The organism is Curvibacter fontanus (assembly GCF_054780335.1).
Map to the genome: position 1 here is coordinate 1 of NZ_BAAGWN010000010.1, position 170746 is coordinate 170746.

Consider the following 170746-nt stretch of genomic DNA (forward strand, 5'->3'; position numbering starts at 1 on the left):
CGGCCCGACCAATCCTCGTGGCAACTTGCTGCTGAAGTTCCATGCGTTCGCTCTTGGTGAGTTTCATCGCAACCTCCAATGAGATCGCCGCAATGATACTTCCGTCTTAAACGTTACAGTCTACTAGGGTCTGTTCTGAGCCACTCGCTCACCCTTGCTCCGATCGCCAGGCTGCTGGTCAGCCCTGGCGATTCAATGCCGAAGAGATGGACCAGGCCCGGCACACCATGCTCGGCCGGACCCTGGACCATGAAATCTCGCGCTGCATCGCCCGGGCCGCTGATCTTGGGCCGTATGCCGGCATACCCGGCCAACAGGGCTCCATCGGGCAAACCCGGCCAGTACTTGCGGACCTCGGCGTAGAAGGCATCGCCGCGCGCCGGATCCACCACCAGGTCATCGGGCGTATCCACCCACTGTACGTCGGGACCGAACTTGGCCTGACCGCCGAGATCGATCGTGAGATGCACACCCAGGCCCGCAGCCTCGGGCACGGGATAGATCAAACGGGCAAAAGGCGAACGCCCGCCGAGCGTGAAGTAATTGCCCTTGGCGTAGTACTCGCCGGGGATGTGCACCGGGTCCAGGCCCTCGAAACGGCGCGCCAGTGTCGGTGCATGCACCCCGGACGCATTGACCACCGTGTGCGCACGCAGCTGTGTACCGTCACGGGCCTGGAGCTCGATGCCCTGCGCTGTGACACGTGCACCCTCCAGCGACGAGTTGAAGGCCACCATGCCACCGGCATGCTCCAGATCGCCCTGCAGTGACAGCATCAGACCGTGGCTGTCGACGATGCCGGTGCTCGGCGAGTGCACCGCGGCGACACATTCCAGCGCCGGCTCCAGGGCCCGTGCCTGCTCGCGTGTCAGCAGGACGAGATCGTGAACACCATTGGCTGCCGCCCTGGCGATGATCGCCTGCAAGGCGCCCCCTTGCTCCTGCGACGTGGCCACGATGAGCTTGCCACAACGCCGGTGTCCGATGCCGCGCTCGGCGCAGTAGTCGTAGAGCATCTGTTTTCCCTGCACGCAGAGCAGCGCCTTGAGCGAGCCCTGCGGGTAGTAGATGCCGGCATGGATGACCTCGCTGTTGCGCGAGCTGGTCTGCGTGCCGATGGCCGCCGCCGCTTCCAGCACGAGGACTTCACGCCCGGCCAGCGCCAGCGCGCGCGCCACCGCCAAGCCGACCACACCCGCGCCCACCACCACCACATCCACCTGCTCCACAGCTCAGCTCCTCAGAAGGGCAAAGCTGCAAGCATAAGCGAGCGAGCGGCCGGTCAGCCCTCTTCGCCGCCCAGGGCCTTGTAGAGCTGGGCCGCGGCCGACCACATGGCTCGGCGCACCTGGATCAGGCTCTGCTGCACCGTGAAGAGCTGGCGCTGCGCGTCCAGCACCTCGAGGAAGCTGCCCACGCCCTGGCGGTAACGCGCCTGGGCGATGTCGGCCGCGCGTTGCTGCGAACGCTCCTGCGCCTCCACGGCCTTGAGCTGCTCGGCCAGCTGATCGCGCGCGACCAGCAGATCGGCCACTTCGCGGAAGGCCTGCTGCACGGTGCGCTCGTAGTCGGCCACAGCAATGTTCTTGCGCACCGTGACCAGGTCCAGGTTGGCGCTGTTGCGGCCGTAGTCGAAGATCGGCAGGCTGATGCTGGGCGTGAAGCTCCAGGCATCGGATCCGCTCTTGAACAGGCCGTCGATCTCACGGCTGGCCGTTCCGGCCGAAGCGGTCAACGCGATGCGCGGGAAGAAGGCCGCGCGCGCCGCGCCGATGTTCGCATTGGCCGCCAGCAGGCGCTGCTCGGCCGCCAGCACGTCGGGGCGCCGCACCAGCACCTGCGAAGGTACATCGGCCTGCTGTTCCAGCGTGATGCCCTGCTCGGCCAGGGTCTTGCCCGCGGGCAGATCCTTCGGTTCGGCGCCCACCAGGGCGCGCAGGTAGTTGCGCGCGGCCGACTGCTGACGTAGCAGGGCCGACACCTCGGCGCGTGCACCTTCAAAAGCCGCATCGGCCTGCAGGTAGTCCAGGTCGCCGGCCAGGCCCGCCTGACGCCGGCGGTCCACCAGCTCGCGGGTCTGGGCCCGGGTCTCCAGCGCGGACTGGGCCAGAACCAGACGCTCCTGCGCCTCGTTCAGGGAGAGGTAGGCATCGGCCACGCTGGACACCAGCGTCAGACGGAAGGCGCGCTCGGCCTGCTCGGTCGCCAGGTAGGAGGCCTTGGCGGCCTCGCCGAGGCTGGCCACGCGCCCCCAGAAGTCCAGCTCGAAAGACGACAGGCCCACGTTGACGTCGGCCCGCTGGCCGATGACGGCGGCACCGGTGCTCGACAGGTCAGCCGGCGTGCGGCTGCGCGCCAGCGAGGCCCCCACATTCACAGTGGGCAGACGGTCGGCCCGCTGGATGCCGTAGAGCGCCTGGGCCTCGGCCACGCGGGCCGTGGCGATGCGCAGGTCGCGGTTGTGCTCCAGCGCAAGCTTGATCAGGGCGCGCAGACGCTCGTCCGGGAAGAAGCTGGCCCAGTCCACCGGCTTGCCCGGCGCCGCGGTGGCCTTGACGTCGTCGGGCCAGGCATCCGGCACAGAGAGCGCGGGACGCTCGTACGTGGGCGCGAAGGAACAGCCAGCCAGAGCCAGCAATGCGAGCAGAGCCGCATAACGAATTTGCTTAGGCGCCATGGTGGCCCTCCTCGGCTGCGGCCGCACCGCGCTGACGGCTGTGGCCCGGGAAGAAGCGGCTCACGACCAGATAAAACACCGGCACCAGGAAGATGGCCAGCACGGTGGCCGCGATCATGCCGCCCATCACGCCGGTGCCGATGGCGTGCCGGCTTTGGGCGCCGGCGCCGCTGGAGATGGCCAGCGGCAGCACGCCCACGATGAAAGCGATCGAGGTCATCAGGATGGGGCGCAGCCGCAGACGGCAGGCCTCCAGGATGGCCTCCCTGAGCGCCATGCCCTTGTCCTGCAGGCTGCGCGCGAACTCGATGATCAGGATGGCGTTCTTCGAGGACAGGCCGATGGTCGCGATCAGGCCGACCTTGAAGTAGACGTCGTTGGGCAGGCCGCGCATGTAAACCGCCAGCAGCGCGCCGAAGATGCCCAGCGGCACCACCAGCATGACCGAGAGCGGGATGGACCAGCTCTCGTAAAGCGCGGCCAGGCAGAGGAAGACCACGATCAGCGACACGGCGAACAGCAGAGGGGCCTGCGAGCCCGACAGGCTTTCCTCGAAGGAGGTGCCGGACCAGGCGTAACCGATGCCCGCAGGCAACTGACCGGCCATGTCACCCATGGCCTGCATGGCTTCGCCCGTGCTGCGGCCCGGGCCCGGGTTGCCCGAGAGCTTGACCGAAGGCACGCCGTTGTAGCGGTCGAGCTTGGGCGCGCCCACCATCCACAGGGGCTTGACCACCTCGGAGAGCGAAACCATGCCGCCGTTGCGGTTGCGCACCTGCACGCGCAGCATGGCTTCGGGGCTGGTACGCACCTGCGGCTCGGCCTGCAACTGCACGCGCAGGATACGCCCCTGGCGCTCGAAGTCGTTGATGTAGGACACGCCGAACAGGGTCTGCAGCGTCTCGTTGAGCGTCGCGATGTCCACGCCCAGGGTCTGGGCCTTCTCGCGGTCGATCTGCAACAGCAGCTGCGGGCCGGGCGGCATGCCTTCCATGCGCACGCCGGCCAGGGCCGGGTTGGAACCGGCCAGTTGCACGGCCAGGGCCTGCGCCTCGGCCAGCTTCTCACGCCCGAGGCCGCCGCGGTCCTGCAGGCGGAAGTCGAAACCGCCCACGGCCGCCAGTTCGGGAATCGCCGGCGGGTTGATGCTGAAGATGAAGGCCTGCTTGATGCCGAACAGGGCGCCGTTGGCGCGCTGGATCACGGCGGTGGAGCTGTTCTCCCTGGCATGGCGCTGGTCCCAGTTCTTCAGGCGCACGAAGATCAGGCCCGCGTTCTGGCCGCGACCGAAGAAGGAGAAACCGACCACGCCGATGGTGTGCTCCACCTCGGGCTGCTTCAGGAAGAACTGCTCGGCCTGGTGGATCACCTCCACCGTGCGCTCCTGGGTCGCGCCCGGCGGCAACTGCACCATGCTGATGAAATAACCCTGGTCTTCATCGGGCAGGAAGCTGCCCGGCAGCTTGCTGAACATCCAGAAGGTGGCGGCCAGGATGGCACCGTAGACGATCAGCCAGCGACCGGGCCGGCCCAGCATGCGGGTGACGTTGCGCACGTAAGCGCGTGTGGTGGCGGCAAAACCGCGGTTGAACCAACCGAAGAAACCGGTCGTGGGCAGTACGCCCGACTCACCTGGCTTGTGCTGCTTGAGCAGCGTGGCGCACAGGGCCGGCGTCAGCGTCAGGGCCATCAGGGCCGAGAACAGCATGGTCAGCACCAGGGTCACGGCGAACTGGCGATAGATCGCCCCCACCGAGCCGGAGAAGAAGGCCATGGGGATGAACACCGCCGAGAGCACCACGGTGATGCCGATGATGGCGCCCACGATCTGGTCCATGGCCTTGGCCGTGGCGTCACGCGGCGAGAGATGCTCCTCGCTCATGAGGCGCTCGACGTTTTCCACCACCACGATGGCGTCGTCCACCACGATGCCGATGGCCAGCACCATGGCAAACAGCGTGAGCACGTTGATCGAGTAGCCCAGCACGTACAGGCCCAATGCAGCGCCGATCAGCGAGATCGGCACCACGATGGTCGGGATCAGCGTGGCGCGGAAATTCTCGAGGAAGAGGTACATCACGACGAAGACCAGGAACACCGCTTCGAACAGGGTCTTGATCACTTCATTGATCGAGATATCGATGAAGGGCGTGGTGTCGTAGGGCACCTCCCAGGCCACGCCCTTGGGGAAATAACGCTCGAGCTCATGCATGCGCGCGCGCACGGCCTTGGCGGTGTCCAAGGCGTTGGCGCCCGGCGATACCTTGATGCCGACCGCCGCCGTGGGCTGGCTGTCCATGCGGGCGAAGATGGAATAGTCCTGCGCCCCCAGCTCCACACGCGCCACGTCGCGCACACGCACCAGGGAGCCGTCCGGCTGGGCCCGCACGACCACGTTGCCGAACTCCTCGGGCGAGGTCAGTCGGCCGCGTGTGGTCACGGTGGCCGCGTATTCCATGCCCTTGGGCGAGGGGGGCTGATTGATTTCGCCCACGGCCAGCAGCACGTTCTGCGTACGCACGGCGTTGATCACTTCGCCCGGGGTCAGGCGGTAGGCGGTCAGCTTGTCCGGGTCGACCCACAGGCGCATGGCGTATTCGGAACCGAAAAGCTGGGCCTCGCCTACGCCCGGCACACGCCGCAGTTCATCGATCACACTGGCGGCCACATAACTGGCCAGGTCCACGCCCTTGAGGCTCTGGTCCGGGGAATACAGCGTGATGAACATCAGGTAGTTGCGCCGCGTCTTGGTCACGTTGATACCGAGGCGTTTGACCTCGTCGGGCAGGCGTGCCTCGACGCGCTTGATGCGGTTCTGCGTCTCGACCGAGGCAATCTCGACGTTGGTCCCGGTCTTGAAGGTCAGGTTGATGGTGCCGGTGCTCTGCTCGGAGGACGAATCCATGTAGAGCAGGTTCTCGATGCCGTTCATCTCCTGCTCGATCAGGGCCACCACCGTGTCCTCGACCACCTTGGCCGAGGCGCCTGGGTAGGTCACATTGATGGCCAGCGCGGGCGGCGCCACCTCGGGGTACTGGGCCACCGGCAACTGGCGCAGGGCCAGCGCGCCGGCCAGGATGATGACCAGGGCGATCACCCAGGCAAAAACCGGGCGGTCTATGAAAAATTTAGCCATGGTCTTTTACTTTCCCTGCGTGGCGGGTGCGCCGGCAGGCGGTGCCGGCGTCCAGGGCACGGGCTTGACGACGCTGCCCGGGCGGGCCTTCATATGACCTTCGACGATCACCTGCTCGCCACCGGCCAGGCCACCCGTGATGGTCCAGGTGCTGCCGCTCATGCCGCCCAGCCTGACCGGCCGCGGCGCGACCTTGCCCTCGGCGTCCACGACGAGCACCGCGGCGCCGGCCTGGGACAACATGACGGCGCGTTGCGGCAGCGTGATCAGCTTGTCGGCCTTGGCCTGGGCATAACGCACGCGCACGAACATGCCGGGCAGCAGTTCTTTCTTGGGGTTCGGAAACTCGGCGCGCATGGAGACGGCACCCGTGCCCGGATCCACCGCGAGGTCCGAGAACAGCAGCTTGCCCGTCAGCGGATAGACGCTGTCGTCCTCCAGCACAAGCTCCATCCGCGCCCTGCTGGCGCTGCGCCAGCGGCCGCTCTTGATGGCATCACGCAGGGCCAGCAGCTCGGCGCTGCTCTGCGTGAAGTTCACATAGATCGGGTCGATCTGCTCGATGGTGGCCAGTTGCGTCGCTTCGCCACGGCCGACCAACGCGCCTTCGGTCACCTGCGTGCGGCCGATGCGGCCCGGGATCGGTGCCGGCACCGTGGTGTTTTCCAGATCCAGTTCGGCGCGCGACAGCGCAGCCTCGGTCTGACGCAGACGGGCTTCGGCGGTATCGAGTTCCTGCTGGCTCACGGCCTTCATCTCGACCAGGGGGCGGTAGCGGTTCACCACGGCCCGCGCAGCGGCGGCATCGGCCTTGGCGGCCTCGTAGCTGGTGCGGTAGGTCCGCGGATCGATCCGGTACAGGGGTGCGCCAGCCTTGACGTCCGAGCCTTCGATGAACAGACGCTTCTCGACGATGCCTTCAACACGCGCGCGCACCTGGGCCGTGCGCCAGGCCTGCAGGCGACCCGGCAGGTCCTTGGTCAGCAGGGCCTCGCCCTGCCGGGCGACGACCACGGCCACCTCGGCCGGCGGCGGTGCGGCGCCCGACCCGGCCGCAGCCGGCTTGGGCGCATCGGACTTGCCGCAGGCGCTGAGCAGAACGGTCAGCGTCGCTGCGGCGAAGACGGAACGGTAGGCAAATGATTTCATGCAAGTTTTCCTTCAATGCGCCCGGGCGCCCGCAGGGGGTGCGTAGGCCCGTAAAAAACAATCGACGGTCTGTGCAATCCGGCCAGGCTGCTGGGGACAGGTCGAAGCCATGCCGAACAGGTGCAGATCCCGCTGGGTGCCGGTCAGCAGGCTGATCAGCATGTCGGCCGCCAGCTCCGGGGCTTCCTCGCGCAGTTCGCCACGCTGCATGGCCTCACGCAACAAGCGCGCCAGCTCAACCCCGGCCAGTTGCCAGGATTCGTAAACAGCCCGCGCAAGTTCCGGGAAACGCGGTGATTCGGCGACCAGCATGCGGTACAGGGCGAGGCCTTGCTCGCTCATGGCCTGGGACTGGAAAGATTCGGCAAAACGCAGCAGATCCTCGCGCACCGAGCCGGAGCGTGCGACCAGATCGATCAGCAACACATTGACCAGGCCGGTCAGCGCCTCACGGAACAGACTGTCCTTGTTGCCACAGTGGTGGTAGAGCGTCTGCTTGACCACACCGGCCCGACGGGCAATATCGTCCATGCTGGCGCCGTACCCCTTCTCGCAAAAGGAGTCCAGGGCCGCTTCAAGGATGCGCGCGCGTGTGTCCGCTGTCATAGGGTTGTGTGCCGAAACCGGTTTGGGGCCGGGCTTGATGCATATCAAACCCGGCATGCCCGCGATCATACTAGACTCATGAGTCTAGTTCTTTCCGAGGGCCGTAAAGTAAGGTGAAGCGGGCAAAGCAAAAGGGCCACGACTTGCGTCGTGGCCCTTGGCTGATCTGGTGGGCGATACATGGATCGAACATGTGACCCCTGCAGTGTGAATGCAGTGCTCTACCGCTGAGCTAATCGCCCTGAATGGGTGCTGAAAGCGCCCGCGCTCTCAGGAAAACCAGCATTATGCCACAAGAGACGACACGCGTCTCAGGCCTGGGCTCGCCAGACGGTCTTGCCACCGCTGGCTTTGTCGAGCTGGGCCAGCATGTCCTCATGCGCGGCGAGCTCCTGCTCGGACGCGCTCAGCACGGGCAGTTCGAAACGGCTCAGATCCACGCGCTCGAAATTGCCGGCACTTCCGGCCGCTTCGGACACGTCGATCAGCAGCGCGTCCTGGCCGCGCGTGAGATTGATGTAGACGTCGGCCAGCAGCTCGGCATCCAGCAGGGCGCCGTGCAGCGTGCGACCCGAGTTGTCCACACCCAGGCGATCGCACAGGGCGTCCAGCGAGTTGCGCTTACCGGGGAACATCTCCTTGGCCATGGCCAGGGTGTCGGTCACGCCGGCCACGAACTGGGTAAAACGCGGTTTGCCTATCAGTTCCAGCTCCTTGTTCAGGAAACCGACGTCGAAGGCCGCGTTGTGGATGATGATCTCGGCGCCCTGCAGATAGGCCAGCATCTCCTCGGCCACTTCAGCGAACCTGGGTTTGTCGCGCAGGAATTCGTTGCTGATGCCGTGCACGCGCAGCGCATCCTCGTGGCTGTCACGCCCGGGGTTCAGGTAGAAGTGCAGGTTGTTGCCGGTGAGCTTGCGGTTGAGCAGCTCCACACAGCCGATTTCGATGATGCGGTCGCCGCCTTCGGCTGAGAGACCCGTGGTTTCAGTGTCGAGGACGATCTGGCGCATGAAGAATGATGACGCTGCGCGTCTATGACGAAATGACTGAATAAAAAATACAGGGAGTCATTTTGTCATGCGGCGCAGCCGTGTCATTCCGTCAGTGGTTTTCCTTGGCGTGGTTGATGGAGTACTTCGGTATCTCCACCACCACGTCCTGCTGGGCCAGGATGGCCTGGCAACTCAGGCGCGACTGCGGCTCCAGGCCCCAGGCGCGGTCCAGCAGGTCTTCCTCGCTCTCGTCCGGCTCGTTGAGCGTGTCGTACCCCTTGCGGACAATCACGTGGCAGGTCGTGCAGGCGCAGCTCATGTCGCAGGCGTGCTCGATGTTGATGTGGTTGTCCAGCATGGCCTCGCAGATCGAGGTGCCGGCCGGCGCCTTGATCTCGGCGCCCTGCGGGCAGTACTCGGGATGGGGAAGGATCTTGATGACAGGCATGCTGCTTCTTTCCGTAAAGGCTCAGACAGCCTCGATGTTCTTGCCGGCCAGGGCCTGCCGGATGCCGCGGTTCATGCGCAGTGCGGCAAAGGCTTCGGTGCCCTTGGCCAGGGCCTCGGTGGCCGCGTCGATGGTGGCCACCTCCTCCTGGGTGCGGATGTTCTCCAGCGCGGCCATCAGGCCATCGATGGCGCTGCGCTCCTCGCTGGACAGCAGGTCGCCGTCAGCCGCCAGCGCCGTGCGCGTGGCCATCAGCATGCGATCGGCCTCGACGCGGGCTTCCACCAGGGCGCGGGCGCGCATGTCCTCCTGCGCGGTGCTGAAGCTCTCCTGCAGCATCTTCGCGATCTGCTCGTCACCCAGGCCGTAGGAAGGCTTGACGGTGATGCTGGTTTCCACACCGCTGGTCTGCTCACGCGCACCCACCTGCAGCAGGCCATCGGCATCGATGGTGAAGGTCACGCGGATGCGCGCGGCGCCGGCCGCCATGGGCGGAATGCCGCGCAGCTCGAAACGCGCCAGGCTGCGGCAGTCGCCCACGAGGTCGCGTTCGCCCTGCACCACGTGCAGGGCCAGGGCGGTCTGGCCGTCCTTGTAGGTCGTGAAGTCCTGTGCCATGGCCGTCGGGATGGTCTGGTTGCGTGGCACGATGCGCTCGACCAGCCCCCCCATGGTCTCCAGCCCCAAGGACAGCGGAATCACATCCAGCAGCAGCAGGTCGCCGCCCGGGTTGTTGCCCGCCAGCTGGTTGGCCTGGATTGCAGCGCCCAGGGCCACCACCTCGTCCGGGTTCAGATTGATCAAAGGCTCACGCCCGAAGAACGTGCCCACGGTGCGGCGAATCACCGGCATGCGCGTGGAGCCGCCCACCATGACCACCCCCTGCACTTCGTCCACCGCCAGCTTCGCATCACGCAGCACCTTGCGCACGGCCGTCATGGTGCGCGTTGTCAGCGTCGTGGTGCAGGTCTCGAACTGGTCGCGGTTCAGCGACAGGTCCAGCGCGCCGCTGGAAAGCTCGATCTCGGCTGTCACGATCTCCTCGTCCGACAGGGCCTCCTTGGCCTCGCGCGCCTCGGCCATGATGCGTGCCTGGTCTTCGGGGGTGTCGGCGCTCAGGCCGGCTTCAGCCAGCATCCACTCGGCCAGCGCGCGGTCATAGTCGTCGCCGCCCAGGGCCGAATCACCCCCGGTGGCGATGACCTCGAACACGCCCCGTGAGAGCCGCAGGATGGAAATGTCGAAGGTACCGCCACCCAGGTCGTAGACGGCATAGATGCCCTCGCTGGCGTTGTCCAGGCCGTAGGCGATGGCGGCGGCCGTCGGCTCGTTGATCAGGCGCAGCACGTTGAGGCCGGCCAGCTGGGCCGCGTCCTTGGTGGCCTGGCGCTGGGCGTCGTCGAAATAGGCCGGCACCGTGATGACGGCGCCGTACAAATCGTCGTTGAAGCTGTCCTCGGCACGGTAGCGCAGCGTGGCGAGGATCTCGGCGCTGATCTCCACCGGCGTCTTCTCACCGGCGATGGTGCGCACACGCACCATGCCGGGTGCGTCCACGAGCGCATAAGGCAGTTTGCCGGCGTTGGCGATATCGGCCAGGCCACGCCCCATGAGGCGCTTGACGGAGGCAATGGTGTTGCCCGGGTCGTTGATCTGCTGCGCCAGGGCCTCATGGCCGATCTGCCGGTCGCCCTGGGGCAGGTAGCGCACCACCGACGGCAGGATCACGCGCCCCTGGTCGTCGGGCAGGCACTCGGCCACGCCGTTGCGCACGGCGGCCACCAGGGAATGGGTCGTGCCCAGGTCGATGCCCACCGCGATACGCCGCTGGTGCGGGTCGGGGGCCTGGCCGGGTTCGGAAATCTGCAGCAGTGCCATCGTTGTTCTGTTCTGGTTCAGGCGGCGATTGTCACCCGAGCCGGCTTTCCATCGTCTCGTAACGGGTTTCGATGTCACGGGCAAAACGCTCGATGAACATCAGCGCCCTCACCTGCGCCACGGCGCCGGCATAGTCCTTGGTCTGGTCCAGCAGTTGCTCGCAGCGCTGCAACAGACCGTGTCGGCGACGGCCGACCTCGTCATTCAGGGCCTCGAGGGCCGGGATCTCCTGTGCATCGTCGAGCGCCTCGCGCCACTCCATCTGCTGCATCAGGAACTCGGCCGGCATGGCCGTGTTGTTCTCGGCATTCACCGGAACGCCGTGCAGTTCGCACAGGTAGGCGGCGCGCCTGAGCGGGTCCTTCAGTCGCTGGTAGGCCTCGTTGATGCGCACCGACCACTGCATGGCGACCCGCTGGGCCGCCGCCCCCTGGGCGGCGAACTTGTCGGGATGCACCTCGCGTTGCAGGTCCTTCCAGCGCGCATCGATGGCGGCGCGTTCCTGGGCGAACTGCTGCGGCAGGCCGAACAGTTCGAAGTCGTCAGACTGGAGATTCACACCCGAAACGATTCACCACAACCGCAACGATCTCGCTCATTGGGGTTGTTGAAGCGGAAGCCTTCGTTCAGGCCCTCGCGCACAAAGTCGAGCTGGGTGCCGTCGATGTAGGACAGGCTCTTGGGGTCGATCAGCACCTTGACACCATGGTCTTCAAAGACGATGTCCTCGGGGGCGATCTCGTCCACGTACTCGAGCTTGTAAGCCAGGCCCGAACAGCCGGTGGTCTTGACACCCAGGCGCACACCCACGCCCTTGCCGCGCTTGGAAAGGTAGCGGGTCACATGCCGGGCCGCGGCTTCGGTCAGGGAAACAGCCATTTCAGTCTTTCATACCCATTCACCCATGTCCCAAGACCAAGGCACCCGTGGAGCCGGCTTTGCCGGGCCACTGGGTGCGCCCCCTTGAGGGGGAAGCGCCGAAGGCGCTTCGGGGGTGTGTCATTCAGTGCGCGTGTTTCTTGCGGTAGTCGTCCACCGCGGCCTTGATGGCGTCTTCCGCCAGGATGGAGCAATGGATCTTGACCGGCGGCAGGGCCAGTTCTTCGGCGATCACGCTGTTCTTCAGCGCCGCGGCCTGGTCCAGGGTCTTGCCCTTGACCCACTCGGTCACGAGCGAGCTCGAAGCGATGGCCGAACCGCAACCGTAGGTCTTGAAGCGTGCATCCTCGATGACACCGGTGCTCGGGTTCACCTTGATCTGCAGCTTCATCACGTCGCCGCAGGCGGGCGCGCCCACCATGCCGGTGCCGACCGTGTCGTCGCCCTTGTCGAAGGAGCCGACGTTGCGCGGGTTTTCATAGTGGTCAACGACTTTTTCACTGTATGCCATGATGCTTCTCCTTCGGCCTCAATGAGCCGCCCATTGAATCGTGCTGAGGTCCACGCCATCCTGGAACATCTCCCACAGGGGGCTCAGCTCGCGCAGCTTGGCCACGTTGTGCTTGATGGTCGTGATGGCGTAATCGATTTCTTCCTCGGTCGTGAAACGACCGATGGTCATGCGCAGGCTGCTGTGCGCCAGTTCGTCGCTGCGGCCCAGGGCGCGCAGCACATAGCTGGGTTCCAGGCTGGCCGAGGTGCAGGCCGAGCCGGACGACACAGCCAGGCCCTTGATGCCCATGATCAGCGACTCGCCTTCGACGTAGTTGAAGCTCATGTTCAGGTTCTGCGGCACGCGTTTTTCCAGGCTGCCGTTGACAAACACCTGCTCGATGTCCTTGAGGCCGTCCAGCAGGCGCTGCTGCAGCTTGCGGGCCTTGGCCAGGTCCTGGGCCATCTCGGCCTTGGCAATGCGGAAAGCCTCGCCCATGCCGACGATCTGGTGGGTCGGCAGGGTGCCCGAACGCATGCCGCGCTCATGGCCGCCACCGTGGATCTGCGCCTCGATGCGCACGCGCGGCTTGCGACGCACATAAAGGGCGCCAATGCCCTTGGGGCCATAGGTCTTGTGGGCTGTCATGCTCATCAGGTCGATGGGCAGCTGGTTCATGTCGATCTCGACACGGCCCGTGGCCTGGGCGGCATCCACATGCAGCAGGATGCCCTTTTCACGGCAATAGGCGCCGATCGCGGGAATGTCCTGGATCACGCCGATTTCGTTGTTCACGAAGAGGATGCTGATCAGGATGGTGTCGGGGCGGACGGCCGCCTTCAGCGCATCCAGGTTCACCAGGCCGTCTTCCTGCACGTCCAGATAGGTCACCTCGAAACCCTGACGCTCCAGCTCGCGCATGGTGTCCAGCACGGCCTTGTGCTCGGTCTTGAGGGTGATCAGGTGCTTGCCCTTGCCCTTGTAGAACTGGGCTGCGCCCTTGAGGGCCAGGTTGATGGACTCGGTGGCCCCCGAGGTCCAGACGATCTCGCGCGGGTCGGCGCCGATCAGGTCGGCCACCTGGGCACGCGCCTTTTCCACGGCCTCCTCGGCTTCCCAGCCCCAGGCGTGGCTGCGCGAAGCCGGGTTGCCGAAGTGCTCGCGCAACCAGGGAATCATGGCGTCCACCACACGCGGGTCGCAAGGCGTGGTGGCACCGTAATCCATGTAGATGGGAAAGTGGGGCGTCATGTCCATACAGGTCTGCGAAAACAAGGAATCAATACGAATAAAGGCCGCTCAGGACTTGGAGTAGGCATTGCCCAGCGCGAACACCGAATTGGGCGCATTCACGCGCACCGGCTTGACCACCGGGGCGCTGGAAATGGCGCGCTTGACCGTAGGCTTGTCCTCAATCGTGATGCCCTTGGCCAGTTGGTCGTCCACCAGCTTCTGCAGGGTGACCGAGTCCAGAAACTCGACCATGCGGGTGTTCAGGGAGGCCCAGAGCTCGTGCGTCATGCAGCGGCCGCCCTCGCCCAGGCAGTTTTCCTTGCCACCGCACTGGGTGGCGTCAATCGGTTCGTCCACCGACAGGATGATGTCGGCCACGGTGATCTCGGCCGCCTTGCGCGCCAGGGTGTAACCGCCGCCGGGGCCGCGGGTGGACTCGACCAGCTCATGGCGGCGCAACTTGCCAAACAACTGCTCCAGATAGGACAGGGAAATCTGCTGCCGCTGGCTGATGGCGGCCAGGGTCACAGGGCCGTTGTTCTGGCGCAGGGCCAGATCAATCATGGCGGTGACCGCAAAACGGCCTTTGGTCGTGAGGCGCATGGCAAGCTCCTATTCCGAGTAATGGACTCAAGTTTACCAAAAAACCCAGCTGGGCGCTCGGGATAGCGGCAGTTCAGCGTAAGTGCTTGTCAACACTGGGATTTCCCTGGCTCAGCGGGCCGCCGGCAGGCCGTCCGGATGGTCCGGCACGGCCGCCCCGAAGGCCCGGGCCTTGAGCAAACCCAGCTGGTCGCGCACGCGGGCGGCCTGCTCGAACTCCAGGTTTCGTGCGTGTTCCAGCATCAGCTTTTCCAGGCGCTTGATCTCGCGCGCAATGTCCTTTTCGCTCATGTCCTCGACCTGGGCGCGGGCCATGGCCTCCTGCTCCAGACGCTCGGCCTCGCGGCCGGCTTTCTCGCTGTAGACCCCGTCGATCAGGTCACGCACCTGCTTGACGATGGCGCGCGGCGTGATGCCGTGTGCCGTGTTGTGCGTCACCTGCCTGGCCCGGCGGCGCTCGGTCTCGCCGATGGCGCGGGCCATGGAGTCGGTGATGCGGTCCGCATAAAGGATGGCCCGGCCATTGAGGTTGCGCGCAGCCCGGCCTATGGTCTGGATCAATGAGCGCTCGGAGCGCAGGAAACCCTCCTTGTCGGCATCCAGGATGGCCACCAGCGAGACCTCGGGGATGTCCAGGCCTTCGCGCAGCAGGTTGATGCCCACCAGCACGTCGAAAGCCCCCAGGCGCAGGTCGCGCAGGATCTCCACCCGCTCCACCGTGTCCACATCGCTGTGCAGGTAACGCACCTTGACGCCGTTGTCGGTCAGGTAGTCGGTCAGCTGCTCGGCCATGCGTTTGGTCAGGGTGGTGATGAGCACCCGCTCGTGTTTCTCCACGCGGATGCGGATTTCCTGCAGCACGTCGTCCACCTGATGGGTCGCAGGGCGCACCTCGACCGCCGGGTCCACCAGGCCGGTGGGGCGCACCAGCTGCTCCACCACCTGGCCGGTGTGCTCGTTTTCCCAGTTGCCCGGCGTTGCCGAGACAAACACCGCCTGGCGCATCTTGGTCTCGAACTCCTCGAACTTCAGCGGCCGGTTGTCCAGCGCGCTGGGCAGGCGGAAGCCGTACTCCACCAGGGTGGTCTTGCGCGCCCGGTCGCCGTTGTACATGCCGCCGAACTGACCGATCAGCACATGGCTCTCGTCCAGGAACATCAGCGCGTCCTTGGGCAGATAGTCGGTCAGCGTGGGCGGCGGTTCACCCGGTGCGGCGCCGGACAGGTGGCGCGTGTAGTTCTCGATGCCCTTGCAGTGGCCGACCTCGCTCAGCATTTCCAGGTCAAAGCGGGTGCGCTGCTCCAGACGCTGGGCCTCCACCAGCTTGCCCATGCCCACCAGCTCCTTGAGGCGTTCGGCCAGCTCCACCTTGATGGTCTCCACGGCGTTGAGCACCTGCTCCCGCGGTGTCACGTAATGGCTGCTGGGGTAGACGGTGAAGCGCGGGATCTTCTGGCGGATGCGGCCGGTCAGCGGATCGAAGAGCTGCAGGCTCTCGATCTCGTCGTCAAACAATTCGATGCGCAGGGCCAGCTCCGAGTGCTCGGCCGGAAACACGTCGATGGTGTCGCCGCGCACGCGGAACTTGCCGCGTCCGAAATCCATGTCATTGCGCTGGTACTGCATGCGCACCAGCTGGGCGATCACGTCGCGCTGGCCCAGCTTGTCGCCGGCGCGCAGGGTCATCACCATCTGGTGGTAGGCCTCGGGTTTGCCGATACCGTAGATGGCCGAGACCGTGGCCACGATGACCACGTCGCGCCGCTCCAGCAGGCTCTTGGTGCAGCTCAGGCGCATCTGCTCGATGTGCTCGTTGATCGCGCTGTCCTTCTCGATGAAGAGGTCGCGCTGCGGCACATAGGCCTCGGGCTGGTAATAGTCGTAGTAGCTGACAAAGTACTCCACGGCGTTCCTGGGGAAGAACTCGCGGAACTCGCTGTAGAGCTGGGCCGCCAGCGTCTTGTTGGGCGCGAACACGATGGCCGGCCGCCCCATGCGGGCGATCACATTGGCCATGGTGTAGGTCTTGCCCGAACCCGTCACGCCCAGCAGGGTCTGGTAGACCTCGCCGTTCTCCACCCCTTCCACCAGCTGCTTGATGGCTTCGGGCTGGTCGCCCGCGGGCGGATAGGGCTGGTAAAGCTCGAAGGGCGAACCGGGGTAACTGACAAAGTGGCCTTCGACAGGGCTGTCGGTGGCATTTGCCTCGGGCGCGGGGGCTGCTGATACGTCTTGCATGTCAAGCTGATGTGGACGGTTTGCGGAGCCCGTTAAAATTAGGGCCAACCCGAAAGAATACGTCATTCCGGTGCCGGGCGCAGCACCTGACCGGAGTGAGATGAATCCACCCACTTCACTACTTTTGCAAGGAACCGACATGTCCATGTTTTCCGCCGTCGAGATGGCACCGCGCGACCCCATCCTGGGTCTGAACGAGCAGTTCAACGCCGACAGCAACCCCAAGAAGGTCAACCTGGGCGTGGGCGTGTATTTCGACGACAACGGCAAGCTGCCCCTGCTGCAGTGCGTACAGGCCGCCGAAAAGGCCATGATGGACAAGCCCACGGCCCGTGGTTACCTGCCCATCGACGGCATTGCCGCCTATGACGCCGCCGTCAAGGGCCTGGTCTTCGGCGCCGACAGCGAACCCGTCAAGAGCGGCCGCGTCGCCACCGTGCAGGGCATCGGCGGCACCGGCGGCCTGAAGATCGGGGCCGACTTCCTGAAAAAGCTGAATCCCACGGCCAAGGTGTTGATCTCAGACCCGAGCTGGGAAAACCACCGCGCCCTGTTCACCAGCGCCGGCTTCACCGTCGAGAGCTACCGTTATTACGACGCCGCCAAACGCGGCGTGGACTTCGCCGGCATGCTGGCCGACATCCAGGCAGCCCCGGCCGGCACCATCATCCTGCTGCACGCCTGCTGCCACAACCCCACCGGCTACGACATCAGCGCCGCCCAGTGGGATCAGGTGATCGCCGCCATCAAGGCCAAGGGCCTGGTGTCCTTCCTCGACATGGCCTACCAGGGCTTCGGCAACGGCATCACCGAAGACGGCGCCGTGATCGGCAAGTTCGTGGCCGCCGGCCTGGACTTCTTCGTCTCCACCAGCTTCTCCAAGAGCTTCAGCCTCTACGGCGAGCGCGTGGGCGCCCTGTCCGTGCTGTGCGCCAGCAAGGAAGAAGCCGACCGCGTGCTGAGCCAGCTCAAGATCGTGATCCGCACCAACTACAGCAACCCGCCCACCCATGGCGGCGCCGTGGTGGCCGCCGTGCTGAACAGCCCCGAACTGCGCGCCCTGTGGGAGAAGGAGCTGGGCGAGATGCGCGTGCGCATCAAGGCCATGCGCCAGAAGCTGGTCGACGGCCTGAAGGCCGCCGGCGTCAAGCAGGACATGGGCTTCATCACCAGCCAGATCGGCATGTTCAGCTACTCGGGCCTGTCCAAGGACCAGATGGTGCGCCTGCGCAGCGAGTTCGGCATCTACGGCACCGACACCGGACGCATGTGCGTGGCTGCGCTCAACAGCAAGAACATCGACTACGTCTGCCAGGCGATTGCCAAGGTGGCATGAGCCCCGGGCTGAGGCCTGCGATGAAAAGCCGCCCAAGGGCGGCTTTTCATCGCAGTGCCTAAAACTCGAACTTCAATCGGAACGCTGTACAGAACTGCGGGCTGCCGCAGAGGGCGAGTGTCAGCGTATGCCGCGCCGGCCCCGGCTCGCCCGGCCGGCTGCTGAAACGGTGTTGCGCCTCGTCATACACGAGGGTCTCCGGTACGCTCCAGTCCTGCTGTGCCTCCAGCAGGTAGTCCCATTCACCCCCCTCCTCCAGCGGCGCACGCTGGCCGGGAAAGTTCGCGAAGGCCCAGTCCAGCACCAAGGCGATCTCGGCCTGCTGGGCCGCCAGGCGCGCGGCCGGCACCGAGGCCATGGCCTCGAAGCTGCCGTGGCCATGCGCGTCTTCGCTGCTGTCGAAGTCCAGGTACTGCATCGTCATGCCATGCCCAGCAGGTCGCGCAGATAGGGCAAGGCGAACTCGGCGGCCCGCTCGCCTTCGGCGATGGTGCCGGCCGCCAGGTGGTAGTCCATGGCGGCCACCTCATCGAGCCGGGGGCGGATCACCACATCGGCCGGCTCGCCGGCCAGGCGGCTTTGCGTGATGCGCATCTGCATGATGTTGAGGCTGGTGGTCAGCACGTCCAGCATGGAGGGCATGGGCAGGTCACGCTCCCTGGCGCTCTTGCCGCCGGCCGCCTTGGTGGGGCGCAAACGGGTCACGATGGCCTGCAAGAGGCCTCCGCTGCCGGCCTTCACGGCGGCCTCGGCGTCGTCCGCCCCTTCCCGGCTGTGAACAGCCACGCGCTTGCGGCGCAGCATCATGTCCCAATTGAGGTCCACGGCGATCACGATGTCGGCCCCCATGGCACGGCACAGCGAGACCGGCACCGGGTTGACCAGGCCGCCATCCACCAGCAGCCGCCCCTCATGCTCGGCGGGCGTGAACAGGCCCGGCAAGGCGATGGAGGCGCGCACGGCGTCGAGCACCGACCCCTCGCGCAACCAGATCTCGCGACCGGTGGAGAGCTCGGTGGCCACGCAGGCATAGGGCTTGTGCAAGCCTGCGATGCCCCGGTCTTCATAACGGGTGCGGAAAAAGTCCCGCAGCTTGCCGCCTTCGATCAGGCCGCCCCCGAGTTTGAAGTCCATCAGCCCGAGCACGGACTTCCAGCGCAGGCCCTGGACCCAGGGCTCGAAACGGTCGAGCTCACCGGCGGCATAGACCGCGCCGACCAGCGCGCCGATGGAGGTGCCGCAGACGATGTCGGGCACGATGCCGGCGCGCTCCAGCACGCGGATGACGCCGATGTGCGACCACCCGCGCGCCGAACCGCTGCCCAGGGCCAGGCCGATGCGCAGCGGCTTCTTCACGCCCGGGCTTCCCATCCCTCAGTCCTGCCCCTCTTCCCCGCTGGCCGGCGCGCGGGCCTTGCGGTGGCCGTTTTTCGCCAGCAGTTCCACGTAAACAGCAACAGCGCCTTCCTTGGCGGCTGTGTCGATCTGTTCGATGAGGTTGCCGAAATGCAGGGGCACGGCGGTCTCGGCATTCAGGCCGAACCTGCAGTCGAAGTCCCAGAAATCGACGCCTTCGGGCAGCGCCACGCGTCGCTGCCGTTTGATGTATTTGCGGATGTCGTGCTTGACGGCGTCGAGCACGCGGTCAGGGTGTTTGCCCTCGATATGGAGCGGATAGGTTTTGCGCACGATGGGCCTTGGTAGATTCGCGGGGGCTTGATTATCGTCGCCCCATGCTTGCCCTGACAGCGTAGCGCTTAAACTGGACTCCCGTTCCCGAAGCTGTTCATGCCATTTACCTCCCTGGGCCTGTCGCCCGCCCTGCTGCGCGCCCTCAGCGCCCGCGCCTACACTGCCCCCACCCCCATCCAGGCCGCGGCCATTCCCGCCGTGCTGCAGGGCCGCGACGTGCTGGGCTCGGCGCAGACCGGCTCGGGCAAGACCCTGGCCTTTGCGCTGCCCCTGCTGCAGCGCCTGGCGCAGACCCCGGCGCCCAAGCCCCGGTGCGCCCGCGCGCTGGTACTGGCGCCCACGCGCGAACTGGCCGCCCAGGTCGGCGAAGAGTTTCGCGGCCTGGCCCAGCACCTGGATACGCCGCTCAAGGTAAGCGTGGTGTTTGGCGGTGTGTCCATCAACCCCCAGATGATGGGCCTGCGCGGTGGCACCGACATCGTGGTGGCCACCCCGGGCCGCCTGCTGGACCTGGTGGACCACAACGCCCTCACGCTGGAGGGCGTGCAGACTCTGGTGCTCGATGAAGCCGACCGTCTGCTGGACCTGGGCTTTGCCGAGGAACTGGCACGCATCCAGTCACTGCTGCCGCGCCAGCGCCAGAACCTCTTCTTCTCGGCCACCTTGGCGCCCGCCGTGCAGACGCTGGCGCAGGCCCTGCTGCGGGACCCGCTGCGCATCGATGTGCTGCCCGCGCCGCAGGACCACCCCGACATCGCACAGCGCGCCATCGCCGTCGATGCGAACCGGCGCACCCAGCTGCTGCGCCAGCTGATCGTGCAGGAAGGCTGGTCCCGCGTGCTGGTCTTCGTGGCCACCAAACACGCCGCCGAGATCGTCGCCGACAAGCTGCGCAAGGCCGACTTCGATGCCGAGCCCTTCCACGGCGAGCTGAGCCAGGGCAAGCGCACGCAGGTGCTGGCCGATTTCAAGGCCGATCGCATCCGCGTGGTGGTGGCCACCGATGTGGCGGCGCGCGGCCTGGACATCAGCCAGCTGCCGGTGGTGGTGAACTACGACCTGCCGCGCTCGACCAGCGACTACACCCACCGCATCGGCCGCACCGGCCGCGCGGGTGAAAGCGGGCTGGCGCTGAGCCTGGTCAGCGCCGGCACCGAGGCGCATATGCGCCTGATCGAAAAGCGCCAGGGCCTGCAGCTGCCGCGCGAAGTGCTCGCCGGTTTCGAGCCGGTGGAAACCGCCACGGTGACCGAGACCACGGGCGGCATCAAGGGCAAGCGCCCGAGCAAGAAAGACAAGCTGCGCGCCGCCGCCGCACGTGGTCTCTGAGCCCACCGAAACACCGCCCATGCCCGATTTCTCGACCCTGCTGTTTGCCGAACCGGTGATCACCGCCGCCTATGTGGTCTTCGGCCTGGTGGGCTTCGGCTCCACCCTGGTCAGCGCGCCGCTGCTGGCCCATCTGCTGCCGGTGTCCACCGTGGTGCCCGCGCTGGCGCTGACGGACATGGTGGCCTCCTGGTCCAACGGCTGGCGCCTGAGCGAGCATGTGGCCCGGCGCGAGCTCTGGCGCCTGGTGCCCTGGCTGCTGGCCGGCAGTGCGTTGGGGGCCTGGCTGCTCTTCACGCTGCCCGTGACGCTGCTGATGCCCTTGCTGGGCGCGTTCGTGGTGCTGTACGCGCTCAACGGCCTGCGGCCGCGGAAAGTGCCCAAGACCCGGCTCTCGCCGCGCTGGGCGGGGTGGTACGGCGGCATGGGTGGCGTCTTCAGCGCGCTCTTCGGCGCAGGCGGCTGGGTCTATTCGCTCTACCTGCTGCGCCGGCTGGACGACGTGCAGCAGATCCGCGCCACGCAGACCGCGGTGCTCATGGTCAGTTCGGTGGTGCGCGTGGCGCTGTTCCTGCTCGCCGGTCGCCTGCTGAACCCGGGGCTGCTGTGGCTGGTGCTGTGCCTGCTGCCGGCCGTGGCCCTGGGCCTCTACATCGGCCATCGCATCAGCCTGCGCCTGGACAAGCAGCGTTTCCTGCAACTGCTGCACGGCGTACTGCTGCTCACCGGCAGCAGCCTGGTGCTGCGCGCCCTGCTCTGAACACCCGGATCGACATCCTGCCCCTCGGTCACGGAGCCCCGTCAAAGCGGCAGCGCGGTCTTGTAGCGCACCTGCTTGAGCGCGAAGCTCGACCGGATCTTCTCGATGTCGGCGATCGGGGTCAACTGATCGAGAATGAAACGTTCAAGTGCCGCGATGTCGGCCACGACCACGCGGATCAGGTAGTCGGAATCACCGGTCATGAGGTAGCACTCCATGACCTGCGCGTGTTCCGCCACACGCGCCTCGAAGCGCATCAGCGCCTCCTTGCTTTGCGTGCGCAGGCTGATATTGATGAAAACGTTGAGGCCCAGGCCCAGCTGCGACGCGTCGGCGAGGGCCACGTATTGACGGATCACGCCGCTTTTTTCGAGGGCGCGGACACGGGCCAGGCAAGGCGAGGGCGACAGACTGACGCGGCGGGCCAACTCCACGTTGGACAAAGAGGCGTCTTGTTGCAGTTCGCGCAGGATGCGCAGATCTATTTTGTCCATCATTGTCTGTTTTCCTCAATTATTTCAGAATTTTCTGCTGTCATGCGTCATCATCGCAGAACAAATAGGCAGCAAATTCTGGGCACATCTCCCTATATTCATGGGTGTGAACATGATCAATGAATTCCTGGACCTGGACGTCGACCCGACCGAAACCACCGAATGGCGCGAAGCCTTCGCCGCGCTGGTGGCGCATGCCGGCCCCGCGCGCGCGCGCTTCATGCTCGACGAGCTCGTGCGGCTGGCGCGCAGCCGTCAGATCGACTGGCGGCCCGATCTCAACACGCCTTACATCAACAGCATTCCGGCCCACGCGCAGCCGCCCTTTCCCGGCGACCTCGCGATCGAGGAGCGCCTGGCCTCGCTGATGCGCTGGAACGCGCTGGCCATGGTGGTGCGCGCCAACAAGGCCTATGGCGAACTGGGTGGGCACATCGCCAGTTACGCCAGCGCCGCCGACCTGTTCGAGGTCGGGTTCAACCACTTCTTCCATGCCCGCAGCGGGCCGCACCGGGCTGCCCCGGGCGGTGAAGGCCCCTCAGGGGAAGGTGGAGGGCAAGATGCGCACCGCGGCGACCTGGTGTTCTTCCAGCCGCACAGCGCGCCGGGCGTGTACGCGCGCGCCTTCCTCGAAGGCCGCCTCAGCGAGGCCGACCTGCTGCACTACCGCCAGGAGCTCACCGCGCCCGAGCACGGCGCGCGCGGCCTGAGCAGCTACCCGCATCCCTGGCTCATGCCAGACTTCTGGCAGTTCCCCACCGGCTCCATGGGCCTGGGGCCCATCAGCTCCATCTACCACGCGCGCTTCATGCGCTACCTGACGCACCGGCAGTTGCTTGACTGCGAGGGTCGCAAGGTCTGGGGCGTGTTCGGCGACGGCGAGATGGACGAGCCCGAGAGCATGAGCGCGCTCACGCTGGCCGCGCGCGAGCGGCTGGACAATCTGGTCTGGGTGGTCAACTGCAATCTGCAGCGCCTCGACGGTCCCGTGCGCGGCAACGGCCGCATCATCGACGAGCTGGAGCGCCTCTTCGCCGGCGCGGGCTGGAACGTCATCAAGCTGATCTGGGGCAGCGACTGGGACGGCCTGTTCGCGCGCGATCCGAGCGGCGCGCTGGCCCGCGCCTTCGCCGACACGGTGGACGGGCAGATGCAGACCTTCGCCACCAAGGACGGGCGCTACAACCGCGAGCACTTCTTCGGCCAGAACCCCGAGCTGGCCGCGCTCGCTCAGGGGCTGACGGACGACCAGATCGACCACCTCAAGCGCGGTGGCCACGACATCGTCAAGATCCATGCCGCCTACGCGGCCGCGGCCGCCCACCGCGGCCAGCCCACGGTGATCCTGTGCCACACCAAGAAGGGCTACGGCATGGGCGCGGCCGGCCAGGGCAAGATGACCACCCACAGCCAGAAGAAGCTCGACGACACGGACCTCATCGAGTACCGCAACCGCTTCCAGCTGCCCCTGAGCGACGAGCAGGCCGTCGGCCTGGCCTTTTACAAGCCGGCCGAGGACAGCGCCGAGATGCGCTACCTGCGCCAGCACCGCGAACGCCTGGGCGGCGCGCTGCCCCGGCGCGAGACGGCCTGCGACATCGTTGCCGTGCCAGCCCTGGAGCGCTACGCGGCCTTCGCGCTCAAGCCCGAGGGCAAGGAGATGAGCACCACCATGGCTTTCGTGCGCATGCTGGGCGGCCTGCTCAAGGATCCGCAGCTGGGTCCGCGCATCGTGCCCATCGTGGCCGACGAAGCGCGCACCTTCGGCATGGCCAACCTGTTCAAGCAGGTCGGCATCTACAGCAGCGTCGGCCAGCGCTACGCGCCCGAGGACATCGGCTCGGTGCTCTCCTACCGCGAGGCGCTGGACGGCCAGATCCTGGAGGAAGGCATCTCCGAGGCCGGCGCCATCGCCAGCTGGACGGCGGCCGCCACCAGTTACAGCGTGCATGGCCTGGCCATGCTGCCCTTCTACATCTACTACTCGATGTTCGGCTTCCAGCGCGTCGGCGACGCGATCTGGGCCGCCGCCGACCAGCGCGCCCGCGGCTTCCTCCTGGGCGCGACCTCGGGCCGCACCACGCTGGGTGGCGAAGGGCTGCAGCACCAGGACGGCAGCAGCCATCTGGTGGCGGCCACCATTCCCAACTGCAAGGCCTACGACCCGGCCTTCGCCGGTGAACTGGCCGTGATCCTGGACGCCGGCATGCGCGAGATGCTGGTGGAGCAGCGCGACGTGTTCTATTACGTCACGCTGATGAACGAGAACTACGCCCAGGCCGACCTGCCCGAGGGTGCGGCCGCGGGCGTGCTGCGCGGCGCCTACCGCTTCGGTCGCCAGGGCCCCGCCGATGGCGGTGCGCGCGCGGTGCTGCTGAGCTCGGGCGCCATTCTGACCGAAGCCCTGAAGGCCGCGCGGCAACTGGCTGCCGACGGCGTGGGCGTGGAGGTGATCAGCGTGACCAGCTGGAGCGAGCTGGCGCGTGACGGCCTGTCCCGTGACAACCTGTCCGAGGGCCGCGGCCACCTTCACGATCTGCTCGCGGCGACCTCGGGCCCCATCGTCGCGGCCAGCGACTATGTGCGCGCGGTGCCCGAGTCCGTGCGCTTTCTGGTGCCCGAGGGGCGCCCTTACACCACGCTGGGCACCGACGGCTTCGGACGCAGCGACACCCGCGCGGCGCTGCGGCGCCACTTCCAGGTCGACGCCGCCAGCATCGCCGCCGCGGTGAAGAAAAGCCTCGCATGAATTGCCTGACGCACGCTGCGCCCCACGCCGCACCGAAAAACCCTCCCTGCAAACCGGCCAGCCGGCTTGCCCGACTGACTGAAAACCAGTGATACTGCGCGCTCGCGCGCCTTCTCCACCCGCTCCTCCATTCCTGTCTCATGAGCCTCCACCACAAACTCCTGCAACGTGCCGCCGAACACAACCCCATCCGCATCGGCCTGATCGGCGCCGGGAAATTCGGTTCCATGTACCTGGCCCAGGTGCCCCGCATGCCCGGCGTGCATCTGGTGGGCATTGCCGATCTGTCGCCCGACACGGCCCGCGCCAATCTGGCGCGCGTGGGCTGGAAGCCCGGGCAGGCGCAGGCGGCCTCGGCCGCCGAGGCCCTGAAGAACGGCAGCACCTGGATCACGGACGACTGGCGGGCCGTGGTGAGCCACCCCCAGATCGACCTCATCGTGGAGTGCACGGGCAACCCGATCGCCGCGGTCGATCACATCCTCGAAGCCTTTGCCCAGGGCAAGCACGTGGTGAACGTCACCGTGGAAGCCGACGCCTTCTGCGGCCCCCTGCTGGCGCGCAAGGCGGCCCAGGCGGGCGTGGTGTACTCGCTCGCCTATGGGGACCAGCCGGCCATGATCTGCGACCTGGTGGACTGGGCCCGGACCTGCGGCTTCCCGGTGGTGGCGGCCGGCCGGGGCCACAAGTGGCTGCCCCACTTCTGCGAATCCACGCCCGAGACGGTCTGGGGCTACTACGGCCTCACACCCGAGCAGGCCGTGCGCGGGGGCCTCAACCCCAAGATGTTCAACAGCTTTCTCGACGGCTCCAAACCCAGCATCGAGAGCACGTCCGTCTCCAACGCCACCGGCCTGGCCGTGCCGAGCAACGGACTGCTCTACCCGCCGGCCAGCGTGGAAGACATCCCCTTCGTGACGCGGCCGCGCAGCGAGGGCGGGGTGCTCGAGAAAAAGGGGATGGTGGAAGTGATTTCCTCCCTGGAAACCGACGGCCGCCAGATTCCCTACGACATCCGCATGGGCGTGTGGGTGACGGTGGAGGCCGAAACCGAGTACATCAAGAACTGCTTCGAGGAATACAACGCCCACACCGATCCGAGCGGGCGTTATTTCACCCTCTACAAGCGCTGGCACCTGATCGGGCTGGAGGTCGGCGTGTCGGTGGCCAGCGTGGCCTTGCGCGGCGAGCCCACGGGGGTGGCCATCGGCTGGAACGCCGACGTGGTGGCCACGGCCAAGCGCGACCTGAAGCCGGGCGACCTGCTCGACGGCGAAGGCGGCTACACGGTCTGGGGCAAGCTGATGCCGGCATCGGCCTCACAGCAGCTGCGCGGCCTGCCCCTGGGCATGGCCCACAACGTGAAGGTGGTGCGCCCGGTGCAAAAAGGGCAGTCCCTGAGCTGGGACGACGTGGCCATGGACACCAGCACGCACGCCTACAAGGTGCGGCACGAGATGGAATCGATGTTCGCGCGCTGAGCGCGCGAACATCGCCCCCGTGCAGGAGCAGAAAATGGTCGTGCGTGGGAGGGCATGACGCGCCAGTTCGCCCAGCTGCGGAAAACCGCCGAAATCGTGGAGGGTGCGCGGTTTGTCCATGCCCGTGAGCCATCAGCCGCCTGTAAGCCAGTGCACCGAAATGCAGAGGATGAGCCGCGGCGGTGCTGGGCATGGAGATTCCAGTCAGAAGGCTGGCGCCACGGCCCAAGACCGTGGCAAGAACGAGACGCCGCTGCATGGATCGATTGGCGCCTTGGCGGCCATCAGGGGCCAGGTCTAGGTGCAATTACCCAGACCGGGCGGCCGCACAACTGCTATATTGCACTGCAGCAATCCGCTGAAAGCGAGAGTCTCTCATGCTGTACCAGCTTTATGAAACCCAGCGCTCCCTGATGGAGCCTTTTGCCGATCTGGCACAGACCACGGCCAAGGCCTTCAACAACCCGTTGTCGCCGCTGGCCCACCTTCCCCATGCCCAGCGCATGGCGGCCGGTTACGCCCTGCTGCACCGCCTGGGCAAGGACTATGAAAAGCCGGAGTTCGGCATCCGCACCGTGGGCGTGGACGGCGTCAACGTGGCCATCCACGAGCGCGTGGAACTGGACAAGCCCTTCTGCGAGTTGCGCCGCTTCAAGCGTTTCAGCGACGACCCGGCCACCCTGACCCGGCTCAAGGCCCAGCCCGTGGTGCTGATCGTGGCGCCGCTCTCGGGCCACTACGCCACGCTGCTGCGCGACACGGTGCGCACCATGCTCAAGGACCACAAGGTCTACGTCACCGACTGGAAAAACGCGCGCATGGTGCCGCTCTCCCAGGGCGAGTTCCATCTGGACGACTACGTCAACTACGTGCAGGAGTTCATCCGCCACCTCCAGCACGCATACGGCAACTGCCACGTGATGAGCGTGTGCCAGCCCACCGTGCCCGTGCTGGCCGCGGTGTCCCTGATGGCCAGCCGCGGCGAGACCACACCGCTGACCATGACCATGATGGGCGGCCCCATCGACGCTCGCAAGTCGCCCACGGCCGTCAACAACCTGGCCATGACCAAGAGCTACAGCTGGTTCGAGAACAACGTGATCTACCGCGTGCCCAGCAACTTCCCCGGCGCGGGCCGGCGCGTCTACCCCGGTTTCCTGCAGCACGCGGGTTTCGTGGCCATGAACCCGGACCACCACGCCAAGAGCCACTACGACTTTTTCGAACACCTGCTCAAGGGCGATGACACCAGCGCCGAAGCGCACCGCCAGTTCTACGACGAGTACAACGCCGTGCTCGACATGGACGCCGACTACTACCTGGAAACCATACGCACGGTGTTCCAGGACTTCAGCCTGGTGCGGGGCAGCTGGGACGTGAAGGGCATCGACGGCCAGGTCGAACGCGTGAAGCCGCAGGACATCAAGACCACCGCCCTGCTCTCCGTCGAAGGCGAGCTCGACGACATCTCCGGCTCGGGCCAGACCGAGGCCGTGCACGATATCTGCAGCGGCGTGCCGAAGACCCGCCAGCAACACCTGGAAGCCAAGGGGGCCGGCCACTACGGCATCTTCTCGGGCCGGCGCTGGCGCGACATCGTCTACCCGGCGGTCAAGGCCTTCATCCTGACCCACAACACGGCGTCCAAGGTCGGCGGCAAAAAAACCGCGAAGTCTGCAAGCTGATTTGCGGGCCGGATAATCCGGGCATGCCCGCCACCGCTGTCCAGATCCTCGCCGCCCTGCCCCAGACCCAGTGCACGCGCTGCGGCTACCCCGACTGCGCGGCTTATGCGCAGGCCATCGCGGCGGGTGAGGCGCCTATCAACCAATGCCCGCCGGGCGGCGCTGAAGGCGTGGCCCGGCTGGCCCGCCTGACAGGCCAGCCAGTGCAGCCGCTGAACCCCACGTTCGGCCTGGAATGCCCGATGACCGTGGCCGTGATCGACGAGGACTGGTGCATAGGCTGCACGCTGTGCCTCAAGGTCTGCCCCACCGACGCCATCCTGGGCGGCAACAAGCGCATGCACACCGTGATAGCACCGCACTGCACCGGCTGCGAACTGTGCATCCCGGTCTGCCCGGTGGACTGCATCGAGATGGAGAACGTCAGCGGCGAGCGCAGCGGCTGGGCCGCCTGGTCGCAGCCGCAGGCCGACACCGCGCGCCGGCGCTACACCTTCCACGTGCTGCGCCTGCAACGCGAAAAACAGGAAAACGAAGTCCGCCTCGAGGAAAAAGCCCAGGCCAAGCTGGCCGACCTGCCCGCGCACTCGCTGCACACCGACCCCGCCGTGCTGGACAGGAAACGCGCCGTGATCGAAGCCGCGCTGGCACGCGCCCGGGCCCGCCGCGAAGGCGGCGGCCAGGCCTGATCAAGCCGCCACGAGGTTCTTGTAAACGCCGCAGCCGACGTACAGATCGTCGATCTGCTGCACATAGGACATCTTGGTCTGCACCGCACCGGTGGCGGGGTTGGTGATGTCGTACTCCACCCAGCCGGGCTCGTGCTCGGCCTGCGCCACGATGGCCTCCAGCAGACCCTGGCCGTCGATGCCCGGGATGTCCTGCACCCGCGTACCCACCTTGGCCGGGTTGCCGCCGAAGGCCATATAGTGACCGGCACGGTCCAGCGCAAAGACGTACATGTCGCGGTCGTGGAAGCCCTGCCGCTTCTCGGTCAGCCCGCGTACAAAACCCTCGCGCGTGGTCTGCTGGCGGAAAACAATCGCGCGCCGCACCAGGGCCAGGGCCTCGTCGGCCGTGCCCTGCTGCAGACGGAAAGCCTCCACCGCCTGCGCCAGCGTGGAGGCCCGCTGTTCCAGTTTTTCAGCCTGTTCGACGGCATGCTCCACCATGGCCGCATTGCGCTGGGTGATCTCGTCGAGCTGGCGGATGGCGGCCGTGATCTCGTTGAGCGAGGTGCTCTGCTCGGCGCCGGACACCGTGATGCTGGACATGCTCTCGGCTACACCGCGGATCCCCGTGACGATTTCGCCGATGCTGCTGCCGGCCGTGTGGATCTGCTCCACGCTGGTCGCCACCTGGCTGGACGAAGCGCCGATGAGCTGGCGGATCTCCTTGGCCGATTCGGCGCTGCGCTGCGCCAGGGTGCGCACCTCGGCCGCCACCACGGCAAAACCACGCCCGGCCTCGCCGGCACGCGCGGCCTCCACGGCGGCGTTGAGCGCCAGGATATTGGTCTGGAAAGCCAGGCTGTCGATCACCCCGATGATCTCGTTCATGCGTTGCGCGCTGCCCTGCACCGCCTCGACCGACTGCACGGCCTGCGCCATGCCCTGGGCACCCCGGTCGGCCACGCCGCGCACCTGGCCGGCCTGGGTGCTGGCCTGCTGCATGGTGCGCGCGTTGTCCTGCACCGTGCTGGAGAGCTCCTGCACGCTGGCCGAGGTCTGCTCCAGATTGGCGGCCTGCTGCTCGGTACGGTCCGACAGCTCGCGGTTGCCGGCGGCCAGGCTCTGGCCCGCATGGGCCACCAGGGCCGAATTGCTGCGTATGCTGGCCACCATGCCCGAGAGACTGGCCACCATGCGCTGCATGGCCTGGGCCATGGCCCCGAGCTCATCGTTCCCGCGGATCCCGGCCTTCTCGCGCAGATTGCCCTGCGCCGTCTGCTCCATGAAATGCATGACCCGGCGCAGATCGGCCATGAAGCTGAAATAGAAAGCCAGCATCAGATAAACCAGCAGGGCCAGTGCGAAGGCGCCTGCCAGCGCGCCGACCCACTCCACCGCTGCATAGGCCAGCAACATGACGCCCACGAGCAGGGCCAGCTTGCCCGCCAGGGGCAGACGGCGCATGAGCCATGCGCCGGGGCCTAAGATGGATCGGACGAATGCCATGACGTATGTGATCCCCTGTGGTGGGCACTGCTCTGCTCAGTTCCAGATCGGCATGATTGACCGGAACTGAAGTCTCCTCCGCACAATCCAGTATAGGAATGAGCCCTGCATGAACCTTACGGGGTTTGCCCGCATCAGGCCAGGGCCGTGATCACCTCGGGCGGCGCCTGCACCAGCTCGATCAGCACCCCCTCGCCCGCTATCGGGAACTCCTCGTTCGACTTCGGGTGCAGGAAACAGATGTCGTAACCGGCCGCACCCTTGCGTATTCCGCCGGGCGCAAATCGCACACCTTGTGCGCTCAGCCATGCCACGGCCTTGGGCAGGTCGTCGATCCACAGGCCCACGTGGTTGAGCGGTGTGGTGTGCACAGCCGGTTTCTTCTCGGGATCAAGCGGCTGCATCAGGTCGACCTCGACCTTGTAAGGCCCGGAGCCCATGGCACAGATATCCTCGTCCACGTTCTCACGTTCACTCTTGAATGTGCCGGTGACTTGCAAGCCCAGCATCTCGACCCAGAGCTTTTTCAAACGGGTCTTGTCAGGCCCGCCGATGGCGATCTGCTGGATCCCCAGCACCTTGAAAGGCCTGTCCTGAGCTTGTCGAAGGGGGCGCACTTGACTCATCTGGAACTCCACCTTGGCATTCATGCAAATTCGATGATCGGCTGGTCCACCGTCAGGCTCTCGCCCTTGGACGCCAGCACCTTGCCCACCACGCCATCGGCCGCGGCAAACAGCACGTTCTCCATCTTCATGGCCTCGATCACGGCCACGCGCTCGCCGGCCTGCACCTTCTGGCCCGGCTGCACCGCCACGTCCACCAGCAGGCCCGGCATGGGCGAGAGCACGTAACGGCTCATGTCCGGCGGCGCCTTGTGGGGCATGAGGCGGTGCAGTTCGGCCATGCGCGGCGAAATCACCAGCGCCTCGATCAGCGTGCCGTTGTGCTGCAGCTTCAGGGCCAGCGGATTCCTGGCCGTGCCGCGCTCCACCTGGGTCGTGAAAAGCCGGCCGTCGACGGTGCCGGTGATGATGATGTCGTTCAGGCGCGAGGTGCTGCAGATCTCGTGATTGCGACCGTTGACACGCACCCGGGCCTTGCCGGTTTCGCCCACGAACTCATCGACATGCACCGGGGTATGCACATGCTGGCCATCGGCGCCCAGCGTGATGACCACGTAGTCCTTGCCGGCGTCCACCGAATAACCCGGCAGCTGGCCGGAGATCGTCGTCGTGCGCTCGCGCGATTTGCGGCGCACGAAGGCGGCCAGCGCCACCAGAAAGTCGGGATCGGCGTGCGGCACGTCCTCGGACGAAAAACCCTTGCCGTAATGCTCGGCGATGAAACCGGTGTTGAAGTCACCCGCCACAAACTTCGGGTGCGCCAGCAGCGCCGCCTGGAAGGGGATGTTGGAGCTGATGCCGCGGATGACGAAACCGTTGAGCGCCTCGCGCATCTTGGCAATGGCATCCAGGCGGTCCTTGCCGTGCACGATGAGCTTGGCGATCATCGAGTCGTAGTACATGGGGATCTCGCCGCCGTCCTGCACACCGGTATCGACCCGCACGCCCTGCAGATGCTGGGTGTCGGACTGCCACATGCTCTGCACCGGCGGCGTGAAACGCACCAGTCGGCCGGTGGACGGCAGGAAGTTGCGGAAGGGGTCCTCGGCGTTGATGCGGCACTCGATGGCCCAGCCCTTGCGCTTCACATCGGATTGCGCGAGCGGCAGCTTTTCGCCGGCAGCCACGCGGATCATCAGCTCCACCAGGTCCAGGCCCGTGATGCACTCGGTCACCGGATGCTCCACCTGCAGGCGGGTGTTCATCTCCAGGAAGTAGAAGCTCTGGTCCTTGCCGACCACAAACTCCACCGTGCCCGCGCTCTGGTATTTCACGGCCTTGGCCAGGGCCACGGCCTGCTCGCCCATGGCCTTGCGCGTGGCGTCGCTGATGAAGGGCGACGGCGCCTCCTCGATCACCTTCTGGTGCCGGCGCTGGATCGAGCATTCGCGCTCGTTCAGGTAGATCACATTGCCGTGGCTGTCTCCCAGCACCTGTATCTCGATGTGGCGCGGCTCCTCGACGAACTTCTCGATGAAAACGCGGTCGTCGCCAAAGCTGTTGCGTGCCTCGTTGCGGCAGCTGGTGAAGCCTTCTAGCGCCTCCTTGTCGCTGAAGGCCACGCGCAGGCCCTTGCCGCCACCGCCGGCCGAGGCCTTGATCATCACCGGGTAGCCGACGCCCTTGGCGATCTCCACGGCGCGCTCGGCCGATTCGATGGCCTCGTTCCAGCCCGGGATGCAGTTGACCCTGGCCTCGCCGGCCAGCTTCTTGGAGGCGATCTTGTCGCCCATGGCGGCGATGGAATAGTGCTTGGGGCCGATGAAGACCAGCCCCTCCTCCTCCACGCGCTTGGCGAAATCCTCGTTCTCGGACAGGAAACCGTAGCCGGGGTGGATGGCCTGGGCGCCGGTCTGCTTGGCGGCAGCGATGATCTTGTCGGCCACCAGATAGGACTCGCGGCTGGGCGCCGGGCCCAGCAAGACCGATTCGTCGGCCAGCAGCACGTGACGCGCGTCACGGTCGGCTTCGGAATACACGGCCACGGTGGCGATGCCCATCTTCTTGGCGGTCGCAATCACACGGCAGGCAATTTCGCCGCGGTTGGCGATCAGGATTTTCTTGAACATGTCGGTCTCCTATTCGGGGATCAGTTGTTTTGTCTTATCTGGGGCTGGCTGAGCCCGCAAGGGGTGCGACGTGCCTGCCTCCGCTCATGTCCCCCGCCCACGCACGGCCATGGCCGTGCATGGCGTTTGCCACAACGTGAGCGCAACCGCGGCAGCGGTTGCGTGAGCTCCTCCTTGACTTCGCTGCGGCAGACACGCCGCACCCCCTGCTGTGAAGCGAGAGAAGAGGATGGACAGGGGCTTCGGCCTCGCCAGCACCCGGGATTGGGTGGCTTGGGCGTTTTGCGCAGGTCAAGGAGGAGCCCGAAGGGCGGGGGACACGGAGCAAAACGCCCAAGCCACCCAATCCAGCGCAGTCGAAACGCATAGCCACGGAGAACCTCAGAGCGGAATGTTCCCGTGCTTGCGCCACGGGTTGTCCAGCTTCTTGTCTTTCAGCATGACGAGCGAACGGCAGATGCGCTTGCGCGTCTCATGCGGCAGGATCACGTCGTCGATATAACCACGCGCGCCAGCCACAAAGGGGTTGGCAAAACGGGTCTTGTACTCGGCCTCCTTGGCGGCCAGTTTGGCCGGGTCGCCCTTGTCTTCGCGGAAGATGATCTCCACCGCACCCTTGGCGCCCATCACCGCGATCTCGGCGTTGGGCCAGGCGAAGTTGACGTCGCCACGCAGGTGCTTGGAAGCCATCACGTCGTAGGCGCCGCCGTAGGCCTTGCGCGTGATGACCGTGATCTTGGGCACTGTGCACTCGGCGTAGGCGTAGAGCAGCTTGGCGCCGTGTTTGATGATGCCGCCGTACTCCTGGCTGGTGCCGGGCATGAAGCCGGGCACGTCCACGAAGGTGATGACCGGGATGCTGAAGGCGTCGCAGAAGCGCACGAAGCGCGCGGCCTTGATGCTGCTCTTGATGTCCAGGCAACCCGCCAGCACCAGGGGCTGGTTGGCCACGATGCCCACGGTCTGGCCGTCCATGCGGGCAAAGCCGATCAGGATGTTCTTGGCGTACTCGGGCTGGATCTCGAAGAAGTCGCCGTCGTCCACGGTCTTGACGATCAGCTCCTTCATGTCATAGGGCTTATTGGGATTGTCCGGCACCAGGGTGTTCAGGCTGCGCTCCATGCGGTCGATCGGATCGCCGCTCTTGCGGATCGGGGCCTTCTCGCGGTTGTTCAACGGCAGATAGTTGTAGAGGCGGCGCAGCATGAGCAACGCCTCCACATCGTTTTCGAAAGCCAGGTCGGCCACGCCGCTCCTGGTGGTGTGCGTGAGCGCGCCGCCCAGTTCCTCGGCGGTGACTTCCTCGTGCGTGACGGTCTTCACCACTTCGGGGCCGGTGACGAACATGTACGAGCTGTCTTTCACCATGAAGATGAAGTCGGTGATGGCCGGGCTGTACACGGCACCGCCAGCACTGGGCCCCATGATCATGCTGATCTGCGGGATCACGCCCGAGGCGCTGACGTTGCGCTGGAACACCTCGGCATAACCGCCCAGGGAAGCCACGCCCTCCTGGATGCGCGCACCGCCCGAATCATTGAGGCCGATCACGGGCGCGCCCACTTTCATGGCCTGGTCCAGGATCTTGCAGATTTTCTCGGCATGCGCTTCCGAGAGCGCACCGCCGAAGACCGTGAAGTCCTGGCTGTAGACGAAGACCAGGCGGCCGTTGATCATGCCGTAGCCCGTGACCACGCCGTCGCCCGGGATCTTGTTCTCGTCCATGCCGAAGTCCACGCAGCGGTGCTCGACGAACATGTCCCACTCTTCAAAAGTGCCTTCATCCAGCAGCACTTCCAGGCGTTCGCGGGCCGTGAGCTTGCCCTTGGCATGCTGCGCGGCGATACGTTTTTCGCCACCGCCCAGACGGGCTGCGGCGCGCTTTTGCTCCAGTTGTTCCAGGATGTCGTGCATGGTTGGTCCTCTGTGTTCGTGACTTTTCAGTTTTTGTGTTCGTAGGCCTGCAGCAGCTGCCGCGCGGCGGTGGAAGCTGCCAGCCGGCCAGCCAACACCTCGGCGCCCAATTGCGGCAGCAGCTTGCGCACCTGCGGATGCGCGCGGAAAGCCTGACGCAGGCCGGCTTCGATACGCTCCCACATCCAGGCTTGGGCCTGATGCCGGCGTCGCTCGGCCAGCTTGCCGCTGGCGGTTTGCAGGGATCGAAATCGGGTGACGGCGGCCCAGAAGCTGTCCACGCCCTGGCCCAGCAGGGCACTGAGCTGCACCACCTTCGGATGCCAGATTTTTTCATCATGATGCGCATGTTCAGGATGGCCGTGCAGACCGAGCAGGCGCAGCGACGAGGTGATCTGCGCCTGCGCTCGCGTGGCAGCCGCCGCGTCAATATCGGCCTTGTTGATCACCACCAGATCGGCCAGCTCCATCACACCCTTCTTGATGGCCTGCAGATCGTCACCCGCATTGGGCAGCTGCATCAGGCAGAACATGTCCGTCATGCTGGACACGGCGGTCTCGCTCTGGCCCACACCCACGGTCTCGACGATCACGATGTCATAACCCGCAGCCTCGCAGACCAGCATGGCCTCGCGCGTCTTCTCGGCCACGCCCCCCAGCGTGCCACTGGCCGGGCTGGGGCGGATGTAGGCCTGGTCGTGCACAGACAGTTTTTCCATCCGGGTCTTGTCGCCCAGGATGGAACCACCGGAGAGGCTGGACGAGGGATCGACCGCCAGCACGGCGACCCGGTGCCCATGCTCAATGAGATAAAGACCCAACGCCTCGATGAAGGTGGACTTGCCCACGCCGGGCACGCCGCTGATCCCCAGGCGAAAGGCGCCGCCGGTGTGGGGCAGCAGGGCTGTGAGCAGTTCGTCTCCTTGGGCGCGGTGGTCGGCGCGTGTGGATTCGAGCAGCGTGATGGCCTTGGCCATGGCACGGCGCTGCTGGGCCGGCGTGCCCTGCAGGATGCCGTCCAAGAGCGGCACGGCTCCGATCTGTTTCTTCTCTGTCATGCACACATCAAAAAATGAGAACCGCCCCGCATGCCATGCCCCCAAAACCAGGGACACCGCGGAACCGGCTTTGCCGGGCCGTTGGTGTCGCCCCCTTGAGGGGGAGGCGCGCAGCGCCTCGGGGGTGCTTCATTTGATCGCCTTCTTGATCTGCTCCAGCACATCCTTGGCGCTGGCCGGGATCGGGGTGCCGGGGCCGTAGATGCCCTTGACGCCTGCTTCATAAAGGAAGTCGTAGTCCTGGCGCGGGATCACGCCGCCGACGAAGACGATGATGTCGTCCGCGCCCTGCTTCTTGAGCTCGGCGATGATGGCCGGCACCAGGGTCTTGTGGCCCGCGGCCAGGGTGGAGACGCCCACGGCGTGCACGTCGTTCTCGATGGCCTGACGCGCGCACTCCTCGGGGGTCTGGAACAGCGGGCCCATGTCCACGTCGAAGCCCAGGTCGGCGAAAGCCGTGGCCACCACCTTGGCGCCGCGGTCGTGGCCGTCCTGGCCGAGCTTGGAGATCATGACGCGCGGACGGCGGCCATGCTGCTCGCCGAAGTCGGCGATTTCCTTCTTGAGGTTTTCCCAGCCTTCGGCCGAGTCGTAGGCAGCTGCGTACACACCGGTCACCTTTTGCGTATCGGCGCGATGGCGCCCGAAAACCTTTTCCAGCGCATCGCTGACCTCGCCCACCGTGGCGCGCAGCCGGATGGCCTGGATGCTCAGGTCGAGCAGGTTACCACTGCCGGCTTCGGCGGCGGCGGCCAGCGCATCGAGCGCGGCCTGCACCGCCTGGCCATCGCGGCTGGCACGAATGGCCTTGAGGCGCTCAATCTGACCGTCACGCACCTTGACGTTGTCGACCTCGAGAATCTCGATCGGGTCTTCCTTCTTGAGCCTGTACTTGTTGACGCCGACGATCACGTCCTTGCCGCTATCGATGCGCGCCTGCTTCTCGGCGGCGGCGGCCTCGATCTTGAGCTTGGCCCAGCCGCTGTCCACGGCCCTGGTCATGCCGCCCATGGCGTCGACTTCCTCGATGATCTTCCATGCGGCATCCATCATGTCCTGCGTCAGCTTCTCCATCATGTAGCTGCCGGCCCAGGGGTCGATCACGTTCGTGATGTGGGTCTCTTCCTGGATGATGAGCTGGGTGTTGCGTGCAATCCGCGAGGAGAACTCGGTGGGCAGGGCGATGGCTTCGTCAAAGCTGTTGGTGTGCAGGCTCTGCGTGCCGCCGAAGACCGCGGCCATGGCCTCGATGGTGGTGCGCACCACATTGTTGTAGGGGTCCTGCTCGGTCAGGCTCCAGCCGCTGGTCTGACTGTGCGTGCGCAGCATCAGGCTCTTGGGGTTCCTGGCGTTGAAGCCCTTCATGATGCGGCACCAGAGCAGGCGGGCCGCACGCATCTTGGCGATCTCCAGGTAGAAGTTCATGCCGACCGCCCAGAAGAAGGACAGGCGACCGGCAAAGTCGTCCACGTCCATGCCCTTGGCGATGGCGGTCTTCACATACTGCTTGCCGTCGGCCAGGGTGAAGGCCAGCTCCAGCGCCTGGTTGGCGCCGGCCTCCTGCATGTGGTACCCCGAGATCGAGATCGAGTTGAACTTCGGCATGTGCTGCGCCGTGTACTCGATGATGTCGCCGATGATGCGCATGCTCGGCTCGGGCGGGTAGATATAGGTGTTGCGGACCATGAACTCCTTGAGGATGTCGTTCTGGATGGTCCCGCTCAACTTGTCTTGCGATACGCCCTGCTCTTCCGCCGCCACCACATAACCCGCCAGCACGGGCAGCACGGCGCCGTTCATGGTCATGGAGACGGACACCTTGTCCAGCGGAATCTCGCTGAACAGGATCTTCATGTCCTCCACGGAGTCGATGGCCACGCCGGCCTTGCCCACGTCGCCGGTCACGCGCGGGTGGTCGCTGTCGTAACCGCGGTGGGTGGCCAAATCGAACGCCACGCTCACACCCTGCCCGCCGGCGGCCAGCGCCTTGCGATAGAAGGCATTCGATTCCTCGGCCGTGGAAAAGCCCGCGTACTGGCGGATGGTCCAGGGCCGCACCGCGTACATGGTGGCTTGCGGGCCGCGCAGATAGGGTTCGAAACCGGGCAGCGTGTCGGCGTGCGGCAGGCCCTGCAGGTCGGCTGCGGTGTAGAGCGGCTTGACCGAGATGCCGTCGGGCGTGAGCCAGTTCAGGGCGTTCACATCGCCGCCAGGAGCGGATTTGGCAGCAGCCTTGCGCCAGGCCTCGAGGCTGGCGCTTTCGAATTCAGGTTTTTTCTGGCTCATGGCAAAGCGGCAGCCCCGGAAAGGCCCTTTAATTTGTTGCGCGCAGTTTACTTCATTCATAATTATTGATGCAAAATATTTCTTGAGCATACAATTCAGGCCATGTCCGCCGTTTCCCTCTCCCCCCGCGCCCTGTATGAAGAAGTGGCCGAACTGCTGCGCCAGCGCATCTTCAGCCGCGAGCTGGAGCCCGGCAGCTGGATCGACGAACTCAAGATCGCCGAGGACTACGGTATCAGCCGAACCCCCCTGCGCGAGGCTCTCAAGGTTCTGGCCGCCGAAGGCCTGGTAACCATGAAGGTGCGCCGCGGCGCCTACGTCACCGAGGTCAATGAAAAGGACCTGGTGGACATCTACCACCTGCTGGGCCTGCTCGAATCCGACGCGACCGGCGTGGTGGCCCAACACGCCACGGACGAGCAACTGCGCGAACTGCAAAGCCTGCACGAAGCACTGGAATCCAGTGCCCAGGACCGGGACCGCTTCTTCGCCATCAACGAACGCTTCCACATGCGCCTGCTGGAGATCGCCGACAACCGCTGGCGCAAGCAGATGGTGGCCGACCTGCGCAAGGTCATGAAACTCAACCGGCACCACTCGCTGCTCAAGTCCGGACGCATCGAAGAGTCGCTGGCCGAACACCGCGCCGTCATGGCCGCGTTGCAGGCGCGCGACGCAGGTCTGGCCAGGCAGAAGATGCTGGAGCATTTCCGCAATGGGCTGGAGGCGGCCGCCTGAGACTTTGAAAGCCTGTTCACGGTCTCGCAGGACTCCTCTGCGAGACCGTGAACAGGCTCGGCACTGGTGACGCGGCCGGAATTGCCCTATCCTGAAACCATGACCACGCGGGCAAGCGCCAACAAAGACAACACCCTGCAGCAGACGCTGCTGGAATACCAGGCCATCCTGGAGAACGCGTCGGTCGGCATCCTCTTCACGCGCGATCGCAAGGTGCTGCACTGCAACCCGCGCTTTACCGAAATCTACGGCGGGACCGGCAGCGAGCTTGTAGGTCAGCCCGGCTCCCTCTTCTACCTGAGCGCCGAGGACTACGAGGCCATGGGCCGGCAGGCAGGCCCCATCCTTTCGGCCGGCCAGCTGCTGGACACGGAGACACCCATGCGCCGCAAGGACGGCAGCGCCGTGCTCTGCCGCCTGCGGGCCAAGGCCATCGACCCGGCCAACACCCTCGCCGGCACGATCTGGATCATCGAAGACGTGACGGCACAGCGCCGGGAGCAGGCCCGGCTGGCCGAGTTGCTGCAGCGCCAGCAGGCCATCCTGGAAAACGCCTCGGTCGGCATCCTGTTCACGCGTGACGGCCGGATCGCGCACTGCAACCCGCGCATGGAGGCCATCTACGGCTGGGAGCTGGGCACCCTGGCCGGCCAGCAGGCGCGGGTCTTCTTCGACAGCGACGAGGACTACCGGACTTTTGGGGCCGCCGTCGGCCCCAGACTGGCGCGCGGGGAGCTCGTGGACATCGAATGGCACCACCGGCGCCGCAACGACGGCGTGGCGATCTGGAGCCGGCACTTGGCCAAGGCCTTGAGCACCCCGGACGGTGTGCAGGGCGCGATCTGGATCAGCGAGGACATCAGCGCGCAGAAAGACGCCCAGGCAGCCCTGGCCCTCGCGCACCACGAGCTCGAGCGCCGCGTCGAGGAGCGCACCGAGGAGCTCGCGCGCATCAACCAGCAGCTGCGCGCCGAGGAGGCGCGCTTTCGCGACCTGACCGAGATGGCCTCGGACTGGTTCTGGGAAATGGACGCCGAGCTGCGCTTCGTCGACATCTCGCGCGGCCACCTCTCGCCCACCCACGATAAGTCCGGCCTCCTGGGCCAGCACCGCTGGGACCTGCCCATCGAAGGCCTCACGCCCGCCGACTGGGCGGCCCACCGCCGGGCGCTGGAAGCCCGCCTGCCCTTCAAGGACTTCACCTACCAGCTGCGCACCAAGGCCGGCGCGCTGCGCTGGTACGCCATCCACGGCAAGCCCATCTTCGAGGATGGCGTCTTCCGCGGCTACCGCGGCACGGGCTCGGACATCACCGAACGCAAGCAGGCCGAGCAGCGCATCGAGTTCCTGGCCTACCACGACCCGATGACCGGCCTGCCCAACCGCGTGCTGCTCGAAGACCGCCTGCAACAGGCCATCGCCCAGGCCGAGCGCAGCCACAGCGGCCTGGCCCTGGTCTTCATGGACCTGGACAACTTCAAGAAGATCAACGACTCGCTGGGCCATGCGACCGGCGACGCCCTGCTCAAGGAAGTCGCCACCCGGCTCAAGCGCTGCGTGCGCGACAGCGACACCATCAGCCGCCAGGGCGGTGACGAGTTTGTCCTCATCCTGCGCGAACTGCATGGCATCGAAGCCAGCCTGCCCGTTCTGACCAAGATCATGGAAACCCTGCAGGAGCCCTATGTCTGCGAAGGCAACGAACTCACCACCTCGGCCTCGCTGGGCATCGCCCTCTACCCGCAGGACGGCAGCGATTTCGACATCCTGCGCAAGAAGGCCGACATGGCCATGTACCGCGCCAAGGAAGCCGGCCGCAACACCTACCGCTTTTTCGACGAGGCCATGGACGACGAGGCCGTCGAACACCTGCTCATGCGCAGCGGCCTGCGCCGCGCCATCGAACGCGGCGAGTTCGTGCTGCACTACCAGCCCCAGGTCGAAATCGGCAGCGGCCGTGTGGTCGGCGCCGAGGCCCTGCTGCGCTGGGAACACCCCGAGTTCGGCCTGGTCCAACCGGACCGCTTCATCCCCGTGGCCGAGGACAGCGGCCTGATCGTGCCCATCGGGGCCTGGGTGCTGCAGGAGGCCTGCCACCAGGCCATGCGCTGGCGACGTGCGGGCCTGCCGGAGCTGGTGATGGCCGTCAACCTCTCGGCCGTGCAGTTCCGCCGTGGTGCGATCGAAGACACCGTGGCCCGGGCCCTCTCGGACAGCGGGCTCGTGCCGGCCCTGCTGGAGCTGGAACTGACCGAATCCATCCTGCTGCAGGACGTGGAACAGGTCACGGCCGCGGTGCAGCGCCTCAAGCGGCTGGGCGTACAGCTGGCCATCGACGACTTCGGCACCGGCTATTCGAGCCTGTCCTACCTCAAACGCTTCGACATCGACAAGCTCAAGATCGACCGCAGCTTCATCCGCGACCTAACCACCGATGCCGACGACGCGGCCATCGTGCGCGCCATCATCCAGATGGCGCACAGCCTGGGCCTGCGCGCCATCGCCGAAGGCGTGGAAACGGCCGAGCTGATGCGGCAGCTGCATGACTTCGGCTGCGACGAGGCCCAGGGCTATCACTGCGCCCGCCCCATGCCGGCCGAGGAATTCGAGCGCTACCTCCTGGCCAGGCAAAGCTGAGCCGCGCAGCCGCCGATCCAGCGCCAGCAGGATTGGCTGGCCGCGGCGAGCAGCGCCCCTTCATCGCCTGCGTGGCCCTGTTGCAGCGCGAGGAATGGCAGCGCCTGGGCCTGGACCCCGAGGCGCCCACCAGCCTGACGGATGCACGCGCCGTGAAAGCCGCGCTCAAGGACATCGCGCAGGCCACGGCCAGCTTCGCGCGTTATGCCGTGCCGCGCAACACGCACCTGGTGCGCGAGCCCTGGACCATCGGGTACGGTTTCATGACACCCACCCTCAAGCTCAACCGGCTCATGGAGCACTACGCCACGGCGAGCGAGGGCAGGTACCAGAAGCAGGCCGGCCGCCGAGGGCCGGGCCGCTCAGGCGGCTAGGCGTACGCCGCTGTCCTGGCCATGGGCCAGGGCCATCACCTCGCGCGGATCCCGGCCCTTGAGCGTGTGGTCGCTCCAGACCTGGCGCCAGCGCCGAGCACCCGGCAGGCCGTGGCGCAGGCCCAGCATGTGGCGCGCAATGGAATACCAGGACGTGCCCTCGGCCGCGGCCTGGCGCAGCATGTAGTCCACCATCTGCGCCTCCACCGCCTCACGCGTCAGCGTCGAAGGCGCAGCGCCGAAATAACGCTCGTCCCAGGAGGCCAGCCGCCAAGGGTTGTGATAGGCCTCACGGCCGATCATCGCGCCGTCGAGCAGGCGCAGTTCGCGCGACAGCTGTTCGTCGGTGCTCAGGCCGCCGTTGATCACGATGGTCAGCTGCGGGAAGTCGTGCTTGAGCCGGTGCACCAGCTCGTAGCGCAGCGGCGGGATCTCGCGGTTCTCCTTGGGCGACAGGCCCTGCAGCCAGGCATTGCGCGCATGCACGATGAAGGTGGCGCAGCCCGCCTCGGCCACGGTCCCCACGAAGTCGCGCACGAACTCGTAACTCTCGGTCCGGTCGATGCCGATGCGGTGTTTCACCGTGACCGGCAGGGACACGGCGTCCACCATGGCCTTGACCCCCTCGGCCACCAGCCTGGGCTCGGCCATCAGGCAGGCGCCGAAAGCGCCGCGCTGCACGCGCTCACTGGGGCAACCGCAGTTCAGGTTGATCTCGTCGTAACCCCATTGCTCGCCCAGCTTCGCGCAGTGCGCCAGATCGGCCGGTTCGCTACCGCCCAGCTGCAGGGCCACCGGGTGCTCCTCGGCATTGAAACGCAGGTGGCGCGCGACATCCCCATGCAGCAACGCACCGGTGGTGATCATCTCGGTGTAGAGCCGCGTGTGGCGACTCAGCAGGCGGTGAAAGTAGCGGCAATGGCGGTCGGTCCAGTCGATCATGGGCGCGACCGACAGGCGCCAGCGCCCGGAGGCAGCGGACTGGGGGTCGGACATGCCCTGATTATCTCAGGCCCTAGCAGCTAAAATGGCTGGTTGACCTTTTCAGCAACCCCTGCCTGTCACACGCCGCCATGAGCACCACCGACACCCAGACCGAATTCGAACGCGAGATCGCCAGCTTCATCGTCACCGCCCTGAACCTGGAAGTCAGCCCCGGGCAGATCGCGCCGCTGGACCCGCTGTACGGCGACGGCCTGGGCCTGGACTCGATCGACGTGCTGGAGATCGCCCTGGCCGTTTCCAAGCAATACGGCTTCCAGATGCGTTCGGACGATCCCGACAACGCCAACATCTTCAGTTCCCTGCGCAGCCTGGCGGCGCACATCGCCAGCCACCGCGTCTGAGCCGCTGCGGCCACGCTCCTCGCACCTGTCCATGAAAACAGGACTGTGGTTCAAAACGGCGCTGGCCCTGCTGCTCCTGCTGGGCTACCCGGCCGTCATGCACTGGCTGCTCACGGCTTCGAGCTGGTCGCACGCCACCCTGGCCTGGATCAACCTGGCGCAGACCGTGGGCATGCAGACCCTGCTGGCCTGGTTCTTCGGCCACACGCTGCGCCCGGGCCATGAGCCGCTGATCGCCCAGTTCGCCCGGCGCATCCACGGCGCCGACTACAGCCCGCGCATCGCGCATTACGCGCGCCAGGCCACCTGGGCCTGGACGGGGTTTTTCATCGCCATGGCCGTGATCCCGCTGGTCCTGTTCTTCACGGTCTCGCTGGCCACCTGGTCCTTCTTCGTCAACGTCATCTCCATCCCCCTGCTGGGCGGGATGTTCGTGGCCGAGTACGCGGCCCGGCGCTACTGCCTGCGGGGCATCCCCCACGTCTCCATCCTCCAGAGCTTCACCCTGTACCGCGACAAAAAACGCGCTGCGGGCGATGGCGCCTGAGCCCAGCCCATGCCCGCCCTGATCTCGCACCGCACACCCCAGGCCCTGCTGGCCTGGTCCCATGGCCGTCGCATCACGGCGCTGGACTACCTGGGTGCCGTGCGCCATATGGCCGCGCGCCTGCCGCAAGACGCCGCCGTGCTCAATCTGTGCAGCAAGCGCCACCACTTCGCCGTCGTGCTGGGCGCGGCCCTGCTGCGCGGCGTGCCGCTGCTGCTGCCCTCCACCCGTACGCCCGAGATGCTGCAGCGCCTGGGCCAGCGCTACCCCGGCCTGCACGCCGTGGTGGATGCCCCCGGTGACAGCGGCGGCCTGCCGCAGATCGTCTACGAACGCGGCCCCATCTCCGCGGCCGGCGCCCCCTTCGAGGTGCCCGACATCGACGGCGGACAGATCGCCGCCTACGTCTTCACCTCGGGCTCGACCGGCGAGCCCATGCCGCACGCCAAGCACTGGGGGCCGCTGGTGCAGAACGCGCAGGGTGCGGGCCGCCGTGTGCGCGAATGGCTGGGCAGCGATCAGCCCTTCACGGTCACCGGCACCGTGCCGCCCCAGCACATGTACGGCTTCGAATCCACGGTGCTGCTGCCCCTGCTCAACGAGGGTGTGATCGACGCCAGTCATCCCTTCTACCCGGCCGATATCGCCGCCGCACTGCAGAACACGCCCGCCCCGCGCCTGCTGGTCAGCACGCCTTTTCACCTGCGCACCCTGATCGAGGCGCACATCGCCGTGCCCCCGCTGGGCCTGCTGCTGTGCGCCACCGCGCCGCTGGCGCCGCAGCTGGCCCGCCAGGCCGAGGAGACGCTGGGCGCCCCGCTGCTCGAAATCTACGGCAGCACCGAAACCGGCCAGATCGCCGCGCGCCGCTGCGCGGCCGGTGATCTGTGGCAGACCTTCGAAGGCATCGAAGTGCAGGCCCAGCCCTCGGTGGACGGGGAGCCGCGTTTCGCGGCCAGCGGCGGTCACGTCGAAGGCGTGGTGCCGCTCAGTGATGTGCTGGAACTGCAGTCGCCCACCCGCTTCGCCCTGCTGGGGCGTCATGCCGACATGGTCAACATCGCCGGCAAGCGCACCTCGCTGGCCTACCTGAACCACCAGATCAACAGCATCCCGGGCGTGCTCGACGCCGCCCTGTACTGGCCGCAGGACTTGGCGCAGGATGCGCGGGGCCATATCCAGCGCCCGGTCGCCTTCGTGGTGGCGCCATCGCTGAGCGAGACCGGGCTGCAACACGCCATGCGCGAGCGCATCGACCCGGCCTTCCTGCCACGCCCCGTCCATTTCCTGCCGGCCCTGCCGCGCAACGCCACCGGCAAACTGCCCCAGCAGGCGCTGGCCCAGTTGGCCCGGCAGGCCGCACAGGAACGCGGTGCGACCCGGACCGCCACCGCCCCGACCGAGCGCTGGAAACCGGCGCCTTTCGTGCAGCTCACACTGGGTGTGCATGCCCTGGCCGGCGTCGGTCTGCTCACACCGGCCTGGCCCCTGAGCCTGGGCGCGCTGGCGGCCAACCATGCACTGATCGCGGCCGCCGGTCTGTGGCCGCGCAGCCATTGGCTGGGCCCCAATCTGACCCACCTGCCGCGCCAGCGCCCGGAAGTCGCGCTCACCATCGACGACGGCCCCGACCCGCAGGTCACCCCCGCCGTGCTGGACCTGCTGGACGAACTGCAAGCCAAGGCCACCTTCTTCTGCATCGGCGCCCATGCGCGACGCCATCCGGAACTGGCGCGCGAGATCCTGCGGCGCGGCCACGCCCTGGGCAACCACAGTGAGCACCACCGCCACCATTTTTCCGTGATGGGGCCGGCCCGGCTGCGCCGCGAAATCAGTGCCGCGCAGGCCACGCTGGAAGACGTCACCGGCCAGAGCCCGCGTTTTTTCCGTGCCCCGGCCGGCCTGCGCAACATCTTCCTCGACCCCGTGCTGCATGAGCTGAGCCTGCAACTGGCCAGCTGGACACGGCGCGGTTTCGACACCCGTACGGGTGACGCGAGCCTCGTGCTGCGACGCCTGACCCGCGATCTGGGTCCGGGTGACATCCTGCTGCTGCACGACCACCATGCCGCCCTCAGTCCCAACGGCCAGCCTGTGCTGCTGGAGGTGCTGCCGCCCCTGCTGGCCACCATCCGCGCACGCGGGCTGCAACCGGTAACGCTGGACGCCGCATCATGCTGATGCGCGCCCTAAAATGCGCCACCCCGCTGCCTGAACCCTGTCGTTTGATGCCTTCCCCTTTCCTGCCGCCGGAGCTGCTGAACCAGGCCACCGCGCCCTACCGTCCCCTGGGCCCATTCCCCTGGCATTTCGCCCGAGGCAAACTCAGCGGTGACCCGGCCTTTGCCGGACTGTTGCAGCGCGGCCTGATTCCTGCCAACGCGCGCCTGCTCGACATCGGCTGCGGCCAGGGCCTGCTGGCGTCCCTGCTGGGCAGCCTCACGGGCCAGTCGCCGGCCGAACGCGCCTGGCCCATCGGCTGGGCCGCGGCGCCCCACGGCGTGCAGGTGCATGGCATCGAGCTGATGCCGCGCGATGTGGAGCGCGCCCGGACGGCGCTGGCGCACCTGGGCGAACGCGCCCGCTTCACGCTGGGCAATATGTGTACGGCTGATTTCGGCCAGGCCGATGTGGCGGTGATCCTTGACGTGCTGCACTACGTCGACTATCAGGCCCAGGAGGACGTGTTGCGTCGTGTGCAAGCCACCCTGGCCCCCGGCGGGACGCTGCTGCTGCGCGTAGGCGACGCCTCGGCCGGCCTGCCCTTCAGGATCAGCAACTGGGTGGATGCCGCGGTCACCTTCGTGCGCGGCCACCGGCTCTCGCGCCTGTATTGCCGTACGCTGGACGACTGGCAGACCTTGCTGCGCGCGCTGGGCTTTGCTGTGGAAGCCATCCCCATGCACCAGGGCACGCCGTTTGCCAACATCCTGCTGGTCGCCCGGCTGGCGCCATCTGCCGGCAGCGGGAATGGAGGCTGAATGATCCGCCTGCCCCTGCCGGTGGCCATCGACCATCCCGCCTATGCCGGCCATTTTCCGGGCCGGCCCATCCTGCCCGGTGTGGTCCTGCTGGACCGGGCCCAGCGCGCCATCGAACAGGCCTGTGGCCTCACCCTCTCCGGCATCGCCATGGCCAAGTTCCTGAGCCCGGCCCTGCCCGGCGAGGCCCTGGCGCTGGACTTTGAAACGGGCGATTCCGCAGTGCGTTTCGAGATCCGCTGCGGTGAGCGGCGCATCGCCAGCGGCCGCTACACGGTGGCCAGGGCCGAGGGCGCATGACGCAGGCCCCACCCCACCGTCCCGATCCCGGCGATGTCCCCCCGGTCTGGCTGCAACGCAAGGAACGCGGCAGCCTGGCGCTGCTGCGCTTCATGACCTGGCTGTCGCTGGCGTTGGGGCGGCGCCTCACGCGCCCCATCGTCTACGGCATCGCCCTGTACTTCCTGCTCGCGGTGCCCGCAGCCCGCGCCGCCTCGCGCGCCTACCTGCAGCGCGTGCTGGGCCGGCGCGCGGGCTGGGGCGAGCTGTACCACCACATCCTGGCCTTTGCCAGCACCATCCATGACCGGGTCTACCTGCTCAACGACCGGCACGAGCTCTTCGACATCCGCGTCTTCGGCGAAGAACTGCTGCCCGCTGGCGACGACGCCTCGGGCGGCCTGCTGATCTTTGGCGCGCACCTGGGCAGTTTCGAAGTGCTGCGCACGCTGGCGCGCAAAAATGCCAGGCACAAGGTCTGCGCCGCGATGTACCCGCAGAACGCCCGGCTGCTCAACAGCATGCTGGCCCAGGTCAACGCGCAGGTGGTGCTGGACATCATCCCCCTGGGCCGGCTCGATGCCATCTTCACGCTCAATGAACGCGTCCAGGCCGGCGCCTGGGTGGCCCTGCTGGCCGATCGCGCCGTGGGCCCGGACCCGCATCTGAACGTGTCCTTCTTCGGCGAAACGGCCCCTTTCCCGACGGGGCCGTTCCGGCTGGCCGCCATCGTGCGGCGCCCGGTGTTTTTCATGACCGGCCTGTACCGGGGCGGCAACCGTTATGACATCCATTTCGAACGCCTGGCCGATTTCAGCGCAAGTCCTGCGGGCCAGCGCGATGCCACCATGCGCGCGGCCATTGAGCGCTATGCTCAATTGATCGAGTTGCACTGTCGCCTGGCACCATACAACTGGTTCAATTTTTATGATTTCTGGAAAGAGACTCTCCGTGCTCCCCGATGAAATCCACCTGCGTCGTGGCCTGCTGGTCCTGCTCGGCACCGTGCTGCTGGCCGGCACCTCCGTCAGCCAGGCTGCGGAATGGCAGCTGGGCGAGCTGATGCAGCTGCTGGCCCAGACCCAAAACGGCCAGGCCCGCTTCGTCGAGCGCAAGTACATCAGCATGCTGGACAAGCCGGTCGAATCCTCGGGTGAACTGTCCTTCACAGCGCCGGACCGCATGGAGATGCGCACGCTCAGGCCCAGGAAGCAGTCCATGCTGCTCGAGGGCAACCGGCTCACGCTGGAACAGGACGGTCGCCAGAAGACCGTCAACCTGCAGTCCTACCCGGAAGTGGCCGCCTTCGTCGAAGGCATACGCGGCACCCTGGCCGGCGACCGCCAGGCGCTGGAAAAGGTCTACCGGGTCCATCTGCTGGGCACGCCGGCCCGCTGGCAGCTCATGCTGGAGCCGCGCGAGCCCACGATGAGCCGCATCATCAGCCGCATCCGCATCGGCGGCAGCCAGGGCGAGGTGTCGAGCGTGGCCTATGACCATGCCGATGGCGACCGCTCCGAAATGCAGATCACCCCGCTGGCCAGGCCATGACGCGCTGGCGCCGTTTCCTGCCTGCGATGCTGTGGCTGGCGGCCCTGCTGGCCTGCGTGGCCGTGATCGCCCGCACGACCTTCGTGGCCGACCTCTCGGCCTTCATGCCGCGCGCGCCCAGCGAGCGCCAGCAGATGCTGATGGACCAGCTCAAGGACGGCATCATCGCGCGCCTGATCGTGGTCGGCATCGAGGGCGGCGACGCGGCCGAGCGGGCCCGGCTCTCGAAAGCGCTGTCCGCGGCCCTGCGCGGAAAAACGGAGTTCATCGGCGTCCAGAACGGCAGCGCCACCGACCTGGCGCTCGACCGCGCCTACATCTTCGACAACCGCTACCTGCTCAGCCCCGCGGTGGACGCGCAACGCTTTTCGGAAGCAGGCTTGCGACGCGCCATCGGCGCCACGCTGGAAGAACTCTCGGGCAGCGCCGGCATGCTGTTCAAGCAGCTTTTGCCGCGCGACCCGACCGCCGAGACGCGTGTGCTGCTGGCCCAGTTCGAAGGCAGCGAACAGCCGCCCAGCACCGCTGGCGTCTGGTCCACGCACGACGGCGCGCGCGCCCTGCTGCTGCTGCAGACCCGGGCCGAGGGCTCGGACATCGACGCGCAGGCCCGCACGCTGGAAACGGTGCGCAGCGCCTTTGCCGCCATCCCCGATCGCCAGGCCGACACCCGCCTGCTGATGACGGGCACCAGCGTGTTCTCGGTTTCCTCCCGCGCCCTGATCGAAGGCGAAGTGCACCGCCTGGCCTTGGCCAGCCTGGTGCTGGTCGTGGGCCTGCTGCTGCTGGTCTACCGTTCTCCCATGCTGCTGGGCCTGAGCCTGCTGCCCATGCTCAGCGGCACGCTGGCGGGCATCACGGCCGTGAGCCTGGGTTTCGGACAGGTGCACGGCATCACGCTGGGCTTCGGCACCACCATGATCGGCGAGGCCGTCGACTACGCCATCTATCTTTTTGTCCAGCGCCCGGGCCCCGGCGCAGCCCGCCTTTTCTGGCGCACGCTCTGGCTGGGCCTGCTGACCTCGGTGGCCGGTTTCCTGGCCCTGCTGGGCTCGGGTTTCCCCGGTCTGGCGCAGCTCGGCCTGTACTCCACCGTGGGCCTGGTGGCCGCCATGTTGGTCACGCGCTACGTTCTGCCCGGCCTGACACCGCAGCATCTGCCGGTGCCGGGCATGCCGCGCACCGGCGAAGGGCTGCGCCAGCTGATGCGGCTGGCCCCGCGGCTGCGCTGGCTGCTGCCGGTGCTCATGGCAGGCATGCTGGGGGTGGTGACCCTGCATGCGGACCGCATCTGGAACCGCAGCATCTCCGCCCTCAATCCCGTGCCCAAAGCCGACCAGCAGCTGCACGAGGAACTGCGCCGCAACCTGGGCGCCTCGGACCTGCGTTATCTGGCGGTGCTGACGGCGGCCAATCCCGAACAGGCCCTGCAACAGGCCGAGCGGGCCGGCCGCGTGCTGCAGGCCCTGAGCCGAGACGGCGCGCTCGCGGGCTACAGCTCGCCTGCCCTCGTACTGCCCAGCCTGGCCAGCCAGCAGGCCCGCCAGGCCGCGCTGCCCGAAGCCGCCCCGCTGCGCCGCCGGCTGGAGGCCGCGCTGGCGGGCGGGCCGCTCAAACCCGAGCGCCTGCAGGACTTCCTGTCCGACGTGGAACGCAGCCGCGTCCGCCCCCTGCTGACACGCCAGGATCTGGACGGCACCGCCTCGGCGCTGCTTTACGATTCCCTGCTGATCCCGCGCGAACGCGACGTGCTGGTGCTGATGCCGCTGCGCCCGCGTCTGGTCGACGCGGCCGAGCAGGACATCGACATCGAGCGCGTCGATGCGGCGCTCAAGGCCGGCGGCAGCACGAACATCACCGTGATCGATCTGCTCGCCGAGACCAGCGCCCTGTTCGACAGCTACCTGCACGAGGCGCTGCTGTTCTCGGGTCTGGGCTGCCTGGCCATCCTGGTCCTGCTGCTGCTGACACTGCGCTCCATCACGCGCACCCTGCGCGTGGCCCTGCCGCTGGTCTGCGCCGTGGTCTGCGTGACCGGCACGCTGCTGCTGGGGGGCACCTCGCTGACCATCCTGCACCTGGTCGGCCTGCTGCTGGTGGTCGCGATCGGCTCGAACTACGCCCTGTTCTTCGACAGCGCCAATACCGGCGCCAGCCTGCAGGAACAGCACCGCACCATCCTGTCCCTGGTGACGGCCAACCTGACCATCGTGGGCAGCTTTGGCATGCTGGCCCTGTCCAGCGTGCCGGTGCTGTCCATCCTCGGCATCACCGTGGGCCTGGGCACGGTGCTGGCGCTGCTGTTCTCGGCCATTCTGGCCCGGCCCCAGCCCGGCCCGCAGCAGGCTGCGCCGGTAGAATCGCCCGCCTGAACCTCCGCCCTTGAGCACCTCTGCCATGCTGCCGCTCCACCTCGCCGCCTACACCCTGACCAGCGCCCTGGGCGCAGGCCTTGCGCCGACGCTCGATGCCTTGCGCCACCAGCGCAGCGGCGTGCAAGCCATGCGCTGGGAAACGGTGGACCTCGACACCTGCCTGGGCGCCGTGGCCGGGCTCGACAGCTACGCGCTGCGCGCGGACCTGGGCGCTTTTGACTGCCGCAACAACCGGCTGGCGCAACTGGGCCTGGAACAGGACGGTTTTGCAGCTGCGGTGCGTGCGGCCATCACCTGCCATGGCCAGGACCGCGTCGGCGTCTTCCTGGGCACCAGCACCTCGGGCATCCTCAGCGCCGAACTGGCCTACCGCCAGCGCGACCCCGGCACCGGCCACTTCACGGGAAGCCTGGACTACCGGCACACCCACAACAGCTACTCCGTGGCCGATTTCGTGCGCTCCTACTTCGGCCTGGAGGGACCGGCCTTTGTGGTCTCGACCGCCTGCTCATCGAGCGCCAAGGTCTTCGGCAATGCCCAGCGCATGATGGCCTGCGGCCTGATCGACGCGGCCATCGTGGGCGGGGTCGACTCGCTCTGCCTGACCACGCTCTACGGCTTCAACTCCCTGCAGCTCGTCTCACGCCGCCCCTGCCGCCCCTTCGATGCCGAACGCGACGGCATCTCCATCGGCGAGGCGGCGGCCTTCGTGCTGCTGGAACGCGCCGACAGCCCACCGGCTGGCGCCATCGTGGTCAGCGGCATCGGCGAATCCAGCGACGCGCACCACATGTCCTCGCCCCATCCGCAAGGCCTGGGCGCGCGCCAGGCCATGCAGGCCGCGCTCGACATGGCCGGCCTCTTGCCCGCGCAGATCGGCTACATCAATCTGCATGGCACGGCCACTCCCAGCAACGACGCCTCCGAAGACAAGGCCGTGAGCGGCCTGTTCGGCACGGCCACGCCCTGCAGTTCGACCAAGGGCCATACCGGCCACACCCTGGGCGCGGCCGGGGGCATCGAAGCCATCATCTGCGCGCTGGCCCTGCAGCATGGCCTGGCGCCGGGCGGCTGCGGCACAGAGCAGCTCGATCCGGACCTGAAATCCCGCTACCTTCTGGCCAATATCGAGCTGCCCCTGCAGCATGCCCTGAGCAACTCCTTCGGGTTTGGCGGTAGCAACTGCAGCTTGGTGCTGTCGAAGGTGGCCGCATGAAATCCACCACCCCATTGCAGGTGCATCTGGAGGGTGTCGGCTTCTACGGCCCCGGCCTGTCCGGCTGGCCACAGACCGCCGAGGTACTGGCCGGGCGCGCCGCGCTGACCCTGGCTCCGCTGCAACTGCCACCGGCCGAAGCGCTGCCCGCCGCAGAGCGGCGCCGGGCCGGCACCGCGATCAAGCTGGCCTTTGCCACCGGTTTCGAAGCCATCCGCCAGGCGGGCGCCGATCCCGCCACCCTGCGCACGGTGTTCACATCGAGTGCGGCCGACTGCGACAACTGCAACACGATCCTCGAGACCCTGGCCTCCAGCGACCGTGCGGTCTCCCCCACCCGGTTCCACAACTCGGTGCACAACGCACCGTCCGGCTACTGGAGCATCGCCACGGCCTGCCGTGCGCCCTCCACCAGCCTGTGCGCCTACGACGGCTCCTTTGCGGCCGGTCTGCTCGAGGCGGCCACCCAGGTGCTGAGCTCCGGCGAGTCCTGCCTGCTGCTGGCCTATGACACGCCCTACCCGCAGCCCCTGGCCAGCCTGCGCCCGATCACCCATCCCCTGGGCCTGGCCCTGCTGCTGAGCCCCCGGCCGGGGCCGGCAACGCTGGCCACGCTGGGCCTGAGCCTGACACGGCAGGCCGCCAGCCGCATGAGCGACCCGGCACTGGAACAGCTGCGACGGGACACGCCGGCGGCGCGCAGCCTGCCCCTGTTGCAGCGTCTGGCGCGGGCTGAGGCAGGACGGGTCCGCCTGGACTACCTGGATGGGATGTCGTTCGATGCAGAAATCCAGCCCGCTGCCTGACCACGCCTGGATCGCGGCCCGCATTCCGCACCAGGGCAGCATGTGCCTGCTCGATGCCGTTCTGCGCTGGGACGAGAGCGGCATCGTCTGCCGTGCCAACAGCCATCAAAACACTAACAACCCGCTGCGTGCGGATGGGCAGCTGGGCATGGCCAACGGCATCGAGTACGCGGCCCAGGCCATGGCCGTGCACGGCGCCCTGCTGGCCGGCAGCGAGACGGCGCCGGCCGCCGGTTTCCTGGCCAGCGTGCGCGACGTGAAGTGGCAGGCCCCGCGGCTCGACACACTGCCCGCCGAACTGCAGGTGCACGCCCAGCGCCTCTCGGGCGACGGCAACACCATCCTCTACAGCTTCCACCTCGAGGCGGAGGGCGCCACCCTGCTCAGCGGCCGCGCCAGCGTCATGCTCGACGCGGGGGCGCCATGAACCCCCTGCAAACGGACCTCGCATGAAACACGCACTCGTCACCGGCGGCAGCGGCGCCATCGGCGCGGCCATCTGCCGCCAGCTGGCGGCCGACGGCCTGCACGTCATCGTCCACGCCAACCGCAATATCCAAGCGGCCGAAGCGCTGCGTGCAGAGATCGTGGCCGCGGGCGGCTCGGCCAGCACCGTGCGTTTCGACGTGGCCGATGAGGCGGCATCACGCGCGGCTCTGGACACCATCGTGGCGCAGCAGCCCATCCAGGTGCTGGTCAACAACGCCGGCATGCACGACGACGCGGTCTTCCCCGGCATGAGCAGCGCGCAGTGGCACCGCGTGATCGACGTCTCGCTCAACAGCTTCTTCCATGTCACGCAGCCGCTGACCCTGCCCATGATCCGCACCCGCTGGGGCCGCATCATCAGCATCTCCTCGATTGCCGGCATCACCGGCAACCGAGGGCAGACCAATTACGCGGCCGCCAAGAGCGGCCTGCATGCGGCCAGCAAGTCGCTGGCACAGGAACTGGCCAGCCGGGGCATCACGGTAAACGCCGTGGCGCCGGGCATCATCGCTTCGGACATGAGCAAGGACGCTTTCGACGCCGAGTCGATCCAGCGCCTGGTGCCCATGAAACGCGCGGGCCGGCCCGAGGAAGTCGCAGCCCTGGTGGGTTTCCTGGCCTCGGAGCAGGCCGCCTACATCACGGGCCAGGTGATCTCGGTCAACGGCGGGATGGTCTAGACCTTCGCGTCGGCGGCAAACCGCCGGCGGAACAGGCCCAGGGTCAACAGGCCACCCAGGGCACCGAGCAGCACACCGCCCAGCACGTCCAGCACCACATGCTGCTTCGTCGCCAGGGTCGAGTAGGCGATAAGCAGGCACCACAGCCAGTTCAACGCCAGCCAGGCGCGGCCAGCCGCGACGGCACGCAGCTGGTGATGCAGCCAGATCGCCGAGAACACGGCGATGGCCACATGCAGCGACGGACAGGCATTGCCCGCTGCATCGATGCCTTCCAGCATGGCCAGGCCACTGCCCGGCAGCCGCTCGAAAGCGGGCACGGCCGTGGGCCAGAGATAAAAACAGACCAGGCCGACCAGGCAGGTGCCGCCCACACTGAGACCGTAATACAGCAGCTGCCGCAGATTGGGCATCAGCGCGGGCGACAGGCAGGTGTAGAACCAGAGCGAGAGGTAGGGCCCCCAGGCCCATCCCTGCATGGGAATGGCCCGGTCCAGCCAGGTGAGCGGCATCGTGCTCACCTGCGCATGCGGGTAACGCAGCAGGAAGAAATAGGCTTCGAAAAACAGCCAGATGAAGAGTGCCGAGCCGGGCGCCTTGAGCCACCAGAGGCGCCAGAACAAGCGGTTCAATTCGCGCGCCGGGGACTGTCGGGAAAGAGGCATGGTCAATAATCGCTGATCTGTGCGCAATGGTATCAACTCTGTCTATGCAATCGCGGCGATCCGGCAACCCCCTGTGGCGACTCTACGAAGTTTTTGTGATGGTTTTCGGGCTCGGCCTGCTCGCGGTGATCTGCCTGCTGTCGATCCCGCTGTTCCTGCTGCTCTTCATCACGCTGCCGCGTCGCTGGCACAGGGCGGTTTCACGCCGCATCATCCGCTGGGGCTTTCAGGCCTACCTCCGGACCTTGCACTGGGTCTGCCAGATCCGCACCGACCTGCATGAGCTGGACGGCCTGCAGGACGAAGGGCCGCTGATCATCATCGCCAACCACCCTTCCCTGCTCGACGCGGTCATGCTGCTGAGCTGCTCGTCCAAGGCGACCTGTGTGCTCAAGGCCAGCCTGCTGCACAACCCACTGTATGGCGTGGGCGCGCGCATGGCCAGGTACGTGAGCAACGAAAACCCGCGCCGCATGATCGAAGGCGCCTGCCGTGAACTGGAGCATGGCGCCCATTTCATCCTGTTCCCGGAAGGCGGACGCAGCCGCGAGTTCCCCATCAGCAGCCTCTCCGGCGCCTGCATTCTGATGTCGAAGAAAAGCCAGGTGCCCATGCAGGCGGTCATCCTCGAGTTTTCCACGCCCTACCTGGGCAAGCACTGGGGCCTGTTCACCCCGCCGGTCCTGCCCCTCACCATCCGGGCCCGCCTGGGCCGGCGCTTCGCTCCGCCAGAGCTCACGGCCCAGGCATTGAACGAGCTGGAGACCTATTTCCGCAGCGAACTCCCGACGAAGGACTGAGCCCGCAGCAACAGCTCAGGCGCTGCGCTGGATGAGGCCGGCCATCCCGTCCAGGACCGCCTGGCGTGGGGAGTTGATCACCAGGATCTCGACCTGGGCGGCCTCCTCGCCGCCCACGGTCAGAACGGCCGACACGGCGGCCGCGGTTTCCGACATGGGCCGTGTGCGCACATCCACCTGGACGCGTTCATCCGGCAGCACCGGGCGCTTGAAGCTGCATTTGCGTATGCCCGCCAGCAAACCGAGGTAGTCGCCCTCCAGCCGCCGCGCCACAGGCGAGCCGGCGCGCATGCCGGCGCCTGCAACCTGCGCCACCAGTTCGACCAGCATCACGCCGGGCACCAGGGGCAGGCCGGGAAAGTGCCCGCGCAGGATGGCGCCGTCCGCAGACCAGCGCGCGCTGGCCTGGAAATGGTCGTGGTCCAGCACTGTCAGGGACTCGACCAGTTGCATGTCGCCACGGTGCGGCAAAAGCCGGCACAGGTCGTCAACGTCGAGCACGATGGGATAGCTGAGCGTCTCGTTCATCGGCACAGCTCCGCCTTGAGAACGGCCTGGCGGCTCATGGGTACCGTCGCGCGATCAGCGAGACATTGCTGCCGCCGAAGGCGAAGGAGTTCGACATGACGGCCTGCAGGCTCTGCCCGTGGCGCGCCTGCCGGGGCACGTAGTCCAGGGTGCAGCGCGGATCGGCCTGGTCGAGAAAGGCCGTCGGCGGAATGCTGCCGCTTTGCATGGCCAGCAGGCTGATGGCGAATTCGGTCGCGCCTGCGGCCCCGATCAGGTGGCCGTGCTGGGCCTTGGTGGAGCTCACCGGCAGGCGGTCGGCATGGTCGCCAAAGACCTGGCGGATGGTCTCGCTCTCCACCACGTCGCCGGCCTCGGTGGCCGTGCCGTGGGCGTTCAAATAGTGGATGCCGGCCGGCGCGATGCCGGATTCATCGAGGGCCATGCGGAGGGCGCGGTACTGGCCTTCGCTGGACGGCTGGGTCAGATGCCTGGCGTCGCTGCTGCTGCCATAACCGCAGATCTCACCGTAGATCGTCGCGCCACGGCGCAGGGCGGAGTCCGCCGTCTCCAGCACCAGGGCGGCCGCGCCCTCGCCGAGCACAAAACCGCTGCGGTCCTGGTCAAAGGGCCGGCAGCTGGCGGCCGGGTTCCCGGGATGGGGCTTGGCCATCACGCGCAAGGCGTTCCAGGCCATGAAGACGCCGGGCACGTTCATGGCCTCGGCACCGACGACCACGATCGCATCGGCGTACCCGTGGCGGATGTTGCGGTAGGCCTCGCCCAGCGCCATGGCCGAGGAGGAGCAAGCCACGCTGTAGGTGTGCGTGGGACCACGGAGCTGGTGGGCCATCGAGATGGCGGCCGTGGCGGCGTTGGGCATGAGCCGCGGAACTGACAAGGGGTGCATCACCGTCGGGTTGCGGCCGGCCTGCAACTGCTCGCTCATGCGGGTGTAGAGGGCTTCACCGGTGGTGGCCCCGCCCAGGCCGATGCCGGCAAACACGCCGATGCGCTCGGGGGCCAGGTCCCACTCCGCGGCCCGGGCATCGGCCAGCGCTTCGCGGCTGGCCAGCAGGGCGAATTGCGTGGCGCGGTCCAGACCCTGCTCGTTGCGATCAAGCTGCTGCGCATAAGCGGGATCCACGTCGGCCGACAAGACCTGCGGCAACCAGCGGGTGATCTCCGGCGCGGCCGGCCGGATGGCGCTCTCGGCCCGGATCAGGCGCTCAAAGCTGGCCTGGCGCGTCAGGCCCAGCGGGCTCAGCAGACCGATGCCTGTGACGACAACGCGCTGCACAGTCGAAGCGGCAGACATGGACCAGGCCAGCAGCGCCAAGGGCCGCTCAGGCCTTGCCCTGCAGGGAAGTCGGCGCCGGGATCTGCCCGTTATTGGCGGCGCGGATGGTGGTCTCCATATCGGCCACCATCTCGTCAAAGCTCATGCTGCTGTAGCGCGCGGGATCATCGACCTGGAAGCCGTAGAGGTCTTCCACCTCGAACAGCATCTCCACCACACCCAGCGAATCCAGGCCCAGATCGGACACCTTCAGATCGGGCCGGTCGAACACGGCCGGGTCGACGTTGAACTGTTGAATGACGAAATCTTTGATGATCTGACGCAGCATGGTGACTCTGTTTCCTCATGGGCTCCCGCGGTCTGGCAGGTAAATCGGACCGCCTGGTGGTCCGGAATTCACAGCTGACGAGCATCCCAGGGAATTTGTTGTTGTCTACGGCGCCAGACAGGGAACACCCTGTCCGGCTGCAGCCATGAGCCCCGACTGGCCGGCCCATGGTCCGGTTCAAATTGTACCCAGATTCCCCCAGAATTCGTACGGAAAAGGTCCCCCGCCCAACCGTCCGGGTCAACGGTGGCGCCCGACCAGGCGTCGCACCAGCAACTGCGGCAGGCGCAGGGCAAAACCCAGCATCAGGCGTGTGTGCATCCAGGTCAGCAAGGCGTTGTCACGCAGGTAGTTGAAGTGCGAGACACCGCCCTCTTCGGGCCGCAGGTATTTGACCGGCGCGTCGATATTGACGGGCCAGACGCCCACCCAGCACAGGCGCACGGCGGCCTCGATGTCGAAGTCGAAACGGCGCATCCAGCGCTGGCCGCGCATGATCTTCAGCAAAGGCGAGACGGGGTAGACGCGAAAACCGTAGAGCGAGTCGCCGATGCCCATCCACAGCGTTTCCAGGTTGGCCCAGGCGTTGGACACCTTGCGGCCCTGCACGCGCAGCGCCGGCGCATCGGCATCGAACACGGGCTTGCCCAGCACCATGCAGGACATATCGGCCATGGAGGCCCGCATGAAGGCCGGGATCAGCTGCGCCGGATGCTGGCCATCGGAGTCCATGGTCAGCACATGCGTGTAGCCGGCCGCCTCGGCCAGCGCCAGCCCGTGCAAAACAGCCGCGCCCTTGCCCTGGTTCTGCGCCAGCACCATGACTTTCAGGTCCGGCTTCTGTGCGGCCAGGGCCTGCAACTGCGCGCCGCTGCCGTCCGTGCTGCCGTCGACCACCACCCAGACCGGCGCCCAGTGGCGCAAGGCCTCACGCACGGTCTCCAGCACCTTGGCGCCGGCGTTGTAGGTGGGGATCAGGACGAGATGGGTGCGCGAAAGCGCGGCGCCGGAAGGACGTGACATGAGCGTCGATTATGGCAAACGGCCATGTCAGGCCCGCGAAATCAGCTGGCCGGCGTGAGGCACCAGGGCGCGGTGTCATGCACCAGGCCCATCCACAGGGCCCAGGCCGAACTGGCGGCCAGGGCCAGGCCGGCCAGGCGCACGCCCCAGTCACCGCGACCGGCGCCACGCAGGCGCAACCAGAGCCAGGGGCCGGTCATCATGGAGACGGCCGTGCCCGCGGCAAACAGGGCCATCACCGCGGCGCCTTCGAGCGCGCTGCCGGTCATGGCCGCCACCAGCAGGGCCGAGTACAGCAGGCCGCAGGGCAAGAGGGCCCACAGCATGCCGACCACCAGCGGAGCGCCACGGCCACGCCCGGCCGCCAGCGTGCGTGCGCCGTTCCACAGGCGCCGCGCCGCGCTCTCCAGCCAGACCGGCTGCTGCGCGCGAACCAGCAGCAGCAGCCCCAGCAGCATGGCGGCCACGTGAAAAAGAGTCCAGACCGGGCGCAGTGCGGCCGACTGTATCGTGAGCCAGCCCAGGCCCTGGATCGAGGCTGCGGCCAGGCCGCCGAGCAGGCCGTAACCGATGGCACGGCCGAGCTGGAAACTCCACAGGGCCTCGGCGCGGCGCTCACCGGCCGCCTGGCCGAGGCCGGCACAGGCGGCGCCACACATGGCGATGCAATGGGGGCCGCCAGCCAGCCCCATGAGCAGGGCCGTGGCGGCCAGGGTCGTCTGCATAAGGCCGAGTGTAGGCGGGTCTAGATGATTTTCGAGAAGCGGGCGCGGTTGCGGTCGGCCTGCAGGTAGCGGTCGAACACCATGGCCACGGCGCGCACGAAGTACCAGCCCATGGAGGTAACCTGGATGCTGCTCTCGTCCAGCGTCACCAGGCCCTGTTCGGCCAGTTCGCGCAGGGCATCGAGTTCGGGGGCGAAATAGCTCCTGAAGTCGATCAGGTAGGCCAGGTCGATGGATTCAAACACCAGCTCGCCCTGGCACATCAGGGCCATGATGACGGCGCGCCGCACCAGGTCGTCGCGCGAGAGCGCCAGGCCGCGCACCACGGCAAAACGGCCGTGGTCGATGGCGTCGTAATAGTCTTCCAGGGTCTTGGCGTTCTGGCTGCAGGTGGCGCCGATGCGGCCGATGGAGGACACGCCCAGGCCGATCAGGTCGCAGTCGGGCTGGGTGCTGTAGCCCTGGAAGTTGCGGTGCAGGCGCCCCTGGCGCTTGGCCACGGCCAAGGCATCGTTGGGCAACGCAAAGTGGTCCATGCCCACGTAGACGTAGCCCGCCTCCTGGAAGCGCGCCAGCGCATTGGACAGCATGGCCAGCTTGGCGGCGGCGCCCGGCAGTTCGGCGCTGGCGATGCGCCGCTGCGGCTTGAAGCGCTCGGGCAGGTGGGCGTAGGCATAGAGCGCGATGCGATCGGGTCGCAGCTCGCCCACCTGCTGCAGGGTGCGCGCGAAGGACTCGGGCGTCTGCTGCGGCAGGCCGTAGATCAGGTCCACATTGATGGACTCGAAGGCGCGCTCGCGCGCGGCCTGCACCAGGGCAAAGACCCGTTCGGCCGGCTGCACACGGTGCACGGCCTTCTGCACGGCGGGGTCGAAGTCCTGCACACCGAAACTCAGCCGGTTGAAGCCGAGCTCGGCCAGGGTGTCCAGGCGGCTGGCATCGACCGTGCGCGGATCGACTTCGATGGCGTATTCACCACCCGGCGCCAGCGTGAAGCTGCGCTTGAGCATGGCCATGAGCTCGCGCAGCTCGGCGTCGCTCAGGAAGGTCGGCGTGCCGCCGCCCAGATGCAGTTGCGTGACGGTCTGGCCCACGCCCAGCTGGGCGGTGTGCAGGTCCACCTCGCGCCCCAGGTAGCGCAGGTATTCGGCCGCGCGGTCATGGTGCCTGGTGATGATCTTGTTGCAGGCGCAGTAATAACACAGCGACTCGCAGAAAGGCACATGCACATAAAGGGAGAGCGGCAAGACCAGGGCCGCCGCGCCCGAACGGCGCTGCTGCAGGGCACGCAGGTAGTCATCGGGGCCGAAAGCCTCGACGAAACGATCGGCCGTCGGATAGGAGGTGTAGCGCGGCCCGGCCACGTCGTGGCGACGCAGAAGTTCCGGGGAAAGGGGCTCGACAGCAGCGGCATTCATGCTGGGACTGTGCCGGGAACACCCCATGCCCACCTTGATATGCATCAAATGCTGCTAAGGTAGCAGCTGCGGGTGCAACATTGCACTGGAGGGCCTCGATGACCGATGTCAAAATACAGGGCATGAATCCACAAGCGATCAAAGTAGCCTGCTCCAACTGCAATCTGCGCGAACTGTGCATGCCCTTGGGCCTGAATGCCGAGGAAATCGACCGCCTGGACCTCATGGTGGCCAACCGCCGCAAGATCAAGCGCGGTGAAGCCCTGTTCCGTAACGGCGACAAGTTCAGTTCGCTCTACGCCATCCGCACCGGCTTCTTCAAGACCTGCGTGGCCTCCGAAGATGGTCGTGACCAGGTGACCGGCTTCCAGATGGCCGGCGAGATCATCGGTCTGGACGGCATCGTCAGCGACCACCACAGCTGTGACGCGGTGGCCCTGGAAGACGCCGAGGTGTGTGTCATGCCCTTCGACCGCATCGAGGACCTGTCGCGCGAAATCAACGGCCTGCAACGCCACGTGCACAAGATCATGAGCCGCGAGATCGTGCGCGAGCACGGTGTCATGCTGCTGCTGGGCAGCATGCGCGCCGAGGAGCGGCTGGCGGCTTTCCTGCTGAACCTGGTGCAACGCCTGCACGCCCGGGGCTTCTCGCAATCCGAGCTGATCCTGCGCATGACACGCGAGGAAATCGGCAGCTACCTCGGGCTCAAGCTGGAGACGGTCAGCCGCACTTTCTCGAAATTCGTGGAGGACGGCATGGTCGAGGTCAAGCAGCGCCATGTGCGCATCCTCGACACCGAAGCCCTGAACCGCCTGGTCAACCACCAGGGCGGCGAGTGCCACTGAGTCTGCGCGGCTGAGACGGCGGGGCGCCCCCGGTTCAGGCCCCGGGCCGATCGCCCTGCGACGGTTCGCGCTGGTTGAGCTCGGAGGCCGACAAGGCCAACAGCGTTGTCAGGGCGCTGGAGAGCATGGTGACACCCCAGAAGACGAAAAAGGCGATCGTGTAGATGCCCTGACGCGAGAGTCCGGCCGGCTGTCCGAACCAGTGCAGGTCCTGCGGATCGACCATGGCGAAAACCAGCATTTCCAGCAGGCCGGCCACCAGAAAGGCCGGCCAGGCAATCCACATCAGTTTCTTCAGCTTCATGCTTGTGTCTCCTCCTGTCCTGGTCGTTCAGCGCTTGTCGGGCGCCGGTGGCGGAGCGCCGGTGGCGGCATGGTTGCGCGCCTGCACGGCGGGCGCCAGGCTGGCCGCATCGGCCTCCAGTGTCTTGTCGATCTCGATGCCCTTGCGGTCATGGTCCTCGCTGACCACCGGGTCGGGCATGCGCACCGCGATGTAGAGGGTGACGAAACCGGCAATTACCACCAGGGCCGGACCGGCCAGGATCAGCCAGACATGGCCGAACTTCCACCAGGGGGCGGGGGGTGGCATCGTGCGGCCTTGATCGTTCATGGGATGTGCTCCTTAACGGGGAACCAGGAACACCGACTTCTCGCGCAGCTGCGCGCCGTGTGTGGTGATCCCGAAATGGATGGGATGGGTGCCGGGGGCGGCGGCCTCGTAGGGCAGTTGCAGGCGCACGGCCACCCAGCGCGACTGCGTGGACTCGACGCTCACCTGCGGCTCCGAGGCGACGGCCAGGCCCGGCAGGCCACTGACCGTGATGCGGTAGTTCTGCTCGAACTCGGTGGCGTTCATGATCTGCAGGCGGTAGACGTTCTCGATCATGCCGCCGGCCACGATGCGCGCCAGCACGCCGCGGTCACGCACCACGTCGACCTTGAAGGGCGTGCGCAGGGCCAGACTGACCAGCATGGCCGCACAGACCGCGCCCAGGAGGGCGCTGTAGACCAGCACGCGCGGACGAAACATGTGCCGCCGGGTCTGGGCCTGGCTCCAGCCCTTCTGCAATGCGTTCTGCGTGGTGTAGCGGATGAGCCCGCGCGGGTAGTTCATCTTGTCCATGACATCGTCGCAGACGTCGATGCAGGCCGCGCAGCTGATGCACTCGTACTGCAGGCCCTTGCGGATGTCGATGCCCGTGGGACAGACCTGCACGCACAGGGTGCAGTCTATGCACGAGCCCAGACCCAGTGCCGCGGGGTCGGCCTTGCGCGAGCGGGCGCCGCGCGGTTCGCCACGCCGTTCGTCGTAGCTCACGATCAGCGTGTCACGGTCGAACATGGCGCTCTGGAAACGGGCATAGGGGCACATGTACTTGCAGACCTGCTCACGCAGAAAACCGGCATTGCCGTAGGTGGCAAAGCCGTAAAAGAGGACCCAGAAGACCTCCCAGGAACCCATGCCCGCCTGCAGCACCTCCAGGCCCAGCGCGTGGATGGGCGTGAAGTAGCCGACGAAGGTGTAGCCCGTCCACAGCGAGAGCCCGACCCAGGCGCCGTGCTTGCCGCCTTTGCGCAAGAGCCGCTTGAAGCTCCAGGGGCCCTGGTCCAGGCGCATGCGCGCCGAGCGGTCGCCTTCGATCCGGCGCTCGATCCAGAGGAAGATCTCGGTATAGACCGTCTGCGGACAGGCGTAGCCGCACCACTGGCGCCCCGCCACCGCCGTGAACAGGAAGAGCAGCAGCGCCGAGATGACCAGCAGGCCCGTGAGGTAGATGAAGTCCTGCGGGTACAGGACCAGGCCGAAGATGTAGAAGCGGCGCGCGCCCAGATCAAACAGCACGGCCTGGCGCTGGCCCCATTCGAGCCAGGGCAGACCGTAGAACACCAGCTGGGTCAGCCAGACGAAGACCCAGCGCCAGCGGGCGTACAGGCCCGTGACGCTGCGCGGATAGATCTTCTTCTGCGCCTCGTAGAGCGAGACCATGACCTCATCGTCCACGACGATGGGAATGACCTTGCGGTCTGACGTTGGTGTATCACTCAAAAGAAGGTCCGTTTACCTGGCCGCCAGCCTGGTCCCGCCGGAACGGCTCCAGACATAGGCGGTGAGCACATGGATCTGGGCCTCGCTGAGCTTGCCTTCCTGCGCCGGCATCTGGTTGACCTTGCCGTTGTTGACCATGGCGATGATGGCGTTCTCGCCATAACCGTGCAGCCAGGTATCGTCCGTCAGATTGGGCGCGCCCAGGGCCGTGTTGCCCTTGCCGTCCATGCCGTGACAGGCGGCACAGGCGCCGAACCTGGCCTTGCCCAGGGAGGCACGCAAGGTGTCGTGCGGGCTGCCCGAGAGGCTCAGCACGTAATGGGCCACGTTTTTCACATCGTCCGGCGTGCCCACGGCTGCGGCCATGGGCGGCATGTTGCCGATGCGGCCCTTGGTGAGGGTCTCCTTGATCTGCTCGGGCGCGCCGCCGTACAACCAGTCGGCGTCGCTCAGGTTGGGGAAACCCTTGCTGCCGCGGGCATCCGAGCCGTGGCACTGCGCGCAGTTGTTCATGAATACCCGTTCGCCGATGGCCATGGCCTGCGGGTCACGCGCCATGTCCGGCACGCTCATGGCGCTGAAGCGGGCGTACAGCGGGGCCACTTCCCTCTCGCCCTTGGCCATCTCGGCCTGGTACTGGCCCTGCTGGCTCCAGCCCAGCTTGCCCGGGCTGCTGCCCAGGCCCGGGTACATGAAGAGGTAGACCAGGCTGAAGACCACGGTGATGATGAAGAGCCAGACCCACCAGCGCGGCAGGGGGTTGTTCATCTCGCGCAGGTCGCCGTCCCAGACGTGACCGGTGGTGTTGTCGTTGGCGGTCATGGCCTTGGCCTTGCCGCTGATCCACAGCAGCACCAGACAGGCGATGATGCCGATGAGGGTGACCGCTGTGACGAAGACCGACCAGAAGTTGCTTGTGAAATCGCTCATGTTGCTTCCTTGGGATCAGTCCTGTTCGAAAGGCAGTCGGGCGGCCTGCTCGAAATCCGCCTGGTTGCGGCCCGACCAGGCCCACCAGACGATGCCGATGAAGCAGACGAAGGTCACGACGGTGACAAGGGAGCGCAGGGTATTGACGTCCATGGTGTGTTCCTCCTTCGCTTATTTGAGGGCCGTACCCAGGACCTGCAGATAGGCGATCAGCGCCTCCACCTCGGTCTTGCCCTTGACCTCTTCGCCGGCCTTGGCGATCTGTTCGTCGGTATAGGGCACGCCCACCACACGCAAGGCCTTCATATGGGTGGGCAGGGAGGCCGCATCCACCGTGTCCTTGAGCAGCCAGGGGTAAGCCGGCATATTGGACTCGGGCACCAGATCGCGCGGGTTGTTCAGGTGGATGCGGTGCCATTCGTCGCTGTAACGCCCGCCCACACGGGCCAGGTCCGGTCCGGTGCGCTTGCTGCCCCATTGGAAGGGGTGGTCGTAGACCGATTCGCCGGCCACCGAGTAGTGGCCGTAGCGCAGGGTCTCGGCGCGGAAGGGGCGGATCATCTGCGAATGGCAGTTGTAGCAGCCCTCGCGCACGTAGATGTCGCGCCCGGCCAGTTGCATCGCCGTGTAAGGCTGCACACCCTTGATCGGCTCGGTGGTGGACCTCTGGAAGAAGAGCGGAACGATCTCGACCAGCCCGCCGACCAGCAGCACCAGCAGGATGAGCACGATCATCAGGAAGTTGTTGGTCTCGATCCTCTCGTGCGAGATGCCGCCGGATGTGTTGTTGTTAGCCATGGTGTATTCCTTCTCAGGCGTGGGCGGCGGCGGCCGGGATGGTGGCGCTGGCCGCGCGGCCGGCGGTAGCGGTCTTGATCACGTTCCACAGCATGAGCACCATGCCGCCGAGGTACAGCACCCCGCCCAGCAGGCGCAGCACATAGAACGGGAAGGTGGCCTTGACCGACTCGACGAAGGTGTAGGTCAGCGTGCCGTCGGGATTGACGGCGCGCCACATCAGGCCCTGCATCACGCCGGCGATCCACATGGCGGCGATATAGATCACGATGCCGATGGTGGCCGTCCAGAAATGGATCTCGATGGCCTTCACGCTGTACATCTGCTTCTGGCCGAAGAGGCGCGGGATCAGGTAGTACATGGAACCCATGGTCACCAGACCGACCCAACCCAGGGCGCCCGAGTGCACGTGGCCCACGGTCCAGTCGGTGTAGTGGCTCAGGGCATTGACGGTCTTGATCGACATCATCGGCCCCTCGAAGGTGCTCATGCCGTAGAAGGACAGCGAGACGATGAGGAAACGCAGGATGGGGTCGTCACGCAGCTTGTGCCAGGCCCCGCTGAGCGTCATGATGCCGTTGATCATGCCGCCCCAGCTCGGCGCCAGCAGGATCAGCGAGAACACCATGCCCACCGACTGGGTCCAGTCCGGCAGCGCGGTGTAGTGCAGGTGATGCGGGCCGGCCCACATATAGGTGAAGATCAGGGCCCAGAAGTGCACGATGGACAGGCGGTAGCTGTACACCGGGCGCTCGGCCTGCTTGGGGATGAAGTAGTACATCATGCCCAGGAAGCCGGCCGTGAGGAAGAAGCCCACGGCGTTGTGGCCGTACCACCACTGCACCATGGCGTCCTGCACACCCGCATAGGCCGAGTAGGACGTGAACCAGCCCGAAGGAATGGCCGCGCTGTTGACCAGGTGCAGCAGGGCCACGGCGAGGATGAAAGCGCCGAAGAACCAGTTCGCCACATAGATGTGTCTGACCTTGCGTGTGCCGACCGTGCCGAAGAACACGATGGCAAACGACACCCAGACCCCGGTGATCAGGATGTCGATGGGCCACTCGAGCTCGGCGTATTCCTTGCCTTGGGTGTAACCCAGCGGCAGGGAGATGGCCGCCAGCACGATGACCAGTTGCCAGCCCCAGAAGGTGAAGGCCGCCAGCTTCTCGCCGAACAGGCGCACCTGGCAGGTCCGCTGCACCACGTAGTAGGCCGCCGCGAACAGGCCGCAGCCGCCGAAGGCGAAGATCACCGCATTGGTGTGCAGCGGCCGCAGGCGCCCGTAGCTCAGCCAGGAGATGCCGAAGTTGAGCTCGGGCCAGGTCAGCTGGGCGGCGATGATCACGCCGACCAGCATGCCGACCACGCCCCAGACCACGGTCATGATGGCGAACTGCCTGACCACCGTGTCGTTGTAGACCGTGGCCTGTGTGTTTTCAAATGCCATGCGCACCTCTTTTCTTGCTTAGCTGGATGAAGTGTCCGCCCTCGGGCCGGTTTCCGGTTTGACGCAAATCAAAGCGATCAGGAATCCCGCAGGATCCGTTCGCCTTCGGCCTCGATGTCCTCGAACTGGCCCCGCTCGATGGCCCACCACAGGCCGGCGAGTATGAAAAACACCAGGGCCACGGAAAGCGGAATCAGCAAATACAGGATGTCCATCAGATCGTTTCCTTTCCGCGCCAGCCACCGGCCAGGCGCAAGGCATTGAGCACCACCAGCAGCGAACTGGCCGCCATGCCCAGGCCGGCCAGCCAGGCCGGCAAGTAACCGGCGACGGCCAGCGGTACACAGGCCGCGTTGTAGCCCAGGGCCCAGGCCAGGTTCTGGCGAACAATCCGCAGGGTGCGTTGCGCCAGCAGCATGGCATCGCTGACGCTGGCCAGCCGATCCCCGAGGACCACGAAATCGGCCTGGGCCTGCGCCAGCGGCACAGCCTGGCCGAAGGCAAAAGAGACATGGGCGCCCGCCAGGACCGGGCCATCGTTCAGCCCATCCCCCACCACCGCGACCTTGCGGCCCTGCCGCTGCGCGGCCTGGAGAAAAGCCAGCTTGTCCTGCGGCGTGCAGCCGCCACGCGCCTCACGGATGCCCAGCTGCGCGGCCACGCTGGCCACCGCGGACGCTGCGTCGCCGGACAGGAGCGGGACAGCGATGCCCCGGGCCTGCAGCGCCGTCACGGCGGCACGGGCATCGGGACGCAGATCCTCGCCGAATGCGAAGGTGGCCAGCCAGCCTTGCGCATCAGCGAGAACGGCATGCGGGCTGTCGGGCACGCTCACGGTCACACCGCAATGGGTCTGCGAACCCAGACGCAAGGCGCTCACGGCGCCCTGCCCCTCGGGCGGCCGCGCCATCCCCCTCAGGCCCTGGCCCGCCATTTCCCGCACCTCCTGCGCCCGCCAGGCCTGCACCCCCTCGCCCTGCCCGGCTGCCAGCAAGGCCCGCGAGACCGGGTGCAGCGACTGTTGCGCCAGTGCCATGGCCATGGCCAGCACCTGCGCGCGGTCCTCGCCCTCCCGGATCCGCACGGACTGCAGCACCAGGGCATCGCGCGTCAGCGTGCCGGTCTTGTCGAACACCACCGTATCCACCCGGGCCAGCGCTTCCAGCGCGCCCAGGCGGCGCACCAGCACACCCTGGCGCGCCAGCGTGCCGGCCGCGGCCAGCATGGCGGCCGGCGTGGCCAGGGAGAGCGCGCAGGGACAGGTCACCACCAGCACAGCCACGGCCACCATCAGTGCATGGCCAGGATCCTGTGGCCACCACCAGACCGCAGCGCCCCCAGCCGCCAGCAACACGCCGATCAGGAAGGGCCGGGCCAGGCGATCGGCGAGTTGCGCCAGTTGCGGACGGCTGATGGCCGTCTGTTCCATCAGGGCCACGATCTGGGCAAAACGCGTGTCGGCGCCCGTGCACTCCACGCGAACCCCCACGGCTGCGCTGAGGTTGTGGCTGCCGGCAATCACAGCCGCGCCGACACCACGGGGCAGCGGGCGCGATTCACCGGTCAGCAGGGCCTCGTCGGCCAGGGTCTCGCCTTCGATCACCACGCCGTCGGCGGGAAAGGCCTCACCCGGCAGCACGCGCAGCACGTCACCGCTGCGCAGGCGGCGCACGGCCACACGCTCGAACCCGCCGTCGGCACGCTGGCGCAGCACGCTGTCGGGCAGGCGGTTCATGAGGGCGTCGAGCGCGCCGGCGGTGCGCTCGCGCAGGCGCTGCTCGAGCCAGCGCCCGGTCAGCAGGAAAAAGACGAACATGGTCAGCGAGTCGAAGTACACCTCGCGCCCGAAGATGCCCTGCGGCTCGAAGGTGCCCATCGTGCTGACCACGAAGGTGATGCCCATGCCCAGGGCCACGGGCAGGTCCATGCTGACGCGCCGCTGCAGCACGTCGCGCAGGGCCGCGGTGAAGAAGGGCCCGCAGGAGAACAGCAACACCGGCAGCGTCAGCACCCAGGACGCCCAGCGCAGCAACTGTTCCATCTCGGCGCTCAGGTCCCCCGGCTCGGCCACATAGGCCGGCCACGCATACATCATGACCTGCATCATGCAAAAACCCGCCACCGCCCAGCGCCACAGGGCCTGACGAGTCTCCTTGCGGCGGCGCTCGCTGGCAAAGGCGTCGTTGGCCGGCAAGACGTGGTAACCGGCGCGGCGCACGGCCTCCATCCAGTCCGAAGGTTGCACCCGATCGGCTTGCCAGAGAACCCGCGCGCGCCGGCTGCCCGCGCTGACGCTGGCCTCGCTGACCCCGGGCACACCGCGCAGCGCCTCCTCCACGGTCAGTGCGCAGGCCGCGCAATGCATGCCTTTGATCACGAGATGGGATTCCCAGCAGCCGGGCTGCTGCAAGGGACGGCTGAAGGCGGACCAGGCGTCAGGCTCATCGAGCAGATGACCGGTTTCGGCCGGTTCAGCCACCTGGGCGCGCGACGGCCCCGGCAGATCGGGCACAGGCACAAGGCAACCCGGCCCCGGCATGTGCTGCACGGGAACGGCAGGACTCGCTGATGACATGGACACCAAGCCTACCGGGCAGAACCCGCCTCCAACTTGATATGGATCAAGACCCTGGCAGAATCGCAGGCGTAGTCTGGAACTGTTCAACACAGCCAAGGAGAACCGTATGTACCAGCGTATCCTCGTCGCCACCGATGGCAGCACCCTGTCCAAGAAGGCCGTGAGCAGCGCCATCGCCCTGGCCAAGCTCAGCGGGGCCGAACTGGTTGCCCTCAAGGTGGTGCCCCGCTACCCGCAAAGCTATTTCGAAGGCGGCCTGGCCCTGCCCCTGAGCGATATCAACCGGATCGAAAAGCAATGGGCGGCGCACGGCCAGGCCATCGTGGACGCCGTCGCCAAGTCATCCGCCGCCAGGGGGCTCACGGTCAAGGCCGTGATCGCCAAGTCGGACCTCATCAGCGAGGCCATCATCGCCACCGCCAAGAAGCACAAATGCGATCTCATCGTCATGGCTTCGCACGGCCGCAAGGGCCTCAAGCGCCTGCTGCTGGGCAGCGAAACCCAGCAGGTGCTGACGCACTCGCATATTCCGGTGCTGGTGCTGCGCTGAGCTGCGACGCAAACTGTTAAATTCCCGTGGAACGCCGCCACGGGAATCCATGCGCACACGACACCGGCTTTTGCCCTTGTGCACCCTGCTGCCGCTGGTGGCACTGGCCCAGCCGTGGTTCTGGGGCGCCGATGCGCGCCAGAACCACGGCAACATCAATTACGGCAGTTCAGGCCGCGGCGACAAATGCGCCTGCAGATCAGTTACGAAACCTACGACTGGTCCGTGGGGATCTTCGTGCGTGAGTGGCGCATCGGCGCCTCCGACCTGGCCCACCAGGCCCTGGCCGGCGCACCCGCCGCGCTGATCGAGGAGCCCGTCAACACCACACGCGAAGTTGGCGTGCAATTTAAGCTGCGCTTCAGCTGAACAGCTGCTTGTACTGGTCCCGCAACTGGTTCTTCTGCACCTTGCCCATGGTGTTGCGCGGCAGGTCGTCGACCACGTAGCACTTCTTCGGAATCTTGAAGTTGGCAAGTTTCGACTTCAGCACGGCGATGATCTGCTCGCCGTCCAGCGCCGCCCCTGGCTTGCGCACCACCACGGCCACGCCCACCTCGCCGAAATCAGGGTGCGGCACGCCCACCAGAGCGCTTTCGGCCACGCCGGACAGTTCGTTGATGTAGCCCTCGATCTCGGCCGGGTAGACGTTGTAGCCACCGCTGATGATCAGGTCCTTGCTGCGGCCCACGATGCTCACATAACCGCGCGCGTCGAACTTGCCCACGTCGCCGGTCTTGAAATAACCGTCGGCGGTGAACTCCTCTTTTGTCTTCTCGGGCATGCGCCAGTAGCCCTTGAACACATTCGGTCCTTGCACCTGGATGCCCCCGATCTCGCCTACCGGCAGGGGCTGGCCCGCCTCGTCGCAGACACGCAGGCTCACACCCGGCAGGGGGAAGCCCACGGTGCCGCCGCGGCGTTCGCCCTTGGCGGGGTCGTAGGGATTGGAAGTCAGCATGATGGTCTCGCTCATGCCGTAACGCTCCAGGATGGTGTGGCCGGTGCGCTGCTGCCAGGCCTGAAAGGTCTCGATCAGCAGTGGCGCCGAACCGGCAACGAAGAGACGCATGTTGCGCACGGTCTCGCGCGTGAGGCCAGGCTCGGCCAGCAGGCGCACGTACAGGGTGGGCACACCCATGAACACCGTGGCCTCGGGCAGCTTCTGGATCACCTGCCTGGGATCGAATTTGGCCATCCAGATCATCTTGCTGCCGTTGAGCAGCGCGCCATGCAGGGCCACGAAGAGGCCGTGCACGTGGAAGATGGGCAGCGCGTGGATCAGCACGTCGCCCGGCCTCCAGCCCCAGCAGTCTTTCAGCACACGCGCATTGCTCAGCAGATTGCCGTGCGTGAGCATGGCGCCCTTGCTGCGGCCCGTGGTGCCGCTGGTGTAGAGGATGGCGGCCAGGTCATCGGCCTGGCGCTCCACCGGCGTGTGCTGGTCGGAGCAGTGGGCGGCACGGTCCAGCAGGGAGCCCCTGCGGTCGTCGTCCAGGGTGTAGACGTGCTGGGTGCCGGCCTTGAAGGCCAGCTTGCTGACCCAGCCGAAGTTCCTGGCGCTGCAGACCACCACGGCCGGCTCGGCGTTGGCTATGAAGTATTCGATCTCGGCGCTCTGGTAGGCCGTGTTGAGCGGCAGGAAGACATAACCGGCGCGCAGCGTGGCGAGATACAGCATCATCGCCTCGACCGACTTCTCCACCTGCACCGCAATGCGCGAACCTGCGGGCAGATCCAGGGACTTCAGCAGATTGGCCAGCATGGCCGTGGCGCGCTCCAGGTCGCGCCAGGAGTAGTTCAGGCCGTTGTCGGTCGCTATGGCGACCGCGTCGAGGTTCGCGGGAAAGGCCGCGCGCAGCGCGGCAAACAGGTTGGCGTTGGGACGGGGCATGGTGGGTGTCACTGGTTCAGGAAGTCGGGATGGAAAAATCGGCCGGGCGTTTGGCCAGGAAAGCGGCGATGCCTTCGCGGTGCTCCGCGCTGTCAGCATAGGCGTAGGCCTGCGCCAGCAAGGCCTGCAGTGCGTCAGGGGCGCCCGACTGCAAGGCACGCAAGGCCTGTTTGTTCAACCGCGCTGCCTGGGGGGCCAGCGCCTGGATGCGTTGCAGCGTCAGGGCGACCTCATCCCCCAACTGCCGGTCGGGCACGACACGCTGCAGGAAACCACGGGCCTGCATCTGCCCGGCTGTCAGCACGGCCGCCTCGAGCAGCATCTCGCGTGCGGTCAGTGGCCCCGCCTCGCGCAACACCAGGGCGGCTTCGCGCGGGGCCATGGGAAAGCCGAGCCTGGCGATCGGGGCGCCGAAGCGCGCCGAAGCGGTGGCAACGCGAAGATCGCAGCAACAGGCGATCTCGACGCCGGCCCCCATGCAGTTGCCTTCGATCTGCGCCAGCACCGGGACGTCACACGCGAGCACGGCTTGCAGTCCGCCCCAGACATCGTTGTCATGGAAGTCGCGCAAGCCGGTTTCACTGAAACGGAAGTCGGCGTATTCGGAGATGTCCCCCCCCGCGCAGAAATGCCCGCCCTCCCCGCGCAGCACCACGCAGCGCAGGGACGCATCCTCCTGGAAGGAGGCAAACACCCGGCGCAGTTCACGCCACATCCCGCGGGACATGGCGTTGAATTTGCCCGGATGGCTCAGGGTGACGAAGGCCAGGGCGTCCTGGCCTTCGGTCCGGATGGCGCCGCTCATCGCTCAGTGCACCCGCATCGATCTTGCCGGCAGACGGGGCTCGCCAGCATCAGTCGAGCTTGGCGCCCGAGAGTTTGACCACCTGGGCCCAGCGTTTGACTTCGGCACTGACGAACTGGCCGAACTGCTGCGGTGTCAAGCTGCTGAATTCAGCTCCCTGGTTGGCCCAGACGGCCTTGGCCTCGGGGGTGTTGCCGGCCTTGCGGATCTCATCCACCACCCGCGCCTGCACGTCGGCGGGTGTGCCCTTGGGCGCCCAGACGCCATACCAGGTCTGCACCGTGTAATCGGGCAGGCCCAGTTCAACGGCACAGGGCAGGTCGGGGAACGCGGGATTGCGCTTGGCGCCCGCCACCATGAGGGCCTTGATGCGGCCGCCCTTGATGTGGGAGGCCGAGGAACCCAGGCCGTCGAACATCATGTCCACGTTGCCGGCGATCAGGTCCTGCAGGGCTGGGCCGGCGCCGCGGTAGGGGATGTGGGTAATGAAGGTGTTGGTCTGCTGCTTGAACAACTCGCCCGCCAGGTGGTGCGAGGTGCCGCTGCCGGCCGAACCGTAGTTCAGGCGACCCGGGTTCTTGCGCACCATATCGAGGAAGGACTTGAAATCGTTCTCGGTGATCTTCTTGGGATTGACCACCAGCACCTGCGGCACCGTGGCCACCAGGGCCAGCGGCGCGAAATCCTTCTCGAGGTCGTAGTCCAGCTTGGGATACATCGAAGGGGCGATGGCGTGGTGCACTGCGCCCATGAACAGGGTGTAACCGTCGGGCTGGGCCTTGGCCGCGATGCTCGCACCGAGCGTACCGCCGGCGCCACCACGGTTGTCGATGATGAGCTGCTTGCCGGTCAGCCGGGAAAAAGAGGCCGACAGGGGACGGGCAAACGCATCGGTACCCCCACCTGCGGGAAAGGGCACGATCATGGTGACCGGCTTGGTCGGCCAGCCCGACTGCGCCTGTCCCATCAGGGGGCCGGTAGCCAGACCGGCGGCGGCCAGTCGCAGGACATCGCGTCGGGTGCTGCGGAAGGAAAATGGGTTTGTCATGCTTGTCTCCTTTGGTTGTAATGAAAGCGAACCTGGCTCAGAACTGAAGATCCTCGATCGAGGCCGCGATGGCTATTTTGCCCTCAGCCAGCTGGGCCCGCTGACGGTCCAGGCGCTTGAGATCGTAGAGGTAGTTGACCATCAGGCCGAAGGACTGCTTGAGCCCCTTGGGGGAAGGGTCGCCCATCCAGTTCAGCCGCTCGACGCGGGCGCCATTGCCCAGGTGGAAACGCGCCACCGGGTCGGCGGGTTTGCCCTCGACCATCTCGCGCCCCAGATAATGGGCGGCGCAGTGCAGCAGCCAGCGCCCCAGTGCAGATTTCGCGTCCAGCGACTCCACCTGGTCCAGGGCCTGCAACACGTGGGTCGCGGCCGGGGGCTCGAAACCCACGGCCCGCCCCAGTTCGGCCCGTTCTTTTTCGGGAGTCAATTCCAGCATGCGGGCCGCATGCTGCGTCAGCCAGGACCGCAGGCCGGGGATCGGCGACAGGGTGGCGAAATGCCTGAGCCGGGGGAATTCCTCACTCAGTGTCTCCACCACCCGCTTGATCAGCGAATCCCCGAAGCTCACGCCACGCAGACCGGACTGCGTGTTGCTGATGGAATAGAAGATCGCCGTCGTGGCCTTGCCCAGGTCGGAGGCTGCGGCCTGCTCGTCGAGCAGCGGGGTGATGCTGTCGGCCATGTGATCGATCAGCGCAACCTCGACAAAGATAAGCGGCTCTCCGGGCAGGCGCGGATGGAAAAAGCCGTAGCAGCGGCGGTCGGAGTCGAGCCGGTTCTTGACGTCGGCCCAGCTGCGGATGTCGTGCACCGCCTCGTACTTGATCAGCTTCTCGACCAGGGAGGCCGGTGAATCCCAGCTGATGCGGCGCAACTCGAGGAAACCCACGTCGAACCAGGTGGAGAACATGTACTCCATCTCCACGTCCAGGGCCTGCAGCCGCCTGTCTTTTTTCAGATAGGACTGCATTTCGGCGCGCAGGTCCACCAGGAAACGGATGCCCTCGGGCAGCACGCTGAAGCGCTGCAGAAGCCGCCGGCGCGGCGAGACCGTGGCCCGGCGGTACTGCACTTCGGCCGCAGCCTCGTCGGGCGTGCCCACGGCGGCGGCAAACTTGGCCTGCGCACTTTTGACTTTTTCGGCATCGGCCGTGAACATCTCGCTCATCAGCAGCCACATGTCGCGCCGCCGCGCCACCGTGGCCGTTGCATAACGTTCGATCAGCACCTGGGCGCGCCGCCCGCCCTCGACCTCGCTGATGCGCGGGTCGATGGTGGCCCTGAGCTCCTCCAGCACGAGCCGCAGCATGCGCGGCGACATCGCCTCTTCCTTGTGGCGCCGGCTCGCCGCCAGGCGCTCGCGCGTGGGCCGCTCGGCGGCCTGCCCGCCCGAACCACCCGTGCTCTGGCTGCGCCCGGCCTGCGCGCGCCCGGCGCCATCGGTCGCCGGCAGGCCCCTGCGATCCATGGGGAAAAGACGCGAGACGTTGCGGCTGATCCAGCTTGTTGCGTTCATGCCAGCCTCCGGCTCTTTTGCTGACGGGCCAGTTCTCGCAGGGCTTCACGCTGGCGCGTCAGGTGCGTGCGCATGGCGGCTTCCGCCCCCTCACCATCGCGCGCCTTGAGCGCCGCGAAAACAGCCATGTGCTCGCTCAGGCTCTGCTCCAGCCGCCCGGGTGCATGCAACTGCTGCAGGCGGGCCAGCTTGAGGATCTTGCGCAGATCGGCGATGACCTGGGCCAGCCAGCGGTTGTTGGCCAGGGTGATGATGGCCTCGTGGATGGCGAAATTGCTTTCGTAATAGTCGACGATGCGCTTGCTGCGGGCCGCCTTCTGCAAACGATCGTGAAGCACCTCCAGCGCCTCCAGATCGCCATCGCTGGCATGCAAGGCCGCCTCGTGGGCGCAACGCCCCTCCAGCAGGGCGATGACGGGGAAGATTTCGTCCAGATCCTGCTCGGTCACCTCGTTGACGAAACAGCCGCGCCGGGGTTCATGCCGGACCAGGCCTTCAGCCGTCAGCACCTTGAGCGCCTCGCGCAGGGGGGTGCGCGAAATCTCCAGGTGCTCGCACAAGGTGACTTCATCCACGAAGCTGCCTGGCGCGAGCTGGCCGCCAAAGATCTGCTGCCGCAGGGTGTCGGCGACCTGTTCGTGCAGCGAGTTGTGAACGACACGCATGGGCGGACCATCGGTTGTGGACAAACACCCGCCGCCTTTTTCAGAATCAGAAGGCAGCAGGACCATGGCCGTAATTTTACGTAATTACGCATAATTACAAACCAGGGAATAACCCTGAGTCTCATGCAAACCACAGAAAAGGGGCTTCGGGTGCCCGCCGGGCTCAGGGGCTCAGGGGCCGGCGCCCGAACCACCACCAAAGCCCTGCCCCCAGGGCGATCATGGGCAGGCACAGCCACTGCCCCATGCTGAGGTTCAGGGCCAGCAGGCCCAGATAGTCGTCAGGCTCACGGAAGTACTCGGCAATGAAACGCAGCAGCCCGTAGCCCAGCAGGAAGGCCGAGGCCACCTGGCCGGTACGGCGCGGCTTGCGGGCATAGAGCCACAGCAGCACAAAGAGCAGCAGCCCTTCCAGCAGGAACTGGTAGATCTGCGAGGGATGGCGCGGCGCATCGCCGGCGCCACGAAACACCATGGCCCAGGGCAAGGACGGGTCGGCCACGCGCCCCCAGAGTTCGCCATTGATGAAATTGCCGATGCGGCCCGCCGCCAGGCCCGTGGGCACGCAGGGCGCCACGAAATCGGCCACCTGCAGCCAGTGTTTTTTGCGCACGCGGGCAAACCAGAGCATGGCCACGGTCACGCCCAGCATGCCGCCATGAAAACTCATGCCCCCCTGCCAGAGCGCAAAGATCTCCAGCGGATGGCTCAGATAGTAGGCCGGCTTGTAGAACAGGCAGTAGCCCAGCCGGCCGCCGATGACCACGCCGATCACACCGTAGAACAGCACATCCTCGACGTCGCGCCGGGTCCAGGCCCCCTCCCCTCGGATCGAGGCGTACGGCTCGTGCCGCAGCCGGCGCAGACCCAGGAACATGAAAAGGCCAAAAGCCACCAGGTAGGTGATGCCATACCAGTGGATGGCCAAGGGCCCCAGGCGCAGGGCTACCGGATCGATCGCGGGGTGTATCAGCATGGGCGCCATTGTGCCGCAGCACCGCCCCGGCCGGTCACGGCTTACACTCACGGTCTGCATTGTTTTTTTCGGCTCATTTACCACCGCACACGAACCATGGCCACCAAAGTCATCCAGATCAACCGCCGTTCGGCCAACATCACCGAAGGCAAGTCGCGCGCACCCAACCGCTCCATGTACTACGCCATGGGCTACGAGGAAAGCGATTTCAAGAAACCCATGGTCGGCGTGGCCAACGGCCACAGCACCATCACCCCCTGCAACTCGGGCCTGCAGAAGCTGGCCGACGCCGCGATCGCCGGCATCGAGGAAGCCGGCGGCAACGCGCAGGTCTTCGGCACCCCCACCATCAGCGATGGCATGGCCATGGGCACCGAAGGCATGAAGTACTCCCTGGTCTCGCGCGAGGTCATCTCCGACTGCATCGAGACCTGCGTGCAGGGCCAGTGGATGGACGGCGTGCTGGTGGTCGGCGGCTGCGACAAGAACATGCCCGGCGGCATGATGGGCATGCTGCGCGCCAACGTGCCGGCCATCTATGTCTACGGCGGCACCATCCTGCCCGGCCACTACAAGGGCCAGGACCTGAACATCGTCAGCGTGTTCGAGGCCGTGGGCCAGAACGCCGCCGGCAAGCTCAGCGACTTCGACCTGCACGAGATCGAGCAGCGCGCCATCCCCGGCACCGGCTCCTGCGGCGGCATGTACACCGCCAACACCATGTCCAGCGCCTTCGAGGCCTTGGGGCTGAGCCTGCCCTACTCCTCCACCATGGCCAATCCGCACGACGAGAAGCAGAACTCGGCCAAGGAATCGGCCAAGGTGCTGATCGAGGCCATCAAGAAAGACCTCAAGCCGCGCGACATCGTGACGCGCAAGAGCATCGAGAACGCCGTGGCCGTCATCATGGCCACGGGCGGCTCCACCAACGCCGTGCTTCACTTCCTGGCCATCGCGCATGCGGCCGAAGTGGAGTGGACCATCGACGATTTCGAGCGCGTGCGCAAGAAGACCCCCGTGCTCTGCGACCTCAAGCCCAGCGGCAAATACCTGGCGGTGGACCTGCACAAGGCGGGCGGCATTCCCCAGGTCATGAAGGTCCTGCTCAAGGCCGGTCTGCTGCACGGCGACTGCATCACCATCACCGGCCAGACCATCGCCGAGGTGCTCAAGGACGTGCCTGACCAGCCGCGGGCCGACCAGGACGTGATCCGTCCCATCCACAAGCCCATGTACGAGCAAGGTCACCTGGCCATCCTCAAGGGCAACCTCTCGCCCGAGGGTGCGGTCGCCAAGATCACCGGCCTGAAGAACCCGGTCATCACCGGCCCGGCCCGCGTGTTCGACGACGAGCAGTCGGCGCTCAAGGCCATCCTGGACGGCAAGATCAAGGCCGGCGACGTGATGGTGCTGCGCTACCTCGGCCCCAAGGGCGGTCCAGGCATGCCCGAGATGCTGGCCCCCACCGGCGCGCTGATCGGCGCCGGCCTGGGCGAGAGTGTGGGCCTGATCACCGACGGCCGGTTCTCCGGCGGCACCTGGGGCATGGTGGTGGGCCACGTGGCGCCGGAAGCGGCAGCGGGCGGCACCATCGCCTTCGTCAAGGAAGGCGACAGCATCACCATCGATGCCCACGATCTCAAGCTGGAACTGAACGTGCCCGCGGCGGAACTTGCCAAGCGTCGCGAAGGCTGGACGCCGCCGCAGCCGCGCTACACGCGGGGTGTGCAGGCCAAGTTCGCCTTCAACGCCTGCTCGGCCAGCAAGGGTGCCGTGCTGGACAACTACTGAGCGCCAGCGCTCCCTCTGTAAAAAAAGCCCCGGCATGCCGGGGCTTTCTTATCTGCACACCATCGGGCATCAGCGTTTGCGCTTGAGGCCCATGGCGTCGCGCTGCTTGTTGATGCGATCCTGGCGCCGTTTGTCCTCGCGCTCCATGGCCTTGCGTCGGGTATAGCCACTGGCATCGGCCCAGGACCACCAGGCCACCGCCAGGCCGAAGGGCGCCAGCACGATCCACCAGCTCCAGCCAAGGACCGGATCGATGTCCAGGTATTTCATCAGCAGAAGAATGACGCCCAGTCCCAGAAAATACATGTCGTGCCCTCGGTCTTTGGCTGCGTCCATCCCTCGGGTCAACCTCAGCCTTTACAATTGCGTTGGTTGATTATGTACTTAACCACTGCCCAGAGGAAATCAATGAAACGCGCCCTGTTTGCCCTGCTCGCTGCCGTCTCCATCAGCACCCCTGCCCTGGCCGATCAGGCCCTGGCCACCTCCAAGAACTGCATGGCCTGCCACGCCGTCGACAAGAAGCTGGTCGGCCCGTCCTTCAAGGACATCGCCAAGAAGTATGACAAGTCCGCCAGCGACAAGCTGGCCGAGAAGGTGATCAAGGGCGGCTCTGGCGCCTGGGGCCCGGTCCCGATGCCGGCCAACCCGCAGGTCAGCGCCGACGAGTCCAAGAAGCTCGTGGCCTGGATCCTGACCCAGAAGTAATCCGCTTCTGCCGCAACAAAAAGCCCGCGCATGCGGGCTTTTTGTTGCGTGCGACGGTCGAGATCAGTTGTTCTGAGCAAGTTGCTCAAGAATCGCGGGATTCTCCAATGTCGTCGTGTCCTGGGTGATGGCTTCACCCTTGGCGATCGAGCGCAGCAGGCGGCGCATGATCTTGCCGCTGCGGGTCTTGGGCAGGTTGTCACCGAAGCGGATGTCCTTCGGTTTCGCGATCGGGCCGATCTCCTTGGCCACCCAGTCGCGCAGTTCCTTGGCGATCTGCTTCGCCTCCTCACCCGTCGGACGAGAACGCTTGAGCACCACGAAGGCGCAAATGGCCTCCCCCGTCAGATCGTCAGGGCGGCCCACCACGGCGGCCTCGGCCACCAGGTCGGTCTTGGACACCAGGGCCGATTCGATCTCCATCGTGCCCATGCGATGACCCGAGACGTTGAGCACGTCGTCGATGCGGCCGGTGATGCGGAAATAGCCGCGGTCCGCGCTGCGCACCGCACCGTCGCCGGCCAGGTAATAGCCCTTGAGTTCCTCGGGGAAGTAGCTCTTCCTGAAGCGCTCCGGGTCACCCCAGATGGTGCGGATCATGGACGGCCAGGGTTTCTTGACCACCAGGATGCCGCCCGAGCCGTTGGGCACGTCATGGCCGGCTTCGTCGACGATGGCGGCCGCGATGCCCGGCAGCGGCAGAGTGCAGGAGCCCGGCACCAGGGGCGTGGCGCCCGGCAGCGGGGTGATCATGTGGCCACCGGTCTCGGTCTGCCAGAAGGTGTCGACGATGGGGCAGCGTTCACCGCCCACATGCTTGTGGTACCACATCCAGGCCTCGGGGTTGATGGGCTCGCCCACCGAGCCCAGGATGCGCAGGCTGCTGAGGTTGGAGCGGGCCGGGTGCACCTTCTCGTCGCCTTCGGCGGCCTTGATCAGCGAGCGGATGGCCGTAGGCGCCGTGTAGAAGATCGTGCACTGGTGTTTCTCGATCATCTGCCAGAAACGGCCGGCGTTCGGGTAGGTCGGCACGCCCTCGAAGACGATCTGCGTGGCACCGGCGGCCAGGGGGCCGTAGGCCACATAGGTGTGGCCGGTGATCCAGCCGATGTCGGCCGTGCACCAGAAGATGTCGCGGGGCTGGATGTCAAAGGTCCAGTCCATGGTGAGACGCGCCCACAGCAGGTAGCCGCCGGTGGCGTGCTGCACGCCCTTGGGCTTGCCCGTGGAGCCGGAGGTGTAGAGGATGAACAGCGGGTGCTCGGCGCCCACGGCCGTCGGCGCGCAAGTGCTGCTCTGCCCCGCCAGCGCCTCGGCGAAGGTCATGTCGCGGCCCGCGACCATATGACAGGCGGTGCTCGTACGCTGGTAGACCAGCACGGACTTGATGGTGTCGCAGCCACCCATGGCCAGCCCCTCGTCCACGATGGCCTTGAGCGGCAACTCCTTACCGCCGCGCATCTGGTAGTTGGCCGTGATCACGGCCACGGCGCCAGCGTCGATGATGCGCTCCTGCAGGGACTTGGCCGAGAATCCGCCGAACACCACGGAGTGCGTGGCGCCGATGCGTGCGCAGGCCTGCATGGCCACCACGCCCTCGATGGTCATGGGCATGTAGATCAGGACGCGGTCACCCTTCTTGATGCCCTGGGCCTTGAGGGCGTTGGCAAACTGGCTGACCTTGGCCAGCAGCTCCTTGTACGTGACTTTGGTGACGCTGCCGTCATCGGCTTCAAAAATGATGGCGGTCTTGTTCTCGGTCGACGTGCCCATGTGCTTGTCCAGGCAGTTGGCCGAGGCGTTGAGCTCGCCGTCGTCGAACCACTTGTAAAAAGGCTTCCTGGAAGCATCCAGGGTGCGGGTAAAGGGCTTGGCCCAGACCAGGTTCTCACGCGCCAACCTCGCCCACGTCCCCTCGAAATCCTTGTCGAAGGCCTCGCACATGGCCTGGTACTGCGCCATGCCGGAGATGCGCGCCGCCTTGACCACCGCTTCCGACGGGGGAAAGACACGGTTCTCGACCAGAACGGATTCGATGGCGGAAGAAGATGCACTCATGGCTTGTTTCCTCAAATGGTTTTTGTTTCGCCCCGCAATGTCGGGGCTGGCGCTTACAAGTCACTGACTGGACACACCAGGGTCTGTTTACATTCATTTCTCGAGATGCGTTGCGGATCAAAAAAAGTCATGCGGTAGGCGCGTGGACGCCGCCGGGGCAGCCCCCGGCCACAGTCCGCGCAACACCCCGCATGGCCTTTTTGGCCGCAACCCGTAGGGAACGTGGTTAAAACAGCGCCAATCGTTGTTGCACTCCTAGCCCAGGCGGCCAGCCTGGGCGTCGTCGCGCGCCTACCTAGATTGGCACCGTTTTAACCACGTTCGCACTTGAGAAATGAGTGTAAACAGACCCTAGGCCAATGTACCGAATCCCGGCCGGGTTTGAAATGCGGCCTAGAATCCGCAGTCTAGATAGAAACCCGGATTTTCAGACCATGTCCCGTCCCGAACCGTCCAAAGCGTCTCCCTTGCGTCCCCTGCCCGCCCTCATCTTTTCCAGCCGCTGGCTGCAACTGCCCCTGTACCTGGGCCTGATTGCCGCGCAGGGCGTTTATGTGTTTCACTTCCTGGTCGAGCTGACCCACCTGATCGAAGCCGCCTTCGGCAGCCAGGCCGCCTTGCAGGCGCTGGTCACGAGCATCGGCTACAAGACCGGGGCCCCCATCACCACGCTGAACGAGACGGTCATCATGCTGGTGGTGCTGGCGCTGATCGACGTCGTCATGATCTCCAATCTGCTGATCATGGTCATCGTCGGCGGCTACGAAACCTTTGTCAGCCGCATGGACCTCGAAGGCCATCGCGACCAGCCCGAATGGCTCAGCCACGTCAATGCCTCGGTGCTCAAGGTCAAGCTGGCCACCGCCATCATCGGCATCAGTTCCATTCATCTGCTCAAGACCTTCATCAACGCGGACAACTACACCGACCGGGTGCTGATCGCCCAGACGGCCATCCACATCACCTTCCTGCTGTCGGCCATCGCCATTGCCTACACAGACAAGCTGATGTCGGCCCCCGCCGCGGAACATCACTGACCCTTCAGCCGAGCATCCCCATGAGCACCAGCATCAAGCAAGCCGACCTGATCGAATCCGTCGCCGCCGCCCTGCAGTACATCAGCTACTACCACCCGGCCGACTACATCGCCCACCTGGCCCGCGCCTACGCGCGCGAGCAGAGCCCCGCCGCCAAGGACGCCATCGCGCAGATCCTCACCAACAGCAAGATGAGCGCCACGGGCCACCGCCCGATCTGCCAGGACACGGGCATCGTGAACGTCTTCCTCAAGGTCGGCATGAACGTGCGCTGGGAAGGCTTCGGCGGCAGCCTGGAAGATGCCGTCAACGAAGGCGTGCGCCGCGCCTACAACCATCCGGACAATACGCTGCGTGCCAGCGTGCTGGCCGATCCGCACTTCGCCCGCAAGAACACCAAGGACAACACGCCTGCGGTCATCTTCACGGAGATCGTGGCTGGTGACACGGTGGAGGTCACTGTCGCGGCCAAGGGCGGCGGCAGCGAGAACAAGAGCAAGATGGTGATGATGAACCCCAGCGACTCCATCGTCGACTGGGTCCTCAAGACCGTGCCCACCATGGGCGCCGGCTGGTGCCCGCCGGGCATGCTGGGCATCGGCATCGGCGGCACCGCCGAGAAAGCCGTCCTGATGGCCAAGGAAAGCCTGATGGAAGACCTGGACATGTACGAGCTGCAGGCCAAGGCGAGCAAGGGCGAGAAGCTCACGCAGGTGGAAGAGCTGCGCCTGGAACTGCATGAGAAGGTCAACGCCTTAGGCATCGGCGCCCAGGGCCTGGGCGGCCTGACCACCGTGCTGGACGTGAAGATCAAGATGTACCCCACGCACGCGGCCAGCAAGCCTGTGGCCATGATCCCCAACTGCGCGGCCACGCGCCACGCGCATTTCGTCATGGACGGCTCGGGTCCGGTCTACCTGGAACCGCCCAGCCTGGACCTCTGGCCCGACGTCAACTGGACGCCCGACACGAAGAAGAGCAAGCGCGTGGACCTGAACAAGCTGACCAAGGAAGAGGTGGCGAGCTGGAAACCCGGCGACACCCTGCTGCTCAAGGGCAAGATGCTCACCGGCCGCGACGCCGCTCACAAGCGCATCGCCGACATGCTGGCCAAGGGCGAGAGGCTGCCCGTGGACTTCACCAACCGCGTGATCTATTACGTGGGCCCGGTGGACCCGATCAAGGGCGAGGCCGTCGGCCCGGCCGGCCCCACCACCGCCACGCGCATGGACAAGTTCACCGAGACCATGCTGGGCCAGACCGGCCTGATCGCCATGATCGGCAAGGCCGAACGCGGCCCCGAGGCCGTGGAAGTGATCCGCCAGCACAAGAGCGCCTACCTGATGGCCGTGGGCGGCGCCGCCTACCTGGTCAGCAAGGCCATCAAGACCGCCAAGGTCGTGGGCTTCGAAGACCTGGGCATGGAAGCCATCTACGAATTCGACGTGGTGGACATGCCCGTCACCGTGGCGGTCGATGCCGGTGGCACCAGCGCCCACGTCACCGGCCCGGCCGAGTGGAGCCGCCGAATTGCCAGCGGCGAGTTCAAGGGCATCTCGCTGGCCACTGCCTGAGCCCCGTGACGCGACCGGTCGGCGTCTTCGACAGCGGCATCGGGGGATTCAGCGTCCTCCGGGCCCTGCGTGCCGAACTGCCGCACCAGCCTTTTGTCTACGTGGCCGACAGCGGCCACGCGCCTTATGGCGAACGCGAGAGCGGGCACGTGATCGAACGCTCGCAGGCCATCGCTCGCCACCTGATCCAGGCGCACGACATCCAGGCCCTGGTCGTGGCCTGCAACACGGCCACCGCCGCGGCCATCGCCCTGCTGCGCGAGCAACATCCGGAACTGCCCATCATCGGTGTGGAGCCCGCGCTCAAGCCCGCGGCACAGGTCAGCCGCACACACCGCGTGGGCGTGATGGCCACGCGCAGCACCCTGCAAAGCGCCAAGTTCCAGGCCCTGCTGGCCACACTGAAAGACCAGGCCGAATTCGTTCTGCAACCCTGCGACGGCCTGGCCGATGCCATCGAGCGCCAGGACTTCGAGCGCGCGCTGGCGCTGAGCCGGAGTTACACCGCGGCCATGGGGCGCTTTGGCAATGATGGGATCGACACCGTGGTCCTGGGCTGCACCCATTACCCGCTGATTGCGGACACGCTCCAGGACCTGCTGGGCCCACAGGTGACCCTGGTTGACAGCGGCGCCCCGGTGGCACGACAGACACGCCGCGTACTGCCCGAGCCTGCGGTCACGGGACACCCGTTGCCACACCTGAGCACCACCGGCCATCCCGAGCCATTGAGAGCTGCCGTCGACCGCTGGCTGCAACCGCAATTTGCCATCGAGACACTGCGCGGCTGAGGTTGGCCCGACTGCCCTATTTCCTGAGACCCTGGCGGTACTCCCAGGGCGGGATGGGCCGGGGATCACGCCAGAGCCCCACACGCTGCTGCCGTGCCTCGGCCTCGGCGGCGGCATAGGCCTCCCGGTCGGCCACCGGCACATCGCGAACCTGAGCCCGGTCGTACCAGGCCATGCCGCGCTGCAATTGCTCCAGATTCACGTGCATGCCCTGCACCAGCACCTTGCCCCGACGCGGCGTGCTTTTGTCGTTACCGGGAATGTCCACCACCACGCCGCGCTGGAACACCAGCTCACGCAGGGAGTCCAGGGAACGCTGGCCATGGGCCTGAAATTTTTCCGGAGCATCCAGACCGGCCAGCCGCACGGTGTGCTGCACCTTCCTGTCGTCGACGACCTTGATGGTGTCGCCCGAGACAACTGCCGACACCCGGCCCGTGAGCGTCCAGGCGCCGGCCGGCAGGCAAGCCAGGAACGACAGCAACAGCACGAGCGGGGACAGATGGGATCTCATGGAGATCAGAAGGAGATGGCAGAAGGAGATGGAAGAGAAATGGTCGGGGCGATACGATTCGAACGTACGACCCTCTCGTCCCAAACGAGATGCGCTACCAGGCTGCGCTACGCCCCGACTAGGCCCGTATTCTACCGGCAGGCACTCTTGCAGTCCGCAAAGGCGTCCTTGGGATAAAGTTTCCACATGCGCGCACGCTCCTTTCCTCTGCCATGGTTGCAAGCCGGCGAAGACTTTCCGCCCGTGAGCCAGGCCTGGGGCCCAGGCTCGGAAGCGCCAGGCCTGCTGGCCGCCGGTGGCGCTCTGGATGTGCCCACCCTGCGGCGCTCCTATGGGCAGGGCATCTTTCCCTGGTTCAGCACCGGCCAGCCCATCCTCTGGTGGAGCCCGGACCCTCGCATGGTGCTGGAGGTGGCGCAGTTCCGCCTGCATCGCTCGCTGCGCAAGACCTTGCAGAAATTCAGCACGAGTCCCGGCTGTGAAATCCGCTTCGACTCGGCTTTCGAGCAGGTGATCGGCGCCTGCGCGGGAAGCCCGCGTGAGGGTCAGGATGGCACCTGGATCGTCCCGCCCATGGTGCAGGCCTATACCGAGCTGCACCGCGCCGGCCATGCGCACAGCGTCGAGACCTGGATCGATGGACGGCTTATGGGTGGCCTCTACTGTGTGGCCCTGGGCCGGGCCGTGTTCGGTGAATCCATGTTCACGCGAGCCAGCGACGCCTCCAAGATCGCGCTGACCGCCCTGGTGGCCTTCTGCCGCCTGCAGGGCATCAGCACGATCGACTGCCAGCAGAACACCCAGCATCTGGCCTCGCTGGGAGCCCACGAGGTGCCCCGTGTGGATTTTTTGCGCCACATCACGGCAGCCCAGTTGCAGCCTGGTCCCCGCTGGCAGTTCGAACCCCTATACTGGCGTGAACTGATGATGGCCCCCGCGGAGTCGACGTGACGCATCTCAAGGATCTGCCCCTTCAGAGTCTGCAGTTCTATGCCACGGCACCCTACCCGTGCAGTTATCTGGGCGGCCGCCTGGCCCGTTCGCAGGTCGCCACGCCCAGCCACCTGATCAACAACTCCACGTATTCAGGACTCGTCGCCCAGGGCTTTCGCCGCAGCGGCATGTTCACCTACCGGCCGCACTGCGATGGCTGCCAGGCCTGCATCCCGCTGCGCGTGCGCGTACAGGACTTCCAGCCCACCCGCAGCCAGCGGCGCGCCTGGAAGCAGCACCTGAGCCTGCAGGTCCGCGTCTCGCGCCTGTGCTTCGTGCCCGAGCATTACCAGCTCTATCTGCGTTACCAGAACGGCCGCCACGCAGGCGGCGGCATGGACCAGGACAGCATTGACCAGTACACCCAGTTCCTGCTGCAAAGCCGCGTCAACTCGCGCCTGATCGAGTTCCGTGAAACGCTGGCCGACGGCTCCCCTGGCGCCCTGTGCATGGTGTCCGTGCTGGACGTGCTGGACGATGGCCTCTCCGCCGTCTACACCTTCTACGAACCCGGCCACGAGGCCAGCTACGGCACCTACAGCGTGCTCTGGCAGATCGAGCAGGCACGGCAGCTGGGCCTGCCACACGTCTACCTCGGTTACTGGATCGAAGACAGCCCGAAAATGAACTACAAGGCCCGCTTCAGCCCGCACGAGCTTCTGTTGCAGGGCCAGTGGCTGGCAGCCAGGCCCGACGGCAGCATGCCCTTGGTCAGGTAACGATTTCACGAGGTAAAATCGGAACTCCTGCTGGAGAGTACCCGATGAAGAAAAAAGATCCGGATGCGGTTGCCACCCCGACCGTACAGGTGATCGAACGGATGTTCACACTGATGGATGTGCTGGCGTCGCGTGAAGAAGCGATTTCGCTCAAGGAAATCAGCGAAAAGACCGGGCTCCATCCCTCCACCGCCCACCGCATCCTCAACGACCTGGCCAGTGGTCGTTACGTCGACCGGCCGCAGCCTGGCACCTATCGCCTGGGCATGCGTCTGCTGGAACTGGGCAATCTGGTCAAGGCACGCCTCAATGTCCGTGATGCGGCCATCGCCCCCATGCGCGAACTGCACCGCCTGATCCAGCAGCCCGTCAACCTGAGCATGCGCCAGGGCGACGAGATCGTCTACATCGAGCGCGCCTACAGCGAACGCTCAGGCATGCAGGTGGTGCGCGCCATCGGTGGCCGTGCGCCCCTGCACCTCACCTCGGTAGGCAAGCTCTTCCTGGCCGCCGACGATCCGCAGCGCGTACGGGCCTATGCCACGCGCACCGGCCTCTCCGGCCATACCAAGAACAGCATCACCCAGCTGCCAGTGCTTGAGCGTGAACTCTCCAAGGTGCGCCAGTACGGCACCGCACATGACGACGAGGAACTGGAACTGGGGGTGCACTGCATGGCCGCCGGCATCCACGACGACCAGGGCAAGCTGGTGGCGGGGCTGTCAATCTCGGCGCCGACGGGGCGGCTGGACAAGGAATGGCTGCCCAAGTTACAGACCGTGGCCAGTGAAATTTCGCGCATGCTGGGCTACCAGGCCGGCAGCGCGGAGAAGCGCTGAAACAAGGCCCCCGGGGGCCTGCTGTCAGGAACTGACGCTGATCAGACGAACCGGGGCTGGGGCATCGATCAGGTTCTCGGTCATCGGTCCGGGCGCCTTGGCCGGTATCGATTCAACCCAGCGCCTCACACGCTCGGCGTCACCGAGGCGGCTGAGCTTGCCGGCGGAATCCAGAAACACCATGATGAGGTTGCGACCGGCCACCTTGGCCTGCATGACCAGGCACTGACCTGCCTCGGAGATGTAGCCGGTCTTTTGCAGACCGATTTCCCAGGTCGGGTTGCGCACCAGGCGATTGGTGTTGCTGAACACGAGCTTGCGGCGCCCGACGGCCACCTGGTAAGCCGGCGAGGTGGAGTATTCACGCAACAGGCTGTCATCGGAGGCCACGTTGACCAGCACGGCCAGATCCCTGGCGCTGGAGCGGTTTTTGCTGGACAAGCCCGTGGGCTCGACATACTGCGTGTCCTGCATGCCCAGCAACTGGGCTTTGGCGTTCATCATTTCGACAAAGACCTGCAAGCCACCCGGATAGGTGCGCCCCAAGGCATGGGCGGCACGATTCTCACTGGACATCAAGGCCAGATGCATCAGCTCGCCGCGGCTCAGGGTCGAGCCCACACGCAGGCGCGAGGTGCTGCCTTTTTCCGTATCCACATCGTCCTGGGTGATGGTGATCATCTCGTCCAGGGACAGCTCGGCTTCGCTGATCAGCAGGCCCGTCATGAGCTTGGTCAGCGAGGCAATGGGCAGCACGGCCTCTTCGTTCTTGCTGAGCAACACTTCCTGGGTTTCCTGGTCGATGACATAGGCCACGCTGGAACGCAGGGACAGGGGATCGGCCACACCGTGCAAGCCGGCGCGCATGCCATCCGAAGGCCGCGCCGGACGCACAATCCGGGCCGCGGGACGCTTGGCGTAGGTCTTGCGTTTGCCCTGGTGGCTGATCTTGAGCACCTTGGGCTTGGCCCCGGTCTGGTTGCCATTGCTCCCGTTGGCTGATGCCGCGAACGCCAGCCCGGATGCTGCAAACACCAGGGACAGCGACGCCGTCAAAGCCCAGATAAAACGATGGAAGTGGTTCACCAGTCCGACCCTGCACAGGAAATAAATGGATGCCATGGATACATGGCACCAGCACAGGCAAGGTTATACCGAAAATATCAAGCTGGATCAACCACTTGTGTCGCTTTTCTAAACAAAGTCTTACATATCCAGGTAATAACCCTAGCCCTGGGCAGCCACCCGGTCAGCTTTGCTGTGCAACTTGTTGAGTGCGCTGAGATAAGCCTTGGCGGACGCCACCACGATATCGGGGTCCGATCCGACCCCGTTGACCACACGGCCGCTGTTTTGCAGGCGCACCGTCACCTCGCCCTGGCTTTCGGTCGAGCCGCTGATGGCATTGACGGAATACAGCACCATCTCGGCGCCGCTCTTGACGTGCGACTCGATGGCCTTGAGCGAGGCGTCCACCGGGCCATTGCCATCCGATGCGCCGTGCACCTCCTTGCCTTCCACCGTGATCACGATGGAGGCATGCGGACGTTCGCCGGTTTCGCTGTGTTGCGAAAGCGAGATGAAGCCGTACTGTTCCTTCTCACTGGCCACGCTCTCGTCGCTCACCAGGGCCAGAATGTCCTCGTCGAAGATCTCGCTCTTGCGGTCGGCCAGTTCCTTGAAGCGGGCAAAGGCGGTGTTGAGCTCTCCTTCGCTCTCCAGGCTCACACCCAGGTCCTGCAGGCGCTGCTTGAAGGCGTTCCGGCCGGACAGCTTGCCCAGCACGATCTTGTTGGCGCTCCAGCCCACGTCCTCGGCGCGCATGATTTCATAGGTATCCCGCGCCTTGAGCACGCCGTCCTGGTGGATGCCCGAAGCGTGGGCGAAGGCATTGGCGCCAACCACGGCCTTGTTGGGCTGCACCACGAACCCGGTGGTCTGGCTGACCATGCGGCTGGCCGGCACGATCTGGGTGGTGTCGATGCCGACATCCAGATTGAAATAGTCGCGGCGCGTCTTCACCGCCATCACGATCTCCTCCAGGCTGCAGTTGCCGGCGCGCTCGCCCAGACCGTTGATGGTGCATTCGACCTGACGCGCACCACCGATCTTCACGCCGGCCAGGGAATTGGCCACCGCCATGCCCAGATCGTTGTGGCAATGCACCGACCAGATCGCCTTGTCCGAGTTGGGAATGCGTTCGCGCAGGGTCTTGATGAAGTGGCCATACAGCTCGGGCACGGCATAACCCACAGTGTCGGGTATGTTGAGGGTGGTGGCGCCCTCCTTGATCACCGCCTCCAGCACGCGGCAGAGGAAGTCAACATCACTGCGGTAGCCATCCTCCGGGCTGAATTCGATATCTTCCACCAGATTGCGCGCATACCGCACGGAAAGTTTCGCCTGCTCCAGAACCTGCTCCGGTGTCATGCGCAGCTTTTTCTCCATGTGGAGGGCCGAGGTGGCGATGAAGGTGTGGATGCGGGCCCGGTTCGCGCCCTTGAGCGCTTCGGCCGCGCGTGCGATGTCGCGGTCATTGGCGCGCGACAGCGAACAGATCGTGGAGTCCTTGATCGTGTTGGCAATACCCTGCACAGCCTCGAAGTCCCCGTTCGAACTGGCGGCGAAACCAGCCTCGATCACGTCCACCTTCAGGCGCTCGAGCTGGCGTGCAATTCGCAGCTTCTCGTCCTTGGTCATGGAAGCGCCGGGCGACTGCTCGCCGTCACGCAAAGTCGTATCGAAAATGATCAATTTCTCAGCCATCTCAAACTCCTGTTCGTCTTCAACAAAATCAACAACCGTAAAAGCAAAAGGCCCGCTGCGGATGCATACGGGCCTTTGATGGGAATTTCGCGCGCGCTACTAATTCCGCCCGTTGTGGCGTCGCAGCAGTAGTGCTAGCGAAAACTTGTTCATGGCCTCAATGTACCACAATCAAACACCGTGTGCATAGCCCTGTTCTATGACACCCATTACTGATGCAGCCCGCGCTCTTCAGGCTCGTCGGTCGAGGTGCTGATGACACTGGTCGGCTTGCCCTTGGCCTTGCGCCAGGCATAGATGACATAACCGCTGAGACCGTAGACCACGAAGACGCCGAACAGCACCACCGGCGGATGGATATTGACGACCGCAATGCCCAGGGCGATCAGGACGATCACCACGAAGGGCACGCTCTTCTTCATATGAACGTCCTTGAAACTGTAGAAGGGCACATTGCTGACCATGGTCAGGCCGGCGTAAAGGGCCAGCACGAACATGGGCCAGGCCACGGCCGGCCCCGTCACATCCAGCTCGGTCATGATCCAGATGAAACCAGTCACAAGGGCCGCTGCGGCAGGCGAAGGCAGGCCTTGGAAGTAACGCTTGTCCACCACACCCGTGTTGACGTTGAAACGCGCCAGGCGCAGTGCCGCACAGGCACAGTAGACAAAAGCCGCAATCCAGCCCCAGCGCCCCAGCCCCTTGAGCGCCCACTCATAGGCGATCAGGGCGGGCGCCGCACCAAAGGACACCATGTCGGACAGCGAATCCATCTGCTCGCCAAAGGCGCTCTGGGTATTGGTCATGCGCGCCACACGCCCGTCCAGGCTGTCCAGCACCATGGCGGAGAAGACACCGATGGCGGCCAGGTCGAACCGCCCGTTCATGGCCATGACGACGGCATAAAAACCGCCAAACAGGCCGCCCAGGGTGAACAGATTGGGCAGGATGTAGATGCCCTTGCGGCGCTTGCGCACCATCACGGCCTCCCCTTCGCCGATGCGATCCTCTACGCCATCATGCATGTCGCACCTCCGTCCCGCAAGGGCAGGTCTGCAGATCAAGGTCTTGAGTATTCATGGCGGCAAGTGTAAGGCAGACCACGCTTGCGTGAGACAAAAAAACAAGGCCACCGAAGTGGCCTTGTTGTCAGCGGTGGAAAGCGATCAGTTGCGGGTCTGGTCGACCAGCTTGTTCTTGGCGATCCAGGGCATCATGGCGCGCAGCTGGCCGCCCACCTTCTCGATACTGTGGTCGGCCGTGTTGCGGCGGCGGGCCGTCATGCTGGGGTAGCCGGTGCGGCCTTCCAGGATGAACATCTTGGCGTAGTCGCCGTTCTGGATGCGCTTGAGCGCGTTGCGCATGGCGGCGCGCGACTGCTCGTTGATCACCTCGGGGCCGGTCACGTACTCGCCATACTCGGCATTGTTGGAGATCGAGTAGTTCATGTTCGCGATGCCGCCTTCGTAGATCAGGTCCACGATCAGCTTGAGCTCGTGCAGGCACTCGAAGTAGGCCATCTCGGGAGCGTAGCCGGCCTCGACCAGGGTCTCGTAACCCATCTTGATCAGCTCGACGGCGCCACCGCACAGCACTGCCTGCTCGCCGAACAGGTCGGTTTCGGTCTCTTCCTTGAAGTTGGTCTCGATGATGCCGGCCTTGCCGCCACCATTGGCCATGGCGTAGGACAGGGCCAGGTCACGGGCCTTGCCGCTCTTGTCCTGGTGCACCGCCACCAGATGGGGCACGCCGCCGCCCTGGGTGTAGGTGTTGCGCACGGTGTGGCCGGGCGCCTTGGGGGCCACCATCCACACGTCCAGATCGGCGCGCGGCACAACCTGGTTGTAGTGCACATTGAAGCCGTGGGCGAAGGCCAGCGAGGCGCCCTTCCTGATGTTGGGGGCCACGTTGTTGGTGTACACCTCGGCGATCTGCTCGTCGGGCAGCAGGATCATGACCACGTCGGCCGACTTGACGGCGTCATTCACTTCCATCACGGTCAGGCCGGCCTTGCCGACCTTGTCCCACGAGGCGCCGCCCTTGCGCAGTCCGACCACGACCTTGACGCCGCTGTCGTTCAGGTTCTGGGCATGGGCATGGCCCTGGCTGCCGTAACCGATGATCGCGACGGTCTTGCCCTTGATCAGGCTCAGATCACAGTCCTTGTCGTAGAAAACTTTCACTTCTTTCTCCTTGGGATAAAACGGGTCAAAAAAACTCAGACGCGCAGAATGCGCTCGCCACGGCCGATGCCGCTGCTGCCGGTACGCACCGTCTCCAGGATCGCGCCGCGATCGATCGCCTCGATGAAGGCATCGTTCTTGGACTGGTCACCCGTCATCTCGATGGTGTAGCTCTTGTCGGTGACGTCGATGATACGACCGCGGAAGATATCCGCCATGCGTTTCATCTCCTCGCGCTCCTTGCCCACCGCGCGCACCTTGACCATCATGAGCTCGCGCTCGATGTAGGCGCCCTCGGTCAGGTCGACGACCTTGACGACTTCGATCAGACGGTTCAGGTGTTTGGTGATCTGCTCGATCACGTCGTCCGAGCCGGTGGTCTCGATCGTCATGCGCGAGAGGCTCGGGTCTTCCGTCGGTGCGACGGTCAGGGATTCGATGTTGTAACCACGGGCCGAGAACAGACCCACCACGCGGGAGAGCGCGCCAGGCTCGTTCTCCAGCAGTACTGCAATGATGTGTTTCATATGTATGGATTCCTCTTTTCGCTCCGGCCAGCCCTTGCGGGCCGGCCTCCGCGGAAGCTTTCGCTTTCGCCGCCCTCCCCCGGTCGCGGTAACGACCGGGCTTGGCGGGCAATAGATTCGTCTTGGTTTGAGAGTGGCGCGGCCTGAGCGGCCGCACCACCGGCTTACAGGTCTTCGGCTCCCAGCAGCATCTCGGTGATGCCCATGCCGGCCTTGACCATCGGGAACACGTTCTCGGTGGGGTCGGTGCGGAAGTCCATGAAGACCGTGCGGTCCTTGAGCTTGCGTGCCTCGCGCAGCGCCGGCTCCACGTCCTGCGGCTTCTCGATCAGCATACCGACGTGGCCATAGGCCTCGGCGAGCTTCACGAAGTCGGGCAGCGCGTCCATGTAGCTGTGGCTGTAGCGGCCGGAGTACTCGATCTCCTGCCACTGGCGCACCATGCCCAGGTAGCGGTTGTTCAGCGACAGGATCTTGATCGGCGTGTTGTACTGCAGGCAGGTCGACAGCTCCTGGATGCACATCTGCACCGAGCCCTCGCCCGTCACGCAATAGACCTCGCTCTCGGGCTTGGCCAGCTTGATGCCCATGGCGTAGGGGATGCCCACGCCCATGGTGCCCAGGCCGCCGGAGTTGATCCAGCGACGCGGCTCGTTGAACTTGTAGTACTGGGCCGCCCACATCTGGTGCTGGCCGACGTCGGACGTGATGTAGGCCTCGACGTCCTTGGTCATGTTCCACAGAGTCTCGATCACGTACTGCGGCTTGATCACGTCCTTGTTGCCACGGTCGTACTTCAGGCAGTCGCGCTTGCGCCAGCCATCGATCGCCTCCCACCAGGAACCCAGCGCACTCGCATCGGGTCGGGCCGGGCTTTCCTTGATCATGGCGATCATCTCGGTCAGCACGTCCTTGACGTCGCCCACGATCGGGATGTCGACCTTGACGCGCTTGGAGATGCTCGACGGGTCGATGTCGATGTGGATGATCTTGCGCTCGTTCTGCGCGAAGTGCTTGGGGTTGCCGATCACGCGATCGTCGAAACGCGCGCCCACGGCCAGCAGCACGTCGCAGTTCTGCATGGCGTTGTTGGCCTCGATCGTGCCGTGCATGCCCAGCATGCCCACGAACTTGGGATCGGTCGCCGGGTAGGCGCCCAGGCCCATCAGGGTGTTGGTCACCGGGTAACCCAGCATGTCCACCAGGGTGCGCAATTCGGCCGTGGCATTGCCCAGCAGAACACCGCCACCGGTGTAGATGTAGGGTCGCTTGGCTGTCAGCAGCAACTGCAGCGCCTTGCGGATCTGGCCCGCATGGCCCTTGCGCACCGGGTTGTAGGAGCGCATGGTCACCGACTCGGGGTAACCGGCGTAAGGCACTTTCTTGAAGGAGACGTCCTTGGGAATGTCCACCACCACGGGGCCGGGACGGCCGCTGCGGGCGATGTGGAAGGCCTTTTTCATGGTCTCGGCCAGGTCCTTGGCGTCCTTGACCAGGAAGTTGTGCTTGACGATGGGTCGGGTGATGCCGACAGTGTCGCACTCCTGGAAGGCGTCCAGGCCGATGGCGGCGGTGGGCACCTGTCCGGTGATGATCACCATCGGAATGCTGTCCATGTAGGCCGTGGCAATCCCGGTGATGGCATTGGTCACGCCGGGACCGGAGGTGACCAGCGCTACGCCCACGTCGCCGGTGGCGCGCGCATAGCCGTCGGCGGCATGCACGGCGGCCTGCTCGTGGCGCACCAGGATGTGCTGGATGGTGTCCTGCTTGTAAAAAGCGTCGTAGATGTGCAGGACGGCGCCGCCGGGATAGCCCCAGACGTACTTGACGTCCTCTGCCTGCAGCGCCTTGACGAGGACCTCGGCGCCACGCAACTCTTCTCCCTGACCGGCAGCACTGGCTGCCGCGGCGGAAGTGATTTCAGCCTTGGAAATTTCCATGATGAACCTTTGTGAATTTCTCTGACGAAAAACCTTGGGTGCCCCTTCACAAACGCTTGTGACATCGCGTCGGGACTTGAGGTCAAGGCCATGGGCGCCATGGATAGCCGCGCCGGACCGTGACCCGTTTGCTTTTTGATTCGCAGCGCGCATTATCGCACCGCAGCATTCAAATTGGCAGCCAAGAGCGCATAAATGTATGCACGCAGTGCCATAATGCAGCCCCAAAGCCGCCTCAGCCTCTCAGAAATACCCTCGCGCCCCCTGGTTCCAGCCCTTGGCCACCGAAAAAGAACTGTCCGACTTCCTCAAAAGCGTGGAAAAACGCGCTTTCAAGCGTTCGGTCTACCATGTGCGCAATGACGAGGCGGCACTGGATATCGTGCAGGACAGCATGATGAAGCTGGTGGAGCACTACAGCCACAAGCCGCCCGATGAGCTGCCCATGCTCTTCCAGCGCATCCTGTCCAACACCACCCTGGACTGGTTCCGCCGGCAGAAGACGCGCAACGCCCTGTTCTCCAACCTCAGCGACTTCGAATCCGAGGGGGATGACGGCGAATTCAATCTGTTGGAAAATCTTGACAGTTCGGATCAGGCCACCCAGGTCGAAAGTGCAGAAAGCTCGACCCAACGGGCCCAGATCTTGCGCGAAATCGAGATGGAAATCCAGGAACTGCCCGCCCGTCAACGGGAAGCCTTCCTGATGCGTTACTGGGAGGAACTGGACGTGGCGGAAACCGCTGCGGCCATGGGCTGCTCCGAAGGCAGTGTGAAAACACACTGCTCCAGGGCGGTTCAGGCTCTGAACAAAGCCTTGAGGGCCAAGGGAATACAACTATGAAACAGATGATCAGCGACGGCTATCTGTCCATCCAGGACCGTTATGGTCGCCAACTGGCGGCCCGCCTGGATGCGTCCGCCTCGGCCCTGCCGCACGACATCAGTGAGCGGCTGCGTGTCGCGCGCCTGCAAGCCATGGGCAAGTACCGTGAAGTCCAGGCCCGGGAAACCGCCGGCATCTCCCTGGGCGGCGGCGTGGCGGCGCTGGGTGGCGGCGAGGATGAGCGCGGGCTGTGGCCCCGGCTGGTGTCCCTCGTGCCCCTGCTGGCGCTGATCGCGGGCCTGGTGACCATCCAGATGGCAGGAACCAACCAGATCGCCGAGGAACTGGCCGAGCTCGATGCCGCCATCCTGACCGACGACCTGCCGCCCGACGCCTATGCCGACCCCGGCTTCGCCCAGTTCCTCAAGGCGCGGCTGGACCAGCTGCAACAAAACTGAGCCATGCACCCGATGGCCTGCTCAACCCACACCTTCCGCCAACCAGGCCCCGCCGCTCGGGGCGGCTGGATGTCAGTGCTCCTGCTTGCCCTGTGCCTGCCGGTTCAGGCAGCGCCGTCCGAAGGCACGGCCGGCCAGACCGTCACCGGGCGATCGCTCCACCGGCTCGACCGCACCTCCCGTGGCGCCAGCGCCGGAACCCTGGTCGCCACCGCGAGCAAACCGGCCTGGAAGGAACTGACACCCGCTCAACGTCAAGCCTTGCAGCCCCTGGCTCCACACTGGGACCGTCTGAGCGAGCGACACAAGCTCAAGTGGCTGGCACTTTCCAAAAATTACCCGGCACTGAGTTCCGATGAGCAGGTCAAACTGCATCTGCGCATGAGCAAATGGGCCACCTTGAGCCAGCAGCAGCGTGCCCAGGCCCGCCAGAACTTCAAGGAAATCAAGGGCTTGAGCCCCGAGCAGAAGGCCAGCGAGTGGGAAGCCTATCAGGCTTTGAGTCCCGAGGAAAAACGCAAGCTCGCCCAGCAGGCTCGCCCCCAAGCAGCCGGCGTGACCACCGCGGTCAAGCCCGGCACCACCCCCAAACTGACCCAGATTCCCCGCCGGGCATCGACAGCACGGCCCCATGTGGCCGAGGCTACCTTCCCGCTCCAGCAATACACGCTGCTGCCGCGTGTGGAAGCCCGCAGCGAGGTTGAGCGCTCCCCCTACGAGGACGAGCCTGCCGAGTGAGCCCCGATCATCGCGTGATCGCCCCTCAGGCGCCAGGGGCTGATCCGCTGCCCCCCCAAGCTGTTCTGGCCACTCCCGGGCTGGCGCGCCGCATGGCCTGCTGGCTGTACGAGGGCATGCTGCTCTTCGGCGTGATCTTCATCTCCGGCTACCTCTTCAGCGCCCTGTCGCAAACGCGCCACGCCCTGGACAACCGGCCCCTGCAGCAGGCCTTCCTGTTCGTGGTGCTGGGCATCTACTTCACCTGGTTCTGGGCCAAGGGCCAGACCCTGGCCATGAAGACCTGGCACATCCACGTCCTGGACCGCCAGGGTCGCCCGATCAGCCAGCCACGTGCCCTGCTTCGTTATGTGCTGAGCTGGCTCTGGTTCCTGCCACCGCTGGCCGCCATCGCCCCTTTCCATCTTTCCGGCGCCGAATCGTCGGTCATCGTGCTGGGCTGGATCGCCGTCTGGGCCTTGCTGAGCCGCTTCCATCCCCAGGGCCAGTTCTGGCACGACGCCTTGGCCGGCACGCGCCTGGTCGATGCGCGGCCACGCACCCCCTGATCCGTCACGAAGCTGGGGGACAATCCGTCCCATGTCCGAGACTCCACCCCCCTCCCCCGCCAACCCGCAAAAAAGCCGCATCGGCCTGAACCGTGTCTGGCACGCCCTGGGCTACTCCATCGAGGGCCTGCGCGCCGGCTGGCATGAAACGGCCTTCCGCCAGGAAGCCGTGGCCGCCATCGTGCTGCTGCCGCTCTCGCTGTGGATAGGCCGCAACTGGACCGAAACATCCCTGCTCGCCGCTTCGGTGCTGCTGGTCATGATCGTCGAGCTGCTCAACACCGGCATCGAGACTGCCATCGACCGCATCGGCCCCGAGTGGCACGACCTCTCCAAACGCGCCAAGGACATGGGCAGCGCCGCTGTGCTGCTCAGCCTGCTGCTCTGTGCCGGCATCTGGGGCGCCGCCCTCTACCAGCGCTTCCTCGCATGACCCCCTCCTTTTCCCTCTGCGTCTACTGCGGCTCACGCCCGGGCCTGGATCCGCAGTTTGCCGTCCTGGCACGTACCGTGGGGCAGTGGATCGGACGGCGCGGCGGGCAACTCGTCTACGGTGGCGGCAAGGCCGGGTTGATGGGTGTCGTGGCCGAATCGACCCTGGAGGCCGGGGGCCGTGTCGTCGGCGTCATTCCCAAGGCCCTGGTGGAGAAAGAATGGGCGCTGCACGATTGCACCGAACTGCACATCGTGGATACCATGCACGACCGCAAACGCATGATGGCCGAGCGCGCCGACGCCTTTGTGGCCCTGCCGGGCGGCATCGGCACTTTCGAGGAACTGTTCGAGGTCTGGACCTGGCGCCAGCTGGGCTACCACGACAAGCCGGTCGGGATCCTGAACTGCGGCGGCTACTACGACGGCCTGCTGGCCTTCCTGGCCGCGACGGTGCAGCAGCAATTCCTCAGCGACTGGCAGATGGGCCTGATCCAGACCGGCAGCGAACCAGTGTCCCTGCTCAGCAGCCTGGTGCAGGAGGCCGGCTTGGCGCCCGCCGCCCGCCTGGACGGGATTTAAACCGCCGCGTTGTCGAGTTCGCCGGTGCGGATACGCACCACGCGCTCGACCGAGGTGATGAAGATCTTGCCGTCGCCGATCTTGCCGGTGCGGGCGGCCTTGACGATGGCGTCGACGCAGCGGTCCACATCATCGGACTTGACCACCACCTCGACCTTGACCTTGGGCAGAAAATCCACCACGTATTCGGCGCCGCGGTAGAGCTCGGTATGCCCTTTCTGGCGGCCGAAGCCCTTGACCTCGGTGACGGTCAGGCCGGTCACGCCGCACTCGGCCAGAGCCTCGCGGACTTCCTCGAGCTTGAAGGGCTTGATGATGGCGGTGATCTGCTTCATGGTTATTCTTCCTGTCGATGAGTAAGCTGAGAATCGGCCCGCTTGCGATGCAAGTCAGGCCCGGAACTTGTTGGTAATAGGATAACGCCAATCCTTGCCGAAACTGCGGTGGGTCACGCGGATGCCTACCGGCGCCTGCCGCCGCTTGTATTCGTTGAGCTTGATCAGCCGCGTCACCTTCTCCACGTCGGACCGCGCATAACCCTGGGCCACGATTTCCTCGATGCCCTGATCGTTCTCCATATAACGCTCGACGATGGCGTCCAGCACCTCGTACGCGGGCAGGCTGTCCTGGTCCTTCTGGTCGGGCCGCAGTTCGGCGCTCGGCGGGCGCGTGATGATGCGCTCGGGGATCGGGTCGGCGCCGCTGCCGTGCGGGTCGTGGGCATTGCGCCAGCGCGCCAGCCGGAACACCGTGGTCTTGGCCAGGTCCTTGATGACGGCAAAACCGCCCGCCATATCGCCATACAGCGTGCAGTAGCCCGTGGCCATTTCGGACTTGTTGCCCGTGGTCAGCACGATGCGCCCGCTCTTGTTGGACAGGGCCATCAGCAACGTGCCGCGGATGCGCGCCTGGATGTTTTCCTCGGTCGTGTCCTCGGGCAGATCTCGAAACTCGGCCGCCAGCGAGGCCTTGAAGGCTTCGAACTCGGGCGCGATGGAGATCTCGTCGTACTGCACGCCCAGGCGCTGGGCCATGTCACGCGCATCGATCCAGCTGATGTCGGCCGTGTAGGGCGAGGGCATCATGACCGTGCGTACCTTGTCCGCGCCCAGCGCGTCGACCGCGATGGCCAGCACCAGGGCCGAATCGATGCCACCCGACAGACCCAGGATGGCCCCGGGGAATCCGTTCTTGCCCACGTAGTCGCGCACGCCCAGCACCAGGGCGTCCCAGAGATCGGCGTCGGCGCTGCGATCGGGTTCAATGGTTCCACCCAGCCGCAGACCGGTCGCGGTGCGCTCGACGGTAAGCGTGAACAGATCGTCTACGAAACTTGGCGCCCGTGCCGCCAGGGCGCCATCGGTCTGCAAGGCAAAGGAGTGGCCCTCGAACACCACTTCATCCTGCCCGCCCACCAGGTGCGCATAGACCAGGGGCAGGCCGCAGTCCCGCACCCGCTGCCGCATCATCTCCTCACGTTCGCCCCCCTTGCCCACGTGGAAGGGCGAGGCGTTGATCACGGCCAGCAGTTCGGCCCCGGCCGCCCGAGCCTCCCGTGCCGGGACCTCGTACCAGGCGTCCTCGCAGATCAGCAGGCCCACCTTGACGCCGCACGCTTCGAAGACGCAGGCCTCGCGGCCCGGCACAAAGTAGCGCCGCTCGTCAAAGACCTGGTAGTTGGGCAGCTCGCGCTTGGCATAGGCGGCCACGACCCGCCCCTCGCACAGCACACTGGCCGCGTTGACGCGGTTGGGCACGGTCACCGAACGCGTGCGCGGCCCGCCCGCCTCGATGGCGGCCGGATGGCCCACCACCACGGTCATCTCCTTTAACCCGGCCAGCTCGCGGGCCACTGTTTTCACGGCATCATCACAGGCGGCGATGAAGGACGGTCGGAAAAACAGGTCCTCGGCGGCATAACCGCAGATGGAGAGTTCGGGCGTGAGCAGCAGGCGCGAACCGCTGGCGTGAGCCTCACGCGCGGCAGCGATGATTTTCTGCGCATTGCCCGCCATGTCGCCGACGACGAAGTTGAGCTGGGCAAGGCAGATACGCAGGGTCATGGAAGGCAAGAGAAGTCGGGAAGCAGCGTGAGTAAAAGCAATTATGTCATCCGGGTGCTCGACACACCTTTGCGGATCGAGGCCCGGCTCTGGGATGAGTTGCTGGCGCTGCAGGCCCAGCCCACCCCCTTCATGCAGCACGCCTACCTGGCCGCACTGCACCGCAGCGGCAGCGCCGTGCCGGCCAGCGGCTGGACGCCGCGTTTCCTCACCCTGTGGGACACCGCAGGATGCCTGCAGGCTGCCTGCCCGCTCTACCTGAAAAGCCACTCACGCGGTGAATACGTTTTCGACTGGTCCTGGGCGGATGCCCACCATCGCCACGGTCGCGCCTACTACCCCAAGGCCGTGGTGGCCGTGCCTTTCACGCCGGTGCCCGGCAGCCGACTGCTGGCCCGCGATGCGGCGGCACGCACGGCGCTGATCGAAGCGGCCCTGGACCTGTGCCGTGAAGCCGGCTGCTCTTCCCTGCACCTGCTGTTTGGCGCGCCCGCCGACATCAGCAGTTCGGAGCAAGCCGGCCTGCTCCTGCGCCATACCGTGCAGTTTCACTGGCAGAACAGGAACACTGTTCTCTACCGTGACATGGAGGATTTTCTGGCCGCCCTGAACCAGGAAAAACGCAAGAAGATCCGGCAGGAACGGCGCAAGGTGCAAGCGGCCGGCGTGACGCTGCGCCATGCCCGTGGCGCGGACATCAGCGTCGAAGACTGGGATTTTTTCTACCGTTGTTATGAGCAGACCTACCTCGAGCACGGCAACCCGCCCTATCTGAGTCGACGTTTTTTCGAAGAGGTCGCCGGCACGCAGTCGCAGCACTGGCTGCTCTTCATCGCCGAACGCCAGGGCCGGCCTGTCGCCAGCAGCCTGATTGCCGTCAGCGATGCCGGAAAGGAGAAAGTGGCCTGGGGACGCTACTGGGGTGCGCTGGAGCGGGTCGACTGCCTGCATTTCGAGGCCTGCTATTACAGCCCGCTGGCGTGGTGCATCCAGCAGGGATATCACCGCTTCGAGGGCGGTGCGCAGGGGGAGCATAAGCTGGCCCGTGCCCTGCTGCCCGTGCGCACGAGCAGCGCCCACTGGCTGTCACACCCGGAGTTCGCCAGTGCCATCGAACGCTTTCTGGAGCGTGAAACGCTGGGCATCACCGACTATGTGGATGAGCTGGAGCGACACTCCCCCTTGAGGCAGGAAGGCTAGCGACGGCTCAGAAGCTTTCCCAGTCGCTGTCATTCCCTCCGGCCTTGCCGCTCAATTTGGGAGGCGGACTGGACAAGGCCATAGGAGCGGCGGCCGGGCTATTCCCTTTGCCTGCAGGCCGAGTTGCGGCCGCGCGCGCCGGCAGGCTTGCCGGCTTGCTCGGTCGGCTGACCGGGGCCGGCGCTGAAGTCGAGGCGCCGAATTCATTCGGCTGCGCATCTACCTTGAACACGGCCACGGTCTGCACCAGATCCTGGGCCTGACTCTTGAGGCTGCTGGCCGCGGCTGCCATCTCTTCCACCAGCGCCGCGTTCTGCTGCGTGGCCTGATCCATGTTCGTCACGGCTTCGCCGATCTGCGCCACACCCTGGCTCTGTTCGGTGCTCGCTGCACTGATCTCGCCCATGATGTCGGTCACCCGGCGGATGCTGGCCACCACCTCGTTCATGGTCGCACCAGCCTGGTCCACCAGAGTCGTGCCCTGGCCCACGCGGCTCACGCTGTCGTTGATCAGGGTCTTGATCTCCTTGGCCGCTTCCGCGCTGCGGCTGGCCAGGCTGCGCACTTCGGCAGCCACCACGGCAAAACCACGGCCCTGCTCGCCGGCCCGTGCCGCTTCCACTGCCGCATTGAGCGCCAGGATGTTGGTCTGGAAAGCGATGCCGTCGATCACGCTGATGATGTCGGCGATCTTCCTGGAGCTGTCGTTGATGCCCTTCATGGTGTCCACCACCTGGGCCACCACCTCGCCACCCTTGATGGCCACGGTCGAGGCGCTCTGCGCCAGCTGGTTGGCCTGCTTGGCGTTGTCAGCGTTCTGGCGCACGGTGGAGGACAGCTCCTCCATGCTGGCCGCTGTTTCCTGCAGCGCACTGGCCTGGCTCTCCGTGCGTGCCGAGAGGTCATGGTTACCCTGGGCGATTTCGGCGCTGGCGGTGGAAACGGAATCGCTGCCCTGGCGTACGCGGCTCACGATGCGGGCCAGGTTGTGCTGCATGGCTGCCAGGGATTTCAGCAACTGGGCCACTTCGTCGGAACCGCGTGCTGGAATCTGCGTCGTCAGATCCCCTTCGGCGATATGGCGTGTTGAGTCGGCCGCCTGCTGGACCGGGCGGACGATCGAACGCGTAACCAGATAGGCCAGGACCATGCCCAGCAAGACCGCCAGCACTGTGCCGCCGGCCTGAGCCAACTGGCTCCGGCCCGCTGTGGCTTCGGCTTCCTCCTGTGTTTCGGCCAGGATCTGACGGGCGTAAGCTGCCACCTGGTCCACCGCCTTGAGGTAGGTTTCCGCCAGCGGGCGCAAATCCGTGTCGACCGCCCCGAGGATGTCTTCACCGGCCTTTTGCCGTTTGATCAGGGCCGCACGGGCGTCGAGATAGGTTTTGCGATGTTTTGCCACAGCCACCAGCAAGTCCTTGCCGGCAACATCCTCCACCATGGCCTCCAACTGCTGCTGGTCCTCGCTGATGGCCTTGGACGTGGCCGCCATGTCTTTCTGCAGGGACTCGATATAGGGCTCGTCGCGGGTCTTGAGCGCCGCCGAGGCCCGCACCCAGTTGATGGCAATCTGTGAAGCCCAGCGCTGGGCCAGCAGGCTGCGCTGCAGCTCGACCGTGACGATGTCGTGGCTGATGTCCTTGAGCGTTCCGAGCCGCCAGACACCCAGGACCGAAACGGTGGTGGTGATCACAAGCACCGCGGCGAAAGCGAGCGCCAAGCGGGTACCGATCCGGAGTCGAAGCCAGAAAGCCATAGTTTTGTCTCCTGCTGTCTTTACCCCCCGTACCCGTCAGGGGTCGCCCTAGCCCTACCCGTCAACGCGGGCTTGTACTGTTGCTCAGTTGCTTGCCGTGGCCAGCATGCCCATCTCGGCATTGCTCATCATCGCTTCCATGTTCATCACGATCAGCATGCGCTCGCCCACATTGGCCAGACCCGTGATGAAGCGGGTGTCCAGCGTGGTATCGAACTGCGGCGCCGGCTTGATCGCATCGGCGCCCAAGGTCACCACATCGGACACCGAATCCACCACCGCGCCGATCACGGTGCCGCGCACGTTGAGGATGATGACCACGGTGAACTCGTTGTACTCGACCTTGTCCAGGTTGAGCTTCATGCGCAGGTCGACGATGGGGACGATCACACCGCGCAGGTTGACCACCCCCTTGATGAAGGCCGGCGCATTGACCATGCGGGTGGGTTCTTCATAGGAGCGGATTTCCTGTACCCGCAGGATGTCGATGGCGTACTCCTCCTTGCCCAGACGCAGGGTCAGGTACTGGCCGGAGGCCGCCGCGACGGCCGTGCTATCGGAGCGGGTTTCGCTGGTGCTCTGCATGATCATGCTCCTTCCTGACGTGTGGCGCCGGGTTGACCTCCGGTTCATGATACACGCGGGAGTTCACCGGGTGTAGCTCAAACTGGACCGGAAAAACCCTGCGATTCCACGGCCGACGCATAAAAAACGCCGTCAGACCCAATGGGCCTGGCGGCGTTGCAGTCTCTTGCGGTAATCAGCTCTTGGACTGCTTGCTCTTGTAATTGGCGATGCCGTCCATGATTTCCTTCTTGGCCGAATCCGGGCCCTCCCAGCCCTGCACCTTCACCCACTTGCCCGGCTCAAGGTCCTTGTAATGCTCGAAGAAATGCTCGATGGTCTTGAGGCGCATCGGGTTCAGATCCTCGGGTTTTTGCCATTGGGTATAGAGCGAGAGGATCTTGTCGGTGGGCACGGCCAGCACCTTGCCGTCTTCACCGGCCTCGTCCGTCATCTTGAGAATGCCGATCGGACGGCAGGGCACCACCACGCCCGGAATCAGCGGGACCGGGGTGATGACCAGCACGTCGACCGGATCGCCGTCGCCCGAGATGGTCTTGGGCACATAACCGTAGTTGGTCGGGTAGTGCATGGCCGTGCTCATGAAACGGTCCACGAAGATGGCGCCGGTTTCCTTGTCGACTTCGTACTTGATGGGGTCGGCGTTCATCGGGATTTCGATGATCACGTTGAAGGCTTCGGGAACATTCTTGCCGGGGGTGACGTTGTCGAGGGACATGGTTGCTTCTTGCTGAGTTGAAACGGAAAGAGATCAGTATTAACCCTGATTTTACTTGCTCCGCACTGACGTCCTCTTGAATCGGGCTGTTTTCACGTTACAGTCCGCCCGTTGGCCAATCGTCCTGTCAGACCTGTGGGCTGTCGCGGCGAGGAAGCAACGCATCGGTGGCACCGCCCCCCTGCGTTGCCACCCCTACGCGATACAACACAGGAGATTGATATGACAGGCAATTCGGCGCTGATACTGGCGCTCGTGTGTGGACTCATCGCCGTGGCTTACGGCATCTGGGCCCGCAGCTGGATCCTCTCGCAAGACGCCGGCAACGCGCGCATGCAGGAAATCGCGGCGGCCATCCAGACCGGCGCCGCCGCCTACCTGGCGCGCCAATACAAGACCATCGCCATCGTCGGCGTCGTGCTGACCATCCTGATCGGCCTCTTCCTCGACGGCCAGACCGCCGTCGGTTTTGTCGTCGGCGCCGTGCTCTCGGGCGCCTGCGGCTTCATCGGCATGAACGTCTCGGTGCGCGCCAATGTGCGCACCGCGCAGGCCGCCACCAAGGGCATCGGCCCGGCGCTGGACGTGGCCTTCCGCGGCGGCGCCATCACCGGCATGCTGGTGGTGGGACTGGGCCTGCTGGGCGTGACGGCCTTCTACTGGTTCCTGGCCGGCAACGGCAACCTGAACGCCAGCAGCAACCTGGCCAAGCTGCTCAATCCGCTGATCGGTTTTGCCTTCGGCTCCTCGCTGATCTCCATCTTCGCCCGCCTGGGCGGCGGCATCTTCACCAAGGGCGCCGATGTGGGCGCCGACCTGGTGGGCAAGGTCGAAGCCGGCATCCCCGAGGACGACCCGCGCAACCCGGCCGTGATCGCCGACAACGTGGGCGACAACGTGGGCGACTGCGCCGGCATGGCTGCCGACCTGTTCGAGACCTATGCCGTCACGCTGATCGCCACCATGGTGCTGGGTGCCCTGCTGGTCACCGGCGCCGGCACCAGCGCCGTGGTCTACCCGCTGGCCCTGGGGGCCGTGTCCATCATCGCTTCCATCATCGGCTGCTTCTTCGTCAAGGCCAGCCCGGGCATGAAAAACGTGATGCCTGCGCTCTACAAGGGTCTGGCCGTGGCCGGCGTGCTCTCGCTGATCGCCTTCTTCTTCGTGACGATGTGGCTGATGCCGGACAACGCCATCACCGCCGCCGGCAGCCAGATGCGCCTGTTCGGCGCCTGCGCCGTCGGCCTGGTGCTGACCGCCGCCCTGGTCTGGATCACCGAGTACTACACCGGCACGGAGTACGCCCCGGTCCAGCACATCGCCCAGGCCTCCACCACCGGCCACGGCACCAACATCATCGCCGGCCTGGGCGTGTCCATGCGCTCCACCGCCTGGCCCGTGATCTTCGTGTGCATCGCGATCTGGGTGTCCTTCCAGCTGGCCGGCCTGTACGGCATCGCCATTGCCGCCACCTCCATGCTGAGCATGGCCGGCATCGTGGTGGCCCTGGACGCCTACGGCCCCATCACCGACAACGCGGGCGGCATCGCCGAGATGGCCGAGCTGCCCTCCAGCGTGCGTGACATCACCGACCCGCTGGACGCCGTGGGCAACACCACCAAGGCCGTGACCAAAGGTTACGCCATCGGCTCGGCCGGCCTGGCTGCGCTGGTGCTGTTCGCCGACTACACGCACAAACTGGAAGCCTACGGCAAGGTCATCAGCTTCGACCTGAGCAACCCGATGGTCATCATCGGCCTCATCATCGGCGGCCTGATCCCCTACCTCTTCGGCGCCATGGCCATGGAGGCCGTGGGCCGCGCCGCCGGTGCGGTGGTGGTCGAAGTGCGCCGCCAGTTCCGCGACATCAAGGGCATCATGGACGGCTCGGGCAAGCCCGAGTACGACACGGCGGTCGACATGCTGACCACGGCCGCCATCAAGGAGATGATGATCCCCTCGCTGCTGCCCGTGGTGGTGCCGATCCTGGTCGGCCTGGTGCTTGGCCCGGCCGCACTCGGCGGCCTGCTGATGGGCACCATCGTGACCGGTCTCTTCGTCGCCATCTCCATGTGCACTGGCGGCGGCGCCTGGGACAACGCCAAGAAATACATCGAGGACGGCCACCATGGTGGCAAGGGCAGCGAAGCGCACAAGGCCGCCGTCACCGGCGACACCGTGGGCGATCCCTACAAGGACACCGCCGGCCCGGCCGTCAACCCCTTGATCAAGATCATCAACATCGTGGCACTGCTGATCGTGCCGCTGATGATGCGCTTCCACGGCTGAAGCCGGCTCTCCGGCTCGTCGCCAGGCCCGCCATCCGGCGGGCTTTTTTTCGACAGGCAGTTCGGCGATGGGGAAAGCCCATCCCTGTCTCGCCACCGATAGCCAAGACACTGCCGCCTCGCACCATGGGTGGGCCTAAACCGTGCATTCGACGGATGGTGATAACGCTGGTCAGCCGCGACCAAATACCTATAATCAAAGCGTCGTTGGTGAAGGGCCCGGGACACAACGGGCTGGATCGGTTTCTCTGTTAACCCGGGAGTGCTCTTCCATGTTCGATATGTTCCGTTCCTCGCGCAACCCCTCCAGTCACGGCGTCTCGGCCGACAGCCCGTCGACGACAGGCTCGTCCATCCAGTCCCAGAATCCCATCAACTACCGCGATCTGGTCCGCATGGTCCTGCGCGACACCCTGCGGCTCAATGGCATCCCGATCGACTGGGTCGGCTGTGAAGTCATTGCACGGCCTCACAGCGGCCAGGCCCAGAACTTCCAGATCAACCTGATCGTCTACACCTGGCACGAGGGCCTGCTGCGCTACGCCCCCCTGCTCAAGCAACAGATCCTGCAAGGCCTGCAGCATTTCGACCCGAGCAACAACCACGGCGCGCACGTCATGGCCTGGGTGTTTGCCCCGACCTGCGGCTTCCCCCACACCCGCATGCCGGGCCCGGCCTATTGGCGGGTGTCTGCCGATCTGGGCAAATTCGACCTGCCCCCCTCGGTCAGCGACCTGCATCGTGACGACCAGGACCATATTCCCACCGTGCCCACACCGCTGCGCTGAACACGGCAGGGCCGTTCAAAGCAAGCCGGTCGTGCATGAACACGCCGGAGCCCCGGGGCATATGCGCTACCATGCCCTCTGCTTTGCGCTCTGCCGGGAAACACGTTGAAAATTCTGGTTGTCGATGATCACGCCTTGATCCGTGAGGGTCTGCGCCAGGTGCTGCGCGGGCTGGAAAACGACGTGGATGTGCTGGAAGCGGGCTCCTGCGCCCGGGCCTTCGAGCTGGCGCAGCAGGAACCAGAACTCGATCTGGTTCTGCTGGACTACCACCTGCCGGACATGAATGGCCTGGAGGCCCTGGACGTTTTTGCGCGCCAGCATCCAGCCCTGCCCATCATCGTGCTGTCCGGCTCGGTCAATCCGCGCATCATGCAGCAGGTCATGCAAAAGGGCGCCGCCGCCTTCGTGACCAAATCCGGCATGAGCGATGAACTGCTCTCGGTCACCCGCCTGGTGCTGGCCGGCGGCGTGCACATGCCCAGCCTGCCCATCCTCGGCGCAGAGGAGGGTTCGGCTGATCTGCCCCCGCCTCTGTTCACGCCACGCCAGGAAGAAGTGCTGCAGCTCCTGCTGAACGGCTACTCCAACAAGGAGATCGGGCGCATGCTCTACCTCTCGGAGGAGACCGTGAAAAACCATGTGAGCAACATCCTGCGCGGCTTTGGTGTCACCACCCGCACCCAGGCGGTGCTGGCGGCCAAGCGCCACGGTTTTGTCGGCTCGGGGCGGCCGCAGATGGCGCCTGACGACGCCAGCGGAGCAGCGTGACTCCCTAGACGGGCTGGGGCCGGGCCAGACGGCGGATCAGCGTGCGCAGCTTGGCGGGCCGTACCGGCTTGTGCAGCAGCGGCAGGCCGGCATCGCGGCAGGACTGGATCAGTTCCGGGTCGGTGTCGCCACTCATCAGGCAGGCCGGCAGGGGACGTCCCAGGGTCGTGCGCAGCTGCTGCAGGGTCTGCATGCCACTTTCACCGGCCCGTAAACGGAAATCACTGAGGAGCAGGTCGGGCGTGAAGCCGCCATGGAGCAGGGTCAAAGCCCCTTGCAAGCCCTCCACCACGGCCACCACGCAGCCCCAGGAATCGAGCAGGCCGCGCAAGGCTTGGGCCGAGTGCATATCGTCCTCGATCACCAGGATGCGCAGGCCGCGCACATCGTCCGGCAGGGGCTCGACCGCAGCCAGCATGGCCTGCAGGTCACCGGACGGCGCCAGCGGCACCTCGATGCGGAAACGCGTGCCGCGGCCGGGAACGGAACACAGATCCAGCCCATGCCCGAGCAGACGCGCCGTGCGGTCCACGATGTTGAGGCCCAGACCCAGGCCCTTGCTGCGGTCCCGCTCAGGATTGCCGATCTGATAGAACTCGCGGAAGATGTCCTGCTGATGCTCGGGGGGAATGCCCACACCTGTGTCCCAGACCTCGATCCAGAGATGACTGCCACCGCGGCTGCGCCGGCAGCCGATCAGCACACCACCATGGCCTGTGTAGCGCAGCGCATTGCTGACCAGATTGAGCAGGATCCGATGCAACAGGGTCGGGTCGCTCTGCACCCACAGTTCGCTGTTGCGCACGCGAAGGCGCAGCCCCTTGTCCGCAGCCACCGGCAGCAATGCGCCGCGCAACTGCTCCAGCAAGGGCGCCAGCGGCACCGGCTGCTGCTGGACCCGCACGGCGTCAGCATCCAGGCGGGAGATGTCGAGCAGCGCATCCAGCAGGTCCTGCATGGCGCGCACCGATGCCTCCAGGTTGCTGATGAGATGGCGGGTCTCACGGTCGTGCGGCAGTTGGGCCAGCCGCGCCACGAACATGCCCAGGGCATGGATGGGCTGGCGCAGGTCATGGCTGGCCGCAGCCAGGAAACGCGACTTGGCCCGCGTGGCGGTCTCGGCCTCGTCCTTCTTGCTGCGCAGTTCCGCGGTCGCCTGGGCCACCCGCTGCTCAAGCTCGTCGCGCCCCTGCTGCAAGTGCTCGGCCATCTGGTTCAGGCCCTGCTGCAGATCGCGCAGCGGATCATCGGGCCGCACCTGCCCCCGCACGGACAACTCACCATGCCCGATGCGCTCGATCATGTCGGAGACGCGCAAGATGGGCTGGATCACGCCACGCCCGATGCGCACCGCCAGCACCCCCCCAAAAAGCAGCCCTCCCAGGGTGACCGCCAGACCGATGGCCAGCATGTCGTGGCTGCGCGAGACCACAGCCGCGCGCGAAATCTCCAGCACCACATGTCCCAGCGGCGGCGCCTCGCCCCGGTCCACAGGGGTCGCGCTCTCGAACAGGTCGTCCAGTCTGAGCTGCGAGGGACTGACAGGCTGCACCCATATTTCGAGACCGGTCGCTGCATCCAGCCAGCGCTGCTCCTGCAGCCCCAGCACTGGCAGCGCCATCAGTCCGGATGCACCCGCCAGGGCCAGCGCCTGTCCCTTTGTGTTCAGGATCATGACGGAGCGCACATCAGGCTCACGCAGGGCGCCAGCTGCGATGGTCTGCAGGCTGCCGGTGTTGGCGGAGAACAGGCCGTATTCGCTGGCGCTGGCCAGCTGGCGTGCCAGCGAGCGGGCGCGCTGCAGATGGGCCTCGTCGAGATCGGCATAACGACCGGCCAGAAAGACCGTGGACAGCAGCACGGCCACCAGGGTCACCGGCAGCAGCGCCGCCAGCAGCATGCGGTCGCGAATATCGAAGAATCTCATGGACCGCGCTCCAGTTTCCGCAAACGCTCCGTCAGCACCGCCGCGTCCAGCTTCAGGCCCAGCGAACGCGCCACATGTTCATTGACGCTGACTTCGAAATGCAAGGGGTACTGCGGCACACCCAGCGGCTGGCCCTGCAGCACACCGCGCGCCAGCAAACCGGCCTGCTGGCCGATCTGTGCCGGTGTCGAGTAAACGGCCATCAGGGCGCCGGCCCGCACATAGGCCGGCGAAAAAGCCAGCATGGGCACCTGAGCGCGGAAAGACGCCAGCAGGATGTTCTGGATGCTGTTGCTGTTGTAGATCTGCGGATCAGCCAGGGCCAGCAGCAGATCGGATTCATCCAAGATCTTTTTCAGGCCATTGAACACAGGCTCATCCGGCTTGACCGGCACCCCCACCACCCGCAGTCCGCGCGCCAGGGCCGCCGATTCCAGTTGAGCCTCATTGCTCTGGGATTCCGCCCCCCACAACACCCCCACGCGCCGGGCCTGCGGCAGCGCCAGCCGTACCAGCTCGAGCTGGCGACCCAGCGGCTGGTTCAGGTACAGGGCCGAGAGGGAGGCGCCGGCGCGCCGGCCGGTATCACGCAGCACACGCTCGAAACTGCCGCGCGGCAGCAGGGTGCACAGCACCGGCGCTGCGGGGGCCGTGCGCGCCAGCAGGCCGCAGGCCTCGGCGCCCAGGGCGATGTACAGACGCGGCGCTGCCCCCCGATAGGCCGACCAATCGGCAGCCGTGAACTGCAGCACCTCGCGCCTGGCCTCTGCCGTGCGGGCCAGTTCGCCCATCACCGCCTCGGCCGCCTGCTGATAGGCCGCGCTCTGTTCGCTGCGCACGACGATCACCCCCGGCTCGTTGGCGCGCGCGGGGCGAGCCAGCGCCGTCAGCAGCAGCAGAAGCAGGAGCGGCAAACCATGCCGCAACAGAACGGGCATGGGTCTCAGTTCTCCAGTCGCAGCATCACGTAGGCCTGTTGATGAAACCGGAAACCGGGCAGGAAGTCCTGGTAGGAAGCCCCCAGGTTCTGCACCACAAGGGAGAGCTCGGCGCGCCGCCCCCCCAAACGCATCGCCCGGGCCAGCCGCACATCGGTACGGCTGAAAGCCGGCGCAGACTGATCCTCGCCGGGAAAATGGGTCGCATCGGCCTGGAAATACATGAGGCTGAACTCGTAGCCAGCCGGCAGCTGCTGCATCAGCATCAGGCTCTGGCTACCATAAGCCCGGATGGGTCCGGAGCCCACCGACTGCGTGCTGTCCACCAGGGCCTGGCCGTAGATGAGCTGGCCATCCTTCCAGGGCTTCCACTTGATCTGGTACTCGTAGCCATGGATGTTGAAATCCTCGCCATTGACGTAGTCAAAGACCTGATCGCCGTTGCCGCTGCCCGGCAAGGTGTACTGGACACGCTTGACCAGACCGCGCACCTGCTCCTCGTACACCCGCAGATCCAGGCTCAGCGTCCTACCAGGCAACTCCGCAAGATAACCGATCTCCCGCGTCTGCACCTTTTCGGACATCACCGCGCCCCGAGCCACATCCGTCGAGTCGGCCAGGGCGCCAGCCAGGTAGTAGCGCACATTGGCATTCTTTTCGTAGGTGCTCGGCGGCCGGAAAGCCTGGGTCACGCCATAGCGCAGGGTATGGCCTTCGGCCGGATGCCAGTTCAGCATGGCGCGCGGCGACAGGTGTTCGCCCGCGATGCTGCTGCGCTCGAACAGGGCGCCGGCGTTGACCACCAGATCGGGGTGCAAACGCCATTCGGCGTTGCCGAACACGCGGGAAAAATCGGTCACGAAAGCAGAGTCCGTGTCGTAGAGCGGCCGCGAAACCACCGTCTCGCGTCGCAACTCGCCCCCCCAGACCAGCCGCAAGGCCTTGTTCAAGCGCAGCGTATGCTGCAACGAAAGATTGTCGTTGCTGGCTCGTCCGCCAAAATTGATGGTCAATCCCGGAGCCGGGCTGTAGGGGAACCGGTCCCGGATGGCCTCGGTGGTATGCGAAACCTGAAAGGCCAGGTCTTCGTCCACGTCCAGGTTGCGCTTCCAGTCGAGCTGGACAAAGGCCGTGTCGATCTGGCGCGTGCGCACCGCATTGCCGGTCTGGTTGGCAAAACCGACACCGGCATCGACCACGCTCTGGCCGGTGCGCAGTTCCACCATGTCACGGCTGCTGGCGCGCACGTCGGCGCGCAAATTGACGCGCTGGACCCGGGCGCCGCCACTGGCGCCCCGCAGGCCATCGTCTTCCCGGCCGTCGGCGCTGAGCCGGAATCGCGTCTGGTCATTGCCCCAGCCCAGCCTCACCAGGGCGTCGCGGATGCCGTTGTCGCCGGCAGCCGCCTGCACGTGCGCGCCCTGGGTATCCACCGGATCACGGGTCACGATATTGATCGTGCCCAGAAAGGCACGCGCACCATAGGCCGCCGAGTTCGAGCCGCGATGCACCTCGATGCGCTCGATGTCCTCCAGCGCCACGGCCTGCAGGCCCGGGCCCGTGCTGCCCTGCATATAGACCGAGTAGACCGAGCGGCCGTCCACCATCACCTGCATGTGATTGGAATAGTCGCTCAGGCTGGTGTGGTAGCTGCCCTGGGGCGTGTTGCTTTCAAAGGAATTGCTGACGCGAAAACCCGGCACCAGGCGCAGCAGGTCGGCCACATCACGCGCGCCGCTCATGCGGATGATCTGCCGATCGATGATGGTGACCGCCCCCGGTGTTTCGTCCAGCCGCTGCGGCAGCCGCGATACCGACAGGACCACAGGTACATCGTCCAGGTAGTCTTTTTCCGAGACGGCACCCGCTTGCTGGGCGGCAGCAAAGCCGGCCAGCCCCCATAGAGCGGACAGGTAGATGATGTCGTTCTTGCGTTTCATGGGCAGGTTTCCGGGGATCTGGTTTTTTTCTTATCCCTGGCCCGATTCTGCCTTGGCTTTGGCAGCCGTCTGCCGCGAATCGCGAGGCGACGGTCTGTCTGTCGCGCCTTTTGAACACCCTCCGCATCAGGGCTTTGCCAGCTGGGCCACAATAAGGGTATGTCTGAACGTGTCATTCCCCTGGTCGACCAGCGCATCCCGACGCTGACAGCGCCGGCTGCTGCCTTCGACCCGGCCACCCGCATCGCGGCCAGCGGTCTGCTGTCCGACCGCCTGGGCCGGCCGCTGCGCGACTTGCGCATCAGCGTGACCGACCGCTGTAATTTCCGCTGCAGTTACTGCATGCCCAAGGAAGTATTCGACAAGGACTACGCCTACCTGCCGCACAGCGCCCTGCTGAGCTTCGAGGAAATCACGCGTGTGACGCGTCTTTTTGTCGCCCACGGCGTGCGCAAGATCCGCCTGACCGGGGGCGAGCCGCTGCTGCGCAAGAACATCGAGATCCTGATCGCGCAGCTGGCCGCGCTTCGCACCCCCGATGGCGAGCCGCTGGACCTGACCCTGACCACCAACGGCTCTTTGCTGGCGCGCAAGGCCCGCTCGCTGAAGGACGCCGGCCTGCAACGCGTGACCGTCAGCCTGGACGGACTGGACGACGCGGTGTTCCGCCGCATGAACGACGTCGATTTCCCGGTGGCCGATGTGCTCGAAGGCATCGCCGCAGCCAGGGAAGCGGGGCTGGGTCCGATCAAGATCAATATGGTGGTCAAACGGGGCACCAACGAGCACGAGATCCTGCGCATGGCGCGCCATTTCCGCGGCTCGGGCATGGTGCTGCGCTTCATCGAGTACATGGATGTGGGCGCGACCAATGGCTGGCGCATGAACGAAGTGCTGCCCTCAGCCGAGGTCGTCAAACTCATCCATGCCGAGCTGCCGCTGGTGCAGCTCGGGCACAGCGCCCCGGGCGAGACCGCCGAGCGCTGGGGTTATGCCGACGCCCAGGGCCAGCACGACAAAACCGCGGGTGAGATCGGCGTCATCAGCAGCGTGACGCACGCCTTCTGCGGCGATTGCAACCGGGCCCGCCTGTCCACCGAAGGCCGGCTCTACCTCTGCCTCTTCGCCACCCAGGGCCACGACCTGCGCAGCCTGATCCGCGGCGGCGCCAGCGACGCCGATATCGCATCGGCCATCGGCCATATCTGGGGCGCACGCGACGACCGTTATTCTGAACTGCGCAGCCTGCAGCCGCCGGAGCATGGACTCGCCCCGCAGCGCCGCGTCGAAATGAGCTACATCGGAGGCTAGGATGTGGTCCCCACGGTCGTCCACTTCGTGTGACTCCCTGTACGTGTCGCCGCGAGACGCAGCGACTCTTCCGCCTGTCCCGGCCTGCGCAGGCAGGCAGGGAGCCGCAGGCGTCAGCCCCTCAGGGGCCGCGTTCTGCCTTGGGACGGCCCGGCGGCAAAACCTTTCTTCTTTCTACTCATGATCTCATCTCAAGAAATCACCGGCCTGATCCTGGCCGGCGGCCGCGGCAGCCGCATGGGCGGGGTCGACAAGGGCCTGCAGAACTTCAACGGCATGCCCCTGGCCCTGCACACGCTGATGCGCCTGCAGATGCAGGTAGGCAGGGTCATGATCAACGCCAACCGCAACCTGTCGGCCTACGAGTCCTTTGGCGCCGAGGTCTGGCCCGACGTGCTGGCCGACTACCCCGGTCCCTTGGCCGGTTTCCTGACGGGCCTGGAGCGCTGCGAAACACCTTACCTGGCCACTGTGCCCTGCGACTCACCGCGTTTCCCGCTGGATCTGGTGGCGCGCCTGGCCGAGGCCATGGAACGGGAACAGGCCGAGATCGCCATGGCCGCCGCCCCCGAAAAGGACGACAACGGTGAAGTGAAAGTACGGACCCAACCGGTGTTCTGCCTGCTGCACATCGAGCTGCTGGAAAGCCTGGTCCGGTTCACGCAGGGCGGCGGCCGCAAGATCGACGCCTGGACGGCCCAGCACAAGACCGTGGTCGTGCCCTTCGATGCGCCGGACGACGATCCCCTGGCCTTCGCCAATGCCAACACGCTGGCCGAGTTGAAGCAACTCGAAAATTCCTGAGCCCATGAAATCGATAGCGCAGATCGCCGCCGAACTCCAGGGCTACGACCCGCAGGCCCTGAGCGCCACCGCTGTCAACGACTTCCTGGCCCGCCTGGTCGAGCCGGTCACGCAGACCGAAGCACTGCCCCTCTTCGACGCGCTCGACCGTGTGCTGGCGCAGGACGTGATCTCCCCGGTGAGCGTGCCGCCGCACGACAACTCGGCCATGGATGGTTATGCCTTGGATGGCAGGCAGTTGCGCAGCGATGCCCCGCTCACCCTGACCGCCGTGGGCACGGCGCTGGCCGGCAAGGCCTGGCAAGGCAGCGTGGGCCCCGGTGAATGTGTGCGCATCATGACGGGCGCCATCATGCCGACCGGGCTGGACACCGTGGTGCCGCAGGAGTTCGTCCAGGCTGAAGGCCAACGCGTCACCATCCCCGCGGGCCTGCTGCAGGCCGGTGACAACCGCCGCTTCAAGGGTGAGGACGTCATGCAGGGCCAGCCGGCGCTGCGCCAGGGCGCACGGCTTTCTCCGGCCGCGCTCGGCCTGGCGGCCAGCCTGGGCATCCCCACGGTGCGCGTCTGGCGTCGCCTCAAGGTGGCCTACTTCTCCACGGGTGACGAAATCCTGAGCCTGGGCGAAACCCCGCGCGAAGGCGCGGTCTACGACAGCAACCGTTACACCGTCTTCGGCCTGCTCACGCGCATGGGGATCGAGGTGCTGGACTACGGCGTGGTCGGTGACAGCCCCGAAAAAATCGAGGCCACCTTCCGCCGTGCGGCGGGTGAGGCTGACGCCATCATCACCAGCGGCGGCGTCAGCGTGGGCGAGGCCGACTACACCAAGGCCATGATGAAGAAGCTGGGTGACGTGGCCTTCTGGCGCATCGCCATGCGTCCGGGCCGGCCCATGGCCGTGGGCCGTATCGATCGCTCCATCCTGTTTGGATTGCCTGGCAATCCGGTGGCCGTGATGGTGACCTTCCTGGCTTTCGTGCGTCCCGCCCTGCTGAAGATGATGGGCTGCACCGCCGCCTCGACGCCGCTGCTGCGCGCGCGTTGCCTGGAGCCCATGCGCAAAAAACCGGGGCGCACCGAGTACCAGCGTGGTTTCGTCAGCCCCACCCCCGACGGCCGCCTGCAGGTGCGCACCACGGGCAACCAGGGCTCGGGCGTGCTCAGCTCCATGGTGCAGGGCAACGGCCTCATCGTGCTGCACCACGGACAGGGCAACGTCGCGGCGGGCGAGGAAGTCGACGTGATGATGTTCGAGGGCGTGATCTGAACGACGGCCCCGGGCTCTGGCCGTAGCCTGTTCCTACTTGGACACCAGGTCGTGACCGTGGCCGTGACCGGCCGCATCGTCCTCGCCCTGCACCGGCCGCTTGTCGGCCCCGGGCGCGTGCTTGCGCGCCAGCAGGGTGTACATGGTGGGCACCACGAAGATGGTCAGCAGCGTGCCCAGCGTCATGCCGCCCACGATGACCCAGCCGATCTGGATGCGGCTCTCGGCGCCGGCGCCCTTGGACAGGGCCAGCGGCACCGCGCCCAGCACCATGGCGCCGGTGGTCATCAGGATGGGACGCAGGCGCTGGCTGGCGGCCTTGACCACGGCCTCGAACATGTCCATGCCCTGCTCGCGCATCTGGTTGGCGAACTCGACGATCAGGATGCCGTGCTTGGTGATCAGGCCCACCAGGGTGATCAGGCCGATCTGGGAGTAGACGTTGAGCGAACCGTTGCTGAACTTGAGCGCCAGCAGCGCGCCGATCATGGACAGCGGCACCGACAGCATGATCACGAAAGGATCGATGAAACTCTCGAACTGCGCGGCCAGCACCAGGAAGATGAACAGCAGCGCAAGCACGAAGACGATGGTCAGCGAGCCCTGCGAGTTCTTGAACTCGCGTGACGTGCCGTTGAGGTCGGTGGTATAGCCGGGCTTGAGCACCTTCGCACTGGTCGCATCCAGGAAATCCAGCGCCTGTCCCAGGGAGTAGTCGGGCGCCAGATTGGCGGTGATGGTGACCGCGCGGCGCTGGCTGAAGTGGTTGAGCTCGCGCGGCGACACCGATTCACGCACGGTCACCAGCGCGGCCAGCGGGATCATGGTCTCGTTGCGGCCGCGCACGAAGATGCGCTCGATATCGTCGGGGGTATCGCGGCCCACGGACTGGGTCTGCACGATCACATCGTACTGGTCGCCGCCTTTCTTGTAGCGCGTGACCAGCCGGCCCCCCAGCATCGTCTCGATGGCGCGCGCCACGGCATCGACGCTGACGCCCAGGTCAGAGGCCTTCTCGCGGTTCACGTCGATCTTCAGTTCGGGCTTGTTCAGCCGCAGATCGACGTCGGCCCCCTGAAGACCGGGGTTCTTGCCGATCTCGTCCAGGAACTGGCGCACCACCTGGTTCAGGTTTTCGTAACTTTCGGAGGTCAGGATGACAAAGTTGACCGGCCGCTCACGGAAGCCCTGGCCCAGCGAAGGCGGCGTGATGGGGAAAGCCGCCACGCCGGGCAGGGCATTGATCCGGGGCTGCATCTCGCGCGCCATCTCCAGCGTGGTGCGCTTGCGCGCTTCCCAGTCGACGGCGCGCAGGGTGACGTTGGCCTGGCTGACGGTCGGGTTGCCCGTCACCACGAAGACGCGGTCGAATTCCTTGTATTCGCTGCCGATCTTCTCGATGACACTGGCGTACTTGTCGGTGTAGCCCATGGTGGCGCCATCGGGCGCATTGATCACGTTCAGGATCACACCGCGGTCCTCCAGCGGGGCCAGTTCGCGTTTCATGCCGGGCAGCACGGCCACGATGGCCAGCACGACGCCGGCCATGACCAGCAGCACCAGCCAGCGCATGCCCAGCACCCGGCGCAGCAGGCTTTCATAAGCGTTCGTGAGGCTGGTCAGCACCTTCTCCATGCTGCGGTCGAAGACACCGGGCTTGGGGTTGTGGCGCAGCAGCAGCGAACACATCATGGGCGACAGCGTCAGGGCGATGAAACCCGAAACGACCACCGCCCCGGCCAGCGCCAGGGCGAACTCGACGAACAGGCGGCCGGTGCGCCCCGGCGTGAAGGCCAGGGGCGCATAGACCGCGGCCAGGGTCAGCGTCATCGCCACCACGGCAAAGCCCACCTCCTTGGCCCCCTTGATGGCGGCGCTGAAAGGGTCCAGCCCCTCTTCGATATGACGGTAGATGTTCTCCAGCACCACGATGGCGTCGTCCACCACCAGGCCGATGGCCAGCACCAGCGCCAGCAGGGTCAGCGTGTTGACGGTGAAGCCGGCCAGCCCCATCAGCGCAAAAGTGCCCACCAGGCTGACCGGGATGGTGATGAGGGGAATGATGGAGGCGCGGAAGGTGCGCAGAAAAAGGAAGATCACCAGCGCCACCAGCACCACGGCCTCGAGGATGGTCTGGAAGACGTTCTTGATCGAGCGGTCGATGAAGACCGAGTTGTCGTTCGCGATCATGATGGTGATGCCCTTGGGCAGGTCGGCCTCCAGCCTGGGCAGCATCTCGCGCACGCCGCGGCTGAGCTCCAGCGGATTGGCCGTGGCCTGGCGGATCACGCCGGCCGAGATGGCCTCACGGCCGTTGAGCCGCACCGAGGTCCGTTCATCGGCAGCGCCCTCCTCGATGCGCGCGACATCGCGCAGCTTGACGGGGAAACCGTTGACGGTCTTGATCACGATCTCGCCGAACTGGGCCGGCTTGATGAGGTCGGTGTTGGAGGTGACGGAGAACTCGCGCTGCCGGCTCTCGATGCGCCCGGCCGGCACCTCCAGATTGCTGCGGCGGATGGCGTCCTCGGCATCCTGCGTGGTCAGCTTGTAGGCCGCCAGGCGGTCCGGGTCGAGCCAGACACGCATGGCGTACTTGCGCTCGCCGAAGATGCGCACGTCGGCCGCGCCCGTCACGGTCTGCAGACGCGGCTTGACAACGCGGTTGATCAGCTCGTTGAGTTGCAGCTGGGTATGGGTGTCACTGGAAAAAGCCAGCCAGATCACGGGGAAGGCGTCGGCCTCGACCTTGGCGATGACCGGCTCCTCGATGGCCTGCGGCAGCTTGTTGCGCACGCGCGCGGTCCGGTCGCGCACCTCGGCGGCGGCGGCGTCGGCGTCCTTCTCCAGGCGGAAGCGCACGGTGATCTGGGCCTGCTCGGCGCGCGAAATCGAGGTGATCACGTCCACCGCGTCGATGCCGGCAATCGAGTCTTCCAGCGGCTTGGCCACCTGCGACTCCACCACCTCGGCCGAGGCGCCGGCATACCGCACGGTGACGGTGACCACCGGCTCGTCGATCTTGGGGTACTCGCGCACCGGCAGCTTGGTGAAGCTGACCGCGCCGATCAACAGCACCAGCAGGGACAGCACGGTGGCGAACACCGGCCGGCGTATCGCTATTTCAGGCAGTTGCATGATGGCTCCTGGCTCGGGCTAGTTCGCCGGAGGACGGTTCACTTCCAGCACCTTCACCGGGCTGCCATCGCGCTGCAGGCGCTGCTGCCCCGCCGTCACCACGGTGTTGCCCTCCTTCAGGCCCTCGACGATCTCGACCTGGCCAGGGCTGCGGATGCCGACCTTGACCTCGACACGCTTGGAGACCAGGGTGTCGTTGTCGGGCCCCGGGACCAATTGGATGACAAAGGCCTTGCCGCCCTGGGGCACGATGGCCTCTTCGGGGATCACCCGGGCCTTCTCGCGCACGCCGAACACGGTGCTCACGCGCGCGAACATGCCCGGACGCAGCAGCAGTTGTTTGTTGTCGATGCTGGCGCGCACCCCGATGGAGCGGCCGTTGGCGTCGATCAGCGGATCCACCGCCTCGACCCTGGCCTCGAACTTGCGGCCCGGCAGGGCGTCCAGTTCGATCTGCGCCTTCTGCCCCCGCTTGACCAGGGTCTGGAAACGCTCGGGCAGGCGGTAATCGACAAACACCTTGTCGATGTCTTCCAGGTTGACGATGTCGGCGCCATCCTTGAGGTAGTCGCCGACGTTGACGTTGCGAATGCCGGCGATGCCGTCGAAGGGGGCCACGATCTTCAGGCGCGCCGCCGTGGCCTGGGCCAGCGCCAGCTTGGCCTGCGCCACTTCCAGGTTGGCCGCGCTCTCGTCCAGGGAGCGCTGGCTGACAAAGTTCTGCGCCAGCAACTCCTGGTTGCGCTTGTGGTTGGCCTGGGCGATGGACAGCTCGGCCTGGCTCTGCTTGACCTGGGCCAGTTGCAGCTGGTCGTCGAACTGCACCAGCAACTGGCCCTTGCGCACGCGCTCGCCGTCGCGGAAATTGAGCTGGGTGATGCGTCCGCTGACCTCGGGGCGCAGCATGACCCCCTGACGCGAACGCAGACTGCCCACGGCCTGGGCATCGTCGCTGAGCCTCATGATCCGGACCTTGGCCACCTCGACGGTCACCGCACGCGCAGGCCCTCCGGCCGCAGCGGCGCCGGCGGATGCCGGGGCACTCGGGCCACCGGGACCTGCCGGCGTCTTGTTCTGGTACCACCACGCGACACCGGACGCCGCAACGATGCCGACGAGGGCGATCACCGGATAAGGAAATTTGGAAGCCATGGATGAATCAGGAACTCGGGCTGTTTCCCAGCCCGGGAGGGAGCGGGACCGTCGAAGAATGTAACAGTCCCTGGCCCATCCTGCATGCGCGATAGCCCTGGGGCCGGCAGCGCATGTGCAGCTTTGCTGCATCTTTACAAAATGCTTCAGCGGCCCAGCACCTGATCGACGCCGCGATTGGCCAGCGCGTCGGCGCGCTCGTTGCCGGGGTCGCCGTCATGCCCCTTGACCCAGCGCCAATCGATGCGATGCCCTGCGCCCGCCACCAGCGCATCGAGCTGCTGCCACAGGTCCACATTCTTGACCGGCTGCTTGGCCGCCGTCTTCCAGCCCTTGGCCTTCCAGCCGGCCAGCCATTCGTTGATGCCCTTGAGCACGTACTGGCTGTCGACGTGCAGGATCACGTGGCAAGGGCGCTTGAGCGACTCCAGCGCCATGATCACGGCCATCATCTCCATGCGGTTGTTGGTGGTCTCGCGCTCCCCGCCAAACAGCTCCTTTTCCACGCCGCCGGATTTCAGCAGCACGCCCCAGCCACCCGGCCCGGGATTGCCCTTGCAGGCGCCATCGGTGTAGATCTCGACCCTGTTCAAACTTCTTGCCCCTCGTTGATGTGGGCCTGATTGTCGCCGCTGCGGCGCACCAGCGGTGCGGTCGCCGTGGCTTTGTTGCTGGTTTTTTTCCAGGCAGGCTCCAGCAGCCGCACGCCATGCACACGCTTGACGGCCACCAGGAGGTAGGCTGCGCCGAAGAAGGGCCACCAGCGGCCACCGACGCGGTCCATCCAGCCGTAGCGTCCCAACCATTGCTCGCTGCGCACCAGCGGCCGGTAGCAGCCATGGCGTGCGACCTCGACCTCGAAGTCGAGCAGGCGCAGCCAGTCGCGCAGTCGCCAGTTGCCGATGAACTCCAGCGGCTGCGGCAGCAAAGGCATGCCCAGGCCGACGCGCCGGCACAACTGCTCACGCCGCTGGCGCAGGCCCCACAGGCTGGCCGGGTTGAAACCGCTGAGCACCACGCGCCCTCCTGGCACCAGCACGCGCGCGACTTCGCGCAGCGTGGCGTGCGGATCCGGATGGCTGTCCAGGGTGTGCGGCAGGGCCACCAGATCCAGGCTGGCCTCGGGAAAAGGCAGAGCCGCGTAGTCGCTCAGCAGGGCGGTGCGCGCATTCGCGGCCCCGGGCGCGACGGGATGGCTGGTCGCCAGCCATCGATGCGACATGCGGTTGGTCGCCAGGGCGTCGAGTGCGGGCAGGCCCAGTTGCAGGGCGTGGTAACCAAAGATGTCGGCCACCAGCAGATCGAACTGCTGTTGTTCCCACGCCAACAGATACTGCCCTGCGGGGGACTCAAACCAGTCCTGCAAACCTATAATTCCATCATTCATGACCCTGCTTCCACTGCCCGCCTTCGACGACAACTACATCTGGATGCTGCATGACGGGCGCCAGGCTCTCGTCGTCGACCCCGGTGATGCGCAACCGGTGTTGCAGGCGCTGCAGGCCCAAGGCCTGCAGCTCCAGGCGATTCTAGTCACACACCACCATGCCGACCATGTCGGCGGCGTGAACGCCCTGCGCGCGGCCACCGGTGCGGCCGTCTACGGCCCGGCCGGCGAGGCCATGCCCGAGCCGCTGCAGCGCTTCAGCGACGGTGACACGCTGGACCTGCTGGGACTGCACTTCACCGTGCTCGACGTGCCGGGCCACACCGCCGGCCACATCGCCTGGTACTGTGGCCCCCAGGGGACTGCGTCCCTGCCCCCCGAGGGGGCCCAGCCGGCTTGGGGCGGCCCGACGCCGGCTGACCCCGATTGCGATGGCCAACCCCTGCTGTTCTGCGGCGACACCCTTTTCTCCGGCGGCTGCGGCCGCCTCTTCGAAGGCACGCCGGCGCAGATGCTGGCCTCGCTGGACCGCCTGGCCGCCCTGCCCGGCCACACGCGCGTGTGCTGCGCCCACGAATACACCCTGAGCAATCTGCGCTTTGCGCGCACCGTGGAGCCCGACAACACGGCGCTGCTGGACTACAACCGGCAGTGCGAGGCCCTGCGGGCGCGCCAGTTGCCTACCCTGCCCTCGACCATCGCGGTCGAGCGCGACATCAACCCCTTCCTGCGTTCGCGTGAGCCGGCCGTGCGCCGCTCCGTGCAGGCCCGCACCGCTGCCCATGACGAGGTCAGCTTCTTTGCCGCCCTGCGCGAATGGAAAAACCAGTTCAAATGAAATTTTTCAGCTACGCCTCCCTGGCCGGCCTGTTCCTCGTCTTGAGCGGCTGCGCCAGCGTCGGTCCAGGCGCCAACGCCACCTTCCCACCCTCAACGCCAACGCCCAGCGCCGCCGAGCCCCAGCCCACCAGCCCGCCGGTCCCGCTGTTCAGCCACAAGCCCGAGTATCCGGCAGGTGAGCTGACCCCCATCGCCCCGCACGAACCCGCACCGCGCACCGTGGCGGCCATGACCGCCCCCACCGATCTGTGGGAGCGCATCCGCCGTGGTTTTGCCATGCCCGACCTGCAAAGCAGCCTGGTCCCCGGCCGCGAGCAGTGGTACGCCGCGCGCCCCGAGGATCTGGAGAACATGACCGAGCGCTCGCGCAAGTACCTGTTCCACATCGTCGAAGAGCTCGAGCGTCGCGGCCTGCCGACGGAGCTGGCCCTGCTGCCCTTCATCGAGAGCGCCTACAACCCCCAGGCCTACTCACGCGCGCGCGCCGCCGGCATGTGGCAGTTCATCCCGAGCACCGGCAAGCTCTACCAGCTCAAGCAGAACGCCTTCCGCGACGACCGGCGCGACGTGCTGGCCTCCACCCAGGCAGCACTGGACTATCTGGAACGGCTCTACGGCCTGTTCGGCGACTGGCACCTGGCCCTGGCCTCCTACAACTGGGGCGAGGGCAGCGTGGGCCGCGCCATCGCGAAGAACAAGCGTCTGAAAAAGGGCACGGGTTACCTGGACCTGAACATGCCGATGGAGACGCGCTACTACATTCCCAAGCTGCAGGCGATGAAAAACATCGTGGCCAACCCCGGGAAGTTCGCCATCCGGCTGCCGGTCATCGAAAACCACCCCTACTTCGACAGCGTCACCATCACGCGCGACATCGACGTGGCCCTGGCCGCCAAGCTGGCCGAGATTCCGCTGGAGGATTTCAAGGCGCTCAACCCCTCGCTGCACCGACCCGTCATCCTGGCTGGTGGCACGCAACAGATCCTGCTGCCCTGGGACAACGCCGCCATCTTCCAGCGCAACCTGGACGCCTACGCCGGTGACCGTCTCTCGAGCTGGACGGTCTGGATCGCCCCCTCCACCATGAAAACGGCCGACGCCGCCAAGCGCCTGAAGATGAGCGAGAACGACCTGCGCTACGTCAACAACATCCCGACGCACATGATCATCCGCGCCGGCTCCACCCTGCTGGTGCCGCGACCGGCCAGCCAGGAGCGCGACGTGACCGTGCGCATTGCCGACAACGGCCAGCTCACACTGGTGCCGGAGACCGTCCTGCGCCGCATCGTGCTCAAGGCCGGCAAGAAGGACTCGGTGGCCACGGTGGCGCGCCGTTACGGCCTGGCAGCGGCCAAGGTGGCCGAGTGGAACCATGTGGGCACCTCGGCCAGCTTCAGGCCCGGCCAGGACATCGTGATCCACCGCTGGGTGCCGGTGCGCTCGCAGCAGGCCGCGCCCGTGCGGCCGGCGGCCAAACGCGCGCCGACCCGCGTCGCCAACCGCTGAGCCCCCGCTAGAGTTTTTCCGTTTCGCCCTGGCGCGGCTGCCACTTCATGAGGTGGCGCTCGATGCGCCCGACCAGGCCGTCTAGCAGCAGCGCAAACGTGGTCAGCACCACGATACCGGCAAACACCGTGTTGACGTCGAAGGTCCCCTCGGCCTGCAGGATCAGGTACCCCACGCCGCGCGCCGAACCCAGGTACTCGCCCACCACCGCCCCCACGAAGGCCAGGCCCACCGAGGTGTGCAGGCTGGAGAAGACCCAGGCCGTGGCGCTGGGCAGGTAGACGGTGCGCAGCAATTGCCGCTGGTTGGCGCCCAGCATGCGGGCGTTGGACAGCACCACGGGGCTGACCTCGCGCACGCCCTGGTAGACGTTGAAAAAGACGATGAAAAACACCAGGGTCACGGCCAGCGCCACCTTGCTCCAGATCCCCAGGCCGAACCACATGGCGAAGATGGGCGCCAGGATCACGCGCGGCATGGCGTTGGCGGCCTTGATATAGGGGTCCATGATGGCGCTGGCCAGGGGCGAAAGCGCCAGCCAGAGGCCGCAAACGAGGCCCAGCACGGTGCCGATGCCGAAGGCCAGAAAGGTCTCCAGCAGCGTGGTGCCCAGGTGGCGGTAGATGTCGGCGTTGCCGCTCAGACCATCGGGAAACAAGGCATTGGGCGTCACCGCCCAGGGCAGGAACCAGGACCAGACCCGCCCGGCCACCTTGATGGGTTCACCCAGAAAAAAAGCCAATTGCACGTCGCGCGAAGCCAGCTGCCACAGGCCCAGGAAGACCAGCAACACGCCGATCTGCCACAGGCGCAGATTGCCGGTGCGGGGCTTGAAGCGTTGCCAGAGCGTCATGGGTACACCTCCGCCTTGCAGGCTGCGGAGCTATTCGCCTTGGGAGCGGCCCGGCGGCTCATGCCACCTTCCTCAGTTGCTGCTGGTAGCCCTTGAGCACCTCCTCGCGCAGCACGTCCCAGATCTGCGTATGCAGCTCGATGAAACGCGGTGTCGCCCGCACCTCGGCCACATTGCGCGGGCGCGGCAGGTCGATGCTGAATTCGCCGATCGGCCGCGTCGCCGGGCCGGCCGAGAGCACGACGACACGGTCGCTCATGGCGATGGCCTCGTCCAGGTCGTGCGTGATGAACAGCACCGCCTTCTTCTTCGCGCTCCAGAGTTCCAGCACCTCGTCTTCCATGAGCTGGCGCGTCTGGATGTCGAGGGCGCTGAAAGGCTCGTCCATGAGAATGATGTCCGGGTCCAGCACCAGGGTCTGGGCCAGCGCGGTGCGCTTGCGCATGCCGCCCGAGAGCTGGTGCGGGTAACGGTCGCCGAAACCGGTCAGGCCCACACGCGCCAGCCAGTCCTGCGCCTTCGCGCGGGCGTCGGCCTCCGGCACGCCACGGTACTGCAGGCCCAGCATCACGTTGTCCAGTGCGCTGCGCCAGGGCAGCAGGGCTTCGGTCTGGAACATGTAGCCCGCGCGGCGGTTCAGTCCCCGCAGCGGCTCACCGAACACACGCACCTCCCCTGCGCTGGGCGCGAGCAAACCAGCGCCCACGTTGAGCAGGGTGGACTTGCCGCAACCCGTGGGACCGACAACGGAAACAAACTCGCCCGCCGCCACGCGCAATGTGCTGTCTGCCACGGCCGTGTAGGACGGCCCGCCGCCGGAAGCAGCGAAAGTGCAGGCAATGCCCAGCAGTTCGAGCGCGAACCCGGTAGCAGCCGTCACTGAAGCCTCAGGCCTTGAAGCGGGCCTTGGACCGGTCCGCGAACTGGTTGGTCCAGGTCTTGGCCAAGTCGATCTTGTCAGCCTTGAGCGTGCTGTCAAAGCTGGCCAGCGCACGCAACGCCGTCTTGCCGCCTTCCTCCGGGAAGACACCATCGAGCGCAATCGACTCGCGCACCTTGTCGAAGGAGGCCAGGTAAAGGCCACGATCGCCCAGCAGGTAGGACTCGGGCACGGTCTTGATGATGTCGCTCGGCCCGGCGGTCTGCAACCACTTGAGGCCGTGCACGATGGCGTTGGTCAGCGCCTGCGCCGTGTTGGGGTTCTTCTGCAGGAACTCCATGGGCGCGTACAGGCAGGCTGCCGGCATGGGGCCGCCGAAGACCTCGCGCGTGCCCTTGAGCGTGCGTGTGTCGAAGACGATGCGCACATCGCCCTTCTGCTCCAGCATGGTCATGACCGGGTCGATGTTGCAGATGGCGTCGATCTGGCCCGAGCGCAAGGCGGTGAGCGCGCCAGCGGCAGTGCCCACGCCAATGAAGCTGACATCACCGGCCTTGATGCCGGCACGCGAAAGCACCAGATTGGCCATCATGTTGGTGGAGGATCCCGGCGCTGTCACGCCGATCTTCCTGCCCTTGAGATCGGCCACCGACTTGTAGCCGGGCAGGGTCTTGTTGGAGATGCCCAGCGCGATCTGCGGCGCGCGCCCCTGCAGCACGAAGGCCTGGAACATCTGGCCCTTGTTCTGCAGGTTGATGGTGTGCTCGTAGGCGCCGCTGACCACGTCGGCCGAGCCGCCCACCACAGCCTGCAGCGCGCGCGCGCCGCCGGAAAAGTCGCTGATCTCGACCTCCAGGCCCTCGGCCTTGAAGTAACCCAGTTGCTCGGCCAGCGTGAGTGGGAGGTAGTAGAACGAGGCCTTGCCGCCGACGGCGATGGCCACGCTGGTCTTTTCCAGGCGGTTCTGGGCGCGCAGGCCCGGTGCGGCCAAGGCGGCAGCAGCCCCGGCAGTGAAAACACGACGGTTGATGAGATGAGTGGCCATTTTGATTACTCCCGAAACACGGATGATCTTGATGCACACAGCCTATCAAGACGTAAAAAAACCCGCATCGGGAAACATCCCGAGCGGGTTTACACCTAAGGATTCATCCTTGGGAACGGCGATGCCAGTCTGCCCTCAGCGATAGCCGAGAAAGAGGATGGCGATGTTCACCAGGAAACCAGCCCCCCAGACCACCGAGCGCACCGAAGCCATGCCGGCGACGTAGGCCATGATGTAGAACAGGCGCAGGAAAACGAAAAGGAAGGCCAGCACGTCCAGCCGGGCCTGGTGGGCGCCCAGCTGGTGGGCAATGATGACGGCACCGATGAAAAAGGGCAGCACCTCGAAGCTGTTCTGCTGCGCCGCATTGGCGCGGGCCCGCCAGTCGGTCTGCCGGGCCAGCCAGGCACGCGGATTCTCGTTGTCGAAACCGCCCTCGCGCCGGGGCTTGCCCATCAGGCCGGACTTGGCGATCCAGGCACAGATGATGGGCAGCAGCGCGACGATCAGGACACACCAGTAGGCCAGGGTGAAGCGGGCAAAAGTCATGATGTTTTGTCAGAAGAGGAATGGGGCGAGGCTTCAAAATCTGCGGCGGATTATCGCCGGTCCACCAGGGCGTGGGCGATGGTGCCCAGGTCCACGTACTCGAGTTCGCTGCCGATGGGCACGCCGCGCGCCAGACGCGTGAAGGCCACGCCGCGCGCCTTGAGCGCCTCGGCGATCACGTGCGCCGTGGCCTCGCCCTCGGCCGTGAAGTTGGTGGCCAGGATGACCTCGCGCACCGTGCCGTCGCTGGCGCGCTCGAACAATGATTTGAGCCCGATGTCGCGCGGACCGATGCCATCGAGCGGGCTGAGCTTGCCCATGAGCACGTGGTAAAGGCCCTTGTAGGCCCCGGTGCGCTCCAGCGCCATCTGGTCGGCCGGCGTCTCCACCACGCAGAGTTTGCTGGCGTCGCGCGCCGGATCCAGGCAGGTCGGGCAGACCTCGGCCTCGCTGAAGGTGTGGCAGCGCGTGCAGTGGCGCACGCTGGTGGCGGCCTCCTGCAGGGCCCGCGACAGGAGCTGCGCGCCCTCGCGGTCGTGCTGCAGCAGGTGAAAAGCCATGCGCGAGGCCGACTTCACGCCCACGCCAGGCAGCCGGCGCAGGGCCTGGATCAGCGCATCAAGGGAGTGGGCGTCGGACATGGGTGTACCAACAATGTATCGGGCGTAGCGAGCGGGCGTCAGGCGAGGCGCGGGTGGCGGGAAACCGGAATGGACTTGAGGTCCATGAGGATTTCCCGACGGGCCCCGCAACGACGCATCACGCCCGCGCAGTAGCCCCTAGAAAGGGAACTTCATGCCGCCGGGAAGGCCTGGCATGCCGGCCGTCAACTTGCCCATCTTGGCCTGGCTGGTTTCCTCGGCCTTGCGCACGGCGTCGTTGAAGGCCGCGGCCACCAGGTCTTCCAGCATGTCCTTGTCATCGGCCAGCAGGCCGGGATCGATGGTCACGCGCTTGACGTCGTGCTTGCAGGTCATCAGCACCTTGACCACGCCCGAGCCGGATTCCCCGGTCACTTCGATGAAGGCCAGCTCCTCCTGGGCCTTCTTCAGGTTGTCCTGCATGGCCTGGGCCTGCTTCATGAGGCCGGCGAGTTGTCCTTTGTTGAACATGTCGTTCCTTAAGCGTTGGTATCGATGGGTTTGATGCTGCCGGGCACGATTTTCGCGCCGAAGTCTCGCATCATGGTCTGCACGAAGGGGTCTTCGTAGATCAGTTTCTCCGCGGCCAGCTGCTTCTCTTCCGCGATGGCGGCATTGCGCTTGGCCGGGCTGTCGCCCACGCGGCCGATCTCCACGGCCAGGGTCACGCCGTGGCCGGCGGCCTGCAGGGCCGCTTGCAGGCGCTCGCGGCTCGAGGCCGAGTTGAGCGACTCACGCTCCACGCGCAGCAGCCACTGGTCGCTGTCGCGCGCCACCAGTTGCGACTGCAGGGCGAGCTCGCGCACCAGCGCGGTCACGGCCTCGCTGGCAATCAGGCCGCGCACCACCTGGTGCCAATAGCCGCCCTCCTCGGTCGGCACCAGGGGCGAGCCCTGGCTGGCGCCGGGCGCGGGCGCATCGGCGCGCGATTCGGGCGCCACCCGCACGGGCACGGCGACCACCTGGGCGGACTGCATGGCCGTCACAGGCTTGGCGGGCTGCACGGGATGTTCCTCATCCGCCACGGACAGCACCTGGCCCGGCGGCGTGGCGCTGGCTGGGCGGGTGGCAGGTGCCGCGATGGGGCGGGCCGCCACAGGCGGGGCGGGCGTGGAAGGCGCCGCCGGTCGAGGCGCAGCGACGGGCACCGCGAACTGCGGTGTCGCCATCACAGGCTGGGGCCGCGGAGCGGCCTCAGGCGATTTCAGTGTTTTTTTTTCCGCCGGGCCACCGGTCGGGGCTGCGCCGGGCTTGAAGGCCAGCAGACGCAGCAGCACCATGGTCAGCGCCGCGTACTCGTCAGGCGCCAGACCCAGCTCGCCGCGGCCGTGCAGGCACAGGCTGTAGAGCAGCTGCGTCTCATCGGCCGGCAGCAGCGCGGCCAGGCGCGCCGTTTCGGCGGCCTCGGGGTCGGAGCTGTCGGCGCTGTCGGGCACGGCCTGCAACACGGCCATGCGCTGCAGCACCACGCTCATCTCCTCCAGTGTGGAGGCGGCACTCTGGCCGTTGACGCGCAGGGTTTCGGAGGTTTCCACCACCGTCTTGCCGTCGCCATTGGCCAGCGCATCGATCAGCTTGAAGACATGCGAGCGGTCCACGCTGCCCAGCATCTGCCGCACCGCGGCCTCTTCCAGATTGCCGGAACCGAAGGCAATGGCCTGGTCGGTCAGCGAGAGCGCGTCGCGCATGGAGCCGCGCGCCGCGCGCGCGATCAGGCGCAGCGCCGCTGGCTCGGCATTCACGTTCTCGGCGGCCAGCACCTTGACCAGATGCTCCAGCACGGTCTCGGGCGCCATGGGCCGCAGGTTGAACTGCAGGCAGCGCGAGAGCACGGTGACCGGCACCTTCTGCGGGTCGGTCGTGGCCAGCACGAACTTGAGGTACTCGGGCGGCTCCTCCAGCGTCTTGAGCATGGCGTTGAAGGCCGTGTTCGAGAGCATGTGGACTTCGTCGATCATGAAGACCTTGAAGCGGCCCTGCACCGGCTTGTAGACCGCCTGCTCCAGCAGGGCCTGCACCTCGTCCACGCCGCGATTGGAGGCGGCGTCGAGTTCGGTGTAGTCGACGAAACGCCCCGCGTCGATGTTGGTGCAGGCCTGGCAGACGCCGCAGGGCTGGTCGGTGATGCCGCCCTGCCCGTCCGGCCCCACGCAGTTGAGCGACTTGGCCAGGATGCGCGACACCGTGGTCTTGCCCACGCCGCGCGTGCCGGTGAACAGGTAGGCATGGTGCAGGCGCTGCGTCTGCAACGCATTGCCCAGCGCCCGCACCACATGCTCCTGGCCCACCATTTCGGTGAAGCTTTTCGGCCGGTATTTGCGGGCGAGCACGAGATAGGACATGCGCTGGATTCTACGTGGGGGCCGTGCCGATTTTTCTGGACAGCCGGCCTTTAAGTTCGTGCCCCAGCCCTTACAATAGAAAGCGACAGGCCTTCCCGCATGGTGAAGCGGCCAACCGGGTCAGGTGGGGAACCAAGCAGCCCTAACTGTGGAGTCAGTGCCGGGGTCAAGGTCTGTCACCTTACATCTCAAAAGCCGCATTCAGTGCGGCTTTTTCTTTGCTGTCACGCGTTCCAGGAAGCGGAGGACGCCCTCACCGGCCCGCTTGCCGCTGGCAAAACAGGCCGTGAGCAGATAACCGCCCGTGGGCGCCTCCCAGTCCAGCATCTCGCCGGCACAGAACACACCCGGCAGCGACTCGCACATCAGGTCGGCATCCAAGGCCTCGAACAGCACGCCACCGGCACTGCTGATGGCTTCATCGATGGGACGCGCCGCCACCAGCGGCAGCGGCAGGGCCTTGAGGGCTGCGGCGAGTTTGTGGCTGTCGTGCATGTCGTCCTTGCCCAGCAGCTCGTGCAGGGCGGCCGCCTTGATGCCCTCGATGCCCAGCCGGCTCTTGAGGTGGCTGGAGAGCGAACGCGAGCCGCGCGGGTGCATCACCTCGGCCAGAACGCGCTCGGCCGGTACGTCGGGCAACAAGTCCAGCGTCATGGTGGCGTGACCGCTGCGGATGATCTCCTCGCGCAGCAGGCTGGAGACCGCATAAACCAGACTCCCCTCGACGCCCGTGGTCGTGGCGACAAACTCGCCCTTGCGCTGGAAGGTCTGGCCTTGCGCATTGCTGAAGGAGACAGCCACGGTCTTGAAAGGCTGGCCCGCATGGCGGCTCGCAAAGAATTCACTCCAGCCCGTCCGGGCTGGCACGGCCTGTACGGGCTGGTTTTGCCCATCGGATTGCAGCTTGCGCTGCACCGCCACGTCAAAACCACAGTTGGCCGGCAACAGCGGCGCCACCGCCACACCACGCGCGGCCAGCAGGGGCACCCAGGCACCGTTGGAGCCCAGGCGCGCCCAGCTGCCACCCCCCAGGGCCAGCACCACGGCGTCGGCCTGCACTTGTATTTCACCTTCCAGTGATTCGAAGCGCAAGGTGCGGCCATCGTCCGCCCAGCCGATCCAGCGGTGCCGCATGTGAAATTGCACACCCGGGCCACCATGCGCCGGGTGGCGCAGACGCTGCAGCCAGGCACGCAACAGCGGCGCGGCCTTCATGTCTTTCGGGAAGATGCGACCGGAACTGCCGACAAAGGTCTCGATGCCCAGGCCCTGGGCCCAGGCGCGCAGTTCGGGCGCGCCGAAGTCGCGCAGCAGCGCCTCGATCTGCATGCGCCGCGCACCATAACGCTCGGCAAAGCGGTCGGCCGGTTCAGAGTGGGTGAGGTTCATGCCGCCCTTGCCGGCGAGCAGGAACTTGCGGCCCACCGAAGGCATGGCGTCATGCAGGTCCACGGCCACACCGGCGTTCACCAGCACCTCGGCCGCCATGAGGCCGGCCGGGCCGCCACCGATCACCGCCACTTTTCTGTTTTGCATCTCAGTTGTCCACTGCGCCTGAGCGCGACACGCATGCCATGAAGCAGCGCAACCCAAGGGTGCCATGGAACCGGCTTTGCCGGGCCATCGGCACCGCCCCCCTCCCGCCGAAGGCGAGAGAGGGGGGAGACGCGTAGCGGCTCAGGGGGTGTTTCATCCTGGTCATACGATTTCTTCCAACGTTCCCTGCGCGCTCAGGAAGGCAGCGCGCACCGTCTCGCCCGGGCTGGCCGCCTGCACTGCGGCGCGATAGCCGCGCAACTGCGACTTCAGTTCTTCCTGGGCCTGCGGCTGCGCCGCCGATTTGTAGTCCAGCACCCACCAGGCCCCATCCTTGCGCTGCACCAGGCGGTCGATGCGGCGCACGCTGCCCTGCAACGTGACCGGCACCTCATTGCCCTGCCAGGTCAGTTCACTGCTGCGCCAGGCCCAGGCCCCCTCGCCTTGCAGGATGCGCCGCGCCATGGCGGCGGCCAGTCGGGCCTGTTCGGCATCGAGCAGGAATTCCGCCATGACCCGGTCCACCTGCAGCGGGCCCACATCCCGGGCATCGAGCACAGACCATTCGAGCAGGCGGTGCATGGCCGAGCCGATGCGCGCCTCGGAACTGTCCTCGGCCTCGGCGACCACAACACGCGGGGCCTTGAAGCGCAGGTCTGGCAACACCGGCAAGCTGATGACAGCTTCTTCGGCATGCGTTGTCCCGCCCGCGGCGGACAAGTCCTCCACGGCCAGAGCGGCGCAGCCCGGCAGGAGACGCTGCCACCAGCTGCGCCCGCTGTCCCGATGCGGTTCCACGGACGAAAGCACCAGGCACCGCCTGGCCCGCGTCAGGGCGACATACAGGGCGTTCAGCTCTTCACGCTGACGCTCGCGCTCTTCCCGCTCCAGCGCCCTGCGCGCGCTGGCCGGCACCCTGCTTTCGCTGGCGAGGAAGACAAAACTCTGCGGCACTTCGGCCTCCCCCGGCCAGTCGAGCAGCACGCCCATGGTCTCGGCCGGCGGCGGGGGGGCATCGGTGTCGAGCAGCAGCACCAGTTCAGCCTCCAGGCCCTTGGCTCCGTGCACGGTCAGCAACTGCACGGCCTGTGGCGCCGCCATCTGGGGCGCCGGCACCCCACCCGCGCGCAAGGCACGCACGAAAGCATAGGGCGTGGCGTAACGGCCGCCATCGATCTGCAGCGCTGCGTTCAGCAGGGCCAGCAGGCTGGCACGCACCCCGGCGCGCAGCGTCGCAGGGGCCGCGGCGACAAAGCGGGCCAGCACGTCGCCGTCCTCGAAAATGGCGTGCAGCGCATCGTGCGGCGGCAGACTGGCCACCCACTGCTGCCAGCGTGACAGCTGCAGCCCCACACCTTCGAGCGCAGGGGACCAGCCCGCCTCTTGCAGCAGGTCGAACCAGGGCCGACGCTGCGCCCGCTGGCGCAGGGCGATCTCGACCAGGGCCGCGTCGCCCAGGCCGAACAGGGGCGACTTGAGCGCGCGGGCCAGCGAAAGGTCATGCGCGGGCGAGACCAGGGCATCGAGCAGGGCCACCAGATCCTGCACCTCGGGTGCTTCGCCCAGATCGGTTTTCAAGGGCTGCAGGGCCGGGATGCCCAGGGCGCGCAGCTCGGCCTCCATGGCGCTGAGGCGGTCGCGCTTGCGCGCCAGCACCATGATGTCCTTCGGCTGCACGCCGGCCTCGATCTGCGCCGCGATCCAGCGCGCCGCCTGGCGGCATTCGCGTTCACGCAGCGTGTCTTCGGGCGTGTGACGCGGGGTCAGGAGGCTGTCGCGCCATTCGGTGGCCGCCTCCTTCTTGTCCTTCTCGGGCCGCGGAATCACGGGCAGGGCCAGCACGGCGCCGGCTTCGTCGGACTCGGTGCTGTGGGCGCGGAAGTCCTCGTACTCGCCGGCCTCGCGCGCCTGGCCCAGCGTGGTGTTGACCAGGGCCAGCACCGCGGGCGCGTTGCGCCGTGTGTGGTCGCAGCTCAGCTGCTCGCCACCCAGTTCACGCACGAAAGCCTGCGCGGCCTTGAAGACCTGGGGCTCGGCACGGCGGAAGCGGTAGATGCTCTGCTTGGGGTCGCCCACGATGAAGAGCCGGGGCGCCTCGGCGCCGCCACCGCTGCCCGCGTAACCGGCCAGCCAGGCATGCAGGGCCTGCCATTGCAGGGGGTTGGTGTCCTGGAACTCGTCAATCAGCAGGTGGCGCGTGCGGGCGTCCAGCCGCTCCTGGATCCAGCCGCTGAGCTCCGCATCCTTGAGCAAATGCAGGGCCGCGTGCTCCACATCGCTCATGTCCACCCAGCCGCGCTCGCGCTTGAGCGCGGCATATTCGTCGAGCAGCACGCGGGAGAGCCGTGTCAGGCGCTGCTGGTAAAGCCAGGCCTCGTGTTGCTGCTGGGCCGCGCAAAGGCGCTGCAGTTCGGGGTCGGCCTCCTGCGCCGCGGTGAGCTTGAGCAGATGCTGCGTCAGGCGGTCTTCGTCCTTGACGAAGAAACCGGCCCGCAGGGTCTGCAGTGCCTCTTCGAACTGCCCCGGACTCGCAGCGGCATCCAGCAAGGCATAGGCATCGATCACCGCTGCCGCAGCCTTCTGCGGCGTCTTGTTTTTTTCCTGCCCCAGGACCCTGGCACGCGCCAGCCAGCGTTCGCGCACGGCCACCTGCAGCAGCCATTGCGCCGGAGTGCCCAGGCCGGCAAATTCGGTGCACAGCTCAGCCGACGGCGGCACCGATGCCGCCAGCACCCCGGCCGCATCGGCCAGCATGAACTCCACCCGCCGCTGCAAGGCCCCCTCCAGCGCCTTCTCGGTCTGGCTGCGGCCGTGACTGGCGACCAGGGCCTCGTAATCGGCCCGGGCCTCGGGTTCGCGCAGCAAGCGGGCCTGGAAAGGACGCCAGAGCTGGGCAATGGCCGGCGCATCCTGCTCCAGCAGATCGTAGACCGCCGGCAGTCCCAGCTTCTCGAGCACCGACAGCGGCGCATGGCGCAGCAAGGCCGCGAACCAGCTGTGAAAGGTGCGGATCTGCACCGTGCGGCCCTGGCTCAGCAGTTGGCGATGCAGGCCGCGCAACGGTGAGATCAGCTCGGGGATGCGCCTGGCATCGACGCCGCGGATGCGCAGCTCCTGCGCCAGCTTTTCATCAGAAGCCTGGGCGAACTCTTGCAGCCACTCCATCAGGCGCTGGCGCATCTCGCCCGCAGCCTTCTTGGTGAAGGTGATGGCCAGGACCTCCTGCGGCGCCGCGCCTTCGAGCAGGGCCCGCAGGATGCGCGAGACCAGCATCCAGGTCTTGCCGGCCCCGGCACAGGCTTCGACGGCGACGTGGCGCTGGGGGTCGCAGGCAATCTTGTAGAAGTCTTCGCGAGAGACCGGGGTGTTGTTGCGTTCGTAGGCCGGGTTCATGGGCGCGACCCCTCCCACCAGAAATCCTTGCGACAAAGCCCGCGCGCGGCACAGGTCTCGCAGACCTTGCCTTCACCCAGAGCCGGCAAGGCCGCGCCTTCAGCGATGCGCCCCAATTCACCAAGCAGCCCTTCGATCAAGGCATCGCGCACAGCCACCACGTCCTCCTGCTCGTAGGTGCGGCAACCGTCGCGTTCGCCCACATTGACATAGGCTGCGCGCAAGGTGTCCTCAGACCGCAGTGCCGCATAAAAAGCCAGCTGCGTGTCCTCCAGCGGTTCGCGGATGCGATCGCGCGTGACCTGCTGGGGCTCGGTCTTGTAGTCGATCAGCAGGCTCACGCCATCGCTGCCACGGTCGATGCGGTCCAGCCGGCCGAACAGGGCGAGCGTGCCCAGCGGCTGTTCGGCATCGCGTTCACCATCGGCATAGGACCACCCTGCAGCCTCGTGCCCGGCCAGCCAGTCCAGATAACCCTCGCGCATGCGGGGCCAGGCGGACTGGAAAGGCAGGAACTCGTCTTCGGCCAGGCGCTGGGCCCGTGCCTCTTCGGTCGCTGCCGTGTCCAGCCAGTTCCGGCGCTGCGCACGGTCCGCGCCGGGCTGGTCCAGCTGGGCATGGAAGCGCTGCAGCACGGCGTGCAGCCAGAGGCCGAAGTCGCGCTTGTCGAGTTCACCCTCGATCTCCTCCGCCTCCTTCAGGCCGAGCTGACGCAGTGCGAAATAACGGTAAGGACAGTGGCGCAGGTCCTGGTAGGCGCTGGCCGAGATCCTGCTCAAGGCCAAACCGGCAGCCGCCGGTGCGGGTTGATGCACGGGCACGGCGCTCAGCGTGCGTGTCATCAACGGGTTCACGGCCAGCACAGCCGCCTCCTGATCGGCCTGCGCCAGTTGCACGAGCGGGCTCGCGAGCAGAGGCTCGCCACCCTCGTCGCTGCGCCGCCAGAGCACGTCCACCGAGGGCCGCGACAAGGCATCGGCCCATGCTGAGCGCAAGGCGGCCTCGAGCGCCGCGCGCGCGGGCAGGCCCAGCGCGGCGCGCTGTGCCGCCGTCCACAAGCCACCCGGGTCGGGCGACGTCGGCAGCCGCTGCTCATCGCAGCCGGGCAAGACCACGGCCGCAAATTCACGCCCCAGCATCTGCGCCAGCGGCAAGAGCACCGCCTGCTCCTGCGCCGGATATTCGGGCTTGAAGCTCGCGGACTCCAGCACCTGGTCCACCCAGCGTGTGAAATCGGCGAGGTTCAGGCGGCGGCGCGCCCAGGGCGCATCGGCGGGCACGGTGGCGCTTGCATCGAGCCGCAGCGCCGCCAGCACATCGGCGCCCGCCAGATCGTCCTGCAGCAGCGCCCACTGCCCCGTGGCCTGCAGCAGCTCACGCAAGACCGGCAGCCACTGGGCCAGGGTGCGCGTGCCCTGCAGCGGCGCACGCCAGGCTTCAATGCGCTGCAGCAGTTCAGGCAGGGCCGAGGGTGCGCGCTGCTCCAACGTGTCCGGCACATGGCGCCAGGCGCGCTGGGGCCGACGACGCAGCGCGGCTTCGAGCTCGCGCAGCGCCTGCGCATCGCAGGCCGGCGCATGCTTGAGCCAGTCCAGCACGAGGTCGCTGCTCGCGTTCCAGGCCGCGGCGCGCAAGGCGCCCATGAGCTGTGCACCGGCGCGGCTGGTGGAGAGCTTCCAGCCCGTCTCGTCACGCATCTGCACGCCGTGGCTGGCCAGCATGGCGCGCAGGCGGCGTGTGAGGGCACGGTCGATCACGGCCACGGCCACGGGCGCACGGCCGGCCTCGAGATGGCGCAACACACAGGCCGCGGCGCGCAGCGCCTCGTCCTGCGCGTCCCCGGCCTCATGGAGGGCCAGGGACGGCGTCGCCATCTGGCTGGCAGGTGATGCCAGGATGCACAGGCGCTCCCCCCAGACCGGCAGCAGACCGGCCGGCAAGGGATCGGGCTGCAGGCCCGGAACCACGACGAGGCAATCCACGGACTCGATCACAGGCGATGAAAAAAGCACATCGCTGGGATAGGAAGAATTGGCAGCCCAGGCCACCGCCACCTGGGCCACACGCGCTTCGAGGGCCAGCGCGCCCGCATCCAGCCCTGCCAGGGCCGCCGCGTGCGCGCCTTGCCCCCAGGCGGCGCGCTGCTGGGGCGGCACGGCCGCGGCCAGCGGCGCCAGCTCGCGCGCAGAGTCCAGCAGCAGCGGCGTGGCCACCTCGGCCTGCTCGCGCAAACCGCTCTGCTCGAGCAGGGCACGCGCCGTCAGCGCGTCGAAGGCGGGGTCTCCGCCCAGGTCCGTGGCTGCGGGGCTGTAGCCACCGAGGCTGCGGCACCAGTTCTGCGTGGTCTCGAAACGCGGCGCGAAGCCGTCGGGATGGGTTTGTGCCCACAGGCGCGCGGCCTGCGGCATCAGCTGCGCATAGGGCAGCAGGACCACGGTGCGGGCCGGGTGTGCGCCGCGTGCGCGCATGTGGGCCGCGATGCCGGCAAGCCCCTGCTGCCAACGAAAATCCGTGGTTTCTGTCACAATGCCGCAACTGTAGCCGCATTGCCTCATCGAACAAGGAGCCCTCATGGCCAGCGACCTGATCAAGCACGTTTCCGACGCCTCTTTCGAGACCGACGTCCTCAACGCCAACCAGCCCGTGCTGGTGGACTACTGGGCCGAATGGTGCGGCCCCTGCAAGATGATTGCCCCCGTGCTCGACGAAGTGGCCGGCGCCTACGAGGGCAAACTGCAGGTCGCCAAGATGAACGTGGACGAGAACCGCGACATCCCGGCCAAGTTCGGCATCCGCGGCATCCCCACGCTCATGCTGTTCAAGGGCGGCCAGCTCGCCGCCACCAAGGTGGGCGCCATGAGCAAGGCTCAGCTGACGGCCTTCATCGACCAGCAACTGGCCTGAAACCGTCCCGACCGCCGCGGCACACCTCAGTTTTGCCGCCGGGCCGCCCCAAGGCAAAACGCCCCCCCTCGGGGGGCAGCGCAGTACACGCAGTGACCAGCGTGGGGGCCATATCAGCGGCGGCCTTTTTTCCTGTCATAATCAGCCGCAATCGCCGGTTCCATCCTGAACCGGTTCGAGTTCCCGGCTGGCAAGACCCCGGCGTCTGCTCAGTCGCACATCCCCCCGATCGATATAGCCACACCCCACTGGGGCTCCATCCATGCACTTAAACGAACTCAAGGTACTGCACGTATCTGAAATCCTCCAGCAGGCCGAGGCCCTCGAAATCGAGAACACCGGCCGCATGCGCAAGCAGGAGCTGATGTTCGCCATCATCAAGAAGCGCGCCAAGACCGGCGAACAGGTGTTTGCCGACGGTGTGCTGGAAATCCTGCCCGACGGTTTCGGCTTCCTGCGCAGCCCGGACTCGAGCTACACGGCCAGCACGGACGACATCTACATCTCCCCCAGCCAGGTGCGCCGTTTCAACCTGCACACCGGCGACATGATCGAAGGCGAAGTGCGCACCCCCAAGGATGGCGAGCGCTACTTTGCCCTGAACAAGCTGGAGAAGGTCAACGGCGGCTCGCCCGAGACGAACAAGCACAAGGTGATGTTCGAAAACCTGACGCCGCTGTTCCCCAAGGTCCAGATGAAGCTGGAACAGGACATCAAGGGCGAAGAAAACATCACCGGCCGTGTCATCGACATCATTGCGCCCATCGGCAAGGGCCAGCGCGCCCTGATCGTGGCGCAGCCCAAGAGCGGCAAGACCGTGATGATGCAGCACATCGCCCATGCGATTGCCGCCAACTACCCCGACAGCTACCTGATGGTGCTCCTGATCGACGAGCGTCCGGAAGAAGTGACCGAGATGCAGCGCACCGTCAAGGGCGAGGTGATCGCCTCCACCTTCGACGAGCCGGCCGCCCGCCACGTGCACGTGGCCGAGATGGTGATCGAGCGCGCCAAGCGCCTGGTCGAACTGAAAAAGGACGTGGTGATCCTGCTGGACTCCATCACCCGCCTGGCCCGCGCCTACAACAACGTGGTGCCCTCCTCGGGCAAGGTGCTGACCGGCGGTGTGGATGCCAACGCCCTGCAACGCCCCAAGCGTTTCCTGGGCGCGGCCCGCAACGTGGAAGAAGGCGGCTCGCTGACCATCATCGCCACGGCCCTGGTGGACACCGGCAGCCGCATGGACGAGGTGATCTTCGAGGAGTTCAAGGGCACCGGCAACTCCGAAATCCACCTGGACCGCCGCCTGTATGAGAAGCGCGTCTTCCCCTCCATCCAGCTCAACCGCAGCGGCACCCGCCGCGAAGAGCTGCTGCTGCAGCCCGAAATCCTGCAGAAGACCCGCATCCTGCGCCAGTTCCTCTACAACATGGACGAGATCGAGGCCATGGAAATGGTGCTCAAGCAGATGCGCGCCACCAAGACCAACAACGAGTTCTTCGACATGATGCGCAGGGGGGGCTGATCAAATTGCGCAAGTCCTTGATTTGCTTGTATAATCTACGGTTTTCGCGGAAAGTAGTCTGGGTGGTCCAGGCCGGCTCCCGCAACTAGAGGAAGAATCATGAAAGAAGGCATTCACCCCAATTACCGCGACGTGTGCTTCCAGGACATGTCCAACGGCTTCAAGTTCGTGACCCGTTCCTGCGCCAACGCCAAGGAAATGATCAAGATGGAAGACGGCCGCGAGCTGCCGTGGGTCAAGCTGGACACCACGAGCGAATCGCACCCCTTCTACACCGGCACACAGAAGTCGGTGGACAACATGGGCGGCCGCGTGGAGAAATTCCGCAACCGCTTCGGCAAGACCGCCGCCAAGTAATCCGGCCGCCGTTTTCCAGTCGAGGGCAGCCCGGTACGCCGCGCTGCCCTTTTCCTTTCTGGAAGCCGCACCACACTCTCTGGCATCATCGCCCTCGTGAACCAGCCCAGCCCCGCCATCGTTGCCCAGGGCGCCGTGCGCCGACTGCCGCACCTGGCCCTCTGGCTTTTCGCCCTGGCCTATGTGCTGCCCGGCTTCATCGGGCGCAGCCCCTGGCGCAGCGCCGACATCACCGCCTACGGCTACATGGCCGAGCTGGCCGCCGGCCGCGCCAGCTGGCTCGTCCCCACGCTGCTCGGGCAGCCGCCCGATGTGGATGGCCTGCTGCCCTACTGGCTGGGCGCCTGGGCCCTGCAACTGGCCCCCTCCTGGATCGCGCCCGACTTCGCCGCACGCCTGCCCTTCATCGGCCTGCTGGCCCTGACCCTGATCGCCGTCTGGCAGGGCATCTACTACCTGGCACGCAGTCCGGGTGCCCAGCCTGTGGCTTTCGCCTTCGGCGGTGAAGCCCGCCCCAATGACTATGCGCGCGCCATGGCCGATGGCGGGATGCTGGCCTTCATCGCCTGTCTGGGCCTGGCCCAGCTCTCGCATGAAACCACGCCCGCGCTGGCCCAGCTCTGCTTCACGGCCCTGAGCTTCTACGCCTTTGCCGCCCTGCCCTACAGGCGCTGGACACCGACCCTTTCGGCCATCGCCGGCCTTACCGGCCTCACGCTCTCGGGCGGCCCCTCCATGGCCTTGCTGCTGGCCCTCGGCGGGCTGCTGGCCCATGTGCTGGACCGCAGCCAGGCCCAGGAAAATACCAGCCGCTACCGGCGCGACCTGAAACGCCTGCTGGCCCTGATCGCCGGAGTTGCCGTGCTGGCCAGCGCGCTCGGGCTCTGGCGCTGGCGCATCGGCCTGCCCGCGCCCAGCTGGGAGGCCTGGCACGGCCTGGGCAGCCTGCTGCTGTGGTTCACCTGGCCGGCCTGGCCCCTGGTGCTTTGGACGCTGTGGCGCTGGCGCCGTCAGCTTTTCGACCGCCGGCCCAGCCGCCACCTCTCGCTGCCCCTCTGGTACACGCTGATCACCGTGGGCGCCACCCTTATCACCCCGGCCGGCGACCGCGCCCTGCTGCTGGCCCTGCCCGCCCTGGCCACGCTGGCGGCCTTCGCCCTGCCCACGCTGGGGCGCAGCGTCTCGGCCCTGATCGACTGGTTCACCCTGCTCTTCTTCACCAGCTGCGCCATCGTCATCTGGGTGGTGTGGATCGCCATGTTGACCGGCCTGCCGCCGCAGCCGGCCGCCAACGTGGCACGTCTGCTGCCCGGCTTCGAGCCGCGTTTCATCATCCTGCCCTTCATCTTCGCCACCCTGGCCACCCTCGCCTGGGGCTGGCTGGTGAAGTGGCGCATCGGCCGCAACCGTTCCGCGCTGTGGAAGAGCATGGTGCTGCCGGCCGGTGGCGCCGCCCTGGGCTGGTTGCTGCTGACCACGCTGTGGATGCCGGCGCTGGACTTCGCGCGCAGCTACCTGCCGCTGGTGCGGCGCATCGAAGCGACCGTGCAGCCGGCTCACTGCCTGGCGCACTTTGGCCTCTCGCGCAGCCAGCTGGCGGCCTTGCAGCTGCACTCCCGTCTGCGCCTGGAAAGAGCCAACGACAGCACCCGCTGCGACTGGCTGGTCATCGACCGGGACATCGTGCGGCAGACCCCCGAGATCCTCAACCCGACGCAATGGCAGCCGCACAGCGAGCTGGGCCACCCGCGCGAAGGCGAAGAAGACCTGGCCATCTACCGCCGCATCGCGACTGCACCGTCCACACCCGTCCGCTGACACCCGTGCCCGAGTTCAAGACCATCGCGCGCCATGCCGGCACCGTGCTGGTGGGCCAGCTGGCCACCATGGCCTTTGGCGTGACCGACACCATCGTCGCCGGTCGTTACGCCGAAGCATCACTGGCCGCCCTCTCGGTCGGCTCGGCCATCTACATGAGCGTGTACGTCGGCCTCATGAGCGTGCTGCAATCCCTGCTGCCGGTCTGGTCCAGCTGCACGGGGCCGCCCAACCCGCCCAGCTCGGACACGCCTTCCGGCAGGCGCTCTATCTCTGGCTGGCGCTGGTGCTGGTCGGCCTGTCCATCCTGCTCAATCCGGGTTTCCTGCTCGACTGGGCTGACGTACCCATCACCCTGCGCACCGAGGTGCTGGCCTACCTGGATGTGCTGGCCCTGGCCCTGCCGGCGGCGCTGATGTTCCGCCTCTACGGCACACTCAACCAGAGCCTGGGCAAGCCCCAGCTGGTGACCTGGCTGCAGCTGGGCTCCTTGTTTGTCAAGGTGCCGCTCTCGGTCTGGTTCGCCTTCGGCGGCCTGGGCCTGCAGGCGCAGGGCGCAGCCGGCTGCGCCTGGGCCACGCTGTTCGTGCACGCGGCCATGCTGGCCCTGGCCCTGCGGCTGCTGCGCACGCGGCCCCTGTATGCGCCGTATCGGCTGTGGCAATGGCCCGGCCGGCCCGACTGGCACGTGCTGGGCGCCTTTGCGCGCCTGGGCGTGCCCAGCGGCCTGACCATCCTGATCGAGGTCACCTCCTTCACGCTGATGGCCCTCTTCGTGGCCCGCCTGGGCACCACCGCGGCGGCCAGTCACCAGATCGCCGCCAACCTGGCCGCCGTGCTCTACATGGTGCCGCTGGCCATCGGCATCGCCACCAGCGCGCGCACCAGCTACTGGCTGGGCGCGGGCCAGCCGGCGCGTGCGCGCCACGCCGTGGGCGTGGGCTTCGGCCTTGTGGCGGGCAGCGCGGTGCTGCTGGCCACAACACTGATCGCCGTGCGCGCTCCCCTGGCTGCGGTCTACGCCAGCAGCCCCGAGGTGGTGGCCCTGGCGGTTCCCCTGCTGTTCTGGACCGCGATCTACCACCTCTTCGACGGCCTGCAGGCCCTGGCGGTCTTCGTGCTGCGCTGCTGGCGCATCACGCTGGCGCCCTTCCTGATCTACGGTGTGCTGCTCTGGGGCCTGGGCCTGTATGGCGGTTTCCTGCTGGCCTATCGCGGGTTCGGCCCTTGGCCGGCGCTGCAAACCCCGGCGGCCTTCTGGATGGCCGGTGCCGCGGCACTGGCGCTCGCAGCCCTGAGTTTCTGGTTCATGATCTGGCAGGTGCTGCGGCGCAGTAAGTAATGGACCCCCAGGCTGCGCGCACTGCGTGTCGCTCATCGCCGAGGGGCCCCGGCCATAGGCCTAGGCTCTTCGACCTGTCCAGGCCTGCGCAGGCAGGCTTGGAGCCGCAGGTCTCAGCCCCCCTCAAGGGGGCGACGCCAGTGGCCCGGCAAAGCCGGCTCCACGGCGTCCCGCGACGAGACAACCCAAGCCAGGCTTTTTAGACCGCGGCCATTGCTGCGGGCTGAGCCGCCAGGCGCACGCGACTCGCAGGAAAGACGATGGCAAAGCGCGAGCCCTTGCCGGGGGTGCTGTCGATGCGCAGTTCTGCGCCGTGGCGCTGCGCCACGTGCTTGACGATGGCCAGGCCCAGGCCGGTGCCCCCGGTGTCGCGTGAACGGCTGCGGTCCACCCGGTAGAAACGTTCGGTCAGACGCGGGATGTGTTCGGGCGCGATGCCCGGGCCGCTGTCCTGCACGTAGAACTCCATGCGGCCGTCCTCCAGCAGCAAGCAGCCGCAGCGCACCACGCCGCCGGCCGGCGTGTAGCGCACGGCATTGCTGACCAGGTTGGAGAGCGCGCTGTGCAGCTCCGAAGGCGTGCCGGCCAGTTCACGGGCCGGCACCGGCTCGAACACCAATGCCTGCGCCGGGCCGGTCATGGGCGGGTTCAGCACCGCCGACAGGACTTGCGCCTCCTGTTCCACCTGGCCCATCAGCACGGGCAGGGACGACCATTCGGCAGCCCCGGGCAGGGGGCTGCCTTCCAGGCGTGAGAGCATCAGCAGATCACTCACCAGGGACTGCATGCGGCCCGCCTGCTGCGCCATCAGGTCCAGGTAACGGGCCCGCTCGCTGGCGTCCAGCGGCAGGGTCTGCAGGGTCTCGACAAAACCCGAGAGCACGGTCAAGGGCGTGCGGATCTCGTGCGAGACGTTGGCCACGAAGTCGCGCCGCATGGCCTCGGCCTGCTCGAACATGGTGACGTCGCGTGAGAGCAGCAGACGCCGGCCCTCGCCGTAATCGTGCAGGTGCACCGAAAGGCGTAAAGGATGGGCGCTGCTGTGGGCACGCCCCTGCATCACCACGCTGGCCTGGTAGTTCCCCCCGGACACATAGGCCGTGAAAGCCGGATCGCGCACCAGGTTGACCATGTGCTGCAACAGGTCACGACCGGTTTCCAGGCCAAAGTGCTGGGCCGCCGTCTGGTTGAACCACTCGATGCGTCCCTGCGCGTCCAGCAGCAGCACCCCGTTGGGCGAAGCCTGCAGGGCCGCCAGAAAATTCTGCAGGCGGCGATCGCTGTCGCGCGTCTCATGCTCGCGCTGGCGCACCAGCCGGCGCGCACGTTCGGCCACCTCGCCCCACAGGCCCAGCTTGAGCGGTACATCCGAGACGTCGCCCTTGCGCAGCCAATGCAGCACCCGCAAACCGCGTGTGAAATCGACCAGCACCCAGAGCAGACCGGTGGCAAGCACGCCGGCCAGTCCGCCCCGGATCTGCAGGGCTTCGGGCGCCAGCCAGATGCCGATCAGCGCCCCCAGGATCTGGAGCAGCAGAAAGAAAATGAGTTGCAGCAGCATGAAACGACGACCCCGGGGACGGGCCCGTCCTCAGCCACGCAGCGCGGCAGAAGCCGGCACGGGTTGTGCCGACAGGCGGTAACCGGTGCCACGCACGGTTTCCACCATGGGCGCAGCCTCACCCAGCGCTTCACGCAGGCGCTTGATGTGTACATCCACCGTGCGCTCCTCGATGAAAACATGGTCACCCCACACCTTGTCGAGCAACTGACCGCGGCTGTGCACACGCTCGGCGTGGCTCATCAGGTACTGCAGCAACTTGAATTCGGTGGGGCCCAGCTTGAGGGCCTGCTCCGCAAAACTCACGCGGTGTGTGGCCGTGTCCAGCTTGAGGCGGCCGATCTCCAGCGTCACGACGCCCTGGTCCGGCGCGCGCCGGCGCAGCAGGGCACGGATGCGCGCCAGCATCTCCTTGGTGGAGAAGGGTTTGGCCATGTAATCGTCAGCGCCGGCATCGAGGCCGGCCACGCGGTCGGCCTCGTCGCCGCGCGCGGTCAGCATGATGATGGGCACGGTCTTGGTCCGCGGATCGTTGCGCCAGCGGCGCGCCAGGCTCAGTCCGCTTTCACCGGGCAACATCCAGTCCAGCAGCACCAGGTCGGGCAGCACTGCATCGATCTCGCGCTGCGCGGCCAGGCCGTCCGGCGCCACGGTGGGCTGGAAACCGTTGTGACGCAGGTTGACAGCGATCAGCTCGGCGATTGCCGGCTCGTCTTCGACCACTAATACAGCAGGTTGCTTCATTCTTATAACTCCTACGCTCCCGGAAAAACCATGATGCACAAGCCATCCCATCGGGGAACGCCGTGGAACCGGCTTTGCCGGGCCACTGGCGTCGCCCCCTTGAGGGGGGCTGAGACCTGCGGCTCCAAGCCTGCCTGCGCAGGCCTGGACAGGTCGAAGAGCCTAGGCCTATGGCCGGGGCCCCTCGGCGATGAGCGACACGCAGTGCGCGCAGCCTGGGGGTGTTTCACTTCAATACGGATTCGATCTCTTCGATCGAAGCATGGCGCACGTCGGCGCCCTTGACGATGTAGATGATGAGCTCGGCGATGTTCTTCGCATGATCGCCGACACGCTCGATCGCCTTGGCCAGGAAAAGCAGGTCCAGGCTGGGCGAGATGGTGCGGGGGTCTTCCATCATGTAGGTGATCAGCACGCGCACGAAGCTGTCGAACTCCTTGTCGATCAGATCGTCCTCCTTCAGGATGGCCACGGCGGTGGTCGTATCGAGCCGGGCAAAGGCGTCCAGCGCCTTGCGCAGCTGGCCTGCGGCCAGGTCGGCCGCCGTGCGCAGCTCGGAGGCCGGCAAGGCGCGCGGCGCGCCGCTGTGGATGATGGACAGCACCATGCGCGCCATCTTCTCGGCCTCGTCGCCGGCACGCTCCAGGTTGGCGATCGTCTTGGAGATGGCCATCAGCAGGCGCAGGTCGCGCGCGGTGGGCTGGCGGCGCGCGATGATGGAGGAGATCTCGTGGTCGAGTTCGATCTCCATGGCATTGACGCGGTGCTCCAGTTCGATCACCTGCTGGGCCGAATCGATGTTGAGCCGGGCCAGGGCCTGCACGGCCTGCTGCAGCTGGGCTTCGACCAGGCCGCCCATTTCCATGACGCGGCTGGAGATGGAGCTCAGTTCACTGTCGAACTGCGTGGAGAGGTGTTTTTCGGGCATGTTCATTTCCTCCTCAGCCGAAACGGCCGGTGATGTAGTGGCTACGGCCGCCGCACTTAACTTCGCTATGCGAAGTTAGCCTGCACCGCTGCATAACTGTCCGGTTCATCCGAACCTCCCGGTTATGTAGTCTTCAGTCTCCTTGCGCGTGGGCTTGAAGAACATCTGCTCGGTGGAGCCGAACTCCACCAGATCACCCAGGTACATGTAGGCGGTGTAGTCGCTGCAGCGGGCGGCCTGCTGCATGTTGTGCGTGACGATGACCACCGTGTAATCGTCCTTGAGCTCGGTGATCAGTTCCTCGATCTTGGCGGTGGAGATCGGGTCCAGCGCCGAGCAGGGTTCGTCCAGCAGGATGACCTCGGGCTTGATGGCGATGCCGCGCGCGATGCACAGACGCTGCTGCTGGCCGCCCGAAAGGCTGGAGCCGCTCTGCTTGAGCTTGTCCTTGACCTCGTTCCACAAGGCCGCCTTGCGCAAGGCCCATTCGACCCGGTCCTCCAGATCGCTGGTGCTCAGCGACTCGAAAAGCTTGATGCCGAAGGCGATGTTGTCGAAGATGGACATCGGGAAGGGCGTGGGCTTCTGGAACACCATGCCGACCTTGGCGCGCAGCAGGGCCACGTCTTCCTTGCTGGTCAGCAGGTTCTCGCCGTCGAGCAGCACCTGGCCTTCGGCCCGCTGGTCCGGGTAGAGCTCGAACATGCGGTTGAACACGCGCAGCAGCGTGGACTTGCCGCAACCGGACGGGCCGATGAAGGCCGTCACCTTGTTCTGCGGGATGTCCAGGTCGATGCCCTTGAGCGCGTGGAATTTCCCGTAGAAGAAATCCAGGTTGCGCACCGAGATCTTGGGTGCAGGCGTGTCGGCCGGATGGGGAGTGGGATCCATGGTTTGCCTTGCAGGAGAGTATTCGCTGGTGTACATGACGCGGTCCTGGGTCTCAGCCCTTGTGGCGCGTCAGCACGCGCGCGATGATGTTGAGCCCGAGCACGGTGATGGTGATCAACAGCACACCGGCCCAGGCCAGTTGCTGCCAGTTCTCGTAGGGGCTCATGGCGAACTTGAAGATGGTGACCGGCAGGCTGGCCATCGGATCCCCGAGGTTGGAGGTCCAGAACTGGTTGTTCAGCGCAGTGAACAGCAGCGGCGCCGTCTCGCCCGAGATGCGCGCCACCGCCAGCAGCACGCCGGTGACCACCCCGGCGCGAGCCGCACGCAGCGTGATCATCAGGATGACCTTCCACTTGGGCGTGCCCAGCGCGTAGGCCGCTTCGCGCATGGCGGCGGGCACCAGCTGCAGCATGTTCTCGGTGGTACGGATCACCACCGGGATCACGATCAGCGCCAGGGCCATCACGCCGGCCCAGCCCGAGAAGGACTTGAAGCGCGCCACCACCACCGCGTAGACGAACAGGCCGATCACGATGGACGGGGCCGAGAGCAGGATGTCGTTGACAAAACGCGTCACCTCGGCCAGCCAGCCCCTGGGGTCGTACTCGGCCAGGTAGATGCCGGCCATGATGCCGATGGGCGTGCCCACGAAGGTCGCCAGCAGCACCATGAGGAACGAACCGTAGATGGCGTTGGCAATGCCGCCGGCCTCGTTGGGCGGGGGCGTCATCTGCGTCAGCGTGGCCCAGACCAGACCGCCCAGACCCAGGCGCAACGTTTCCCACAGGATCCAGAACAGCCAGAACAGGCCGAAGACCATGGCGCCCATGGACAGCGCCAGCGCGATGATGTTGACGCGTTTGCGGCGCTGATAGGCGGCGCTGCGCAGCTGGTCTTGCGCGTTCATGGTGAAACCTCCGTGCCGGGCACTGGGATTGGGATGCGATTGGCTCCGACATCACAAGCGCTGCGCGCAATTGCGAGTCCGCACCGCAGCATCGTTGCCGCCTTGGGAGGGGCCCGGCGCCTCATGACTTGGCCCCCTCATTCTTCTTGAGCTGCATGAGCAGTAGCTTGGACAGGGTCAGTACGACAAAGGTGATGAAGAAAAGCACCAGACCCAGGTAGATCAGCGAAGCCTGGTGCAGGCCGGAGGCGGCCTCGGCAAACTCGTTGGCCAGCGCGGAGGTGATGCTGTTGGCCGCGTCGAAAAGGCTGAGCGTGTTGAGCTGGTTCATGTTGCCGATGACAAAGGTCACGGCCATGGTCTCGCCCAGGGCACGGCCCAGGCCCAGCATGATGCCGCCGACGACACCGGCCTTGGTATAGGGCAACACCACCTTGGAGACCACCTCCCAGGTGGTGGAACCGAGGCCGTAGGCCGACTCCTTGAGCAGGGGCGGGGTGACCTCGAACACATCGCGCATCACGGCGGCGATGAAGGGGATGATCATGATGGCCAGGATGATGCCGGCCGACAGGATGCCCAGCCCCACCGGCGGTCCCGACACCAGGGCTCCCAGGTAGGGCACGCCGGTGAACAGCGACTGCAGCGGCAATTGCACGTATTGCGACAGGATGGGGCCGAACACCAGCAGCCCCCACATGCCATAGACGATGGACGGCACCGCCGCCAGCAGCTCGATGGCGGTGCCCAGCGGGCGCTTGAGCCAGGCCGGGCACATCTCCGTCAGAAACAGGGCAATGCCAAAGCTGACCGGCACGGCGATCAGCAAGGCAATGAAGGAGGTGGCCAGGGTGCCGTAGATCATCACCAGGCCGCCGAAGTTCTCCTGCACCGGATCCCACACCGGGCTGGTCAGGAAACCCAGACCGTAACGTTCGATGGCCGGCCAGGCGCCGGCCATCAGGGACATCAGGATACTGGCCAACAGCGCCAGAGTCACCCACGCCGCGCCTTTGGCGAGCCAGCCGAACAGGGTATCGGCCCAGGGCCCGGTGCGGGACGTTTGTGCGGACGGGGATGAACTCATGGCTTACTGGCAGTTCCTCTGGCTGGTTGACTTACTTGTAGGCGATCGGCTTGCCGGAAGCATCCTTGATCTGCTCCCAGGACTTGTGGATCGCAGCCTTCACCACGTCAGGCATGGGCACATACTCCAGGTCAGCAGCGGTCTTGTCGCCGTTTTTGTAGGCCCACTCGAAGAACTTCAGGACCTGGGCGGCGTTGGCCGGCTTGTCCTGCACCTTGTGCATCAGGATGAAGGTGGCGCTGGCAATCGGCCAGGCGTTCTTGCCGGGCTGGTTGGTCAGCACCTGGTAAAAGCTCTTGGCCCAGTCAGCGCCGGCGGCGGCGGCCTTGAAGGTCGAGTCGTCCGGAGCCACGAAATGGCCGTCCTTGTTCTGCAGGAGGGTGTGAGCCATCTTGTTCTGCTTGGCGTAGGCGAACTCGACATAACCGATCGAGTTGGGCAGGCGGCCCACGAAAGCGGACACGCCTTCGTTGCCCTTGCCGCCCGCACCCACCGGCCAGTTCACGGCGGTGCCTTCACCGACCTTGTCCTTCCAGTCGGTGCTGACCTTGCTCAGGTAGTTGGTGAAACCGAAGGTGGTGCCGGAGCCGTCAGCGCGGCGCACCGGTGCAATGGCGGCATCCGGCAGGTTCAGGCCGGGGTTCAGGGCCTTGATGGCGGCATCATTCCACTTGGTGATCTTGCCCAGATAGATGTCGGCCAGCACGGGGCCGGTCAGCTTCATCTGACCCGGCTCGATGCCCTTCACGTTCACGACGGCCACGATACCGCCCATCACGGTGGGGAATTGCAGCTGGCCCTTGCTGGCCAGTTCCGCATCCTTCAGCGGCATGTCGGAAGCACCGAAATCCACGGTCTTGGCATCGATCTGCTTGATGCCGGCGCCCGAACCCACCGACTGGTAGTTGACCTTGATGCCGGTCGCCTTGTTGTACTCAGACGCCCACTTCGCGTAGACGGGGGCCGGGAAACTGGCGCCGGCGCCAGTCACATCCTGCGCGCCGGCCAGGCCGGCGGCGCCCAGCAGGGCGGTGGCCGTCAGGCTCATCAGGGTTCGCTTGAAAGTTGTCATCATCGAAAGCTCCTTAAGGGTTGGTTGGAGATGGGCAAACTTTAAGAAGATTTTGTGTCAGCAATATGACATCCGATGAGGGGCCGGGCGGATTGCCTGTCGCAATTCTGTCACGAAAAAGACCGACTCATTTCATGAAATCGTCATGCACCCTGTCTAAGCTGAGACGTTCCTTGTTTCGTCCAAAGATCTCCCGCACATGCCTTTTCCCGCTTCTTTGCAACGCCGCCAACTGCTGCTGGGCGTCGGCGCCAGCGCTTTGCTGTCGAGCCAGCCCGTCCGCGCCCAGCCCCTGAAACCGGCCCCCACCCTGCGGGGCCCGGAGATTGTGCAGATCGTCGATGTCTCGCCCGGCCAGCTCGATGTCTCGCGCGACTTCCTGATCGGCTCGCGGGCGGCCTGGCAGGACTTCAATGCCCGGGGCGGCCTGCGCAGCCGCCCGGTGCAACACACCGTGCTGGAGGTCGACGGCAGCCTGCCCAGCCTGCGCCAGGCGCTGGAAACCGTGCGTGCCCTGCCCCAGTGCGTAGCACTGTGCGGCACCGCCGGCGACCGCATCGCCTCCCTGCTGGTCGGCCTGCTGCGCCAGGACCCGCTGGAGATCGCGCACGTCGCACCATGGCTGCACGACGATGCCCAAGCCGGCACTGAACGCACCTTCCCCATCTTCGCCTCGCGCCAGGAGCAGATCAGCCACGCGCTCAAGTCGCTCTCGGTGGTCGGCGTGCCCGCGCTCGGCGTGGTCTACGCCTCGGCGCAGGAGCAGCATCTGTACCAGGCCGAGGTGCAGCGCGTGGCCGGCCATCTGAAGATACAGCTCGTCCCCTACACGCTCACGGGCACCCTGCAGCAGCTGGGCCAGCAGCTCACCCCCCAGACCCCGCCCATCCTGCTCTTCGTCGGCGGCACGCCCGAGCTCGCGCAGTTCACCCTGGGCCTGGAAAAGCAGGACCGCCAGCGTTACGTCATCGGCTTGGCCGACGTCAACCTGCAGACCCTGAACCAGCTGGGCCAGTCCCGCAGCACGGCCGTGGTGGCCACCCAGGTCGTGCCCATGGTCACGGCCGGCCTGCCCGTCGTGCGCAGCTACCGGGAAACGCTGGCACGCCTCTTCGACGAGCCGCCCACGCCCCAAAGTCTGGCCGGCTACATCGCTGCGCGTTACGCCCAGGACGTGCTGCAGACGCTGGAGCCGACCGTCACGCGTCCCCAGGTGCTGCAGGCCTTCCAGAAACGCAGCGCACTCGACCTGGGTGGATTCCGCATCAGCTTCCAGTCGCAGCGGCGCGCCAGCGCCTACGTGACCCAGAGCATGCTGGCGGCCGATGGCCGCATCCTCGGCTGAGAACTTGTGAAGACATCTGCTGCGCAGCCCGATTGCCGCGTCGGGCGGTGTTGGCTTCGGCCGCCGCGCTCGGGCCGCTCGCTACGATTTCTTCACAAGTTATGGAGCCGGGTACCATGACCTCGACTCAGCTTCAGACGCACACATGAAAAACGGCACCGACCTCGCCGCCATCGACCTGGGCTCCAACAGCTTTCGCCTCGAGATCGCCCAGCTGGACCACGGTCTGCTCAAGCGCCGCGAGTACCTCAAGGAAACCGTGCGCCAGGGCAACGGCCTGGACGCCGAACGCAACCTCACCATCGACGCCATGCAGCGCGGCTGGGACTGCCTGGGCCGTTTCGCCGAGCGCCTGGCCGGGTTCCGGAAAAGCCAGGTGCGCGCCGTCGCTACCCAGACCCTGCGCGAAGCCCGCAACCGTGAAGTCTTCCTGGAACGTGCGCAGAAGATCCTGGGCTTTCCCATCGACGTGATCTCGGGCCGCGAGGAAGCGCGCCTGATCTACCAGGGCGTGACCCACCTGCTGCCTCAGTCCGACGAGCGCCGCCTGGTGGTGGACATCGGCGGGCGCTCCACCGAACTCATCCTGGGCCAGGGCTACCGCCCGCGTTTCATGGACTCCTACCGCGTGGGCAGCGTGGCCTGGTCCATGCGTTATTTCCCCGAAGGCAACTTCACCGCCGAGGCCTTCGAGACCGCCGAAGTCGCCGCCCAGGCCGTGCTGGACGAAGCCCTCAACAGCTGCCGGCAGGACGACTGGGACCTGGCCTACGGCTCCTCGGGCACGGTGGGCGCCGTCGGCGACGTGCTGCAGGCTGCCGGCTGGGCCGAAGGCCTGATCACGCAGGAGGGCCTGGACTGGATGCTGGACCACCTGCTCAAGGCCGGCAGCGCCGACCGCCTGCGCATTGAGGGCATGAAGGACGACCGGCGCGCCGTCATCGGCGGCGGTGTCAGCGTGCTGCGCGCCCTCTTCAGCCTGCTGGGCATCGAGGAGATGCACGTGGCCCAGGGCGCACTGCGCCACGGCGCGCTCTACGACCTGCTGGACCGCGAACACGAACAGAGCGACCAGCGCAGCACCAGCGTGCTGCGCCTGGCCCGCAACTTCAACGCCGACCCGGCGCAGGCCCGGCGCGTGAGCCAGGTCGCGCACCACCTGCTGCGCCAACTGGCCGGCCAGGACGAAACCGAGGAACTCGAACGCGCCCTGCGCAAACTGGGCTGGGCCGCACAGTTACACGAGATCGGCAGCGCCATCTCGCACAGCGACTACCACAAGCACGGCGCCTATATCCTCGACAACGCCGACGCCGCCGGCTTCACCATGAACGAGCTGCACCGCCTGGGCCAGCTCGTGCTGGGCCACCGCGGCAAGCTGCGCAAGCTCGACCTGCAACTCGACGACGAGGCCTTCACCCTGCAACTCATGGCCCTGCGCCTGGCCGTCATCCTCTGCCACGCGCGGCGTGATCCAGACCTGCAAGGGTTGCGTCTGGCGTGGGACGGGGAGCGTGAAGTGCAACTGAGTTGCCGTGCGGACTGGGTGCAGCGTTACCCGCAGTCAGCCCATCTGCTGATGGATGAAGTGCAGGCTTGGTTGAAGACGGCGTGGACCTTGCAGGTGGAACATCCGGACTGAATCGACTACCGTCCAGGAGCGAGTCTTCGATCCAAATGAAAACGCCGCCAGCGTTTCCGCTAGCGGCGTTCATATTTGTCGATTGGTCGGTGTGAAAGGATTCGAACCTTCGACCCCTTGCACCCCATGCAAGTGCGCTACCAGGCTGCGCCACACACCGATCGAGCCTTGAATTATACCTGCAGATTTGGCCCCTTCCTGGGGCTCGGACTCAGAAGCTGCCGGCGAGCAGGTCGCGGATTTCGGTGAGTTCGCGTTTGACCAGGTGCAGCTTGTCGACGGCGGCGGGCAGATCGTCTTCCACCAGCTGGCTCTCGCTGAACTCGTCCAGGTCGGACGGTTCGTTCATCTCCAGCACTTCCACCCCGTCGAGCATGACTTCGCCGGCGCGTTTCTTGTCGCGTTCGGCGGACAGCAGCTCTTGCATCTTGTTGCGCGCGCCGCTGATGGTGAAACCCTGGTCGTAGAGCAGGTCACGGATGCGGCGGATCATGAGCACCTCGTGGTGCTGGTAGTAGCGGCGGTTGCCGCGCCGCTTCATGGGTCGCAGCTGGGTGAACTCCTGCTCCCAATACCGTAGCACGTGAGGCTTGACGCCACACAGGTCGCCGACCTCACCGATGGTGAAGTAGCGTTTGGCAGGGATGGGGGGGAGCGCATTCTCCATTGAAATCAATGTGATACAAGAGAAAGCTTCTAGGTTACTCTAAGTCAGGGGCGGATGCAAAGCCTGTTTGCACGGAATCTGAAAAAGCCGGGTTTTTCCGGGGACCGGGGTGACGGGCAGCCACAGGCCGGATCCCGAAATGGGGCCGAATGGCCGTCAAAGCGGCTTGGATGGGGGGTGAGGAAGCACCAGCCCGCAGCGGGGCCGGGCGTGGGAAATCAGGCGGCGATACGGGAAGCCGGGCGACCGCCCTCCTCCTGGATCTGTTCCTTGAGCTTGTGGCTGGCGTGGAAGGTGACCACACGGCGCGCTTCGATCGGGATGGCCTCGCCGGTGCGCGGGTTGCGGCCGGGGCGCGGGGCCTTGGTGCGGATCTGGAAGTTGCCGAAGCCCGAGATCTTGACGTCGTTGCCGTTGACCAGGCTGTCGGCGATCAGGTCGAAGAAGGCGTCGATCATGTCCTTGGACTCGCGCTTGTTCAGCCCGATCTGCTCAAACAGCAGTTCGGCCAGCTGCGCCTTGGTCAGCGCGGGGGTTTCCAGACTTTCGACCGTGATTTCCATGCTTGCCCGTCTCGTGTTGTTCTTGCTGGTCCGGCTCAGGCCCGCAGCCGCGCGCTCACTTGCTTTTGCAGCGTGGCCAGCACGGCTTGCACACTGGCTTCGATCTGTTCTTCGGTCAGGGTGGCTTCGTCGCTGTTGAGCGTGAGGCGCACCGCCAGGCTTTTCTCGCCCTCGGCCAGGCCGGCCGAGGCTGCCCCCGGCTTGGCGCGGTAGACGTCGAAGAGTATCGCATGGCGCAGCAGGCCGGCCGTGGGCGCGGCCCAGATGGCTTGCATCAGCGCGGCGTGGCTCACGCTCTCGGCCACGATGACGGCCAGGTCGCGCTCCACCGCCTGGAACTTGCTCATGGCACGCAGGGTCGGCGTCTCGCGCGCCAGCACGGCGTCGAGTTCCAGCTCGAACAGCACGGGAGTCTGGGCCAGCTCGTAGCCCTGGCGCCAGCGCGGATGCAGCTCGCCCACGAAACCGATGGCTTCGCCGTCCAGCAGCACGCGGGCGCAGCGGCCCGGGTGCATGGCTGGGTGTTCGGCGGCTTCAAAGACGGGCTGGCGCGGGGCCAGCAGGGTTTCCACATCGGCCTTGACATCAAAGAAGTCCACGGCGCGTTCCTTGGTGGCCCACTGCAGGCTGTCCACGCCGCCTGCGGCCAGGCCGGCCACACGCATGGGCTGAGCGAAGCCGGCCACGCTGGTGTGGCTGTCGGCTACGCTGGCATCTCGCAGGAAGACGCGGCCCAGTTCGAACACGCGCACGCGCTCGGCCTTGCGGTCCAGGTTGAACTTGAGCACCTGCAGCAGCGAGCCCAGCAGCGTGGAGCGCATCACACCCATCTGGCTGGCGATGGGGTTCATGAGCTTGATGGGGCTGGGGTTGCCGGCCAGCTCCTGCTCCCAGCGTTCGTCCACAAAGCTGTAGTTGATGGTTTCCTGGTAGCCCAGCGCGGCCAGCTGGCGGCGCACGGCAAAGGGGCTGCGCTGGGCCTCCAGGCGGCTCTTGGGCACCACGGGTGCCAGCGGCGGGGTGTGGGGCAGGTGGTCGTAGCCCACCAGGCGCGCCACTTCCTCGATGAGGTCTTCCTCGATCTGCAGGTCGAAGCGGTACAGCGGGGGCATCACTGCGATGGCCCCCTGCCCTTCGGTCAGCGGCAGACCAAGGCGTTTGAGCGCGTCGGCGCACTGCGATTGGGTCAGCGGCATGCCGATGATCTTGGCCGCGCGCGCCACACGCAGGGTGACAGGCTGGGCCACCGGCATCTTGACTTGCTGGTCGTCGATGGGGCCGCAGGCGGTGGTGGGTGTGCCGCAGATGTCCACGATGAGCCGGGTGATGCGCTCGATGTGCTCCACGGTGAGCTGCGGGTCCACGCCGCGCTCGAAACGGTGGCCGGCGTCGGTGGCGAAGTTGTAGCGACGCGAACGGCCGGCAATCGCACGCGGCCACCAGAAGGCGGCTTCGACGTAGACGTGCTGGGTGTCGTCGGACACGGCGGTGGCGTCGCCGCCCATGATGCCGGCCAGGGACTCGACCTGCTGATCGTCGGCGATCACGCCCACTTCGGCATCGACGGTGACGGTGTTGCCGTTGAGCAGCTTGAGCTGTTCACCCGGCTTGCCCCAGCGCACGTCCAGCGTGCCGTGGATCTTGTCCAGGTCGAAGATGTGCGAGGGACGGCCGTACTCGAACATCACGTAATTGGAGATGTCCACCAGCGCGGTCACGCTGCGCTGGCCGCAACGGGCCAGGCGGTCCACCATCCACTGGGGGGTGGCAGCCTTGGTGTTGACGTTGCGGACGATGCGGCCGGAGAAGCGGCCACAGAGATCGGGCGCGCTGACCTTGACGGGCTGCTTGTCGGCCAGCCTGGCCGCCACAGGGGCGATGGCCGGGGTCTTGAGCGGCGCGCCGGTCAGCGCGGCCACTTCACGCGCCACGCCGTAGACGGACAGACAGTGCGCGAGATTCGGCGTTAATTTCAGGGTGAAGAGCGTGTCGTCCAGCTTGAGCACCTGGCGGATGTCTTGGCCGATGGGCGCATCGGCTGCCAGCTCCAGCAGACCACCGTGGTCTTCGGACAACTTGAGTTCGCGGGCCGAGCACAGCATGCCCTGGCTTTCGACGCCACGCAGCTTGCCCAGCTTGATGAGGAAAGGTTTGCCGTCCTCACCGGACGGCAGCTCAGCGCCAACGAGCGCACAGGGCACCTTGATGCCCACGCGCGCATTGGGCGCGCCGCAGACGATGTTCAGCAGACTGCCCCGCCCCACGTCCACCTGGCACACGCGCAGGCGGTCGGCGTTGGGGTGTTGCACGGCCTCTTTGATTTCACCGACAACGATCTGGGTGAAGGGCGGGGCCACGGGGCGCAGCTCTTCCACCTCCAGGCCGGCCATGGTGAGCGTGTCGGCCAGTTGCTGGGTGGAGAGCGGCGGGTTGCAGAATTCGCGCAGCCAGGACTCGGGGAATTGCATAGAAGATTCTCAGCGTGATTCGTTAGTGCGTTTGGGTGCCCCTGCGCGAAACACCGCGGAACCGGCTTTGCCGGGCCGCTGGTGTTGCCCCCTTGAGGGGGTGACGCGCCCCTAGGCGCGACTCAGGGGTGTGGCTGATCATCGGAATTGCGAGAGGAAACGCAGGTCGCCGTCAAAGAACAGGCGCAGGTCGTTGACGCCGTAGCGCAGCATGGTGAAGCGGTCCATGCCCATGCCGAAGGCGAAGCCGATGTACTTCTCGGGGTCCAGGCCCATATTGCGCACCACGTTCGGGTGCACCTGGCCGGAGCCGGCCACCTCCAGCCAGCGGCCGGCCAGCGGGCCGCTCTGAAACTGAATGTCGATTTCGGCGCTGGGCTCGGTGAAGGGGAAGAAGCTGGGGCGGAAGCGCAGCACCAGGTCGTCGCTCTCGAAGAAGGTGCGGCAGAACTCGGTGAAGAGGTACTTGAGGTCCTTGAAGCTCACGTTCTCGCCGATCCACAGGCCTTCGCACTGGTGGAACATGGGCGAGTGGGTGGCGTCGCTGTCGACTCGATACGTACGGCCCGGGGCGATGACACGAATCTCGGGCATGACATCAAGGCCCCCACGCTCCCCCGCTGCGCGTGGGTCGCTGCCCCCCGAGGGGGCCTTCGCCCCTTGGGACGGCCCGGCGGGGCTCACGCCTTTGTCCATCCTGGCCTTGTACGCGGCCACGTGCTGCAGGGCGTGACGCACCTGCACGGGGCTGGTGTGCGTGCGCAGCAGATTGGGCGCCTTGGCGCTGCCGCCTTCTACGTAGAAGGTGTCGTGCATGGAACGCGCGGGATGGTCTTCGGGCGTATTGAGCGCGGTGAAGTTGTACCAATCGGCCTCGATCTCGGGGCCCTGGGCCACTTCGAAACCCATGGAGCCGAAGATGGCCTCGATGCGTTCCATGGTCAGGCTCACGGGGTGCAGGCCTCCGGCGCCACGCGCGCGGCCGGGCAGAGACACATCGAGCGCCTCGGCCTGCAATTGCTTGTTCAGCTCGGCATCGGCCAGGGCCTGGCGGCGGGCATTGAGCGCGGCCTCGACGGCCTGCTTGGCCACGTTGATGGCGGCACCGCGGCTCTTCTTCTCTTCCACGCTGAGGGCAGCCATGCCCTTCATCAGCTCGGTGATGCTGCCGGTCTTGCCCAGGAAACGCGCCTTGGCGTTTTCCAGGTCGGCCGGGGTGACGGCCTGGGCAAAGGCGCTCTGTGCGCTGGCGACGATGGCGTCCAACTCGTTCATGTTCACATCCGCTTATGCAAAGAGATCAGGACATCAGGGTCGGCACCGCCCACCCCATCTCCTGATCGCTTTCAAAATGACAAAGGGCTAAAGCTCTTTTAAAGCTCTAGCCCTTTTTTCTTGTGCGCGAGGCGCTATCGAAAAAATAGCACCTCTGGCGTGAAGATCAAGCAGCCAGCTTGGCCTTGACCTTCTCCACGATGCCGGCAAAAGCCGTCATGTCGTGCACGGCGATGTCAGCCAGCACCTTGCGATCGATCTCGATCTGGGCCTTCTTCAGGCCGTTGGCGAACTGGCTGTAGGTCATGCCGCACTGACGGGCTGCCGCGTTGATACGGGCAATCCACAGCTGACGGAAGACACGCTTCTTGGTACGGCGGTCACGGTAGGCATATTGCCCGGCCTTCATCACCGCTTCTTTGGCGATGCGGAAGACATTACCGCGGCGACCGCGGAAGCCCTTGGCAAGGGCGAGAACTTTTTTATGGCGGGCGCGAGCCGTTACACCACGTTTGACGCGAGGCATGTGATTACTCCTTGTTCGTCGTTGATTAAATGCCTTGGCCGGGCAGCATCTGCGCCATGTGACCCATATTGGTCGCATGCACAGCGGTGGAGCCCCGCAGGTGGCGTTTGTTCTTGGTGGTCTTCTTGGTCAGGATGTGACGCTTGAAGGCTTGGCCGCGCTTGACGGTGCCACCGGGACGAACGCGGAAGCGTTTCTTCGCTGCGCTCTTGGTCTTCATCTTGGGCATGTAAATGCTCCTATTACCTTGTGCTCGTGAGGCGTCTGGAAACCTTTTCCAGCCTTGTAGGCCCCGAGCCACTTGTTAAGTGGCGAGTTGTGACACCCCCCACTTGCTGGGCAACCGGCTTTGACACCGACCACCTCAGCGGCGGGTTTGACCCCGCCGCCCTCGATGCGGGTTTCACCCCGCGGCGTTTCGGGAAAGCTTTCGCCTTCCCGGCATTTCCTGCCGGTTCTGCAACCCGCAGGAAAAAACTCAACCTTGCGCCGCTTCTGCGGCAGGCTTGGCTGCCGCAGAAGCGGCGCCGGCCTTTTTCTTGCCCGGCGCGATCATCATGATCATCTGCCGGCCTTCCAGCTTGGGGAACTGCTCGACCACGATCAGATCCGCCAGATCGGCGCGCATGCGGTCCAGCATGGCCATGCCGATCTCCTGGTGCGTGATCTCGCGACCACGGAAGCGCAAGGTAATCTTGCACTTGTCACCCTCTTCCAAGAAGCGCTTGATGTTGCGCAACTTGATGTTGTAGTCCCCATCGTCGGTACCGGGCCGGAACTTGATTTCCTTGACCTCGATGACCTTCTGCTTCGATTTCGCCTCGGCGGCCTTCTTCTGCTCCTGGAACTTGAACTTGCCGTAGTCCATCAGGCGGCAGACGGGAGGGTTTGCAGTGGCCACTGTTTCGATCAGGTCCACATCCATCTCGCCTGCCAAACGCAGGGCCTCCGTCAGGCTCACCACCCCCATGGGCTCATTCTCGGGGCCGGAAATCCGGACCTCAGGGGCCATGATTTCACGGTTCAGGCGGTGCTTGCGCTCTTCGCGCTGGCGACGATCACGAAATTCAGTAGCGATGGTTCAATTCCTTAAAACTTTGCCGCCCCGGCACGGCTGTCAGCCGCCACTGTACGCACCAAAAGCCTGACTCACTGCCCTGCGGGGGCCGGTTCGACTGACTTGTGAGCGATGTCGTCCGCGATGAGTTGCACAAAGGCTTCGAGGGACATCACACCGAGGTCTTTGTTACCCCGGGCACGCACTGCGACGGCGCCTGCTGCTTTCTCCTTGTCGCCTGCGACGAGGATGTAGGGCAGCTTTTGCATCGAATGCTCGCGTATTTTATACGTAATTTTCTCGTTGCGCAGGTCCGTGACCACCCTAAGTTCTTGATTTGGCAAAGATTTCTTGAGTTTTTGGGTGATTTCCTGGCAGTAATCGGCCTGGGCGTCGGTGATATTGAGCACCGAAACCTGCACCGGGGCCAGCCAGGTGGGCAGCGCGCCAGCGTATTGCTCGATCAAAATCCCGATGAAACGCTCCAGGCTGCCCACGATGGCCCGGTGCAGCATGATGGGGCGGTGGCGGGCGCCGTCCTCCCCCACAAACTCGGCGTCCAGGCGTTCGGGCAGGTTCGGGTCCACCTGGATGGTGCCGCACTGCCAGGGGCGACCCAGGGCGTCCTTGAGGGTGTATTCGATCTTGGGGCCGTAGAAGGCGCCCTCGCCCGGCAGGTAGTCGAAATCGCAGCCTGAAGCCTTCAGGCCCGCGGCCAGAGCGGCTTCGGCGCGGTCCCAGCTCTCTTCGGTGCCGATGCGATTTTCCGGGCGCGTGGACAGCTTGTAGATGATGTCCTTGAAGCCGAAGTCCGCGTAGACCTTCTGCAGCAACTTGGTGAAGGCCTTGACCTCGGCCTGGATCATGTCTTCTGTACAGAAGATGTGGCCGTCGTCCTGGGTGAAGCCGCGCACGCGCATGATGCCGTGCAGGCCGCCCGTGGGCTCGTTGCGGTGGCAGGCACCAAATTCGCCGTAGCGCAGGGGCAGTTCGCGGTAGCTCTTGATGCCCTGTTTGTAGATCAGGATGTGGCCCGGGCAGTTCATGGGCTTGAGGGCGTAGTCGCGCTTTTCACTCTCGGTGGTGAACATGTTCTCGCGGTACTTGTCCCAGTGGCCGGTCTTTTCCCACAGGGCCTTGTCCAGGATCTGCGGGCCCTTGACCTCCTGGTAGCCGTTGTCGCGGTAGACGCGGCGCATGTACTGCTCCACCTCCTGCCAGATGGACCAGCCCTTGGGGTGCCAGAACACGGTGCCGGGGGAATGCTCGTCCAGGTGGAACAGGTCGAGCTCGCGGCCTAATCTGCGGTGGTCGCGTTTCTCGGCCTCTTCGAGCATGGTCAGATACTGCTGCAGCTCTTCCTTGCTGGCCCAGGCCGTGCCGTAGACACGTTGCAGCATCTCGTTGCGGTGGTCGCCGCGCCAGTAGGCACCGGCCACCTTCATGAGCTTGAAGTGCTTGAGCTTGCCGGTGCTGGGCACGTGGGGGCCGCGGCACAGGTCTTCGAACTTGCCTTCGCGGTAGAGGCTGACGTCTTCATTGGCCGGGATGCTGGCGATGATCTCGGCCTTGTAGTGCTCGCCCAGGCTCTTGAACCAGGCCACGGCCTCGTCGCGCGGCAGCACGCGGCGCACCACGGGCTCGTCCTTGGCGGCGAGTTCGGCCATTTTCTTCTCGATGGCGACCAGGTCTTCGGGCGTGAAGGGGCGCTTGTAGGAGAAGTCGTAATAGAAGCCGTGTTCGATGACCGGGCCGATGGTGACCTGCGCGTCGGGGAAGATCTCCTTGACGGCGTAGGCGAGCAGGTGGGCCGTGGAATGACGGATGACCTCCAGGCCATCGGCGTCCTTGGCGGTGACGATGGACAGCGGGCTGTCGGCGGTGATCTGGTAGCTGGTGTCGACGACCTTGAAGCCTGAACCACCTTCGGCGGGGACCTTACCGGCCAACGCGGCCTTGGCCAGGCCGGCGCCGATGGAGGCAGCTACTTCGGCCACGGTGACCGGGCCGGGGAAGTCGCGTTTGGAACCGTCGGGTAGCGTGATCTGAACCATATCTCTCACTCGCAGAAAATGAAAAAGGCGCGGTAGTGACCGCGCCTTGTTTTGAATGTGACGGCACCTGCGCCCGGGGGCGCGCGGACTAGCAACCCCTGTGGCGTTTCTCGCTGGCGGTGGTAGTTCGCGGTGTCATAACCAGGGTGCCTTTCTCGCTCTTGTGAACGGACGCTGGGTCCACAGCCCTCATTCTAACCGAGGCCTCAAACGGCAACGCCAGGGAGCGAGCCCCTGGCGTTGCGTGACAGTCGGGAAGCAGAGGCCGAGGCGGCCCCGCCGCTCAGGCGGTGACCACCTCAGCCGCTTTTTTTGCGGCGGCCGCCTTGCGGTTGCGGTCCAGCCAGCCGTTGACCACCTTGACGGTCTCGCTGACCGACTCGTTGCACAGGTCCTTCTGCTCGGCCACCAGCTTGACCAGCAGATCGATGCGCTCGATGTCGGTGGCACCGGCCGCTAGGGCGCGGGCACCCGAGGACGGCTTGAGCAGGCCCTGGCCGGCGGCGGCGTATTTCTCGAAAGGCACCATGTCGTCGCGGGAAGCACCCAGCTGCACACACAGGTCCACCACCCACTCGTACACCTGGCGCGACTGCTCCAGGTTGCCGTGCACGGCGTCCTTGATGGCGCGCATGCCGTCGGCCTGCACGCAGCGGTAGTTGCCGGTGAGCAACATGGCCCACTTGGCCAGCGGCACGAAGATGGAGTCATGCACCTTGAGCTTGACCGGCAGGTCCAGCGCCTCGCCGTTGACCGTGAGGCGGGCGGCGATGATGTCGGCCTCCATCTGCTCGAGCATGGCGGTGTGCGCGGGGTTGTCGAAGGCGGCCACCTTGAAGTTGGTGGGCAGGCCGACCTGCAGCACGTTGGGCTGCTCTTCCGGCGGACGGAAGGCTTGCGGATCAGGGCTGCACAGGGTCATGAGGCCGGGTTCGAAGTGCTCCCAGACGCTGGCGTCATGGAAGCAGGCACGCAGGGCGCTGGCGTCCAGGCCGGGGATGCGGGCCAGGTAGGGCAGCGGCGGCATGTTCATGATGGACATGCAGGGCACCTTGGCCAGTGCGATGGCCTTCATCAGCTCACGCACGCCGCTGGCGCTGTACTGCGGCTCCTGCATGGCCAGGCAGACCAGGTCGTATTGCTCGGGCTTCACGTCGGTGGGGATGACGGCGGTGAGCTTGCCGGGCAGCTGGCGCGAGTCGATCTCGACCAGGCCCTCGCGGCCCTTGACCGGCATGCGCACGCGGGTGCCCTCGCTGTTGATCAGGTTGGCGGTGTCGCGGCGGCACACCAGGCTGACCGAGTGACCCGCCATGAGCAGCTTGCTGGCGAGCAGGGAGCCATAAGAGGCGCCCAGGATCAGGATGTTGTATTTCTTGCTCATGATGATTGATGCCCTTGCGGGTCCGTAGTTTTAGAAATCGTTTCAGCGCTGGATGCTCGACTGGGGAGCGGGGCAACCGGCTTGGTATGGCACAAATATATAAACAGCTACTAATAAGGTAAATTCAATTCTTATGTTGTCATTGAATAAAACTTTTTATTAATTTTATTGAATGACAACATTTTTAAAAATAATCAAAATCGTCCCGGAAATTGCACGGGGCTGACGGACCCGCGTATCAGGCAGGCGCGTCAGCCCCGTGGCTGGGTGTCAGATGCTTAGTGGAACTGCTCTTCTTCCGTGGAGCCGGTCAGCGCGGTGACGCTGGACTTGCCACCCTGGATGACGGTGGTGACGTCGTCGAAGTAGCCGGTGCCGACTTCCTGCTGGTGGGACACGAAGGTGTAGCCACGGTCGCGGGCGGCGAATTCGGGTTCCTGCACGCGCTCCACGTAGGCGCTCATGCCGCGCTTCACGTAGTCCTGCGAGAGATCGAACATGTTGAACCACATGCTGTGGATGCCGGCCAGCGTGATGAACTGGTACTTGTAGCCCATGGCACCAAGCTCGCGCTGGAACTTGGCGATGGTGGCGTCGTCCAGGTTCTTCTTCCAGTTGAAGGAAGGCGAGCAGTTGTAGGCCAGCATCTTGCCCGGGTGCACCTTGTGCACGGCGTCGGCGAACTTCTTGGCGAAGTCCAGGTCGGGCGTGCCGGTCTCGCACCACACCAGGTCGGCGTAACGGGCGTAGGCGTTGGCGCGGGCGACGGCCTGGTCCAGGCCCTTGCGGGTCTTGTAGAAACCTTCGGCGGTGCGCTCACCGGTCAGGAAGGGCTTGTCGATCTCGTCGTAGTCGGAGGTCAGCAGGTCGGCGGCTTCGGCGTCGGTACGGGCGATCACCAGGGTGGGCACGCCCATCACGTCGGCGGCCATGCGTGCGGCGATCAGTTTCTGGCAGGACTCGCGGGTGGGCAGCAGCACCTTGCCGCCCATGTGGCCGCACTTCTTGACGGAAGCCAGCTGGTCTTCCCAATGCACGCCACCGGCGCCGGCGCGGATCATGGCCTTCATCAGCTCGAAGGCGTTGAGCACGCCGCCGAAACCGGCTTCGGCATCGGCCACGATGGGGGCGAAGTAGTCGATGTGGTCCTTGTGGCCGGCGTCGATGCCCTTGGCGTGCTGGATCTCGTCAGCACGGCGGAAGGTGTTGTTGATGGTCTCGACGACCTTGGGCACCGAGTCCACCGGGTACAGGGACTGGTCCGGGTACATGGACGAGTAGGTGTTGTTGTCGGCGGCGACCTGCCAGCCCGACAGGTAGATGGCCTTCACGCCGGCCTTGACCTGCTGCATGGCCTGACCACCGGTCAGCGCGCCCAGACAGTTGACGTAGGGCTCGCTGTGCAGCATGTCCCACAGCTTCTCGGAAGTACGTCGGGCGATGGTGTGCTCGATGGGGAAGGAGCCGCGCAGGCGCACCACGTCGGCCGCGCTGTAGCCGCGCTCGACGCCCTTCCAGCGGGGGTTGGTGGCCCAGTCTTTTTCCAGGGCGGCGATTTGTTGCTCACGGCTGAGCTGTTCGGTCAGGGTCTGCGGCATGGTGTAACTCCTAGAGCTTGGTGGATGAAACCGGTCGGTCCCGTCGCTGCGGTGCGGCCTGGATCGATGGCTCTACTTTAAGTCTTGTATAAGACTTTTAAAATCTCTTGTGTCTTATAGAAGACATATTTAATTTCATTGAAAATCAATGACTTGCATTTTTATATTCGCAATATGAAATTAAGTATCTCGTATTGAGAAATTTTGCTGCGATGCATCAGCATTGAATTTCAAATCATGAAACAAGAGTGGGCTGTTTTGAAATGCGCGCAGCCTGGTGCTTCAAGGCTTCGCACCGGGCCACGCCAAACGGTGCATGAAACGGGCTCAGCGGCGCCGCAACCAATCGCCCGTGACGATGCGCGGCCTGCCCTGCACACGCCGCGCATCGATTTCGTAGACCAGGCAGAGCAGCGGCTGGCCATCGACCTCGACGTCAACATGACGGCGCGCATATTCACCACTGGGCACCGGCGCCACCTCTTCGATGCGATCGAGCTCGCTCTCGAGTTCGGGGGTGATGGCGTAGACCTCACCCCGCACCCAGGCCTCGCCACCCAGGACCACACCGGGATAGGGCCCCAGGTCGTAAAGCGCGCCGCGGATGCGAGCCTGCCCCAGGTAACGCGGCGCCGGCGTCAGGCGGTTGATGTCGTTGGCCTCGCCGCGGCGCAGCGTGCCATAGACGAAGACATGAAGTCCGGGCTGCTCAGGCATGGGGTGGCGTCCTTCGCGGGCTCCTGGGGGCGATAAAGCGCCGGGCTTTTTCAGGCGACGGCGCAGGCTGCGGCAGGCGCACACCGAGCCGCCATCGCAGCGCATCGGCAGCGCCGCAGGGCCGTCACAGCGGCGCGCGCTGGAGCAATCGCAGACGGAAAAACGGCCGCTCCAGAGGAGAAACAGGGGTGGCAGCAGGTCTGCGTGTGCATGGGTTTCCTCTCGTCACCGCATGTGTTGAGCCCCTCCGGAAGGCGTCTCCAGAGGGAAAAAGGCGATTTGCAGAGCGTAGCAGCCCGAAAATCGCGATGAAAAAAACAACATCCCAGAGGGAGAAAACGCACTTTTCGCTTGGAGTTGCGTTTTTTCTCCTATAGCATCCGCAATACCAGAGAGGAAGCAGTTCCCTCTGGTGATTAATCAACTTCTAGAAGAGGAATTCAATCATGGCAACTGCAAAGAAGAAGGCTCCGGCCAAGAAAGCTCCGGCCAAGAAGGCCGCTGCGAAAAAGGCTCCCGCTAAAAAGGCGGTAGCGAAGAAGGCTCCGGCGAAGAAGGCCGCTGCCAAGAAGGCCCCGGCCAAGAAGCCGGCTGCGAAGAAGGCTCCGGCGAAGAAGGCCGCTGCCAAGAAGGCTCCGGCCAAAAAGGCTGCGAAGAAAAAGGCTCCGGCCAAGAAGCGCACCCCGAACGCCGCCTTCATGAAGCCCCTGACCCCCAGCCCGGCCCTGGCCGCCGTGGTGGGTTCCGCCGGCCTGCCGCGTACGGAAGTCGTGAGCAAGCTGTGGGCTTACATCAAGAAGAACGGCCTGCAAGACAAGGTCAACAAGCGCAACATCAACGCTGACGACAAGCTGAAGGCCATCTTCGGCAAGGCGCAAGTCTCGATGTTCGAAATGGCCGCCCTGATCGGCAAGCACCTCAAGTAAACGGTTCACCCCGTTGACGAAAAAGCCGGCTGCAAAGCCGGCTTTTTTATGCCCGCTCGCGGCACGCGCCGCGGGCCACCCCCGCGCTCACTTCTTCCGCCGCGCCAGCGCCGCCTGCGTGATGGCGCCCAGGGTACCGCGCGTGGTGATGACCTCGGGGTCCAGCATGATCTCGATCAAGGTGCCCTCGGGGCGGGCCACGGCGGCCTTCAGTTCCGCCTCGAATTCGGCGGTGCGCGTGACGCGTGTGCCGGCGTAGCCATAGGCGCGCGCCAGGGCCACGAAATCGGGGTTCTGAAGCTGCGAGCCGCTGACGTGCTGCGGGAACTCGCGCTCCTGGTGCATGCGGATGGTGCCGTACATGCCGTTGTTGAGCAGCACGATGAGCGTCTTGGCGCCATGCTGCACGGCGGTGGCCAGCTCCTGCCCGTTCATGAGGAAATCTCCGTCACCGGCGATCGTGAAGGCCATGCGCCCCTGGGTGATGGCCACGGCGATGCCGGCGGGCACACCGTAGCCCATGGCGCCGCTGGTCGGCGCCAGCTGGGTCTTGTCCCCATGGGCCAGGCCGCGGTAGCGCCAGAAACGGTGCACCCAGCTCGCAAAGTTGCCCGCGCCGTTGGTCACCGCCGTGTCGGCCGGCAGGTGCTTCTGCACCAGGGCCACGATGGCCGGCATGTCGATCTCACCGGGCAGGGGCTGCGGCTGCAGGTTCGCCAGGTAGTCGGCGTTGGCGGCCTGGGTCCACGCTTCCCAGGGCAGGCTGGGCGGTGCGGTCAGCACCTCCAGCGAACGCGCGGCGGCATTCATGGTGGCGTGGATGGCCAGATCCGCCTGATAGACGCGGTTGAGTTCCTCGGCGCTGCTGTGGATGTGCACCAGCTTCTGCTTAGGTCTGGGCACCGCGAGCAGGGTGTAGCCGCCGGTGGTCATCTCGCCCAGGCGCGGGCCGATGGCGAGGATAAGGTCGCTGTCCTGGATACGCTTGGCCAGCTGGGGGTTGGGCGCGATGCCCATGTCGCCCGCGTACTGCGGGTGCTGGTTGTCAAAAGTGTCCTGGAAACGGAAAGCGTTGCTCACGGGCAGCTTCCAGTTCTCGGCAAAACGCTGCAAGGCCTGCGCGGCCTGCGGTGTCCAGCCGCCGCCGCCGGCCACCACCAGGGGGCGCTGCGCGGCCAGCAACATCTCGCGCAAGCTGCGCAGGGAACCCGGATCGCTCCAGGCCTGCACCGCCTCCACGCGCGGCAGGGGAGCCACATCCACCATCTGCACCAGCATGTCCTCGGGCAGGACCAGCACCACCGGGCCGGGGCGGCCGTTCATGGCGGTGGCGAAGGCCCGGGCGATGTACTCGGGGATGCGGCGCGCGTCGTCGATGCGCTCCACGCGCTTGGCGAAGCCCTTGGTGCTGGGGCCGAAGAAGGATTCGTAATTGACCTCCTGGAAAGCCTCGCGGTCGCGCATGTCGCTGGCCACATCGCCGACGAAGAGCACCATGGGCGTGGAATCCTGGAAGGCGGTGTGCACGCCGATGGAGGCGTTGGTGGCGCCGGGCCCGCGGGTGACGAAACACACACCCGGGCGGCCCGTGAGCTTGCCGTGGGCCTCGGCCATGAAGGCGGCCCCGCCCTCCTGCCGGTTGATGACGAACTGGATCTGCTCGCGGTAGGCGTGGAAGCCGTCGAGCACGGCCAGAAAACTTTCACCCGGCACGCCGAAGGCATGCTTAACGCCCTGCTCGATCAGGCATTGCACGATCAGGTGTCCCGCTGCTTGTTGGCTCATGTATCTTTCCCGTGTGGCGCTTGGAGAGGTGTCGCTGTCCGGGACGATTATCCGTGTACGTTCGACAGCACGCTGGCGCAGCGCCTCATGGCCACCGGCACCGGCTTTCATGTCGCCGGCTACGACCTGCGCGCCGAAGCGCGTGAGGCCCTGGCCGCCCCGGGCGTACAGGCCGCCGCCACGCTGGCCGACGTGGCTGCTGCGGCTGGCTGCATGGTGCTGGCCGTCTTCAACACCGACGACGTGCCGGGCGTGGTGGAGGGCGCAGACGGGCTGCTGTCCGTCCCCGGCGTGCGGCACATCCTCGACTGCTCCACCGGCACACCCGATGCACTCGAAGCCCTGGCTGCGCGCCTCAAGAAGCGGGGTGTGGATTTCATCGAGGCGCCGCTGTCGCGCATCATCGACCAGTGCGCGGAGCGCGGCATCCGCGCCATCAGCCCCTGGCGCGATCCGGTCGCGGCCGTCGGCCTGGCCGCGGTGGCGCGTCAGCTGCGCGCCCAAGGCATGCGGCTGTCGGACTATTGCCGTGGCGGCTTCTTCCCGGCGGCCGACGCCGCCGGCCTGTGCGCCGCGCTCGACGACGACCGACGCGCCATCGACGAGGCCAAGACGCTCAACGCACCCTGCCTGGTGCTCGTGGCCGACGCCCTGCCCGGGGCGCTGGCGGGTCGGGCCACCTACAAGGAACTGGGCCGCGCACGCGCCGAGGTGCACGACGGCATCGCTCGGGTACGCGCGCGCCGGACGTGCGATCTGCTGAGCGACCGCGGCATGATGGGCGACGGCGTGATCGAGCTGCGCAAGATTCGCGGCTGGGTCGAGCAGGCCGGCCATGCGGGCTACAGCGAGGTCGAGATCTTCTCCGAGCCCGACTAGTGGAAGCGCAGCGGCGACGAGGTGTTCGACACCTGCATCGCGCGCCACCGCAGCGTCGTCTAGGGCGTGTTAACACTAATTGTGTCGAGAGTCATCGAATGCGAAACTGCAGGCATGGAGATCACACCCGAGCAATTCAAACGCATCGAACACTGCTTCCCCGTGCAGCGCGGCAACGTCAGCCTG

At 66.0% G+C, this 170746-nt stretch carries 153 protein-coding genes, 3 tRNA genes, 1 other RNA gene and 3 pseudogenes; 59 read left to right on the forward strand and 101 right to left on the reverse strand.

The features are described from left to right. Positions 1-113 precede the first annotated feature (113 nt). The 15 genes from ACYVH8_RS05295 to uvrB all read right to left on the reverse strand — a co-directional run bounded on the left by ACYVH8_RS05295 (position 114) and on the right by uvrB (position 16335). Positions 114-1229, reverse strand: coding sequence for an NAD(P)/FAD-dependent oxidoreductase (locus ACYVH8_RS05295; protein WP_460487840.1), 1116 nt, complete (start codon positions 1227-1229; stop codon positions 114-116). Between the two features lie 53 nt (positions 1230-1282). Further along, the gene (locus ACYVH8_RS05300; RefSeq protein ID WP_460487841.1) at positions 1283-2677 is read right to left on the reverse strand and encodes an efflux transporter outer membrane subunit; all 1395 of its coding nucleotides are present in this window, start codon (positions 2675-2677) and stop codon (positions 1283-1285) included. Next, positions 2667-5813: an efflux RND transporter permease subunit gene (locus ACYVH8_RS05305; protein WP_460487842.1), complete on the reverse strand. Its 3147-nt coding sequence runs from the start codon at positions 5811-5813 to the stop codon at positions 2667-2669. The genes ACYVH8_RS05300 and ACYVH8_RS05305 overlap by 11 nt, the downstream gene beginning before the upstream one ends. Positions 5814-5819: 6 nt before the next feature. After that, entirely contained in the window at positions 5820-6962 is a 1143-nt protein-coding gene (locus tag ACYVH8_RS05310; protein WP_460487843.1) for an efflux RND transporter periplasmic adaptor subunit, read from the reverse strand. Positions 6963-6974: 12 nt separating this feature from the next. After that, entirely contained in the window at positions 6975-7568 is a 594-nt protein-coding gene (locus tag ACYVH8_RS05315; RefSeq protein WP_460487844.1) for a TetR/AcrR family transcriptional regulator, read from the reverse strand. 167 nt (positions 7569-7735) lie between these two features. After that, positions 7736-7810, reverse strand: a tRNA-Val gene (locus tag ACYVH8_RS05320). Positions 7811-7879: 69 nt separating this feature from the next. Next, a complete protein-coding gene (gene dnaQ, locus ACYVH8_RS05325; protein WP_460487845.1) occupies positions 7880-8581 on the reverse strand; it encodes a DNA polymerase III subunit epsilon in 702 nt (233 codons plus the stop codon). Between the two features lie 91 nt (positions 8582-8672). After that, positions 8673-9011: an ISC system 2Fe-2S type ferredoxin gene (gene fdx, locus ACYVH8_RS05330; protein WP_460487846.1), complete on the reverse strand. Its 339-nt coding sequence runs from the start codon at positions 9009-9011 to the stop codon at positions 8673-8675. 21 nt (positions 9012-9032) lie between these two features. Beyond that, positions 9033-10889 carry a Fe-S protein assembly chaperone HscA gene (hscA, locus tag ACYVH8_RS05335; RefSeq protein ID WP_460487847.1) on the reverse strand — a complete coding sequence of 619 codons (1857 nt, stop codon included), beginning with the start codon at positions 10887-10889 and terminating at the stop codon, positions 9033-9035. 31 nt (positions 10890-10920) lie between these two features. After that, entirely contained in the window at positions 10921-11448 is a 528-nt protein-coding gene (gene hscB, locus ACYVH8_RS05340; RefSeq protein ID WP_460487848.1) for a Fe-S protein assembly co-chaperone HscB, read from the reverse strand. Next, complete coding sequence (iscA, locus tag ACYVH8_RS05345; protein WP_460487849.1) at positions 11445-11768, reverse strand: iron-sulfur cluster assembly protein IscA; 324 nt, start codon at positions 11766-11768, stop codon at positions 11445-11447. Before iscA ends, hscB begins: the two co-directional genes overlap by 4 nt. A 124-nt stretch (positions 11769-11892) precedes the next feature. Next, complete coding sequence (gene iscU / locus ACYVH8_RS05350; RefSeq protein WP_460487850.1) at positions 11893-12279, reverse strand: Fe-S cluster assembly scaffold IscU; 387 nt, start codon at positions 12277-12279, stop codon at positions 11893-11895. 18 nt (positions 12280-12297) lie between these two features. Beyond that, on the reverse strand, positions 12298-13518 hold the full coding sequence (locus ACYVH8_RS05355; RefSeq protein ID WP_460487851.1) for an IscS subfamily cysteine desulfurase: 1221 nt from the start codon (positions 13516-13518) through the stop codon (positions 12298-12300). A 42-nt stretch (positions 13519-13560) separates the two neighbouring features. After that, positions 13561-14097, reverse strand: a complete 537-nt coding sequence (gene iscR, locus ACYVH8_RS05360) for a Fe-S cluster assembly transcriptional regulator IscR (protein ID WP_460487852.1) — start codon at positions 14095-14097, stop codon at positions 13561-13563. Positions 14098-14208: 111 nt separating this feature from the next. Further along, on the reverse strand, positions 14209-16335 hold the full coding sequence (gene uvrB, locus ACYVH8_RS05365; protein ID WP_460487853.1) for an excinuclease ABC subunit UvrB: 2127 nt from the start codon (positions 16333-16335) through the stop codon (positions 14209-14211). Between the two features lie 139 nt (positions 16336-16474). Here uvrB and ACYVH8_RS05370 point away from each other — a divergent pair, with 139 nt between their 5' ends. Continuing rightward, a complete protein-coding gene (locus ACYVH8_RS05370; protein ID WP_460487854.1) occupies positions 16475-17671 on the forward strand; it encodes an amino acid aminotransferase in 1197 nt (398 codons plus the stop codon). A gap of 58 nt (positions 17672-17729) precedes the next feature. Here ACYVH8_RS05370 and ACYVH8_RS05375 read toward each other — a convergent pair whose 3' ends face one another. Genes ACYVH8_RS05375 through ACYVH8_RS05385 form a run of 3 tightly spaced genes read right to left on the reverse strand, consistent with a single transcriptional unit; the run spans position 17730 to position 19360 of the window. Continuing rightward, positions 17730-18095, reverse strand: coding sequence for a hypothetical protein (locus ACYVH8_RS05375; RefSeq protein ID WP_460487855.1), 366 nt, complete (start codon positions 18093-18095; stop codon positions 17730-17732). Further along, complete coding sequence (locus ACYVH8_RS05380; RefSeq protein ID WP_460487856.1) at positions 18092-19042, reverse strand: patatin-like phospholipase family protein; 951 nt, start codon at positions 19040-19042, stop codon at positions 18092-18094. The genes ACYVH8_RS05375 and ACYVH8_RS05380 overlap by 4 nt, the downstream gene beginning before the upstream one ends. Before the next feature lie 3 nt (positions 19043-19045). After that, positions 19046-19360, reverse strand: coding sequence for a DUF6172 family protein (locus tag ACYVH8_RS05385; protein WP_460487857.1), 315 nt, complete (start codon positions 19358-19360; stop codon positions 19046-19048). 99 nt (positions 19361-19459) lie between these two features. On the opposite strand from ACYVH8_RS05385, the gene ACYVH8_RS05390 reads away from it, so the two are divergent. Beyond that, positions 19460-20692, forward strand: coding sequence for a DEAD/DEAH box helicase (locus tag ACYVH8_RS05390; RefSeq protein ID WP_460487858.1), 1233 nt, complete (start codon positions 19460-19462; stop codon positions 20690-20692). A gap of 19 nt (positions 20693-20711) precedes the next feature. Further along, a complete protein-coding gene (locus ACYVH8_RS05395; RefSeq protein ID WP_460487859.1) occupies positions 20712-21452 on the forward strand; it encodes a sulfite exporter TauE/SafE family protein in 741 nt (246 codons plus the stop codon). Between the two features lie 41 nt (positions 21453-21493). Here the strand turns inward: ACYVH8_RS05395 and ACYVH8_RS05400 are convergent, their stop codons facing one another. Beyond that, positions 21494-21946 carry an Lrp/AsnC family transcriptional regulator gene (locus ACYVH8_RS05400; RefSeq protein WP_460487987.1) on the reverse strand — a complete coding sequence of 151 codons (453 nt, stop codon included), beginning with the start codon at positions 21944-21946 and terminating at the stop codon, positions 21494-21496. A gap of 112 nt (positions 21947-22058) precedes the next feature. Between ACYVH8_RS05400 and mdeB the strand changes: the two genes are divergently transcribed. Beyond that, positions 22059-24695 (forward strand): alpha-ketoglutarate dehydrogenase, encoded by a 2637-nt coding sequence (gene mdeB / locus ACYVH8_RS05405; protein ID WP_460487860.1) that lies wholly within the window; start codon positions 22059-22061, stop codon positions 24693-24695. A gap of 140 nt (positions 24696-24835) precedes the next feature. Beyond that, positions 24836-26176, forward strand: coding sequence for an NAD(P)H-dependent oxidoreductase (locus tag ACYVH8_RS05410; protein ID WP_460487861.1), 1341 nt, complete (start codon positions 24836-24838; stop codon positions 26174-26176). A gap of 75 nt (positions 26177-26251) precedes the next feature. Here ACYVH8_RS05410 and ACYVH8_RS05415 read toward each other — a convergent pair. Then, positions 26252-26356: pseudogene (locus ACYVH8_RS05415) on the reverse strand (4,5-DOPA dioxygenase extradiol); the annotation flags it as partial. A gap of 197 nt (positions 26357-26553) precedes the next feature. Here ACYVH8_RS05415 and ACYVH8_RS05420 point away from each other — a divergent pair. Continuing rightward, the gene (locus ACYVH8_RS05420) at positions 26554-27861 is read left to right on the forward strand and encodes a polyhydroxyalkanoate depolymerase (protein ID WP_460487862.1); all 1308 of its coding nucleotides are present in this window, start codon (positions 26554-26556) and stop codon (positions 27859-27861) included. Positions 27862-27884: 23 nt separating this feature from the next. Next, on the forward strand, positions 27885-28550 hold the full coding sequence (rsxB, locus tag ACYVH8_RS05425) for an electron transport complex subunit RsxB (RefSeq protein WP_460487863.1): 666 nt from the start codon (positions 27885-27887) through the stop codon (positions 28548-28550). Here the strand turns inward: rsxB and ACYVH8_RS05430 are convergent, their stop codons facing one another. From ACYVH8_RS05430 to scpA, 6 genes are all read right to left on the reverse strand, one after another. Next, positions 28551-29996, reverse strand: a complete 1446-nt coding sequence (locus ACYVH8_RS05430; protein ID WP_460487864.1) for a methyl-accepting chemotaxis protein — start codon at positions 29994-29996, stop codon at positions 28551-28553. Positions 29997-30172: 176 nt separating this feature from the next. Further along, positions 30173-30664: a VOC family protein gene (locus ACYVH8_RS05435; RefSeq protein WP_460487865.1), complete on the reverse strand. Its 492-nt coding sequence runs from the start codon at positions 30662-30664 to the stop codon at positions 30173-30175. A 20-nt stretch (positions 30665-30684) separates the two neighbouring features. Continuing rightward, the gene (locus ACYVH8_RS05440; RefSeq protein WP_460487866.1) at positions 30685-32733 is read right to left on the reverse strand and encodes an acetyl-CoA carboxylase biotin carboxylase subunit; all 2049 of its coding nucleotides are present in this window, start codon (positions 32731-32733) and stop codon (positions 30685-30687) included. A gap of 381 nt (positions 32734-33114) precedes the next feature. Further along, complete coding sequence (locus tag ACYVH8_RS05445) at positions 33115-34647, reverse strand: acyl-CoA carboxylase subunit beta (protein ID WP_460487867.1); 1533 nt, start codon at positions 34645-34647, stop codon at positions 33115-33117. A gap of 26 nt (positions 34648-34673) precedes the next feature. Next, positions 34674-35705, reverse strand: a complete 1032-nt coding sequence (gene meaB / locus ACYVH8_RS05450) for a methylmalonyl Co-A mutase-associated GTPase MeaB (RefSeq protein WP_460487868.1) — start codon at positions 35703-35705, stop codon at positions 34674-34676. Between the two features lie 129 nt (positions 35706-35834). Beyond that, on the reverse strand, positions 35835-37991 hold the full coding sequence (gene scpA, locus ACYVH8_RS05455) for a methylmalonyl-CoA mutase (protein WP_460487869.1): 2157 nt from the start codon (positions 37989-37991) through the stop codon (positions 35835-35837). Between the two features lie 102 nt (positions 37992-38093). Here scpA and ACYVH8_RS05460 point away from each other — a divergent pair, with 102 nt between their 5' ends. The 3 genes from ACYVH8_RS05460 (at position 38094) to ACYVH8_RS05470 (ending at position 41740) form a co-directional block, all read left to right on the forward strand. Continuing rightward, a complete protein-coding gene (locus ACYVH8_RS05460) occupies positions 38094-38729 on the forward strand; it encodes a GntR family transcriptional regulator (protein ID WP_460487870.1) in 636 nt (211 codons plus the stop codon). Positions 38730-38828: 99 nt separating this feature from the next. Further along, positions 38829-41366, forward strand: a complete 2538-nt coding sequence (locus ACYVH8_RS05465) for a sensor domain-containing protein (protein ID WP_460487871.1) — start codon at positions 38829-38831, stop codon at positions 41364-41366. Between the two features lie 32 nt (positions 41367-41398). Then, positions 41399-41740, forward strand: coding sequence for a hypothetical protein (locus tag ACYVH8_RS05470; RefSeq protein WP_460487872.1), 342 nt, complete (start codon positions 41399-41401; stop codon positions 41738-41740). Here ACYVH8_RS05470 and dusA read toward each other — a convergent pair. Continuing rightward, positions 41729-42736 carry a tRNA dihydrouridine(20/20a) synthase DusA gene (gene dusA / locus ACYVH8_RS05475; protein WP_460487873.1) on the reverse strand — a complete coding sequence of 336 codons (1008 nt, stop codon included), beginning with the start codon at positions 42734-42736 and terminating at the stop codon, positions 41729-41731. The genes ACYVH8_RS05470 and dusA overlap by 12 nt on opposite strands. A gap of 77 nt (positions 42737-42813) precedes the next feature. Between dusA and ACYVH8_RS05480 the strand changes: the two genes are divergently transcribed. Genes ACYVH8_RS05480 through fabG form a run of 12 tightly spaced genes read left to right on the forward strand, consistent with a single transcriptional unit; the run spans position 42814 to position 54010 of the window. After that, positions 42814-43086 carry a phosphopantetheine-binding protein gene (locus ACYVH8_RS05480; RefSeq protein WP_460487874.1) on the forward strand — a complete coding sequence of 91 codons (273 nt, stop codon included), beginning with the start codon at positions 42814-42816 and terminating at the stop codon, positions 43084-43086. A gap of 31 nt (positions 43087-43117) precedes the next feature. Continuing rightward, the gene (locus tag ACYVH8_RS05485) at positions 43118-43633 is read left to right on the forward strand and encodes a COG4648 family protein (RefSeq protein WP_460487875.1); all 516 of its coding nucleotides are present in this window, start codon (positions 43118-43120) and stop codon (positions 43631-43633) included. Between the two features lie 9 nt (positions 43634-43642). Continuing rightward, positions 43643-45814 (forward strand): polysaccharide deacetylase family protein, encoded by a 2172-nt coding sequence (locus ACYVH8_RS05490; RefSeq protein ID WP_460487876.1) that lies wholly within the window; start codon positions 43643-43645, stop codon positions 45812-45814. A gap of 47 nt (positions 45815-45861) precedes the next feature. Then, positions 45862-46614 carry a class I SAM-dependent methyltransferase gene (locus ACYVH8_RS05495; protein ID WP_460487877.1) on the forward strand — a complete coding sequence of 251 codons (753 nt, stop codon included), beginning with the start codon at positions 45862-45864 and terminating at the stop codon, positions 46612-46614. Continuing rightward, positions 46615-46914, forward strand: a complete 300-nt coding sequence (locus ACYVH8_RS05500) for a 3-hydroxyacyl-ACP dehydratase FabZ family protein (protein ID WP_460487878.1) — start codon at positions 46615-46617, stop codon at positions 46912-46914. Beyond that, complete coding sequence (locus ACYVH8_RS05505) at positions 46911-47858, forward strand: LpxL/LpxP family acyltransferase (RefSeq protein ID WP_460487879.1); 948 nt, start codon at positions 46911-46913, stop codon at positions 47856-47858. Before ACYVH8_RS05500 ends, ACYVH8_RS05505 begins: the two co-directional genes overlap by 4 nt. Continuing rightward, positions 47845-48444 carry a LolA-related protein gene (locus tag ACYVH8_RS05510; RefSeq protein ID WP_460487880.1) on the forward strand — a complete coding sequence of 200 codons (600 nt, stop codon included), beginning with the start codon at positions 47845-47847 and terminating at the stop codon, positions 48442-48444. Before ACYVH8_RS05505 ends, ACYVH8_RS05510 begins: the two co-directional genes overlap by 14 nt. Beyond that, positions 48441-50816, forward strand: coding sequence for an MMPL family transporter (locus ACYVH8_RS05515; RefSeq protein WP_460487881.1), 2376 nt, complete (start codon positions 48441-48443; stop codon positions 50814-50816). Before ACYVH8_RS05510 ends, ACYVH8_RS05515 begins: the two co-directional genes overlap by 4 nt. A gap of 25 nt (positions 50817-50841) precedes the next feature. Next, positions 50842-52035, forward strand: coding sequence for a beta-ketoacyl-[acyl-carrier-protein] synthase family protein (locus tag ACYVH8_RS05520; protein WP_460487882.1), 1194 nt, complete (start codon positions 50842-50844; stop codon positions 52033-52035). Next, positions 52032-52841 carry a beta-ketoacyl synthase chain length factor gene (locus ACYVH8_RS05525; protein WP_460487883.1) on the forward strand — a complete coding sequence of 270 codons (810 nt, stop codon included), beginning with the start codon at positions 52032-52034 and terminating at the stop codon, positions 52839-52841. Before ACYVH8_RS05520 ends, ACYVH8_RS05525 begins: the two co-directional genes overlap by 4 nt. Continuing rightward, positions 52816-53268, forward strand: coding sequence for a hydroxymyristoyl-ACP dehydratase (locus ACYVH8_RS05530; protein ID WP_460487884.1), 453 nt, complete (start codon positions 52816-52818; stop codon positions 53266-53268). Before ACYVH8_RS05525 ends, ACYVH8_RS05530 begins: the two co-directional genes overlap by 26 nt. 22 nt (positions 53269-53290) lie before the next feature. After that, positions 53291-54010, forward strand: coding sequence for a 3-oxoacyl-ACP reductase FabG (gene fabG / locus ACYVH8_RS05535; RefSeq protein WP_460487885.1), 720 nt, complete (start codon positions 53291-53293; stop codon positions 54008-54010). Here the strand turns inward: fabG and ACYVH8_RS05540 are convergent. Continuing rightward, the gene (locus tag ACYVH8_RS05540) at positions 54007-54675 is read right to left on the reverse strand and encodes a phosphatase PAP2 family protein (RefSeq protein WP_460487886.1); all 669 of its coding nucleotides are present in this window, start codon (positions 54673-54675) and stop codon (positions 54007-54009) included. The two genes, fabG and ACYVH8_RS05540, sit on opposite strands and share 4 nt — an antisense overlap. Positions 54676-54773: 98 nt before the next feature. Here ACYVH8_RS05540 and ACYVH8_RS05545 point away from each other — a divergent pair, with 98 nt between their 5' ends. Continuing rightward, on the forward strand, positions 54774-55475 hold the full coding sequence (locus ACYVH8_RS05545) for a lysophospholipid acyltransferase family protein (RefSeq protein WP_460487887.1): 702 nt from the start codon (positions 54774-54776) through the stop codon (positions 55473-55475). 15 nt (positions 55476-55490) lie between these two features. Here ACYVH8_RS05545 and ACYVH8_RS05550 read toward each other — a convergent pair whose 3' ends face one another. From ACYVH8_RS05550 to hemN, 6 genes are all read right to left on the reverse strand, one after another. After that, positions 55491-56003 (reverse strand): 3-hydroxyacyl-ACP dehydratase FabZ family protein, encoded by a 513-nt coding sequence (locus tag ACYVH8_RS05550; protein ID WP_460487888.1) that lies wholly within the window; start codon positions 56001-56003, stop codon positions 55491-55493. Between the two features lie 34 nt (positions 56004-56037). Continuing rightward, positions 56038-57300, reverse strand: a complete 1263-nt coding sequence (locus ACYVH8_RS05555) for a beta-ketoacyl-[acyl-carrier-protein] synthase family protein (RefSeq protein WP_460487889.1) — start codon at positions 57298-57300, stop codon at positions 56038-56040. 28 nt (positions 57301-57328) lie between these two features. Next, entirely contained in the window at positions 57329-57610 is a 282-nt protein-coding gene (locus ACYVH8_RS05560) for an acyl carrier protein (protein WP_460487890.1), read from the reverse strand. Between the two features lie 240 nt (positions 57611-57850). Continuing rightward, a complete protein-coding gene (locus ACYVH8_RS05565; RefSeq protein ID WP_460487891.1) occupies positions 57851-58633 on the reverse strand; it encodes a glycosyltransferase family 2 protein in 783 nt (260 codons plus the stop codon). 41 nt (positions 58634-58674) lie between these two features. Then, on the reverse strand, positions 58675-59358 hold the full coding sequence (locus ACYVH8_RS05570) for a sulfite exporter TauE/SafE family protein (RefSeq protein ID WP_460487892.1): 684 nt from the start codon (positions 59356-59358) through the stop codon (positions 58675-58677). A gap of 20 nt (positions 59359-59378) precedes the next feature. After that, complete coding sequence (hemN, locus tag ACYVH8_RS05575) at positions 59379-60776, reverse strand: oxygen-independent coproporphyrinogen III oxidase (protein WP_460487893.1); 1398 nt, start codon at positions 60774-60776, stop codon at positions 59379-59381. Positions 60777-60898: 122 nt separating this feature from the next. On the opposite strand from hemN, the gene fnr reads away from it, so the two are divergent. Continuing rightward, complete coding sequence (fnr, locus tag ACYVH8_RS05580) at positions 60899-61624, forward strand: fumarate/nitrate reduction transcriptional regulator Fnr (protein ID WP_460487988.1); 726 nt, start codon at positions 60899-60901, stop codon at positions 61622-61624. Positions 61625-61658: 34 nt separating this feature from the next. On the opposite strand, the gene ACYVH8_RS05585 is transcribed toward fnr, so the two are convergent. From ACYVH8_RS05585 to ACYVH8_RS05625, 9 genes are all read right to left on the reverse strand, one after another. Continuing rightward, complete coding sequence (locus tag ACYVH8_RS05585; RefSeq protein WP_460487894.1) at positions 61659-61928, reverse strand: hypothetical protein; 270 nt, start codon at positions 61926-61928, stop codon at positions 61659-61661. A 27-nt stretch (positions 61929-61955) separates the two neighbouring features. Beyond that, the gene (locus ACYVH8_RS05590; protein WP_460487895.1) at positions 61956-62216 is read right to left on the reverse strand and encodes a FixH family protein; all 261 of its coding nucleotides are present in this window, start codon (positions 62214-62216) and stop codon (positions 61956-61958) included. A gap of 33 nt (positions 62217-62249) precedes the next feature. Next, on the reverse strand, positions 62250-63674 hold the full coding sequence (ccoG, locus tag ACYVH8_RS05595) for a cytochrome c oxidase accessory protein CcoG (protein WP_460487896.1): 1425 nt from the start codon (positions 63672-63674) through the stop codon (positions 62250-62252). A 12-nt stretch (positions 63675-63686) separates the two neighbouring features. Continuing rightward, complete coding sequence (gene ccoP, locus ACYVH8_RS05600; protein WP_460487897.1) at positions 63687-64604, reverse strand: cytochrome-c oxidase, cbb3-type subunit III; 918 nt, start codon at positions 64602-64604, stop codon at positions 63687-63689. A gap of 15 nt (positions 64605-64619) precedes the next feature. Then, positions 64620-64757, reverse strand: a complete 138-nt coding sequence (locus ACYVH8_RS05605; protein WP_460487898.1) for a cbb3-type cytochrome oxidase subunit 3 — start codon at positions 64755-64757, stop codon at positions 64620-64622. Positions 64758-64775: 18 nt separating this feature from the next. Beyond that, positions 64776-65402: a cytochrome-c oxidase, cbb3-type subunit II gene (gene ccoO / locus ACYVH8_RS05610; protein WP_460487899.1), complete on the reverse strand. Its 627-nt coding sequence runs from the start codon at positions 65400-65402 to the stop codon at positions 64776-64778. A gap of 13 nt (positions 65403-65415) precedes the next feature. Continuing rightward, positions 65416-66852, reverse strand: coding sequence for a cytochrome-c oxidase, cbb3-type subunit I (gene ccoN, locus ACYVH8_RS05615; RefSeq protein WP_460487900.1), 1437 nt, complete (start codon positions 66850-66852; stop codon positions 65416-65418). Positions 66853-66929: 77 nt separating this feature from the next. Beyond that, positions 66930-67067 (reverse strand): cbb3-type cytochrome oxidase assembly protein CcoS, encoded by a 138-nt coding sequence (gene ccoS, locus ACYVH8_RS05620; RefSeq protein WP_460487901.1) that lies wholly within the window; start codon positions 67065-67067, stop codon positions 66930-66932. Then, positions 67067-69427 (reverse strand): heavy metal translocating P-type ATPase, encoded by a 2361-nt coding sequence (locus tag ACYVH8_RS05625; RefSeq protein ID WP_460487902.1) that lies wholly within the window; start codon positions 69425-69427, stop codon positions 67067-67069. The genes ccoS and ACYVH8_RS05625 overlap by 1 nt, the downstream gene beginning before the upstream one ends. A 109-nt stretch (positions 69428-69536) precedes the next feature. Between ACYVH8_RS05625 and ACYVH8_RS05630 the strand changes: the two genes are divergently transcribed. Then, complete coding sequence (locus tag ACYVH8_RS05630; RefSeq protein WP_460487903.1) at positions 69537-69980, forward strand: universal stress protein; 444 nt, start codon at positions 69537-69539, stop codon at positions 69978-69980. 186 nt (positions 69981-70166) lie between these two features. Further along, positions 70167-70349: a hypothetical protein gene (locus ACYVH8_RS05635; RefSeq protein WP_460487904.1), complete on the forward strand. Its 183-nt coding sequence runs from the start codon at positions 70167-70169 to the stop codon at positions 70347-70349. Here the strand turns inward: ACYVH8_RS05635 and ACYVH8_RS05640 are convergent. The 6 genes from ACYVH8_RS05640 to lgt form a co-directional block, all read right to left on the reverse strand. Continuing rightward, positions 70342-71874: a malonate--CoA ligase gene (locus tag ACYVH8_RS05640; protein WP_460487905.1), complete on the reverse strand. Its 1533-nt coding sequence runs from the start codon at positions 71872-71874 to the stop codon at positions 70342-70344. The genes ACYVH8_RS05635 and ACYVH8_RS05640 overlap by 8 nt on opposite strands. Before the next feature lie 16 nt (positions 71875-71890). Then, entirely contained in the window at positions 71891-72679 is a 789-nt protein-coding gene (locus ACYVH8_RS05645; protein ID WP_460487906.1) for an enoyl-CoA hydratase/isomerase family protein, read from the reverse strand. A gap of 49 nt (positions 72680-72728) precedes the next feature. After that, a complete protein-coding gene (locus ACYVH8_RS05650; RefSeq protein ID WP_460487907.1) occupies positions 72729-73727 on the reverse strand; it encodes a Bug family tripartite tricarboxylate transporter substrate binding protein in 999 nt (332 codons plus the stop codon). Positions 73728-73764: 37 nt separating this feature from the next. Then, complete coding sequence (locus ACYVH8_RS05655) at positions 73765-75246, reverse strand: malonyl-CoA decarboxylase (protein ID WP_460487908.1); 1482 nt, start codon at positions 75244-75246, stop codon at positions 73765-73767. After that, a complete protein-coding gene (locus ACYVH8_RS05660) occupies positions 75243-75911 on the reverse strand; it encodes a GntR family transcriptional regulator (protein ID WP_460487909.1) in 669 nt (222 codons plus the stop codon). The genes ACYVH8_RS05655 and ACYVH8_RS05660 overlap by 4 nt, the downstream gene beginning before the upstream one ends. 163 nt (positions 75912-76074) lie before the next feature. Beyond that, a complete protein-coding gene (gene lgt, locus ACYVH8_RS05665; RefSeq protein ID WP_460487910.1) occupies positions 76075-76887 on the reverse strand; it encodes a prolipoprotein diacylglyceryl transferase in 813 nt (270 codons plus the stop codon). A 96-nt stretch (positions 76888-76983) separates the two neighbouring features. On the opposite strand from lgt, the gene ilvD reads away from it, so the two are divergent. Then, on the forward strand, positions 76984-78678 hold the full coding sequence (gene ilvD / locus ACYVH8_RS05670) for a dihydroxy-acid dehydratase (RefSeq protein WP_460487911.1): 1695 nt from the start codon (positions 76984-76986) through the stop codon (positions 78676-78678). A 69-nt stretch (positions 78679-78747) separates the two neighbouring features. Here the strand turns inward: ilvD and ACYVH8_RS05675 are convergent, their stop codons facing one another. Beyond that, the gene (locus ACYVH8_RS05675) at positions 78748-78984 is read right to left on the reverse strand and encodes a TIGR04438 family Trp-rich protein (protein WP_460487912.1); all 237 of its coding nucleotides are present in this window, start codon (positions 78982-78984) and stop codon (positions 78748-78750) included. Positions 78985-79086: 102 nt separating this feature from the next. Here ACYVH8_RS05675 and ACYVH8_RS05680 point away from each other — a divergent pair, with 102 nt between their 5' ends. After that, complete coding sequence (locus ACYVH8_RS05680; RefSeq protein ID WP_460487913.1) at positions 79087-79386, forward strand: c-type cytochrome; 300 nt, start codon at positions 79087-79089, stop codon at positions 79384-79386. Positions 79387-79449: 63 nt separating this feature from the next. Here ACYVH8_RS05680 and acs read toward each other — a convergent pair whose 3' ends face one another. Continuing rightward, positions 79450-81444 carry an acetate--CoA ligase gene (acs, locus tag ACYVH8_RS05685; protein ID WP_460487914.1) on the reverse strand — a complete coding sequence of 665 codons (1995 nt, stop codon included), beginning with the start codon at positions 81442-81444 and terminating at the stop codon, positions 79450-79452. Between the two features lie 434 nt (positions 81445-81878). On the opposite strand from acs, the gene ACYVH8_RS05690 reads away from it, so the two are divergent. From ACYVH8_RS05690 to murI, 3 genes are read left to right on the forward strand one after another with little or no spacing between them, the layout of a single operon-like run. After that, positions 81879-82481 carry a TIGR00645 family protein gene (locus ACYVH8_RS05690; protein ID WP_460487915.1) on the forward strand — a complete coding sequence of 201 codons (603 nt, stop codon included), beginning with the start codon at positions 81879-81881 and terminating at the stop codon, positions 82479-82481. Between the two features lie 20 nt (positions 82482-82501). Then, positions 82502-84055, forward strand: a complete 1554-nt coding sequence (locus ACYVH8_RS05695) for a fumarate hydratase (protein WP_460487916.1) — start codon at positions 82502-82504, stop codon at positions 84053-84055. A 5-nt stretch (positions 84056-84060) separates the two neighbouring features. Beyond that, a complete protein-coding gene (gene murI, locus ACYVH8_RS05700; protein ID WP_460487917.1) occupies positions 84061-84846 on the forward strand; it encodes a glutamate racemase in 786 nt (261 codons plus the stop codon). A 16-nt stretch (positions 84847-84862) separates the two neighbouring features. Here the strand turns inward: murI and ACYVH8_RS05705 are convergent, their stop codons facing one another. Together ACYVH8_RS05705 and ACYVH8_RS05710 are read right to left on the reverse strand one after the other, a co-directional pair. After that, entirely contained in the window at positions 84863-85360 is a 498-nt protein-coding gene (locus tag ACYVH8_RS05705; protein WP_460487918.1) for a thermonuclease family protein, read from the reverse strand. A 40-nt stretch (positions 85361-85400) separates the two neighbouring features. Further along, positions 85401-85477, reverse strand: a tRNA-Pro gene (locus ACYVH8_RS05710). Between the two features lie 69 nt (positions 85478-85546). Here ACYVH8_RS05710 and aat point away from each other — a divergent pair. From aat to ACYVH8_RS05725, 3 genes are read left to right on the forward strand one after another with little or no spacing between them, the layout of a single operon-like run. Beyond that, entirely contained in the window at positions 85547-86311 is a 765-nt protein-coding gene (gene aat / locus ACYVH8_RS05715) for a leucyl/phenylalanyl-tRNA--protein transferase (protein ID WP_460487919.1), read from the forward strand. Further along, the gene (locus ACYVH8_RS05720) at positions 86308-87072 is read left to right on the forward strand and encodes an arginyltransferase (RefSeq protein ID WP_460487920.1); all 765 of its coding nucleotides are present in this window, start codon (positions 86308-86310) and stop codon (positions 87070-87072) included. Before aat ends, ACYVH8_RS05720 begins: the two co-directional genes overlap by 4 nt. 44 nt (positions 87073-87116) lie before the next feature. Further along, positions 87117-87911 (forward strand): IclR family transcriptional regulator, encoded by a 795-nt coding sequence (locus ACYVH8_RS05725; RefSeq protein WP_460487921.1) that lies wholly within the window; start codon positions 87117-87119, stop codon positions 87909-87911. A gap of 24 nt (positions 87912-87935) precedes the next feature. Here the strand turns inward: ACYVH8_RS05725 and ACYVH8_RS05730 are convergent, their stop codons facing one another. The 6 genes from ACYVH8_RS05730 to ACYVH8_RS05755 form a co-directional block, all read right to left on the reverse strand. Further along, entirely contained in the window at positions 87936-89033 is a 1098-nt protein-coding gene (locus ACYVH8_RS05730) for a serine hydrolase (protein ID WP_460487922.1), read from the reverse strand. Between the two features lie 105 nt (positions 89034-89138). Beyond that, entirely contained in the window at positions 89139-90677 is a 1539-nt protein-coding gene (locus ACYVH8_RS05735) for a 2-isopropylmalate synthase (RefSeq protein ID WP_460487923.1), read from the reverse strand. Between the two features lie 209 nt (positions 90678-90886). Next, entirely contained in the window at positions 90887-91702 is an 816-nt protein-coding gene (pssA, locus tag ACYVH8_RS05740) for a CDP-diacylglycerol--serine O-phosphatidyltransferase (protein WP_460487924.1), read from the reverse strand. Between the two features lie 141 nt (positions 91703-91843). Next, on the reverse strand, positions 91844-92860 hold the full coding sequence (gene ilvC / locus ACYVH8_RS05745) for a ketol-acid reductoisomerase (protein WP_460487925.1): 1017 nt from the start codon (positions 92858-92860) through the stop codon (positions 91844-91846). Positions 92861-92895: 35 nt separating this feature from the next. Then, complete coding sequence (ilvN, locus tag ACYVH8_RS05750) at positions 92896-93387, reverse strand: acetolactate synthase small subunit (protein WP_057676394.1); 492 nt, start codon at positions 93385-93387, stop codon at positions 92896-92898. A 164-nt stretch (positions 93388-93551) separates the two neighbouring features. Next, positions 93552-95330 carry an acetolactate synthase 3 catalytic subunit gene (locus ACYVH8_RS05755; RefSeq protein WP_460487926.1) on the reverse strand — a complete coding sequence of 593 codons (1779 nt, stop codon included), beginning with the start codon at positions 95328-95330 and terminating at the stop codon, positions 93552-93554. 277 nt (positions 95331-95607) lie between these two features. On the opposite strand from ACYVH8_RS05755, the gene ACYVH8_RS05760 reads away from it, so the two are divergent. From ACYVH8_RS05760 to ACYVH8_RS05785, 6 genes are all read left to right on the forward strand, one after another. After that, entirely contained in the window at positions 95608-96174 is a 567-nt protein-coding gene (locus tag ACYVH8_RS05760; RefSeq protein ID WP_460487927.1) for an RNA polymerase sigma factor, read from the forward strand. Further along, entirely contained in the window at positions 96171-96614 is a 444-nt protein-coding gene (locus ACYVH8_RS05765; protein WP_460487928.1) for a DUF3619 family protein, read from the forward strand. Before ACYVH8_RS05760 ends, ACYVH8_RS05765 begins: the two co-directional genes overlap by 4 nt. Before the next feature lie 69 nt (positions 96615-96683). Beyond that, positions 96684-97352: a DUF3106 domain-containing protein gene (locus tag ACYVH8_RS05770; protein WP_460487929.1), complete on the forward strand. Its 669-nt coding sequence runs from the start codon at positions 96684-96686 to the stop codon at positions 97350-97352. A gap of 92 nt (positions 97353-97444) precedes the next feature. Beyond that, a complete protein-coding gene (locus ACYVH8_RS05775; protein WP_460487930.1) occupies positions 97445-97900 on the forward strand; it encodes an RDD family protein in 456 nt (151 codons plus the stop codon). A gap of 31 nt (positions 97901-97931) precedes the next feature. Next, the gene (locus tag ACYVH8_RS05780) at positions 97932-98333 is read left to right on the forward strand and encodes a diacylglycerol kinase (RefSeq protein ID WP_460487931.1); all 402 of its coding nucleotides are present in this window, start codon (positions 97932-97934) and stop codon (positions 98331-98333) included. After that, entirely contained in the window at positions 98330-98914 is a 585-nt protein-coding gene (locus ACYVH8_RS05785; RefSeq protein ID WP_460487932.1) for an LOG family protein, read from the forward strand. The genes ACYVH8_RS05780 and ACYVH8_RS05785 overlap by 4 nt, the downstream gene beginning before the upstream one ends. Here ACYVH8_RS05785 and ACYVH8_RS05790 read toward each other — a convergent pair. Together ACYVH8_RS05790 and ACYVH8_RS05795 are read right to left on the reverse strand one after the other, a co-directional pair. Then, positions 98911-99249, reverse strand: coding sequence for a P-II family nitrogen regulator (locus ACYVH8_RS05790; protein ID WP_460487933.1), 339 nt, complete (start codon positions 99247-99249; stop codon positions 98911-98913). The two genes, ACYVH8_RS05785 and ACYVH8_RS05790, sit on opposite strands and share 4 nt — an antisense overlap. 54 nt (positions 99250-99303) lie before the next feature. Continuing rightward, on the reverse strand, positions 99304-100977 hold the full coding sequence (locus ACYVH8_RS05795) for an NAD+ synthase (RefSeq protein ID WP_460487934.1): 1674 nt from the start codon (positions 100975-100977) through the stop codon (positions 99304-99306). 27 nt (positions 100978-101004) lie between these two features. Between ACYVH8_RS05795 and ACYVH8_RS05800 the strand changes: the two genes are divergently transcribed. Beyond that, positions 101005-102177, forward strand: a complete 1173-nt coding sequence (locus ACYVH8_RS05800) for a GNAT family N-acetyltransferase (protein WP_460487935.1) — start codon at positions 101005-101007, stop codon at positions 102175-102177. A gap of 7 nt (positions 102178-102184) precedes the next feature. On the opposite strand, the gene ACYVH8_RS05805 is transcribed toward ACYVH8_RS05800, so the two are convergent. The 3 genes from ACYVH8_RS05805 to ppa all read right to left on the reverse strand — a co-directional run bounded on the left by ACYVH8_RS05805 (position 102185) and on the right by ppa (position 105236). Next, entirely contained in the window at positions 102185-103933 is a 1749-nt protein-coding gene (locus tag ACYVH8_RS05805; protein WP_460487936.1) for a methyl-accepting chemotaxis protein, read from the reverse strand. Positions 103934-104017: 84 nt separating this feature from the next. Beyond that, on the reverse strand, positions 104018-104524 hold the full coding sequence (locus tag ACYVH8_RS05810; protein ID WP_460487937.1) for a chemotaxis protein CheW: 507 nt from the start codon (positions 104522-104524) through the stop codon (positions 104018-104020). Positions 104525-104693: 169 nt separating this feature from the next. Next, the gene (gene ppa / locus ACYVH8_RS05815; RefSeq protein ID WP_460487938.1) at positions 104694-105236 is read right to left on the reverse strand and encodes an inorganic diphosphatase; all 543 of its coding nucleotides are present in this window, start codon (positions 105234-105236) and stop codon (positions 104694-104696) included. Positions 105237-105458: 222 nt separating this feature from the next. On the opposite strand from ppa, the gene ACYVH8_RS05820 reads away from it, so the two are divergent. The 3 genes from ACYVH8_RS05820 to ACYVH8_RS05830 all read left to right on the forward strand — a co-directional run bounded on the left by ACYVH8_RS05820 (position 105459) and on the right by ACYVH8_RS05830 (position 109083). After that, positions 105459-107525, forward strand: a complete 2067-nt coding sequence (locus ACYVH8_RS05820) for a sodium-translocating pyrophosphatase (protein ID WP_460487939.1) — start codon at positions 105459-105461, stop codon at positions 107523-107525. Positions 107526-107796: 271 nt separating this feature from the next. After that, positions 107797-108312, forward strand: coding sequence for a hypothetical protein (locus ACYVH8_RS05825; RefSeq protein ID WP_460487940.1), 516 nt, complete (start codon positions 107797-107799; stop codon positions 108310-108312). Positions 108313-108417: 105 nt separating this feature from the next. Then, the gene (locus ACYVH8_RS05830) at positions 108418-109083 is read left to right on the forward strand and encodes a response regulator transcription factor (protein WP_460487941.1); all 666 of its coding nucleotides are present in this window, start codon (positions 108418-108420) and stop codon (positions 109081-109083) included. Positions 109084-109087: 4 nt separating this feature from the next. On the opposite strand, the gene ACYVH8_RS05835 is transcribed toward ACYVH8_RS05830, so the two are convergent. The 3 genes from ACYVH8_RS05835 to ACYVH8_RS05845 are packed head-to-tail and all read right to left on the reverse strand — an operon-like array spanning position 109088 to position 113888. Further along, positions 109088-111010 (reverse strand): ATP-binding response regulator, encoded by a 1923-nt coding sequence (locus ACYVH8_RS05835; RefSeq protein ID WP_460487942.1) that lies wholly within the window; start codon positions 111008-111010, stop codon positions 109088-109090. After that, a complete protein-coding gene (locus ACYVH8_RS05840) occupies positions 111007-111948 on the reverse strand; it encodes an ABC transporter substrate-binding protein (RefSeq protein ID WP_460487943.1) in 942 nt (313 codons plus the stop codon). The genes ACYVH8_RS05835 and ACYVH8_RS05840 overlap by 4 nt, the downstream gene beginning before the upstream one ends. A gap of 5 nt (positions 111949-111953) precedes the next feature. Beyond that, entirely contained in the window at positions 111954-113888 is a 1935-nt protein-coding gene (locus ACYVH8_RS05845; protein WP_460487944.1) for a TonB-dependent receptor plug domain-containing protein, read from the reverse strand. Positions 113889-114047: 159 nt separating this feature from the next. Here ACYVH8_RS05845 and moaA point away from each other — a divergent pair, with 159 nt between their 5' ends. The 3 genes from moaA to moeA all read left to right on the forward strand — a co-directional run bounded on the left by moaA (position 114048) and on the right by moeA (position 117273). Then, a complete protein-coding gene (gene moaA, locus ACYVH8_RS05850; RefSeq protein ID WP_460487945.1) occupies positions 114048-115199 on the forward strand; it encodes a GTP 3',8-cyclase MoaA in 1152 nt (383 codons plus the stop codon). A gap of 180 nt (positions 115200-115379) precedes the next feature. Beyond that, complete coding sequence (gene mobA, locus ACYVH8_RS05855) at positions 115380-116003, forward strand: molybdenum cofactor guanylyltransferase MobA (RefSeq protein WP_460487946.1); 624 nt, start codon at positions 115380-115382, stop codon at positions 116001-116003. Positions 116004-116007: 4 nt separating this feature from the next. Next, positions 116008-117273, forward strand: a complete 1266-nt coding sequence (moeA, locus tag ACYVH8_RS05860; RefSeq protein WP_460487947.1) for a molybdopterin molybdotransferase MoeA — start codon at positions 116008-116010, stop codon at positions 117271-117273. Between the two features lie 33 nt (positions 117274-117306). On the opposite strand, the gene ACYVH8_RS05865 is transcribed toward moeA, so the two are convergent. The 4 genes from ACYVH8_RS05865 to ACYVH8_RS05880 all read right to left on the reverse strand — a co-directional run bounded on the left by ACYVH8_RS05865 (position 117307) and on the right by ACYVH8_RS05880 (position 122950). Next, the gene (locus tag ACYVH8_RS05865) at positions 117307-120411 is read right to left on the reverse strand and encodes an efflux RND transporter permease subunit (RefSeq protein WP_460487948.1); all 3105 of its coding nucleotides are present in this window, start codon (positions 120409-120411) and stop codon (positions 117307-117309) included. Positions 120412-120429: 18 nt separating this feature from the next. Continuing rightward, complete coding sequence (locus tag ACYVH8_RS05870) at positions 120430-121563, reverse strand: efflux RND transporter periplasmic adaptor subunit (protein ID WP_460487949.1); 1134 nt, start codon at positions 121561-121563, stop codon at positions 120430-120432. 146 nt (positions 121564-121709) lie between these two features. After that, positions 121710-122156: a ribonuclease HI gene (rnhA, locus tag ACYVH8_RS05875; protein WP_460487950.1), complete on the reverse strand. Its 447-nt coding sequence runs from the start codon at positions 122154-122156 to the stop codon at positions 121710-121712. Further along, positions 122153-122950, reverse strand: a complete 798-nt coding sequence (locus ACYVH8_RS05880; protein ID WP_460487951.1) for a class I SAM-dependent methyltransferase — start codon at positions 122948-122950, stop codon at positions 122153-122155. Before ACYVH8_RS05880 ends, rnhA begins: the two co-directional genes overlap by 4 nt. Here ACYVH8_RS05880 and gloB point away from each other — a divergent pair. Beyond that, a complete protein-coding gene (gloB, locus tag ACYVH8_RS05885; RefSeq protein WP_460487952.1) occupies positions 122949-123788 on the forward strand; it encodes a hydroxyacylglutathione hydrolase in 840 nt (279 codons plus the stop codon). The two genes, ACYVH8_RS05880 and gloB, sit on opposite strands and share 2 nt — an antisense overlap. Beyond that, entirely contained in the window at positions 123785-125296 is a 1512-nt protein-coding gene (locus ACYVH8_RS05890; protein ID WP_460487953.1) for a transglycosylase SLT domain-containing protein, read from the forward strand. The genes gloB and ACYVH8_RS05890 overlap by 4 nt, the downstream gene beginning before the upstream one ends. A 7-nt stretch (positions 125297-125303) precedes the next feature. On the opposite strand, the gene ACYVH8_RS05895 is transcribed toward ACYVH8_RS05890, so the two are convergent. From ACYVH8_RS05895 to dnaX, 7 genes are all read right to left on the reverse strand, one after another. Continuing rightward, positions 125304-126149: an ABC transporter permease gene (locus tag ACYVH8_RS05895; RefSeq protein WP_460487954.1), complete on the reverse strand. Its 846-nt coding sequence runs from the start codon at positions 126147-126149 to the stop codon at positions 125304-125306. A gap of 58 nt (positions 126150-126207) precedes the next feature. Continuing rightward, a complete protein-coding gene (locus ACYVH8_RS05900) occupies positions 126208-127029 on the reverse strand; it encodes an ABC transporter ATP-binding protein (protein WP_460487955.1) in 822 nt (273 codons plus the stop codon). Between the two features lie 7 nt (positions 127030-127036). Further along, positions 127037-128074, reverse strand: a complete 1038-nt coding sequence (locus ACYVH8_RS05905) for an ABC transporter substrate-binding protein (protein ID WP_460487956.1) — start codon at positions 128072-128074, stop codon at positions 127037-127039. Between the two features lie 135 nt (positions 128075-128209). Further along, a complete protein-coding gene (locus ACYVH8_RS05910; protein ID WP_460487957.1) occupies positions 128210-128623 on the reverse strand; it encodes an MAPEG family protein in 414 nt (137 codons plus the stop codon). 50 nt (positions 128624-128673) lie between these two features. After that, on the reverse strand, positions 128674-129264 hold the full coding sequence (gene recR, locus ACYVH8_RS05915) for a recombination mediator RecR (RefSeq protein WP_460487958.1): 591 nt from the start codon (positions 129262-129264) through the stop codon (positions 128674-128676). Positions 129265-129402: 138 nt separating this feature from the next. After that, positions 129403-129735: a YbaB/EbfC family nucleoid-associated protein gene (locus tag ACYVH8_RS05920; RefSeq protein WP_460487959.1), complete on the reverse strand. Its 333-nt coding sequence runs from the start codon at positions 129733-129735 to the stop codon at positions 129403-129405. Between the two features lie 8 nt (positions 129736-129743). Next, on the reverse strand, positions 129744-131606 hold the full coding sequence (dnaX, locus tag ACYVH8_RS05925) for a DNA polymerase III subunit gamma/tau (protein WP_460487960.1): 1863 nt from the start codon (positions 131604-131606) through the stop codon (positions 129744-129746). Positions 131607-131690: 84 nt separating this feature from the next. Here dnaX and ffs point away from each other — a divergent pair. Further along, an RNA gene (ffs, locus tag ACYVH8_RS05930) (signal recognition particle sRNA small type) lies at positions 131691-131787 on the forward strand. Between the two features lie 20 nt (positions 131788-131807). Here the strand turns inward: ffs and ACYVH8_RS05935 are convergent. The 3 genes from ACYVH8_RS05935 to ACYVH8_RS05945 all read right to left on the reverse strand — a co-directional run bounded on the left by ACYVH8_RS05935 (position 131808) and on the right by ACYVH8_RS05945 (position 139003). After that, the gene (locus ACYVH8_RS05935; RefSeq protein ID WP_460487961.1) at positions 131808-133142 is read right to left on the reverse strand and encodes a TIGR03862 family flavoprotein; all 1335 of its coding nucleotides are present in this window, start codon (positions 133140-133142) and stop codon (positions 131808-131810) included. 162 nt (positions 133143-133304) lie between these two features. After that, positions 133305-136535, reverse strand: coding sequence for a UvrD-helicase domain-containing protein (locus tag ACYVH8_RS05940; protein ID WP_460487962.1), 3231 nt, complete (start codon positions 136533-136535; stop codon positions 133305-133307). Next, positions 136532-139003: a PD-(D/E)XK nuclease family protein gene (locus ACYVH8_RS05945; protein ID WP_460487963.1), complete on the reverse strand. Its 2472-nt coding sequence runs from the start codon at positions 139001-139003 to the stop codon at positions 136532-136534. Before ACYVH8_RS05945 ends, ACYVH8_RS05940 begins: the two co-directional genes overlap by 4 nt. Positions 139004-139106: 103 nt before the next feature. Between ACYVH8_RS05945 and trxA the strand changes: the two genes are divergently transcribed. The 5 genes and pseudogenes from trxA to ACYVH8_RS05970 all read left to right on the forward strand — a co-directional run bounded on the left by trxA (position 139107) and on the right by ACYVH8_RS05970 (position 144481). After that, positions 139107-139439, forward strand: coding sequence for a thioredoxin TrxA (gene trxA / locus ACYVH8_RS05950; protein WP_460487964.1), 333 nt, complete (start codon positions 139107-139109; stop codon positions 139437-139439). Positions 139440-139701: 262 nt separating this feature from the next. Next, entirely contained in the window at positions 139702-140964 is a 1263-nt protein-coding gene (gene rho / locus ACYVH8_RS05955) for a transcription termination factor Rho (RefSeq protein WP_460487965.1), read from the forward strand. 99 nt (positions 140965-141063) lie between these two features. Then, positions 141064-141321 carry a type B 50S ribosomal protein L31 gene (locus ACYVH8_RS05960; protein WP_460487966.1) on the forward strand — a complete coding sequence of 86 codons (258 nt, stop codon included), beginning with the start codon at positions 141064-141066 and terminating at the stop codon, positions 141319-141321. A 96-nt stretch (positions 141322-141417) separates the two neighbouring features. Then, on the forward strand, positions 141418-143139 hold the full coding sequence (locus tag ACYVH8_RS05965; protein WP_460487967.1) for a hypothetical protein: 1722 nt from the start codon (positions 141418-141420) through the stop codon (positions 143137-143139). 5 nt (positions 143140-143144) lie between these two features. After that, a pseudogene (locus ACYVH8_RS05970) lies at positions 143145-144481 on the forward strand (MATE family efflux transporter). Between the two features lie 199 nt (positions 144482-144680). Here the strand turns inward: ACYVH8_RS05970 and phoR are convergent. The 7 genes from phoR to pstS all read right to left on the reverse strand — a co-directional run bounded on the left by phoR (position 144681) and on the right by pstS (position 151677). Continuing rightward, the gene (gene phoR, locus ACYVH8_RS05975; protein WP_460487968.1) at positions 144681-146042 is read right to left on the reverse strand and encodes a phosphate regulon sensor histidine kinase PhoR; all 1362 of its coding nucleotides are present in this window, start codon (positions 146040-146042) and stop codon (positions 144681-144683) included. Positions 146043-146072: 30 nt separating this feature from the next. After that, positions 146073-146786 carry a phosphate regulon transcriptional regulator PhoB gene (gene phoB / locus ACYVH8_RS05980; protein ID WP_460487969.1) on the reverse strand — a complete coding sequence of 238 codons (714 nt, stop codon included), beginning with the start codon at positions 146784-146786 and terminating at the stop codon, positions 146073-146075. Positions 146787-147012: 226 nt separating this feature from the next. After that, a complete protein-coding gene (gene phoU, locus ACYVH8_RS05985) occupies positions 147013-147714 on the reverse strand; it encodes a phosphate signaling complex protein PhoU (RefSeq protein ID WP_460487970.1) in 702 nt (233 codons plus the stop codon). Between the two features lie 105 nt (positions 147715-147819). After that, a complete protein-coding gene (gene pstB, locus ACYVH8_RS05990; RefSeq protein ID WP_460487971.1) occupies positions 147820-148605 on the reverse strand; it encodes a phosphate ABC transporter ATP-binding protein PstB in 786 nt (261 codons plus the stop codon). 52 nt (positions 148606-148657) lie between these two features. After that, positions 148658-149515 (reverse strand): phosphate ABC transporter permease PstA, encoded by an 858-nt coding sequence (pstA, locus tag ACYVH8_RS05995; protein WP_460487972.1) that lies wholly within the window; start codon positions 149513-149515, stop codon positions 148658-148660. A gap of 121 nt (positions 149516-149636) precedes the next feature. Further along, positions 149637-150602 carry a phosphate ABC transporter permease subunit PstC gene (gene pstC, locus ACYVH8_RS06000; protein WP_460487973.1) on the reverse strand — a complete coding sequence of 322 codons (966 nt, stop codon included), beginning with the start codon at positions 150600-150602 and terminating at the stop codon, positions 149637-149639. A 31-nt stretch (positions 150603-150633) separates the two neighbouring features. Then, on the reverse strand, positions 150634-151677 hold the full coding sequence (gene pstS / locus ACYVH8_RS06005; protein ID WP_460487974.1) for a phosphate ABC transporter substrate-binding protein PstS: 1044 nt from the start codon (positions 151675-151677) through the stop codon (positions 150634-150636). A 196-nt stretch (positions 151678-151873) separates the two neighbouring features. On the opposite strand from pstS, the gene ACYVH8_RS06010 reads away from it, so the two are divergent. Both ACYVH8_RS06010 and ppx read left to right on the forward strand, forming a co-directional pair. Further along, entirely contained in the window at positions 151874-153019 is a 1146-nt protein-coding gene (locus tag ACYVH8_RS06010; RefSeq protein WP_460487975.1) for an ABC transporter substrate-binding protein, read from the forward strand. A 145-nt stretch (positions 153020-153164) separates the two neighbouring features. Continuing rightward, positions 153165-154661 carry an exopolyphosphatase gene (gene ppx, locus ACYVH8_RS06015; protein WP_460487976.1) on the forward strand — a complete coding sequence of 499 codons (1497 nt, stop codon included), beginning with the start codon at positions 153165-153167 and terminating at the stop codon, positions 154659-154661. An 83-nt stretch (positions 154662-154744) separates the two neighbouring features. Here the strand turns inward: ppx and ACYVH8_RS06020 are convergent. From ACYVH8_RS06020 to ACYVH8_RS06075, 12 genes are all read right to left on the reverse strand, one after another. Continuing rightward, positions 154745-154821 (reverse strand) — tRNA-Pro (locus ACYVH8_RS06020). A 51-nt stretch (positions 154822-154872) separates the two neighbouring features. After that, positions 154873-155328 (reverse strand): MerR family transcriptional regulator, encoded by a 456-nt coding sequence (locus ACYVH8_RS06025; RefSeq protein ID WP_460487977.1) that lies wholly within the window; start codon positions 155326-155328, stop codon positions 154873-154875. Positions 155329-155546: 218 nt separating this feature from the next. Next, positions 155547-155891: an integration host factor subunit alpha gene (locus ACYVH8_RS06030; RefSeq protein ID WP_460487978.1), complete on the reverse strand. Its 345-nt coding sequence runs from the start codon at positions 155889-155891 to the stop codon at positions 155547-155549. A gap of 35 nt (positions 155892-155926) precedes the next feature. Then, entirely contained in the window at positions 155927-158359 is a 2433-nt protein-coding gene (gene pheT / locus ACYVH8_RS06035) for a phenylalanine--tRNA ligase subunit beta (RefSeq protein ID WP_460487979.1), read from the reverse strand. A 138-nt stretch (positions 158360-158497) separates the two neighbouring features. Next, positions 158498-159634, reverse strand: coding sequence for a phenylalanine--tRNA ligase subunit alpha (locus ACYVH8_RS06040; RefSeq protein ID WP_460487980.1), 1137 nt, complete (start codon positions 159632-159634; stop codon positions 158498-158500). A gap of 166 nt (positions 159635-159800) precedes the next feature. Further along, the gene (rplT, locus tag ACYVH8_RS06045; protein WP_174252392.1) at positions 159801-160160 is read right to left on the reverse strand and encodes a 50S ribosomal protein L20; all 360 of its coding nucleotides are present in this window, start codon (positions 160158-160160) and stop codon (positions 159801-159803) included. A gap of 25 nt (positions 160161-160185) precedes the next feature. Next, the gene (rpmI, locus tag ACYVH8_RS06050; protein WP_057675808.1) at positions 160186-160389 is read right to left on the reverse strand and encodes a 50S ribosomal protein L35; all 204 of its coding nucleotides are present in this window, start codon (positions 160387-160389) and stop codon (positions 160186-160188) included. Positions 160390-160638: 249 nt separating this feature from the next. Further along, complete coding sequence (gene infC / locus ACYVH8_RS06055) at positions 160639-161238, reverse strand: translation initiation factor IF-3 (protein WP_460487989.1); 600 nt, start codon at positions 161236-161238, stop codon at positions 160639-160641. Between the two features lie 71 nt (positions 161239-161309). After that, positions 161310-163271 carry a threonine--tRNA ligase gene (gene thrS / locus ACYVH8_RS06060; protein ID WP_460487981.1) on the reverse strand — a complete coding sequence of 654 codons (1962 nt, stop codon included), beginning with the start codon at positions 163269-163271 and terminating at the stop codon, positions 161310-161312. A gap of 283 nt (positions 163272-163554) precedes the next feature. Further along, positions 163555-164655 carry a ketopantoate reductase family protein gene (locus ACYVH8_RS06065; protein ID WP_460487982.1) on the reverse strand — a complete coding sequence of 367 codons (1101 nt, stop codon included), beginning with the start codon at positions 164653-164655 and terminating at the stop codon, positions 163555-163557. A gap of 278 nt (positions 164656-164933) precedes the next feature. Beyond that, positions 164934-166253, reverse strand: a complete 1320-nt coding sequence (gene aceA / locus ACYVH8_RS06070; RefSeq protein WP_460487983.1) for an isocitrate lyase — start codon at positions 166251-166253, stop codon at positions 164934-164936. 327 nt (positions 166254-166580) lie between these two features. Next, positions 166581-166970 (reverse strand): gamma-glutamylcyclotransferase family protein, encoded by a 390-nt coding sequence (locus ACYVH8_RS06075; protein WP_460487984.1) that lies wholly within the window; start codon positions 166968-166970, stop codon positions 166581-166583. Between the two features lie 446 nt (positions 166971-167416). Here ACYVH8_RS06075 and ACYVH8_RS06080 point away from each other — a divergent pair, with 446 nt between their 5' ends. After that, a complete protein-coding gene (locus tag ACYVH8_RS06080) occupies positions 167417-167896 on the forward strand; it encodes an SWIB/MDM2 domain-containing protein (protein WP_460487985.1) in 480 nt (159 codons plus the stop codon). An 87-nt stretch (positions 167897-167983) separates the two neighbouring features. Here the strand turns inward: ACYVH8_RS06080 and ACYVH8_RS06085 are convergent, their stop codons facing one another. Beyond that, positions 167984-169681 carry a thiamine pyrophosphate-binding protein gene (locus tag ACYVH8_RS06085; RefSeq protein ID WP_460487986.1) on the reverse strand — a complete coding sequence of 566 codons (1698 nt, stop codon included), beginning with the start codon at positions 169679-169681 and terminating at the stop codon, positions 167984-167986. Between ACYVH8_RS06085 and ACYVH8_RS06090 the strand changes: the two are divergent. Next, positions 169619-170623: pseudogene (locus tag ACYVH8_RS06090) on the forward strand (NAD(P)-binding domain-containing protein). The gene ACYVH8_RS06085 and the pseudogene ACYVH8_RS06090 sit on opposite strands and share 63 nt — an antisense overlap. The last annotated feature ends 123 nt before the right edge of the window (positions 170624-170746 follow it).

Excerpts from the sequence above, each read along its gene's own strand:
- ACYVH8_RS05920 (WP_460487959.1), bottom strand. The coding sequence starts at position 129,735 with ATGTTCAACAAAGGACAACTCGCCGGCCTCATGAAGCAGGCCCAGGCC.
- ACYVH8_RS05400 (WP_460487987.1), bottom strand. The coding sequence starts at position 21,946 with ATGGACAAAATAGATCTGCGCATCCTGCGCGAACTGCAACAAGACGCC.
- dusA (WP_460487873.1), bottom strand. The coding sequence starts at position 42,736 with ATGTCCGACCCCCAGTCCGCTGCCTCCGGGCGCTGGCGCCTGTCGGTC.
- lgt (WP_460487910.1), bottom strand. The coding sequence starts at position 76,887 with ATGCTGATACACCCCGCGATCGATCCGGTAGCCCTGCGCCTGGGGCCC.
- ACYVH8_RS05840 (WP_460487943.1), bottom strand. The coding sequence starts at position 111,948 with ATGCCCGTTCTGTTGCGGCATGGTTTGCCGCTCCTGCTTCTGCTGCTG.
- fabG (WP_460487885.1), top strand. The coding sequence starts at position 53,291 with ATGAAACACGCACTCGTCACCGGCGGCAGCGGCGCCATCGGCGCGGCC.
- fnr (WP_460487988.1), top strand. The coding sequence starts at position 60,899 with ATGAATCCACAAGCGATCAAAGTAGCCTGCTCCAACTGCAATCTGCGC.
- ccoN (WP_460487900.1), bottom strand. The coding sequence starts at position 66,852 with ATGGCATTTGAAAACACACAGGCCACGGTCTACAACGACACGGTGGTC.
- ACYVH8_RS05910 (WP_460487957.1), bottom strand. The coding sequence starts at position 128,623 with ATGACTTTTGCCCGCTTCACCCTGGCCTACTGGTGTGTCCTGATCGTC.
- pstC (WP_460487973.1), bottom strand. The coding sequence starts at position 150,602 with ATGAGTTCATCCCCGTCCGCACAAACGTCCCGCACCGGGCCCTGGGCC.
- ACYVH8_RS06030 (WP_460487978.1), bottom strand. The coding sequence starts at position 155,891 with ATGGAAATCACGGTCGAAAGTCTGGAAACCCCCGCGCTGACCAAGGCG.
- pstB (WP_460487971.1), bottom strand. The coding sequence starts at position 148,605 with ATGGATCCCACTCCCCATCCGGCCGACACGCCTGCACCCAAGATCTCG.
- ACYVH8_RS05490 (WP_460487876.1), top strand. The coding sequence starts at position 43,643 with ATGCCCGCCCTGATCTCGCACCGCACACCCCAGGCCCTGCTGGCCTGG.
- ACYVH8_RS05730 (WP_460487922.1), bottom strand. The coding sequence starts at position 89,033 with ATGGCATCCATTTATTTCCTGTGCAGGGTCGGACTGGTGAACCACTTC.
- meaB (WP_460487868.1), bottom strand. The coding sequence starts at position 35,705 with ATGACAGAGAAGAAACAGATCGGAGCCGTGCCGCTCTTGGACGGCATC.
- ACYVH8_RS05545 (WP_460487887.1), top strand. The coding sequence starts at position 54,774 with ATGGTTTTCGGGCTCGGCCTGCTCGCGGTGATCTGCCTGCTGTCGATC.
- ACYVH8_RS05565 (WP_460487891.1), bottom strand. The coding sequence starts at position 58,633 with ATGTCACGTCCTTCCGGCGCCGCGCTTTCGCGCACCCATCTCGTCCTG.
- phoU (WP_460487970.1), bottom strand. The coding sequence starts at position 147,714 with ATGCCCGAAAAACACCTCTCCACGCAGTTCGACAGTGAACTGAGCTCC.
- ACYVH8_RS05645 (WP_460487906.1), bottom strand. The coding sequence starts at position 72,679 with ATGAGCGGCGCCATCCGGACCGAAGGCCAGGACGCCCTGGCCTTCGTC.
- ACYVH8_RS05735 (WP_460487923.1), bottom strand. The coding sequence starts at position 90,677 with ATGGCTGAGAAATTGATCATTTTCGATACGACTTTGCGTGACGGCGAG.
- uvrB (WP_460487853.1), bottom strand. The coding sequence starts at position 16,335 with ATGCAAGACGTATCAGCAGCCCCCGCGCCCGAGGCAAATGCCACCGAC.
- ACYVH8_RS05570 (WP_460487892.1), bottom strand. The coding sequence starts at position 59,358 with ATGCAGACGACCCTGGCCGCCACGGCCCTGCTCATGGGGCTGGCTGGC.
- ACYVH8_RS05835 (WP_460487942.1), bottom strand. The coding sequence starts at position 111,010 with ATGAGATTCTTCGATATTCGCGACCGCATGCTGCTGGCGGCGCTGCTG.
- ACYVH8_RS05355 (WP_460487851.1), bottom strand. The coding sequence starts at position 13,518 with ATGGACATGACGCCCCACTTTCCCATCTACATGGATTACGGTGCCACC.
- ppx (WP_460487976.1), top strand. The coding sequence starts at position 153,165 with ATGAAAAACGGCACCGACCTCGCCGCCATCGACCTGGGCTCCAACAGC.
- ACYVH8_RS05530 (WP_460487884.1), top strand. The coding sequence starts at position 52,816 with ATGCAGAAATCCAGCCCGCTGCCTGACCACGCCTGGATCGCGGCCCGC.
- ccoP (WP_460487897.1), bottom strand. The coding sequence starts at position 64,604 with ATGAGCGATTTCACAAGCAACTTCTGGTCGGTCTTCGTCACAGCGGTC.
- ACYVH8_RS06025 (WP_460487977.1), bottom strand. The coding sequence starts at position 155,328 with ATGGAGAATGCGCTCCCCCCCATCCCTGCCAAACGCTACTTCACCATC.
- ACYVH8_RS05865 (WP_460487948.1), bottom strand. The coding sequence starts at position 120,411 with ATGCAACTGCCTGAAATAGCGATACGCCGGCCGGTGTTCGCCACCGTG.
- ACYVH8_RS05695 (WP_460487916.1), top strand. The coding sequence starts at position 82,502 with ATGAGCACCAGCATCAAGCAAGCCGACCTGATCGAATCCGTCGCCGCC.
- phoR (WP_460487968.1), bottom strand. The coding sequence starts at position 146,042 with ATGCTGCTGCAACTCATTTTCTTTCTGCTGCTCCAGATCCTGGGGGCG.
- iscA (WP_460487849.1), bottom strand. The coding sequence starts at position 11,768 with ATGGCTGTTTCCCTGACCGAAGCCGCGGCCCGGCATGTGACCCGCTAC.
- ACYVH8_RS06085 (WP_460487986.1), bottom strand. The coding sequence starts at position 169,681 with ATGAGCCAACAAGCAGCGGGACACCTGATCGTGCAATGCCTGATCGAG.
- ACYVH8_RS05825 (WP_460487940.1), top strand. The coding sequence starts at position 107,797 with ATGTTCGATATGTTCCGTTCCTCGCGCAACCCCTCCAGTCACGGCGTC.
- ACYVH8_RS05960 (WP_460487966.1), top strand. The coding sequence starts at position 141,064 with ATGAAAGAAGGCATTCACCCCAATTACCGCGACGTGTGCTTCCAGGAC.
- ACYVH8_RS05785 (WP_460487932.1), top strand. The coding sequence starts at position 98,330 with ATGACCCCCTCCTTTTCCCTCTGCGTCTACTGCGGCTCACGCCCGGGC.
- ACYVH8_RS05525 (WP_460487883.1), top strand. The coding sequence starts at position 52,032 with ATGAAATCCACCACCCCATTGCAGGTGCATCTGGAGGGTGTCGGCTTC.
- ACYVH8_RS05935 (WP_460487961.1), bottom strand. The coding sequence starts at position 133,142 with ATGCAAAACAGAAAAGTGGCGGTGATCGGTGGCGGCCCGGCCGGCCTC.
- ACYVH8_RS05705 (WP_460487918.1), bottom strand. The coding sequence starts at position 85,360 with ATGAGATCCCATCTGTCCCCGCTCGTGCTGTTGCTGTCGTTCCTGGCT.
- ccoS (WP_460487901.1), bottom strand. The coding sequence starts at position 67,067 with ATGGACATCCTGTATTTGCTGATTCCGCTTTCCGTGGCCCTGGTGTTT.
- gloB (WP_460487952.1), top strand. The coding sequence starts at position 122,949 with ATGACCCTGCTTCCACTGCCCGCCTTCGACGACAACTACATCTGGATG.
- ACYVH8_RS05940 (WP_460487962.1), bottom strand. The coding sequence starts at position 136,535 with ATGAACCCGGCCTACGAACGCAACAACACCCCGGTCTCTCGCGAAGAC.
- ACYVH8_RS05420 (WP_460487862.1), top strand. The coding sequence starts at position 26,554 with ATGCTGTACCAGCTTTATGAAACCCAGCGCTCCCTGATGGAGCCTTTT.
- rho (WP_460487965.1), top strand. The coding sequence starts at position 139,702 with ATGCACTTAAACGAACTCAAGGTACTGCACGTATCTGAAATCCTCCAG.
- ACYVH8_RS05640 (WP_460487905.1), bottom strand. The coding sequence starts at position 71,874 with ATGCCCCGTCCCAACGCCAACCTGTTTGCCGCGCTGCGCGCGGCCTTT.
- ACYVH8_RS05765 (WP_460487928.1), top strand. The coding sequence starts at position 96,171 with ATGAAACAGATGATCAGCGACGGCTATCTGTCCATCCAGGACCGTTAT.
- ACYVH8_RS06040 (WP_460487980.1), bottom strand. The coding sequence starts at position 159,634 with ATGAACGAGTTGGACGCCATCGTCGCCAGCGCACAGAGCGCCTTTGCC.
- ACYVH8_RS05520 (WP_460487882.1), top strand. The coding sequence starts at position 50,842 with ATGCTGCCGCTCCACCTCGCCGCCTACACCCTGACCAGCGCCCTGGGC.
- ACYVH8_RS05650 (WP_460487907.1), bottom strand. The coding sequence starts at position 73,727 with ATGACAAACCCATTTTCCTTCCGCAGCACCCGACGCGATGTCCTGCGA.
- ppa (WP_460487938.1), bottom strand. The coding sequence starts at position 105,236 with ATGTCCCTCGACAACGTCACCCCCGGCAAGAATGTTCCCGAAGCCTTC.
- dnaX (WP_460487960.1), bottom strand. The coding sequence starts at position 131,606 with ATGTCCTATCTCGTGCTCGCCCGCAAATACCGGCCGAAAAGCTTCACC.
- ACYVH8_RS05870 (WP_460487949.1), bottom strand. The coding sequence starts at position 121,563 with ATGGCTTCCAAATTTCCTTATCCGGTGATCGCCCTCGTCGGCATCGTT.
- ACYVH8_RS05550 (WP_460487888.1), bottom strand. The coding sequence starts at position 56,003 with ATGAACGAGACGCTCAGCTATCCCATCGTGCTCGACGTTGACGACCTG.
- rpmI (WP_057675808.1), bottom strand. The coding sequence starts at position 160,389 with ATGCCCAAGATGAAGACCAAGAGCGCAGCGAAGAAACGCTTCCGCGTT.
- ACYVH8_RS05540 (WP_460487886.1), bottom strand. The coding sequence starts at position 54,675 with ATGCCTCTTTCCCGACAGTCCCCGGCGCGCGAATTGAACCGCTTGTTC.
- rsxB (WP_460487863.1), top strand. The coding sequence starts at position 27,885 with ATGCCCGCCACCGCTGTCCAGATCCTCGCCGCCCTGCCCCAGACCCAG.
- ACYVH8_RS05560 (WP_460487890.1), bottom strand. The coding sequence starts at position 57,610 with ATGCTGCGTCAGATCATCAAAGATTTCGTCATTCAACAGTTCAACGTC.
- moaA (WP_460487945.1), top strand. The coding sequence starts at position 114,048 with ATGTCTGAACGTGTCATTCCCCTGGTCGACCAGCGCATCCCGACGCTG.
- ACYVH8_RS05445 (WP_460487867.1), bottom strand. The coding sequence starts at position 34,647 with ATGCACGACATCCTGGAACAACTGGAGCAAAAGCGCGCCGCAGCCCGT.
- recR (WP_460487958.1), bottom strand. The coding sequence starts at position 129,264 with ATGTCCGACGCCCACTCCCTTGATGCGCTGATCCAGGCCCTGCGCCGG.
- trxA (WP_460487964.1), top strand. The coding sequence starts at position 139,107 with ATGGCCAGCGACCTGATCAAGCACGTTTCCGACGCCTCTTTCGAGACC.
- iscR (WP_460487852.1), bottom strand. The coding sequence starts at position 14,097 with ATGCGCCTCACGACCAAAGGCCGTTTTGCGGTCACCGCCATGATTGAT.
- ACYVH8_RS06075 (WP_460487984.1), bottom strand. The coding sequence starts at position 166,970 with ATGCCTGAGCAGCCCGGACTTCATGTCTTCGTCTATGGCACGCTGCGC.
- ACYVH8_RS05810 (WP_460487937.1), bottom strand. The coding sequence starts at position 104,524 with ATGATCATGCAGAGCACCAGCGAAACCCGCTCCGATAGCACGGCCGTC.
- ACYVH8_RS05500 (WP_460487878.1), top strand. The coding sequence starts at position 46,615 with ATGATCCGCCTGCCCCTGCCGGTGGCCATCGACCATCCCGCCTATGCC.
- ACYVH8_RS05590 (WP_460487895.1), bottom strand. The coding sequence starts at position 62,216 with ATGCCACCCCCCGCCCCCTGGTGGAAGTTCGGCCATGTCTGGCTGATC.
- ACYVH8_RS05505 (WP_460487879.1), top strand. The coding sequence starts at position 46,911 with ATGACGCAGGCCCCACCCCACCGTCCCGATCCCGGCGATGTCCCCCCG.
- ACYVH8_RS05905 (WP_460487956.1), bottom strand. The coding sequence starts at position 128,074 with ATGGCCACTCATCTCATCAACCGTCGTGTTTTCACTGCCGGGGCTGCT.
- ACYVH8_RS05660 (WP_460487909.1), bottom strand. The coding sequence starts at position 75,911 with ATGCGTGTCGTTCACAACTCGCTGCACGAACAGGTCGCCGACACCCTG.
- pstA (WP_460487972.1), bottom strand. The coding sequence starts at position 149,515 with ATGAACGCGCAAGACCAGCTGCGCAGCGCCGCCTATCAGCGCCGCAAA.
- ACYVH8_RS05435 (WP_460487865.1), bottom strand. The coding sequence starts at position 30,664 with ATGAGTCAAGTGCGCCCCCTTCGACAAGCTCAGGACAGGCCTTTCAAG.
- ACYVH8_RS06065 (WP_460487982.1), bottom strand. The coding sequence starts at position 164,655 with ATGAGCAAGAAATACAACATCCTGATCCTGGGCGCCTCTTATGGCTCC.
- ACYVH8_RS05845 (WP_460487944.1), bottom strand. The coding sequence starts at position 113,888 with ATGAAACGCAAGAACGACATCATCTACCTGTCCGCTCTATGGGGGCTG.
- ACYVH8_RS05395 (WP_460487859.1), top strand. The coding sequence starts at position 20,712 with ATGCCCGATTTCTCGACCCTGCTGTTTGCCGAACCGGTGATCACCGCC.
- ACYVH8_RS05440 (WP_460487866.1), bottom strand. The coding sequence starts at position 32,733 with ATGTTCAAGAAAATCCTGATCGCCAACCGCGGCGAAATTGCCTGCCGT.
- ACYVH8_RS05515 (WP_460487881.1), top strand. The coding sequence starts at position 48,441 with ATGACGCGCTGGCGCCGTTTCCTGCCTGCGATGCTGTGGCTGGCGGCC.
- pssA (WP_460487924.1), bottom strand. The coding sequence starts at position 91,702 with ATGCATGATGGCGTAGAGGATCGCATCGGCGAAGGGGAGGCCGTGATG.
- ACYVH8_RS05895 (WP_460487954.1), bottom strand. The coding sequence starts at position 126,149 with ATGACGCTCTGGCAACGCTTCAAGCCCCGCACCGGCAATCTGCGCCTG.
- ACYVH8_RS05300 (WP_460487841.1), bottom strand. The coding sequence starts at position 2,677 with ATGGCGCCTAAGCAAATTCGTTATGCGGCTCTGCTCGCATTGCTGGCT.
- ACYVH8_RS05315 (WP_460487844.1), bottom strand. The coding sequence starts at position 7,568 with ATGACAGCGGACACACGCGCGCGCATCCTTGAAGCGGCCCTGGACTCC.
- ACYVH8_RS05380 (WP_460487856.1), bottom strand. The coding sequence starts at position 19,042 with ATGGGAAGCCCGGGCGTGAAGAAGCCGCTGCGCATCGGCCTGGCCCTG.
- hscA (WP_460487847.1), bottom strand. The coding sequence starts at position 10,889 with ATGGCACTGCTGCAGATTTCCGAACCCGGCCAGGCCCCCGACCCGCAC.
- ACYVH8_RS05390 (WP_460487858.1), top strand. The coding sequence starts at position 19,460 with ATGCCATTTACCTCCCTGGGCCTGTCGCCCGCCCTGCTGCGCGCCCTC.
- ACYVH8_RS05790 (WP_460487933.1), bottom strand. The coding sequence starts at position 99,249 with ATGAAGCAGATCACCGCCATCATCAAGCCCTTCAAGCTCGAGGAAGTC.
- ACYVH8_RS05375 (WP_460487855.1), bottom strand. The coding sequence starts at position 18,095 with ATGACGATGCAGTACCTGGACTTCGACAGCAGCGAAGACGCGCATGGC.
- phoB (WP_460487969.1), bottom strand. The coding sequence starts at position 146,786 with ATGAAGCAACCTGCTGTATTAGTGGTCGAAGACGAGCCGGCAATCGCC.
- ACYVH8_RS06080 (WP_460487985.1), top strand. The coding sequence starts at position 167,417 with ATGGCAACTGCAAAGAAGAAGGCTCCGGCCAAGAAAGCTCCGGCCAAG.
- iscU (WP_460487850.1), bottom strand. The coding sequence starts at position 12,279 with ATGGCATACAGTGAAAAAGTCGTTGACCACTATGAAAACCCGCGCAAC.
- ACYVH8_RS06010 (WP_460487975.1), top strand. The coding sequence starts at position 151,874 with ATGCCTTTTCCCGCTTCTTTGCAACGCCGCCAACTGCTGCTGGGCGTC.
- ACYVH8_RS05625 (WP_460487902.1), bottom strand. The coding sequence starts at position 69,427 with ATGTCATCAGCGAGTCCTGCCGTTCCCGTGCAGCACATGCCGGGGCCG.
- acs (WP_460487914.1), bottom strand. The coding sequence starts at position 81,444 with ATGAGTGCATCTTCTTCCGCCATCGAATCCGTTCTGGTCGAGAACCGT.
- ACYVH8_RS05305 (WP_460487842.1), bottom strand. The coding sequence starts at position 5,813 with ATGGCTAAATTTTTCATAGACCGCCCGGTTTTTGCCTGGGTGATCGCC.
- ACYVH8_RS05410 (WP_460487861.1), top strand. The coding sequence starts at position 24,836 with ATGAGCCTCCACCACAAACTCCTGCAACGTGCCGCCGAACACAACCCC.
- ACYVH8_RS05755 (WP_460487926.1), bottom strand. The coding sequence starts at position 95,330 with ATGGAAATTTCCAAGGCTGAAATCACTTCCGCCGCGGCAGCCAGTGCT.
- ACYVH8_RS05555 (WP_460487889.1), bottom strand. The coding sequence starts at position 57,300 with ATGTCTGCCGCTTCGACTGTGCAGCGCGTTGTCGTCACAGGCATCGGT.
- dnaQ (WP_460487845.1), bottom strand. The coding sequence starts at position 8,581 with ATGCGCCAGATCGTCCTCGACACTGAAACCACGGGTCTCTCAGCCGAA.
- ACYVH8_RS05725 (WP_460487921.1), top strand. The coding sequence starts at position 87,117 with ATGAAGAAAAAAGATCCGGATGCGGTTGCCACCCCGACCGTACAGGTG.
- ACYVH8_RS05680 (WP_460487913.1), top strand. The coding sequence starts at position 79,087 with ATGAAACGCGCCCTGTTTGCCCTGCTCGCTGCCGTCTCCATCAGCACC.
- ACYVH8_RS05690 (WP_460487915.1), top strand. The coding sequence starts at position 81,879 with ATGTCCCGTCCCGAACCGTCCAAAGCGTCTCCCTTGCGTCCCCTGCCC.
- fdx (WP_460487846.1), bottom strand. The coding sequence starts at position 9,011 with ATGCCTGTCATCAAGATCCTTCCCCATCCCGAGTACTGCCCGCAGGGC.
- rplT (WP_174252392.1), bottom strand. The coding sequence starts at position 160,160 with ATGCCTCGCGTCAAACGTGGTGTAACGGCTCGCGCCCGCCATAAAAAA.
- ACYVH8_RS05585 (WP_460487894.1), bottom strand. The coding sequence starts at position 61,928 with ATGAAGCTGAAGAAACTGATGTGGATTGCCTGGCCGGCCTTTCTGGTG.
- ACYVH8_RS05630 (WP_460487903.1), top strand. The coding sequence starts at position 69,537 with ATGTACCAGCGTATCCTCGTCGCCACCGATGGCAGCACCCTGTCCAAG.
- ACYVH8_RS05890 (WP_460487953.1), top strand. The coding sequence starts at position 123,785 with ATGAAATTTTTCAGCTACGCCTCCCTGGCCGGCCTGTTCCTCGTCTTG.
- ACYVH8_RS05465 (WP_460487871.1), top strand. The coding sequence starts at position 38,829 with ATGACCACGCGGGCAAGCGCCAACAAAGACAACACCCTGCAGCAGACG.
- ACYVH8_RS05805 (WP_460487936.1), bottom strand. The coding sequence starts at position 103,933 with ATGGCTTTCTGGCTTCGACTCCGGATCGGTACCCGCTTGGCGCTCGCT.
- aat (WP_460487919.1), top strand. The coding sequence starts at position 85,547 with ATGCGCGCACGCTCCTTTCCTCTGCCATGGTTGCAAGCCGGCGAAGAC.
- ACYVH8_RS05605 (WP_460487898.1), bottom strand. The coding sequence starts at position 64,757 with ATGGACGTCAATACCCTGCGCTCCCTTGTCACCGTCGTGACCTTCGTC.
- ACYVH8_RS05485 (WP_460487875.1), top strand. The coding sequence starts at position 43,118 with ATGAAAACAGGACTGTGGTTCAAAACGGCGCTGGCCCTGCTGCTCCTG.
- ACYVH8_RS05775 (WP_460487930.1), top strand. The coding sequence starts at position 97,445 with ATGGCCTGCTGGCTGTACGAGGGCATGCTGCTCTTCGGCGTGATCTTC.
- ACYVH8_RS05370 (WP_460487854.1), top strand. The coding sequence starts at position 16,475 with ATGTCCATGTTTTCCGCCGTCGAGATGGCACCGCGCGACCCCATCCTG.
- pstS (WP_460487974.1), bottom strand. The coding sequence starts at position 151,677 with ATGATGACAACTTTCAAGCGAACCCTGATGAGCCTGACGGCCACCGCC.
- hemN (WP_460487893.1), bottom strand. The coding sequence starts at position 60,776 with ATGAATGCCGCTGCTGTCGAGCCCCTTTCCCCGGAACTTCTGCGTCGC.
- ACYVH8_RS05430 (WP_460487864.1), bottom strand. The coding sequence starts at position 29,996 with ATGCGCCGTCTGCCCCTGGCGGGCAAGCTGGCCCTGCTCGTGGGCGTC.
- ilvD (WP_460487911.1), top strand. The coding sequence starts at position 76,984 with ATGGCCACCAAAGTCATCCAGATCAACCGCCGTTCGGCCAACATCACC.
- mobA (WP_460487946.1), top strand. The coding sequence starts at position 115,380 with ATGATCTCATCTCAAGAAATCACCGGCCTGATCCTGGCCGGCGGCCGC.
- ACYVH8_RS05480 (WP_460487874.1), top strand. The coding sequence starts at position 42,814 with ATGAGCACCACCGACACCCAGACCGAATTCGAACGCGAGATCGCCAGC.
- aceA (WP_460487983.1), bottom strand. The coding sequence starts at position 166,253 with ATGCCGCAGACCCTGACCGAACAGCTCAGCCGTGAGCAACAAATCGCC.
- ACYVH8_RS05655 (WP_460487908.1), bottom strand. The coding sequence starts at position 75,246 with ATGAACGCAACAAGCTGGATCAGCCGCAACGTCTCGCGTCTTTTCCCC.
- ACYVH8_RS05675 (WP_460487912.1), bottom strand. The coding sequence starts at position 78,984 with ATGTATTTTCTGGGACTGGGCGTCATTCTTCTGCTGATGAAATACCTG.
- thrS (WP_460487981.1), bottom strand. The coding sequence starts at position 163,271 with ATGGTTCAGATCACGCTACCCGACGGTTCCAAACGCGACTTCCCCGGC.
- ACYVH8_RS05495 (WP_460487877.1), top strand. The coding sequence starts at position 45,862 with ATGCCTTCCCCTTTCCTGCCGCCGGAGCTGCTGAACCAGGCCACCGCG.
- ACYVH8_RS05635 (WP_460487904.1), top strand. The coding sequence starts at position 70,167 with ATGCGCCTGCAGATCAGTTACGAAACCTACGACTGGTCCGTGGGGATC.
- ACYVH8_RS05820 (WP_460487939.1), top strand. The coding sequence starts at position 105,459 with ATGACAGGCAATTCGGCGCTGATACTGGCGCTCGTGTGTGGACTCATC.
- ACYVH8_RS05310 (WP_460487843.1), bottom strand. The coding sequence starts at position 6,962 with ATGAAATCATTTGCCTACCGTTCCGTCTTCGCCGCAGCGACGCTGACC.
- mdeB (WP_460487860.1), top strand. The coding sequence starts at position 22,059 with ATGATCAATGAATTCCTGGACCTGGACGTCGACCCGACCGAAACCACC.
- scpA (WP_460487869.1), bottom strand. The coding sequence starts at position 37,991 with ATGAGCCAGAAAAAACCTGAATTCGAAAGCGCCAGCCTCGAGGCCTGG.
- ACYVH8_RS05460 (WP_460487870.1), top strand. The coding sequence starts at position 38,094 with ATGTCCGCCGTTTCCCTCTCCCCCCGCGCCCTGTATGAAGAAGTGGCC.
- moeA (WP_460487947.1), top strand. The coding sequence starts at position 116,008 with ATGAAATCGATAGCGCAGATCGCCGCCGAACTCCAGGGCTACGACCCG.
- ACYVH8_RS05770 (WP_460487929.1), top strand. The coding sequence starts at position 96,684 with ATGTCAGTGCTCCTGCTTGCCCTGTGCCTGCCGGTTCAGGCAGCGCCG.
- ccoO (WP_460487899.1), bottom strand. The coding sequence starts at position 65,402 with ATGGCTAACAACAACACATCCGGCGGCATCTCGCACGAGAGGATCGAG.
- ACYVH8_RS05945 (WP_460487963.1), bottom strand. The coding sequence starts at position 139,003 with ATGCGCGCACGCGGCGCACACCCGGCCCGCACCGTGGTCCTGCTGCCC.
- ACYVH8_RS05780 (WP_460487931.1), top strand. The coding sequence starts at position 97,932 with ATGTCCGAGACTCCACCCCCCTCCCCCGCCAACCCGCAAAAAAGCCGC.
- ACYVH8_RS05795 (WP_460487934.1), bottom strand. The coding sequence starts at position 100,977 with ATGACCCTGCGTATCTGCCTTGCCCAGCTCAACTTCGTCGTCGGCGAC.
- ACYVH8_RS05880 (WP_460487951.1), bottom strand. The coding sequence starts at position 122,950 with ATGAATGATGGAATTATAGGTTTGCAGGACTGGTTTGAGTCCCCCGCA.
- ilvN (WP_057676394.1), bottom strand. The coding sequence starts at position 93,387 with ATGAAACACATCATTGCAGTACTGCTGGAGAACGAGCCTGGCGCGCTC.
- pheT (WP_460487979.1), bottom strand. The coding sequence starts at position 158,359 with ATGCAATTCCCCGAGTCCTGGCTGCGCGAATTCTGCAACCCGCCGCTC.